Source organism: Phenylobacterium sp. T106 (assembly GCF_057219735.1).
The window spans coordinates 1-220,183 of record NZ_JBXVWA010000003.1 but is presented as its reverse complement, the minus strand read 5'-3'; the positions used below and the strand labels follow the sequence as shown (position 1 = coordinate 220,183).

Sequence of the window (220,183 nt, the reverse complement as noted above, 5' to 3'; positions counted from 1 at the left end):
GATCGTCTCGGCGCTGGTCTTCGTGCTGTCGGGCTACAACTCGGTGAGCGCGGTGGTGAAGGCCGAGCTGTTCCCCGCCAACGTCCGGGCGCTGGGCGTCGCCCTGCCCTACGGCATGGCCGCGGCGATCTTCGGCGGCACGGCCGAGATGCTGGCGCTGGCGTTCAAGAAGGCGGGGCACGAGACGTGGTTCTTCGTCTACGTCTCGGCCGTCCTGGTCATGTCGCTGCTGGTGGTCTTGCGCCTGCGCGAGAGCAAGACGCACAGCCTGATCCTCGAGGACTAGCGGATGGATGGGCTGAACATCGCCGCGCTCGTCCTCTTCGGCCTGGCGTGGCTGTTCTACGAGCCGCTGCTGACCGCGTTCGGCAAGCGCCGCGGCGGCGTGCTGAACACCGATCTCACCGTCATCCGGATCGCCTGGATGCAGAACATGACCAGCCGCGAGGTGCGGCTGATGGACGGCCAGCTGCTGGGCCAGACGCTGAATTCGTGCTCGTTCTTCGCCTCCTCCAACCTGCTGCTGATCGCGGCGGCCTCCGGGGCGCTGTTCGGCGGCCCCGGCACCTTTGCGGCCGTGTCGTCCCTGGAGATCGTGCAGACCTCGTCGCGGGCGCTGTTCGAGATGCAGCTGGCGCTGGTCGTGGCGTGCCTGGCCCGAGGGCTGCTCGACTTCATCTGGGCCATCCGCCAGATCAACTACTGCTTCGCCGCCCTGGGGGCGACGCCCGAGCCCCTGCCCGAGGCCGAGCGGATGGCGTTCGGCGAGGCGCTGGCCCGGGTCATGAACCCGGCGCTCAAGTCGTTCAGCGCCGGCGTCCGCGGCTACTACTTCGCGCTGGCCGCGGGGGCCTGGCTGTTCGGGCCGTGGGCGTTCATGGCCGCGACGCTGGGCGCGGTCGGCCTGCTGCTCTGGCGGCAGCGCTGGTCGAAGGCGGCGCTGGCGATCCAGGCGTTCCGGCGCATGCTGGAGCAGCGCTAGGGCGCGCTCCGATAGGTAGGAACCGGTTCTAGGATCCGAACGCGCTCAAGCTCCGAGGATCAGAGCCCGAATTCGGCGCGGGCCTTCTTCGTCAGCTTGGCGGCCATCAGCGAGTGGGCGGTGGCGAGCCAGCCGGCGCAGTCGTCGGGATCGAGGCGGTCGAGGGCGATGTTCACCCACTGGCCCTTGGCGCAGTAGGGCGCCTGGCGGCCGAGGCCGTCGTGGGTCAGCACCTCGAACCCGATCGGGGTCACCTTGAACGACAGGCCGTCGCCGCAGATGGCGAAGACCTTGCCGCCCACCTTGAAGACGTCGGCGCCGCCCCACTGCACCACCTTGCTGGTGGCCGGCAGCGCCAGGGCCAGGACCTCGACCTCCCCGCGCGTCATCATGCGTCGAGGCCCAGGGCGCGGCGCTGCGCCCGGGTGAGCTTCGCCGCGACCAGGGCGTGGGCCGTGCGCAGCCAGTCGGCCACTTCGGCGGCGTCCTGGGCCGCGAGGTCCTTCAGGGTCACCCACCTGGCCCTCGCCAGGTACTTGGCCGGCTGGGCGCGGCCGGTGGACGTCAGGGCCTCGAACGCGATGTCCGAGGCCTTGAACGACAGGCCGGTGTAGGCGCCGTCGGTGGCGGCGTACATCCGCCCGCCCACGCAGTAGCAGTGGTCGTCGCCCCACTTCACGTCGAGCTCGGTCCCCGGCAGCGCCATGGCCGCCCCGTGCAGCTCGTCCCGCGTCACCGCGCCGCCGTCAGGCCGAGACGCCGACGCCGATCGGGCACGACACGCCCGTGCCGCCGATGCCGCAGTAGCCGTGCGGGTTCTTGGCCAGATACTGCTGGTGGTAGTCCTCGGCGAAGTAGAACGGCCCGGCGGGGGCGATCTCGCTGGTGATGCGGCCGTAGCCCTGCTTCGACAGCTCCGCCTGGTAGGCCTCGCGCGAGGCCTCGGCCTCGGCGGCCTGGGCGTCGCTGGTCACCAGGATCGCCGAGCGGTACTGGGTGCCGATGTCGTTGCCCTGGCGCATGCCCTGGGTGGGGTCGTGGTTCTCCCAGAACACCTTGAGCAGCTGGCCGTAGCTGACGACCCGCGGATCATAGACCACCAGCACCGACTCGGTGTGGCCGGTGCGGCCCGAGCAGACCTCCTCGTAGGTGGCGTTGGGGGTGACGCCCTGCTGGTAGCCCACCGCGGTGACGTGGACGCCCGGAACCTGCCAGAAGATCCGCTCCACCCCCCAGAAGCAGCCCATGGCGAAGTAGGCGGTCTCCAGTCCGTCCGGATAGGGCCCCTTGAGCGGCCGGCCGTTGACGAAGTGGACCTCGGCGGTGGGGATCGCGTGGGCGCGGCCGGGCAGCGCCGTGTCGGCGGTGGGCAGCTCGAGGATTTTCTTTTGGAAGAGCATCAGACGCCTCCGAAGGGGAGCAGGGCCGCGTACATAGGAGGGCGAACACCGTTTTTCATCTTGCCAACGGCAGCCCTTGGTCGACCTGATGGTCTACCATCCGGCCGCGGGAATGAAGGCCCTTCGGCGAAAGAATGCGTCGGGCGCGACGGGCGGGCGGGAAGACGCCGGGCGAGCAGAGACCGGAGACAGGGAGGACCTAGGATGCGGCTCATCAGGACGATGCTTCTGGCCGGCGCTCTGGCGGGCGTGGCCACGGCCGGCGCCATGGCGGCGGGCGGCGGAGGCGGCGGCGGCGGCGGCGGGGCGGCCATGCCCTCGGCCAGCGGCCCGCAGTACGACCCCGCGGAGGAGTTCACCAAGGCCGTCGCGGCCATCCGCGCCCAGGAATACCGCAAGGCCGCCGTCTCGGCCCAGCGCGTCACCGAGGCGGCGCCCAAGAGCGTGGACGGCTGGCGGCTGCTGGGCGTGGCCCAGTCGGGCGCCGGCAACTGGAAGGCCGCGCGCCGGGCCTACGAGCGGGCGGTCAAGCTGTCGCCCGACGACCTCGCCTCCCGCGCCGGCCTCGGCACGGCGCTGGCCAACCTCAAGGACGCCAAGGCGCAGGAGCAGCTCGACTGGCTGAAGGCCAAGGCGGCCGACTGCTCGGGCGCCTGCGACCCGGCCACGCTGCGCGCGCTCACCGCCGAGGTCGAGAAGGCCCTGGCCGCGCCCACGGCGGCGGCCAAGCCGCCCGGGCCCAGCGCGGCGCTGGAAGCCGGCTCGCTGATCTTCGCCGAGGCGGGCGACAGCGCCTATGTCGAGGCCGTGGGCCTGATCAACGAGCGGCGCTACGACGCGGCGCTGGCGTCGCTGGACCGGGCCCGAGCGGCCTTCGGGCCACACCCCGACGTGCTGACCTACCAGGGCTACGCCTGGCGCAAGAAGGGCGAGTTCGCCAAGGCCGAGGCGCACTACCGCCAGGCGCTCGCCGTCGCCCCCGACCACCGCGGCGCCACCGAGTACTACGGCGAGCTGATGGTCGAGCGCGGCGACCGCGAGGGCGCGCGCCGGATGCTGGCCCGGCTCGACCGCATCTGCGCCTACGGCTGCGCCGAGGCCGAGGAGCTGCGCCGTTGGATCGACGCCGGCGGCGAACCCGGGCGCTAGCCTTCGCGCTCGCCCTCGCGGCGGGCGCGGCGCTCGCGGCCGAGGCGGGGCCGCCCCTGCGGGCGATGCGCTGGCTCGCGCCGGAGGCCGACGCCGTGCGCGCGCTCGCCGCCGAGCCCGCCGAGTGCCTGCGCCGGCCGGCCGGCGGCGAGGCCGCGCTGAGCGTGGAGGTGGGACGCGCGGCGTTCCGCACGCCGCTGCTGCTGGGCGGACAGGCCGCGCGGGCGGGGCTCTCCTGCGAGGCCTGCCACCGGGCGGGCCGCGGCAATCCGGACTTCCGCTTCCCCGGCGCCTCGGGCGCGCCCGGCACCGCCGACGTGACGCTCTCGCTGTTCTCCGGCCGCCGGGGCAACGGCGTGCACGACCCCAGGCCCATTCCCGACCTGGCGGGCCCGCGCACGGCGCTGAAGGTGGCGCCCGGCGATCTGGAGGCGTTCGTCCGCGGCCTGGTCGTCGAGGAGTTCGACGGGCCCGAGCCGCCGGCCGCCGTTCTGCGGGGCCTGGCGGACTATGTCCGGTCGCTCGACCCTGCCGCCTGCCCGGGCGGCCGGGCGGACACGGTCCGGATCGACCCGGCCGGGCTGATGGCCGACGCCCGCCGCGCGCTCGCCGCGGCGCGAGCGCTGCACGAGCGGGGCGACCGGGACGCCGCGGCGCTGATGGCCGGCACGGCGCGCGGCCGGCTGTTCCTCATCGACGAGCGCTACGCCGGGCTGCCGGACGAACAGGCCGCGCTCCGCCGCGCCGACGCCGGCCTAGCGGACATCGCGGCGGCCCTGCGTGAAGGCCGCCCCGACGCCCCGGCCCGCCTCGACGCCTGGCTCGCGGCGTCGGCGCCGCTCGAGGCCCGCCTGCGGGCGGCGCAGACGCGCTCGCTCTTCGATCCGCGCCGCCTCGCCCAGGCCGCCAACCGCCGCTTGCCGCCCCGCCCGTCCTGACGGTATATGCCCGCCTTCCGCACCGGGGGGCTCCGCCCCCGCGGCGTGTGGTGAGGTGGCCGAGTGGTTGAAGGCGCACGCCTGGAACGCGTGTATGGGTGAAAGCCCATCGAGGGTTCGAATCCCTCTCTCACCGCCACCTAGTCAGCCGATATCCCTGCTTTTCACTGCGCCCCGCCCCAACCGGCGGACTTCGCGGCGCTATTCCCAGCACAACTCCCGTCAGAGACGCCTCTCCGGGCACCCGATTGGGCCCAGCTGAGCCTATAGATGGGCGGCGTCTCCGCGCGTCTGCGATCTAGTGGAGTTTCCCTGCTAACAGGGAAATTAGCAGGGAATTTCTGCATTCTCTGGCGTCGCGAACCGGATGCCGCGCGGAGATTTCTCCGCAGAGTCTGGCGCCTAGCGTCCGAGACCAGGGAACGAGACCCTCGCGGAGCAGGGAATTTGTAACGCGATGAACAGGGAATTTCCCGCGCAGAGCAGGGAGTTTTTCCAGGAGCAGGGAATTCAGTTCAGAGCCTCGGCCCAGGCCAACTGATCCGGCCAGGACGCTGGCAGGTCCGCCCCGATGATGGCCTGCAGAGTAAGCCCCGGCGGCTGGCGCCCCTCCAGGATCTGGACCTGGAGGTCTGGGGCCAGGAAGGCCAGCTTGATCAGGTTGCGGTCGTAGGCGCTGGCCGGCGACGCGGCGAGGATGGCCTGTTCCGGACGTCCGACCGCTCCGTCGCCGAGCCGGGCCAGCAACTCGTGCGAGGCGCGCAGGGCCTGAGTGAGCACCAGATCGGTCCGCTGATGGGGGTCGGCGCGCCGCCCGTTAACGTCGGTGATCACGATCTTGCCGCCGCGGAGCGCCAGCCGCACGGATTGAATGATCCGCACACGCGCCTGAGTCCCAGCATCGACAAGAACCCTCTGGCCCGCGGCAAGTCGGGCCTGGACCTCGATCGCCGCGTCGGCGGGGTCTACGGGACGGCCCAGCAGCCCCACCGGATCAATCACGACATGCACGCATGTCGGATGGACCTCGACCCGTTCCACCGCGTCTAGAGCGTCTTTAACCGTATCCCGCACCAGACGCTCGATGGCCGCCGCCGGCACACGCCGGATCGCATCGTCCGGCGATGACCGGCACCGTCCCGTCTGCACGCCGGTCGAGACGTAGTAGCGATACACCTGCCCCTTCGCCCCTCGTGTGAACGTCGGGCTCATGGGCTCGCTGTCACCGTCGAAAATCCTGCCGGCCAGCAGCATCGTCGCGCGGCGCAGAGGACGCTCGGCGTGTCGCTGGGTCTGATCCGCCAGCATTCGCTGCACCGCCTCGAATACCTCGCGGTCCACGATGCCTGGATGGGCGCCGGGATAGGAGCGGTCGCGGTGCGGGATCTCGCCGATGTAGGTGCAGTTCTTCAGCAGGTGGAACAACGCGCCGCGGCTGAACGTCCGCGCGCCGCGAGGGACGCCATTGCGCGCAAGGCAGGCCTTCGGCCGCACGCCCTCGGTGTCGAGCCACGCCCGCAGCGCGCTGACGGAACCCAGCTCAAGATACTTCGCAAAGATCAGCCTGACGGTCTCCGCTTCGACGGTGTTGACCACCAGCGCGCGGGTGACGGGGTCCGTGGGCGCGTCGTAGCCTAGCGGCAGCAGGCCACCCATCCACATGCCCTTGGCCTTTGACGCCGCGATCTTGTCCCGGATCCGCTCGCCGGTGACCTCGCGCTCGAACTGCGCAAACGACAGCAGGACGTTGAGGGTCAGACGGCCCATGCTGGTGGTGGTGTTGAAGGCCTGCGTCACCGAGACGAACGACACGCCCTTCGCATCGAACGCCTCGACGATCTTGGCGAAGTCGGCGAGCGATCGCGTCAGGCGATCGACCTTGTAGACGACCACCACATCGATGCGTCCGGCGGCAATGTCGGCCAGCAGCCTCGCCAGCGCCGGACGATCCATGGAGCCCCCCGAGAAGCCGCCGTCGTCGTAGGCCTCGCGCAGCATCGACCAGCCCGCGCCGGCCTGGCTGCGGATGTAGGCCTCGCAGGCCTCCCGCTGGGCATGGAGGCTGTTGAAGGCCTGATCCAGGCCCTCCTCGGTGGACTTGCGGGTGTAGACCGCGCAGCGAAGCCGGGTCGCCATCAGCCCTCCCGCAGTCCGAAGAACTTCGGGCCATTGCGCTTCACGCCGGTGATGGCCTGGGCCACCGCCGACAGGCTCGGGTGGACTTCACCGTTCCAGGCATAGCCGCCTGCGACCCGCTCGACCTCGAAGATCACCCCACGCCACTCGCGCACGATCCGCGCGCCGTCGCCGATGTAGTCGGCGCGCGCGGGCGATCCGGGTCCCTGGCGCAGACGTCGCCGAACGCCCGCATCCAGCCCGCCCAGCGCCTCAGCCTGAATCCGCCACGCCAGCGACAGCCGCAGCAGTTCCGGCGAGCGCACCTTCGGAGGCGGACCATACCGACGCCGCCAGACCTCCCGAAGGCCCTCGAGGTCCAGACGCGCGAGCGCCCGGACCTCTTCGGCGATTCTCGCCCCGCGGCTCATGCCGGGAGGATCCGATAGACGCGCCCGGCCGTCGTCTTCTCGCTGACGACCGCCAGACCTCTCTTCGTCTTCAGGGCGCCGGAGAGAGCACCACGCACCGAATGCGCCTGCCAGCCTGTCGCCTGGCTGAGCGCCTCGATACCGGCGCCCTCGGGGCGGGAAAGCAAGGCGATGACGATATCGATCTTTGGCGTGCGGGCCTGGGCCTGCGGTTCAGGGGTGGTGGTCCTCCGGGCCATGTGCGGCGCTCCGATTGAGGCGGACGCGCCAACCGCGCCCGCTACCGGCGCGAGCCCGGATCGGCGCCGGGCAATCCACACACACGCTCCTTCCTGTGGAGCAGTCCAGCGCCTTCGTCGGATGTTCTGCTTATGTGCTATAATGGCAGCAAGTCATTCAAGGGGAGGGATGATTCGAACGAAGGGGCAGACCAAGATGACAAACGACCAGCAGCTTGAAGTGACCTACCGGCGGCTCGATGAGCTCAAGCCCTTCGCTAACAACCCCCGCCTTCATCCCAAGCGGCAGATCGATCAGTTGGTCGCCAGCATCTCGAACTTCGGCTTCACGAACCCCATCCTCGTCGATCCCGAGCTCAACATCATTGCCGGACATGGTCGCTTGCTTGCAGCTCGGCAGCTTGGTCTCGGCGAGGTCCCGACCATCGTCATCCGGGGGCTGAGCCCCGCGCAGCAGCGGGCGCTGCGGATCGCCGACAACAAGATCATGCTCAACGGCGGCTGGGACACCGACCTGCTGCGCATCGAGCTTCAGGAGATCTCCGCCGAGATCGCGCTTGAGGATCTCGGCTTCTCAGCAGGCGAGCTCAACGTCGTCCTCTCCGAGGGCGTCGACCCCGACGACGAGGTGATCCCGCCAGTCCCGGCTCAGGCCATGACCCAGCCCGGCGACATCTGGATCCTGGGCGATCACCGCATCGGATGTGGTGACGCCCGCGACGTGGCGTTCCTGCGCGAGGTGTTGGGCCCGGGAGAGACCGTGGACGCGGCCTTCCTCGATCCGCCCTACAACGTGCGCATCCAGGGCCACGCCAATGTCGCCTCGAAGCATCGCGAGTTTGCGATGGCTGCGGGCGAGATGAGCGAGGATGAGTTCCGCGCGTTCCTGCGCCAGACCCTGGGCGCCTGCGCTGCGGTTTCTCGCGATGGCGCCGTTCACTTCGTCTGCATGGACTGGCGGCACATGGCCGACGTGCAGGCGGCGGGCGAAGCCGTCTATGGCGACCTCCTCAACCTGTGCGTCTGGAACAAGTCCAACGCGGGCATGGGGTCGCTCTATCGTTCCAAGCACGAGCTGGTCTTCGTCTATCGGGTCGGGCGCGCCCTGCATCTCAACACGGTCGAACTCGGCCGGCACGGGCGCAACAGGACCAACGTCTGGGACTATGCCTCGGTCAACACCTTCAAAGGGCATCGACGCGAGGACCTCGCGCTTCATCCCACGGTGAAGCCGGTGCAGATGGTCGCTGACGCCTTGCAGGACGTGACGCGCCGCGGCGACATCGTTCTCGACGTCTTCCTGGGATCAGGCGCCACCCTGATCGCCGCGCAGCGAACCGGCCGGCGTTTCCGTGGTGTCGAGATCGATCCGCTCTACGTTGATCTCGTGGTCGAGCGCTGGCGCAACCTCACAGGCGGACGCCCCCGGCTGAAGCGTGCGGCGAAGGCGGCCTGAGATGGACGACGATCACGAGGCCGCGCCGGTCGGCTACAAGCGCCCGCCGCGCCACAGCCGCTTCCGCAAGGGGGAGAGTGGAAACCCGCGCGGCCGCCGCAAGGGCTCGGGCATGCGCTCGGCGGCCGAGAAGGTCTTGGACCGCAAGGTCATGGCCACCGTCGATGGGCAACGTCGCAAGGTGCCCATCACCGAGGCGCTGGTTCTGCAGCTGGCGCAGCGGGCGCTCGCCGGGGACCTGCGCGCGACAAGGGATTTCCTGAAGATCGCGGACCAGATGGCGGCGGCCACGCCGGACCCCGGGCGCCGCGGGCCACTCGTGATCACCCGAAAGATCATCGATCCCAAGGACTGCAACCCGGCGCTTGAGGCGCTGGGCGTGATCATCCCCGTTGGCGAGCGCTACAAGATTGCGCCCTGGGTGGTGGACGCCGCGATGGCGCGAAACCCGCCGCTCGGCAAGTCTGACCCCATCCTCATCGCCAACTCGACCCTGAAGCCGGGGGAGAAGCGGCTGGAGCTGACGGTTGACGACCCGCCGAGGGACACCTTGCTGGGTGGGACGCGTACCTGATGAGCCGCGCCAGAGCTTCCGTTTCCACTCAGTCGCCCTGGTCGGAGGTCTCGGCGGTCGTAAGAGATCGCCAGATTTCTGGCTACTGGAGCACGTCTCGCGGGATGGTCTACGTTCGGAGCGGGGCGGGATCAGCGGCCGCGCAACTCGGCGGCATGCCAGCGGCGACGCTGGCCAAGATGCTTCTGCGTGAGATAGCGACCAGGGGCGCAGACAAAGCCTAGGGCAACGTCGCCCTAGCGCCAGGAGCGGACCTTGACTCCGGACCCGAAAGGCGACGTTGAACGCCGGGATTCGACCCGCTGCTAAAACGACTTGCTGGTTCAAGGCGGACCGTTCGTGCAGACCTCGACCGATATGGGTAAATTCCCCGTCGGGAGCTGGGGCCATGAACGAGCCGCCGATAGACGTCTGGGACCTGGCGACTTTCGATGCGGAGCTGGTCGACATCCTCGAGGCCAACGCCGACCTGATACGCGGCTACGTGGACCGCGACATCGAGATTTTCTTGACCTACGAGCGCGCTACCATGCCGGATCGCCCGTTGATGCGGCCGAGCAACGCCTACGCCGCAGGGTTCATGGCCCTGAAGGACGCCCTCGGCGTCGAGATGGAAACGCGCACCATCCGGGCCTGGCACTACACGCGACTGACCGACAGCGAAGCCGAGGCCCTGAAGACCACAGGCGTGGAGATGTCCACGCTCGCTAGCCTGACGGCTCGCCTCGCTGACCGGGTTAGGGCCGGCGATTTCAGCCAGGCCGTCGCGGACGATCTCCTCGCCGCCAGCCCGTTCCACACCGACCAGCTCGGCGGGCGGAAGGACAAGTTCTGGATGACTTCGCATCCAACGGCCATCGACGACAGCGGCGTAGTTCCGCTGATGGCGCGCTGGGGCGGTGAAGTCGCGTCGTTCTGGCAAAAGGACCCGACGCATCTGGCGACGCTGGCGGGCATCGGGCGACGCTCGATCGTCGAGCTGGCGGTGCCACTGGCGCAGACCCGGCACGCCCACTCGGCCGGCGAAGCCGTGCTCGCTACCTTTGCGCGTAGCCGAGGAAGCATCCCCAGCAAGCACGCCTTCGATCTCTACGTGACCTCGCCGCTGCCGGGGTCGGCGATCCTCGCCATCCACACCGAAGTCGACTCTTCGTTCGCTGCCATGGGGGTGTCGTTTCCCGCCGGCTTCGTCGATGTCGATATCGGCCGGTGGAAAGAGCTGACGGGCGAGGACGACTAATGGACCCGGTTGTCTATGTGCGGGCGCTGCATCGGCAGTTCACCTACCTCTGGGCCTTCGTCACCCAGATCAACGAGATAGATACGGCGGCGGCGATCTCGGGCGAGTTCCGAGGGGCACAGGACGCCGGCTGGTCGACCGTGCAGACGGCCCATGAGGTGTTCGAGGAGATGAAGATCCTCTGCACGAAAGGCGAGCCCCTGACCAAGTCGGAGCTGCGGCAAGTCCTCTGTCTCTACGCGCAGCTCGCCGAGGCCGGCGGCGTCTATGAGTGCCTGCTGAACACGATGCAGGTCGCGCAACTGAAGGCCTACAACATGTGGCCTTTCCAGGACCTTGTGCGGGTCCGCCAGCAACCGCGCGCCGTCATCGGTCCGAACGCCAACGCCATGTTCCGGCGGCTCGCGGAGATCGCCGCCGCTATCGGCATGAGCGAGCTGTCCCGCCTGCTAGAAATCACCTTCCGCGACGACATCCGCAACGCGATGGCGCACGCGGACTACATCCTAGGGCCGTTCGGCCTGCGGCTACGTCGCCGCAATGGCGGCGGCCCCGTCGTTGTCGACCACGAGCAGATTCAGGACGCGCTTCAGATCGCGAACTTCTTCTTCGAGCTGCAACAGAGCTTCCGCAATCAGGTCGCCGAAAGCTTCCGACCGGCGCGCACCATCGTCGGGCGCTTCAGCGCCAATCCGCCGATGCCGGTGACCATCGAGTTTGCCGAGGACGGCAGGTTTTCGATTTCAAGCCGCGCCCCAGGGGCGCAGGTGGACGCCGCCTACGAGCGCCAGGAGCGGATTAACAACCGCCTGGGCGGCCGAATGATCGCAGCCTACCTCGCTCCCGGCGCGGACCTTGCGCCCGACCTCGCGACGGCGATCACGGCGGCGGGCTTCGATCCGCTACTGGTCGCCATGGATACTGCCGATGCCTACGACACCCTGACGGCCGAGGTCGAAGCGCACGGACTCTGGGACGCCGCCCCCGACCCGCAGGATGCGGCCGTCCTGATGGCGACCCCATTCGGGTTCCGCTGGATCGCCACGCCTGCCGCCTTCGACGCCTGGCTTCCGTCTGTGGAAGAGATAGAAATCACCTGATCCCATGCTCTCCGTGACCCTCTTTTATTCCTGGCAGATGGACCGGCCGACGAATGTCTGCCGGGACTTCATCCGCAAGGCCTTGGACGAGGCGGCGGCGATCCTCGACGCCAGCGGCGAGATCGCGCTGACCATCGACTCCGATACCCAGGGCGAGCCGGGGACGCCGCCGATCACTGACACGATCCTGAAGAAGATTCGCGGCTGCGACATCTTCTTGGCCGACATGACCTTCGTCGCCCAGGCCGGCGAGAAGCTGATCCCGAACCCGAACGTCATGGGTGAGTACGGCTACGCCCTGCATGCCAAGGGCACGCGACGCATCCTGCTGGTCATGAACGAGGCCTACGGCCCGCCAGGCGAACTGCCGTTCGATCTGCACCACCTTCGCCACCCCGAAGGCTATTCGATTGGCGAGGACGTGACGGATAAGCCGCGCCGCGATGCGCGTACCGCGTTGGGTCGGAAGCTGGCAGACTACATCAAGCTCATCGCAAAGGAGGTGGCCACCGAAACGGCGCAGTTGGAGTCAGATCGCAAGACCGCCCTGACCGACACCTGGTGGAACGCCGTCCAGCAGCGCCCGATCAACAACCGTCCGGCGCTGGTGTCGCCGCCCTCGGCTCTCGTCCACGTCGTCCCGGCTGCAACGCTGGGCGGCACCGATCTCGATCCGCGCGCCGTCAAACCTTTCCGCAGCCTGCTCAAGATCGACGACGATGCGGAGGCGACGACCGGCGCGGACGGCCATCACTGGTGGGCGCACGGCCCGACGCGGACCGTCAGCCGCGGCCCCAATCCAGAGACGTCCTGGTACGGCCGCCTGATCCAGCCCGGCGTCGTCGAGTGGGAGATCAACTTCGGCGAGCGGATCGAGAACGACCCCACCATCGTCGTGAAGGGCAAACGGCTGGAGGCACTGATTGTAAACGCTGTGGACCGCAGCCTTCAACTGGCCGCCGGCCTGGGTATCGCCGGTCCGTCGCTCGTCGGCGCCGTGCTCTACGGTCTGGAAGATGTCGAGCTGTCCGGCCCCTACAAAACTCGCCGCCTCGCCAAGCCAAGCGTCCTCCTTCCGGTGGTGATGGTGCCGGCCGGCGTGATGCAGTGCGGCAACCACCTCCGGCCGACCTTCGATCGCCTTTGGATGTCTGCCGGTTTCGAGGACGGTTCTCCATCTTACGCCGATGGTCATTGGGCGGGGTACGGAGATCGGCAGGCGCGATCTTGATGGCAGCCCCCGACGATCCACCACTGGCGCTCTATCTCAAGTTCCGCGACACGCGGCGCGCACGGTCGCCGGACGGCGAGATGATGCCTTACGACTGGGTTGGCCTGCCTAACCCCATGGGGCCGATGTGGTTGGCCTACGGTCTGATGGTCGAGGAGTTCGCCCGAGAGCTGGCCAACACCGTCAATGAGTTCACCCGCCATATCCGCGACCTCGACGCCTGGGCGGAGGTGGTTACGGGTTTCTCGGACAGCGAGAAACTGGAAGCGGCGATCAGCTTCATCAACCCGGTCGCCACCGTGGCCGTCACCCTGCCAGCGGTGATCAAATCCCGCTTCGCCTTCGCCGCTGCCCACCTTTGTCATCAGGCTAACCAAGCGAAGGACAGCGAGTGGGTCGATGATTTCCCGCTCGACGAGGACATCTGGCCCGGCACGCCGGACACCTACGGCAAGCCTTGGCCGGCCTGGCGCAAACTCAAGCCGCGCCTAGATGCGCTGAACAGCAAGGCCTTCCAACAGGCCACCCGCGACTTTCGCAACACCTATAACCACCGCTTTTCGCCCCGCTTCGTCATAGGTCAAACGCAGATGGTCACGCGGTGCAGGATGCCCTCAGGCCATGTCTGCTACGCCATCGGCGAGCAACCGCCCCTTGATCTGAAACAGATCACCGACCTGCTGGTCGCTGAACGCGACCGCGTCTACGTTGCGTTCAGAGCCTTTCGCGCCCTCGTTATAGAGCAAACCTCCGCGATTGCGGCGAAACCGAGCGTCTAGCCAAAGCTCTAGCGTCGTCGCGTGAGCCGACGCGCTGAGCCCTCATCCGCGCCAGCTCATTGCCAAGGAGCGGAACTTGGGCTCAGGTCGCTAAGCAGACATTGAAGCTGAACTACCACAGCGCCGCGCCTCGCTCTCGTCGTTGGGGTGCACGTTCCGCGCGGCTCCAGATTCCTTCGTCGAGAGCATAGTGGAAGATGTTCCCTATTTGTTCTATTGTTCGTGATGCACGTTCGCCGAGTCGGCGCGGGAGCGACAATCCAAGCTCGCTTGCGCGGGCTGAGCATCCCGGCCTTCGACACTGAATCTTAAGTGTGATTCAATGAACTAGGCTGGGGTAAGAGTGAGTCGGCATGACGGAAAGCTGTATCAAGCGGGACTTCTTGGTCAGTATCCGGCCGACCCACGTCGAGAAGATCGTCGGGGGTCACAAGACCGTCGAACTGCGTCGGCGGTTCTCCGAGGACGTGGCGCCCGGGGCCATCCTCCTAATTTACTCGACCAGCCCGACCCAGGCGATCGTTGGCTCCGCCACCATCAGCGGCGTGGTCCGGCTGCCCTTGGCGGAGCTTTGGGACCACCATGGCGCCGCCGCCTGTATCGACCGCGAAACCTTCGACAGCTACTTCAGTGGGGTGGACGAGGGCTACGCCATCCTGCTCCAGGATGTGAAACCCTTCGCCCGGCAAGTCTCGGCCGCCGCGCTCAAGGCACAGTTCGGTTTCACGCCACCTCAATCCTTCATGTATCTTCGGCAGGAGTACTACCCCCTGCTGAGTGATGAGCGACTTCAAGCTACTCATTGACACCAACGTCTTCATCGGACTGGAGGACCCCAAGCGGGTCGACCCAGCCGCTGCGGAAATCGTGAGGAAGTGCGGCGAGCACGCGGTCGCCATCTTTGTGCACCAGGCGGCACTGCAGGACATCGCGCGCGACAAAGACCAGGTCCGCCGCGAAATCTCCCTCAGTAAGGTCCGCAAGTTCCAGGAGCTGAAAGCGCCTAAGCTGCCCGACAAGGCGACGCTAGAGCAGCAGTTCGGCACCATCCGAAAACCTAACGACGAGGTCGATGTGGCGCTGCTTTATGCGCTGCATCTCAACGTGGTCGACCTCCTGATCACCGAAGACCAGGGCATCCACGACCGGGTCAAGCTGACGCCGCTCGCCAGCCGCGTCCTGACCGTGGTGGATGCGCAAGTCTGGTTGCGCCGGACCTTCGATCCAACGCCGGTCGCCTTCCCTCTGATCGACGACCGCAAGGCCCACGAGATCGATCGCCAGGACGACCTGTTCGACAGCCTTCGGGATGGATATGCGGGTTTCGACGTCTGGTGGGACAAGTGCGTGCAGCAGCACCGGCGTTGCTGGACGGTCACCGTCGACGACCAGCTGGCGGGCCTCATCGTCCGCAAGGACGAGAACCGGGCCGAGGCCACCGTCTCCTTGCCGGGGACGAAGATTCTCAAGATCTGCACTTTCAAGGTTCGGCCGGAATTCCGCGGTGAGAAGCTGGGCGAGCTGCTGTTGAAGCAGGCGCTCTGGTACGCCCAGCGCAATGGCTACGACCTGACCTACCTCACCACCTTCTCAGATCAGGAGACCCTGATCCGGCTCCTGGAATACTATGGCTTCGTCCACACCCTGACACAGCCCGACGGGGAGATGGTGTTCGAGAAGCCTCTGTCGAACGCTCCGCTGACCCCGATTAACGGTGCGGACCTGTTCACCACGGTTCGGACCCACTACCCGCGGTTCGTCACCGGTCCCCCGGCGCAGGTGTTCTGCGTTCCGATCCAGGGCGACTATCACCAGAAGCTGTTCCCCGAGCTGGCCTTCGCTGCGCCGCTGCCCCTGTTTCCCGACGAATCCACTCTGCTGTCGACCGGCGGAGAGCGGACGCCGGGCAATACGATCCGGAAGGTCTACCTCTACCGCGCCAAGTCCAAAGCGATCCGGCCTGGCGACGTGCTGGTCTTCTACCAATCCAAGACCGAGGGCCTCCTCGCTTCCCAGGCCATCACCAGCCTCGGCGTGGTCGAAAGGGTGTCCCAGACGGCGGACCTAGAAGAGCTGATCAGGCTGACCGCCAAGCGTTCGGTTTTCTCTGAGGCGGAGCTGCGCGCAATGATCTCGGTCAAGCCCGCGCCGGTCCGAGTGATCGACTTCCTGCTGGTCGGTCATCTGGAGCCGCCGGTCCCGCTCGCGACCCTGGTGGCGGAGGGAGTCTTCCACGGGGGGCCGCCCCAGTCGATCTGCGCCCTGACGCCAGATCGGTTCGCCCCTATCCGCGCGCGCCTCGACCTCGGCTTCCAGGTATGAGGCTCCCGGTCGTCGTGGCCATGTTCGGCTTATCGGGGGTCGGCAAGGGCTGGATGGCCCGCCAGGTCTGCGCACGTCATCCGGTGGTCTTGCATCTGGAGGCAAGCGCGCTGTTACGTGTAGCCTTGAACCAGACTGGCGAGGCCTTGCGCACCGCGGCGGAGGACGTCATGGCGGACAACCAGCGACGCTTGGCGGCGGCCTTCGCCTCGGCGCGCGCCGCCGAGCCCGATCGGCCGGTCCTGTTCGATGGTCACAGTGTCATCGACAACGGTCGGGGCCTCGTCGATATCCCGGCAGCGGTGATCGCCCCATTGAGGCCGGACCATATCGTCTTCGTCGCCGACACGGGCGCGGAGATCGCCGCCCGCCGCTTGACTGACACACGGCGCCGGCCGTTGCGGACGGCGGACGACCTAGACCAGCATCAGGCACGCGCTCTAGCCATGGCGCAATCCTACGCGGCCGCGCTCAGCGTCCCGTTCGATGAAGTGCAACCCCGCGAGTGGGAGCGGGTCAGCCGCATGTTCGACGGCGACGCCCGAAGCCTCGAGTCGCTGGGCGGAGCTGCGGGTTCTCGAGTTCCTGCAAGGTCTTGGCGGTTGCGGGGAACTCGTTCATCGCGCAGCGCAGGGCGAGACCCCGGGATGGGACATTGACTACCGCGATCCGGGCGGCGCGCTGCATCGCGTCGAGGTGAAGGGCACGGTAGGCGCGGCGTTCACAACGCTCGACCTCACTGCCAACGAACTCCGCGCCGCTCGGGAGCATGCCGACGCTTACTGGATCTTCCTCGTCGCCAACTGCCTGACTGACCGGCCCAGGATCCAGCGGATCTGCAACCCCGCGGCACGCCTCGCGGACGGAGATTGGACGGCGACGCCAGCGCTCTACAGCGTGCGGCTAAGCTGAGCATTTCCGCTCACGCTCGCTAGCAGACCGGCTGCCGGTCACGCCGAGCGGACCCGTCATCCTCGCCTAATGCGCATTCCCCGAAGCCGTACTCACTGTTCAGCTGCGAATTTCCTAACTCGCACCGGGCCTGTTCTCCTGCATCACGGCGCAGGCAGGCGCGGGCTTGCCCATAGGCATCCCGCGCAATCTTCCCGAATCTACGACACGGTGACGCTGTAACCGGCTTGCTCGATGGCCGACGCGATCGCCTCGGTCTGATCGCTGTACTCGACAGTCACGCGCTTCGCGTCGAGGTCCACCGCCACACGAGCGGTCGGCTCCACGCCCTGAACAGCCTTGGTGACGGCCTGCGCGCAGTGTCCACAGGACATTCCTTCAACGTGATAACGAAGCATTCTGGGTCTCCTTCTTTGCCTCGTTCAAGCAGATGGGGCTTCCCCCGATGGGAAGGTCAATGCCTCGAACGAGCAGGCCGCTCGGCCAGCGCACCTGGACATGGATGGCCGGGTAGAGTTCGACGGGCGAGGACGCCGCGTTCCATCAAGGCGAACGCTGGAAGGGCGGCATTGCACGATCAAGCCGGCTGAAAGGGCGAATGCGCGGTGAGCGCGAAGGGGCGCCCGGCGGGGCCAAGACTATCAGAAGTCTGCTCTGGTGAGGTGCGCCAGGCCGTAGGCCGTTTGCTCGCACCTGAAGGCTTTGGGGGCGTCAACGCGAGTCGCCTTACGGCGCTGCCGGTTCTCAGGGGCTTGACCTTCCCATGATGGGAAACTCTATCTGGAGCGGGCATTGAGATTCCGGAGCGACGAAATGCCCGCAACCGCCCTTAAGCCGATCGACATTCCTGTCCTGGGGATGACCTGCGCGAGCTGCGTAGGCCGCGTCGAGAAGGCCATTTCGGCTGTTCCCGGCGTGGCCGCGGCCAACGTCAACTTGGCGACCGAGCGCGCCCGTGTGGAGCTTGCGCCGGGAGGCGACACCGAGGCGGTGCTAACCGCCATCCGCACCGCCGGCTACGAGCCCCTGACGCGGGACGTCGACCTGAAGATCGAGGGTATGACCTGCGCAAGCTGCGTCAGCCGTGTGGAACGCGCGCTAAAGGCTGTTCCGGGCGTCCTGTCCGCGACCGTGAACCTCGCAACCGAGCGAGCCAGAGTTCATACACTCAACGGATCCGGCGAGGATGGCGATCTCACCGCGGCCGTCCAGCGCGCCGGCTACAGCGCAAGCATACCTGGTCAGGAGCGAACCGGCACGGCCGACCGCGAGGCCGCCGCGCGGGAGGCGGAGGTCCGCAGTCTCCGGCAGGCGGTGCAAGCCTCTGCCCTGGCGACGCTTCCACTGTTCGTCGTGGAGATGGCGCGCCATTACATCCCCGGCGCGCACCACTGGATGGCTTCGCTGATCGCCGACCAGACCTGGTACGTGCTGAGCTTCCTCCTGACCGCCTTCGTCCTCTTCGGTCCTGGCCTGCGGTTCTACGAGAAGGGGGTTCCAAACCTGGCGCGGCTGTCGCCCGACATGAACTCCCTGGTCGTCCTCGGGGCCACGGCGGCGTTTGCATATTCCGCTGTGGCGACGTTCGCCCCCGGCGTGCTGCCGGCCGGGACGGCCTATGTCTACTACGAAGCGGCCGCTGTGATCGTGACGCTGATCCTGGTCGGGCGCTGGTTCGAGGCCAAGGCGAAAGGGAGGACGAGCGAGGCCATCAAGCGGCTGATGACCCTGCAGGCCAAGACCGCCCGGGTCGTGCGTGAGGGCCATGAGATCGAGATCCCGGTGGGAGACGTGCTGCCCGGCGATGTCGTGGACGTCCGCCCCGGCGAGCGCCTGCCGGTGGACGGCGAAGTGGTCGAGGGTTCGTCCTTCGTCGACGAGTCGATGATCACCGGCGAGCCGATCCCGGTCCAGAAGGTGCCCGGGGCCTGGGTCGTGGGCGGAACCGTGAACAAGACCGGCGCGCTCCGCTTCCGCGCGACCAAGGTCGGCGCCGAGACCATGCTCGCCCAGATCGTGCGGATGGTGGAGGCCGCGCAGGGCTCGAAGCTGCCGATCCAGGCGTTGGTGGACAAGGTCACCGCCTGGTTCGTCCCCGTGGTGATCGCCATCGCCGTTGCGACCTTCCTCGGCTGGCTGGTCTTCGGACCGCAACCCGCGCTCACCTTCGCGCTGGTCAACGCCGTCGCCGTGCTGATCATAGCCTGTCCCTGCGCCATGGGGCTGGCCACGCCGACGTCCATCATGGTCGGCACCGGCAAGGCCGCCGAGCTAGGCGTCCTGTTCCGCAACGGCGAGGCCCTGCAGACTCTCCGCGACGCACGCGTGGTCGCCCTCGACAAGACAGGCACGCTGACCCTGGGCCGGCCGCGCATGACCGACCTCGAGACCGCTGCGGGCTTCGACGAGAGCGAGGTCCTGGCGCTGGTCGCCGCGGTGGAGCGGCGCTCCGAGCACCCCGTCGCGGAGGCTATCGTGGAGGCGGCGAAGACCCGTGGCCTGGTTGTCGCCCAGGTGGCTGGGTTCGAGGCGATCCCCGGCTTCGGAGCTCAGGCCTTCGTCGGCGAGCGCCTCGTGCAGGTGGGCGCAGACCGCCTGATGAGCCGATTGGGGATCGACGTCTCCGCCTTCGGGCCCACTGGCGAGCGGCTGGCCAGCCAAGCGAAGACCCCGCTCTACGTGGCCATTGACGGACGTCTCGCCGCGATCATCGCGGTCGCCGATCCCATCAAGGAGACGAGCCCTCAAGCGATCGCCGAGCTGCATTCCCTCGGCCTCAAGGTGGTGATGATCACCGGCGACAACCGCCGCACCGGTGAAGCCGTCGCCCGTCAGCTTGGCGTCGACGAAGTGGTCGCCGAGGTCCTGCCGGACGGCAAGGTCGCGGCCGTGGCGGCGCTGAAAGCCCGCTACGGCTCTGTCGCCTTCGTCGGCGACGGGGTCAACGACGCGCCTGCGCTGGCTCACGCCGACGTGGGGATCGCCATCGGCGGCGGCACCGACATAGCCATCGAGAGCGCCGACATTGTGCTGATGCGCGGCGACCTGCGTGGCGTACCGACTGCGATCGGCCTGAGCAATGCAGTGTTGGCCAACATCCGCCAGAACCTCATCTGGGCTTTCGGCTACAATGTGGTGCTGATCCCGGTCGCCGCTGGCGTCCTGTTCCCGGCTTTCGGCCTCTTGCTATCGCCGATGATCGCCGCCGGCGCGATGGCGCTCTCCAGCGTCAGCGTTTTGGCCAACGCCCTGCGGCTGCGGCGCTTCGGCGTGGCAGGCCCGCAGCCGGCGGCGACCATCAGTCTCAATCCCGCTTCCGCCTAGGAGACTCTGCCATGAACATCGGACAAGCCTCACAAGCGTCGGGCGTCTCGACCAAGATGATCCGATACTACGACGAGATCGGGTTGGTGCGCCCGGCGAGCCGGACGGACTCCAACTACCGTGAGTACGATGAGCGTGAGATCAACGAGCTGCGGTTCATCAAGCGGGCCCGGAACCTCGGCTTCTCCATGGAGGAGATCACCACCTTGCTCTCCCTCTGGCGCGACCGCCAACGGCCAAGCCGCGAGGTCAAGGCGATCGCCGACAAGCACCTCACCGACCTGGACGCCAGGATCGCGGAAATGCAGGCGATGGCCGACACCCTGCGCCACCTCTCGCACTGCTGCGCCGGCGACGATCGCCCCGACTGCCCAATCCTGGCGGATCTGACCCAGGGGTCATCCCCTACGGATGGGGCAGCCCACAAGCCTATGCGCCGGGCGCGATCCGCTGCCTGGTAAGCCACACAGTCCAGCCGGAGCTGCAGAACCGTCGGAAGGCGGCTCACAGCCGAAGGCGGATGCGAGTGGCCCCACTCTCAGTTTCGAGACCTGCATACCGGACCAGCTTGACCTTTCCATAATGGGAAGCCCGACGGTTGCCGCAGGAGGCCAAACATGGCGACCGTCCAGCGCGACCCCTCAGCGAAGCCCGCCATGGGCGCCCTCAATTTCGAGGTGGTTGCTCCATGGCTATTCGTCGGCGTCTGGTCGACCGGGTTCATGGTTCCCCGCGCGATCCAAGATCACGCCGATCCAGTGCTCTTTCTCGTGTTGCGGTTCTCTTCGACTGCGGTGCTTTTCGGATTGATTGCCTTTGCCGCCCGTGATCGCTGGCCAGCGGCCCGCGAACTGCCAGTACAACTCGCGGCGGGCGTGTTGCAGGGAATTTATCTGGCGGGGAGCTACTGGGCGATCAGCAAGGGCTTGGGCGCAGGGCTCATGACGCTGATTGGGGGATTTCAACCGCTCGTGACAGGATTGCTCGCCGTTGCCGTGTTGAAGGAGCAGGTCACGTCACGCACTTGGTGGGGGCTGGCTCTCGGCCTCATAGGCATCGGCTTCCTGGTCGGTCCCGCCGAGGGCCAAACCGTCGAGCCCTTCATGGTGCTGGTGGCGTTTGGCGCGGTGCTGGCCTTGACCCTAGCAACGCTCCTGCAGAAGGCCGTCGCGCCGGACAGCCCCCTGCGCCCGCGATTTGCAATTCAGAATCTTGCCGCCACCGTTTTTGTCGTTTCGCTGCTGCCGCTGATTGGAGAGGTGCGGTGGGACGGTGCTTCGGTGCTGTGGCTCGGCCTCGTCTGGTCCGTGGCCGTGATGTCTGGGTGTGGAACTCTCCTGCTCTTCTGGATGGTTCGGCGCGGCGCAGCGACGAAGGCTTCCTCGCTGCTGATCCTTGCGCCCCCCTTGGCCGCCGGGGAGGCCTTCTTGCTGTTCGGCGAAACGCTGAGCCTGATTCAAGTCGCCGGTTTCGCCATCGCGATCAGCGGCGTCCTTCTCGCGCGCCGATAACGCGGTCACCTCGCCCAGGAATTGGGCCGCGCGGCCATTATCGACGATACGAAAAAAATCTCGCAACGACGCTTGACCCTCCCACCATGGGAATCGGCATTGTCAGCGCAAACTCACCGCACGGTAACCGAAGCGGCTGAGACGGCCGTCATGGCCAAGTCCGACAGCCCGTTCCGCTGGTTCGATTCCTCGCCGGAGGTGATCCAGATGGTGGTGATGCTCTACGTGAGGTTCCCGCTGTCGCTGCGCAACGTGGAGGACCTGGCCTTCGAGCGCGGCGTGGACATCTGCCACGAGACGGTCCGCAAGTGGGTGAACCGGTTCGGGCCGATGTTCGCCTCGAAGATCCGTTCGCGCCGGGTCCAGGCTATGCGCCAGCACACCCACTGGCGCTGGCATCTGGACGAAGTCTTCGTCCGCGTGAACGGCGAGCGGCGCTACCTCTGGCGGGCGGTCGATCATGAGGGCGAGGTGCTCGAGTCCTTCGTGACGAGGAAGCGGGACAAAGCCGCGGCGCTGAAATTCCTCAGGAAAGCTCTGAAGCGCCACGGCCCTGCCCAGGTGATCGTGACGGACCGGCTGCGCTCGTATCGCGCCGCGATGAAGCAGCTCGGCAATCAGGACAAGCAAGCGGTCGGACGCTGGCTCAACAATCGCGCCGAGAACAGTCACCTGCCCTTCCGACGACGAGAACGGGCGATGCAGCGGTTTCGACGAATGAAGACGTTGCAGCGGTTCGCCGCCACCCACGCCTCATTCCACAACCACTTCAGCCAGGAGCGTCATCTCGTCAGCCGCCAGGAATATCGAACCCGACGCTCAGCCGCCCTGGCCGAGTGGAAATCCCTCGTGGCCTGAGAGCCCGCGTGGGTAGGGCGGAATGCGCCAAGCTGGAGACAAGTTGAGGTTGGACTGACACCACCCGCTTCTGGATATCGGGCGCGAGCAGCGCCAGTCGGCAGAGCTTCCGCTCGTAGGGATTGGCGGGAGCCACGAATACGCGGCCATCTTCGATGGCGCCGTCGATGCGCCAGCCATGGCGCGCTAACCCGCCGGATCGCCGATGTGCCAGAAGCTGGACCGGCCGACGTCGGAGAGCGCCACGAACTGGTAACGGTGCTGGGGGATGGCGGCGGCGGGCCGGAAGCGGGTGGCCTGCACGCCCTCGAGTTCTGCGATGCCCCGGATCGTGTCCGAGATGTCAGCCATGTCCCGCCCGTAGATGTACGCCACGATATTGAACGCGCCCGTCGTGCGCGCGCAGAGGGCGCAGACGTCCTTGACGGCGATCGCCGAGGTGATCGCCTGCGCGCGGCCGGGGTGAGCCTTGACGTACAGCCATCCGGACACCTGCATCCCGGTCGCCTCGATGTCGACCAGGAGGCCGTAGGTGCAGGCTCCGCTGTCGAGGAGGCGTCGGAGGCGCTTCCGGACCGCGGCTTCGGAGATGCCGAGCATCCTGGAGATGGCGCGGCTGCTCCGGCGCCCCTCCTCCGTCAGCAACCGGATGATCTGGTCGTCCAGGTCGTCGGTGGGCACATGGCTCATAGGACGGCGATGCCCGGCGCCAGGTAGAGCGATCCGAGGCAGAGGGTGATGGTCGCATCTCGCACACCCTCGAGCGCGGCGATGTCATCGTCCACGATCTGCTGGAGGTGGGCCGCGTCGCGCGCGGACAGGAGAACGTGAACCTGCGGCGCGTCGGCGAAGAGCGTGATCGACAGGAGCGTCGGGATCTCCTTGATCCGATCCACCACCGGCCCGACGCGAGACGGCTGGACGTCGATGTCCAGGAGTCCCACCTGGGGAAACTCGGTCGTGTGCAGGTTGCGCTGGATCGAGATGCGCATGACCTTGCGCTGGATGAGGCTTTCGATCCGCGTCGCGATCGTCGGCTCCGAGACCCCGATCAGGCCCGCCAGGCGCTTGTTCGTTATCTGAGGATCGTCATGCAGCGCCTCGAGGATCGCGCGGTCGATCGAATCTATCTTCTTCAAACCTTCCGTCCGCGCTGGGGGAGCAACATGCGCCAAAGAGATGCGCCGCGACGCTTCGTGCGCCGCGGCGCGAGAGGGGAGGTTTGCTAGAAGTTGACGGCGAGCTCAACACCGTAGGTGCGCGGTTCGCCCGGCACGACCGAGTTGTACCCCGGCGACGTGCCCAGCCCGATACCCCCGAGGTAGTAGGTGGTGTCGAAGATGTTCTTCGCGAAGGCCGCGACGGTGACGTTGCTGCCGCCGGCGTTGGCGAGCGCGAGACGGGCGTTCACCAGCTCGTAGCCCTTGATGAGCGTTCCGGGCGCGCTCGTCCGGCCGTAGTTGGAGATGTACATCGACGACTGGGCGTAGACGTCCGCCCGCGCGGTGAGCTGCCCCAAGGCCTCGGGCGTCGGCAGTTCGGCCTCGATGAAGACGCTGCCGGACCGCTTGGGCAGATCCGCGAAGGTGGAGAAGTCGAAGAAGGTGCCGAACAGGGTGTTCGCCGTCGCCCCAGTGTACTTCGCCTTCGTGAAGTTCACGGCCCCGCCGATGCGGACCCCCGGGGCCGGCGAGACCTCGCCGTCGACTTCGACCCCGTGGAAGGTGGCGCCGGGGGCGTTGACCGTGACGGCCGCGGGACCGAAGCCGGGGATGGACACGTAGGCGATCCGCTGGACGTCATCGACCCACTGCTTGTAGGCGGCGATGTTCAGGCGGGCCGGCCGGTCGGCGATGCGCCCCTGGAACTTCGCGCCGAGTTCCACGTCCTCGATGGTCTCGGGCTTGAACCGGTTGCCGCCACCCGATGCGAGCTGGTTGACGGGAGGCGCGTTGTAGTTGAAGCCGCCGCCCCGCCAGCTGCCCCTGTACGTGGCGTAGACGAACCATTCCGGCGTCGCCTGGTACTCCAGGCCCAGGGTCCAGCTCGGCTTCTTGGAGCTGGTGCGTTCCTTCACGTTGCTGGGGAAGACCGGCGCAAACCCGGAGATCTCCGTGAAGCGGATCTTCTCCTGGGTGTAGCGGAGACCGCCCGTCACCTTGAGATTGTCGAGGACGGCGTATGAGACCTGGGCGAAGCCCGCCAGGCTCTCGGTGTGGGCGGCGCCGAACAGCTGGTTCGCCAGCGGAAGCGACGCCGCACCGAAAGCGGGGCCCAGGATCGGGTTCGCCACGGGGCCGAGGTCGAAGTAGCGGAAGTCCTGGCCGTTCAGGCGGTTCTCGAATGAGAAATAGCCGCCGGCGATGTAGCTGAGCTTCCCCTCGAGGGCGGTCCCCGAAACCTGCAGCTCGTCGGACCAGCCGCGCGTGCGGTTGATCGTCGCCACGAACGCGTAGAACGGAAACGGGCTGGAATCCTGGTCGAAGAGCGACAGGTTTCGGTTGAACGAGTAGCCAATGATGTTCTTCAGTTGAGCGTTCCCGCCCAACTCGATGGTGGTGGTGTTCGCGATGTAGTGGGCCCTGGCGTTGAGACCGGTCGGCGCGTCGATGGCCGTCTTGCGGGTTCCGAAGGTGCGCTGTTGCGCGACCGAGCCCAGATAGCCGGTCGCCGGACCGAACGGATAGCGGCTCAGCAAGGCGGCGAACGACCCCTGGCCCGCGATGGTGTCCAGGATCGGGCTGTAGAAGGTGGCGATCGTCGAGACGAGAGGCTGGCCGCGGTTGTCGAGCGACCCGGGCGCATTCGCCGAATAGAGCAACAGCGGATCGCCGTTCCCTTTCGCGCGACTCACCTCAGCCACGAACGTGGTCTGGATTCCCTCCGCCGGCTTCCAGGCGAACGTGCCGCGGGCCGAGGAGCGGTCGATGTCGTTGAGGTCATCGCCGTTGACGATGTTCGTTACGAACCCGTCCCGCTTCTGGATCGACCCCGCCAGGCGCAGCGCCATGGTGTCGTTGAAGGGCAGGTTCACCGCGCCTTCGGCCTGGCGCAGGTCGAGGTTCCCGTAGCGGGCGCGCGCCGAGCCGGACATCGCATCGAAGTCCGGCCGCGCCGTCGTGTAGAGCACCGCGCCACCGGTGGTGTTGCGGCCGAACAGGGTGCCTTGCGGTCCCTTCAGCACCTGCACCGAGGCCAGGTCGTAGAACGAACCCGAGCTGAGGGCCGTGGTCTGGAACTCGTTCACGTAGTTGAGCACGCCCGGCTGCGACGCGCTGAACGCATCGATGGACTGCCCCCGGATCGCGTAGTTGAACTGGCTGCTGCCCTGCGTGGACCTGACCACAAGGCCAGGCACGGCGGTCTGCAGATCGGACTCGGTCGTCAGGCTCCGCTTCGCGATGGCGTCTCCCGAGACGACCGCAACGCTGACGGGCACCCGCGCGAGCGACTCCTCGCGCCGACGGGCCGTCACCACCACCTCGTCCACCTGGGCGACGGCGGCCGCGTCATCCGAAGCCGCCCAGGCGCTTCCTGCGGTCGACAGCGCCGCGATGCTTCCGCCAAGGAGAAGGAAAGCACCCCTTCCGGCCCTGGTCAGCGATCCCTTGGTCACCAGATTGCGCATGGTCTCACCCCCTTCGATTACTTTGTTTGTTTGGTTCTGCTCTCAAGACGATCCGAGGCGCCGGCGCAGGAAGCGGCAGCCCTCGTCGAGGGCCTGGTCGCCCTCGGGGATAAGCGGGTAGAGCCAGGGCCAGACGTGGATCATCTGGCTGCGGATCTGGAGATCCACATTGGCATTCGCGTCACCCAGTGCGGCTGCGAGCTTGATGGAGTCCCCGAGCAAGGCCTCGGCCGTGCCGACCTGGATGAGCACGGGTGTGCGAGCGTTGAAGGCGCCAAAGGCCGGCGACACGAGCGGGTCGCGCCGAGACCCCTCCGGCGCATACCGGTCGGCCATCGCCTGAAGCACGGCGCGGCTCGCGAACGGGTCGATGGGCTCCTTCGCGTCGATCGTGGCGCTTTCGAGCGTCAGGTCCACCCACGGCGACATCAGATAGGCTGCGATGGGCGCCGGAAGCTGGAGCGCAGCCGCCTCGAGCATCAGGGACGCGCAGAGGCCGCCGCCCGCGCTGTCCCCGACGAGCGCGACAGGCTGACCGCCCTCCACCAGTTCGCGGTAGGCCGAGGTGACGTCGTCCAGACCGCCCGGATAGGGCGTCTCCGGCGCAAGCCGGTAATGCAGAAGGACCACGCGGCGCCCTGCGCGAGCGGCAAGGGCGTCTCCCATGTGCTGGTGAGACTGGATCGAGCCGATGGCGAAGCCGCCGCCATGGAGGTACAGGATGACCCCGGGTTCGACCTCGCCTTCAGGTTCGAACCAGCGGCAGGGACGGCCGCCGAGTTCGCCATCGCGGCGCGCGACGCCGGCCAGAGGCGGAAACTGAGCGCCCATCTGGTCATAGGCGTCCCGCATGGCCGCGAGATCGGCGGGTAGGGGTGAGTTCCACAGGGACTCCACGAGCGCCGAGAACTCGGAGCTGACGCGGCCCGACGCCGACTCCGCCATATCGCTTGCGCTTTCCATTTCGGCCGGCCTCAGGAGGCGGTCGCTGGTTGAGTCTGTCCCGCCGGAGCGCCGGCGGCGGAGCGCATCGAGAAGCCGCTGTAGCCCTCGGCGACGACCTTGGCGCAATGCTCCAGCCAAGCCTGCTGGCCGCCCGTGTAGAGCAGCATCTTCCGCCGCCTCGCGGGGTTCTGGTCATCGCTCCTGTGGTTCCACCAGGCGTCGAACTTGCTGACGATCAGCCCTTCGGCGGTCTCGTGGATCCAGTCCGTCCAGGCCGCCTCGGCCGCCGGATCGGCCTCGCACAGGTCGTAGTGGTGCTCGCGCATGTACTTCAGTTGCGCCGTCACGAACTCGACGTTCTGTTCGATGCAGCGCGGCACGTTGCAGAAGGTCGAGCCATTGTGGGGGCCGACCAGCATGAACATGTTCGGGAACCCGTGGACCTGGATGCCCATGTAGGTGAGCGGACCGTCGGCCCATTTGTCCCTCAGGCGCGCTCCACCGACGCCACGGATGTCGATGCGGTCGAACGCGCCGCGGACGGCGTCGAACCCGGTGGCGAACACGATGACGTCGAAGGCCAACTCCTCGCCGCCGACCCGGACCCCGCCCGGCGTGATACGCTCCACCGGGGTCTCGTTGACGTCGATCAGGCGGACCGTCGGCCGGTTGTAGGCCTCGTAGTAGCCGGTTTCCATCGGCACGCGACGCGCGCCGAAGGGGTGATCCTTGGGGATCAACCGCTCCGCCGTCGCCGGGTCCTTGACGCGCTGGCGGATCTTGCGGGCGACGAAGTCGCTGATGATGTTCGCCGCCTCGACGTTGGTCGAGATGTCGTGGAAATTCCCCAGCCACATCGCGAAGCCAGGCTCTTCATAGCGCTGCTCGAAGATCCGCTCCCGCTCTTCCGGCGAGACGTCGAAGATGCTGCGTTCGTCCCAGTCGTGGATGAAGGCCGCAGCCGTGCTTTTGCACTTGGCGAAGATTTTCGGGTACTCGCCTTTCAGCCGGTCCATCTCGCCGGGTTCGAACTTCCGGTTCTTGAGCGGCTTCGCCCAGCTCGCCTCCTTCTGGAAGACCGTGAGCTGGCCCGCGATCTTGGCCACCTCCTGGATCACTTGGACGCCCGTCGCGCCCGTTCCGAACACCGCGACCCGCTTGCCCGTGAGATCAAGTCCGTCCCGGGGCCAGTCGGACGTGTGGAAGCTGCGCCCCTCGAAGGTCTCGCGCCCGGGAATCGGGGGGATGCTCGGGGCGGACAGCACGCCGACGGCGGTGATCAGGAAGCGACACCGCTCGACGGTCCCGTCGGCGCAGGCGACCACCCACGCGTTCGCGTGCGCATCGTAGGTCGCGGCGCTGACCCTGGTGTTGAACCGGATGTCCTTCCGCAGGTCGAGCTTGTCGGCGACGAAGTTGAGATATCGAAGAGTCTCGGTCTGGGGCGAGAACATCTCCGTCCAGTTCCATTCCTGAAGTATCTCTTCAGAAAAGGAGAAGCAGTAAGAGAGGGTTTCGGAATCGAAACGGCAGCCTGGATATCGATTCCAGTACCAAGTTCCACCGACGTCCGAGCCTGCTTCAATAACCAACGTCGACATGCCCAGCTTCCGAAGCATGTGCAGCTGGTACATGCCTGACATGCCCGCGCCGATGATGATCGCATCGTAGGCCAACTCGACCTCCCTCGACTCTTACGAGCGCCGTTAACCGACGCTTCGGGGAATAGCATCGTCGCAAAATGCTCCTCGTCAAGTCTCTCATTTTCGTTTTGCGCACCATTTGCCCGCATAATGTGGAAAATAATTAGGCCGAACAGTGCGATCGCCCCATTCAGGCCCAGCCGCTCCTCTCTCGAGAAAGGCGAGGCAAGCGGGGACGGCGGCGCTTCGGGCCGCGCTAGGGGCGCCGACAGTTGACCCCAGCGGGTCAGAGGAAGGCTTCCCCGTCCTCCTTCAGGCGGCTGCGGAAGTTGGGATCCGACCGGGAAGCGGGGGTTCCCGCCGGCGCCCTCGGCGTCCATGGCGCCCCACTCCGGCAATCGCTTCCCTCCGGCATGAGACCTGTGCCGCCCTCCCGCGCACGCTCGTTGCGGTTGCTGTTCGCTGGCCGCCGTCAACTAGCGAGGCGCACCGCGGCGTTGCTACTTGATGCGACCTCGAGGCCCGACCGGGACAAGTGCTCCGAAGGGCTGGGCCACGTCGGCGGCGAACGCTTCCTTGTTGGCGGCGATCTGAGCCCCGCGTGCCTGCTGACTTGTCGAGACGATCCGCCCGGGCGTCCGGTGTCGCCCCCACCTTGGCCGCGCCGAGATAGCGGATCACAGCTGACCTAGCGGCGCCATGTGCCTTCGCATACGCCGACGCCGTCTCGAACCCGGCTGCAGCCAGTGGCAGGCGGAATCCGCTCGATGCCCTGGCCCGCAAGGAGCTCAGCCAGCGCCCGTTTCGGTGAGGGCCACGGCGCGTCGCATATGAGACAGGCCGATCAGACCGGCAGTCACTCCCACCACGGAGCCGACGCCAATCACCAGGGCGATCGAAAGGCCGAGTTTCGCCTCACTCCCGAAGACATGATCCGTGAGCAGGCCCACCACCCATGGACCGCAACCGTTACCGATGTTCCGGAGCAGCTTTCGAAGAAGCTTCAGCGCGGCGTGCCTTTTCCGCCGCGTCTGCACCAGGACGTCGAGGACCTCGCCTTCGTCATCGACGGCGCGCCACAGCCACATCTTCTGTCCACCGACCTCCCTCCTCTAGGTCCTGTGTAGGCCCACGACTTGAGCGTGGATTCGGTGATGGGCGCACTCTTGACCAGCCGGCGCGATCTTGAGGACGACATGTTTTCTTTTTGTTCTTGACGATCTGCGCCGACGGTCTAGGCTCGCGCACATGAATGCACGCGTCGACATCTCGTCCTTCCCCGTGGGTCAGAATATTGACTACCAGGGCGCGGAGGCCGTGGCGGCGCTCGAGGCTCTGACGACCGAGGCCCGAGCCTTCGTCGACAGCTATCGCTGGGCGCCGCCGGTCGAAGACCTGGTGCTCGCGTTCGGCGTCGGCCCCATCATCGGGCTGTATCTGATGCGGTTCGAGGCGGGCGGAAAGCCGGAAGACCGCGAGCGGTGGGTTGTGGTCGGGGATTTGCCTCGGATGCACTTCGAGACAGACGAGGCCCCCACGCCCGCCCTTGCGCTTACCCGCTACTGCGCGATCGCCGGATACTGGGCTGACAACGTTCTGGCGGGCGCCGATCTTTCGGACAGTTACCCCATCGAGGCTGCGCCGACACCCGAGCATGCCGAGATGTTGAACGGACGGATCGACTTCATCCTCAGGGAACTTGTCCCCTTAGCTGTCTGAGGCGCGCGGCGGAGAATGTTCTTTCGTCCTGCAGAATTGGCGCTCACACAGTATCACCAGCGCCAGTATCACCAGCGGAAGCAGCGGGGCGCTTCCCACGGGTGAGCGACGCCGGCGGTTCACTTTGCTGGCCACGAACCTCGGCTCGATCGCCTCTACCCGCTGCAGTCGAGCAGCGAGCTGCAGTTGTGTCTGTTGCAGGCAAGCCCAGGCTCGACTGTGCACAGCCGTCGAAGCTCTCGGCGCGCGAGACCGTTACGCCGGACCAAGTCGCGCCCACGAATTGCACAGCAGCTGGGAAGATGCCGGCCCGCGCCGATCGTTGTCGGTCCCGGGCGCCTGCAGCCTTCAGCTGCGAGGCAGTCCGAGGGGTCGAGCCAGGAACGGCGCTCGGCCGGCCTCCCGGAATGGGTCGCGCTCCTCAGGCGAGGGCGTCCAGGCTGGGGGAGAATCGTCGGCGGGAGACCGCCTCAACACGGACTGACAGCACCGATGACAGCGCCGATCACGGCGCCCAATGGACCGTTTGGTCACCTGAGGAGCGAACTGTGCTCGCAGCAGGCGAAATGTGACTGAAACGCGTTGACAATCGAAATCGGCCGGTCGGTAACTTTGTTACCAATTTCGGAGTGGGGGTGGGTAAGTGATGCAAAACAGGACTTCTCTGGCAGGTCGCCTGTCATTCGTTTCCGCGATCGCGATCGCTGTCGCATTTGGCCCGGGCGCCGCCGCGGCGCAGACGATCAAGCCGCATTTCGCGACGAAGAAGCCGGGGATGATCACGTTTGGCGGCGACCTCTCCCTGGACACCAACGGCAAGTCTGCGACGGTCTATTCCCAAGGCGCGGTGTCCATCGCCTTCGAGGGCATCAGCCAGTACGACGGCGCCGCTTTTGGCCGCAACTTCATCCCGCCGGACACCATGGGCGCGGTCGGCAAGACCCAGTTCATGGAATTCACCAACGGCGCCGTGGCTGTCTTCGACAAGGCCACCGGCGCGCGGACGTCACTGGTTTCAGATGTCGACTGGTGGGGCGCCGCCGGCCAGGTCGGCTCGAACGGCGATCAGCGCGTACTCTACAACGCGGACGCTGATCGCTGGATCGCGGTGGGCTTCGGCAGCAACGCCAAGGACCTGCAGATCGCGGTGTCAGACACGTCGGACGCGCTGGGCGGATGGAAGTCGACCAAGTTTGAAGGCTACGCCGGCTTCGGGTTCGGCGCCACCGCGGACTACCCGACCCTCGCGATGGACAAGAACGCCGTCTACATCGGCACCAACAACTTCGCGCCGGCCTGTTCGGGCTGCGCCAACAACTTCCGCGGCACGACGTTGGACGTCATCCCGCTCAGCAGCCTGTTCGGCGCAGGTGCGCCGAGCACGATCGGGATGCAGCAGTTCAACACGCCCTTTCCGGGGACGTTCGAGGATCGGGGCTTCGCCATCCAGGGCGTGAACAGCAGCTCGAATTCGACGACGGGGATCGTCGTCGCAGCCTCGCTCTTCAACTACGACAACCTGACCTACAACATCACGAACTCAGGATCGGGATCCGCGTCGTTGACGCCGGTCCAGTACCTTGGCGTCGAAGGGTACACCTCGCCGACACCTGCACATCAACCGTCTGTCGCCATCCCGGGCAACCGGGCCATCATCGACAGCCTGGATGAGCGGATCAGTTCCAGCGCCTGGGAGGTGGATGGGCGAATCTACTTCCTTCACACCGCCAATGAGCTGGGCGGGACCAACAATGTCGTCCGCTACTATGTGATCGACGCGGTCACGAAGGCGATCCTCGACCAGGGCAACATTTCAGAGGCCGGGTACGATTTTTACCAGGGGTCGCTGGCCGTCAACGACTTCGGCCAGGTCGTGATCGCCTACAACCGGTCGGGCCTCAACCCGGCGGACGGCAGCATCAGCTTCAGAGCGCGGACTTACTACACGGATGCGTCCGGCAAGCTGGTCCAGGTCGGCGACGAGCTTGTCCTGAAGAACAGCCTCGTCGACGACTACCACAACGGAAGCCCGTTCGGTGCAGTGGCCGCGGGGCGCCAGCGGTGGGGCGACTACAGCGCCGTGACCGTGGACCCCGAGGATTCCAGCAAGTTCTGGGCGATCGGACAGTTCGCGCGGGAGTACAACCTGGCGCAGTTCGGCCATCCTGGCGGAACCGGCGGCTCGCGCTGGGGCACCTGGATTGCGGCGATCGATTTCGGCCGCTCGATGGGAGCGGTGCCAGAACCTGGAACCTGGGCCATCATGATCCTCGGCCTCGGCCTGGCGGGGACGAGTCTGCGTCGCCGCCGACCGTTCGGCGCCGGCCTATCTGTCGACAGGGTCTAGCTGTAGACTGGGCCTAGCGAACGGGCCGAGACGTCGCAGGACAGGCGGGCATGATGCCCGGCCTGTCCACGCCGTTCCTAAGGAGGTCCACGGTGATGTCGACTAAGCGGTCGGTCGGGATCGCGTTCCTGCACGCGGTCACGGCGGGAATGCTGATCCTGTGCGCACGCGGCGCCGAGGCCGCACCGGGCCCCCTCGCGGGGACCTGGGGCGGGGATCGCGCGGTGCTGACCTTGACCGGTGAGGGCGGACGCCTCGAGTTCGACTGTGGTTACGCCACCGTCGAGGGCCCGGTCACACCCGACCGGAGCGGCCGCTTCCGCGTGAAGGGCCGGTATTTCCCAGCCGAGGCGCGCCTCGTGGATGCGGACGCGCCTCCGGCCGAGACGCCCGTCTGGCTCGAAGGCGCGATCGCGGGGACCAGCTTGGACCTCAGTTTCAAGCCAGCCGCGCCCGCCGCCCACCAGCGGTTCCACATGACCTTGGGACGGTCTCAGAAGCTTGTCCGCTGCCTTTAGGGGAGCGGCAGGTCGGCCCCTTGGCCGCGACCGGCGTGGGCGGAGGTCCGCTTTCCGGATGCGAGCCGAATTCCAGCGATCCGGCGCCGGATAGTGTTGTCGCTCACGTCGATGCCGCGCCAGAGCCTCTCGCCATGCGGCGCAGCGGCTGCTTTGGTGGCGGCATGAGCAGTAGCGCCAGGTCTAGAAGACCGACGGACGATGAGCTTCTGGACGAGTTGCGGCGGTTGCTGGCGGCTCGCGGCAAGCTGAGCTCGAGCCTGATCGAGGCTTCGGAGATCACGCGGGCCCCCAACACCTACATCCGCCGCTTCGGCAGCCTCGTGGAAGCCTATGCCCGCATCGGATACGCCGTGAGCGCGCGGCAGGCCGCGACCTCCGAGAGGTTTCGCCGGAAGCCGGCCTCTGACGGATGACCCGGACGCTCTCAGGCCTCCGGAGCGGCGCGTTCAGCGCCGGCTCTGCGCCCAGGCCACGGCGGCGGCCGCGTGCAGGAGCCTCATCCCGCCTTCGCCCTCGGTGGAGGTCGCCTTCAGACCTTCGATGAGCTGAGGAACCGTGAGCTTCGGGTTCACGGCCAGCATCTGGGCGGCGGCGCGGGACACCAGGGGGGCCGCCATCGAGGTTCCCGACCAGTTGCCTGACATTCCGCCCGGCGTTCTTCCGGCCGCGCCCTCGCCGCGGGCATAGAGGTCCACGCCCCGGCCGAAGGTCGTGAAGCCGGTCGGCTGGCCGTTCTGCCCCGTCGCACCCACGACGATGAGGTTCGGCGCGTCGACCGCCTGGGGGATCGCCGCCAGGGTCTCGTCCGACTGGTTGTTGTTGCCCGCCGCAGCCACGAAGAGAATGTCCGGCGCGGCGGCGATCGCGGCCGTCAAACCCGCCTTCTCCAGGTCGTACATCGCGCGGCCACGCTGCCGGGCCTTCGCCGGATCTGTCTCCAACCCGGTTTCCAGGAGGCGGCGCGCGGCGCCGTCCACCGTCCAGCCCCAGCTCATGTTGACCACGCGGACGTTGCTTGCCCGCATCCGCCTGGCGACGGGCATCATCGCGTCGACGAACCGCTTCGTCTCGGGCTCGGCGGCTTTCACCGGCTTGGGATCGTAGCCCGCTGGAAGAAGGCGCACGTTGTAGATGCGGACATAGGGGGCGCCGTCTGCGATCTGGCTCGCCACGAAGGTGCCGTGACCGCGATGCCCGCTCTCGAAGCTCGCATCGACGTCGTCCCCCTGTTCAACGATCGACGCCTCGCGCGCACGTTGCGCGAACAGGCGCGCCTCGGCCGTGTCGAGCCCGAAGTTCAGGTCGAGCTGGCCCTTGTCCAGCGCCATCGACAAGGCGAGGCGGGGCGCGAGGAAGGCTGACGGCGGCGCGATCGGAAACGGCGTCGGGCGCGCGAAGTAGTCGTAGGTCGGCCCGTGCACGTCATCGACGACGCCGTTGCCGTCGTTGTCGCGGCCATCGACCGGCTCGGACGGATCGACGGCGAGCTGACCGGCGAAGAGGTTGTAGTCGATGCCCGTGTCCCAGACCGCGACCGTCACGGGCCGGGCGCTCGTGAACAGCCGACCTTGAGGCTCTCGCGCCGTCCAGATCTCGCGCGCGGCGTTCGCCTTGTCGTTCGCCCAGGCTCGCCACGCCGCCGACGCTTCGGCGCGGCAGACCGGCAGCTCGGTGGCGCCGACCCGAAACAGAGCCAGCAGCAGTCCGTCCAGCAGATCGACCGACTTCTGCGCCTCAACCGCGGGATCGAACATGCCGACCGCCGTTCCGGCGAAGTAGCCGACGCTCGCGGTTTCCGATTGCGACAGGCGGAGCAGGACCTCGTCGCGCACGACCAGCGGGTCGGTTCCCCGTAGCCGCGTGGCTATCCGGTCCGCGGTCACCTGACAGCGACGATCCGGGCTCGCCTGCAGTCCGGCCGCGATGGCTTCGTTGGCAAGGTGGCCGATCGCCCTGTGCTGCGGCTTGGACATCCGCGCCCGCGCCTCGATCAGCGCCCGCTCGGCCTCCGCAGGGCGCTGCTCCAGGATGGCGATGGCGGCCAGGCCGCTGCGAAGCCGTTGCTCTATGAGCTCGTTCTCGATGCGGCTCTCGGCGAGTATGCGCTCGGTCTCCCGCTTCAACGCAGGCGCCGTCGTCTTCAGGAAGGCCTCGCCGAGAAAGGCCGCGCTCGCGGGCGCTTCCATGGGGAAGCGCGTCGGCGGAAGGTCGCCCTCGTTTCTTATCACCCGCTCTTGCGCGATCGCGGGCGCCGCGATTCCTGCCAGAAGCAAAGAAATCACGAGCCTACGCATAGGGTTACTCCGACTGCCGCGATCACCGCCTGCTGGAGCTTACCCCGTCACCTTCGGACGACAACCAGGCCGGAGCGCGCGGGAGACGCCATGGTCCTGCTCCGCGCCAGGAGCCGGTTCGGGCGCCCCGCCCGGGAGCGGAACCTAGCCTGAGAAGCCCTGCACCCGTCGCAGCCCCTGGTCGCCCGCCGCGATCGTCACCCGGCGGCCCAGCGGGTCCGTCTCGATCATCTCGCGGGCCACGGCGGGATCGTCGGTCATGGCGACGACGCGGGCGCCGGCGGGGCTGCGCGCCACGACCACGCCCCGCGGGGAGGCCTGGGCATAGTCGATCGTGTAGGTTTCCACGGCCGCCTCGCCCTCGAAGCCCTGGTCGAGCGCGGGCGCGGTCCAGGCGTCCACCTCGGCCTGCAGGGGCTTCGAGTCGAACGGCTGGAACGCGCGTTCCGCCGACGAATAGATCCCGACGGAATACTTGGAGAGGAAGCCGCCGTTGGCGCCCACGAACCCGACCGCGCCGGGGCGGGCGCGGAGCCGGCGCACCATCTCGGCGATCGCGTGCATCGAGTAGTTGTTGCCGGCCCCGCCGAAGAACGGCAGGCCGCCGGTCACCGTCAACCCGCGCGGATCGTCGGGCGCCAGGCCCAGGCCGTCGCAGATGTTGAACACGGCGATGGGGAAGCACGAGTAGAGGTCGATGACGCCGATGTCGGACAGGTCCACGCCGGCCGCCTCCAGGGCCCGCTTCGCCGCCGCCACCGACGCCGGCCCGCGCGAAAGGTCCGCCCGCTCCACGGGCGTGCGCTCCTTCACGTCGGCGCCGCCCCAGAGGTAGATCCAGCGGTCCTGCGGCACGCCGAGCGCGCGGGCCTTCCCCACCGAGGTGAGCAGGACCGCGGCGCCCTGGTTGGCCTGGTCGCGGGCCACCATGCGGCGCGGGAAGGGATCGCTGGTCAGCCGGTTGCGCTCGGTCACCGTGGCCAGCGCCTCAGGCGAATAGACCTCGCGGCTCATGGCGTGCGGGTTGCCGGCCGCGACCTGGGTGAAGGGCGCGAAGAGCCGGCCCATCTCCAGGGCGTAGGCGGCGCGGTCCTTGCCCTCGCGCGCCCGCCGGGCGTTCTCGAACATCGCATAGACGCTGATCGGCGTGCGGGCCCCGTGCTGAACGAGCTCGGCCGTCAGCATGCCCTGGGCGTCGAAGCGGCGGTCCTCGACCGCGCCGTCGGCGATCTCGGCCCAGTCGCGCGTTTCGCCCTTCGCCTGCAGATGCCGCACCGTCGAGATCGCCTCGGAGCCCGCGATCAGGGCCATCTCGGCCTCGCCCGCGGCGATGGCGTGCGCCAGCTCGTTGACGAGGTGCTGCGGCCCCTGCCCTCCGACCGCCTCCCAGATCGCCCGCACCGGGTCGGCGCCCACCCGCCGCGCCAGCGAGCGCGGGAAGTTGTTGGACGCCCCGAAGGGCGCCACGACGCGCGGGCCGGAGACCTCGAACTGCGGGATGGCGGCGACCACGTCGATGTGGGCGGCGAGCCCGTCCGCCCCCGCGTCGGCGAGCGCCGCGGCGGCCGCCCGGGCGGCGAGGTCCGCCGGCGACAGCGCGGCATAGTCGGGCGCGTCGATCCGCTCGGACGCCTCGCCCACTCCGATGATCACCGGCGTTCGGTCGCTTACGCTCATGGCTGCCCCTCAAATCCGCAGGACGACGAGTCTATCGTACGTGGCGTTGCGTAAGCCGAGCGGCGACTGGACCTTCCCGCCGTCCACCTCGCGTAAGGGCTCGTCGGAGATTCCCGCTCGCCAGCGGGATATCATGTAGCTATTGTTGCTACATGAACCACGACAGCCGCCTCTCGGGCGTCCTCCACGTCCTCCTGCACATGGCCGAGCACGACGGGCCCGTGACGTCGGAGATGCTGGCGCGCGCCATGAACACCAACGCCGCCGTGGTGCGCCGGACGCTCGCCGGATTGCGCGAACGCGGCTTCGTGCGTTCCGAGAAGGGCCACGGGGGCGGCTGGCGCCTGGGGCGCGACCTCGCCGCCATCACGCTCGCCGACGTCTACGACAGCCTGGGTCGCCCCTCGCTCTTCGCCATCGGGCACCGGGACGCCGACCCGGCCTGCCTGGTCGAACAGGCGGTCAACGTCCACCTCGACGGCGTCCTGCGCGAGGCGGAAGCGCTGCTCCTCGCGCGCCTCCGGGCGGTGACTCTGGCGGACCTCAGCGCCGAGTTTCACGCACGATTTTCGGCGCGCCCCGGCGCGCGATCCCTGGAGTCTTCCCATGGCGGACCAAGCCGACCGTAGCCCGCTGCTGAAGCCTTTCTCCGACCCCGACGCGGTGGCGCGCTACGCCGAGGGCCCGCCACGGTTCGTGCCCGGGTTCGCCGACCTGCATCACATGACGGCGATCCTGCTTGCCGAGCGCGCGCCCGTCGATGCGCGGGTCCTGGTCGTGGGCGCCGGCGGCGGGCTGGAGCTGCGCGCCCTGGCGGCCGCCCAGCCCCGCTGGACCTTCACCGGCGTCGACCCCGCCCCGGAGATGCTGGGCCTTGCGCGCCGGACCCTGGGGCCGCTCGCGGACCGGGCCGAACTGATCGAAGGCTATGTGGACGATGCGCCCGAGGGCCCCTTCGACGCCGCCACCTGCCTGCTGACGCTGCACTTCCTCGACGCCCCGGAACGACGCCGCACCGTCGCCGAGATCCGCCGTCGCCTTCGCCCCGGAGCTCCCTTCGTCGCGGCGCACTCCAGCTTCCCGCAGGACCCTGCGGCCCGGGCGCGGTGGCTGGCGCGCTATGCGGCCTTCGCCGTCGCGCAGGGGGTGGATCGAGAGCAGGCCGAAGTCATCCGCACGACCGTGGACGCGAGCCTCGCCCTGCTGTCGCCCGAGGAGGACGAGGCGGTGCTGCGCGCCGCGGGCTTCCAGGACGTCACGCCGTTCTACGCCGCGTTCACGTGGCGGGGCTGGGTGGCCTACGCCTGACCCGCGCCGACGCCGACGCCGCGCGATCGTCGTCCCCCCTTCAGAAGTCGACGGCGAGCGCCACGCTGGCGACCCGGCCCGCACGCCGTTGCGCAGGGTGAGGAAGCTTGCATCGAAGCCGCGGAGGTAGGCTCCGAAGTTCTGCACGCCTCCGTAGCCGGCCTTCCGCTGGGCGCCCGAGACATTGTCCAGCGCCTCGCCCAGCTGGTTGAGCGACCGGTCCTGGATGAGTTCCTGCGACACCACCGAGATCGAAAGCGGCAGGTCACGCAGTTCGACGTCGGCCTTGAACCCGGTGAGGGTGTCCACCGCCTGGTAGTTCTCGATGTTGCGGCCGGTGACCACGACCGCGTCGAGGGACGCGTCGTCCGCCGCCAGCGCTTCGTTGGCCAGCGACGACAGCAGAAGCACGCCCGCAAAACCCCGTTTCAGAACGCCCATGGAACTCATCCCCCATTCCCATGGGGGCTACTGTTACGTTATATCATTTCATCTGATCAAGCCTGTCGTCCGGGGTCCCGATGAAGTCCTTCGCCGCTGCGCCCGCCGCTCCGCCGGCCCGGATCGCCGCCGGCTGCGGCTTCAGGCTGGATCGCGCCGGACCCGCACGCCTGCGGGCGGCCTCGCGCGCGAGGGTCTGCGGCCAGGTCGCCCGGTTGCGGGACCTCTCAGGGAGCGCCCGCCGGATCCCGTGAGTCGAGCCATGGTCCGGTGGAACAGCGGGTCGGCGGCGACGGTGAGCCCCCTCACCGATCGTCGCCGATTGCTGGTGGGCCTCACAGCGGCCGGGGCCGTCGTCCCGCGCCGCGCGCGCGCCAGCATCGACCCCTTCACCCTCGGCGTCGCCAGCGGCGCGCCCTCGCCGGACGGCTTCGTGCTCTGGACGCGGCTGGCGCCGGACCCGCTCGCGCCCGACGGCCGCGGCGGCCTCTCGGGCCCGGTGCGCACGCGCTTCGAGGTCGCGGCCGACGACGGTTTCAGGCGCATCGTGCGGCAGGGCGAGGTCTGGGCCACGCCTCAGGACGGCCACGCCATCCACCTCGAGGTCGGCGGCCTGCCGCCGGACCGTCCGTACTGGTACCGGTTCGACGCGCTGGGCCACGCAAGCCCGGTCGGACGGGCGCGGACCGCCCCGGATGTGGCGGCCGACAACACGCGCCTTCGCTTCGTCGTGGCCTCGTGCGCCCATTGGGAATCCGGCTGGTTCAGCGCCTACCGCCACATGGCCGCCGAAGCGGCCGACCTGGTGCTGTTCCTCGGCGACTACATATACGAGTACAGCCATCGCCCGGAGCGCCAGGGACTTGTCCGGCGGCACGATCGCCAGGGCGACGCGGTGACGCTGGCGGACTACCGGAACCGCTACGCCCTCTACCGGACGGATCCCGACCTGCAGGCCCTGCATGCCGCGGCGCCATGCCTCGTCACCTGGGACGACCACGAGGTGCAGAACGACTACGCCAACCGCTGGTCGCAGGACGCCTCGACGCCGGCGGCCGAATTCCTGCGCCGGCGCGCGGCCGCCTACCGCGCCTTCTACGAGCACATGCCCCTGCGCCCCTGGGCGCGGCCGCGCGGGCCGGACATGCGGCTCCACGGCCGGACCCGGTTCGGCCGCCTCGCCGAGTTCACCGTGCTCGACGGACGCCAGCACCGCTCGCCCCAGCCGTGCCAGACCGCGGCGTCGCGGCGTGGCCGCGTCACGCTCTGCGACGAGATGGAGGATCCCCGTCGCTCGATGCTGGGCCCGCGGCAGGAGCGCTGGCTCGAGGAGCGGTTCCGGCGCGCCGACGCGCGATGGAACGTGGTCGCCCAGGACCTGGTCGTCGCGCGCCTGGAGCAGACCGCGGCCGACGGCCGCGTCGGCCACTACACCGACGGGTGGGACGGATATCAGGCGAACCGAACCCGGATGCTTGGGGCGCTGGCGGACGCGCGGACGCCCAACCCGGTCTTCCTGGCGGGCGACATCCATTCGTTCTGGGCCAACGACCTGAAATCGGACTTCCGCGACCCCCGCTCGCCCACCGTGGCCGCCGAGTTCGTGACCACCAGCATCACGGCCGACAACCCGGGACGCGGCCTGGCCGACGCCGAGGCCCGGAACCCGCATGTCCGGTTCCTGGACCTGCGGTCGCATGGCTACCTCGTCGGCGACCTCGGACCGCAGCGCCTCGACGTCGCCTACCGGAAGGTGTCGGACCGGCGCGACCCGAACGCCACGGTCTCGACCCTCCGGCGCTTTGCCGTGGAGACCGGGCGGCCCGGCATCATGCCCGCGTGAACCTCGCCCGCCAGCGACACCCTCAGATCCCCGGGCCCGGCGCCCGGAATGACGCCTTCGCGCCGTGTCGCGTCCGCAGCCGCTCCCACGCCAGGGCGCCCACCACGGTCAGGGCCATCGCCACGCCCAGGCCGGTGAACAGACCCTCGGACAGCTCGGCCGAACCCGCGACCAGGCGGCCGGCCAGGGCGTAGGCCGCCATTCCGAACGACAGGGCGACGATCAGCCAGCCGACGCCGCGGCGATAGCGCCGCACCCGCTCGGCGTCGCCGCGATCGCGGAGCAGCCTCGCCACGATGTGGCTGTCGGCGGTGTCGGTGAGGATCATGCCGGCCGCGAAGACGGCGGCCACGGCCACGGCGCCGCCGAGGCCCGCCGTCGAGGCGGCGGCGAGACCCCAGGCCGCGGCCTGGGTGGCGGTGTCGAAGACCAGGCCGAACACGATCCCGACCGTCACCACCGCCAGCGGATGAGAACTGGTCCGTAAGGCGCGCGGGACCAGGCCCTGACGCCACCCGACCGGCGTATAGGCCCCGGCCCGCTGGAGGGCCCGCAGGTTGAGGGCGCCCACCAGGACCAGCAGTCCGATGACCGCCCAGTCGGCGGCGTCTGTCGCCCACGCGGGCCAGACGAACCGGGGCGCGACGATGGCGAAGCCCACGGCCACCACGGCCACGGCCAGGCTATGGCCGACCGCGAACAGCGTCCCGGTCCACGGCGCCCAGCGGGGCCGCTCCTCGGTGGCGCGCAGGGTCAGGTTGTCGATCACCGCGATGTGGTCCGGGTCCAGGCCGTGCCGCAGGCCGAGGAGGAGGATCAGCCCCAGCGCCGGTCCGGTGAGCAGGGCGGGCTCGCTCAACGGACCGCGCAGGCTTCGAAGCCCGCCTTCAACTGCGCCGCGGGCAGATCCCGGCCGATGAACACCGCGCGCGACACGCGCGCCTCGTCGTCCCGCCAAGGGCGTTGCAGGTCCACGTCCAGCAGCATGTGCACCCCCTGGAAGACGAGCCGGCGATCCTGGCCCGCGATGTGGAGGATGCCTTTCCAGCGCAGGATGTCCTGGCCCTGCTCGGCCGCGATCGAGGAGACCCAGGCCCGGGCGCGGTTGGAATCCAGCGGCCGGTCGAGCCTCATGGACACCGACGCCACCGCCGCGTCGTGCTCGTGATCGTCTTCGCCCAGGAAGCCCGGCTCGATCTCCAGGATGCGGTTCAGGTCGAAGGCGCCCTGGTCCAGCACGTCCGCGATGTCGACGGCGCAGTTGGTGGTCGGGACGATCCGCGCCGTCGGGTTGATGCGCCCGATGAGGGCCTGAAGCCGCGCGACCTCCTCGGCGGACACGAGGTCGACCTTGTTCAGCAGGATGACGTCGGCAAAGGCGACCTGCTCGGCGGCCTCGTGACTGTCGCCCAGCCGCGCCTCGAGGTGCTTGGCGTCGACGACGGTGATGATCGCATCGAGGCGGGTGCGTTGGCGGACGTCGTCGTCGACGAAGAACGTCTGCGCCACCGGCGCCGGATCGGCCAGTCCCGTCGTCTCGATCAGGATGCCGTCGAAGCCGCCCTTGCGCTTCATCAGTCCGTTCAGGATGCGGATCAGATCGCCGCGCACCGTGCAGCAGATGCAGCCGTTGTTCATCTCGAACACCTCTTCGTCGGCGCCGACGACGAGGTCGTTGTCGATCCCAAGCTCGCCGAACTCGTTGACGATCACGGCGTAGGTCCTGCCGTGGTCTTCCGAGAGGATGCGGTTCAGGAGGGTGGTCTTCCCGGCGCCGAGGTAGCCGGTCAGCACCGTCACGGGTATCGGCCTGCGCGGCTTCATCTCAGTGGTCTCCCGCGGGGCACAGGCGCCCGCTTTCGCCGACGGCCGGTCCTTCACCGAAGTGAAGGCGCCGGCGCCGCCAGTTCCAGATGTGCGCCGCGGCCAGGCCGAGGCTGCCGGCGACCGTGAGCCCGGTCTCGGTCGCCTCGCCGTCGGCCAGGAAGGCGCCCAGCGCGAGCAGGACGAGGCCGCCGGCCGCCAGGCCGAGCACCGGTGCCCGGCGCACGCCGCTCTTGCGCCCGGTCAGCAGCGCGAGGCCGGACAATGGGGCGGCGATCAGCACGAACAGCGCGTGCACCCATTCGATGTCGGCCCACGCGCCCAGCGCCGGCAAGAGGGCGGCGGCCAGCGGCAGCAGCAGGCAATGGGCGAGGCACAGGCCCGACAGGCCGATGGCCGATCCGTCCAGCAGGTGACCGGCGGGACTCATGAGGAATCCTCCTCGGCCGGATCGCAACGGAAGCGTGGCAAGGGTGCGCCCGGGCCGGGCTCGCAGCAGTCGCAATCGCGGTGCAGGGCGAGCATGATCCGCTGCAGCGACTCCGGGTCGAGGCGATTGAGCAGGCTGTCCGGCGACCGCAACGTTCGCCCCCTCCAAGACTGTTATGTTATAACATTGCATATCTGAGCGCCGGTGCAACGGGAAACCGGCGCGGCCGGACAGGACGCGCCGGACACGGCGTGGCGTCATGTCCGCGACGGCTGCGAGATATGGAGCGGGCGGTCGTCGCCCGCGGCGGGACGTCTGGCGGGACCTACGCCGGGCGAGCGTCCCAGATGCGGTAGAAGATCCCGCCCTCGTCGTGGCCGCCGAGCCTCAGCGTGCCGCTGATCACCTTCACGCGGTAGTCGAAGCCCAGCCCCGCGGGCGACTTCACCTCGATGAACTGCATCGGGTTCGGGTTGAGATGGAAGGGGCAGTCCGGCGGGTAGGCCAGCAGCACGAAGTGCTTCTGCAGCGCCCCGTTCTGCAGCGGCATCATGTAGCCGGCCACCTTCACCACCTTGCCGTCGAGGGCCTTCACCCCGGGCGGGAAGATGGGCTTGGAGCGGATGTAGCCCTTGGCGTCGGTGCGGGTGATCTCCCGGGTCGATTCGAGCAACGACCAGGCGACGCCGCCGGGCGGCGTGTCGGCCGGCTTCCAGACCGCCTCGCTCGGCGCTGCGGGCCGCGGCTGCGGCTGGAGGGCCGCCGCGGCGGGGCTGGCCACGAAGGCGAGGGCAGAGAGGCCAAGAGTTCGGCGGTCGATCACGACGACGGTCCTCAAGCGGCTTGCGACAGGGTTCGGGCGATGTCGACCCGGAACACCCGCAGGGCCGGGATCAGGGCGGCGGCGGCGCCGGCCGTCAGGGCCGCCGCGACGATCAGCGCCTCGGCCGGTTCGAAGCGCCATGCGGTCAGTCCGATCTCGCCCAGGCGCTCGAAGCTCGCGGCGGCCGCAGCCACGACCCCGTGGCCCAGGGCGAGTCCCAGGATCGAGCCCGCAGCGGCGAGCAGCAGGCCCTCGGACAGAACCTGGCCGAAGATGCCGGCGGGCTTGGCGCCCATGACCCGCAGCATCGCCATGTCGGCCTCGCGCTGGCGAAGCGCGGTGTAGAGCGCCACGAAGATCGAAAGCCCTCCCGTCAGGAGCAGGAGGAGCGCGAAGGCGCGGACGGCGTCGAGGCCGACGCCCACGAGCGACAGCAGGCGCGCCGTCTCCACCGCGGGGACGGCCGCCTGCAGGCCAGTCTGACGGTTCACGAAGGCGGGCAGCCGGACGGCGGCCAGCGCCGATCGATAGCGGACCAGGATCGCGGTGACCTCGGGGCGCAGCTCCTGGACCTGCCGGCTCGCGTTCGCCGGCGCATGGTCGTGCGCGTCGTGGTCATGATCGGCGTCCGCATGCGCCCCGTCGCCGCGCCCTTCGTGGCCGTCGTGGTCGATGCCGTGGACGTCCCACACGCTCTCGACCGACGTGAGGATCAGGCGATCCAGGACCGTGCCCGTCGGCCGCAGCACGCCGACGACCCGGAACGGATGGGCGTCGTGCTCGCCGCCGCCGCCGTCGCCGAGGCCGTGGGAGCCCAGGAACTTCTGGCCCAGCGCGGCGCCCGTGCGCCGCGCCACCTCGGCGCCGAGGACGGTCTCGCCTTCGCCCGCCCACAGCCGGCCCTGCGCGAGGCGGCCGCCGTAGTGCTCCACATAGGCCGCCTCGGTCCCGACGATCCGGAAGCCGCGGAAGTTGTCGCCGAGGGCGACCGGGATCGCCTTCGCCACCGTGGGGTCGCTGCGCAGCGCCTCGAGCGTGGAGAGCGGGATGTTCCCGGTCGGGACGTCGGCGTGGTAGACGCTGGAGAGGATCAGCTGCAGCGGCGAGCCCTTGGCTCCGACCACCAGATCCACCCCCCGGGCGTCCCTGTCGAAGCGCTCCCCGAGCTGGGACGAGAACAGCACCAGGATCGTCAGCGTCGCCACCGCCAGGGTCAGGATCAGCACGTTCAGCGCCGTGTTGAGCGCCCGGTCGCGCAAGTAGGCGAGCGTCAGTCCCGAGAGCGTCACGCCGCCAGCGCCACGGGCTCGAGTTCGACGGTCCGGGCAAAGCGTTCCCGGATACGCCGGTCATGGGTCGCGATCAGGAGCGTCGAGCCCCCGGACTCGGCGCTCGCCAGCAGAAGGTCGATCATGGCGCCCGCATTGGCGTCATCGAGCGCCGATGTCGGCTCGTCGGCCACGAGCAGCGCCGGGCGGGCGCACAGGGCGCGCGCGATCGCCGCCCGCTGGCTCTCGCCCTGGCTGAGTTCGCGGGGGCGCGCATGAGCCCGATGGGACAGGCCGACCTGGGCGATGAGGCGGTCGATCTCGGCCTCGTCGCTGCGCCCTCCGGCCAGATGCTGCGCGAGCGACAGGTTCTGCCGGACCGTGAGGGCGGAGACGAGCCGGAGGGTCTGGAACACCAGGCCGATGCACTCGCGCCGCAACGCATCGCGCGCGGCGGGCCTGGCTCCCGTCATGGGGCGGCCATCGATGAACACCTCCCCCGAGGTGGGCGTCACCAGGCCCGTGAGGATGTTGATGAGCGTCGTCTTCCCGCATCCGGACGGACCCAGCAGGACGGTGTGCTCGCCCCGCGGCATCTCGAAACCCGGCAGGTCGAGGATCGTCCGCTCAGCGATCCTGTGCGTCAGCCGGCGCGCTTGGATCAACATTGGAAATCCGCTTCAGCTCAGCCTTGTCGGCGGCGGCCGCCGACAGGGACGAAGGGGCTTCGGCCTCGATGTCGAAACGCGCGAGGAAGCTGCGCCGCGCGGTCTCCATCGCCTGCTCACGCTCGGCCTCGGCGCGCGCGCGCATCGCGAGGATCTCTCCGTAGTCGCCGCCCTCGTAGCCGCTGTATCGGCCGAAGAAGCCGCCCCCGTGCTCGTCGCAGGCGCTGGCCGGCCCCGCGACCAGCAGCGCCGCGCCCAGGATCCCGATCAGCCGCATGCCGCAACTCCTCAAGACGATATGATATAACGTACCATCAAGAGGCTCGGCCGCGCAATGCTCCGCTGGAAGACGGGGTCGCCGGGGCCGCTGCGACCGCCGAGGGCCGCCGATGCCGCCCGATGGCGCGCGCCGCCAACACCGAGGTTGATGCGAACACGGATTCCGATCTACCAATGTGAATCAGAGTTCCGATTTCGGACGCCGCTGCGTCCAACGAGGTGTCGCGATGCTGGTTACCAATGCGGTGCAGCCGGGTGGCGAGCAGGCCAAGGCCTTCTTCAGCGGGCCGGAAGACGGCCGCTTCGTCATGGTCAACCTGCTGAAGTTCAAGCCCTTCGCGGAGTACGCCGACGGGTCGGACGCCCACATCACCGGCGCCGAGGCGTACGCGCGCTACACGGTGGAGGTCCGCAAGCTGCTGGCCTCGTACGGCGGCCGTTCGATCTACTCGGGCGCCGTGACGGGCATTCTGCTGGGCGAGGTGGGCGAGCTCTGGGACATGATCGCGCTGGCGGAATACCCGTCCCTCGCCGCGATGAGCGAGATGATGCGGTGCCCCGGGATGCAGGCCATCTCCCACCATCGGCACGCCGGGCTGGCCGGCCAGCTGAACATCCGCACGCGGCCGCACGTCCGCGACGAGGTCGTCGCCGAAGCCCCCTGAGGCGACGGCGCGGCGCGGGCGCGGGTCCGCAGCGCGCGGCGACGGGAGGCCCGTCCGGCCCACACGGGGAGGCTCGAAGATGATCCAGCGCATCAAGTTCCGTCTTGCGGCCTCGGCTGCGGTCGCCGCCGTCCTGGCGGCCGCCGCAGGCGCGTCGCTCTCCGGAGGCGCCCGGGCGCAGGCGCCCGCCGCGCCCAAGGCCTTCGGACCGGCCGAGGTCGGTCCGCCGATGGAGATCGCCTGGCAGCAGGGTCCGGATCGCCCGCGCGGCGGGCGTCGTCCGCCCAACATCGTGCTGATCGTGGCCGACGACCTCGGCTACAACGACCTGACCGTGAACGGCGGCGGCGTGGCCGGCGGCGCCGTGCCCACGCCCAACATCGATTCCATCGCCCGCGAAGGCGTCAACTTCGCCCAGGGCTACGCCGGCCACGGCACCTGCGCGCCGTCCCGCGCGGCGATCCTCACGGGGCGCTACCCCACCCGCTTCGGCTTCGAGTTCACGCCCGCGCCGCCCGCGCTGGGCCGGAACATGCGGACCTTCAACTACGGCATCCACAACGGCGTCTCCTTCCCCGAGCGGGAGAAGGACATGATCCCGTTCGCCAAGATGGGCCTGCCGCAGACCGAGATCACCCTCGCCGACCTGCTGCAGCGCGCGGGCTACCACACCCTGCACTTCGGCAAGTGGCACCTGGGCGAGGCGCCCGAATTCGGCGCGACCCGGCGCGGCTTCAAGGAGAGCCTGCTGACCAGCGGCTCCATGTACCTGCCGAAGGACGACCCCCGCGTCGTCAACTCCATGCAGGACTTCGACCCCATCGACCGCTTCCTCTGGCAGTCGATGCCGTTCTACGCCCAGAAGGACGGCGGTCCGGGCTTCCGGCCCAAGGCCTACCTGACCGACTACCTCACCGACGAGGCGGTGAAGGCGATCCACGCCAACCGCAACCGGCCGTTCTTCGCCTATCTCGCCTACAACGCCCCGCACACGCCGCTGCAGGCGACCAAGGCCGACTACGCGGCCCTGTCGCACATCAAGGATCACCGGATGCGGGTCTACGCCGCGATGATCCGCGCCCTCGACCGCGGGGTCGGCCGGGTGCTGCAGCAGCTCGAGGAGGATGGCCTGAAGGACAACACGCTCGTGGTGTTCGTCAGCGACAACGGGGGGGCGGGCTACGTCGGGCTGCCCGACATCAACCGGCCCTTCCGGGGCTGGAAGCTGACCTACTTCGAGGGCGGCGTCCGGACGCCCTATCTGATGCGCTGGCCGGCCGCGATCCCCGCCGGGTCCGCCTATCGCGCGCCCGTATCGCACTTCGACATCTTCGCCACGGCCGCCGCGGCGGCCAGGGTCCCGCTGCCCCGGGACCGGGTGATCGACGGCGTGGACCTGGTCCCCTACGTCACCGGCAAGGCCCGGGGCCGGCCCCACGAGAACCTCTTCTGGCGCAGCGGCGACTACCAGGTCGTCCGCGCCGGGGACTGGAAGCTGCAGGTCACCGGCCGGCCGGACAAGGACTGGCTCTTCGACCTCGCCAACGATCCGACCGAGCGCATCAACCTGGCCGCGGCCATGCCGGGCAAGGTGGCCGAACTGAAGCGCCTGCTGGCCCGGCACAACGCCGCCCAGGTCAAGCCGCTCTGGCCGCAGCTGGGTCTCTCCCCCGTCATGCTCGACCACACCCTGGCCGAACCCCAGACCGCCGAGGACGAGTACGTCTACTGGGGCGGCTGACCGCGCCCCGGCCCGGCCGCGCCGCGGCGCACGCTTCGAGCGTTGACGTCTGGCGCTCCCGATGTGGCATGTTAATGCCTGTCGGGCGGGACAATCCGGCCCCCGGACGCGGGCCTCGTCCGCCCATTGGCATGTCAGCGGAAGGGGTTAGAGAATGGCGCGGTTCTCGGGACTTGGGGCGGACATGGGCACGCTGTCGCGGCTGTCCGACGCGCGGACCCGCTCCATCAGCCCCGAGAACTTCACCGGCGAGAAGGGCGCGGGCGGCATGGCCGTGGAGGGGACCGGGGCGGTCCCGGCGCGCGACCTCGGCCAGGGCTGGAAGGTCTCTCCGTCGGTGGAGATCGCGGCCGGCGAGACCTTTCTGCTGGGCGAGATCACGGGCCAGGGCGCGATCCAGCAGATCTGGATGACCCTGGCGCGCGGCAAGCTGCGCCATGCGATCCTGCGGATCTACTGGGACGACCAGCCGCACCCGTCGGTCGAGTGCCCCGTCGGCGACTTCTTCGCGAACGGATGGGAGCGCTGGGCGCAGGTCTCGTCCCTGGCCGTGTGCACGAACCCCGGCCGCGGGTTCAACTGCTATTGGGAGATGCCTTTCCGCCGGCGCGCGCGGCTCACGCTGACGAACCTCAGCGCAGAGGCCATCTTCTGCTACTACCAGATCAACTACGTCCTCACGGACGTCCCGGAGGACTGCGCCTACTTCCACGCGCAGTTCCGGCGCAGCAATCCCCTGCCCTACAAGAGCGTCCACACCATCCTCGACGGGGTCACCGGCGAGGGCCATTTCGTCGGCTGCTACATGGCCTGGGGCGTCAACAGCAACGGCTGGTGGGGAGAAGGCGAGATCAAGTTCTACCTCGACGGCGACGGCGCGTTCCCCACCATCTGCGGCACGGGCACCGAGGACTACTTCTGCGGGGCCTACAATTTCGATCCCAGCATTCCTCTCCGCATCGGCCGCCCGGGCCTGGAAGCCGGGCGGGCGCCGCCCTCGGCGTACGTGGAGTTCAACACGCCCTACGCCGGCCTGCCGCAGGTGATCCGCCCCGACGGCGTCTACGACTCGCAGCAGCGCTTCGGGCTCTATCGCTGGCACATCCCCGACCCGATCCGCTTCGCCAGCGACCTGCGGGTGACCATCCAGGCTCTGGGCTGGCGGTCCGGCCCCGAACGGCGCTACCTGCCGCTGCAGGACGACATCGCCTCGACGGCCTTATGGTACCAGACGCTGCCGACGGCGCCGTTCCCGCCCCTCCCCGACAAGGACATCCTGGAGGTGGTGTGACGGGAGCCCGCGGGACGCCGGGGGACGGTAGGGATCATCTCCGCCGCGGACGTCCGCGGCGCGTCGCGCGTCCGCCGCAAAGGCGCTAAGGGTGTCGGGATGGTGCGGGCGGTCACAGGCGTCGACGGATCCAAGGCCGAGCGGGTGTACCGGGAGCTTCGCCGGCGCATCCGCGAGCTCGCGCTGCCGCCCGGGACGCCCCTGCGGAAGGACGAGCTTGCGCTGGAGATGGGGGTCTCCCGCGCGCCGGTGAGCGAGGCCATCGCGCGGCTGGCCGACGAGGCGCTGGTGGACGTCTTTCCCCAGCACGGCAGCTTCGTGGCCCCGATCAGGCCGGACGACGTTCGCGAGAGCCTGTTCATCCGCACGGCGCTGGAGGTGGAGGCGACCCGGCGGGTGACCCAGCGGGCCGACGCCGCGCTGGTCGCGCAGCTGGAGGAGAACATCGCCCAGCAGGCCGAGGCCCTGGAACGCGGCGACCTGGCCGCCTTCTACGACTTGGACGAGGCGCTGCACTCGACGATCTTCGCGGCGCTGAAGTCGCCGCGCGCGCTGCGCCTGCTGGACGCCGCCCGCGCGCCCCTCGACCGGCCGAGGCGCCTGCGGCTGCCTAAGCCGGGGCGCCCCGAGGCGACGCTGTCCGAGCACCGTCGCCTCGTCGAGGCGATCGCCACGGGCGACCCTGAATACGCCGCCGCCGCGATGCGCGCCCACCTGGCGATGGTCTCGAAGACGGTCGAGATGGAGCTGGCGGAACTGGCGGAGACGGGCTCCGGTCCTCAGGGAGCCTGATAGGCCGTCCGCGTGACGGTGAAGAACTCGCGGGCGGCGCGGCCCTGCTCGCGCGGGCCGTAGCTCGAGGCCTTCATGCCGCCGAACGGCGCGTGGTAGTCGACCCCGGCCGTGGGCAGGTTGATCATCGCCATCCCCACGCGGGCGTGACGCTTGAAGTGCTCGGCGTGCTTCAGCGACCGGGTGAACAGGCCGCCGCACAGGCCGAAGCGGACGCGGTTCAGCGTCTCCAGGGCGGCCTCGTAGCCGTCCACCGCCATGACGCCCGCCACGGGGCCGAAGACCTCCTCCTGGGCCAGCGGGTCGTCCGGCGACATGGAATCGAAGAGGACCGGGTCCACGAAGCACTCGGGCGCGGCGGCGCCGCGACCGGCTTCGACGGGTCGCCGGCCGCGGGCGGCCATGGCCGCGATTCCGTCCTGGACGGCCGACTTCTGGCGCGCCGAGACGAGCGGGCCGACCTGGGTCGCGGGATTGGAGGGGTCGCCGATCCGCAGGGCGCGCATCCGCTCGCCGACGCGGGCGACCAGCGGCGCGAGGACCTGCCGGTCGACGATGATCCTGGAGGTGGCGGTGCACCTCTGGCCCGCGGCGAAGTAGGCGCCGTTCACCACCGCGTCGGCGGCGGCGTCCAGGTCCGCGTCGGCCAGGACGATCAGGCCGTTCACGCCCCCCATCTCGGCCTGGCAGCGCGCGCCCCGCGCCGTCACCGCCTCGCGCACCACGCGGCCGGTCGCCTCCGAGCCGGTGAAGGAGAGCGCCTCGAGCGGCGCCGCGCAGAGGGCCTGCCCGGCGCCGCCCGCGCCCAGGACCATGTTCACCGCGCCCGCCGGCAGGCCGGCGCCGGCGATCACCTCCATCAGCGCTGCGGCGACGGCCGACGCATGCTCGGACGGCTTCCAGACCACCGCGTCGCCGTAGGCCAGCGCGGGCGCGATCTTCCAGGCCGGGATCGCGACCGGGAAGTTCCACGGGGTGATGGCGCCCACCACGCCCACGGGATCGTAGCTCACCTCCACGGTCACGCCGGGCCGCACCGAGGCGTAGCGCTCGCCGACGATCCGCAACGCCTCGCCGCCGAAGAAGCGGAAGAGCCGGGCCGCCCGCATCACCTCGCCCTGCGCATCGACCACGGTCTTGCCCGTCTCGCGGGCGATCAGCAGCCCGAGGTCCGATCGCCGCGCCATCAGCGCCTCGCCGATCGCGTGCAGGGCGTCGGCCCGGGCCTCCACGCCCGACAACCCGGGCAGGGCGGCGTTCGCGGCCGCCACGGCGTCTCCGACGTCATCGGCCGTCGCCTCGGGGATCCGGGCCACCACCTCGTCGAGGCGGGCCGGGTTGCGCTGCTCCAGCACGGGCGACGCCGGGCGTGCATGGCCGCCGATGTGGTGGGCCAGGTCGAGCGTGGACATGATGCCTCCTAGAGCGTTGCGCCGATCTGCCAGGGCACGAACTCAGCCGCGCCATAGCCGAGGCTCTCGCTGGCCGTCGGCTCGCCGGACGCCACGCGCAGCATCAGGTCGAGGATCTCGGCGCCTTTCTCGGCCACGGTAGCCTGCTGGGTGGCGATCGCGCCGCAATCCAGATCGATGTCCTCGCGCATGCGCTCGTAGACGTCGGTGTTGGACGACAGCTTGATCGACGGCGACGGCTTGCAGCCGAACGCGGACCCGCGGCCCGTGGTGAAAGCGATGAGGGTGGCCCCGGAGGCCACCTGCCCCGTGGCCGAGCAGGGATCGAAGCCGGGACTGTCCATGAACACCAGGCCGCGCCCGCTCAGCGGCTGGGCGTACTCGATCACGTCGTTCAGCGGCGCCGTGCCCGACTTGGCCACCGCCCCCAGCGACTTCTCGAGGATGGTCGTCAGCCCGCCGGCCTTGTTGCCGGGCGACGGATTGTTGTCCAGCTCGACGCCGTGTCGCGCCGTGTAGTCCTTCCACCAGGCGATCCGGGCTTTCAGGCGCTCCGCCACTTCGGGGTCCCGCGCCCGCGCGTACAGCAGGTGCTCGGCGCCGTAGACCTCGGGCGTCTCGGACAGGATCGCCGTCCCGCCCAGCGCCACCAGGCGATCCACCGCATTGCCCAGCGCCGGGTTCGACGTGACCCCCGACCAGGCGTCCGAGCCGCCGCACTGCAGCCCCACCACGAGCTCGCCGGCCGGGCATTCCGAACGGGTCGCCGCAGCGGCGAGGGGGATCAGATCCGCCAGGCGCTCCAGCCCCTGCTCCACCGCCCGGCGCGTCCCGCCGGCGTCCTGGATCGTGTAGGACTGGAAGGCCGGGTTCTGCGCCAGGCCGTAGTCGCGGATGAACACGCCGACCTGGAGGACTTCGCAGCCCAGCCCGACCAGCAGGACGGCGCCGAAATTGGGGTTCGCCGCCGCGCCCCACAGCGTGCGCCGCAGGATCTCGAAGCCCTCGCCCGATCCCGCCATGCCGCAGCCGGACGTGTGGGCGATCGGCACGATCCCGTCGATGGTCGGGTGGTCCGCCAGGAGGCCGCTCTGGGTCGCGCGCTCGGCCAGCAGCCGCGACACGGTCGCCGAGCAGTTCACCGACGTCAGGACGCCGATGTAGTTGCGCACGCCGACCTTGCCGTTGGCGCGGCGGAATCCCTGGAAGGTCCGCGCGCCGCCCGGGCCCGACAGCGCCGGCGTGGGCGGGGCGACGCGCCGCAGATCGCTGGCGGCGAGGTTGTGGCTGTGCACGTGGGCGCCCGCGGCGATGTCCGAGACGGCGACCCCGATGACCTGGCCGTACTTCAGAACCGCCTCGCCCTGCCGGATCGGGCGCGCCGCCAGCTTGTGGCCGCCCGGGATCGGTCCGGACGTCGCGACGCCTTCCGACGGGATCGCCACCCCCGACGCGATGCGGCGCGCGGCGATGACGACGTTGTCGCCGGGGTGAAGCCGGACCACCGCCGCATCCGCCGTGTGGTGTCGAGTCTCCAACGCGTCGCCCTCGCCGGTAAAATTTCTATTCCGCGAAATCGCTCCGGAGTTTCGCAGATTGACGGCATGAGCGCCGCCGCTAACATGTCAGCATATGCCGACCTTCGACCCGCCGTCTACGATCCACACGCGAAGCGACGGCGTGGCCACGGCGCAGCCGCGGCGCAGCCTTCCGCTGCGCAGCGGGCGGGTCCTGGACTTCACCGTCCTCGGCTTCGGGGCCGCCCCGATCGGCAACATGCATCGCGTGATGTCCGACTCCGAGGCCGAGGCCACCGTGGAAGCCGCCCTGGACGCGGGCGTCCGCTACGTCGACACGGCGCCGCTGTACGGACGCGGCCTCTCCGAGCGGCGGGTGGGGCGCGTGCTGGCCCGCGGGCCGGACGACATGATCGTGTCGACCAAGGTCGGCCGCCTGCTCGAGCCCTGCGCCGCCGGCGAGGCGACGCGCGACATCTACCTCGCGGACTCGCCCGCGCGCATCCGCTTCTCCTACACCTATGACGGCGTCCTGCGGTCGTTCGAGGAGAGCCTCGCGCGGCTGGGACGCCATCGCGTCGACGTGCTCTACGTCCACGACATCGAGGCGGCCGCCCATGGCTCGGAGGCGCTCGCGGAAATCCGGATGCGCGAGCTGCTTCACGACGGCGGCTGGCGCGCCCTCGACGAGCTGCGGGCCTCCGGCGCGGTGGCGGCGATCGGGGCCGGGGTGAACAGCATCGCCCCCTGCCGACGGCTGCTGGCGGACGCCGATCCCGACCTGTTCCTCCTGGCCGGCCGCTACAGCCTGCTGGACCAGTCGGCGGCCGACGACCTGCTGCCCGACTGCGCCGCCCGCGGCGTCGGCGTGGTTATAGGCGGCGCCTTCAACAGCGGAATCCTCGCGACCGGACCAAGGCCCGGGGCGTACTTCGACTACGCGCCGGCGCCGCCCGGAATCCTGGCCCGGGCCGCCGAGCTGGAGGAGATCTGCCTGCGCCATGGGACCCCGCTCGCCCAGGCGGCGCTGCAGTTTCCGCTGACCCACCCGGCCGTCGTGTGCGTGGTGGCGGGCGCGCGCACGCCCCAGGAGGTCGCGCGCAACGTCCGCGCCGTGACAGCCCCGGTCCCTGCCGCCCTGTGGGCCGAACTGAAGGCCGCCGGGCTCCTGAGCGAGGCCGCGCGGGTCCCTGAGGCGTCCGCATGCTGAAGGGCCTCGACCCCCGGCTCGGCCCCGACCTGCTGGCGGCGCTCCGCAGCATGGGGCACGGCGACGAGATCGCGATCGTCGACGCGAACTTCCCCGCGGCCGCCCTGGCGGCCCGCCTGTGCCGCGCCGACGGCCATCCCGCCACCGACATGGCCGAGGCCATCCTCAGCGTGCTCCCGCTCGACGACTTCCAGCCGTGCGCGGCCTTCACCATGGCGCCCGTGGACCCCTCCGAGCCGGCGCCCGAGGTGGTGCGGCGCTTCGCCGAGATCGTGGCGGAGGCAGGCCAGGCCGGCCCGCCCCAGCCGCTGGACCGGCATGAGTTCTACGCCCGCGCGCGGCGCGCCTTCGCCATCGTCGCCACGGGCGAGTCCCGGCTCTACGGCAACCTCATCCTGGTCAAGGGCGTGATCCGGCCATGATCCGGATCGACGCGCATCAGCACTTCTGGCGCATCTCGCGCGGGGACTACGGATGGCTGACGCCCCGCCTCGAGCCGATCTACCGCGACTACCTGCCGTGCGACCTCGCCCAGCACCTGACGGCGTCCGGCGTGGACCGCACGATCCTGGTGCAGGCGGCGCCGACCGCCGCCGAGACGGACTTCCTGCTCGACCTCGCCGGCCGGACGCCGTTCGTGGCCGGCGTGGTGGGCTGGATCGACCTGGAGGCGCCCGACGCCCCCCGGGCCGTCCGCGCGTTCGCCGCCCGCCCCGGGGCGCTGGGCCTCCGGCCGATGCTGCAGGACCTCCCCGACGACGAATGGCTGCTGCGCCCCGGACTGGCCCCGTCCTTCGCGGCCATGGCCGAGGCGGGGCTCACCTTCGACGCGCTCGTGAAGCCCCGGCACCTGCCTGCGCTGAGACGCTTCCTCGAGCGGAATCCCGACCTGCCGGTCGTGGTCGACCACGGCGCAAAGCCCGACATCGCCGGGTGCGAGCACGCCGCATGGGCCCAGGCGATGCACGCGCTGGCGCGCGAGACGCACGCCGTGTGCAAGCTTTCCGGCCTCGTCACCGAGGCGCGGCCCGACTGGACCGTCGCCGACCTGCGGCCCTACGCCGAGACGCTGCTGGAGGCGTTCGGCCCGTCGCGCCTGATGTGGGGCAGCGACTGGCCGGTGGTGAACCGCGCCGCGGACTACGGCCGCTGGGCCGAGGCCACCGAGATCCTGCTGTCCGACCTCCCCGAGGCCGACCGCGCCGCGATCATGGGCGGGACGGCGCAGGCGTTCTATGGGGTTCAGCCTTGATCCGCGCCGAGGACATCCTCCCTGACGACGGCTGCGCCGGCACGCTGGTCGGCCGCATCTGGATGGACGGCGATGCGCCGGGGCCCCGCCCGGTGGCGGTGCGCGACGACGGGCTCTTCGACCTCTCCGCGCTGGCGCTGACGCTCAGCGATCTGTTCGAGATGCCCGATCCCGCGGCCCAGGTCGCCGCGACCCCGGGGGTGCGGCTGGGCAGCCTCACCGACGCGCTCTCGGCCACGTTCGACGGCCGTCCCGCGCTGCTCGCGCCCTGCGACCTGCAGGCGATCAAGGCGGCCGGCGTGACCTTCGCCCACAGCCTGCTGGAGCGCGTGATCGAGGAGCGGGCCGGCGGCGACGCCCGGGCGGCGGCCGCCCTGCGCGCCGACCTGGCCGAGGCGCTGGGCGACGAGATCGCGAACGTAGCGCCCGGCTCCCCGGCCGCCGCACGGCTCAAGGCCACCCTGATCGCCAATGGCCTGTGGTCGCAGTACCTGGAGGTCGGCATCGGCCCGGACGCCGAGATCTTCACCAAGGCCCAGCCGATGTCGGCCGTCGGCGCGGGCGCCCAGGTCGGCCTGCATCCCACGTCGCAGTGGAACAACCCCGAGCCGGAGGTGGTGCTGGCCTGCTCTTCCGCCGGGGCCGTCGTGGGCGCGGCGTTGGGCAACGACGTCAACCTGCGCGACATCGAAGGGCGCAGCGCGCTCTTGCTGTCGAAGGCCAAGGACAACAACGCGTCCTGCGCCATCGGCCCCTTCGTGCGGCTCTTTGACCGGACATTCTCGCTGGACGACGTGCGGGCCGCAGAGCTTCAGCTGACGGTGACGGGCCAGGACGGCTATGTCCTGCGCGGGTCCAGCTCCATGCGCCGGATCAGCCGCGATCCCCTGGAGCTCGTGCGCCAGACCTGCGGCCCGGAGCACCAGTATCCGGACGGCTTCATGCTGTTCCTGGGCACCCTGTTCGCGCCGACCGAGGACCGCGACACGCCCGGCGGCGGCTTCACGCACAAGGAAGGCGACCGGGTCGTCATCCGCGCCGCGAAGCTGGGCGCGCTGTCCAACGTGGTGACCACCAGCGACCAGGCGCCGCCGTGGCGGTTCGGCGCCCGGGCGCTGATGCGTTCGCTGGCCCGCCGCGGCCTGCTGTGATGGCGCCCGCGGGAGCCGGCCCATGAGCGCGCCCGACCGGCTGAACGACGGCGGGGCCGCCGCGCCCCGGCTCCGCAAGGACATGAACTACGTGACGTTCCTCGAGCTGCCCGCCTGGTCCGTCGGGCCCGGGCCGCAGCCGGACGAGGTGATCGCCGCGCTCAGGGCGGCGAACGTCGAGGGCGTGCAGGCGCGAGATCCGTCGCCCTACCTGGCGGCCGGGTTCCGGGCCACGGGCATGGGCCGCATCCTGTCGCCCGCCGACGCGGAGCCGATCGCGCGCCGGGGCGCCGAGCTGGGCCTGGACGCCACGACCATCCACCTCGGCGACGGCCTGGAGACCGACGCCGACGCCGACCGCCTGCTGGGCGCCATGCTGGAGGCCGCCGCGCGTCACGGGCATCCGATGCACCTCGAAACGCACCGGGCCACGCTGGCGCAGGACATGCGGCGCACGCTGTCGCTCGTCGAGCGGTTCCCGGAGGTGCGCTTCACCGCCGACCTCAGCCACTGGTACACGGGGCTGGAGATGACCTACGGCGACTTCGACGCCAAGCTGGCCCGCCTCGGCCCCGTCTTCGAACGCATCCGGATGATCCACGGCCGGATCGGCGATCCGGGCTGCTTCCAGGTGGGGATGTCCGTCGACCCGCAGCGCGAGGCCATCCGGCACTTCCGGCAGATGTGGCGCCAGTGCTGCCTGGGCTTCCTCCAGGGCGCCGCGCCCGGCGACGTCCTGCCCTTCGCCGCGGAACTCCTGCCCGCCGCCGTCATGTGGCAGGGCCGCCGCGCGCCGCTGTACTACGCCCGCCTGGCGACCGGCCCCGACGGCGAACTGCGCGAGGAGTCCGACCGCTGGTCCGACGCCGAGCGGCTGTGGGAGATCGCGTCGGACGCCTTCGACGGGGCGCTGGCGTCCACTGCAGGCCCCGCGGCCGTCCAGGCGCTTACCTGACATTCCAATTGCGCGCCGGTCTCGGCCGGGCTTCGGCCGAGCCCCGACGAGCGGCGCTGCGCAGCCCTCATCGCAAAAATGTTAGTGGACACTAGATTTTTTCGTCAGACGATTTACCTAGTGGTCTCTAGGGATTTCTGAAAGGCCGCGGAGTCGGCCGGAACGGGTTCGACAGGCGCGCCGCCGATCCGGCCGCGCCTCGCGTGGAACGGGATGTCGGCACGGGGCCGGGAGGGACGAAAGATGAGCAGGAAACTGGCGCTTCTGATCGGGGCGGCGGTCGTCGGCGCGGCGGCATCGCCTGCGGCGGCGCAGGACGCCGCGGCGCGCGGAGCCACGGTGAGCGAGGTGGTGGTCACCGCCCAGCGTCTCGAACAGAATCTTCAGCAGGTGCCCGTGGCGGTGACCGCCGTCGGCGGCGAGGAGCTGCAGAGCCGCAAGCTCAACGACCTCAACCAGATCCAACTGGTGGCGCCCAGCTTCCAGACCACCACCGACAACGCCTTCTCGCTGCGCGGCATCGGCAGCAACATCTTCCTTCCGACGGTCGACTCCAGCGTGGGCGTGATGGTGGACGACGTCTCCCTGGGCGTGCCGCTGTTCCAGAGCAACGGGGTCTTCAACGACATCGCGCGGATCGAGGTCCTGCGCGGGCCCCAGGGCCTGCTGTTCGGCCGCAACGCCTCGGCGGGTCTCCTCAGCGTCGTCACCAACCGGCCCCGCCTGCGCGAGACCAGCGGCGCGCTCGGACTGGAGTACGCCAACCGCGACACGGCCGACGGCGGCGACTTCGGCGCGGTCGTGCGCGGCACGCTCAACCTGCCGGTCGGCGAGAACGCCGCGCTGCGCATCAACGTGCTGGGGTCGCATCAGGACCCGATCGCCAAGGCCATCGTGACGGCGCCGGCGGGTTCGCACATCGACCAGACCCAGAAGCGGGTCGCCGGCCGGGTGAAGTACCTGTGGGAGCCGTCCGACGCCACCAGCCTCTACGCGGTCGCCGACTACAGCCGCGAGCGTGGGGTCGGGGGGATCTGGGACCGCACGCTGCGCACCCTGGGCGCCGGCACGTACGCCGCCGCGCTCAACCGCATCGGCGCGACGCCGGGGCCCGAGAACCTCCGCTACGGGATCGACTCCGCGTCGGGCAACTTCCGCAGCGTCGACACCTACGGCGTCTCGCTCAGCGTGTCGCACGAGCTGTCGCCCGAGCTGACGCTCTCGAGCATCACGGCGTGGCGGCGCTACGACCTGCAGCTCAACCTGGACACCGACTACTCGACCAACAACCTCTTCAACACCAACCGGAACGGCTCGAACAACCGCCAGTTCACCGAGGAGCTCAGGCTCGCGTTCGACTACGATCGCATCGACGGCCAGGTGGGCCTGTACTACTTCGGCTCGGTCAACAACGGCCACACGCAGCTGTTCGCGAACTTCGGCTCGGGCATCCCCAATTTCTTCGGCGGCGACTTCGACTCGCGCAACACGGTCGACAGCGCAGCCGCCTTCGGCCAGGTCAACTTCCACGTCACCGAAGCGCTGACGCTCATCGCCGGCGCCCGCGTGACCCGCGACAAGGTGAAGGTGCGCATCGCGCAGGACTTCGGAACCTACGTGAACGGCCCCGGCCTCTACGGTCCGCGGGGCAACTTCCGCTTCGCCGAGTCCCACACGGACCTCAGCTACAAGGTGGGCGGGCAGTATCAGTTCACCCCGGACGTGATGGGCTACCTGACCTACGCCACCGGCTACAAGGGTCCGGCCTATCCGCAGAACCTGGGCTCCACGGCCTTCAATCCCTACATCGCCCCCGAGACGGTGAAGGCCGTCGAGGGCGGGGTGCGCTCGACCGTGCTCGACGGCCGGCTGCGGTTGAACGTCGCGGGCTTCTACAACAAGTTCAGCGACTTCCAGACCCAGACCTACGATCCGGTCGCGGCGCTCTTCCGCCTGGCCAACGCCGGGGGCGTGCGGTCACAGGGCGTCGAGATCGACGCGGTCGCGCGTCCGACCGAGTTCCTGACGATCAATTTCGGCGCGAGCCTGATCGACACCGAGTTCACGGACTTCGTGACCACCTGCTACCCGGGCCAGACGGCCGCCCAGGGCTGTGTCGCCGGGCAGTTCCAGGCGAAGGGCCTCGCGCCGGCCAATGCGCCCAAGTTCACGACCACCCTGCAGGCGCTCTACGACATCCCGGTGGGCGCCAACACGCTGACGGTCGAGGGCAACTGGTTCCACCGCTCCGGCGTCAACTTCTCCCCCAACGGCGACCCGGGGACGAAGCTCGGCGACGTGGACATCTTCGGGGCCAGCCTCACCTACCGGTTCAACGAGCGCTACCGCGTGTCGGTCTTCTGCAAGAACTGCGCGGACAAGCACGTGCCGAGCTTCCTGTCGCACGTGACCGCCGACGCCCTGGCGATCCTGCAGTCCTGGAACTTCAACTCGGTGCGCACGATCGGCGCCTCGTTGGACGTGGAATTCTAAGCCGCCCGAACCTCCCCTCGGGCGGGCACTCGAGGCGATGGAGCCGTCGCGGCTCCATCGCCTCTCACTCTCGACGCACGTCATGGAAGGCCCTGCGGGCCACGCCGCCGGCTCTTGGCATCCCAGGCGAAGTCAGCGCTAGATTTCGAGATGACCGAGGAATCCCCGGACGCTCCCCCCACCTCAGAAGGCGTCGCCGCGCCCGGGACGCGCCAGCAGCGTGGGCGCAAGCGCCGGGCGGAGATCCTGCAGGGCGCGCGCAAGCTCTTCGCGCAGCGCGGGTTCCGCGGAACGAGCCTCGCCATGCTGGCCGAGGAGATCGGCATCACCGACGCCGGCCTGCTCTACCACTTCCCGACCAAGAACGCGCTCCTGCTCGCCGTGCTGGAGGAGACCGACCAGGAGCAGGAAACCCGCATGGCGGGCGACCTGGACACGGCCGACGCCAGCTACATCGCCTCGTGGGCGGAGTTCGGCCAGGTCCTCGAGGACGACCCGGTGCTCACGGCCCTCGACGTGCTGATGTCGGCCGAGCACCTGGAGACGACGTCGGACTTCAACGAGTACTTCCGGCGGCGCTACGACACGTTCCGCAACCGTCTGGTCCGCTCGTTCGAGGCCGGGCGCGCCGCGGGCGTCTACCGCAACGACTTCGACCCGCACACCGAGGCCGTGCTGATGCTGGCGACCCTCGACGGCCTGCGGCTGCAGTGGTTGCTGAGCGACGGGCGGATCTCGATGGCCGACGCCATGCGCTACTTCATCCGCCACATGGAAGCCCGCATTCGGGCGTGAGCGCTGAGCCGGGGTTCGGACCGGTCTGTGGCATCGCCTACGGCCCCTAGGCGGCCTGCGTCCGCGCCGCCGCCCGCCGGGCCAGGATGAGCGCGCCGTCCTCGGGGGCCGCGGCCGGCGCGGCCAGCGTCGCATCCGGGCGCGCCTCGGCCAGCCGCTCGGCGATGGCGGCGATCAGCGGGGCCCCGCCCTGCGCGATCGTGCCGCCGCCGAAGCAGGCCTGGAACGGCCCGGGCCCCATCCGCGCCGCCATGGCCGCCGTCGCCACGACGTAGTCGTCGACCGCCCGCGCCACGAGCCCGGCCGCCGCCGGGTCGCCGGCCTGCCAGGCCGCAAACACCACCGGGCCCAGCTGCAGGACCCGTTCCTTCGCCCGCGGATCGCGCATCATCCAGCGCGGGAAGTCCTCGCCGCTGACGCCGCAGTGCGCCAGCACCTGGTCCCGGAGCGCCGTGACCGGCAGGCGGCCGTCCAGCATGCGGGCCACCAGCGGCACGGCCTTCAGCCGAACGTCGAAGCAGTCGGCGATGCCCACGCTGTCGAACACCGCCTCGCCGCCCAGCTGCGCGCGCCAGGCCATGGTCACCTCGGTGCCGTGCTGCACCAGCGTGGCCCGCTCCTGCGTCGCAGCGCCGGCCAGCGCGACGACGCTGTCGTTGACCAGCAGCAGCCGTTCGGCCGGCAGGTCGAGCGCGGCGGCGACCCGGCGATGCTGCTCCGGGAACTCGTCGGGAAAGTCGACGCCGCTCAGCCCGATCGCGACGTGCGCGAGGGCCGCCCTGTGGGGCGCGAGCTCGTCCACCACGCGCCGCAGCACGGCGAGCGGCCGCGCCTCGGGCAGGCCCACGACGGCGCTGGGGTCCGTCCGCAGCCGGTTCAGCACCCCGCCGTCCAGCCCGCCCGAGACGGCCGCGGTCTTGGTCGCGCCGGCGTCGATGCCGATCACCAGCGACGGCGTGGTCCTCACGCCGCGAGGCCCGCTTCGGCCGCGTCGAGCTGGGTCCACAGCGGCGCGCAGTCGACGATGCGGTTCTCGGCCAGCGCCCGGTCGATCGCCATCACCGTCAGGCCGGCCACGAGCGAGTCGGTCACCGAGACGGGGAAGGCCCGTTCACCGTCCAGCGCGGCGACGAGGTCGCGCGCCATGGCCTGGTCCGCGCCCCCGTGGGAGTCGCCGACCGGCCCGCGCCAGCGGAAGGTCTCGATGGCGTCGCGCGTCTCCAGCGGCGTGACCACCATCGTGTTCTGGACGAGGTCGATCGTGATCGCCCCGCGGGCGCCGATCAGGTTCCAGCGGCGCTCGGGGGCGGCCGCGCTGGTGTTCGAGTGGAAGGACAGCCGCACGCCGTTGGCGTACTCCACGATCGCGACCTGGTGATCGGTGACGTCCATGTCGGCCCCGCTGATGTCGGGCGCCGCGTTCCAGCCGGAGAGGCGGCGCAGGATCGCCGGACCCTGGTCGCGGGACACGTTCGCGGTGTCGGCGGTGAAGATACGGCGGCCGCCGAAGCTGGCCACCCGGCTCGGCCGCGCGCCGACCATCCTGCCGAGGATGTCAAAGTCGTGGCAGACCTTGTCCAGCATGTACGAGCCGCCCCACTCGACGCGGCGGCGCCAGTTGCGGGCGAGGTAGGCCCCGTGCGCGGGCGGCAGGTGCTCGGTCGCGTCGATGGAGATGATGTCGCCGATCACGCCGTCGTCGAGCCTCTCCAGGGCCGTGCGGACGATCGGCGCCGAGCGCGCGACAAGGCCGACCAGCACCCGCCCGGCGCCGCGCTCGCGCACCAGCCGCGCCGCCTCGAACGACTCCGCCTCGGTGCGCACGATGGGCTTCTCGATGAAGACCATGCCCGGGTGGTCCAGGCTCGCCCTGAGGTGCTCCAGGTGGAGGTGGTTCGGCGAGCCGATCATCACAAGATCGAAGGGACCGTCGGCCAGCAGCGCCGGCACGTCAGGGTAGGCCGCGCCCGCCTCGATGCCCTGTTCCGCCAGCAGCGGCAGGCCGACCGGCGCGGGATCCACGTAGCCCGGGAGGTCGAAGTCCCAGCCCTCGGCGCGCGCGGCGCGCAGCAGCATCCCGAGCCGCATGCCCAGGCCGATGACCGCGATCCGATGTCGTTTGCGTTGCTGCATGGGAACTCCAGAAGCGTCGGGCAGGCCCGGGTCCAACGGACACTTAGTGGTCACTAGGTGTTTTGACAACCGGCTTTGAGCCGGGGGCCGACGCCGCTTCCGCCGCCGCGCCGTCCACCAGGATTCGGGGGTTGCGGCAGGCGTAGACGACGCTCGCGGGCCACGACGGGCTGAACCGGTCCAGGCTGCGCAGGCGCTGCAGCGCCGGCCCCTTGTGCGCGCCGTGCAGCATCATCGCCGCCGCCCGCGAGTGGCGCGCGATGGTGCCCAGACCGATGCTCACGCCGTGGGTCGGGACCTGCTCCAGGGACGTGAAGTCCGGGAAGGTCGCCAGGTTGTCCTGCCGCGTCTCCTCCGCCAGCGCGACGATGCGCGTGGTGCTGTCCAGGGGCGTGCCCGGCGGATTGAACGCCACGTGCCCGTCCGTCGCGCCGGAGGCCAGCAGGAACAGGTCGATCCCGCCCAGGTCCCCGATCAGCGCGTCGTAGGCGGCGGGCGCGTCAGGCTCCGGGACATGGAGGTTCTCCGGCGGCAGTCCCGGCAGCGACGCCACGACGTGGCGCATGGCGAAGCCCGCGCAGCTGTGGTGGGCGGACGTCGGCACGCGCCGCCAGACCTCGCTGTCCCGCACGAGGAACTCGTCCATCAGGATCAGGTGGAGCCGGCCGAGGTCCAGGCCGCGCGCCCCGCGCGCCAGCGCCTCGTACACCGGCAGCGGCGTGCGGCCGGCCGGGCAGCCCAGGACGTAGGTCCGCCCCGCCGCCTCGGCGTCGCGCAGGCCGGCGAGGATCTCGCGCGCCAGGCTCTCGCCCATCGCGTCGGCGGTCGGAAGGATCTCGGTGGCGATCATGACGCGCGGGCGAAGGGCCGGTAGTCGAGGGTGTCGACCTCGATCCGCCCGCTCCGGACCTCGACGAAGGGCTCGCCGTCGCGCACGCCGACCAGCCCGTAGCCGGTCTCGGTGGCGAGCAGGGCCGAGACGTCGCCCGGAACGGCCGGCGCCAGGGTCAGCCGCCGGCGGCGCGCGTCGTAGTCCTGGCCGGTCATCGCCTGCAGCAGCGACCACGAAGACATGGCGCGCCCGTACCAGTGCCCCCACTCGAACTCGCTGAACGGGTTGCGGACCCGGCCGTCGTATCGGGAGCGGGCCGCCCGCACGATCTCGAGCCCCGCATCGACCTCCCCGCACAGGATCAGGTGGGCGGCGACCTGGTACTCGATGCCCGTCCACGCCTCGTCGCTGTAGACGAACGGGAAGTGCGGGGCCGCGCCGTGGGGCCAGCTGCAGAGCAGTAGGGCCGACTCGTCGCCCAGCGCGTAGGCCGGCCGCTGCGGGTTGGCGTGATCGCGGAGCGAAGGCCGGAAGTTGTAGCGGTGCACGGCGCGAAGGTGCGAAGCGACCTTCCCGGCGTCGAGGCCGGTCGCCAGGCCCGACACCCGCGCCATCCACTCGCCCACGACCCCGTCCGAGAGGCAGCCCCCGGCGTACTGGTACTTCGGCCCCTCGCGCTCGATGCTGACGCGGGTCTCGGCCGAGATCCGCCCCTCGAGGGCCCGCTCGTCCCACCGGACCTGCTGGATGAAGTACTCGCCGTTGAAGAGGTCGCCTTCCAGCCGCGCGGTCGCCTTTTCGGAGAGCGCCCGGTAGCGATCCGCCGGCGCGCCCACCGCTTCGGCCATCTCCGCCGCGGCCCGGAGGGCGGCGAGGTAGATGGTCCCGGCCATCCCGTCGGGGCCCCAGAACTCGATGTCGTAGGTGTTGTGGTGCGGCTCGGTGAGCCAGCCGTCCTCACCCGGGTCCCAGGTGCGGATCGCGTAGTCGAGGCTGGCCGCGACGCGCGGCCACAAACGCCTCAGCCACGCGTCGTCGCCGCTGATGCGCCAGTCGCGGTAGGCCTTCACGATCCCGCCCAGCTGCCCGTCGGCCGCCGGACGCGCGCGCCGCGGGTTGGGCCGGATCGGAAGCTGCGCGCGGAAGTTCTGATGGCCCGTCTCGTCCTGGTTCACGAAGAGCTCGGTCTCGCGCAGCGTGCGCTCCAGGGCCGGGAACAGGTGCGCCATCGACTGGGCGTAGTTGAACACGTGGGTGCACGAGCCCTCGAAGCTGCCCTCGTTGTCGGCGCAGCCCTCCCACATGAAGATCCGGCCATCGGCCTGGCGCTCCACGGTGGGCGACTTCAGGATGGTCAGGTTGGCGCTGACGGCCTCGAGCACCTCCGGCGGCAGGACCTGGTCGGCGAGGCACGTCGCGAACGCCTCGGACTCCCGTCGCAGCCGGTCGTAGTTGTCGGCCCAGAACGCGGCCAGCGCCTCGCGGCTCTGGAAGCGGCCGGCGTACCAGGGGACGTGCGTCTCGGTCCCGTCGTGACGGCCTTCCGGGTCGAACGGCCCGCCGCCGCGCCGCAGCGACGTCTTGGGGACGTACCACGAGAGCCGGACGCCGACGCGCCGGCGCTCGCCCGGCGCCAGCACGAACGGGACATAGAGGCTGCCGCCGTCGCTGGACGCGCCCTCCTCGTGCGCCCCCGCGGGCGGAATCCGACCTTCGGCGACGCCGCGCCAGAGGTCGGTCACCGGGTCCCACCAGCCGCCGCGGAACCAGCGCGCGCTGGCCACGGTCTCGGGCGCGTCGCAGGCGATGCTGAAGGCGCCCTCGTCCTCGGGCCGCTCGTCGCCGGCGGACTGCCAGAGCGTGACCTCTTGGCCCGAGGCGGCGACGCCGGCGGGCGCCGTCGCGCCGGCCACGCGCATGAAGTTCCGGGCGTGGAACGAGAGGATGACCTCGGCCGGCTCCGGCGAGCGGTTCTCGATCTCGTACTCCAGCCCGGCCACCGGCAGGCTGGAGGCGTCGGCGTCGCCCGGCACGAACGGGCTCCAGCCGACGACCCGGCAGGCCAGCGGCCCCTCGCCGGGATCCAGGGTCAGCGTGGCGAACGGGAAGCGCGCCTCGAACGCGGCGCCCGGGAAGCGCGGGAGGCCGAACGTCTTGCCCTGCTGGCCCCGTCCGGTGCCCGTCGAGTCGGGCCAGGGGAAGGTGACCTTCCATCCCGGCGTCGGGCCCTCGAGCACGCGCGCGCCCTGCCCCGCGGCCGTCGACCACCGCACCGCCGCGAACACGAAGGGCTCGTTCAAGAGCGCCGGCGCGTTGCGGACGGACACCGCCGTCAGCGCCCCCGCGCCCGACAGGCAGACCATGCCCGCGCCGAGTCCCCCCAGCGGAAAGGCCACCCGCTCGGCCGTCGGTCCGGCGTAGGCCAGCGGGGCGCAGTCCTCACTCACATCCGTGTCCTTGACCAATTACTTAGTGACCACTAACTTTCTGCCAGCCCTTCGGTCAAGCGTCGAGACCACCCCCATGCCGTTCCCCGCCCCGACCCAGAGAGATCTGGATTTCTTCGCCGAGCATGGCTGGCTGGTGGTGGAGGACGCCATCCCGAAGGCCGACCTCGACCTCCTCGAAACCAAGTGCGAGAGCCTGCTGACCGACAAGGAGCGCCTGGCCTTCGACTGGGCCTGGGACGAGAGCGAGGATCGCGAGAACCGCTCGTTCCGTATCGTGCAGTCCTGGCCGTCGCTGGTCTGGAAGGAGATCGCCGACCAGCCCTACCGCAAGTGGCTCGTCGACTTCGGGTCGGCGCTGATGGGGAAGCCCATGGCCTTCTGGTACGACCAGTACCTGGCCAAGCCGGCCGGCAAGAGCGTGCCCACCGAGTGGCACCAGGACGAGGGCTACTGGGGCCGCGCCCTCGAGGACAAGGGGGTCACCTGCTGGATCCCGCTGCAGGACGTCGACGCCACCAACGGCTGCATGCACTTCATCGACCGCGGCCACCGGGACGGCATCCTCGAGCATCGGCGCGTGGAGGGCATGGCCAGCGACCTTCTGATGTGCTCGCCGGACGAAAGCCGCACGGTGGTCTGCCCGATCCGCCGCGGCTCCGTGACCTTCCACCACTCCAAGACACCGCACATGACCACGGCCAACGTCTCGCGCGGCTGGCGCAAGGCGGTCGCCAACCACCTGTCGGCGGTGGGCGTCGAGGGCGAAGGCGATCACTACCCCTGGCGCGTTCACGTCAATCAAGGTCTCGACCTTCCCAAGCGGGACGGGTGACCGGATGGCCCGCATCCTGGCGGTCCACGCCCACCCTGACGACATCGAGATGCTGGCGGCGGGCGCCCTGGCCCTGCTCGCCCGCAGCGGACATCACGTCACCCTCGTGACCGCCACCGCCGGCGACTGCGGGTCCGCCGAGCACGAGCCGCACGAGACGGCCCGCATCCGCATGGCCGAGGCCGCCGAGGCGGCGGCTCTGATCGGCGCGGACTACCGCTGCCTCGGCCTCCCCGACCTGGGCGTCTTCAGCGACGATCCCACCCGGCGGCGCGTGACCGAACTGCTCCGCGAGGTCCGGCCCGACGTCGTGATCGCGTCCTCGCCGGTGGACTACCACCCGGATCACGAGGCCATCGGCCTGCTGGTCCGGGACGCCTGTTTCGCCGCCCCGGTCCCCAACTACCGCACCGGCGACGCCGCGCCGCTCGAGGGCATTCCGCACCTCTACCTCTGCGACCCGATCGGCGGCCACGACCGCACGGGCGGGCGGGTCGATCCCGAGTTCGGGGCCGACGTCGCCGCGGCGTTCGAGGTCAAGCGCGCGATGCTCGCCTGCCACCGCAGCCAGGCGGCCTGGGTCGCCAAGCAGCACGGCATCGACGACCACGGGGCCTCCATGGAGGCCTGGACCCGCCGGCAGGGCCGGCTCTTCGGCGTCGAGCTGGCCGAAGGGTTCCGGCAGTACCGCCACCAGCCCTACCCCACCACGCCGCGCCTGCAGGAGCTGCTCGGCGGCGCTCTCCTCGCGGCCCGGCCCGCGGGCGGCGCCGCGTGACGGCCCAGTCCCACGCCGGGGGCGCGCCGCCGCTCAGCCTCGGCGTGCGGCTCGGGTACGGCTTCGGCTCGCTGGCGTACGGCGTCTCGGCCACGGTGCTGTCGGGCGGGGTGCTGCAGCTCTACTTCAACCAGGTGATCGGGCTCGAGGCGGCGTGGGTCGGCATGGCGCTCGCCCTGACCATCCTCGTCGACAGCGTCATCGACCCGATGATCGGCCGCTTCTCGGACAACCTGCGCACGCCGCTGGGCCGCCGGCACCTGCTCATGTACGCCTCGGCCCTCCCGGCGGCGGTGGGGATCATCGCCATGTGGCACGCGCCCGAGGGCCTGGGGACCGTCGGCCTCCTGGCCTTCATGGTCGGCATGCTGCTGTTCGTGCGGATCGCGGTATCGTTCTACGAGATCCCCTCGCTGGCGCTGGCGCCGGAACTGGCCCCCGCCTACGACGAACGCACCGCCCTGATCGCGTGGCGCTACCTCTTCATCTACGGCGGCGCCGCCGCGATGAGCGCGATCCTCTACCAGGTCTTCCTGCGCGAGGACGCCGCCAATCCCCTGGGCGTGCTGAACCGCGAGCGGTACGCCGAATTCGGGCTCTTCGCGGCGGCCGTGATGTTCTTCGTGATCATCGTCGCCACCCTCAGCACGCACGGCCGCATCCGCCACCTGCACGTGCCCCCGGTGCGCAAGGTCACGATCCGCGAGACCGCCGGCGAGATGCTCTTCATCGTCCGGCAGCGCCCGATGCAGTTCCTGATGGGCACCACGCTGCTCAACGGCTTCGGCGGGGGCGTGCAGTTCGGCCTGCAGGCCTATTTCTCGCTGCACTTCTGGCTGCTGAAGCCGCAGCAGATGGCCTATGTGCTGTTCGTCTCCCCGTTCGCGGCCATCGCCATGCTGTGGGCCGCGCCGCGCATTTCCGCCCGCATCGGCAAGACGCCGTTCCTGATGTGCTGCTACATCGGCTGGGCGGTCAGCTTCAGCCTCCCCTTCGTGGCGCGGAGCCTGGGGATGACGCCGCCCAACGGCTCGACCGCCCTGGTGGTCATGCTGGTGGCCGCCGCCTTCTTCGCGACCGCCTTCTCGATCGGCTTCCTGGTGATGTTCAATTCGCTGCTGGCGGACGCCGCCGACGACGTGGCCGTCAAGTCGGGCCTGCGATCGGAGGGCGTGCTCTACGGCGCGTTCGGCCTGCTCGACAAATGGGGCGCCGCCCTGGGCGCGGTGGTCGCCGGCGCGCTCCTGAGCTGGGTCGCCTTCCCCGCGAAGGCGCTGCCGGGATCGGTCGACATGGGGATCATGAACCAGCTGGTCCTGATCGCCGTGCCGCTGATCGTGGGCGGCAACATCGTGGCGATGTTCATCGTCTCCCGCTTCCCCATCAACCGCGCCGCCCACGAGGCCAATCTCGCGGCCCTGCGCAGCCGCGAGCAGGTCTCCGCGGGCGGGTTGTAGGGGCGGCGGCGCCAGGCTAGGCCGGGGCGCCGCCTTCGTAGAGGGTGACGACGCAGGCGCCGCCCAGGCCCAGGTTGTGCTGCAGCCCGAGCCGCGCGCCCTCCACCTGCCGCGCGCCGGCGCGGCCGCGCAGCTGCTGGACCAGCTCGTAGCACTGCGCCAGGCCCGTCGCGCCGAGCGGGTGCCCCTTGGCGAGGAGCCCGCCCGACGGGTTGACCACGTGGCGACCGCCGTAGGTGTTGCCGCCATCGGCGATCAGGCGCTCGGCGCCGCCGGCGGGCGCCAGCCCAAGCGCCTCGTAGCTGAGCACCTCGTTGACGGTGAAGCAGTCGTGCAGCTCCACGACCGGGATGTCGGCCGGCTCGACCCCCGCCGCGGCGTAGACGGCGTCCGCGGCCCGGCGGGTCAGCCCCATCCCCACCGCCGCCGTCATGTCGCCGGCGAAGCTGTCGGCCCGGTCCGTGGTCATCGCCTGGGCCCGCAGGCGGACGGCGTCGGAAAGAACATGCCGCCGGGCGAAGGCTTCCGACACCACGACGGCCGCCGCCGCCCCGCAGGTGGGCGGGCAGCACTGCAGCCGCGTGAGCACAGGCTCGAACATCATCGGGCTCGCCATCACCGCCTCGACGGTGAGCGGATCGCGGAACACCGCATTGGGGTTGTTCGCGGCGTGGGCGCGCGCCTTGACGGCGACGCGGGCGAAGGTCTCGGGGGCGACGCCGTAGGCTTCGGCGTAGTCCCGCCCGGCGCCGCCAAAGAGCCGCAGCGCGAGCGGCGCGTCGCTCGCCCCGTGACGGCGGTCGGCCACCTCCAGGAACGGTTCGAGCGGGCTCGGGCGATCCTCGAAGGTCTCGGCGATGGCGCCGGCCGGCATCTGCTCGAAGCCGAGCGCCAGGGCGCAGTCGACCTCGCCGCTCTCCACCGCCTGGCGCGCCAGGAACAGCGCCGTCGACCCCGTGGAGCAGTTGTTGTTGACGTTGACCACCGGGACACCCGTGAGGCCGACCTCGTAGGCGGCGCGCTGGCCGCTGGTGGAGTCGCCGTAGACGTAGCCGGCGAACACCTGCTGCACCCGATCGTACGCCAGCCCGCAGTCGGCCAGGGCGCCGCGGGCCGCCTCGGCGGCCAGCTCCGTATAGGGCCGGGCCTGGCGTGGGGTGGCGAAGGGGGTCATGCCCACGCCGGCGATGCGGACGGAGGGACGCGTCATAGGGCGGGAACCTTGTGGAACCAGGGCTGGGCGCGCTCGAGCTGGCCGGCCAGGCGGAACAGCAGCGCCTCGGCGCCGCCGCGCGCCACGAACTGCACGCCGATGGGCAGGCCGTCGTCCGTCCAGGCGAGCGGCACGCTCATCGCCGGCTGGCCGCCGACGTTGAACGGCTGGGTGTTGGGGATGAAGCTGTAGAGCCGCTCGGCGTAGTCGGAGAGATCGGCCGCGTTCATGTCGATGCTGCCCTTCGGCTGCGGCGGCTTGCCGTTGGTGGCCAGGAGCAGGATGTCGTAGCGCTCGAAGAAGGCCGCGAGCCGGCGGCTGAGGGCGTGCAGATGCTGGATGGCCTGGGCCACCTGGACGCCGCTGAAGCCCAGGCCCGTCTGGTAGATCTGCCAGGTCAGGGTCTCGACCTCGTCCTCGCGGATCGGCGCGCCGCGGCGGGCCGCCTCGTTCTCGAGATTGGCCGCGGTGGCCGAGCTGACGGCGGTGTTGGCGTGCAGGGCCATCTGCTGGAAATCGACGTCGGGCCTGGCTTCCTCCACGTGGTGGCCCAGCGCCTCGCAGAGCCGGGCGGCGTCGCGCACGGCCTTCACGTTCTCCGGGAACAGCTCGCCCCAGATCAGGGCGTCGGTGGTGAAGCCGATCCGCAGGCGGCCGGGGTCGCGCCGCACCTCGGACGCGAACGGACGCGCCGGCGGCTCCAGCCAGTAGGGGTCCCCGGGCTGCGGCTGGCAGGCGATGTCCAGCAGGGTCGCGCTGTCGCGCACCGAGCGGGTCAGGGCGTGCTGCACCGAGAGGCCGCCCCACCCCTCGCCCGCCGGCGAGAGCGAGACCCGGCCGCGCGACGGCTTCAGGCCGAACAGGCCGCAGCAGGAGGCGGGCGTGCGGATCGAGCCGCCGCCGTCGCTGCCGTGCGCGGCGGGCACGATGCCGGCGGCCACCGCCGCGGACGCCCCGCCCGAGGAGCCGCCGGGCGTGACGGCCTCGTTCCAGGGGTTCAGCGTGGCGCCGTTCGCCACCGGCTCGGTCACCGTGGCGATCCCGAACTCGGGCGTGTTGGTCTTGCCGAACAGCACCAGGCCGGCCCTGCGGTACGCGGCCACGATCGCGCTGTCGTTCTCGACCACCAGGTCCCTGAAGAGCCGCGATCCGGCGCCCGTGGGCTTGCCGGCCATGTGCACCGAGATGTCCTTGATCGGATAGGGCACGCCCTTCAGCGGACCGTCCGGCAGGCCGGCCTTGATGGCCGCGCGCGCCTCGGCCTCGTAGGTGGCGATCACGGCGTTCAGGCGGCCGTTGACCGCGTCCATGCGCGCGAGGACCGCGTCCAGCAGCTCGTCGGGGCTAACGTCGCGGCGCGCGACCCGCTCGGCGAGCCCCACGGCGTCATGGCCGCGGAAGTCTTCGAAGTTCATGACGCCTCCAAGGGGGGTGCGGAAACGGTTTGCGCCGGCGGGGACGGGCGCGCGGCGCGCCGGTCCAGCCGGCGGCGCACGATGCCGTGACGCCGTGCATCGAGCGGGAAGGTCAGGAACATCCAGGCCCCGAACAGGAAGAACGGGATGGGCGCCAGACAGTAGACGTACCGCAGGGCCTGCAGCGCCTCGGGCGCGTTCGGGCCGCGGGGATGGAAGCCGGCCGCCTCCAGCAGGGGCAGCGTCGCGCCGACCGCGATGGCGGGCGAGATCTGCGAGAAGAACGCCCAGAAGCCGAAGAACAGGCCGCCGCGCGACTCGCCGGTCTTCAGCGTGTCGTAGTCGATGACGTCGCCCATGATGCCCAGCGGCAGGGTGAGGAACGCGGCGCTGGTGATCCCCAGCACGGCCATCAGCGCCACGAACAGCCAGCCGTCGCCGGGCCTGAGCTGGGTGGCGAGCAGGCCGCTGAGCGAGATGGCGACCAGCAGCGACAGGCCCGCGGCGCGGTGCTTGCCGATGCGCCGGCTGACCGCCACCCAGAACGGCACGCCCGCCAGCACCGCGCCGAACGACGCCAGCAGCGTCGGCCCGATCACCTCGGGCTGCTTGAGGTAGTGCGAGATGAAGAAGACCAGGGTGGCGTTGGTGATGCCCGCGCCGATGTTGAGCACCACATAGCCCGCGCACAGCAGGCAGAAGGGCCGGTTCCGCAGCAGGCTCCTCAGCGCCGGAAGCCACGGGGACGGCGTCTCGGGCGGCGCGAGCCGCTCGGGCACGAAGCGCAGGGCGGCCCAGGCGGTCAGGGGGGTCAGGATCACCACCGTCCAGCCCATCACCGCCATGGTGTAGCGGTCGATGCCGTGGCCCTGCAGCGCGGTGACGGCGGGGACGGACGAGGCGACGACGATGCCCAGCACATTGGCGCTCTCGCGGAAGCCGGCGACCTTCGAGCGGCCGTGGTAGCTCTGGACGATCTCGGCGCCCCAGGCAGCGTGGGACAGCCCCAGCATCGAGGCGCCGAAGTAGATCACCGCGGTGGCCATCAGCAGCCACCAGCCGCCGATCTGGGCGGGCGGCATGAACACCAGGACCGCGCCCACCATGCAGATCGGCGCGCCCAGGGCGATCCAGGGCTTGCGGCGGCCGTACTTCGACCGCGTCCCGTCCGAGAGCCGGCCGAGGAACGGGTCCACGACCATGTCGAACAGCCGCGAGACCAGCAGGAACCCGCCGACCACGCTCAGGCTGAGGCCCAGCTCCTGGGCGTAGAACGCCGGCAGCAGGGCGGTCAGCGGCACGAACAGGAACGACATCGGGACCGCCGGGAGGGCGTAGACGGCCAGCCGCCAGAACGGAAGGTCGCGGTCCGCGCCGTCAGCGGCCATGGAACACCGGCGCGCGGCGCTCCTGGAAGGCGCGGACGCCTTCGAGGCCGTCGCGGCTCGAGAAGGCCTCGACGATGCCGACCGCTTCCCGGCGCAGGTGGGCGGCGTACTCCGGCCGGATCGACTCGCGCAGCAGGCGGCGCGCCGCAGCGTAGGCGGCGGTCGGTCCCGCGGCGAGTTCGCGGGCCAGTTCGCCGGCGCGGGCGCCCACGGCGCTGTCGGGGACGACCTCGGTGACCAGTCCCTGGTCCCGCGCCTCCGCCGCGGTCAGCGTCGGGTTCAGGTAGGTCAGCTCCAGCGCCCGCCGCAGGCCCACCAGCCGCGGGAGCGCCCAGCTCGTGCCGCCGTCGGGCGTCAGGCCCGAACGCGTGTAGGCCATCACGAACCGCGCGTTCTCGCCCGCGATGACGAGGTCCGCGGCCATGGCGAGGCCCAGCCCGGCCCCGGCGGCCGCGCCGTGCACCGCGGCCACCACCGGCGCGTGGAAGGCGAAGAGCCGCTCCAGCCCGGCGTGCAGGTCGGCGATCAGGCCTTCCACGTAGCGCGCGGCGCCCAGCCCCTGCTCGGCGAAGCTGGTCAGGTCGCCCCCGGCGCAGAACATCCGGCCTTCGCCCTGCAGCAAGAGGGCGCGCACGCTCTCGTCGCCGTCGAGCGCCTCCAGGGTCTCGCGGAACGCGGCGGCGAGCGGCGCGTCGATGGTGTTGGCGGAGTCCGGCCGGTTGAGCGTGAGGACGGCGACCGCCCCGTCGCGGGTGAGTCGGACGGGCGGCCCGCCCGGATCGGCCTGGGCGTCGAGACTGTGGGTCATAGGGCCCTGCCGATGATGTCCTTCATGATCTCGTTCGCGCCGCCGTAGATCTTGGCGACCCGGCTATCGAGCCACATGCGGGCGATGGGGTACTCGAGCATGTAGCCGTAGCCGCCGTGCAGCTGCACGCAGGCGTCGACGATCCGGTTCTGCTGCTCGGTGGACCACCACTTCAGCATCGCCGCTTCCGAGGCGTCGAGACGGCCGGCCATGAACTTCGTCACGCACCGCTCCAGGAAGGTGCGGCAGACCACCGCCTCGGTGCGGGCCTCGGCCAGTCGGAAGCGGCTGTTCTGGAAGTCGATGATCCGCTGGCCGAACGCCTTGCGCTCGCGGGTGTAGGCGACCGTGTGGTCGATGGCGGTCTCCATGAAGGCCTGCGCGACCACGCCGGTCATCAGCCGCTCCTCGACCAGCCGCTCGCCTAGCTGGGCGAAGCCGCGTCCCTCCTCGCCGCCCAGCAGGGCCGAGGCGGGCAGGCGGACCTCGTCGAAGAAGATCTCGGCCGTGTCGGCGGAGAACTGGCCCATCTTGTCCAGCGGCGCGCCGCGGCTGAAGCCCGCCAGCCCGTCCGTCTCCACGAGGAACAGGCTGATCCCCGCCTCGGCCTGGGCGGCCAGCACGATGAGGTCCGCCGTGGCGCCGTGGCTGATGAAGGTCTTCTGACCCGAGATCACGTAGTCGTCGCCGTCGCGCCGCGCGCGGGTCTTCATGCCGCGCAGGTCGCTGCCGGCGGAGGGCTCGGTCATGGCGATGGCGCCCAGCCACTCGCCGGTGGCCATCCTCGGCAGCGCGCGGGCCTTCTGCGCCTCCGAGCCGTACGCCACCAGGTAGGGCGCCACCACGTCGTTGTGCAGCGAGATCATGGGCGCCACGACGCCCGCCTTCACCTGTTCCTCGGTGAGCACGATGGCGTGCAGCAGGTCGCCGCCGGCGCCGCCGTACGCCGGGTCGATGCGCGGGCAAAGCAGCCCCAGCTCGCCCGCGCGACGCCAGATCGCGCGCGGGACCATGCCGGCCTCGTCCCATGCCTCGCGGTGCGGCGCGCACTCGGTCTCGAAGAAGCGCCGCGCGGTCTGGCGCAGCATCTCGTGGTCGTCCCGGAAGGGCAGCGACGTCGCGGGCGACAGGCCTGGCGCGGAGGGGTGCGTGTTCATAGCGCCCGCCCGATCAGGTCCTTCATGATCTCGTTCGTGCCGCCCGCGATGCGGCCGAGGCGCACGTCGGCCCAGCGGCGCGCGATCGGCGTGTCGCGCATGTAGCCGTAGCCGCCGAACAGCTGCAGGCACTCGTCGATCACCTCGCAGCACCGCTCAGTCGTCCACCACTTGGCCATGGCGCCGGCCTGGGCGTCGAAGCGGTTCTCCACGAAGAGGTCGATGCAGCGCTCGAGGTAGGCGCGCGCCACGGTCGCCACCGTCTTGCACTCGGCCAGCTTGTGACGGACCGCCTGGTGGTCGGCCAGCTTCCGGCCGAACGTCTCGCGGCTGCGGGCGTAGGCGACCGTCTCGTCGACGGCGCATTCCATCTGCACCACCGCCGACATGGCCATGATCAGCCGCTCCTCGGGGAGCCGCTGCATGAGCTGGTAGAAGCCCCGCCCCTCGACGCCGCCCAGCAGGTTCTCGGCCGGCACGCGCACGCCCTCGAAGAAGAGCTCGGAGGTGTCCTGCACCTTGTTGCCCACCTTCTTGAGGTTGCGGCCCAGGGTGAAGCCCTCCGCGCCGGGCGTGTCGAGCAGCAGCAGGCTCACGCCGCGCGCGCCGGCGTCGGGATCGGTCTTGGCGGCGACGACGATCAGCTCGGCGTTCTGGGCGTTGCTGATGAAGGTCTTCTGGCCGTCGAGGACGTAGTGGTCGCCCTCGCGCCGCGCCCGGGTGCGGATCCCCTGCAGGTCCGAGCCGGCCCCGGGCTCGGTCATGGCGATGGCCGAGACGATCTCGCCCGACGCCATCTTCGGCAGGTAGCGCCGCTTCTGGTCCTCGGTGCCGTACAGCTCGAGGTAGGGCGCGATGATGTCGGAGTGCAGGTAGAAGGCCAGCTCGTTGAAGGCGGCCCGCGTCTGCTCCTCCATGATGACGAAGCCGTGCCAGAGGTCGCCGCCGGCGCCGCCGTACTCGGGCGAGACCTTCGGGCACAGGAGCCCGGCCTCGCCGGCCTTGGTCCAGAACTCGCGCGGCGGCTTGCAGGCCTTCTGCCAGGCGACCCGGTTGGGAACGCACTCGCGGTCCAGGAACCGGCGCACGTCGGCGCGGAAGATCTCGTGCTCGGGCGTGTAGTACGGGGACTCGATCATGCGGCCTTGGAACTCTCCGGTCCGGGGCCGCCGCGCTGCGGCCCCGGCGACAGGTTTCGCGCTCAGAACGTCTTGCGCAACTCGACGCCGTAGGTGCGGCCGAAGCCCGGCGCGCGGGTCGTGATCTGCGCCCGCGGGAAGGGGAACAGCGAGCCCGAGCCCAGCACCTTGTCGTTGTTGATGTTCTTGCCCCAGAGGTAGGCGCCCCAGCCGCCGTCCTGCGATTGCACGCCCAGGCGACCGTTGATGGTGGTCAGCGCCTCGATGTTCAGCCGCGTGGTGGCGTTGGGCAGCAGGTAGCTGCTGCTGCGATGGTTCAGGTCGCCGCGCACGTACAGCTCCAGGCCGTCGGCGACCGGGTAGGTGTACTGCGCCCCCAGGCTGCCCGTGTACTTGGGCGTGAGCTGGAAGCGCTCGCCCTCCAGCGCCGGGCTGGTGGGGAAGCTGTCGTACTTGGCCTTCAGGTAGGCCGCGTTGGCGTCCAGCAGCAGGTTGCGCGTGGGGCGCGCGGTCAGCTCGATCTCGAGCCCGCGGCTGGAGGCGGTGGCGGCGTTGCGGATCAGGAACGACAGGCCCGTGAAGATCTGCTCCTGCTTGTCGTTCCACTTCAGGTAGAAGGCGGCCAGGTTCAGGCTCAGGCGGCGGTCGAAGAAGTAGGCCTTGTACCCGGCCTCGTAGTTGTTGACCGTCTCGGGATCGAAGCCCAGCGGGTCGGCCGCGTTGAACGGCGGCGAGATGACGTCGGTCTGGAAGCCGCCCGCCTTGAAGCCGCGGCTGTACTTCAGATAGGCCGTCTGCTCGTCGGTGAAGTCGTACGAGACGCTGACGTCGCCGGTCCAGCGGCTGTCCTTGTAGGTGTCGCGCACGGCCGGGATGCGAACCGCGAAGTTCGAGATCAGCAGGCCGTTGGGAAGGTTGAGGAACGTCTGGGTCGGGACCTGGCTGTAGAAGAAGTCCTTCTTCTCGTGGGTCCAGCGGATGCCGCCGGCCAGGCGCACCTTCGGCGCGATCTGCCACGTGCCCGAGGCGAAGGCCGCGTAGCTCTTGGCGTCGATGGTCGAGAAGGTCTGCGCCCGCTCCCCGCCGAAGCCCGGGATCATGCCGCCGGTCAGCAGCACGGGCATCTGGGCGCCCAGGTGGATTTTGCGGATGTTGGTGGTGTTCTCGTCGTAGTAGTAGGCGCCCAGGATCCACGAGAACGGGCCCTCGCCGGTCGAGGTCAGCCGGAACTCCTGGCTGAAGTTCTCGCCCTTCTCGTCGCGGCCCACGTCGAAGGCGTCCAGGGGCAGGCCGTCGCTGTCGTCGACGAAGGTGGCGATGTAGCTGCGCCAGGCGGTGATCGAGGTGAACTCGGCGCCGCTGAAGCTGTAGTCCAGCCGGCCCATGTAGCCCCAGAGCTCGCGGTGCGCGTCCTCGGGGTTGTTCAGCTGGACGACATTGTCTTCCGCGTCCTGCCGCGGGATCGCCGCCAGGACCGCCGGGGTCGGCGCCGGGAAGTTGGCCGGGCCGGTCTCCAGCGCACTGGTGCCGCTCTCCGTGAAGTAGTCGGCCGAGAACCGCAGGCGCAGCTGCTCGCTGGGCCGCGACGCCAGCACGAGGCGCAAGCCGTCCGAGTTGATGTCGTTCAGCTTCTCGCCCGTGACGGTGTTGCGCATGTAGCCGTCGCGCTGGCGGTGGGTGGCCGACAGGCGGACCATCAGCAGGTCCGGCACGATCGCCCCGGCCACGGTCGCGCGGCCCTGGATGAAGTCGTAGTTGCCGTAGCTGACGTCGCCGAAGGCGGTGAAGGTGTTGGACGGCTCGGCCGTGACGATGTTGATCGCCCCGCCGATGGTGTTCTTTCCGTAGAGCGTCCCCTGCGGCCCGCGCAGCACCTCGACCCGCTGGACGTCGTTGAGGATGGTGTTGAACGTCGGATCGCGGCCCTGATAGACCTCGTCCACGTAGACGCCCACGGCGGGCGGGAAGCCGGCGTTGATGTTGCTCTGCGAGCTCACGCCGCGGATCTGGATCACCGGCGAATTGGTGCCCGGCGTCATGGTGACGTTCGGCGCCTTGATGGCGATGTCCGTCACGAAGCCGGCGGTGATGTTCTGGATCTCGGCCGCGCCGACGGCGGTGACCGCCACCGGGACCTTGATGTTCTCCTCGACCCGCCTCTGGGCGGTCACCACCACGGTCTCGACCGTGGCGGCCTCGGTCTCAGCCGCCGTCTGTGCGAGCGCAGGCCCGCCCATGACGAGCGCCAGCGCCGCGCCCGACAGCAGCGCCCCGCGCTGGGTTCCGCGCGCGAAACTCCCGTTCCGATCCGACATCTCCGTCGCCCCCTCGTTGGGACGGCCTTTGCGGCTCGTCCAACCTCAAGGACACGGCGTTCGGCGGAACCCGCCATTCCGCGTGGAGGGCGCGGTTCAGGCCTTGGCGGGGGTGGGCGCGCGGAAGGGCTCCTCGCCCTCGGCGTAGCTCTTCTTCACGCCCGCGTGGATGCCGCCGGGATAGACGGGCAGCCCGTAGACCTCCATGCAGTGGCTGTGCTGCAGCTGGTGCAGCGCGAAGGCCGTCTGCATCGCGGAGTGCCGGCCCTGGGCGTCCTGGGCCGAGTTCACGGCGAGCTTCGCCATGCGGGTCGCGAAGCTGGGCTGGCGGGCGATCTTGCGGGCGAGCTCCAGCGTCGCCTCGGGCAGCTCCGCGCGCGGCACGACCCGGTTCACCATCCCCAGCTGCCGGGCTTCCTCGGCGCCGATGGGATCGCCGGTGAGCAGCATTTCCTTGGCCTTGCGCGCGTTCATCTCCCACGGGTGGGCGAACCACTCCACGCCGGCGATGCCCATGGCGACGGTCACCTCGATGAACTGGGCGTCGTCGCTGGCCACGATCAGGTCGCAGGGCCAGCACAGCAGGAGGCCGCCCGACACGCACTTGCCCTGGACGGCGGCGATGGTGACCTTCGGGATGTTGCGCCAGCGCTCGGACAGGCCGGTGTACAGCTCCTCCTCACGCGACATGCGGCCCTCGGCGCCGGGGCGGCGGTGCTGCTGGTAAGGCGTGACGGGCGCGTAGCGCTCCTGGTTGTCGTGGTGGTTGGTCTCGCGGATGTCGTGGCCCGACGAGAAGTGCTTGCCGTTGGCGGCCAGGATGATCACCCGCACGTCGTCGTCGCGGGCGGCCTGGTCGAACGCGGCGTTCAGCTCGTAGAGGAACTGGCTGTCCTGGGCGTTGGCGGCCTCGGGCCGGTTCATGACGATGCGCGCGATGCCCGGCTCGGGCGTCTCGTAGATCATGTAGTCCCAGCTCACGGGTTCCTCCTGCCGCCTCACGCGGTCATTTCGGCCAGTTCATTGTGCATGCCGTAGAAGGCCGGGGGAACCTTCGAGCGGTCGCCCTCGTGCTTCACCTTGCCGAGGCGCGCGCCCTCGGCCTGCTGGCGCTGGTACTCGTCGGTCGTGCCCGGCTCGAGCTTCATCCGCGCGAACGGCAGGATGAAGTGGTAGTCGGCCACCGTCTTGATGTCGGCGTCGTCGATCTCGCCGTCCGCGAAGACCGTGACCTTGCCGCCCGCGATCCGGCAGTGCCAGGCGATGCGCCCGTCGCCGCCGGCGTCCAGGTGCGGGGGCACGCCGGTGAACACCTCGCAGATGCTGAGCGTCGTGTCCGGCCCGGCGAGGGCCGTGTAGCGGTCCAGCATCGACCGCAGCGCGGCCAGCCACTCGCGGCTGGCGAATTCGACCTTGCTCATGGCGTCCTCAACCGTACTGGCTCTGATAGGCGGCCCGGACCAGGGCCATGTTCTCGAGCTTGGGGCCCTCGGCGCGGTAGCCCTGCCAGGCGTTGCGGCCGAGCAGGCGCGCGAGCTCGGGACCGTGCGGCGCGATCAGCGCGTCCGGCATGTCGTCGTAGCTCTCGGCCGGGTTCATGTAGTTGCGGCAGAAGGCCGTGGCGATGTGCGCGCGCACCCCGTCGCTCGTCTTGGGGTAGGTGCAGTGCCAGGTGTTGCCGGTGAAGACCGCGAGCGACCCGGGCCTGGCCATGACCGGCGTCACCATGGAGTCGTCCATGCCGCCGCCGATGAACTTCGGCTGCTCGAACTCGGTGGGATGGCGGCAGTTGCGATGGCTGCCCGGGATCATGCCCAGCGTGCCGTTCTCGGGGGTGTAGTCGGTGAGGATCCAGCTCACGTTGCAGACCGCGCCATAGGCCGGCAGCGGGGTCGGCACGCCCACCGAGTCGGTGTGCATGTGGGTCGAGCGCGCGGACCCCTCCTTCACGAACGCCACCATGCTGAACAGCCTGTAGCTCAGGCCCATCATGTAGCTGCCCATGGTGCGCACCGCGGGGTTCATTAGCGCCTCGACGAAGACCGGGTCGCGCTCCAGCAGGTGGAACAGCTGCCGCCCGTAGGCCGGCTTCTCGGCGTCCGAGTGCTTGTTGAGCTCGACCGCGAGGTCGTCCTCCTGCCGGGCGATCTCCATCACCTTGTCGAGCAGGCGCTGGGCGAAGCCGGCCGGGGCGCCCGTCTTCTCGGGCTCGATGACCGTGAAGCCGAAGGTCTCCAGCTCGGCGATGTTGGTCTCCAGCCCCAGCTCGCGGGCCTTGCGGTAGACACCGGCCATGCCGGCCATCGACTTCCAGTCCTGGATTTCCATCGCAGCTCACCTCCCGGAGGCGGGGTGCGCGCCTCCCTCATTGCAAGGACACGCCCGGCGGGCGGACCCGCCAGGCCGGCTCAGCTCGGCGGCGACGGCCGGAACACGCGGGTCAGGACGCGCGACTGGAAGCGCCAGCCCTCGTCCGTCCGCCGGAACACGTCGGCATACTCGCCCACCGTCGCCGGCAGCGCCACGGGACGGATCCCGGCCGCGTCGGGCTCGGCGGCGCTGTTGTAGACGGTGAGGTAGCAGGAGCCGGTGGCGCGGTCGGCGTCGACCACGTGCACCACCGGGTTGGTCATCACGTGGCGCATGGCGATCCCCTGGTCGGCCAGCGCCTGCATCGAGGCCCGGATGGCCGCGTGTCCCACGAAGGCGGGCGCCTCGGGGACCGCCACGGAACCGTCCGCCGCGAAGAGCTGGGTGAAGGCCTCCACCTCCCCGCGGTCGGCGTGGACGCCATAGAGCATCTGCAGCTTCTGGCAGGCGTGCTCGATCAGCATCCGCTCGAGCTCGGTCACCTCAGTTCACCCGCCGTTCGTGGCCGGCCCAGTAGGGCTCGCGCAGGTCGCGCTTCAGCACCTTGCCCGAGGCGTTGCGCGGCAGGGCGTCGACGAAGTCCACCGACTTGGGGACCTTGTAGCCGGCGATCCGCTCGCGGGCCCAACCCACGATGCTGTCGGGATCCGCGGCCTGGCCCGGCTTCAGCGCCACCACCGCCTTCACCGCCTCGCCCCACTTGGCGTCGGGCACGCCGATCACCGCCACCTCGGCCACGGCGGGATGGCCGTAGATCGCGTTCTCCACCTCGGCCGGATAGACGTTCTCCCCGCCGGACACGATCATGTCCTTCACGCGGTCGCGGATGAAGAGATAGCCGTCCTCGTCCAGGTAGCCGGCGTCGCCGCTGCGCACCCAGCCGCCCTCGCGGATCACCCGCGCCGTTTCGTCCGGCTGCTTCCAGTAGCCGCGCATGGTGGTGGGCGCGCGGATGCAGATCTCGCCCACCTCGCCGGTCGGGCGCTCGGCGTCGCTCTCGGGGTCCAGGATGCGGATCTCGGCGCCCGGGATCGGCTTGCCGGCGGACCGCATGCGCGGGTTCCCGGCCACGTGGTCCGCGGCCGGCAGGTAGGTGACCGCGCCGCACGTCTCGGTCATGCCGTAGAGCTGGACGAACCCGCACCCGAAGGCGTCCACCGCCTTCTGAAGGAGGTCCAGCGGGATCGGCGAGGCCCCGTAGAGGAAGTCGGTCATCGAGGCGAAGTCCGCCCGGCTGACGCCCGGATAATCCAGCATCATCTGGATGGTGGTCGGCACCAGCACCGTCTTCGAGACCCGGAAGTTGCGGATCGCCTGGATCACGGCGGCGTTCTCGAACTCGCGCAGCACCACGGTGAAGGCCCCGGCGTAAACGCTCACGACGCCCCAGCCCGTGCCGCTGATGTGGAAGACCGGCATGGCCACCAGGCTCACGTCGTCGGAGTTCCACCTGTTCCACGACATGTCCGGCCCGAAGGCGCCGGGGTTCGCGCCGGCGTAGGCGTTGAACGCGAAGAAGACCCGGTGCGCCAGCTGCACGCCCTTCGGCCGCCCGGTGGTGCCGGAGGTGTAGAGCTGGATCGCCACGTCGTCGGGATCGACCTTCACCGTCTGGTCCCCGGCGCCCTGGTGGTCGCGCCATCCGGCATAGCTCTCGTGGCCCGGCGCCCCGCCGTCCATGGCGATGATCTTGCGGATGCCGGGGACCTCCGCCGCGGCGTGGCGCCCCAGCGCCAGGCAATGGTCGTCCACGAACAGCAGCTCGGCCTCGGCGTCGCGGACGATGTAGACCACCTCGGGCGCCGCGAGCCGCCAGTTCACCGGCGCCAGCACCGCGCCGATGCGGGCGGCGCCGAACAGGAGCTCGAAATAGGCCGCCGAGTTCTTGCCCAGGTAGGCGATGCGCGAGCCGTGCCGGACGCCCTCGGCGAGAAGCCCGTTGGCCACCTGGCTCGTCCGGCGGTCGAACTGGGCGTAGGTGAGGGTCTCCCCCTCGAAGTGGAAGGCCGGCGCGGCGCCGCGCGTGCGGCCGTGGAAGCGCGGCGCGTCCGCAAGCGTGCGGATCTCGGGGAAGTAGGCGATGGGCGGCGCGTCGAGAGCGTCAGACATGGCCATTCCTCCTGTGCGCGTCAGGCCGCGAGCGCCTGGCCGGCGCCCGATGTCCAACCCGCCAACGCCTCGGCGCAGATGCGCTTGCCGCGCACCAGGTGCTTCTCCAGCGTGCTCACCGAGATGCCGAGGCTATCCGACATCTGCTTGTACGACAGCTCCTGCAGCGTCCTCAGCTCGATGACCTCGCGGCAGCGGGGCGGCAGGCTCGCCAGAGCGCTCGCGTAGGCGCGGTCCCGCTCGCGCGAGATCAGGTCCTCCTCCGCCGACGGGGTCGGCGCCGGCGGCAGCGCGGCCTCGCGCGGGATCGGCAGGGCGCGGTCGATCACGCCCGAGCGGCGGCTGCGGACGCGGTTCAGCGCGAGCCGGTAGGCGGTCTTGAACAGCACCGCGCGCGGATGGTCGTAGGCCGAAAGGTCGCCGCACCGATGCAGGCGCAGGAACGCCTCCTGCGCGACGTCCTCGGCGTCCGCCGGCGCCTTGAGCAGGCGCGTGAGGTATCGCCGCAGGCCCTCGGCCTCGCTTCGGTAGAGCTGGCTCAGCAACGCGTCCGGGCTCGCATCTCCGCGCGCTGCCGACGCCACGCCCACGCCCCCCGCCACGCAGCTCGCGACCGTCTCCACGAACGCCCCCCCGCCTCCGGCTGCGGCGTCGTTCGACTCGCGGGTCGAACTGACAACCGATCGGTAGATATGTCATCTCTCTAGTCGAATGACTGTCAATGGGTATTATCGGCTAGAGGGGCGTTCGGGTTTGCGCCGGAATGGGAGTTGGGATGCCGAAGGCGACGCCGAAGCGGCCATGGGGCGAGGCCATCCAGGACCGTGGCGAGCAGTTCGAACTGAAGCGACAGGTGGTGCTGCGCACCGCGGCGCGGATCTATACGCAGCGCGGATTCCACGAGACGACCCTGGCCGACATCGCCGACGAGCTGAACATCTCCAAGCCGACGCTCTACTACTACTTCCGCAGCAAGGACGAGATCCTCTTCGAGTGTCACCGCCTGGGGATCGAGGCGATCACCGACGGCGAGACGCCGATGCCGCCGCCGGGCTCCGGCACGGCCCGCGAGCGGCTGCACGAGTTCCTGCGCCGCTACGTGCGGATGGTCGTGGACGACTTCGGCACCTGCCTGGTGATGACGGGGACGAATGCGCTCGGGCCCGAGAACCGCGCCGAGGTGGTGGGCGGGCGACGCCAGATCGACGGCATGCTGCGCGAGATCCTGGAAGAGGGCGCGCGGGACGGGACGCTCGTCTGCGACGACGTCAAGCTGACCTCGATGTTCGTCTTCGGGGCCATGAACTGGATTCCCCACTGGTACCACCGGGACGGGCCGGTCAGCGTCGAGGCGCTGAGCGAGCGGCTGATCGCGTTCGTCGACCGTGCGGTGCCGCCGGCGCGCCCATGACCGCCAGCGCGCTCGAAAGTCCGCCCGCCAGCCTCTCGACCGCCGCCGCCGAAGCGCTGGCGCTCGACGTCTACGGACTGGCCGGGCAGGCTCGGCCCCTCGTCAGCGAGCGCGACCAGAACTTCCACCTGCGGGCCCGCGACGGCGCCGAGTACGTCCTGAAGATCACCAACGCCGCCGAGGACCCCGCCGTCTCCGAGATGCAGACTCTGGCGCTGCGGCACGTGGCGGCGGCCGACCCCGGCGCCGCCGTCCAGCGGGTGGTCCCGACCGCCTCGGGCGCGCTCAGCGCCGTGCTGCCCGGGCCGGCGGGCGACCAGATCGTCCGGCTGCTGACGTTCCTGCCGGGCGTCATGCTGCACCGCGCGGCGTCGACGCCGGCGCAGCGCCGTTCCCTGGGGGCGGCCCACGCGCGCCTGACGCTGGCCCTCCAGGGCTTCTCCCATCCGGCCCAGGACCACGTGCTCCTGTGGGACCTGAAGCAGGCCCCGTCGCTGCGGCGCCTGCTCCCGTTCGTGGGCGACGCGGGTCGGCGCGCCCTGGCCGAGGCGGCCCTGGATCGCTTCGAGGCTCGCGTCGCGCCCGTCCTTCCCGGCCTGCCGGCGCAGGTCGTCCACAACGACCTGAACCCCCACAATGTCGTGGTCGATCCCGACGACACCGACCGCGTCTGCGGGATCCTCGACTTCGGCGACATGGTCGCCACGCCCCGGGTGTGCGACACGGCGATCGCCGCGAGCTACCAGCTGGCGCACGGCCTCGAGGCGCTGTGCGACTACGTGGCCGCCTACCACGCCGCCCTGCCGCTGGCGCCCGCCGAGCTCGAGACGCTGTACGATCTCGTGGCGATGCGGATGGCCACTTCCGTGCTGATCTCGGAGTGGCGCGCCGGACGCTACCCCGAGAACGCCGAGTACATCCTGCGCAACCATCCGGCCGCCGTGACCGGCCTCGAGCGGCTGGCGCACGCCGGCCGCGCCGCGTTCGACGCGGCGGTCCGCGCGGCCTGCGCAACGGAGCTCCGCCGATGACCATGATCAACGCCTACGCGGGCGCCGCCGAGGGCCTCTCGCCAGAGGCGCAGGCGCTGATCGCCCGGCGCGAACGGGTCCTGGGACCCGCCTACCGCCTGTTCTACGAAGAGCCGCTGCACCTCGTGCGCGGCGAGGGCGTGTGGCTCTACGACGCCGAGGGCGCGGCCTATCTCGACGCCTACAACAACGTCGCCTCGGTGGGGCACTGCCACCTGCGGGTGGTGGACGCGATGGCGCGGCAGGCGGCCGTGCTGAACACCCACACGCGCTACCTGACCGACGGCGTCGTCGCCTATGCCGAACGGCTGGCGGCCCTGTTCCCCGCCCCCCTCAGCCAGGTGATGTTCACCTGCACGGGCAGCGAGGCGAACGACCTGGCGCTGCGCATCGCGCGGGCGCGGACGGGCGGAACCGGCGTGGTGGTGACCGAGCTCGCCTACCACGGCGTCACCCAGGCGGTGGCCGAGCTCTCCCCGTCGCTCGGCGCCTACGTGGCGCTGGGGCCGAACGTGCGCACCGTGCCCGCGCCGCGGGGCGGGGACGCCGGCGTGGCCGAGCGCTTCGCGCGCGACGTGCGCGCCGCCTTCGAGGACCTGCGGGCGGCCGGGCATGCGCCCTCGGCCCTGCTGGTCGACACCATCTTCTCCAGCGACGGCGTCTACGACGGCCCGGCCGGATTCCTGGCCGCGGCGGCGGCCGCCGCGCGCGAGGCCGGGGCGATCTTCATCGCCGACGAGGTGCAGCCCGGCTTCGGGCGCACGGGCGAGGCCTTCTGGGGCTTCCAGCGGCACGGCGTGGTTCCCGACCTGGTGACCATGGGCAAGCCCATGGGCAACGGCCATCCGGTCGCCGGCCTCGTCGCCCGTCCCGAGGTGCTGGCGCCGTTCGGGCAGAGCTGCCGCTACTTCAACACCTTCGGCGGCAACCCGGTCTCCTGCGCGGTGGGCATGGCGGTGCTGGACGTGATCGAGGACGAGGGCCTGATGGCCAATGCGGCCGCGGTGGGCGCCTATCTCAAGGCCGGGCTCGAGACGCTGTCCCGGCGCCGGCCGCTGATCGCCGAGGTCCGCGGCGCCGGCCTCTTCCTCGGCGTGGAGCTTGCGCACGAGGGACGGCCCGCGAGCGCCGCCGCCGCCCAGGTCGTCAACGGCCTGCGCCGCCGCCGGGTGCTGGTGAGCGCCACCGGTCCGCACGCCAACATCCTGAAGGTGCGCCCGCCGCTGGTGTTCACCCGCGAGCACGCCGACCTGCTCCTGGACGCCCTCGACGACGCCCTGGGCGAGGTTGGTTGAACCTTCCGGCCGCGCCGGGAACCACCTGCGCCGTCCGCGCCTTCCTCCCTCCGCACAAGGAAGGAGCAAGCATGACCGCGGACAACACCTACGGCGTCAGCGAGATCGTCGGCTCGTCGGAGACCTCGATCGACGACGCGATCCGGCAGGCGATCACCAAGGCGTCGGAAAACCGGCGGCACATCCGCTGGTTCGAGGTCAAGGAGGTGCGCGGGCATGTCGAGGGCAGCCAGGTCGCGCACTTCCAGGTCACCCTGAAGCTCGGCTACAGCCTCGAGGACTGACGGCGCGCCTCAGGGCCCCGTCAGAACCACCCGCGACACCGCGTCCCGGCGCGCCGCGGCCTCCGTGAACCGCAGGTCGTCCCAGCCCTTCCGCGAATAGAGGCGGGTCTGGTCGGCCGCGTGCGGCGAGTCCGGATTGGTGGACTGGGAATAGCTCAGCACGCCCTGGCTGACGGGGCCCTTGTCGGTGAACTCCACCGTCATGATCCAACTCGAGCCGTGGCGGATCTTGGTCCAGCCGAGGCCGGGCTTCAGGTCGACGGGCGTGATCACGTTGAACACGCCTTCCGGCCCCGGCCCGCCGTGGATCGGGATGCGCTCGCCCCCCGCCCGAGGCTCGGTCTGCACCTGCCGCAGCGGGGCGTCCATGGGAATGCCCAGCGTCCGAAGCTGCTTCACCGCCTCCACCAGGGCGGTCAGCACCTTGGGGTCGTCCACATCCAGGGTGTGCGGCGTGTCGACCGGATCGGCCGGATCGAACGGGACCTTGAAGACGAGGCCGCCCTTGTCGGCGAACAGCCGGAAGACGTGCGCGCCGCGGCTGTCCAGGTCGACCTTCAGGTCCCAGGCCTCGAGGGCTCGGCAGGCGTCGGCGAGGTCCGGGTGCGGCCCGGACGCGGCCTTGCGGCAGAGCCCGACCAGCCGGTCGCGGGTGATCTCGGCGCCCAGGTTCCGGTTGTTGAACAGCACGCCCTGGACGCTGGCCAGGTCGAACTTCGCCGCGCCCAGGCCGTCACGCCCGGCTAGCCGGTCCTCGATCAGCTTCAGGCTCAGCCGCGTGCGCAGGGATCGCGCGGTCGCCTCGTCGCCGAGGATGCGCGGATAGCCGGTCAGCGGCGCCTTGGGGTTGGTGAGCCAGTAGCTGTCGTTGGAGTTGCTCGTGTAGTCCGAGCGGAAGAGCTGCGGCAGGACCTGGGGCGGGAAGATGCCCGGGGCGACCGCGCGCGGGTCGGAGTCCCAGTCGCAGGCGGCGCGCGAGCCGTCGAGGATCGGCAGCCGCTGGGTCCACCACAGCGTCCTGGCCATCTCGGAAACCGTGCAGGCCTCGGCCTTGGCGTCCGTGACATAGGGCAGAGCGCCGACGTCGCCGTAGTAGGCCTCTCCCGAGGCGTCCACGGCGGTCGTGTTGAACCCGGCGGCCTGGAACTTCGCCAGCGTCGCGGCGAGCTGGCGGACGCTGCGGGCCTGGTACATCTCGAGGTACTGGTCGATCCCGCGCAGGTCGGGGCCGGCGTCGCGGACCGCGTAGGCCCGCTGCGCCGTCCAGGGCGTCGCCGGGGGCCCGGCGTTCTCCACCACCTGGCCGAACCGGGTGCCGTAGAAGGTGCGCGTGACCGGCGTCAGGCCGCTGTCGGTCTTCACCTGCACGGTGACCGCCGTGCGCGTCATCGGGACGGACCGGCCCTCGTAGAGGTAGGCGGTGGGGTCCTTCGGATCGAGCGTCAGTTCGAACAGGCCGAAGCGGCGCGCGGTCGAGACGGTGTGCGTCCAGGCGATCCAGCGGTTGTGGCCGATGCCGATCGTCGGACTGTTCTGCAGGCCGGCGCCCACGATGTTGAGCCGGCCCGGGATGATCAGGTGCATCCTGACGAAGCGGTTGATGCCGTCCCACGGATAGTGCGGATTGCCCAGCAGGACGCCCCGGCCGCTCTTCGTCGCCTCGCGCCCGAGCGCATACGCATTGCTGCCCTGGCCCTCCGGAACCGGCGAGCGCTCGGCGGGCGCCTGCAGGCCGGGCAGGTCGGGCGCGCCCGGCGGCGCGGCGGCGACGACGCCGGCCATGAAGGTCGGCTGCTGGGTGGCCACGACGGACCGCCAGTAGTCCATCTCGTCGTACGTACGCACCCAGGCCGCGCCGCGGCAGCGGGCGTCCGGCAGGTTGGCCACGCCCACGTCGCGGACGTAGCGGTTGATCCCGGCGATGAAGCCGCGGGCCAGCGCGCGGGCCTGCGGCGAGGGCTGGCCGCGGCCCGCGAGCAGCGCCTCGAGCCGGCCCGTCTGGATCAGGTGCTGGTGGTAGAGGTCGCTGACGACGTTGGCGTTCTTCTCGCCCGGCCCCAGGTAGCGGGCGCGCTGGGCGTTCACGGTCATCTGCCGCTCGGCGAAGTCGCAGAAGTTGTCCTGCGCCGAGGCGTAGCCGCCGCCGTAGCCCAGGCCGCCGTAGTCGCGGGCGATCACGTGCGGCGCCCCGTAGGCGGTGCGGATCACCTCGGCCCGGTACCTGGTCTCGGCCGCCCCGGCCGGCAGCGCGACCAGCGCCGCCAGCATCCCCGCCACGATCGTCCGGCCCATCACGTTCCCCCGCTGTTTTCGGCAGGGTAGAGCCTCGCCCGCCCGGACGGAACCGTCACCAGAGGTGCGGCAGCTTCGCCGCCAGCCACTTCGCCAGGGCGGCGTTGACCTCGCGCGGCTTCTCCTGGGCCATCCAGTGGCCCGACTCCACCACCGCCTCCGTCAGGTCGGCGCAGTTGGCGCGCATCGGCTCGGGCAGCCGCGAATCCAGCGTCTCGCAGATGTAGTCGTAGGCCGCGTGCAGGAAGAGCGCCGGCATCTCCAGCCGCGGGTTGGCGCGGGCGGCGAAGGCCATGTTGGCCGGGCCGTTCATGTACCAGCTGTCGGGTCCGAAGAAGCCGTTGCGGCCGAGGGACTCGGCGTAGGCGTCCTCGTCGGCCTGGGTCAGCACCGTCTCGTCGCGCGGCACGTCGGGCGGCGCCGCCCCGCCGAACCAGCCGTTGTTGGCGCGGGTGAACGCCGTGCCCGCGGGCTGGCCCTTGCCGGCCGGGCTCCCCGCCCGGAACGCCAGCTTCACGAACGCCCGCGGGTTCGCCTCGAACCCCGCGCAGGCCGCCGCGAAGTTCTCGCGGTAGTAGAGCATGTAGTCCCACTGGCCCGCCGGCAGCTCGGCCTCGGGATAGATGTCGCGGTTCACCAGCGGGATGATCGTCTCGGGCGCGAAGCCGTCGGGCATGTAGGGCACGCAGAGCGTCGCCACGCCGTGGGTCCGCTCGGGGTGATGCTGGGCGAGGCTCCAGGCGACGGGCGCGCCCCAGTCGTGGCCGACCCAGACGGCCTTCTCGGCCCCAAGGTGGTCCAGGAGTTCGATCATGTCGGCGGTGGCGTGCTCGACGGCGTAGTCCTCGTGCCGCGGGTAGACCGAAGAGCGCCCGTAGCCGCGCATGTCGGGCGCCACGGCGTGGAAGCCCAGGCCGCCGAACACCGGCAGCTGATGCCGCCACGAGATCGAGAGCTCGGGCCAGCCGTGGATGAAGACGATCGGCGTCGCCCCCTCCGGGCCGGCGGCCAGGTAGACGCTCTGGTGGCGGGCGCTCTTCGCGACGCCCTCGCGCACGGCGGCGCTCAAAACTCGTCCTCGATCGCCGAGCGGAAGTTCTCGAACACCTCGCGCATCTTCTGGTCGGGCTCCATCTCGGGGTGGGTCTCCTCGGCTTGCGGCGGCGCGCCCGCGGTCAGCCGGCCCACCACGGCGCCGTGCTGCACCAGCACGACCTCCTCGCCCTCCGGCAGGTCGGTGAGCAGCGCCGCGACGCGCGGCGGCAGGTCGTCGAGGTCGAGGCGGGCCATCTCTGCTCCTTGGGCCCCATCCTAGACCCGGTTCGGCCGCGCGGGTAAACGGGCGCGCATGGCCTACCGCTCGCTGCGCGACTTCATCGCCAAACTGGAAGCCGCCGGCGAGCTGGTGCGCGTGACCGAGCCGGTCTCCACCGTCCTGGAGATGACCGAGATCCAGCGCCGCCTGCTGGCCACGGGCGGCCCGGCCGTCCTGTTCGAGAACCCCGTGCGCGCCGACGGCCAGCCGTCGGGCATGCCCTGCCTCGTCAACCTGTTCGGCACGGTCAGGCGCGTGGCCATGGGCGTGACCCTCGAGGGCAAGGAACGGACGACCGCCGGCGAACTGCGCGAGGTGGGCGAACTCCTGGCCTTCCTGCGCCAGCCCGAGCCGCCGCGCGGCCTCAAGGACGCCTGGGACATGCTGCCCCTGGCCCGCACCGTGATGGGCATGCGCCCCAATGTGCGCAAGACCGCGCCGGTGCAGGAGGTGGTCTGGAAGGGCGACCAGATCGACCTGTCGAAGCTGCCGATCCAGACCTGCTGGCCCGGCGAGCCCGCGCCGCTCATCACCTGGCCCTTGGTGGTCACCAAGGGGCCGTCCGACTCCCGGGAGGACGACTACAACCTCGGCATCTACCGCATGCAGGTGATCGGCAAGGACCGCACCATCATGCGCTGGCTGGCCCACCGCGGCGGCGCCCAGCACCACCGCCGCTGGAAGGCGGAAGGACGGCGCGAGCCGCTGCCCGCCTGCGCCGTCATCGGGGCCGACCCGGGCACGATCCTGGCCGCCGTCACGCCGGTGCCCGACACGCTCTCCGAGTACCAGTTCGCCGGCCTGCTCCGCGGGGCCAAGCTCGACCTCGTGCCGGCGAAGACCGTGCCCCTGATGGTTCCCGCCCAGGCCGAGATCGTGCTGGAGGGCCTCGTCCACCTCGACGAGTACGCCGACGAGGGCCCCTACGGCGACCACACCGGCTACTACAACTCGGTGGAGCGCTTCCCGGTGTTCGAGGTGACCTGCGTCACCCTGCGCAGGGACCCCATCTACCTGACCACCTTCACCGGCCGCCCGCCGGACGAGCCTTCGGTCCTGGGCGAGGCGCTGAACGAGGTGTTCATCCCGCTGATCCGCCAGCAGTTTCCCGAGATCGTCGACTTCTGGCTGCCGCCCGAGGGCTGCAGCTACCGCATCGCCGTGGTGTCGATGAAGAAGGGCTACCCGGGCCACGCCAAGCGCGTGATGATGGGCGTCTGGAGCTACCTTCGGCAGTTCATGTACACCAAGTGGGTGATCGTCGTGGACGACGACATCGACGCCCGCGACTGGAAGGACGTGATGTGGGCCATCTCCACCCGGATGGACCCCGCCCGCGACATCACCGTCGTCGAGAACACCCCCATCGACTACCTGGACTTCGCCTCGCCCGAGAGCGGCCTGGGCTCGAAGATCGGGCTCGACGCCACCAACAAATGGCCGCCCGAGACCCACCGCGAGTGGGGCGAGAAGCTGGGCATGGATCCGGACACGATCGCCGCCGTCACGGAAAAGTGGGCGAAGCTTGGCCTGCCCGGCGATGGCGCGCCGGTGGACTGAGGTAAGGTCGCGCATGGACCCTCTGGCCTCCGCCCACGCCGCCGCCCTCTGGGCCGGCCTGAACGTCGTGCTCCTGCTCGTGCTGTCGGTGCTGGTCACCCGCCAGCGGCGCAGGCACCGGGTCGAGATCGGCGACGGCGGGGTGCCCGCCCTGCAGCAGGCCATCCGCGCCTTCGGCAACGCGGCGGAGTACGTGCCCGCGGCGCTGGCCGGCCTTGCGATCCTGGCGCTCGTGGGCGCGCCCAGCCTGCTGATCCACCTGATCGGCCTGGTCTTCTTCGTGGGCCGCGTGGTGCACGCCGTGGGCCTGTCGCGCTCGACGCAGGCCACCTGGCTCCGCGCCGCCGGCGCCCTGGCCACCTGGGTCAGCTACGTCGCCATCGCCGCCGCCCTGCTGTTCTACGCGATCCCCTGAGGCGCCCTGAAAAGCCCTCCTCCTCGATGGAGGAGGGTTGGGTGGTGGTGTGGCCCCACCATTGCCGAGTGTGCGTATGAGGCGGCGTCGCCGCACGCGCACGAACCTCTGACGCTCTGCGCACACCACCATACCCGGCCTTTCCTCCGTCGAGGAGGAAGGGAGGGAAAAGCCCCGGCGCCCGTCGACGCGAACCCCAGCCTTGTTCGTCCGCCCTGCGTCCGCCATATCCCGGCGATGGACGAAAACCTGCTGAACGACGTCGTGGCCGCCGCGCTGAGGGCGGGGGCCGACGCCGCCGAAGCCGTGGGCGCGGAACGCCGCAGCCTGTCGATCACCGTGCGCATGGGCGACCTCGAGGAGGTCGAGCGCAACGAGTCGCGCGACCTCGGCCTGCGCGTCTTCGTCGGCAGGCGGCATGCCACCGTGTCGGGCTCGGACATCTCGGCGGACGCCCGCGGCAAGCTGGTCGAGCGCGCGGTCGCCATGGCCCGCCTCGCGCCCGAGGATCCCTACGCGGGCCTCGCCGACCGCGAGCACCTGGCGCTGGACGGCATGCCGGACCTGGACCTGTTCGACCCGTCCGAGCCGTCGGCCGAGGCGCTGGAGGAGCGCGCCCGCGCCGCGGAGGCCGCCGCGCGGGCCACCCCCAGGGTGATCAACACCGACGGCGCCTCCGGCTCGTGGTCGGCCGCCCGGTGGACCATGGTGACGAGCGGCGGATTCACCGGCGTGCACCGCGCGTCGGGCTTCTCCATCGGCGCCTCGGCCATCGCGGGCGACGAGGCCGGCATGGAGACCGGCTACGACGGCCGCTCGGTCCGCTGGCAGGCCGACCTGCCCGAGCCCGAGAGCCTGGGCGCCGAGGCCGGCCGCCGCGCCGCCGCCCGCCTGGGCGCGCGCAAGATCGCCTCCACCACCGCCCCGGTGATCTTCGAGAACCGCCTCGCCGGATCGCTGATGAGCCCTCTGATCGGCGCGATCTCGGGCCCGGCCATCGCCCGCGGGGCCTCGTTCCTGAAGGACAAGCTGGGCCAGCAGGTCTTCGCCAAGGGGATCGTGATCCGCGACGACCCGCATCGCCTGCGCGGCCTCGGCTCGTCGCCCTTCGACGACGAGGGTGTCCGCAACGGGCCGCGCAACCTGATCGACGACGGCGTGCTGACCACCTGGCTCCTCAACTCGTCGTCGGCCCGCCAGCTCGGTCTGCAGACCACGGGCCACGCCTCCCGCGGCCTGGCCGGCCCCCCCGGCGTCTCGACCTCGAACCTGACCTTCCTGCCCGGCGAGAAGAGCCGCGAGGCGCTGATGAAGGACGCGGGCGCGGGCCTGCTCGTCACGTCGATGTTCGGCCCCTCGCTGAACCCCAACACCGGCGACTGGTCGGTGGGCTGTTCCGGCTTCTGGTTCGAGGACGGCGAGCTCGCCTACCCGGTCACGGAGATCACGGTGGCGGGCAACCTCATCGACATCTTCCGGCGCGTCACGCCCGCCTCGGACCTGGAGATCCGCGGCGCGTCCAACGCCCCCTCGCTCATGGTGGACGCCCTCGCCATCGCGGGTCGATGAGCGACGACCTGCGCCTGATCCTGGACGCGGCCCGCGAGGCCGGCGAGCTGGCCCGCGACATCCGCCGCAAGGGCCTGGAGGTCGAATACAAGGCCGACGACCACAGCCCGGTCACCAATGCGGACCTGGCGGCCGACGACCTGCTGACCCGCCGTCTCCGCGCGGCCCGGCCCGACTACGGCTGGCTCTCGGAGGAGACCGCCGACGATCCGCAGCGGATGGCCCACCGGCGCATCTTCGTCGTCGACCCGATCGACGGCACCCGCGCCTTCCTGAAGGGCCGCCCCTGGTGGTCCGTGGCCATCGCCGTGGTGGACGACGGCGTCCCGACGGCCGCCGCGGTCTACGCGCCCGAGCTGGAGGAGATCTACGCCGCGGCCGCGGGCCAGGGCGCCACCCGAAACGGCGCGCCGATCGCCCCGACCGCGGCCGCGCGGCTCGAGGAGGCCCGGATGGCCGGCGACCCGGTGGTGTTCGCCCACTGGTCGTGGCCGACCCCCTGGCCGGCCACCATGTCCGTCGAGCAGCGCAGCTCCACCGCCTACCGCATGTGCGCGGTGGCCGCCGGCGAGTTCGACGCGGCGGTCGCGCCCGTGCGCAAGTCGGACTGGGACGTGGCGGCCGGCGACCTCATCGCCCGCGAAGCCGGCTGTTTCGTCGGCGACCACACCGGCGAGGGCTTCCGCTTCAACCGGGCGCGGCCGTCACAGGCCAGCCTGATCTGCTCGACTCGGGCGCTCGCCCCATTGATCCTGGAGCGGCTCCAGCATATGGGCCCGCGAAACTGATTTCATCTGAAACGAACCCCCATGCCCCACAGACAGCTCCTCCACCTCGTCATCGGCGGCGAACTCAAGGACCTCGACGGTCCGCCCGAGTTCAAGGACCCCGGCCAGATCGACTTCGTCGGCGGCTTCGCCAGCTACGACGAGGCCGTGAGGGCCTGGCGCGCCAAGGCCCAGCAGACCGTCGACAACGCCCTGATGCGCTACTTCGTGCTGCACGCCCACAAGCTCCTGACCCCGGGCTCGGACGACGACGAGCACTGACGCCTCCTTCCCTTCCCGCATCGCGGGAAGGGGGGACCGCCCGCCGAGCCCGGCGCCGCCGGGCGTAGAGCGGACGGTGGGAAGGGCAAGCGGCCGGCAAGGCCGTCCGACCCCCATCCGTCCTACTCCCGCCGCAGCACGCTTTCGGTCAGCACATTGCCCCACATGTTCGTGCGGAACTCGGCCTTCATGCCGGCCGGGTCGTACATCGGGCTCTGCACCCACTCCAGGAAGCTCATGCCCGCCGGCTCGCCCTCGGTGAGATAGCGGGCGAAGGTGTAGTCCAGCACGCCGGTCTTGCCGTGCCGGATGTGCAGGTAGCGGATGTGCAGCTGGTCCAGCGCCTCCCGGATCGTCCGGCCCTTCCGGAAGTGCATGTACAGCACGCTCATGATCCCGGCCCGGTCCGCGCCCGACTTGCAGTGCATCAGCGCCGGGTACTCCAGCGTCTCGAACAGCCGCTTGGCGCCCAGCACGCGCTCCCGCGAGGGGACTTCCCGCGACGTGATCGTGAAATCGACCAGGTTCAGCCCCAGCCGCGCGCAGGCGTCCTTCTCCAGCGCATGGAAGCTGGCGTCGAACCCGCCGCGCAGGTTCACGATCGTGCGGATGCCGCGGTCCCGCCAGGCGGCGATCTGGTGCGGCCAGGGCTGGTTCGCCCGCACCAGCTCCTCGCTGATCCAATGCGCGTTCGAGAACCCCAGCCGCAGGTAGGCGTGGTCGTTCCAGAGGTAGTCCGCATACGCCTTCGCCCGCCCGAGCGGCGTGGTGAGGTCGAAGCGGGGCTCGGCGGCGCTCATCGCCGCTAGGTAGGCGAGAATCCGGTCCGCAGCCAGCCGCGCCCCCGAGGGGTTGACGGCGCCGCTTCTTATGTTCTACTTTTGTTCCGATGTCGCAGGACGCCGCCCGCACCGATTTTGAGCTCCGCATGGTGGAGGCGATGGTCGACTGCGCCTTCGAGCTGGGGCGGCGGGTCGGCGAGGCGGCGAAGACCGAGGCCAATCGAAGCCGAAGCCTGCCGCTCTACGATGTCTTCCACCGCAGCTTCCAGGCCGTGCGCCTGGGCATCCGCCTGTGCCTGGCCCTGCGCGCCGGCCGCATGGCCCCTCTCCGCCCCGCCCCCGTCCAGGCCTCCGTCCAGGCGATGGACGCCGAGCGCGAGGACGAGATCGAGGTCGAGCGGCTCGAACGCGGCGACCCCGTCGAGCGCGAGCGCGAACGGGACTATGAGGCGGTGAGCCTGCCGAAGTTCATTTCGACGCTCGGCCTGGTGGCCCGCGAGACCGCCCGCGCCGACGGCGTTCCGGCCGATGTCCGCACGCGGAACCTACCGGCCCTCGAAGCCCTCCTCGCGAGGGCCGACGCGGCGCAGCCGCAGCCGGCGGCCGCGGCCGCGACGGTGCTGGACCGCGCCCCGCCCCCGGCGCCGCGGGCGCGATCCGCGCTCCTCGGCTCCACGGCGCCCGGCCTGCGCCTCAAGCCCCCCTGGCCCAGCTGACCCCTTCCCTTCCCGCCCTGCGGGAAGGGGGGACCGCTCGCCGCAGAGCGAGCGGCGGGGCGGGCAAACCGCCCACCGCGACGACGTCGCCGCAGACCGCCTGACCGTGGCCGCCCGCGGGTCGCGGGCGCACGCCCGTGCGTGTGCGCCCGCGTTCGTTCGTGATCGAGACCGATCCCGGCTCACGGGCCGTCGCGCGGCCCGGCTTGACACTGTGGGCGCAACGTCCGACCCCAGGCCCATGAGCGTCCCCGCCCCGCCGGAGCTTGGCGCCCGCGCCCTCGTGGCGCGGGTGGCGCGAAGCTATATGGCGCCGCGCTGGCGCGGCTGGACCGTGGCCATGCTGGCCGCCGTGGTGGTGGCCTACTGCTCGGCCGAGCTGGTGCGGATCATCGAGCCTGCCACCAACGACCTGCTGGTGTTCCACAAGCCGGGGGCGCTGCTCTGGATCCCGCTCACCATCGCCGCCCTCGCCGTCGCCCGGACGGTCGCCCAGATCGTCCAGGCCACCCTGGTGAACCACATCGGCAACGCCGTGGTGGGAGACGTCCAGGTGCAGCTCTTCGGCCGCCTTGTCCGCGCCGACCTCGCCCACCTGCGCAGCCGCCACACCGGCAGCTTCGTCGCCTCGGTGCTCTATGACGCCGGCCTGATCCGCGAGGCCGCCACCGCCGGGGTGGTGAACTACACCCAGAACCTGCTGATCTTCGTGGGCGCCGTGGTGGTGATGGTCGCCAACGACTGGTTCCTGTCGCTGCTCCTGATCGGGGTCGCGCCCCTGGCCGGGGCGATCATGCGGCGGTTCTCCAGGCGCACGACCAAGGCCGCGAAGGGCGCCATGGCCGAGACCTCCAACCTCTCCTCGGCGATCATGGAAAGCCTCGACGGCGTCCGGGTCGTGAAGATCGAGAACCGCGAGGCGCACGAGGAGGCCCGCGTGGCCGAGGTGGTCGCGCGGCGCCAGCGCCACCTCACCAAGGGCGCCAACGCCCGCGCCCGGGCCGCGCCGGCCACCGAGCTCCTGATGACGCTGGTGGTGGCCGCCGTGTTCGCCTACGCCGGCTGGCGCTCCACCGTGGGCGAGATGAACGCCGGCGCCTTCTTCTCGTTCGTGGCCGCCCTCACCATGGCCAGCCAGGCGCTGCGCCAGCTCGCCAACCTGCAGACCGTCTTCGCCGAAGGGATGGCCGCGGCGCGCCGGCTCTTCGCGGCCCTCGACGTGGAGCCCGAGGTGCGCGAGCGGCCGGGCGCCCAGCCGGTCACCCGAGCGGACGGCCATCTGCGCCTCGAGAACGTGGCCTTCTCGTACGGCGGCGACGGCCCGCCGGCGCTGGACGGCGTCGACCTGGAGGCCCGGCGGGGCGAGACGGTGGCGCTGGTGGGTCCCTCGGGCGGCGGCAAGAGCACCATCCTGAACCTGATCCCGCGCTTCTACGACGTGAGCGCGGGGCGCGTGACCCTGGACGGCATCGACGTCCGCGACGTGGCGCTGGCCTCGCTGCGCGACCAGATCGCCCTCGTCACCCAGGAGCCGTTCCTGTTCGACGACACCGTCCGCGCCAACATCGCCTATGCGCGCCCGCAGGCCGCGGCGGCCGAGATCGAGGCGGCGGCGCGGGCCGCGGCGGCGCACGAGTTCATCTGCGACCTGCCGGACGGCTACGACACGCTCGTGGGCGAGGCGGGGGCCCGGCTTTCGGGCGGCCAGCGGCAACGGATCGCCATCGCCCGGGCGTTCCTCAAGGACGCGCCGATCCTGCTGCTCGACGAGGCCACCAGCGCCCTGGACACCGAGAGCGAGGCCCAGGTGCAGGCGGCGCTGAAGCGGCTCATGGCCGGCCGGACCACCATCCTGATCGCCCACCGCCTGTCCACCGTGCGCGGCGCCGACCGCATCTATGTGGTCGATCGTGGCCGCGTGGTCGAAACCGGCGATCACGCGACGCTCGTGAAGAAGCGCGGACTCTACGCCCGGCTCGCCAGAAGCCAGGACCTGGAGGCGGAGCCCGCCGCGTGAAGGCGCTGCTGCGAAACGGTTCGGTCCAGGCCTTCCTGGGCTGGGTGCTGGGCAGCTACCTGCGGCTGGTGCTGCGCACCGTCCGCTGGCGGCACGAGAACCTGGCCTGCGTCGAGCCGGTGCTCGCCGACGACACGCGCGGCGCCATCGCCCTCTTCTGGCACGGCCGCATCCCGCTGTGCCTCGCCACCGCGCCGCAGTGGTGGCGCAAGCGCACCAAGTGCCTGATCTCGCCCAGCGCGGACGGCGAGTTCGTGGCCCGCGCGCTGGACATGTCCGGCTTCCCCGCCATCCGGGTCTCGTCGGCCAAGCCCGGCGACACCGCCAAGATGCGCCAGGCCATCGCCGCCATCCGCGAGGCGACGAACTGGGTGGCGGGCGGGGGCGCGCTGGTCGTCACGCCGGATGGTCCACGCGGGCCGAACGAGGTGATCGCGCCCGGCGCCCTGCAGATCGCCCGGCGGTCCGGGCAGCCGGTGTTCCTGATGGGAATCGCCGCCGCGCCATCGGCCCAGATGCAGGGCACGTGGGACAAGGTGATGTGGGCGGCGCCCTTCGGGCGGGGCGCCGTGGTCTGGGACGGCCCGCTGCACGTACCCGCCGATGCGGACGAGGCCGCCATCGCCGCCCTGATCACGGAATGGTCAGGCCGCCTCTCGGAAGCCACCCGCCGCGCCGAAGCGCTGGTCGGGCGCTGAGCGTTACCTGGTAGCGGATTGATCGCTCCGGCGGGCGGTGAGACATAGGCCCCGATGGCGCACGCCCACCCGCATCCCGCGCGCGACGGCCACGAGCATGGGCATGAGCACGCTCACGACCATGGCCACGCCCACGGTCACACCCACGGCCACGGCGGCGGGCATGGCCACGGCCACCACCACCATCATCACGCCCCGAAGGACATGAGCTGGGCCTTCGGGATCGGCGTCGTGCTCAACACCGCGTTCGTGGCGGTCGAGGCGGGCCTGGGGTTCTGGACGGGCTCCATGTCGCTGCTCGCCGACGCGGGCCACAACCTGTCCGACGTCCTCGCCCTGATCCTGGCCTGGGGCGCCGCCGTCCTGGCCCGGCGGGCGCCCGCCGGACGGCGCACCTATGGCCTGCGCAAGGCCACCATCCTGGCCTCCCTGACCAACGCCGTGCTGCTGCTCGTGGCCGTGGGCGCCATCGCCTCGGAGTCCATCCACCGGCTGCTGCAGCCGGCGCCGGTCGAGACCGGGCTGGTCATGCTGGCCGCGAGCTTCGGGGTCCTGGTCAACGGCGCCACCGCGCTCCTCTTCATGCGCGGCAGTCACAGCGACCTGAACGTCCGCGGCGCCTTCCTGCACATGGCGGCCGACGCGGGCGTCTCGCTGACGGTCGTCGTCGGCGCCTTCGTCATGAGCCGCACGGGGCTGGCGTGGATCGATCCGGCCCTGGGCCTCGTGATCGCCGGCGTCATCATGCTCGGGACCTGGAGCCTGCTCCGCGACTCCGCCGACCTCGCCCTGGACGCTGCGCCGCGCGCGATCGACGTGGACGAGGTGCGCGCCTGGCTCAGCCGCCAGCCGGGCGTCGAGGGGGTCCACGACCTGCACGTCTGGGCGCTCTCCACCACCGAGACGGCGATGACCGCGCATATCCTCCGCCCCTGCAGCGCGGACGACGGCGACAGCTTCCTGCGTTCGACCCGCGAGGGTCTCTCGCACCGCTTCGCGATCGGCCACGTGACCCTGCAGGTGGAGACCGAGGGCGGCTGCGGCCTCGGCTGCGCGAAGGTGGCGTGACCCCGACCCTGCCCCTGGCGCTGTACGGCGCGGCCACCCGCGTGCTGGAGCCCCTGGCGCCCGGGGTCCTGCGCGGTCGCGCCCGCCGCGGCAAGGAGGACGCCGCGCGGCTGGGCGAGCGCCTCGGCCGCCCCACGGTCCCGCGCCCCGACGGTCCCCTCGTCTGGCTGCACGGCGTGAGCGTCGGCGAGACCACGTCGCTGCTGCCCCTGATCGCGGCGCTCCGCGCCCGCCGGCCGGAGCTGGCGCTGCTCGTGACGTCCGGAACCGCGACGGCCGCCGCGCTGCTGGCCCGCCGGCTGCCCGCGGGTGTGATCCATCAGTTCGCGCCGGTGGACGGGCCGGGCGCCGTCCGCCGGTTCCTCGGCCACTGGCGCCCCGACGCCGGGGTCCTGGTCGAGAGCGAGCTCTGGCCCAACCTGATCCTCGGCGCGCGCGCCCGCGGCGTGCGCCTGGCGCTGGTGTCCGCGCGGATGACCGAGGCCAGCGCCCGGCGCTGGGCCCAGTGGCCGGCGTCGGCGCGGACCGTCGTGCGGGCCTTCGACCTCGTGCTGCCGCAGGACGAGGCGACCGGCGCGCGGCTGTCGGCGCTGGGCGCCAGCCCCGGTCCGCGGCTGAACCTGAAGCTGGTCGGCGATCCGCTGCCCGCGGACGCCGCCGAGCTGGAGCGCCTGCGCAAGGCCGTGGGCGGCCATCGCGTGGTCCTCGCCGCCAGCACCCACCCGGGCGAGGAAGACCTCATCGCCCGCGCCTTCCACCAGGCGGCGCCGGATCTCGGCGAGGCGCTCCTGGTCGTGGCCCCCCGGCATCCCGAGCGGGGTCCCGCGCTCGCCGAGCAGCTCGCCGCCACGCGCCGCGGCGCCGGCGAACTGCCGACGGGGGGCGTCCACGTGGCCGACACCCTGGGCGAGCTCGGGCTCTTCTTCCGGCTGGCCGACATCGTGGTGATGGGCGGCGGCTTCGCCCCCGGCGTCGGCGGCCACAACCCCCTGGAGCCCGCCCGCATCGGACGCCCCATCCTGACCGGGCCTCACGTGTTCAACGCGGCCGAGGCCTATGCCGGCCTCTTCGCCGAGGGCGCGGCGATCGCGGCGGCCGACGCCGACGCCCTGGCGCGCCACCTACGCGGCCTGCTGGATCATCCCCGCATCGCGCGGCGGATGGGAGAGGCCGCCTTCGCCTACGCCGACCGCCAGGGCGCGGCCCTGGACGAAGCCTACCGCCTCCTCCAGCCGCTCCTGCCCGCATGAAGCTCACCACGCCCCGCTGGTGGTACGAGCGACGCCCGCGGACGGCGCCGCTGCTGAGAGCGCTGCTCACGCCCGTCTCGTGGATCTGGGCCTGGGCGACGGCGCGGCGCATCGCGCGCGGCCGTCCCGTCGATCCCGGCGTCCCGGTGGTCTGCGTGGGCAACCTCACGGTGGGCGGCGCCGGCAAGACCCCGATCGCGCGCGAGATCGCCCGCCGCCTCGGCGCCGCCGTCCTGACGCGCGGCTACGGCGGATCGCTGGCCGGACCCGTGCGCGTGGACCCGGAACGCCACGGCGCCGCCGAGGTGGGCGACGAGCCGCTGATGCTCGCGAACGACCTCCCGGTCTGGGTCGCCCGCGACCGCGCGGCCGGAGCGGTCGCGGCGGCGCAGGCGGGCGCTGCGGTCCTGGTGATGGACGACGGCCATCAGAACCCCGCGGTCCTGAAGTCACTCAGCCTCGTCGTCGTGGACGGCGAGACGCGCGGCGAGGAGTGGCCCTTCGGCGATGGCCGGGTCTTCCCCGCGGGCCCCATGCGCGAACCGCTCGCCGCCGGGCTCGCCCGCGCCGACGCCGTCGTCGTCCTGCTGCCGGTCGGCCTGGATGCGCCCGATCCCGCGCTGCTGGCCCAGCTCGGCGACCGGACCGTCCTGACGGCGCGGCTGGCGCCGGCCGCGCCGCCGCCCCCGGGCCCGCAACTGGGCTTCGCCGGCGTGGCCAAGCCCTGGAAGGTCGAGCGCGCCCTGGCCGACGCGGGCTGCCGCCTGGCCGACTTCGCGCCGTTCCCCGACCACCACGTCTTCCGCGAGTCCGAGCTGGCCTGGCTGGCCCGCCGGGCCGAGCGGCTGGGCGCGGGGCTCGTCACCACCGAGAAGGACTGGGCGCGCCTGCCGCCCGCCTGGCGGACGCGCGTCGCCGCCTGGCCCGTCAAGGCGGTGTTCGACGACGAGGCGGCGCTGGCCGCCCTGCTGGACCGCGTACGCGCCCGCTAGCGCAGCACCCGTTCGGCCGGAACCGTCTCGCTCAGCGCGCGCCGGCGAGTTCGGCGAACTTCCAGCTCGTCTCGGCGAGGCCCAGCACCCGGTCGGCCTGCTGCGCGGCGTGCGGGCTGTTGGCCGTGCCGTCGCGCACCCGGCCCACGATCCCCTGCAGGATGCCGGCGAGGCGGAAGGCGTTGTAGCTGAAGTACCAGTTGAGGTCCGGCAGGCCGCTGCGACCGGTGAGGCCGCAGTAGTACTCCACGGCCTCCTCGCGCGTCGGGATCCCGTGCGCCTTCAGGTCCGGGATCTGCGAGATCCCGCCGTTGACCCAGTTCATCAGCAGGTAAGTGAAGTCCGCGAGCGGCTCGCCGAGGGTCCCCAGCTCCCAATCGAGCACCGCAGCCACGCGGTTCTCGGTCGGGTGGAAGATCATGTTGTCGAGGCGGTAGTCGCCATGGACGATGGACGTGCGCTCCTGCTCGGGCGCCGTCTTCGGCAGCCATTCGATCAGGCGCTCCATCGCCGGGATGTGGACCGTCTCGGACGCCTTGTACTGCTTGGTCCAGCGGTCGACCTGGCGGGCCATGTAGTTGCCGGGACGGCCGTAGTCCTCCAGGCCCACCTTCACGTAGTCGGTGTTGTGCAGGTCGGCGAGGGTCTTGATCTTGGCCAGCACGATCTCGCGGCGCTCGGCCGGCGAGTAGGCGGGCAGCGACTGGTCCCAGAGGATCCGACCCTCCACCATGTCCATCACGTAGAACATGGTCCCGACGACGCTCTCGTCGGTGCAGAGGCCGAACGGGCGTGCGACCGGGAAGCCGGTGGGATAGAGCGCCGAGATCACCTTGAACTCGCGGTCCACCGCGTGCGCCGACGGCAGCAGCTTGCCCGGCGGCTTGCGCCGCATGACGTACTTCCGGTTCGGCGTGACCAGCTGGTAGGTCGGGTTCGACTGGCCGCCCTTGAACTGGCGCACCTCCAGCGGGCCCTGGTAGCCCTCGACGTTGGCTTCCATCCAGCGCGCCAGCGAGGCTTCGTCGAACCGGTGGGTCTCGGCGACCTCTTTCGTGCCGGTGTTGAGCTGCTCGCGCTCCTGCTCGGCGGTCAGGGCTTCGGCCATGGTCTCTCCCCAGCTCGTACGCTTGTTTGGACGTCTTTTAGCCGGGTGCGCCGAGGGGGCAAGGCTTGACGCCCCGGCACGACGGCCGCACGTGCCCGGCATGGTCGAGGACGTCACGTCGATGATCGAGGTCGCCGCCCCGCGGGAACGCGTGTGGCAGGCCCTGAGCGACCCTGCCCAGGTGAGCCGCTGGATGGGCTGCCTCGGATTTCGCGGCGAGGCCGGGCACGTGTTCTACCTGCAGCCCGACCGCGCGCGGCGCGCGGCCGGCGACGTCGCGGGCGCGATCGCCTGCCGCATCGAGGTGCTGGACCGCCCCCGTCGGCTTTCGTTCAGCTGGGGATTCCCCGACGTGCCGGACACCTTCGTCGACATCCGCCTGCGAGAGATACCGGGAGGCACGCACGTGCGCCTGGTCCATTCCGGCTGGGACCAGTTCGATGACCGCGAGACCGAAGACGTGCGCGGCGGGCTGGGTCACGCCTGGCACGCCGTGGCGCTGCCGGCGCTGAAGGCGGTGGCGGAGGGGGGCTGAGGCCCCGCCCCCAGGATCACCCCGTAGTCAGCGGAGGGCGCGCCAGCCGATGTCGCGGCGGCAGAAGCCGTCGGGGAAGTCGATGGCGTCCACTGCCGCATAGGCCTTGTCGCGGGCTTCGCGAAGCGTGGGGCCGACGGCGCAGACGTTCAGGACGCGGCCGCCCGCCGCGCGCATGACGCCCCCGGCGTCGCGCTTCGTGCCGGCATGCAGCACCACCACGTCGGGCCCGAAGTCGGCGTCCGCGCCGCGGATCTCGCCGCCGGCCGTGGGCTTGTCGGGATAGCCCTTGGCCGCCACGACGACGCAGACGGCGCTCTCGTCCCGCCACTTCGGCGGCGGCATCTCGGCCAGCCGCCCCTGCGCGCAGGCGACGAGGTACGGCACGAGGTCGCTCTCAAGCCGCAGCATGAGCACCTGGCACTCCGGATCCCCGAAGCGGACGTTGAACTCCACCAGCTTCGGCCCCGCGGCCGTCGCCATCAGCTCCACGAAGAGCGCGCCCCGGTACGGCGCTCCGTCCGCCGCGATGCCCGCGAAGGCCGGCTCCACGAGCCGCGTGCGCACCTGCTCGACCAGCTCGGGCGTGAAGACCGGCGCGGGCGAATAGGTCCCCATGCCGCCTGTGTTCGGGCCCTGCTCGCCGTCGTAGGCGCGCTTGTGGTCCTGGGCCCAGCCGAAGACCATGGAGTCCTTGCCGTCGCACAGGGCGAAGAGGGAGCCGATCTCGCCCTCCAGGAACTCCTCCAGCACCACGCGGGCCCCGGCCGCGCCGAAGCGGCCGCCGAACGCGTCGTCGATGGCGGCCTCCGCCTCCGCCCGGGTGGGCGCGATGACCACGCCCTTGCCGGCGGCCAGGCCGTCGGCCTTCACCACATAGGGCGGCTCGAACCGATCGAGGGCGCGCCGCGCGGCCTCCGCGCTCTCGCACACGGCATAGGCCGAGGTGGGCAGGCCGTAGCGGTCGCAGAAGGCCTTGGTGAAGGCCTTGGAGCTCTCCAGCTGGCCCGCCTGCGCCGTCGGGCCGAAGCAGGGGAATCCCGCTGCGGTCACCGCGTCGGCAAGCCCCGCGGCGACCGCCGACTCCGGCCCGATCACCACGAGATCGGCGGCGATCTCGCGGGCGAGCTCCACGAGCGCGGGGACGTCGGTGGCGGGCACGTCCCGCAACTCCGCCTGGGCGGCCATGCCGGGGTTCCCGGGCGCCGCCACCAGGCGTGTCACCAGGGGAGAGGCGGCGATCTTCCAGGCCAGCGCATGCTCGCGCCCGCCCGAGCCCACGAGGAGGATGTTCATGGCAGGCGGCTTTGGCGTGGGAGGACCGGGCGGTCAAGGCGTCTGCGGCGCGCGCCGGGACGCGGAACCAAACGCCAAGCTGCGCCGTTACGGCGCTTGGGGGGGAGTGCTGGTCGGCGATCGACGGGCCCATCCTCCTCAGACGGGCTGCTGCGGACCGAACCCGCCGCCGGCAGTCCGGGCCCGAACTCCGTACCTGCGGCCGCTGACCGCCAGCGGTCGCGCGCCGCCGTTCCAGGATGTCCATGTCCGCTTCCCGCGTCCGCATCGTTTCGCCGTTCGAATCACGGGTGGACGTCTGGACGACCCTTGGCCTCGTCGCCGTGCTGCTGTTCTTCCTGATCAGCGGCTCGGTCTCGTACCTGAACGTCGCGGAACTCCAGGCGAACAATGCGCGCATCCGGCAGTCGCATCGCGTCATCGTGGCGGTGGACAACCTTCGGTCCCTGATCCAGGACGCCGAGACCGGTCAGCGCGGGTATCTGCTGACCGGCGATCCCCGGTACCTCGAACCCTACCGGCTCGCCGTCACGAACGCGGCGGCCGCGCAGGATGAAGTGGCGGCGCTGACCCGCATCAGCCCGGTGCAGCAGCTCAACGCGATCCAGTTGCGGCGAAGCATCGACGCCAAGCTCGCGGAGCTGAAGTCGACCATCCTGCTCCGGGAGACGGAAGGTCCCGACGCCGCCCTGGCTGTCGTGCGCGGAGACCAGGGTCGCGCGGAGATGGAGGCCATCCGCACCCGCCTCGCCGCCATGCGGCAGGAGGAGCAGCGGGTCCGCGAACTGCTCATCGCGGAGATGCACCAGGCGCAGCAGGCGGCCGTCCTCAGCATCGCGCTCTCCGGGCTTCTGGGCGCGGCGCTGACCGTCCTGGTGTTCACCCTCATCCGCCGCGACGCCCGCGCCCGCGCCCGCCAGGCCTGGCTGCAGTCGGGTCAGGTCGAGCTCGCGGACGCGATGATGGGCGACAAATCGATCGAGCAGCTCTCCGACGCCGTGCTGGCCTTCCTTGCCCGCTACGCCGGCTGCCAGGCGGGCGCCCTGTTCAAGGGGCATGGCGGGGACTTCCGGCTCGTAGCGACGTTCGGCGTGCCCGACGGCGCGGCCATTCCCGAGCGTTTCGCGTCCGGCGAGGGCCTGCTCGGCCAGGTGGTCGTCGAGCGCCGGCCGATCGTCGTCCGCGACGTGCCGGACGGCTATCTCACGATCGGTTCGGCGTTCGGCCGCGGCGCCCCGCGCCATCTCCTGATCGCGCCCGCCATGGCCGACGGGGTGGTCAACGCCGTGGTCGAGCTCGGCTTCCTCGAGCCGATCGAGGACCGCGTGCTGGACCTCCTGGCGCAGAGCGCCGCCGCCCTCGGCGTGGCCCTGCGCTCCGCCCGCTACCGGACACAGCTGCAGGAGGCGCTGGAGGAGACGCAGCGGCAGTCCGAGGAGCTGCAGGTTCAGAGCGAGGAGCTCCGCGTCTCCAACGAGGAGCTGGAGGAACAGGGCCGCGCGCTCAAGGAATCGCAGGTGCGGCTCGAACAGCAGCAGGTGGAGCTGGAGCAGACCAACAGCCAGCTCGAGGAACAGGCCCAGACGCTCGCCGGCCAGCGCGACGAGCTGGAGCGGACGGCCGCGGCGGTCGAGCAGAAGGCGCGCGAGCTCGAGCAGGCGAGCCAGTACAAGTCGGACTTCCTCGCCAACATGTCGCACGAGCTGCGGACGCCGCTGAACTCGCTGCTCATCCTCTCCAAGCTGCTGGGCGACAATCCGGATGGGAACCTGTCGGAGGACCAGGTCCGCTACGCGCGGACGATCCAGTCTTCCGGCAACGACCTGCTGACCCTCATCAACGACATCCTGGACCTGTCGAAGATCGAAGCGGGACAGCTCCAGATCCAGGCCGAGGATGTTCCGCTGCGGCGGCTGGTGAACGACCTGCGCGGGCTCTTCCAGCCGGTGGCGGACCAACGCGGCCTGACGTTCGAGATCGATCTCGCGGACGACCTTCCCGAGACCGTCGAGACCGATCGCCAGCGCCTGGAGCAGGTCCTGAAGAACCTCCTGTCGAACGCCTTCAAGTTCACCGAGAAGGGCGGCGTGCGGCTCGCCTTCGCGCGCGCCGGCGCGGACCGCCTCGCCGTGGCCGTCAAGGACACCGGCATCGGGATCTCGGCGGAACAGCAGCAGGCGATCTTCGACGCCTTCCGGCAGGCCGACGGGACGATCAGCCGGAAGTACGGCGGCACGGGCCTGGGGCTGTCCATCTCGCGCGAGCTGGCGCGGTTGCTCGGCGGCGCCATCGACTTGAAGAGCGCCCCGGGCAAGGGCAGTACGTTCACGCTGTCGATCCCGTTGGCGTTCGATCCTGCGCGGGTGGCCGCCTGGGAGCCCCCGACGAGCGCGCCGGCGGCGCAGACGCCCCCCGCCACCGAGCCGCTGCCGCAGCGCAGACGCCCGGCGCCGGCCCGACGGGTGAGCGACGATCGCGAGGCCCCGATGGACGGCCGCAGGGTGCTGCTGGTCATCGAGGACGATCCGAGCTTCGCCGACATCGTCTGCGGCCTCTCCCGCGAACTCGGATTCCGCTGCCTCGTGGCCGGCACCGCCGAGGAAGCCCTGGAGCTCGCCGCGGAGTTCAAGCCGCACGCCATCGTCCTGGACGTGGGCCTTCCCGACCAGTCCGGCCTCACGGTGCTGGACCAGCTCAAGCGTGACGACGCGACCCGCCACATCCCGATCCACGTCGTCTCGGGCGCCGACCACAGCCAGACCGCGCTGTCCCTGGGCGCCGTGGGCTACCTGATCAAGCCGGTGCAGCGGGAGCAGCTGGCCGAGGTGCTCCAGAACCTCCAGTCGAAGCTGACGCGCACGATGCGGCGGGTCCTCATCGTGGAGGACGACGACGTGCAGCGCGACGCCGTCAGCCGCCTGCTGGCGTCGGGAGACGTGGAGACGGTGGGGGTCGGCACGGCGGCCGAGTGCCTGGAGATGCTCAGGTCCCAGACGTTCGACTGCATGGTGCTCGACCTGTCGCTCCCGGACGCATCGGGCTTCTCCCTGCTCGAGACGCTCAGCCAGGGCGACCACGCCTTCCCGCCCGTGATCGTCTACACGGGCCACGAGCTTTCCGCCGACGACGAGCAGCGGCTGCGGCGCTACTCGAACTCGATCATCATCAAGGGCGCGAAGTCGCCCGAGCGGCTGCTCGACGAGGTCTCCCTGTTCCTGCACCAGGTGGTGGCCGAACTGCCGCCCGAGCAGCAGCGGATGATCCGGAAGGCGCGGAACCGGGACGCCGTGCTCGAGGGCCGGCGCATCCTCATCGTCGAGGACGATGTCCGGAACGTGTACTCGCTCACCAGCGTTCTGGAACCTCGCGGCGCCTCGGTGCAGATCGCCCGCAACGGGCAGGAAGCCATCGATGCGCTCGCGCAGTCCGCCGGGGGCTCCGCGCCGGCGATCGATCTCGTGCTCATGGACGTCATGATGCCGGTGGTGGACGGGCTGGAGGCGACCCGCCGGATCCGCAGCGATCCGAAGTGGGCCGACCTGCCGATCCTCATGCTGACCGCCAAGGCGATGCCGGACGACCAGGAGCGCTGCCTCCAGGCCGGCGCGAACGACTACATGGCCAAGCCGATCGACGTGGACAAGCTGCTGTCGCTCGTGCGCGTCTGGATGCCCCGATGAGCGCGGCGCTGCGGGAGCCGGGCGTCGAGGACCTGGAAATCGACCTGCTTCTGGAGGCCCTCTTCCAGCGCTACCACTATGATTTCCGCAGCTACGCCCGCGCCTCGATCAAGCGCCGCCTGGTCCAGGCCCGCGACCAGCTGGGCTTCACCAGCATCTCGGCGATGCAGGCGGGCCTCCTGCACGACCCCGCCACCCTGGGACGGCTCCTGGGCTACCTTACCGTCCAGGTGAGCGAGATGTTCCGCGACCCGAGCTACTTCCGGGCGCTCCGCGAGAAGGTCCTGCCGCACCTCAGGACCTATCCCTCGCTCAAGGTCTGGGTCGCCGGCTGCAGCCATGGCGAGGAGGTCTACTCGCTGGCCATCCTGTTCCGCGAGGAGGGGCTGGAGGACCGGACGATCTTCTACGCCACCGACATCAATCCCGCCGCGCTGCGCGCCGCCGAGGCCGGCGTCTACCCGCTCGAGCTGGTGAAGAAATTCACCGCCAATCACCAGAAGTCCGGCGGGCGGTCCTCGCTCTCGGACTACTACACCGCCGACTACGGCCGCGCGATCCTCGACAAGTCGCTCCGCAGCCGGATCGTCTTCTCGGACCACAGCCTGGTGACCGACGCGGTCTTCGGCGAGATGCACCTCATCTCCTGCCGCAACGTGCTGATCTACTTCGACCGGGCCCTGCAGGACCGGGCCATCGGGCTCTTCCACGGCTCGCTCGCGCGCAAGGGCTTCCTGGGGCTGGGACTGAAGGAGAGCCTGCGGTTCTCGAGTCACGCAGGCGCCTTCGCCGAGTTCGTGCGCGAGGAGAAGATCTACCAGAGGCGCGACCCATGACGCGCCCCACCCCCGGAGTGGTCGCCATCGGCGGATCGGCCGGCGCCGTCCAGGCGCTTCTGCGCATCCTGCCGACCCTGCCGGCCGACTTCCCGGCGCCGATCCTGATCGTGGTGCATGTGCCGCCGGACCGGGAGAACGCCCTCGTCCCGCTGTTCCAGAACAAGTGCAGGGTGGGCGTGAAGGAAGCCGAGGACAAGGAGGTCGCCCAGCCGGGCGTCGCCTACTTCGCGCCCTCCGACTACCATCTCCTCGTCGAGGCCGACGGCAGCCTGTCGCTGTCGTCGGACGAGCTCGTGAACCTGTCGCGCCCTGCGATCGACGTCCTCTTCGACAGCGTGGCCGACGCCTTCGGGTCCGCGGCCTCGGCGATCGTGCTCACGGGCGCGAACCACGACGGCGCGGCCGGGCTGAGCGCCGTCGTCGCCGCCGGCGGACACGCCGTCGTGGAGGATCCGGCGGAGGCCTATGTGGCCGCCATGCCCGAGGCCGCGCTCCGGGCCTGCCCCGGCGCCACGGTGCTGCGGCTGGACGCCATCGCATCGCATCTGTCCAACCTGAGGGCGCCATGACCACCGCGAGCGCGCCCATCCACTTCCTGCTGGTCGACGACCTCCAGGAGAACCTCCTAGCCCTGGAGGGGCTGCTGCAGCGCGACGGCCTGGTCTGCCTGAAGGCGCGCTCGGGCGACGAGGCGCTGGAACTGCTACTGAGGCACGACGTGGCGCTGGCGCTTCTCGACGTCCAGATGCCGGGCATGGACGGCTTCCAGCTGGCCGAGTTCATGCGCGGCGCCGAGGTCTCGCGTCACGTCCCCATCATCTTCCTGACGGCCGGCACGGCGGATCGTCAGCGCCGGTTCCGCGGCTACGAGGCCGGGGCGGTCGACTTCCTGCAGAAGCCCATCGAGGCGGACGTGCTGCGCAGCAAGGCCAACGTCTTCTTCGACCTGCACCAGCAGCGCCGGCAGATCATCGCGCAGCGCGATGAGCTCGAAGCCCTCGCCGCGGCGCTCCAGACCGCCGACCGGCACAAGAACGAGTTCCTGGCGGTCCTCGGTCACGAGATACGCAATCCCGTGATGGCGCTCAGCGCCGGGCTCCACTTCCTCCGGCGTCGGAAGGACCCTCAGAAGACGGACGAGATCCATGCCCAGATGGAGCGGCAGGTCGCGCACCTGACGCGCCTCGTGGACGACATGCTGGACATCTCGCGGATCGACCAGGGCAAGATCGCGCTGTGCAAGGACACCGTGGCGCTTCAGACGGTCCTGGAGTTCGCGGTCGAGGCCAGCCGGCCGCAGATCGACGCGGCGGGCCACACCTTCACCACGCACATGCCCGCGGCTCCTGTGAACCTGCACGCCGATCCCACGCGGCTTGCCCAGGTGGTCAGCAACCTCCTCAACAACGCGGCGAGATACACCCCGGCCGGTGGGCGGATCGCCCTGAGCGCGCGGGTGGTGGAAGGCTTCGCGGAGATCGACGTCTCGGACACCGGCATCGGCATCCCGCCCGAGATGCAGTCGAAGATCTTCGAGCTCTTCGCGCAGGTGAAGAGCCCGACGGAACGGGCCCAGGAGGGGCTCGGCATCGGGCTCGCGCTCGGCAAGCAGCTCATGGAGCTGCACGACGGAACCATCTCGCTCACGTCCAGCACGCCGGGGGCGGGCAGCACCTTCCGGATCCGTCTGCCGGTGCTCGAAACCTGATCGGAACGACCCACAGGGAAGCGCGTTCAGGTGGGGCGAGTGAGCTCCCCCCGCTACCCGCGATCGCCGCATCCCCGCCGACCTGGCGTGGGACGCGCGCAGAGAGGCCTTCGGCGGCGACGCCGGAGGCCTTTTTCGCATCCCCGCGGGCCTCTCCAAGGCGATATCGGGTTCGGCGACCGGCGGCCTTGAGTCGCAACCCCACGGCGCCGAGGTTGCGATAGTCTGGCGACCACAGCGGCCGAACGACGGGAGACGGGATGGCCAGTCCGAAGATCGACGGGCCCGAGGCCGCGCTCGAGCGACAGGTCGAACGCGCGCGCGAGATCGAGCACCGGGTCAAGAACACGCTGCAGCTCATCTCCTCCATCGTGCTGCTGCAGGGCCGCCGATCGGCCGACGAAGGCGCGAAGGCGGCGCTTCGGGCCGTCCAGCAGCGGGTCGCCGCCGTCAGCGTCGCGCACCGTCATGTGGCCTGGGCCGACGAGCGCGAGGAGGTGGAGCTGGCCGCCCTGGTGCGCGAGATCGTCAGCGACCTGGCGGGCTCGGCCGGCCGCGAAGGCGTGGACATCGATCTCGACCTCGACGCCGTGACCATTCCGGGCCCCCAGGGCGCGTCCGTCGCCCTGCTTGTCAGCGAGACGGTGGGCAACGCCCTGCGCCACGCCTATCCCGACGGCCGCACCGGCCGCGTGCGGGTAGCCCTGCGGCGCACGGCGACCGGGTTCGAGCTATCCGTGGCCGACGATGGCGTCGGCGTCCCGCCGGGCGCGCCGCCGACCGGCTTCGGCCTGACCGTCGCCCAGCTGATGGCGCAGCAGCTCCGCGGACGACTGGTGACCGACGTGGCGCAACCCGGCGTCCGGATTTCCGTTAGCGTTCCCATGGACAGCGACGCCGCACGGGGCTGACGCCGTGATTTCGATCGCCGACGTCGTGGGCACAGGCGCCGCCTTGTGCTCGATGACCAGCTTCGTGCCGCAGATCCTGAAGATCTGGCGCGAGCGCGACGCGACCTCGGTCTCGCTGCGCATGTACGCCGTGACCGTCACGGGATTCTCGCTGTGGATCGCGTATGGCGTCATGACGAACGCCTGGCCGGTCGTGGGGGCGAACACCGTCTGCCTCGGCCTCTCAGCGACGATCCTGGTGCTGAAGTGGCGCTTCTCCCAGCGGGCCGCGCCGGCAGCGTGATCGCCGAGAGCCGGCCAGCGGCCACGGCGCGCTAGCCATGGGCGGCGGGTGGCCTTAAGCAGCCGTTTCCTGCGGTTGAAGGGCTCGGGATGACTGATCGGTTGCAAGCGGCGCAGGCGGCCCTCAACGCGGGGCGCCGGGATGAGGCGATCGAGCAGCTGATCGCAGCCGTGACCGAGGACCCGGCCCGCACGGTTCAGGTCTACCGCGTCCTGGCGGTCCAGCTGTACAACGCCAACCGGTTCGAGGAGGGGGTGCAGTTCGCCGGCCAGGGCGCGCAGCGCCACCCCAAGGACTACGACCTCCTCAACACCTACGGCGTCCTCCTGCGCAAGGCGCGGCGGCAGGCCGAAGCCGTGCCGGTGCTGGACGCCGCGATCCGTCTGCGGCCCAAGGACCCGGCGGCTCAGCAGAACCTCGGCAACGTGCTGCTGGATCTCAAGGAGGGCGCGAGGGCCGAGGCGCTCTTCACGAAGATGGTGCGCGCCGATCCGCGCAATGCCGAGTACCATCGCCAGCTGGGCCGCGCGCTGCTGCAGCAGGGCAAGATCGATCCCGCCGCGACCCGCTTCCGGACCGCGATCAGCCTGAAGAAGGACCTGATCGACGCCTGGCTCGACCTGGTCGGCACCCTGAACGAGGAGTTCCGAACGGCGGAAGCCGAGGAGGTCCTCGACCGCGCGATCGCCGCCAACCCCGGCAACCAGCGGCTCCTGGAAGGCAAGGCCATGGTCCTGCGCCGGTCGGGCCAGATGCGCCGCGCCGAGCAGTTCCTCACCGACCTCCTGCCGGCGAACCCCGACGCAGCGTGGCTGCATTTCCAGATCGGCTCCCTCGTCGCCGACATCGACCGAGCGCGCGCGACCGCGGCGCTGCGGCGCGCCGTCGAACTCGACCCCGACCGGCTCGACTACTCCACGTCGCTCGTCGAGAGCCTCGAACGGACGCGTCACGGGGACGAGGGCGGACACATCGAGGAGGCCTACCAGCTCGCCCTGAAGCTCCTGCCTCGCAGGGCCGAGTTCGGAGACGCGGCCAAGAAGATCATGACCGAGGTCTTCGTGCGGGTCGCCGACTTCGACTCCCAGGACCAGGTGGGCGACTTCAAGTCCCTGGGCCGCGGCTGGGCCTCCAGCGGACGCCATACGGCGCTTCTGAAGCAGCTGTCCCGCACCCACACGCACGAGGACCGGCTGGAGCTCGTCGAGCAGCACCGGATCTGGGGCCGCGATGTGGAGAAGGCGGCCGCGCGCCGGCCGATCAAGCGTCCGCCGCCGAGGCCGAAGGGCGGCAAGATCCGCCTTGGCTTCATGTCGTCAGACCTGCGGCAGCACCCGGTCGGATACTTCGCGATGCCGCTGTTCGACCACGTCGACAACGAGCGCTTCGAGGTGTTCGTCTACTCCTACTACCTGGGCCAGGAGGACGCGGCGCAGCGGCATATCGCCGAGCGAATCTCCGCCTATCGCTGGTGGCCCGACATCGGGATCGGGCAGGCGGCCGAGAAGATCGCCGAGGACCAGCTGGACATCCTGATCGAGCTGGGCGGCTCGACGCACATGAACAAGCTGGAGGTCATGGCCTACCGGCCGGCGCCCATCCAGGCGTCCTGGCTGGGCTATCCGCATTCGGCGGGGCTGGAGAGCATCGACTACTTCATCTGCGACCCGTTCAGCCTTCCCACGGACCCCGCCTACCTCATCGAGAAGCCGCTGGTGATGCCGAAGACATGGCTCGCCCTGGGCGACGCCTTCTTCTCGGACCGCAACGAGATCACCCCCGGCCTGCCCTGCGAGCGGAACGGCTTCGTCACCTTCGGCACCGCCAACAATCCGCACAAGTACAGCCGAGAGGTCGTCCAGGCCTGGGCCCGAGTGGTCGCCGCCGTGCCCGGCTCCAGGTTCGCCTTCGTGAGGCCTGAGGGATCGGGCGCCAGCTTCCGCCGCAACCTGGCCGCCCTGTTCGCGCGGGAGGGGGTCAGCGAGGATCGCCTGGTGTTCCACGCGGTCCGCGGGCGGCACATGCCCTACTACAACGAGATCGACATCACGCTGGACCCCTTCCCGCTGACCGGCGGCACCACCACGACCGAGAGCCTGTGGATGGGCGTGCCGCTGGTGAGCCGCGTGGGCGAGGCCTTCCACGAGCGCCTGAGCTATTCGATCCTGTCCAATGCGGGGCTCGGGGACCTCTGCGTGAAGACGCCCGAGGAATACCAGACGCAGGCGGTGGCGCTGGCGGCGGACCTCGACCGTCGTCGCGAGATCCGGGCCAACATGCGCGAGGCGTTGCGCAGGAGCCCGCTCGGCCAGACCCAGCAGTTCGCCCGCGACTTCTACGACCTGATCCATCGCGCCGTGAGCGAGCACCGGTAGGGGCATGACTGACCGTCTGTCGGCGGCGAGAGCCCTGCTCGCGGCGGGCCGGCGCGACGCGGCGATCGCCGAGCTGGAAGCCGCCGTCGCCGAAGGGCCGCAGGGCATTGCGGTCTGGCGGATGCTGACGGTCCAGCTCTACAACGCCGGCCGCTTCGAAGCGGTCGAACAGCGCGCGGCCGAGGGGCTCGCCCAGCATCCCGGCGACTACGAGATCAGCAACACGCGCGGCGTCGCGCTGCGGCGGCTGAAGCGCCTGCCCGAGGCCGCCGCCGTGCTCGAAGCCGCCACGGCCATCCAGCCCCGGACCACGGCCGCCTGGCTCAACCTGGGCAACGTGCTGATGGACATGGGCGAGGCCCGGCGCGCCGAGGCGGTCTACGCCGAGCTTGCGCGCCTCGAACCTCAAGCGCCCGCTCACCCCTGGCGCCGCGGGCGGACCCTGTGGCGGCAGCAGCGGTTCGCCGCGGCCGCGGACGCCCTGCGCGAGGCGCTGGCGCTCGACGCGGACCACGTGGACGCCTGGTCGGACCTCGCCGCGGTGCTGCTTGCGGACCAGAAGCCCGCCGAGGCGCTGGCGGCGCTCGAGGACGCCATCCGCCGGCGACCCGCCGAGCGCCGGCTGCTGGAAGAGAAGGCGGTGCTCCTGCGGCGGACCGGCCGGGCCGTCCAGGCGGCGGGCTTCCTCGAGGCGGTCGAGACGATCGACCCCAATGCGGCGTGGATCCGCTACCAGAGGGGCCTGCTGTACGGCGATCGGAACCGCGCGGCCGCCAATGCCGAGCTGGAGGCGGCCCACGCGGGGGCCCCCGGCAACGTCGACTACGCCATGGCGCTGTGCGAGGGGCTGGCGCGCGACCGCTCCGAGACCGAGGGCCAGAGCCTGGACCGCGCCTACCGCCTGGCGCTGGACCTCGCCGCAAAGAAGCCCGAGCCGGGCAACAAGATCCTGAGCGAGGTGCTGGGCCGCGCCTGCGACTTCGAAGCGGTGGAACGCCTGGGCAGTTTCGCCGAGATGGGGCGCAGCTTCGCCGGTAGCGGACGGCACGCGGGCCTCCTGGATCAGCTTCCCCGGGTGGTGGACGATGCCGACCGCCTGGAACTGCTGGCGCAGCACCGGCTCTGGGGCCGGAACACCGAGGCCTGGGCCGCGCGCGCGCCGATCTCGCGGCGGGGACCGCGCCCATCCGACGGCCGGCTGCGCCTGGGCTTCCTTTCGTCGGACCTCCGGCGGCATGCCGTCGGCTACTTCGCCCTCCCGCTGTTCGAGCATCGGGATCCGCGCTTCGACCTGCATGTCTACTCGTTCTACCCGGGCGGGCAGGACGACGTTCAGGCGCGCGTCCGGGCGGGCGCGGCGGCCTTCCGCAGCCTGCCTCACCTGTCGGCCCGGGACGCCGCCCAGGTGATCGCGGACGACCAGCTGGACCTCCTCATCGAACTGGGCGGCTCGACGCAGCACAACCGGATCGAGGTCATGGCCTTCCAGCCCGCGCCCCGGCTGGCGAGCTGGCTGGGCTATCCGCACTCGGTCGGGCTCTCCAACATCGACTGGATGATCTGCGACCCGCTGAACGCGCCGCAGCGCCCCGAGCTGATGATCGAGCGGCCGCTGCCCCTGCCCACGTCGTGGATCACGCTGGGCGAGCACGCCTTCACCGACGAGACGCCCGTGACCGAGGCGCCGCCGTCCGCCCGAAAGGACTTCGTCACCTTCGGCACGGCCAACAACCCCTACAAGTACAATCGTCGGACGCTGCAGGCCTGGGCGCGCGTGGTGGCGGCCGTGCCGGGGAGCCGGTTCATGGTGGTGCGCCCCGAGGCCGCCTCGGCCGCCTTCCGCGCCAATATCGAGCGGGCCTTCGCGGCCGAGGGCGTGGAGGCGGGCCGGCTCCTCTGGCGCGCTGTCCGCGGCCAGCATCTCGCCCATCTGAACGACGTCGACGTCTGCCTCGACACCTTCCCGCTGACCGGCGGCACGACGACGACCGAGAGCCTCTGGATGGGCGTGCCGGTCGTGAGCCTTGCGGGGCCCGCCTTCTACGAGCGCCTCTCCCGATCCATCCTGACGAACGCCGGGCTCGGCGACCTCTGCGCCGACGATATCGAAGGCTACCACGCCACCGCGATGGCGATCGCGGCCGACGAACCGCGGCGGCGCGAGCTGCGCCGGACCCTGCGGGCCAGTCTGCGGAACGGCCCCCTGGGCCGCACGGCGGAATGGGCGCGCGACTTCTACGAGACCGTTTGGACGGCCGTGCGGGGACAGCCGGAAAGCCGGGGCTGAGGCGCGCTACGAGGAACCGGTCGGGCTTGAGCGTGTTGGCTGCGGTCGAGCCGGGAGTCGCGCGCCTGGACCTCGCCGCGGCCGGCCCGCCGCAGACGGCCGACCGGAGCCCGGATGTTCGAGTTCTCCAGCTACCACTTCCTCCTGGCGGCCGTCGGACTGGCGATCATCCTCGCCTACTGGCTGCCGCGCTTCGTGTCCGGCCGCGAGCCTGCGGCGTCGGCGTTGCTGATCGGACTTGGCTGGCTGCTGTTCGGCTGGATCGAAGGGGGCCCCGAGGCGATCAGCCCGATCGCCGCGCCCAAGCCCTGGGAGGTGGTCAGCGAGCTCTGCGTCATCGTGGGCCTGTTCGGGGTGGGCCTGCGCATCGACCGCGTCTTCGACCTGCCGCGATGGGGACCGACCATCCGACTGCTGGCCATCGCCATGCCGCTGACCATCCTGGGCGTCGCCACGCTGGGGTGGCAGGCGGCCGGCATGACCCTGGCGGGCGCGCTGCTGCTCGGCTCGGTCCTCGCGCCGACCGATCCCGTCCTGGCCGGCGACGTCCAGGTGGGGCGGCCCACCGAGGGGGGCGAGCACCCCGTCCGCTTCACGCTCACCACCGAGGCCGGGCTGAACGACGGGCTCGCGTTTCCCTTCGTCCACCTGAGCCTCGCCCTGGGCGCAGCCGCCCTGACACCGCAGCTGCTCGGCGACTGGGCGGCGCTGGACGTGGCCTACCGCATCGTCGTGGGCGTGGTCTGCGGCGTCGGGGTCGGCTGGCTGCTGGGCAAGGTGCTGTTCGAATTCCCGCGCGAGAACGCCCTCGCCGAGACCGAGGCCGGCGTGTTCGCGCTGGCCGGGGTCTTCGTCGCCTACGGCGTGACCGAGCTGGCCGAGGGCTATGGCTTCATCGCCGCCTTCGTGGCCGGCGTCAGCCTGCGGCGCGTGGAGTCGGAGCACGCCTTCCACGTCCGGCTGCACGACTTCTCCGAGACGATCGAGCACGCGCTGACGGCGATGCTCCTGATCGGCCTGGGGGCGGCGATGCCGGCGCTTCTGAGCGCGCTCGACGCGACGGGGGTCCTGATCGCCCTGGCGCTGGTCCTGGTGATCCGGCCGGTCGCCGGACTGGCTTCGCTGGCCGGATCGCGGCTGCGCGGGCGCGAGCGGCTGGTGGTCGCCTTCTACGGGGTGCGCGGGGTGGGTTCGATCTACTACCTGAGCTACGCGGGCAGCCACATGGAGCTCAAGAACGAGGCCGAGCTCTGGGCGATCACGGCCCTCACGGTCCTCGTCTCGACAGTCCTGCACGGCTTCTCCGCCGCCTTCGCGGTCGAGCGCGCCACGGGCGAGAAGCAGACCGACTGAGGCCCTACAGCCGGAAATACTCCTTCAGCAGGTCGTCCGGCCGGGGCTGGAAGGCCAGGTCCGTCCCGCTCGAGCGGAACGCGATCACGCCCGCCGGCACGGTCTTGTTCACCGCGCTCGTCCCTTGGCTCAGCACGGCGTCGTCGCCGATCACCGAGCGGCCGATCACGGCGCAGTTGGGGTAGATCACCACCCGCTCGCCGATCACCGGGATCTGGTCCTTGTGCCGGCCCACGGTCGAGTTCTGGTAGAGCACCAGGTAGTTCCCGTAGGTGGCCTTGGCGAGCACGATGCCCACCGAGTGGCCGATGTAGAACACGGGCGGCATCTGGATCTCGTAGAACAGGTCGATGCCGTTCAGCGCCTTGTTCATCAGGAACAGGCGCGTCGCCGCCGCCGTCTCGCCCGAGCGCCGGTACATGGTGTTCGAGAGGTAGTAGAGGAAGATGCAGTGCTGCGAGCTCTGCAGCACGTTGAACTGGTCGGGCCGCCAGGGGGCGCAGGCGTTGATGCACACGTGCATCCGCTCGAGCGCCTCGTCGATGTGGGCGTCCACCGCCTTGCGGAACTCGCCCTCGCGGCCGTCGGGCACGATAGCGGCGCACTGGGCGGTCAAGTAGCCGATCAGGCTTTCGCGAGTGTGGTCCAGCAGCTTCACGCGGACAGCCCCTCCAGGTAGGCGGCGATCACATCCTCCACCGGCCGCGCCTCAACGCCAAGGCCGGCGAGACGCTCCACCGAGGCGTTGGGCGGCGGCGGCGGGCTGGCGTCGCGCGCGAACTTCACCCAGAAGCCGCGGGCCTCGAAGCAGCGGGCGATCTCGGCGTTGGTGGTGAGCCGGCCGGCGGCGACGTTGTAGACGCCCTCCCCACGCTCGGCGATGGCGATCAGGGCCGCGACCGTGTCGTCGAGGTGGATGTAGTCGCGGGCGATGTTGGGGCTCGAGTCGAGCGCGAGGTCGCGGGTCGACCGCGCCTGGATCAGCCACTCGGAGAGGAAGCCCGGGGCGCCGTCGGCCCAGTCGTAGACGTTCGACAGCCGCGCCACGGCGCCGCGGCCGCCCGAACGCGCCAGGGTCAGGTTCTCGCCCAGCGCCTTGGAGAGGTCGTAGACGCGGCGGGGATCGGCCGGGTCGAAGACGAGAGGCTCGGCCTCGTGGACCAGCGCCTTGCGCTGGCCATCGTAGAGCCGCGTCGAGGAGCAGTAGACCAGCCGTTCGAAGCGCCCGGCCTCGATGATGCGGCTCACCAGGGTGGCGTGCGCCTCGACGGTGTCGAACGGGCGGCGGTCGTAGTCGGCGGTGAGGCCGGCGCAGTAGAAGACCGTTCCGAGTTCGCGGGTCAGGACATCGGGATCGCCCTTCGAGGGCGCCCAGACGGCCCAGCCGTCGGCCCGCAGCCGCGTGACGAGCCGGGCTCCGACGAACCCGGCCGCGCCGACGACGGTGGCGGTTCTGGAGGTCATGAGCCCGCCCTGCCGATCGCGCCGAACCCGCGACCGATGCTCCCCCTCAGGGGGAGGTGGCTCCGAAGGGGTCGGAGGGGGGCGGCCCGCGGCGCCAGCGGCCCCTCCACCGGGCTTCGCCCGGTTCCCCTCCCCTTGCAGGGGAGGACGGAGACGGTCTCAAGGCTGGTCCTCCCCCGCAGGGGGAGGTGGCCCCGAAGGGGCCGGAGGGGGGCGGCCCGCGGCGCCAGCGACCCCTCCACCGGGCTTTGCCCGGTCCCCCTCCCCTTACAGGGGAGGACCGGGGCGGCGGCGGCCATTAGAGCCCGCCCAGGGGGTGGTGGAGCTTGGGATCCTTGTGGCGCAGGTACTTGGGGCTGACGCCCTTGACGATCGAATAGCCGGGCGCGTCGAACACCTTCGGGTCCTTCACCGCCACCATGTTGAAGCCGTGCGGCGGCCCTTCCAGGTAGATGTCGTCCATGGGGATCAGCTCGATCGGCTTGCCCGCCAGGTCGTAGTTCGAGTTGAAGTCGCGCAGGCCGTAAAGCGTGTAGCCGTGGCCGGTGAGCAGCTTCGCGATCTCGGTGTTCGCCAGCCCGTTCGACCAGTCGACGTAGTGGCGGTGGACCTCGAACAGGATGGCCGGCGCCTGCCCGGCCGGCTGGGCCAGGAACGACGCCGCGCCCTTGAGCGCGCCCAGCTCGGCGCCCTCGATGTCGAGGACGATCAGGTCGAGGCGGTCGACCCCGGCGGCCGTCAGGTAGTCGGCGATGGTCACCGTCCGGAACGTGTCGTCGCCGGCTTCCGCCACCTCGGCGTTGGCGAAGCTGTCGTAGCCGACCAGCTTCAGGTTGGTGGTGGAGTCGTGCCAGAGCCCCTCGGGCCGCGGCCGGATGTTGGAGAGCCCGTTCAATTCGGCGTTCTTCATCAGCATGCCGCGCTGCTGGGTGTTGGGCTCGAAGGCGTGGACGACGCCGCCGTTCCCGGCGATCTCGCGGGCGATCAGCACGGCGTGGTCGCCGAAGTAGGCGCCGCCGATGACCACGTTCTTCGCCCCCTTGGCGAGGTTGACCAGGATGCGGCTGGTCATCGGCTCCCACGCGTGGTCGGGCGCCTCGGGCTCGGACATCACGAAGTCGCGGGCGATCTTCGAGCGGTAGAGGAACTCGAACGTGACCCCGCTGGACAGCGTCTTCCGCACGACCTGGTCGTCGTCGTAGAGCGCATCCACCAGGGGGCCGGTGAGCGTCTCGCGCACATCGACGCCGGGCGCTTCGATCCCGTGCTCGAAGGCGATGAGCTGGCGGATGAAGGCGGCGCGCCAGTCGTCCACTTCGCCGATGCGGGCGAGGGCTTCGAGCGCCTTGGGGTCGGGCATGAAATCCAGTCCGTGTGTTGCGGGGCCTCTCTAGCGCGGATTCTCCGCGAGGTGGAGGCTGGGCGGGCCACGACCCGGGTGAGGCGAACCACACGAACCACCCGAACGCGCCGCCCTTCGCGATCTCTCGAGGGCTGTCATCCCGGTTTCCGCGCAGCGGAAGACCGGGATCCATAGACTCGGTGGGTCCGGGCGAGACGCGGCGGCGCCGCCCGCGGGCCGCCACGACCATCGAGCGCGTATGGGTCCCGGTGGTCGCCGGAGGCGAAACCGGCACGACAATGAGTTGGGGGTGGGGAGGCGTTGTCACCGACCACGCGGCGGCCCGGCTCGGGGCATGATCCCGCCGTTCGTGTGATCCATGTGGTCCGTGGCTGGCTTTATCGCGCTTCGCGCGGGACGCGGGGTGTCAGCTGGATCGGCCCGATGGATCGATGGCGCGCGCCGCATCCGGCGAGCCTCACCCGACGCGTTTGCGACCTGGATTCGAGCGCTGAAGGGAAACCGCCGACAACATGCGCCTCCGTCGAAAGACCGACAGACCGGCGCGGCGCAGCACTCTAGGCCGGAAAGAGACGACGACGAGCCTGGGAGCTGCATGGTGGACAGCAAAGGCAGGATCGACCGGGCCCTGTTCCACGCGCGGGTCGAGGCGATCAAGGTCGATCCGGGCTTCGCGGCGGCCAAGACGAAGTTCTGCCGCGACGTCCCCGCGAGCCGGCTGCACGGCTGGTTCCGGCACACCCTGTCCGCGGATACCGGCGCCTTCGCGCTGGGGATCGCCATCATCGGGCTGAACCGGCTGGACCCCGAGGGCGGAGCCCCGGTGAAGCTGGTGACGGGACCGCTGGCGTCGGCCGGGTTCGCCAGCCCCAACCGCGTCAAGGCGCTGATCGACCAGATGCTGCACGCTGGGCTCCTGGAGGTGTCGCACAACCCCAGGGACCGGCGGCGGCGCAAGCTGGCGCCTACCGAGCGCTACATGAGCGCGCACCGGGAATGGTTCGAAGCCGTGCTGGCGGCGGTGGGAGAGGTGTTCGAGCTGCCGGCCGCGCCCGACGTTCTGGCGAACCGGCCGGGGCTGGTGGAGAGCTATCTGACCGGCGTGATGCTGCGGCACCTGACCGACGGGTTCACCCTGATGGAAGGCATGCCGGAGGTGGACGCCTTCATGCAGCGCCGGCACGGTTACCTGCTGCTGCTGGAACTGGCCGGGCAGCAGGCGGGACAGGTGGAGATCGCCCGGGGACGGCTGGCCGAGCGCTACAAGGTCTCCCCCGCCCACGTCGCCGGGATGCTGGCGTCGGCCGAGCAGAACGGGTGGCTGGCCCGCAAGCCCCTGTCGAGCGAGGTGGAGCTGAGCGATGCGTTCGCCGAGGCGCTCGATACGTGGATCGCGCGCGAGCTGGCCATCGTCGGCATGTGGATTGAGGCCAAGTACGGGGCGCGCGAGGCCGCGAAGAATTGACGCCCTTTTTTGAGGTTGAGACGGAGGGCCTGCGGCGAAACCCTGAGCGTCGATCGGAGACGCCCGCCATGACCCAACATTCTGATGATATTCGGCAATCGGCCAGTGCTCGCAGGCTCGCCGCGGCGGGCTGGGTGGCGGTGGGCGCCATGGCGGCGGCAGCGTTGATGGCCGCGCCCGCGCAGGCGGCCGTCACGTTCCGGACGGTGGAGCGTACGTTCTCGCTCTCCGACCAGACCCTCATCAACCAGCAGACGATCTTCGCGGCCGAGAACGTGAGCGACCGGGGGGACGGGTGGTTCCGCGTCTCCGGCGCGGTCACGGCGACCGGCAGCCAGGTCTTCAGCCTGCCGGGGGCCGACCCGTCTCTGGGCATGCTGGAGAGCGTGACAGTCGAGATCGCGTCCGAGAGCGTCTGGCGGGCGGGGGTCACGGGGGCCTCCCTGCCCAGCAAGCCCAGCACCCTGCTGCTCTTCGGCATCGCCAACATGGTGCTCGAACTGGACGGCGCGGACCTCTACAGCTCGCCGCGCGGCGGCAGCCTCAACTGCATCATGTCCGGGCTCGGCACGTGCATGATGAACGTCAACGAACCGCACACGGCGACCTTCACGCGCGCGCTGGATCCGGCGGACTTCACGGACGGGACCGGGGGCCTGTCGCTGGGCTACCGGCTGCGCACGGCATGGGGCGGCGATTTCGCCGGCGCGCCGCTGGCGAGCATGCTGAACAAGCTGGACTGGAGCGGCACGTTCCGGGTCACCTACGGCTATGCTGCCATTCCCGAACCGTCGACCTGGGCCTTGATGATCCTGGGCTTCGGTGCGGCCGGCGCCATGCTGCGTGCAAGGTCCCGCAACCCAGCGGCGACGCGGTAAAGGCGTCGCATCACCGGCGGGCCCCTCCCCCGCCTCACGAGGCGCGCCGGCGGCGGGTTTCGCTGGACTGACCTAGGGGTGGCGCCCCTCTCTGCGGGCGGCGCAGGCGCGTGGAGGTTGGCGTGAGGCTGGAAGCGAGCGAAGCGGACGAGGCGTTCCGGGCGGTGGTGCGGGCGTACTTCGCCACGGAGTACCCGCAGGAGATCCTGGCGAAGCTGGCCAATGGGCAGGTGCTGGAGAAGGCGGACCTGGTCGCCTCGGAGCGGGCCATGAGCGCCAAGGGGTGGCTGGCGCCGGGGTGGCCCGAAGCCTACGGCGGGACCGGCTGGACCGTCTCGCAGCGGTTCATCTTCGACGAGGAGCTGGAGCGCGCCGGGGCCCCCAACGTCTCGCCCATGGGCCTGCTTTACGTGGCGCCGGTGATCTACACCTTCGGGACGCAGGCGCAGAAGGACCGCTGGCTGGGCGACATTCTGGCGTCGCGCACCTTCTGGGCGCAGGGCTATTCCGAGCCGGACTCGGGCTCGGACCTCGCCTCGCTGCGCACCCGGGCCGTCCGGGAGGGCGATCACTATGTGGTCGACGGCGTGAAGACCTGGACCAGCAACGGCCACTACGCCGACTGGATCTTCTGCCTCGTCCGCACGTCCGACGAGGGGAAGAAGCAGGCGGGCATCACCTTCCTCTGCATCGACATGGCGACGCCGGGGATCGAGGTGAGGCCGATCATCACGATCGACGGCGGCCACCACCTCAACACCGTGACCTTCACCGGCGTGCGCGTGCCGGTGGAGAACCGGATCGGCGACGAGGGCCTGGGCTGGACCTATGCGCGCCACCTCCTGAACCACGAGCGGACGTCGTACGCCCACGTGGCCGGGAAGCGGCGGCAGCTGCAGGCCCTGCGCCAGGCCGCGGCCGACGCGCCCTGGGGCGACGAACTGGCGGCGGCCTCGGCGCTGCGCCGCCGCACGGCCGAGACCGAGATCCAGCTGCTGGCCCTGGAGATGACGACGCTGCGGGCGCTCGCGCCGCTGACCAATGGCGAGGCGCCCGGGGACGAGGCCTCGATCATCAAGATCGCCGCCACCGAGACCGCCCAGGCGGTGACCGAGCGGGGGCTGGAGCTGGCCGGGCCGTACGCCCAGCCGTTCTTCGCCGACCGCAGCGGGGCCGGCTGGCGCGACGGGCTGGAGGACATCCCGGCCTTCGCCGCCCCGACCACCGCGAGCTACTTCTTCACCCGGGCCCAGACCATCTACGGCGGCACGACCGAGATCCAGAAGAACATCATCGCGCGCCAGCTCGGGCTGTGAGGGAGGCGCCGGTCGTCGGCAAGGGCGCCCTACCCGCCGGTCACCCAGTCGCGGAGCGCTGACGCAAGAGCGTCCGGGGCGTCGAGGGCCAGGGCGTGGCCGCAGTTGGGGAAGCTGAGGCGGCGCACCGGGGCGTTCACGAGGGCGGCCTCCAGCGCGTCCTGGTAGACGGGCGGCATCACGGGATCCTCGTCGCCCCCCAGGATCAGCACCGGCGTCGTGACGCGGCCCAGCCCCTGGGTGAAGTCGAGGGCGCGGGTCTCGCGGCCGAAGAAGTCGAACAGCAGCGGGACGTTGGTGACGGTGCGCGCCTCGACGTCGGCGTCCATCTTGCGTGAGGTCGTGTAGAGCCGGCGGCAGTGGGCGACGAAGGCTGCGGTGGTGTCGGGGCCGGGGTTGGCCGCGAAGGCCGCGAACGCCTCGGCGGCCGCGTCCCCGCCCTGGCGGCGGAACCCCTCGGCGGAGAGGGCCGCGTCGAACCGGGGACCGGTGCCGGCCATCACCAGGCGCGCGGCGTGGCCGGGATGGCGGATCGCGTAGGCCTGGGCGACGTAGCCGCCGAAAGAGTGGCCGAAGACGATGGGCTTCTCGATGCCGAGCGCCTCGCACAGGCCGCGCACGTCGTCGGCCCACTGGTCCATCGTCCAGCGGGCGGGGTCGCCCGGTTCGCTGCGGCCGCAGCCCCGGTGGTCGTACACCACGACTTGGGCCACGTCGGCGAGCGCGGCCACCATGGGCAGCATGTGGGCGTGGTCCGTGGGCCCGCCGTGCAGGGCCACCACGGTGGGCCGCTCGACCGTGCGCGGCCCGTCCGGCGCCAGCTTCGGACCGAGCACTTCGACGAACAGGCGCACGCCATTGACGGACACGAACATCGGCTTCTCCCCCGGTCGCGGCGGCCCTGGATGCGCCGCTCGCCTTTCGTCGCCCGTGAGGTAACCGATCTGGGCGGGGCGGGGCCAGGGTCCGGACTCCGCGGGCCGCCCCGTCGGCCCCCTTCGGGGCCTCTGGGCAAGGGCGCGAAAGCGCTCGTCCTCCCCTGCAGGGGGAGGGGGACCCTGCGCAGCAGGGTGGAGGGGTCTTGAACGCCCCGGGGTCGGCCCCCTCCACCGCCTACGGCGTCCCCCTCCCCCTGCGGGGGAGGACCGAGGCCGCGAGCGGGCGGCGGCGCAGCCGAGGGCTTGCGGGATGGGCGCATTCCTGCTGAGCAGGCGGCGTCCGGGGTGGCCGGACCGCTTGTCTCGGAGACGACCCATGCCCGGCCTTCGCCCCGACATCGATCCCGAGGGGCTGCTGGAATTCTCGGTGGTGTTCACCGACCGGTCGCTGAACCACATGAGCGCGGCGTTCCAGGACGTGATGCGCGACATCACCGGCACGCTGTGCGAGGTGCACCGGGCCGACCGCGCGGTGATCGTCCCGGGCGGCGGCACCTACGCCATGGAGGCCGTGGCGCGGCAGTTCGCGACCGGCCGCAAGGTGCTGGTGGTCCGCAACGGCTTCTTCTCGTACCGCTGGAGCCAGATCTTCGAGGCGGGCGCGATCCCGGCCGAAGAGATCGTGCTGAAGGCGCGCCGCCAGGGCGAGGGGCCCACCGCGCCGTTCGCGCCGCCGCCGATCGAGGAGGTGACGGCGGCGATCCGGCGGGAGCGGCCGCAGGTGGTGTTCGCGCCGCACGTGGAGACCGCGTCCGGGATCATCCTGCCGGACGCCTATGTGGCGGCCGTGGCCGAGGCCACGCACGCGGCGGGCGGGCTGTTCGTGCTGGACGGCGTGGCCTCGGGCTGCGTCTGGGTGGACATGGCGGCGCTGGGCGTCGACGTGCTGGTGGGCGCGCCGCAGAAGGGCTGGTCGGCGCCGCCCTCGGCGGGCCTGGTGATGATGCGCGAGGCGGCGCTGGAGGCCTGCCGGGCGGCCAGGTCCACCAGCTTCGCCATCGACCTGGGCAAGTGGCTGACCATCACCGAGGCGTACCTGAACGGCGGCCATGCCTATCACGCCACCATGCCCACGGACGCGCTGCGCACGCTGCGCAACGCGATGGCCGAGGCGCGGGCGATCGGCTTCGAGGCGCTGTGCGCGGCGCAGTGGGACCTGGGCCGGCAGGTGCGGGCGCTGCTGGCGGAACGGCAGATCGCCTCGGTGGCGGCCGAGGGGTTCGGCGCGCCGGGCGTGGTGGTGGCCTACACCGACGACCCCGAGATCCAGACCGGCCGCCGCTTCGCCGCCCAGGGCCTGCAGATCGCCGCCGGCGTGCCGCTGATGGTGGACGAGGGGCCCGACTACCGCAGCTTCCGCCTGGGCCTGTTCGGCCTGGACAAGCTCAAGGACGTTCCGGCCAGCGTGGCCCGCCTGCGGGCGGCGCTGGACGGGGTGGCGGCGGGCGCGCGCTGAGGTCCGGCCCGCGTTCGAGATCAGCGGACGGAGTGCGGGCCCTACCGGTAGTCGGGGTAGCCTGCGTCGCGGTCGGAGATGAGCTGCGGCGGCGCCGGCCAGGCGATGCCGAAGGCGGGGTCGTCCCAGCGGACCCCGGCGTCGTGGCCCGGGGCGAACTTCGGGGCGATCTGGTAGAGGACGTCGGTGTTCGCCTCGAGCGTCAGGAAGCCGTGGGCCACGCCCGCCGGGATGTAGAGCGCCATCAGGTTGTCGGCCGAGAGCTCCTCGGCGATCCATTGGCGGTGGGTGGGACTGCCCGGCCGGAGATCGAGCGCCACGTCGAAGATGCGCCCGCGGGTGACCCGCACCAGCTTGGTCTCGGCGTGGGGGGCGGGCTGGTAGTGCATGCCGCGCAGCGTCCCCGCGTGCGGATTGCACGAGAGGCTGGTCTGCGCGGGCGAGAACGGAATGCCGGCGGCGGCGAACTCGTCAGGACAGTGCAGGCGGGCGAAGGCGCCGCGCTCGTCACGGTGCGGCTCGGCCGCGACGCGGAAGACGCCGGCCAGCTTGGTGCGCGAAAACTTCAATCTTGAAGCACCTGGGTTTCGGGCGACGCCACGACGAAGCGACCGCCCCAGTCGGCGATGAAGGCGAGCTGCCGCGTGATCTCGTCCTTGAGGTTCCAGGGCAGGATCAGGACATAGTCGGGGCGCGTGCGGCGCACCGCCTCCGGGCTGCGGATCGGCACGTGGCTGCCGGGCAGGTAGCGTTCCTGCTTGGCGGGATTGGCGTCGTAGACCTCGACGATGTCGTCGCGGGTGACGCCACAGTAGTTGAGGAAGGTGTTGCCCTTGGCCGCCGCGCCATAGGCGGCGATCGCCTTGCCGTCGTCGCGAGCCTCGGCGAGGAAGGCCAGGAAGCTGTCGCGCACCGCCTCCACCCGGGCGGCGAAGCCGTCGTAGGTCTCGATACGGCCGAGGCCCGCCGCCGCCTCGGTGGCGCGCAGGCTCCGAAGGGCGTCGGTCTCCTCGTGCCCTGAGGCCTGGTGGCAGACGAAGAGCCGCAGCGAACCGCCATGGGTGGGCAACAGTTCGACATCGAAGGGCCGCAGGCCGTGGGCGTTCAGGACCTGCTCCACGGCGACCAGCGACAGGTACGAGTAGTGCTCGTGGTAGATGGTGTCGAACTGCACCTTCTCGATGAGGTTCAGGAGGTGCGGGAATTCGAAGGTGAGCACCCCCTCGGGCTTCAGGACATGCCGGAAGCCGCTCACGAAGGCGTTCAGGTCGGGGACGTGGGCCAGCACGTTGTTGGCGGCCATGAGGTCGGCGCGGTCCCCGCGCGCGGCGAGGGCGGCGCCGGTCTCGGCATTGAAGAACACCACATCGGTGCGCACGCCGATGGCGCGGGCGGCCTCGGCGGTGTTGGCGGTGGGCTCGACGCCCAGGACGGGGATGTCCTTGGCCAGGAAATGCTTCAGCAGGTAGCCGTCGTTGCTCGCCACCTCGACCACCAGCGACTCCGGGCCCAGGCCGAACCGCTCGATCATGGCGTCGGCGTAGCGCCGGGCGTGCTCGACCCAGCCGGGCGAGAACGAGGAGAAGTAGGCGTAGCCGGCGTCGAAGATCGCCTCGGCCGGCACGTCGTGGTCGGCCTGCACCAGGAAGCAGCGGTCGCAGACGCGGGTGTGCAGCGGGAAGACCGGCTCGTTCCCGGCCGCCAGCTGTTCGGGCGTGAGGTAGCTGTTGGCCAGCGGCTGCAGGCCGAGGTCGAGGAAGGTGCGCGTCAGCGGCGCGCGGCAGAAGCGGCAGGCGGGCGTGGTCATCGGCGCGCTTCGTACCCTTCGATCTGCTCGACGCATAGCCCGAGGGGGCTCTCGCCGGCGGCCTCGCGGGCGTACCAGTCCATGGTGAGCGCCACCGCCTCGGGCGCGTCCAGGCGGCTCTCGAAGCCCAATGCGCTCCGGGCCAGCCCGGCGTCGATGGCCAGCGCCCTGGCTTCCAGCGAGTTCGGGTCGGGCTCGTGGATCCACGGCTTGCCGCCCAGCGCCTGGACGCCCAGGGTCGCGAGCTCGCCCACCGTGACCTCGGGCCCGCCCGGCCGCGGGCCGAAGTTGACGGCGCGCGGGGCGTCGGGCCGCGTGGCCAGGGCCTCGATCAGCGTGAAGTAGCCCGCCAGGCAGTCCAGGACGTGCTGCCACGGCCGCGTCGCTTCCGGATGGCGCAGGACGACGGCCTCGCCCGCGCGGGCGGCGCGGACGATGTCGGCCACGAGGCGATCGCGCGAGAAGTCGCCGCCGCCGATGACGTTGCCGCCGCGCGCCGAGCCCACCGCCACGCCGGGGAAGTAGCTGCGCGCGAAGCTCTGCACCACGATCTCGGCGGCGGCCTTGGAGGCCGAGTACGGATCCTTGCCGCCGAGCGGATCGCCTTCCACGAACGCCCGGCCGGAATCGTTGTTGGCGTAGACCTTGTCGGACGTGATGACGAGCGCGGCCTGAAGCGCCGGCTGGGCGCGCAGGGCCTGCAGCAGGTGCGCCGTGCCCATGACGTTGGTGTCGAAGGTCCCGACCGGGTCCTCGACCGAGGTCCGCACGATCGCCTGGGCGGCCATGTGGAGCACCAGGTCGAAGCTGCGCCCGCCGACGACCGACTCGAGCGCGGCGGGATCGCGGATGTCGAGGAGGTGCGACTGCACCAGGCTGTCGACGCCGGCCAGGGTGAAGAGGTTGGGCTGCTGGTCGGGCGGCAGGGCGACGCCGGTGACCTCCGCCCCCAGCCGCGAGAGCCAGATCGCGGCCCAGGCGCCCTTGAAGCCGGTGTGTCCGGTGAGCAGGACGCGCTTGCCGCGCCAGAAGCCGGCGTCCGGTGCCGCCGCGCTCATCGGCGCCATGGCGCCTCGCCCGAGGCCCAGAGCGCCTCGAGGATGTTCTTGTCGCGCAGGGTGTCCATGGCGGCCCAGAAGCCGTCGTGGCGCCAGGCCATGAGCTCGCCGTCCGCGGCGAGGCCCTCCAGCGGCTCGCGCTCCCAGATGGTGGGGTCGCCGTCGATCCGGTGGAGCACCGAGGGGTCCAGGACGAAGAAGCCGCCGTTGATCAGGCCCTGGTCGCCCGGGGGCTTCTCCACGAAGCGGTCCACGCGGCCGTCGTTGATCTCCAGCGCCCCGAAGCGGCCGGGCGGCGCCACCGCGGTGATGGTGGCGGCCTTGCCGTGGGCCTTGTGGAAGGCGGCCAGCGCCCCGAGGTCCACGTCGGAGACGCCGTCGCCGTAGGTCATGAAGAACGGCTCGCCGGGGTCGAGGTAGCCCGCCACGCGCTTCAGACGCCCGCCGGTCATGGTGTCGGCGCCGGTCTCCACCAGGGTCACGCGCCACGGCTCGTGGTTCGTGGCGTGGTACTCGATGGACCCCTTCGCCAGGTCGACCGTGAGGTCGGCATTGTGCAGCACGTAGTTGGCGAAATACTCCTTCACCACGTAGCCGCGGTAGCCCAGGCAGACGACGAAGTCGTTGAAGCCGTACGACGAGTACAGCTTCATGATGTGCCAGAGGATCGGCCGGCCGCCGATCTCGATCATCGGCTTGGGCTTGAACTGGCTTTCCTCGGAGATTCGCGTGCCGAGGCCGCCGGCCAGGATCACTGTCTTCATGCGTTCGGCCTTCGCCCCGTTCGTGACGCCCTCATAACGGACGCCGCCCGCCGCCGCCAGAAGCGCCCCGAAATCCGGCTTGCCCGAAGGGTCGGAGCGCGGGATGGGAGGTCATGGCCGCGCCGCGTCCCGCCCCGCTCGTGAACTTCCTGGTCGCCGGCGTGCAGAAGGGCGGCACCACGGCCCTGTTCGACTACCTCTCGGACTACGGGGACATCGCCCTGCCTTCCGAGAAGGAGCTGCACTTCTTCGACGACGAGAGCCAGGACTGGAGCCATCCCGACTATGACGGCTACCACGCCCGGTTCCCCCAGGTCGGCGGACGGCCCGCGGGCGAGGCGACGCCGATCTACGCGTACTGGCCGCGCAGCCTCGAACGGATCTGCGCCTACAACCCGGCCATGAAGCTGATCCTGGTGCTGCGCGACCCGGTGGAGCGGGCGTGGTCGCACTGGCGGATGGAGACCGCGCGCGGGGCCGAGACGCGGCCGTTCGGCTGGTGCGTGCGCGAAGGCCGGCAGCGCTGCTTCGACGGCGAGCCGTGGGGCCATCACCGCGAGTTCAGCTATGTGGAGCGCGGCTTCTACGGCGAGCAGCTGGAGCGGATCTTCGAGACCTTCCCGCGCCGCCAGGTGCTGCTGCTGACATCCGACGGCCTGCGCGCGGACCCGGGCGCCGCCCTGGGGCAGGTGCGGACCTTCCTCGACCTCCCGCCGGCCCCGCCGCCGCCGCCCCGCCGCAGCCACGTGGGTCCGGACGCGGGCGTCCCGGACCCCGCCGACGTCGCCTTCCTGCGCCACATCTACGCCGCCGACGCCGAGCGGCTGGCGGCGCTCACGGGGATCAGGTTCGGCTGAGCGCCGGACATACTCTGGCCTCCGCGCCGTAACAGGGTCTGCCGATGACGCGCCTCGCCCTTCCCGTCCTGGCTCCCATGGCCCTGCTGCTCGCGAGCGCGGCGCCCGCCGGTCCGCCGCGGTTCGGCCTGCCGGTCGCCTGCGAGCCGGGCCGGACCTGCGAGATCCAGCACTATGTGGACCGCGACCCGGGACCCGGCGCGAAGGACTATCGCTGCGGGCTCCAGAGCTACCAGGCGCACACCGGGGTCGACTTCCGGCTGCCGGACATGGCGGCGATGCGCCGGGGCGTGGCGGTGGTCGCCGCGGCGCCCGGGACCGTGCGCTACATCCGCGACGGCGTTCCGGACCAGCCGCCCGGGCGCGCGACGGGACCGCAGAACGGCTGCGGCAACGGCGTGTCCATCGACCACGGCGGCGGCTGGCTGACCGTCTACTGCCACATGGCGAATGGCAGCATCGCGGTGGCGCCGGGACAGGCGGTGGCCGCAGGCCAGCGGCTGGGCCGCATCGGGATCACGGGAAACAGCGACTTCCCGCACCTCCACTTCGACGTCCGCCAGGGCGACAAGGTGATCGACCCCTTCGCGCCGGACATGGCGGCCGCCTGTCCGGCCGGTCGCTCCGGGCCGATGTGGACCGCCGCCGCCGCGGCGAAGCTCGCCTACCGGCAGGGGGTCGTCCTGAACGCGGGCTTCACCGACGCCCAGCCGAGCGCCGAGGATGTGGAGGCCGCGACCGTCAGGCCGTTCGCCGGCGCCGCCTCGCCCTGGATGATCTTCTACGTGCGCGCCATCGGGCTGCTCCCTGGCGATGAGGCCGAACTGGAGCTGAAGGCGCCCGACGGCGCCGTGCTGGCCACCGTCCGCCGCCCGCCGCTCGCCCGCTGGCGGGCGCAGGACTTCAACCTGATCGGCAAGCGCCGCCCCGCGGCAGGGTGGCCCAAGGGGGTGTATGTGGCCGACTACCGCGTCTGGCGGTCCGGCAAGGTCGCCGTGAGCCGCCGCCTGCAGGTGCGGCTGTAGGCAAGCGGCGCTGCGCCCTCACCCCTTCAGCCGATGAACCTGTCCTCCCCTTGCAGGACAGGGCTATCGCAGGGGCGGTGGAGCCGCCCGATGCAACCGCAGAGATCGCGGAGGCGGCGCGGAGGGCGCGGAGGTCTCCGCGCTTTCTGCGTTCTTCTCTGCGTCCTCCGCGGTTCAATCGAGCGCCTGCGGCGCCTGCAAAGAAGGCCATCGGCCATATGCGATATCCCTGCCGTGCGGGGAGGGCCGGCGAGGCTGCCGCTTCCGTCGAACCCTGTTGAACGACTCGTGATCTGCGGGCGGCTAGGCCTCGGTGGAGCTTTCGGCTAGCTTCCGCCCGTCAGCCTAGCTCTCCAGGGCTGTGTCGCTTTGGCCGGACGATGGACCGACGGGTCTGCGTCCGGCCTATTGCTTTTGGGCCTTCGGCGATCGCCTGGGCCTACAGCGTCAGCCGCCGAGGTCGATGCGCACGATGTCGTGGCGCGCCAGCCAGAGCAGGCTGCGCTCCAGGAAGTTGCTGCGGCCCGGAGGGACGAGGTCGCGCAGGCGGGCCACCGGCGTGGGACCATGCTGCACGAGATGGGCGAAGACCAGCTCCAGCTCGCTGGCGCTCGCGCGGTTGAAGCGGCTGTAGACCGCGAGGGGCGCGTCCAGCCGCGCCAGCGCCGTGGTCCAGTCCCAGCCCGCCACCAGCGAGACGACATCGGCGCGTCCGATGTGCCGGGTGGGATAGCCCGCGAAGAGCGTGAAGGGGTCCGGGCGATAGGGGTCGGACATGGGCGCCGGGTCAGGCGGGGCGGCGCGGCGACGGGCGTCCTGGTCGGCCCACAGGGCCTGGTACTGCGGGATGATGGCGGACCAGTCGAAGACGGCGCGGGCCTGGCGGCGCGCCTGCTCGCCCAGCGTGCGGCGGAGGTCGGCGTCCTCCACCAGACGCGCGATGGCGGCCTCGGCGGCGTCCAGGTCCACGGCCACGTACTGCGCGGCGGCGCCCACATAGTTGTCGTAGGCCAGCCATCCGTTGGCGAAATAGTCGGCGAGGTCGCCGCCGAAGTGGGGGCGCGGCGCGATGGTGGGGACCCGGAAACCGTCCAGGCCGTCGCGGACGGTGTCCTTGTAGCCGTCCCAGTCGGTGACGACGCAGGGCAGGCCCGCCGCCATCGCCTCGATGGGCGTGAGACCGAAGGTCTCCTGGATGTTGTCGGAGAAGCTGATGAAGAAGTCGGCGACCGACCAGATGGAGAAGCGCACGTCGGGCGGGCGGCCGTCGATCTGGCGGTAGTGGACGGACGGACAGAGCTTGCGGGTCTCGCCGTGGAAGACGTCCTCGGTGCCGGCCGGCTCGATCCAGCCCGAGTTGACCCAGTAGATCGGCTTGCCCGTGCGCCGCGCCGCGCGCTCGAGGGCCATGGCCATCAGCGCCGGGTTCATCTTGGCCTTCACCTGGAAGCGCCCGACGTAGAGCGCGACGACCGCGTCCTCCGGGATGTCCAGCTGCTCGCGCCAGCGCTTGCGGTGCTCGGGCGAGGTCTGGAAGTCGTCGGCGTTGACCCCGAGCGGGATAGTGACGCGCTGTGGCTCGGGCCGCCGCCGGGGGCCGTGCAGGTCGGCCAGGTAGTCGCGCATCATCGAGAGCTGGGTCTCGACGGCGTTGCGCACGGCGCTCGAGGTGCAGATCAGGGCGTCGTAGTCGTGCAGCGGGGCGATCAGCAGGTCGCCGATCATGCGCATGACGCGCCCCGTGGCGGTGGTGTGGGTGACGCCGGTCAGCGCGTAGAGGCGCGAGCCGTAGCGGCGGCGCTTCCAGGCCTCGGCGTCGATCTCGGGCGACGGCACGTTCAGCACGCCAGCCTCGCTCAGGCGCGCGCGCGCGGTCTGGGGAATCCACGTGATCGGCCGCGTCGGCGCCTCGATCCGCGTCACCAGCGCATCGAGCTCCTCCTGTGGACGTCCCGCGACATTCCAGAAGTAGAACCGGTCGACGTCGGCGTGGCGGACAAAGCCGCGCAGGAAGCTCTCCCCGGCCGAGTGCCGCCCGAGCAACGTCTGGCCCGTGGTGTCGAAGCCGTTGGGGTGAAGGAAGATCGCCGCGTTGGACATGCGTGGCAGCGCTCATACCCGCACTCGCGGGGCGGAACCACGGAAAAGGCGACGGACGGGGGCGGCAGCGGCTGCGACCGAGGAACCGGTCCTTCCCCCGCGGGGGGAGGGGGACCGCCGGAGGCGGTGGAGGGGGGGCTGCCTGCGGAGCCAGAGACCCCTCCACCATGCTGCGCATGGTTCCCCTCCCTTTGCAGGGGAGGACCGAAGCGCACCCAGCCGTCCAGAATCGCAGAGCGGCAAGGGGCCGGATGACCCGGCCCTGCGACCGAGGAACCGGTCCTCCCCCGCAGGGGGGGACCGAGGCGGGGCCACCCGTCGGGCCCGGCGCGTCAGGTTGGCGCGGGGGCCACTGCGAAGACGCGGTCGCTGTAGCGGGCCAGTTGCTCGGCGGCGGCCGGGCCGGCGGCGGCGACCTTGGGGCGGTAGGTGTCGATCACCTCGTCCAGGGCCTCGACCACCTCGGCGCGCGTGGCCGGGCGGCCTTCGCGGAACCAGGCGACGCGCGTGGGGTCGCCGATCTCGTACAGGCGGGTCTTGCCGTCACGATGGAGGGTGGGGCGGAAAGCGGGGGTCGCCCAGACCACGCAGACCCCGGGGTTGTGCTCGGCCATGCCGCCGGGGGGCGTCACCTCGGCGGCTTCGAGGCCCTTGTGGCTGCGCCGCATCCGCGGCCGGGTGAGGAAGGGGCAGGCCGAGGCGGCGAAGCAGCCGCAGTCCCAGTGAGACGCGGGCTCGGTGGTCACGCGGTTGAAGGCCGAGGTGGGGCCCATGACATAGGCGCGGTCGCCGGCGAGGGGCTCGCCGCAGATCCAGCACAGATCCTTGAGGACCGCAGGCCCCAGGCGCGCGCGGTCGACCACGCGATGGTCGGGTTTGCCGTCGATCCAGGCCGCGAAGAACGGGACGGGAAAGCCGCGATGGTCCACCGGCAGGCCGCGGATCCGTTCCGGGGCGTCGGTGTAGCGCGGCGCCCGCAGCGCCTCGCCCTGGGCGTCGTCCTGAGGATGGGAGCCTGTCTTGTCCACCGTTCCACCCGGCCTGTGCATGTCGCCCGACCATACGGCGCGCCAGCCCTCAGCGGGAGGGGGCTCTGCGCTCGAAGGGCAGGCTCTGGGGCCTCCGCGGTTCGATAGAGCGCGGGGGCATTTGCAAGGTCCTCCCCTGCAAGGGGAGAGCCTGCCCCGGACTTGATCCGGGGGGGACCCTGCGTCAGCAGGGTGGAGGGGTCGGTGGCGCTGTGGATCGCCCCCCTCCACCGCCTGCGGCGGTCCCCCTCCCCCTGCGGGGGAGGATCGGACCACGGGCTTAGCTCCCTCCTGGAGCAAGGTCTGCAAGGGGAGGAGGGCCTAAAGTCCACGCGATCACCCTGCCTTGGAGGGGAGGACCGTGCCGCCCGGCGGGCGGGGCGCCTTGTTCGAGGCTGGGGCGCCCAGAATCCCAAAAGAAAAGGGCCGCCCCGAGGGGCGGCCCGATCCTTTGAGCTTGGCTCGGTCCCGGCTTAGAGCGGGATGTTCGCCGCGCTGATGTCGGCGAGCGTACGGCCCACCAGCACCACCGCGTCTTCGGCCGTGCCGTTGTCACCAGCCGTGTCGACGAACACAACCGTGTCGGACCCGACCTGGATCACGACGTAGTTGTTGCCGCCCGCGATCTGGGTGTTCGCCAGAGTGAGGGCCGCGTCGTAGGTCGAGGCGGTGAGTTCGATGTAGTTCACGCCGTCGGTAGCCGTGCCCTGACCGAAGTGCAGAGCGTCGGTCGACTGCCAGTCGAGGATCTGGTCCAGCGAACCGGCGGTCGTGCCCGACGAGCCGTTGGTGAAGTCGAACAGGTCGTTGCCGTTGCCGCCACGGAGGAAGTCCGTGTTGGCGCCGCCGACGATCGTGTCGTTGCCGTCGCCGCCGTTGAGCGTGTCGCCTTCCGAACCACCGTCGAGGCTGTCGTCACCGCCGCCCGCGTCGATGTTGTCGGAGTTCGCGCCGCCCTGGAGGACGTCGTTGCCTTCGCCACCCGTGACCACGTCGTTGTCGGCGCCCGCGTCGATCGAGTCGGCGCCGTTGCCGCCCGAGATGACGTCGTTGCCGGCCGCGCCCGTGGCCGAGTCGTCGCCATCGCCCAGCGTGATGCTGTCGACGTTGGCGCCGCCGGTGACCTGGTCGTTGCCCGCACCCGCGTCGATGGCGTCGTTGTTACCGCCAGCGTTGCTGATGGTGTCGTTGCCGTCGTCGCCGGTCACGATGTCGGTGCCGGCGCCGGACACGATCGAGTCGTTGCCCGTGCCGCCGGAGACGGTGTCGTTGCCAGCGCCGGCGTCGAGGGTGTCCGTACCGTCTTCACCCAGCACGAAGTCGTTCCCGGTCCCGGACACGATCGAGTCGTTGCCGATGTTGCCGTTGAAGACGTCCGTACCCGCGGCAGCCGCGGTGTTGGTGATGGTGTCGTTGCCCTGGCCGCCGAGGATGGTGTTCGTCCCGGCGTTGTTGGTGGTGATGCTGTCGTTGCCGCCGTTGCCCTGGATGTTGCTGGCCGTCGACCCGGTGTTGCCGCCGGTGACCGCCTGAGCGATCGTGTCGTTGCCCGCGCCGCCGTCGGCGTCGAGGTTGGCGTCCGTCACGTTGATCGTGTCGTCGCCGTCGCCGCCGTCAGCGATCACCGCCGAGCCTTCCGCCGAAGCGTTGACCAGCGAGTCGTTGCCGGCTTCACCGAACAGCTGGTCGGAGCCAGCGCCGGACGACAGGGTGTCGTTGCCCAGGTTGCCGTTCAGGAAGTCGTTGCCCGCGCCGCCGATCAGCGAGTCGGTGCCCTGACCGCCGAGCAGCGTGCCCGTCGAGCTGGCCGCGGAACCGTCGATCGAGTCGTTGCCCAGGTTGCCCTGGCCGAAGTTCGAGCCCGCGCCGAGGGTGATCGTATCGTCGTCGCGGCCGCCGTAGACGGTGTCGTTGCCCGCGCCGCCCTGCAGCGAGTCGGTGCCGGCGTTGCCCTGGATGAGGTCGTTGCCCGAATTGCCGTCGAGGCTGTCGTTGCCCTCGCCGCCGTAGAGGCCGTCGCCCGTCACGGCCTGGCCGGCGCTGGTGTTGTTGCCGGTGTCGCCAACCTGCAGCACCGAGCTGTCGGGGAAGATCGGGAATTCGCCGGCGAAGGTGCCGGGGAACGTCACGGTCTTGCCGGTCAGGCCCGAGATGAGGGTGATCGTCGCGGCCGACGTGGCGGTCGCGGGGTTGAAGCGGACGGTCGTGATGTTCGCGCGCTCGCCGGTCTGGCCGAAGACCAGGTTGTCGGTGGCCGCGTTATAGGACGCGGCCTGCGCGTCCGTGATCGTCTCGAAGAAATAAGTCGCCATTAGTCTCTCCAGTCTGTGTCACACGGACCCCTGGCACGCTTGACCCCCATCCCCGATGGAGCAGTCCCAGCGGTCCATTACCCCAAGCGCCATAGCACGGCCACGGCGTCAGGTTAGACGAGCCCGAGGGGAGACGTATCGGAACACCGCCAAATACGCAACCTGAAAAAGCCCCCGGAATCCCGACGCCTGCGGGTGTGGCGCCGACGCCTCTACTCCTCGCGGAAGGCGTCTTCCAAAGTGTCCGTAATTGGCGAAATGATGAAGCCCATAACGGATCGTTTACCGGTCACGATGAGCGCCGTGGCGGGCATGCCGGGCGTGAGCTGCACGCCCTTCTTGAGCTTGCCCAGTTCGGTCGGCGGGATGCGGAGATCGACCCGGTAGAACGCGGCGCCGTTCTTCTCGTTGGTGATGCGGTCGGCCGAGACCACCGTCACGCGGGCGTCGAGCGAGTCGTTGAACCGCTGGTTCAGCCCGGTCAGCTTGACCTTCGCCGGCATGCCGACACGGACCTCGTCCACCTCTTCCGGCTTGATCATGGCGGTGACGGTGAGCGGGACGCTGGAAGGCACCACGTCCATCAGCACCTCGCCCCCGCCGACGACGCCGCCGACCGTGAACTGGGTGTTGTTGAACACGTAGCCGTCGACGGGCGCGCGGACGACGGTGTTGGCCAGGGTCTGGCGCGCCGTGGTCAGGCGGGGGACGACGTCGGCGAGGCGCATCTGGCTGTCGCGCAGGCCCTCGGCGGCCTGGCTCTGACGCTCGTCGCGCAGGGTGGCGAGCTGCAGCCGCGTCTCGCCCATCTGCTGGCGGATGCGCGCGATCTCGGCCAGAAGCTGCCCCTTGCGGCCGCCCAGTTCGGCCAGGCTGCGCTCGTAGCGCAGGATCAGCGTCTTGGGGGCGAAGCCCTGCTCGTTCAGCTTGCGGTAGCCGGCGAGCTCCTCCTCGGTGAGCCGCTGCTGCTCGTTGATCGAATCGACCTGGGCCTGCGCGCCCTGGACCTGGCTCTGCTGCTGCTCGACGCGCTGGCCGAGCATCGCGGACTGGCCCTGGAAGAACTGCAGCCGGCTGGTGAACAGGAACTCCTGGTCGCGGATGAGCTGGGCCACGCGCGGGTCCGCCATGCGCGCGGTCAGCTCGGCCGGGAATTGCAGCTGGCTGCGGCCGAGGGCCTCGGCCGAGAAGCGGGCGTTCTGGGCGATCAGCGTGTCGTACTGGTTCTGCAGCACGTCGACGGCGGCGCGCGCCTCGACGTCGTTGAACAGGAGCAGGGGCTGGCCGGCGCGGACCTGCTGCCCCTCGCGCACCAGGATCTGCTTCACGTAGCCGGCCTCGCGCGAGCGCAGGGTCTTGCGCATGGCGTCGGCGCGCACCTCGGCAATGGCCGTGATGCCGGTGGACAGCTCGGCGACCGACGCCCAGAGCCCGAGACCCACGACGAAGGCGCCGATGACGCCGGCGCCCACGAGCATCGGACGCTTGAGGCGCCGCTCGAGTTCGGGCGGAGTCTCGGGATCCTCGCCGCCCCCGAAGGTGGGGATGACGTAGTTGGTGCGTCGGGTCGTGAGGTCGAGCTTCACCGGCCGCCCTCCACCGCGCGCACTTCGGCGGACGCCGGCGCCGACGGCTGCTGGGCCGGCTGCGGTTGCGCGGGCTGAACCTGGGGCTGGGCGGGCTTCACGAGGCGCGCCATCACCTGGTCGCGCGGCCCGAACAGCTCGACCCGGCCGTCACGGAGCACCAGCATCTTGTCAGCGGCCCGGAAGACGCCCGGCTTGTGGCTGATGATCACCACGGTCGCCCCGTTGGCCTTCATGGCGTCGATGGCCCGCATCAGGGCGTCCTCGCCCTCGGCGTCGAGGTTGGCGTTGGGCTCGTCCAGCACGACGAAGGCCGGATTGCCGAGCAGCGTCCGCGCGAGGCCCACCCGCTGGCGCTGGCCGGCGGACAGCACCACGCCGCCCTCGCCCACGTCGGTGTCGTAGCCCTTGGGCATGCGCAGGATCAGCTCATGCACGCCGGCGAGCTGGGCCGCAGCCACGACCTCCTCGTCGGTCACGCCGTCGCGGAAGCGGGCGATGTTGTTGCGCACCGTCCCGGCGAAGAGCTCGGTGTCCTGCGGCAGGTAGCCCACGTGCCGGCCGAAGTCGGCGCGGTCCCAGGCGAAGACGTCGGCGCCGTCGAGGCGCACCACCCCGTTCAGCGGCCGCCAGATGCCGACCAGCAGCCGGGCCAGGGTCGACTTGCCGGCGCCCGAGGGGCCGATCACGCCCAGCACCTCGTTCGGCTCGACGGCGAAGTTGACGTTGGCCAGCACGAGCCGCTGGACGCCGGGTGGGGCGAAGTTCACCCCCTCGACCGACAGCTTGCCCTGCGGCCGCGGCAGCGACGTGGCCGCGGCGGTGGGCTCAGCGTTGGCGAGCAGCTTGTTCAGGCGATCGTACGCCCGGACCATGTTGTTGAGCGGGTCCCACGAGCCCACGATCTTCTCGATCGGCTGCAGGGCCCGGCTGGCCAGGATCATGTTGGCGAAGAGCATCCCCATATGGATGTCGCCCTTCAGGATCAGGTGCGCGCCGACCGCGATGATCAGCACCTGGATCCCCATGCGCACCGCCTTGATGATGTCGGTGTACATGTTGGACGCCTCGGCCGCGGCCGCGCCGCGCTCGATGGTCACCGCCCGGTGGCGCGCCCAGGCCTGGCCGAGCGTGGGCAGCATGCCCATGGCGCGCACCACCTCGCCGTTGCGGAGCGCCGCATCGGTGAAGCCGTAGCTCTTCAGCGCCGCCTCGTTGGCGTCCTTCAGGGCGGCGCCCGTGGCGCGGGCCTGCATGATCGCGAGGATCACCAGCACCACGCCGCCGGCGAAGGTGACGATGCCCACCACGGGGTCGATGATCGCGAGCACGATCATGAACACCGGGATCCAGGGCACGTCGAAGAACGCGGCCGCGGCGATGCCGGTGAGCGACTGGCGGAACTGGTCGAGGTCGCGCAGGGCCTGGGCGCGGGCGCCCGGATCGCCGCGGACGGCGGCGTCGAATAGGCTGGTGAAGACGCGGCCCGAGACCCGCTGGTCCAGCATCACGCCGTAGTTGATCAGGATGCGCGCGCGGAAGTCGTCGATGACGCTGGAGATGGCGAACACGAACAGCGTCACCAGGGTCAGCATCCAGAGCGTGGCGAGGCTCTGGCTCACCATGACCCGGCCGTAGACCTGGTAGGTGTACAGCGGCAGCGCCAGGTAGAGCAGGTTCGAGACGAGGCTGAACCCGAACGCGACGGCCGCGGGCTTGTAGCCTTCGCGCAGCGCGCGGCCCAGCACGTTGTCGGGCAAATCCGAGAGGAACGTCAGGAATTTCATCGCGCCTTAGCCGTCCCTGCAGACCCGAAGGCCTGATACACCATTCCGCGTAAGAAGGCGTGAACGCAGACCCGATCCGGTCGTACAGACAGCCCTGCGCCGAGAGCGCGCGTAGATGCGTTTGCGGTCAATCTGAGTCAATGCCGTGATTCGTCCGCGGCTGCGGCGTATTGGGACAAGAGACGGCGCGGAACCCGGATACCCCTATGTCGCGAATCGCCATCGTCGGCAGCTGCATAACCCGCGATCTGTGGCCGATCCGTGGCGACGGCGCGGAGCGGCTGCTCTATGTGTCGCGCACGAGCTTCCCCAGCCTCCTGTCGCCGCCGGTGAGCGGGTTTTCCCCTGCGAAGAGCCCGCCGGCCGACCTGCGCAAGCACGAGCATGGCGCCCTCGTCGCCGACATCACCAAGACGGCGCTGGCCCGCCTGCTGGCGTTCCGTCCCACGGACATCATCTTCGACTTCATCGACGACCGGTTCGACCTGCTTTCGGTCGGCGACGCGCTGGTGGTGCAGAGCGGCGAGATGGTGCGCAGCGGCTATCTGACGCGCCCGGCGCTGAAGCGGCGCCGCACGATCCCGCGGCTGTCGGCCGCAGGCGAACGGCTCTGGCGCGAGGGCGCCGCCGAGTTCGCGGCGCTGCTGGGCGCGACGCCGCTGCGCGAGGCCCGGCTCATCCTGCATTCCGCCCGCTGGGCGACGGCCTGGCGCGATGGGGACCGCGGCGTGCGGCCGATGACCCAGGCGGAGATCCTGGGCGGCGACCCGGTGGAGATCGCCGACTACAACGCCCTGCTCGAGCGCCAGGAGACGCACTTCGAGGCGGTGATGCCGCCGATGACGCGGATCGAGGCCGAGGCCGAACGGCTGGCGGACGCGGGCCATCGCTGGGGCCTCTCGCCGTTCCACTACGTGCCGGAATACTACGAGGAGATCCGCCGCCAGCTGCGGGCGCTGGGCCTGGACGACGCGTTCAGCGACCGGCCCGCCGCGCCCAGTGTTCCAGCGGCGTGACGCCGGCGCGGGCGAGCTCCGGGCGGGATGCGAGGTAGGCGGCCGTCGGCAGGCCGGGACGCGCCTCGCCCACGGCCCACGCGCCGCCCTGCAGGTAGTCGGTCAGCGGGTTCACGCCCGGCGGCAGGGCCTCCCCGCGCGCGGCCACGTAGTGGGCGGTATCGAACCAGGGGCTGGGACTGGCGCCCTCGAAGCCGCCGAACGCCATGAAGTGGCTGAACGGCTCGATCCCGGCGGCCGCCACCTCCGGGTTCTGCTCCAGATACCAGGCCGGATCGAACAGCGGGTGCGGCGACAGCCCCTCGCGCCAGCCCCCGCCCAGGTAGTGCAGCAGGGCGGGCCGGCCGGCCATGGCGGCGCCGGCCTGGCGCTGGTACCACGCCGGATCGAAGGCCGGGTGCGGCGAGAGGCCGACGTAGCCGCCCTCGCGCATGTAGTGCGACAGCGGGTCGTCGCCGGGCTCCAGCACCGGCGCCTGGGCCAGGTAGTGCCCCACGTCGAACAGGGGATGCGGCGAGAGTCCCCGGACCGCGCCTGAGCGCAGGTAGTGCTCCAGCGGGGAGAGCCCGGTCGCCGCCAGGTCCTGGCCCGCCTGGCGCGCGTACCAGGCGCCGTCGAAGAGCGGGCTGGGCGCCCGGCCCTCGCGGTCGCCCGAGACCAGGTAGTGGACCAGCGGGGCCATCCGGCGCGCGGCCACGTCGGGGTAGGTTTCCAGGTACCAGGCCTGATCGACCGGCGCGAGCGGGGCGACGTCGGGCCGGGCCCGGCGGCGGGCATAGGCGGCCATGTGGCGAAGATCGTGCAGCGGCCGTCCCGTTCCCCGCCAGACGCCGCTGCGGGCGATCACCAGCGCCTGCCCGCCCGATCCGAACCGGGCGAGCAGCCGGTCGACCGCGCGCGAGATGCGGTTGCGCCGCCGACGGCTCTGCGGGCGCCGGGCGCGGAAGGCGGCGAGCGCCTGCGCGCGGACGCGGGCCTCCAGCTCGGCGCGGGCCGCCAGCGATTCGTGGAGCGCGAGCGAGAGCTCGGTGCGCGTCAGCGCCTCACGCACCTGGGCGTCGTGGGCCAGCCGGTGCGCGCCCTCGAAGTCGCGCTTCAGGCGCGCGACCTTCTCACCGACCGCGCGGGCCTTCTCGAGCAGCGCGCCGTTCGGGTCGGAATCTTGCGCCGGGGGCGCGTCCGGCGTCACGCGCCTTCGTGTTCGAGCCATTCTTGGAAACTGCCGCGGCCGGAGGCGAAGGGGTTCTTGAAGGCGTCCTGGAGGTCCTGGCGCTGGCGATAGAGCACGCGCTCCGATTTGGCGATGGGCTTGCCGTCCTCGTAGGTCCCGTAGGCCCACCAGCGCTCGGGGATCGCCGCGTCGGTGGCGGCGGCGGCCTCGCGCTTGTACCAGGCCCAGATCTCGTAGACTTGGAAGTTCCGGCCCGCATAGCGCTTGGTCATGGTGTCGCCGATGGGTCCCAGCTTGGTGAAGTGCCAGAATCGCAGGGGGTGTCCGTTGACCGTGATGCGGCCGTCCTTCTCCACCGAGACCTTCCGGGTCGAGAGGTTCCAGCTGGCGACGTTGTAGCCCGGGTCGCGGATGATCTTCAGGCGGTCGAAGAGCGCCGGGACGTGGTCGCACCACCGCTGGTCCACGAAGAGGCCGTTGGGGATGTCGTCGTAGCAGTACTTGAGCAGGCGGTCGTTCCACCACTTCGCGAAGCGGGCCCCCTCCCCCTTCGTCCGGATGGCGACGAAGCCCAGGTTGAAGATGCCGGTCTTCAGGGTGGAGATGTCGTTGTCGAGGATCGCCATCTCGTCGTCGTTGGGCTCGGTGAGATGGGGCGTGAGCAGGATGTCGTGGTCCTGGAGCCAGTCCACGAGCGGGTCCAGGCTGCCCAGGAGCGCCGTGTCAGGGTCGAGGTAGATCACCGCATCGAAGCCCCAGCCGCACGCCTGGTGCAGGAACGGACCCTTCACCGCCGTGCACACCTCGACGACGTCGTGCTTGAAGAGCCAGCCCTGGAAATCGGGGATGCCGAGGTCGCTGGCCCACACCAGCCGGTCGAAGGGCTCGTCCGCCGGGTCGAAGTCGAAGCCGGGCGGCGGCCTGTCGGTGATCAGGGCCGCCAGCTCCCAGTCGGGATGGAAGCGGCGCAGCGTCTGGAAGAGCACTCGCGCGCGGTTCAGGTACGAGAACGTGAAGCTGGTGTAGACGAGGACTTTCATCAGGGAACCAGATCGAGCGTCATGCCGCTCAGCTTGAGATCGTAGAGCATCGGACGGCGGCGGGCGCGGGAAAGCTCGGTCACGCGGCCGTCGGCGAAGGCCTGCATGACCTCCGCCTCCGGCAGGATCCAGCCGTGGTCCGCCCCGACCACCGCCGCGACGTTGCCGCTGTCGGGACCGGTGACGACGGCGCATCCCGCGGCCACCGCCTCGTAGACGGTGAACGAGAAGGTCTCGCGCCAGAGCGGCCAGTGCAGCAGGACGTCGACCTCCAGCCGCTCCAGCGCCTCTCGCATCGCCTGCGGATTGTCGGGCCCCACGCGGACCTCGTGGAACGCGAGAGGCAGCCCCTTCTCGGGCTGCGCGCCCAGGTGCAGGAACGCGTAGCGGGCGTCCTTCTCGTGCTGCAGGACGAGGTCGCGGAACAGCGGCCAGCCCTTGTGAGCCGCCGTGTGGCCGGCGAAGGCGACGCGCAGCGGGCCGGCCTTCGCAACCGCCGCCAGACCGCGGGGCGCGAGCGTCGCGTGCGGATGGACGACATGGCCGGCGGCCGGAAAGTCCCAGGCGGCGCGCCAGAAATCGAGCGTGCCCTGCGCGGGGCTCACCACCGTCAGGTCGAGGCGGCGGAACAGCTCCTCGTGAGCCTCGAGGTGGCGCGTCCGGGCCGGGCCGTAGACGCAGATGCCGCAGGCCGCGCTGTCGGGCGGCGGCGCGGCGCAGTCCTCGACGCCGTCGCGCAGCAGGTGGAAGCCGGCGCAGAGGCTCGCGTAGTCGTGCAGCCAGAGGAAACCGGCCCGAAGTCCCGCCGCCTCGGCGATGGCCGCCGTCTCCGCCGCGTCGTGGCCCAGCAGGCTGTGGATGGCGAAAGAGCCGCCCTTCGCGCCGCAGCGCGCCAGCGCCTGGGCGATCGCCGCCGGCCCGTGGACGCCCAGCGTCTGGCCGTTGAGCACGACCTCGAGCCGCCCCTCCTCGCCCGGCGCGCGCACGACCGGCCAGAGCGCGGCGGGTCGCAGGTGCAGGTGGTCGCGCCCGCGGGCTGCGGCCTCGCGCGCCTCGACGTGGATGCAGAGCTGGATGCCGCCGACGCGCGTGCGGTAGTCGTCGTGGCTGAAGGTGAGGTGCAGGCCGGCCAGCCCGTGGCGCGCCTTGCCCAGTGCGGCGGAGAGGGCGTCGGCCGAGGCCAGGGCCATGGTCCGCTGCGCCTGCAGCACGGCCTCGACCTGCTCGTCCACCGGCTTCAGCCGCCGGATCACCTGCTGCCGGAAGCCGAGGGCGTTGGGCGTGGGCCGGCCCTCGGCATGGCCATGCTGCAGCCAGTGGACGAAGGGGTTGATCCCGGCGGCCGCGATGTCGGGGTTGTTCTCGAGGTACTCGTCGATGGAGAACCGGGGCGACGGGTCCCGCCCCTCGCGCCAGCCATGATCCAGGAAGTGGGCCAGGGGATCGGCCCCGCTGGCGGCCACGTCGGGGTTGGTGGTCAGGTACCAGTCACGGTCGAACGCGGCGGCCACGGCGCGGCGTTCCCCGCCGTCGCGGCGCAGCGCCCGCGCGGCGATGCGGCGCACGAGCCCGATCACGGCGCCTCCGCGACGAGGTCGCCGGTCATGCCGCTGTAGGCGATGTCGAACACCTCGGCCTGCCGCGCCCCGCGGGAGAGCGCCAGGATCTCGCCGGTGGCGAAGGCGTCGAACAGCGCCGCCTCGTCGGCCAGGACGCGGCCGCGCCGCGGATCCGCGGCGAAGGCGGCGACGTTGCCGCTGTCGGGGCCCGTGACCACCGCGGCGCCGGCCGCGGCCGCCTCGTAGGCGGTGAACGAGAAGGTCTCGCGGCAGAGCGGCCAGATGAGTGCGGCGTCGGGTTCCAGCTCGGTGAGGGTGTCCTGCATCGCCGTCGGCCATTCGGGCGTGACGATGACTCGATGGAACTGGGCGTAGGCGCCGGGGTCGGGCCGCCCGCCGAGGTGCAGGAACTCATAGCGGGGATCGCCCGCGAAGGCCTGGGTGAGTTCGCGGAAGATGGGCCAGCCCTTCAGCGGCTGGGGCATCCCCAGGTAGGCGAGGCGGAAGGGGCGGCCGGCGGCCGGCTCCGCGGCGGGTCGGGGCGCGACCAGGCGGGCGTGCGGCAGCACCACCGCCGCCTCGGCCTTCAGGAGCCCGCGGTCGGACCAGAAGTCGAGCGTGGTCTGCGACGGCGCGACGACGGTCAGCCGCAGACGCTCGAAGAGGCGCGCGTGGGCGGCCAGGTGGCGCGCCCGCGTGGGGCCGTAGGCGCAGACCGTGCAGGCGGCGCTGCCGGGCGCCGGCGCGCCGCAGTCCTCGACGTCGTTGCGCTGCAGGTGGAAGCCCGAGCAGATGCTCGCGAAGTCGTGCAGCCAGAAGAAGCCCTCGCGCAGGCCCAGCGCCTCGACGATGTCGGCGGTGGCGTCCGGTTCGTGGCCGAGGAGGCTGTGGACGGCGAAGCTGCGGCGGCCGGCGGGCGCGGCGCGGGACAGGACCTCGCGCACCGTCTCGGGCGCGAACACGCCCAGGCGACGGCCGTTGAGCAGGGCGCCCAGCGGTCCGGGCTCGCCCGCCGCGCGCACCGACGGCCAGGCGGCGGCGGGGAAGAGGTGCAGGTGGTCGCGGCCGAGCTGGGCGACACGCGCCGACTCGCGGCGCAGGCACGACTGCAGGCCGCCGGAATGCTCGATGTAGTCGTCGTGGCTGAAGGTCAGGTGCAGGTCGCGCACCGCCGCCAGCGGCGCGGCGAGGCGCTCCGGCGGATCGGCCCGCTGGGCGGCCGACGCCCCGACGGACTCGGCGATCCTGTCCTCGGGCGACTTCAGCCGCGACAGGACGTCGTAGCGGAACCCGAGATCGTGCCGCGCCGCCCGCCCCTCGGCCCGCCCGGCCAGCAGGAAGTGGGCGAACGGGTTCACGCCCGCCGCAGCGATGTCCGGGTGCAGTTCGAGATAGTCGCGCACCGAGAATCGCGGGTTGGGATCGCGACCCTCGAGCCACCCGGTGCGCAGGAAGTGCCGCAGCGGGTCCATGCCGGCCGCGGCGATGTCGGGGTTGGCGGCGAGATAGAAGGCGGCGTCGAACTCGGCGGCGATCGCGGTCTCCTGCTCGTTGAGCGGGATCGCGGGCCGAGCCGCCGCGGGCGCCGGGGTCGCGCCGAAGCTCTTGAAGCTCCAGGCGGGGGGCGACCAGCCGGTCTCGCCGAAGTACCGGGCCGCCCATCGCGACGGCCGGACCTCGCGGCCTTCGCGCCGGCCACGCGACAGGTAGTGGTGTAGGGGCTCCCACCCGGCGCGCTGCACTTCCGGATTGTCGGCCAGGTAGTCGGGCGCCGAGAACCACGGCGCAGGATCGCGGCCCTCGCGCCAGCCCGCCATGCGGTAGTGCCAGAGCGGCGGCATGTCGGCCGGGAGGTCGGTGTAGATCGCGCGGTAGAAGTCGGGATCGAACGCGGGCGAGATCACCCTCAGGACGTCTTCCGGCTCCGGCCGTCTGCGGGCGGTGGCCCTGGTGGGCATCGGGTCTTCGGGATCCTTGCGGCGGCGGGCGCGGGTGGTGTGCAACAGTTGCCAGTGGGGATCAACCGCTTGCCGCGGGCCGTCCGCGCCCCTACCACGCGCAGGCGATGAGCGAGACCACTGCGACGCGCACGGCCTACCTCGTGCTGGGGATGCACCGTTCGGGAACCTCCGCGGTGACCCAGCTGCTGGCCCTGGCCGGCTGCGACCTGCCCGCGAACGTGATGCCGGGCGACGAGCACAACGCCAAGGGCTACTTCGAGCCCTGGAAGATCGCGCTCTTCAACGACGAGCGCCTGCGGGCCGCCGGCTCGGCCTGGGACGACCCGTTCGCCTACCCGTTCCGGCCGCTGCCGCCGGACGAGGAGAAGGGCTGGCTGGCGCGCGGCGCCGACCTGTTCGACGAGGAGTTCGCGGACGCGCCGCACCCGCTCATGAAGGACCCCCGCGCCACGGTGCTGCTGCCGTTCTGGCGCGCGCTGATGGGGCAGAAGGGCGTTTCGGCGCGGTGCGTGATTCCCGTGCGCCACCCGCTGGCCGTGGCGGGATCCCTGCGGCGGCGGGACGGGTTCACCGACGAGAAGTCCGTGCTGGTCTGGACGGCCTACATGCTGGCGGCGGAGGCCTACACCCGCGACCTGCCCCGGGCGTTCGTGGCCTATGACGCCCTGCTGGCCGACTGGCGCGCGGAGGTGAAGCGCATCGAGGCGGCGCACGGGGCGAAGCTGCCGAAGCTGACCGCGGCCGCGGGGCAGGAGATCGACCGGTTCCTGACCCCGGACCTGCGCCACAACGCCGGCGAGGCGCGGCTGGCGGAGCTGGGCTGGGCGGGCGCGATCGCCCAGGACGCCTACGACTGGTTCGCCGCGAAGGCTGCAGGCGGCGAGCCGGACGACGGCCTGCTGGAGGGCGCCGCGCAGCGCCTGGCCGCGCACGCGGCGGACGTCGGCGCGCTGGTCACCCCGCAGGCGCGGGACCTGTCCGCCGCCCGCGCGGAGCTCCGCGACACCCGCGACCGGCTGGCCGCGGCGGAATCGTTTCAGGCGGAGCTTCGCGCCGAGATGGAGAAGCAGCGCCGGGTGCTGGAGGAAGGCTGGCGGGCCGACCTGCGGCGGCTCGAGGCCGCGCACACCCTCCTCACCCAGATCGACGCCGAGCTGAACGCGGCCCTCGAGACCTGAGCCGCGGGTCCAGGGCCAGGTAGACGACGCCCGTGATCGCCGCGAGGTCGAGCACGTAGAGGTAGCGGTAGTCGCAGGCGATCGAGATCGCGAGGAAGCTGGCCGCGAACCCCAGCGCGCCGGCCATGAAGGCGGCGATGGCGAGGTCGGCGGGATCGCGCCGGATCAGCAGCAGGATCATCACCGCGGCCGCCGCCGCGCCATACGCCAGGTGCGACATGGCCGGCGTGTCCAGGAACCAGGTCAGGTAGTTGTAGAGCCGCACGTCGCGGGCGTCGCGGCGGGCCGGCATGTCGAGGGCCGCCAGGGTGGCGGGCGGGCCCTCGATCCCCACGGTGGCGGGCAGGCAGCGGTCGATGACGGGCGTCGCGGCGACCTGGCGGAACGCGAGCAGGCGGGCCTGCAGCCACAGCCCGGGCTGGCCGGTGACGAGGTCGAGCCATTCGGCGCGGATGACGTCGCGCGGCACCCGCTTGAGCCCGGCCGCGAGCGTCGCGTCCGCCGTGAGCACGTCCACCCGCTCGGGCGCATAGAGCCGGTCGGCGTTGGCGCGCAGGTAGGCGCCGACGTCGGGCGCCACCGCGTCGATGCGCGGCGTGGGCCGGCCGGCCTGAAGGTGCGCCGCGGCGGCGAGGTCGTAGGTGGCGAGCAGGCGGAGGCCCTTCTCGCCCGCGTTGTCCGGGGCGCCGGCGCCCTGAGGCCGCGCGACGGCGCTGAGCGCGAGCGTCAGCGCGGCGACCGCCACGAGCCAGCCGCCGGCGAGGCCGAGGCTCCTGCGCCAGCCGCGGCCGGCGAGTCCCCAGGCGACGGCGAGCGCGGCCGGCAGGGCCAGGATCAGCCCGTTCTGGCGGAGCAGGCCCGCGGCGGCGAACAGCAGCGCGGCCAGGGCCAAGCTGACCCAGGACGCCCGGCCGGCGCGCAGGCCGAACGCCAGGACGGCGAACCCCGCGAGGGCGCAGTTGGCGAACCAGACGTCCTTCCAGACGATGGCCGGGTAGAGCATCACCTGCGGCAGGGCGAGCGCCGCCAGCGCGACCGCCGGGGCGGCCCAGCTCGTCCGCGGCCGCGCGAGGGCCAGGAGGGCCCAGCCGCCGAACACCAGGAGCGCGCTCAGCGCCACCGCCAGCGCCGTGCCGCGATGGAGGCCGTCGAGCGCGCCGAGCAGCCAGCCGAACAGCGCCGGGTTCCAGGTCGTGCGGACCCCGAACCGGCCCTCGTGCAGCGCGAGCACCGAATCGACCGTGAGATGGCCCGGCAGGTTCAGCCACAGGACCAGCGCCCAGCCGCCGGCCAGGACGGCCCAGTAGCTCCAGCGCGCTGCGCCGGTCACGCCGGCCGCACCACGAGGAAGAGCCCCGCCAGCATCAGCGCGTAGCCCGCGACCATGGTCCAGGACGCCTGTTCCTTGAACACCAGCCAGCCGGCCAGGGGGACGAGGCAGGACCCGACCAGCGAGAAGGCGTAGGCCAGCGACAGCGGCACGCGGGTGAGCACGTAGAACCACAGCAGCGCGGTGAGCGCGTACCAGGCGAAGGCGCCGATCAGCGGCCCGTTCACCAGCACCCGCGCGAGGAAGGGCCCTGACAGCCGCTCGTTGTAGACCGCGCCCCACTTGAAGAGCATCTGGCCGATCGGCAGCGCCACGGCGAAGACGCTGCACAGCGCCATGTCGCGGGGGGTCACGGCGGGGGCTCCGCGGCGTCGGGGTCGTCGGTCTCGAGCTCCCGCAGGACGGCGAGGTAGGGATGGATCGGCCGCTGCGGCACGTTCAGCACGTCGAAGTTCATCGCCTGCAGCAGGAACTGCGCGCCCAGGATGACCGGCAGGGCGGCCAGCATGACCACGCCGGCCGAGGCCGCCTGGCCGGGGATGCGGTTGGCGAAGTAGCTGAGCGCATAGGCCACGCCGAAGAACGAGAAGAGCATCCCGAACACCAGTTCGACCGAGGCGGCGTTGAAGTCGCGGACGAAGTACTGGCCGATCACCCGCTGGGCGAAGTTGCGCAGGTGCTTGAACGCGAACGGCCCGAGGATGGCGCCGATGCGGATGTTCGACACCTCGTCGGCGTAGCGGGCCGGCATCGGCACGTCGCGGACGACCGCGCGCAGGGTGCCCAGGTGGTAGAGCAGGTCGGTCTCGAAGAAGAACCGCCGGCTGACGCGCTTCTCCATGACCAGGCGAGCGACGTTGGCCTCGATCGCGGTGTAGCCGTTGGTGGGGTCGAACAGGTTCCAGTAGCCGGTCGACAGCTTGGCCGCGAAGCTGAGCATCGCGTTTCCCAGCACCCGCACGGTCGGCATGGTGGTGAGGTGGCTGATCGAGGTGAAGCGGTTGCCTTTGGCGTAGTCGGCCTCGCCCAGGAGGATGGGCGCGACCAGCTGGGCGGCGTAGCCGAGGTCCATCTGGTCGTCGCCGTCCACCTTGACCATCACCCGCGCCCCGCGCCGGGCGGCTTCGGCGTAGCCGGCCAGCGTGGCCCCGCCCACGCCCTGGTTCTTGTAGAGCCGCACGACGTGCACCCGAGGATCGGTGTTGTTCGCCTCGATGAAGTCGCCGGAGTTCTCGGGGCAGGCGTCGTCGACGCAGACGATCCCCTCGAACCACGCCGGGGTCTTGCGGATGACGCGCAGGATATGGCTCTTCACGCGGTAGCAGGGCACGACCAGCCAGACGCCGGCCTCCTCCAGCGACAGCGCGGGCAGGCCGGCCGCCATGCGGGCGGGAATCTCGGGCGGACGTGCGGTCGCGCTTCGGGGCACGACGCCGGGCTAACATGGAAGTCCGCCGGCTTGAAGGCGCGGTGATCCGCCGCCCCCGCCCCCACGCCGGCCGGGCGGCGTCCTTGCGCCGCGATAGGCCGGCTGATACCTCGCGCGGCTGTTGTCGGAGAGGTCATGGAAACCGCCACCCACATGCTGCGGACCGGACGGCGCGGCGCGCTGTTCCAGCTGCAGATGGCGTTCAGGGACCTCCGGAACTCGTTCGCGCGCCTCGGGCTCGCCTGGTCGCTGGCGACCCACGACGTGGCCTCGCGCTACCGCGGTTCGGTCCTGGGCCCGTTCTGGATCACGCTCTCGATGGGCCTGATGGTCCTCGGGATCGGCTTCCTCTACGCCAGCCTCTTCAACCTGCCGCTGGAACAGTTCCTGCCCTACGTGGCCCTGGGCATCGTCTTCTTCGGCGTCATGACCGGGACGATCAACGAGGGCTGCGACACCTTCGTCCAGGCCTCGGGGATGCTCTCCCAGACCTCGCTGCCGATGCTCACCTTCGTGTGGCGCACGGTGTTCCGGAACCTCATCAACCTCGGCCATCACCTGGTGATCGTGGTCGCCGTGCTGATCTTCGGCGGCTACTGGAAGGTCGCCGACCCGGCGCTGGCGCTGGCCGGCATCCTGCTGATGCTGCTGAACGCGAGCTGGGTGTCGCTGCTGGCGGGCATCGCCTCGGCCCGTTACCGCGACATCCCGCAGATCGTGGGGTCGGTGATGCAGTTCGCGATCTTCATGACGCCGGTGTTCTGGCTGCCGGACCGCTTCGGCAAGCATCAGGTCTACCTGGACCTGAACCCCTTCTACCACCTGCTGCAGGCGGTGCGCGGCCCGCTCATGGGCCAGCCGGTGCTGGCCCACACCTGGGTGGTCCTGGTGAGCATGGCCGTGCTGGGCTGGGGCGCGACCTTCCTGATCTTCGCCCGCACCCGTCGCCGCATCGTCCACTACCTATGACCGCCGCCCCATGACCACGGCCTCCATCCGCTGCACCGACCTGACGATCCGCTTCCCGGTCTACGGGGCCGACGCCAAGTCGCTGAAGAAGGCGCTGGCGCGGGCCGTCAGCGTGGGCGGCGCCCTGGGGCGCCACGCCGGCGTGACGGACGTCACTGCGCTGGACGGCGTGAACCTGGAGCTGAAGGCCGGCGACCGGCTGGGGCTGATCGGCCACAACGGCTCGGGCAAGACCACCCTGCTGCGGGCGCTGTCGGGGGCCTACGAGCCCGACGAGGGCACGATCGACGTGCACGGCCGCATCGCCGCCCTGCTCGACCTCTCGCTCGGCATCGATCCCACGGCCACCGGCTACGACAACATCCGCCTGCGCGGCCGCATCGCCGGGCTGTCCTCGCGCGAGATCGAGGCGCGCATGGACGAGATCGCCGAGTTCACCGGCCTGGGGCCGTTCCTGGCCATGCCCGTGAAGACCTACTCGGCGGGCATGCAGGGCCGCCTGGCCTTCGCCGCGGCGACGGCGGTCGAGGCCGACGTGCTGCTCATGGACGAGTGGATCGCCGTGGGCGACGCCGACTTCCAGAAGATGGCCCACAAGCGCCTGCTGAACCTGGTCGAGCGCGCCGGCATCCTCGTGCTGGCGACGCACGAGCTGCCGCTGCTGAAGCTCTACTGCAACAAGGTGATGCGGATGGAAGGCGGCGTCGCCTCCGAGGTGGTGGACATCCGCAAGGTGGACCAGCTCCTCAAGGCCTGACCCGCCGCCGCCCCGGCGCATCCAACGCCCCGCCGCGGCGTTGAGGCTGCTCCAGTCAGGAGTAAGCCCAGATGAGCGTGTTCGGGACCATCATGTCGAAGATCTTCCGCCACCCGAAGGCGCAGGCCGCGCCCCCGGCGGCCCCCGCGGCTCAGTCGCGTCCGGCGGCCGTCCCGGCGAGCCCCACGGCCCAGACGGCGCCCGCCGCCCAGGCCGCCGCCCCCGCCCCGGCGGTGGATGTGGAGGCGGTGCTGGGCGTCATGGCGCAGGACGCGGGCCAGTCGCTCGACTGGCGCCATTCGATCGTCGACCTCCTGAAGCTGCTGTCGATCGACTCCAGCCTGGCCAACCGCAAGGAACTCGCCAGCGAGCTCGGCTACACGGGCGATACCGGCGACAGCGCCTCGATGAACATCTGGCTGCACAAGGCGGTGATGCGGAAGCTGGCCGAGAACGGCGGCCTCGTGCCGGACTCGCTGCGCTAGGTCTCTAGAGCCAGTCGACGAAGCCCAGCTTGGCGAGCCAGGCGAGACCCAGCTCCACCGCGCGGCGCTCGGGCGTCGGGAACTCCGTCAGCACCTCGCGCACGGTGGCGCCCGACCGCTCGGCGATGATCCCGAAGGCGCGCGCGCAAAGCTCGGGCGGCGCGCGGAAGTTCGGGAATGCGACGTCGAGGGCGACCGCGGCGGCCCCCAGGATGCCTGCGGCGTCGGCGCCGGGCGCGGCCGCCAGGCGCGTGTCCAGCGTCAGGCGGTGGGACGGGAAACCGGCAAAGCCCGCAAAGGGGTCGCCCTTGACCGGGTCGGCCGGCGGGCGCGCCCCAGGCTCCGCCGCCTCGGCCCGGACCACGGCCAGCGCGTCGGTCAGGTCGTGGTACTGCCGCGCCACCACCGGCCAGTCGAAGGCCTCGCGGACGCGCGCGCGGCCGGACGCGCCCATGCGGCGCCTCAGGTCCGGGCTGCGGACCAGGGCAGTCAGGGCCTCGGCCGCGCGGCCGACGTGGACCGCCGTGTGCTGGGCCACCGATCCGACGTAGGCCTGGTACGACGCCCCCTCGAGGGTGTGGCGCTCGACGAGCGCGGCGCCCAGGCCGCCGCCGGCCGGCCCCCCGAGCGTCGGGATCAGGAACCCCTCGACGCCGTCCCGGACGGTCGAGCGGTAGCCGTCCCAGTCGCTGGCCACCACCGGCAGCCCCGCGGCCATGGCCTCCAGCGGCGTGATGCCGAAGGTCTCCTGGATGTTGTCGACCAGCGAGAGAAAGACGTCTGCGCTGGCCCACAGGTCGCCCAGCAGGACGGCGTCGTTGCCGTCGAGATAGCGGACGTCGAGGCCCGGCGCGTGGGCGCGGGCGGCGGCCTCGTAGTAGCCGCGGTCGTCGGGACCCGGGAACCAGCCCGCCAGGGCGAAGACGACACGGCCGCGGGCGGCCTGGGCGGCCCGTTGCACCGCCGTGAACATGGCCTGGGGAAACGCCTTCTCGTAGTACGAGAGCCGCCCCACCCAGAGCACCAGGACGTCGTCGTCGGCCAGGCCCAGCTCGGCCCGGCGGCGGGCCCGGGCCTCGGGCCGGTCGGCCAGGGCGGCGAAACGCTCGGCCTCCACACCCAGCGGGATCACGGGCAGCGCGGGCCGCGGCGGCGCCTGGCCGCCGGTCCGCTGCGCCAGGTGTTCGCCCCAGCCCTCGAACATCGCCTCGAGGTTCTCGCGCACGCTGGGCGAGGTGCAGATGAGCGCGTCCCAGGGATGCATGGGCGCGACCTGGGTGTTGGCGATGATCTGGCGCATGGCCGGCGGCGCGAGCGTGTGGATCAGGCCGACGAGGCTGTAGGCGCGGTCGCTCCCGTGGCGCCGGCGGCGATGCCAGGCCAGGTCGTACAGGTCGGGCTGCCCGCGCAGCAGCGTCCCGGCCTCGGCCGGCGCCCGCGAATGCGCGACGAGGCCGCCGGCGATCAGCGTGCGGCGCGGGTGCGCCCCGAACAGCTCGTCCCCCAGCGGCGCCGGATCGAACGGCGCGAGCCCCAGCATGTCGATCCGCGTATAGCCCCCGTGCCGCGCCAGCGCCTGCCAGAGCTGGGCGTTCGCCACGTCCTTGCCGAACGGATTGGGCCCCAGCGCCAGCCGCCCCGGCGGGTGCAGAATCGCCAGGCGGCCGCGCAGGTCTGAGGGCTGGGAACTCATCGCCGCCTTTCTAGGCGAGCCGCGCGGACTGGGGAAACGGGCGGTTGCCAGATGGGAACAAAAAGAGTACGAGCACCGAGGTGCCCGAGGCTCCTCCGAACGCCGCGCTCGATCCCGATTTTTTCGACGGGCGGATCCTGCTCTACATCCTGACTTGGAATTGGAACCTGCGCGTCGCCGTCGATCCGAAGGCGACGCGACCCAAGGCGCCCTTCCCGGGACTGGACTACGGCCGCGACTTCACGATCCGCGCCCGCGTCCGCGCGCCGAAGGCGCTGCGCGGCAAGTCGATGACCGTCACCCTCTCGCCGTTCGGCCCCCGGGTCCGCTTCGGCCGCGGAGGACTGCAGCAGGTGGGCCGCCTGAACGTGCTCGCACCTGGCGGCGAGATCGACTTCGAGGCGACCCTGATGCTGCCCGAGGAGGCTGTTGCCGCGACCGCGACCTCCCTGGCCTCCGCCTGGAGACACCTGGACATCGGGACGTTCGACGAGGGTCCCCGGAGCGCCAAGGTCGAGAGCTACAGCTTCGCGGCCGATATCCACCCGAACCTGCGATCCTGGGCCGATGCCGAGTGAAGCCGACAAGGCCCTGCCGGACGCTGGACGCCTCGTGATCGAGATCGAAGCCTGGGAGCGGTGGCAGCACCTGGGGCCCTGGCCGAGCCGCTCCCCCCGGAAGTACAGTTTTCAAGGGGGCCTCAGCTATTCGCCGAGCTTCGACATCCGGGGCCGGGCGCTGGATCACAGCCGAGGGGAACGCGCCCGGATCTGGATCTCACCTACCCCGAACCTGAAGATCGGCCCTGGCGCGCTCCTGGGTGTGGGCCAACTCCACTATGAGCCGGCGTCGCGGGATTGGGACATCAGTCTCAGCCTGCTGTTGCCGCCGTCCGCGACCGACGCCGCCGCCGTGTGCCTGGCGTCCGTCTGGAAGTACATCGAACTGACGGCCGTCCAAGAGGACACGGAGGGCGCGCGGATTGCGGCGTTCAGCTTTGCCGCGGCGCCGCCCTTGCAGCCAAGTCGCGGCGACCTGGGCCATGGACGGTTGCGGGATGCGAACCTGCAGCGCCCGCATCCGCGCTAAGCGGGTCCCGACCCCGCCACGTGGATCACGTCGCCGGGTCGACTTTCGGCCAGCGGACGTAGCCGAACGCCCAGATTGCGAACCAGCTGACCACGGGGATCAGGGTGAGTATGGCCCACCAGGGACTCAGCCCCGCCCGCCGCAACGCCCGCGCAGTAGGTATGACCACGCTGAAGGCGAGCAGGACCGTTAGCACATGCCAGATTGAGAACGAATGCACCGGGCGCCTCCACCTTAAGGGGTCAAAGCCGAGCTGATGGGAGGCAGAAGAATGGTCGAACATCAGCCAACAGCAAGCGCTTTTTGTTCTTTTTTTGTTCTTTCCATCTTGACCGCTGGGGCTAAGCTTGGGCTGGTGCGGCGGCCGACCGTCGCGCCCCAGGTCACCGCGAGGAGGGTTCTGCATGGCTCAGAGGTCATATCGTGGCGTGCGCGCGCCAAAGTCGTCGGCGACACCCGCCTTTCGGATGGCGCCTGTAACTGGCGCTTTGCATGAAGCCGCATCGCAGGTGGAGACTGCGTTCCGCGCTGCGGCGAACACCATGACATTCGGGGGAATTGATCACTTTGCCGCCGGCATGGACGCGCTTGTCGCGCCCGGAGGCATCGGTGGCTGGGAGAAGCGTTACAGATCCAACTACGCTCGAGAGCAGGCACGAAACAGATACGACGCCGAAAATCGGCGGACCGCGCAGGCAGTCGGGCAAGCGGCGGCCGTCGTGCTTGCGCTGATGCGGGGGCGGGCTCCCTCGGTCCGGTTGCCGGGCGCAGCGCGCCTATCGCGCCATGAGATGCTTGCCCTGCTAGGCGCCGGCGCCGGGACGGGGGCCGGAGTGCAGGTCTTGTCCGATTCAGCCGCAAACCGCCGATCGTCGCCCGGAGACCTCGGAGGTGCGGCGTTGGGAGGCGTCGCAGGCGTTGTCGCCCTTCCGCTTGGAGCGCAACGGGCGGGGACCCTGGATGGCTGGGTGACATCCGCGAGTCAGGACGTCTTGAACGGACGCCCCCTCGCGTTCGACCAGGCCGGACAGAGTGCTGTGGCCGGCGGTGTCGTGGGAGGAGCAGCGGACAGCTTGGGTCGTCTCTGGTCGATAGCCTTGCGTTCAAGGCGAAGGGGCGCCTGGGCGAGGCGCTGGGCAACCTCAGGAGCACCATCAATGGCCAGCGCCGCGAGTTCGGCCCCCGGGCGCGAGACGCCCTTCCAGGGGACAGCTACTGGTACCCGGACGGCCGCAGTGGCGACCTCAGGTTCGAGGACAAGTTCGGCTACGCGCCCGAACTCAGCCAGAATCAGCTGCTTGCCCAGGAGGTGCTGGGCCGCAATTTCGCTTTGTATCACTTCACGCCGGATGACATCGGCGCGATCGCGAGCACCCCGGCCTCCGCGCTTTCGGTGCACGGCGTCGGCGCGGCCCACGAGCGCCGCGACGGTCGGTGACGATGGGAAGAAATGGCGCGCCCGGAACGATTCGAACGTCCGACCCTCAGATTCGTAGTCTGATGCTCTATCCAGCTGAGCTACGGGCGCGTCTGGCCTTTCGGCGAGGGCGCGGAACCTAGTGGGAGGGCGGAGGGAGCGCAAGCCCCCTCCGCGCGGTTTTTCGGCGCCCTCAAGGCCGCGGGATCGGCAGGCCGCCCAGGATGCCCTTGCGAAGGATGTCGCCGGCGGACGGCGGCTTGGGCGGCTGGGCCGGGGGCTGCTGGCCGGACGGCGCGCCGGGGTAGTTCGCCGCGCGGCCGCCGGGCATCTGCGGCATGGCCATGCCCAGCATGCCGCCGGTGGCCGAGCGGTAGCGCACCTTCACGGCCCACTGCTGGTTCCACGTCACCTTGGGGTCCGCCGGCCGGGGCGGGTGGACGAAGTTCGCCTCGCCGCCGTAGGCCACGAGCTGCACGAGGCCCGCGCCCTCGGGCATGGCGTCGAGCACCTCCTTGGGCACCTTGCAGGCGCGGGTGGCGGGCCCCATCAGGGTCTTGTTGGCCACCAGGCGGGTGATCTCGCCGCCCGAGAGGTAGTCCGGCATCTGGAAGCCCGCGGCCTGGGTCTCGGACGAGGTCCACATCACGACGGTGTCGCGTCCGCCGCCCACCGCGGTGGCGAGATAGGCCTGGGCGTTGCCGACCAGGTTCCAGCCCAGGTCGACGCCGCCCGCGGCGTTGCGGGCGTTGGTGTTGAGGTTGAGCGGGCCCAGGAAGTCCTGCTCGGCGTTCAGCATGAAGCTGATCTCGGGGCTGTAGTTGCCCTGGATGGTGTGCGGCCCCACGAGCGAGCCGTTGGACGGCACGGCGGTGCGCGTGCGCTCGTTGGGCCACTCGCCGTAGGTGCGGTTGCGGCCGGGCGCCGGCGGCTGCATGGGGCGGAAGTCGATGCCGCGGAACGCATTGGCGGCGGCCGCGGGGTTGGAGGCGAGCTGGGCGAAGTCGATCACCACCGGCTGGCCGGGCCTGGCGCGCTCGCCGCAGCCCCAGAAGATCAGCATCTTGCCGCGCGGCTTCTGGTACTCGCGCGGGATCTGGCCCGGCTCGCCCACCGGCGTCGGCGCGGTCTTCGGCGTGAGCAGCGGCAGGCTGGCCCCGGCCTGCAGCGCGCTGGGCGGCAGGTGCTCGGCCTGCGGCGCGGCGGCGGTCTGGCTGGAGCCGAGCTGAAGGGTGAGCGACTTGTTGGCGCCGCCGCCCCCGCCCATCATCATCCGCATCATGGCGCCCGCGTCGGGCTGGCCGCCGCCGCCCATGGCCGGCATCCCGAACCCGGTCTGGGTCTGGGCGCTCATCCAGTAGACGGCCACGGGGCCGGTCACCTTCTGCTGGGCCGTGGCGGTGGACGCGAAAGCGGCGACGCCGGCGACGAGGGCGAGCTTGAGACCCGGACGCATGGGGGAACTCTCCTGAAACAACCCGTTACGCGAAACTAGCAGGGGGCCACCTAGGCCGGAAGGTCCCGCCAGCAGGACACGTACGCATCCGGCCACGGCGTGGCTTCAAACACCCCCCGCGCGACGGCCCGCGCGAGCACGTCGGCGGCCAGCGCGCCCAGGCGGGCGAGCGTGTAGGGCGCGGGCTCCGCCAGCGGCCGCGCGGCGGTGGAGAGCGCGAAGACCACGTCGCCGTCGAACGGCGCATGGACGGGCCGGATGGCGCGCGCCAGGCCGTCCTGCGCCATCACCGCGAGCCGCTTCGCCTGGGCGGGCGTCAGCGCCGCGTCGACCGCCACGCAGGCGATGGTGGTGTTGCGCTGTTCGGAGGGCCGCTTGGCCGGGCCCCAGGCGTCGGGGGGCCCGGCGAGCCCGCCCGGGCCGAGGCCGCCGAACTCCGTCCCCACCTCGAACGGCGCGGCCCAGAAGGTCCGGCCGCCCGGCGCGACCACCGAGCCCCAGCTGTTGACCGCCACGATGGCGCCCACGGTGTAGCCGTCCGCGGTGACCGCCGAGGCCGACCCGATCCCGCCCTTCAGCGTCCCGGCCATGGCCCCGGCCCCCGCGCCCGCCGTACCGAGGGCGAACGCCGGGCCGGCCGACTCGACCGCGCGGCGGCCAAGGTCGCGGTAGGGCGGCGCCTCGCCCCAGCCCTTGTCGCCGCCGTTGGCCACGTCGAACAGGATCGCGGCCGGAACCACGGGCGACTTCGGGATGCCCTCCACCAGGCCGAAGCCGCGGCCGCGCGCGCCCAGCCAGGCCGTCACGCCGTCGGCCGCCGCGAGGCCGTAGACCGAGCCGCCGGAGAGGACGACCGCGTCCACGGCGTCGACCAGGTTCTCGGGCTGGAGCGCGTCGGTCTCGCGCGTCCCGGGCGCCCCGCCGCGGACGTCGGCGGCGCAGACCGCGCGCGTGTCCGGCAGGATGACCGTGACGCCGGTGCGCACGGCGAGATCCTCGGCCTGCCCCACCCGCAGGCCCGCCACATCCGTGATGAGGTTGCGCGGGCCCGCCCCCGCCCCTGTTCCGACCATGCGCCGACGTCGCACGAGGCGCGGCGCCTTGTCCACGCGGGAACGGCCGCCGGGATGGACGCCGGCCTGGGCTCGTGATTTGTGGCGTCTCCCGCCGACCACGCGCGCGAAGCGCCCGAGGAGCCTGCCCGTCCCGTGAAGCCGTCGTTCCTGCCGCTCGCGCTCGCCGCGCTCCTGTCCGCCTGCGCCCTGCCGCACGCCTCCACCGCCCAGCCGCCGAAGCCGGCCGCGGCGCCCGCCGGCGCGAAGGCCATGGTCGCCGCCGCCAATCCGATGGCGGTCGAGGCGGGGCTGAAGGTGCTGCGGGCCGGCGGCACGGCGGCCGACGCCGCGGTGGCCGTGCAGGCCGTCCTGGGCCTCGTGGAGCCGCAGAGCTCGGGCCTGGGGGGCGGCGCCTTCCTCGTCTACTACGACGCCCGCACGAAGGCGGTCACCGCCTACAACGGCCGCGAGACGGCGCCCGCCGCGGCGACGCCCACCCTGTTCTACGGCGAGAACGGCCAGCCCCTGAACAAGGGCGCCGCGATCGTCTCGGGCCGGTCGACGGGCGCCCCCGGGGCGGTCGCCATGCTGGAGATGGCGCAGAAGGCGCACGGCAAGCTGGCCTGGAAGGATCTGTTCGGCGAGGCTGAGCGCCTGGCCGACCAGGGCTTCCCCGTGCCGAACCGGATGGCCGCCGCCGCCTCGAGCCGCGCGCCGCAGGCCGCCCAGCCCGATGCGCTGAAGTACTTCACCAAGGCCGACGGGACGAAGATCCAGGCCGGCGACATCCTGCGGAACCCGGCCTACGCCGCCACCGTGCGCAAGATCGCTAAGGAAGGCTCGAAGGCCCTGCTGGAGGGCGAGATCGCCGAGGCCATCGTGGCCAAGGTCCGCGAGGGCGCCATGCCCGGCGCGCTGAGCCTGGCGGACCTGAAGGCCTACAGGCCCAAGGCTTCCCCCGCGTTGTGCCGTCCGTACCGCGTCTACGTCGTCTGCCTGCCGCCGGCCCCGGCGGGCGGGCCGGGGGTCCTGGAGGCGCTGGGCATCCTCGAGAACACCGACATCGCCCGCCACCCGAACACGGTGGAGGGCTGGTACCTGTTCAGCCAGGCGAGCCGGCTGATGTACGCCGACCGCGACCGCTACGTCGGCGATCCCGACTTCGTGGAGGTGCCCACCGAAGGCCTGCTGGACCGCGCCTACGTGGCCGAGCGGGCGAAGCTGATCGGGCCGGTGGCGGCGGCGACCGTCGCGCCCGGCAAACCCCGCGGCGCGGGCCCGCGCGCCCCGGACGCCACCCGGGAGGTCTCGGGGACGAGCCACTTCGTCGTGGTCGACCGGTGGGGCAACGTGGCCTCGATCACGACGACCGTGGAGAGCGTCTTCGGATCGGGCCGGATGGTGGGCGGCTTCTTCCTCAACAACCAGCTCACCGACTTCTCGTTCACGCCGACCGACCGCGACGGCGCCCCGGCGGCGAACGCGGTGGCGCCCGGCAAGCGGCCGCGCTCGTCGATGTCGCCGGCCATCGTGCTGGACCGCGAGGGCCGCTTCGTCGCCGCCGTGGGCTCGCCGGGCGGCCCCTCGATCCTGGCCTACACCCTGAAAGCGCTGGTGGGCGTGCTGGACTGGAAGATGCCGATGGCCGACGCGATCGCGCTTCCGAACCTCATCGCGGGCGGCAGCTTCTACGCCGCCGAGGTCGAGAAGTTCTCGCCCGAGCTGCGCGCGGGGCTCGAGGCCAAGGGCGTCAAGCTGACCTCGGGCTTCGGCGCCGAGGGGTCGGGCCTGCACGGCGTCGAGGTGACCCCGCAGGGCCTGCGCGGCGGCGCCGACCCCCGACGCGAAGGCGTGGCGCGCGCGCCGTAGTCGACGGCTGGATGCTGAGGCGAGGCGGCTAGAGCGCGTTCCGAAAAGTGGGGACCGGTTTTCGGAACGCGCTCAAACTATTGATCTAGAGCCTCATTTTCCCGTTCAGACGGTTCCGTCTGAACGGGTGAGGCTCTAGGCTGCGGCCTTCGTCCGGCGCGGGCGGGGCCGCGGGCGCGGCGCGTCGGGAAGCCGCAGTTCGAACACCGTGCCCTCGGGTCCCGTCACCGACAGCGTCAGGTCCCCGCCGTGCCCCTGTGCGAGCTCGCGCGCGATCGCCAGCCCGAGGCCGGTGGAATCGGGGCGGCCCGAGCCGGCGAAGGGCTGGAACAGACGCTCGCGGATGCGCTCGGGGACGCCGGGACCGTTGTCGGACACCCGGATGAGGCTGGATCCCCCCGCGGTCTCCAGCGACACCTCGATGCGCCCCGGGGACTCCCGGCCGTCCTGGTGCTCGATCGCCTGCCGGGCGTTGCGCAGCAGGTTCACCAGGATGCGGTGCAGCTGGTCCGGGTCGGCCGTGACCTGGTCGGCCGCCGCGACCTTCGAGACGAGGCGCACGCCGGAGTCGGGCAGGCGCGCCTCGGCCGCGGCCTCCTTCAGGGCGGGGGCCAGGCGCACGACCAGGGGCTCGGGCGCAGCCTCCTCGGTCTTGCCGTAGACCAGGACGTCGGCGGCGAGCTTGACCGCGCGGTCCAGCGCGCGCTCCAGGCGCGGCAGGGCCTGGCTGACGGTCGGATCCTTCGACGCGGCCAGCCGCTCCGAGGCGAGCTGGGCCGAGGTCAGCATGTTCTTCAGGTCGTGGTTGATCTTGGCCACCGCCTCGCCCAGGGCCGCCAGGCGCGCCCGGGACTGCAGGGCCGCGCGCAGGTCCGCCTGCATCCGGTCCAGCTCGGCTTCCGCGCGGCCGATCTCGTCGCGACGGCCCGAAAGCTGGATGTGGGCGGCCGGATCCTCGGGATCGGCGCGGAAGCGCTCCATCGCGAAGGTGATCCGTTGCATGGGCCGGACCAGGAAGAGGTTCAGCGCGAGATAGACCACGAACCCGGCCAGCGCCGACACGCCCGCCACGATCGCCACCAGCCGCCAGAGGTAGCTGGCCAGCGCCCGCTTCAGCTCGGTGTCGCTGGCCACGAACTCGATGAAGTCGGCCTCCTTGCGGAAGCGGGGCTCGGCGACGACGCGCACGCGGCCGCCCTCGCCCAGCAGCGTCTGGAACGGCGCGAACAGGGCCAGCCCGGCCGCGCGGGGGCGCAGGTCCACCACATAGGGCGCGCGCGCGGGGCGGTTGGCGGCGAAAACGAGGCTGCGGGCCCCGTCGATGGAGACGGCCACGATCTCGACCCCCGCGCCCTCCAGCAGCTGGGTCTTCAGCTGTTCCGACACGACGCGGTCCGGAGCGACCTCGGGCGCGAGGGACGCCAGCTCGGCGGCCCGCACCCGGTCGAGCAGCCACTGCTGTTCGTAGGCGGCCATGGCGGGCGGGATCGCCATGGCCCCGCCCAGCGCAGCGAACACGACGGTGAGGACCAGCAGGCGAGCGGAAAGGCCGCCGGGCCAGATGAGGCGGCGCCTGATCCGCTCGAAAGCCTCGCTCGGTCGCTCCGCCATTGTCCTTTCGACTTAATGCGCCACGCGGCCGGCGGCTAGACTGCGCGGTCGAACTAGCGGGCGCCCACCGCTTCGGCCACGGACAGGAAGCCGTCGGCCTGCAGGAGGGCGGCCAGGTCGCGCTTGATGTGGCGGACGAGTCCGGGACCCTCGTAGGCCAGGGCCGAATAGAGCTGCACGGCGGCCGCGCCCGCGCGGATCTTGGCGTAGGCGTCGGCGCCCGAGCCGATTCCCCCGGCGCCGATCAGGAGGAAGCGGCCGTCCGCGGCGGCGTGGAACCGCGCCAGCACGGCGGTCGACAGCGCCATGAGCGGCGCGCCGGACAGGCCGCCGGTCTCGTCCCTGTGCCGGGACATCAGGGGCGGCCGGCTGACGGTGGTGTTGGAGACGATGACGCCGGCGAGGCCGTGCGCGGCCACGGTGTCGGCGATGGCGCCGATCTCCTCGTCCTCGAGGTCGGGCGCGACCTTCAGGAACATGGGGACCGCCACGCCCTGCGGGAGGCTGTCGGCGGTGGCGATCAGGCGGCCCAGCAGTTCGTCGAGCGCGGCCCGGGTCTGCAGCGCGCGCAGGCCCGGCGTGTTGGGCGACGAGATGTTGATCGTGAAGTACGAGGCCATGCCCCAGAGCCGGCGCAGGCCTGCGGTGTAGTCGCCCAGGCGGTCCTCGGAGTCCTTGTTCGCCCCCAGGTTCGCGCCGACCACGCCCGCGCCCCGCCGCGCGAGGCGGGCGGCGAAGGCCTCGAGCCCCTCGTTGTTGAACCCCATGCGGTTGATGACCGCCCGGTCCTGCCAGAGCCGGAACAGCCGGGGACGCGGATTGCCGACCTGGGGCCGCGGCGTGACGGTCCCGCACTCGACGAAGCCGAACCCTGCGGCGAGCATCGGGCCGAAGACCTCGGCGTTCTTGTCGAAGCCGGGCGCAAGCCCGATCGGGTTGGGCAGCCGCAGCCCGGCGAGCTGCGTCGCCAGGATCGGCGGGTCGGCCGGCGCGCGCGGGCCGAGCCCCGCCTTCAGCCCTCGGATCGCCAGGCCGTGCGCGTCCTCGGGGTCGAGGCTGCGCATGAGGCGGGTGGCGAAGCCGTGCAGGTCGGCGGTCATGCGAGCGACGGGAGTTGCGGCGCGCCGTCGGCGCCCAGCGGCGCCTCGTGGACGCCGCGCACGAGGCTCGCAGGCAACGCCCCGTAGAGGTGCGGAAAGAGGTCGCCGCCGCGGGACGGCTCCCAGCGCAGCGCGTCGCCCAGATCCTCGCCCTCGACCTCGAGCACGACCAGGTCGGCGATCCCGGCGAAGTAGCGGCGGGCGGTCTCGCCCGCCTGCCGCGCCGTGGAGAAGTGGATGTAGCCGTCCGCGTGGTCCACCGCAGAACCCTCGAACCGTCCCGCCGCCTCAGCCTGCGCCCACTCGGCGCGGGGCAGGATCTTGTAGATCCTCAATGATGCCGCCCGGGGAAGAACAGCCCGTCGTAGTGCGGGCGGCCGTTGTCGTCGAACAGGAACACCGCCGCCGCGGCCGGCGGGAAGTTGCGCTGGGCGCGGCCGATCAGGGTCTGCGGCGCGCCGCCCTCCTGCAGCAGCTGGATGGTGAGTTCCTGCAGGCCCGGATTGTGGCCGACCACCATCACGATGCCGCGGCCCTCGCGCGCGGCCTGGGCCGACCGGCGGATGGTCACCGAGTCGGCGTGGTAGAGATGCTCCTCGACGCGCGACTGCGCCGAGGGGAACGCCCCCTGCATCGAGGCCCAGGTCTCCCGCGTCCGCGCGGCGGGGGACACCAGCACCACATCGGGCGAGAAGCCGAGCGACGCCAGATGGGCGCCCATCTCGGCCGACTCCTCCACGCCCCGGGGCGCGAGCCGCCGGTCGAAGTCGTCGCCGCTGTCGGAATCCGGTTCGGCCTTGCCGTGCCGGAAGAGGATCAGCCGATCCATGGACGCTCCCTACCCCGGAGGTTCATAGCCTAGGCGCGGGCCTTCGCAAGCCATTGACACCCCCATTGACACCGTGGGGGGCGCGCGGTCCAAGGCGAGCCATGACGGCGCAGGGCCCGATCCAGGCGGACATCGAGGTGGGCGGCGGGACCTGGCGGTTCCCCGCGAGCCGTCCGCTGCGCCTCGATTCGGGCGCCCAGCTCGCGCCGCTGGAGATCGGCTACAAGACCTACGGCGCCCTGAACGCCGACAGGACCAACGCCGTCCTGGTGTGCCATGCGCTCTCGGGAGACCAGCACCTCGCCTCGACCCATCCGATCACCGGCAAGCCCGGGTGGTGGGATCGGTTCGTCGGACCCGGCAAGCCGCTGGACCCCGAGCGCCACTTCATCGTCTGCACGAACGTGGTCGGCGGCTGCATGGGGACCACCGGCCCCGCGTCCATCGACGCCCGGACCGGCCAGCCCTACGGCCTCAGCTTCCCGGTGATCACCATCGCCGACATGGTGCGGGCCCAGGCCATGCTGATCGAGGCGATGGGCATCGAGACCCTGTTCGCGGTGATCGGCGGGTCCATGGGCGGCATGCAGGCGCTACAGTGGGCCGCGGACTACCCCGAGAAGATCTTCAGCGTGGTCTGCATCGCGGCCGCCGCCCGCCACTCGGCGCAGAACATCGCGTTCCACGAGGTGGGCCGCCAGGCGATCATGGCCGACCCCAACTGGTGCGGCGGGGCCTACCTGGCGGCGGGCGTGCGGCCCGAGAAGGGTCTCGCGGTCGCGCGCATGGCCGCGCACATCACCTACCTCTCGGAGGCGGCGCTGCAGCGGAAGTTCGGCCGCGAGCTGCAGCGCGACGGCCTGTCGTGGGGCTTCGACGCCGACTTCCAGGTGGAAAGCTACCTGCGCCACCAGGGAACCAGTTTCGTCGACCGTTTCGACGCCAACAGCTACCTCTACATCACGCGCGCGCTGGACTACTTCGACCTGGCGGCGGGCTACGGCGGCGTGCTGGCCCAGGCCTTCGTGCGCGCCCGCGACGTGAAGTTCTGCGTGCTCAGCTTCTCGTCCGACTGGCTCTATCCGACGTCGGAGAGCCGCGACATCGTCCGCGCCCTCAACGGCGCCGGTTGCCGCACCAGCTTCGCCGAAATCGAGACCGACAAGGGCCACGACGCCTTCTTCCTGGATGAGCCCCTGCTGGACGCGACCCTGAAGGGCTTCCTCGGCGCCCAGGCGCAGGCGCGGGGCCTTTCCTAGCGTGCGCGAGGATTTCGCCGAGATCCTGAAGCTGGTGCGCCCGGGCGCCCGCGTGCTCGACATCGGCTGCGAGGACGGCGAGCTGCTGGAGCTGCTCACCCGCGAAAAGCAGGTGGACGGGCAGGGCCTGGAGATCAGCCCCGAGGGGGTCGCCCACTGCGTAGCCCGCGGCCTGTCGGTCGTGCAGGGCGACGGCGACCGCGACCTGGACCACTTCCCCAGCCGCGGATTCGACTACGCGATCCTGTCGAAGACGCTGCAGCAGATGCGCGACCCCAAGCACGTGCTGTCGGAACTGCTGCGCATCGCCGAGCAGGCGGTCGTCTCGGTGCCGAACTTCGGGCACTGGAAGGTCCGCTGGGCTCTGCTCTCCCGCGGCCGGATGCCCGAGACGGGCGTGCTGCCCGAGCCGTGGTACTCCACGCCGAACATCCACCTGTGCACGCTGCGCGACTTCGTCGGCCTGTGCGACACCCTGGGCCTGCGCATCGACGCCTGCGCCTCGCTGAGCGGCGGCAAGCCGGCCCGGCCGATCGACCCCCGCGCGCCGATCGAGAACTGGCGCGCCGAAACCGCCCTCTTCCTGCTGAGCCGACGGGCCGAACCGTCGACGGGCGCCGCGCCTCCGCAGAACCTCTTCGGCGAGGTGGAGCTGCCCAGGCCCGAAGCGCCGCCCGCGAAGAAGCCCCGCCGGCGCTAGGCGGGGCGGCGGGGAGCCGGGCCTGACGCGTGCGGTTCCGAGTGAGGCGCTCTCCTTGCGGCTGTCATCCCGGTTTCCGTGCAGCGGAACACCGGGACCCATAGACTCCGTGGGTCCGGAAAGAGCTCGGCGGCGACGCTCGCGGGCGCCGCCCCCGCCATCGAGAGGGTGGGTCGGTTCGAGGGTGAGGCCGAGCCTCCCGCCGCCCCTCACCGGACGCGGATCGTCTGCGTGCGGCCGTGCTTGAGGATCAGGCGGCGGAGCTGGATGGCGACCGGGCCGCGTGGGGCGGGCGTGACGAGGTACTGGCGGCCGGTTCCGCCGAGGTAGCTGAAGGGGTCGTTCGAGATCAGCGTGAGGCGCAGCACCTCGCCCGTGTCCTGGCGCAGGGCGAAGGCCTCGGGATAGTCCACGTTGAAGTCGGCGACGGTGACGCGCACCTGGCCGCCGGCCGGGCGCCGGCCCCAGGTCTTCACGGCGTTGGTCAGGCTGGCGACGATCATCGCCCGCATCTCGGCCTTCAGCGGCGTCTCCGGGTCGAACCTCGGCCCGCACGCCGCCGGCAGTTCGAGCCGCAGGCGCTCGGTGCGGCCGCCATAGACGCGCCGGCGGTCACGCTCGTAGGCGGGCTCGCCGCGCAGGAGATCGATGTTGTAGCCCGAGCGCTGGGTCACCACCGGGCCCGCCGAGCGGCCGACGAGGACGTAGCTGTCGGCCCATTTGGGCGTGCGCGGCACGGCGCGCATGTCCTCGCTCCAGGCGTAGGCCGTCGGGCCGGCGAGGCGGACGTCGACGGTCACGGTCTGGCCCAGCCGGGCGTAGGGATCGCCCCACCAGACGCGGCTGAAGCAGACGTGCCGCCTCAGCGCCTCGGCGACCTGGCCGGTCGTGAGGTCGGCCGCCGCGGCCGGCGCGCCGCCCACGACCCCCAGCAGCAGGACGGCCGCAGCCCAGGCCCGCAAGATGGCTCGGAGCGTCGTCAGCCCGCGATCGCCGCGGCGTCCTGCTCGCCCGTGCGGATGCGCAGCGCCCGCTCGAGGTCCAGGACGAAAATCTTGCCGTCGCCGATCTTGTTGGTGTTCGCGGTGGACTGGATGGCCTCCACCACCGCATCGGCGATGTCGCTCGGCACGGCGATCTCCAGCTTCACCTTGGGCAGCAGCTTCACCTCGTATTCGGCGCCCCGGTACACCTCGGTCTTCCCGCGCTGGCGGCCGTAGCCCCGCACCTCGGTCACGGTGAGGCCCGAGGCGCCGGCCTCGGTCACCGCGTCGAGCACGGCGTCGAGCCGGCTGGGCTTGATGACCGCGATGATCAGCTTCATGCGACCTGGCCTCCGAACCAAGAGCGGGTTTGTCGGACCCTAACGCTAAGGCCTTCGTCGCCGACGCGCCAGCGGTCCTCGCGAGGCGGCGGTCACGCCGGGCGCGGGCAGCAGCACCGGGCGCGGCGCCCGGACGCGGTGACCCTGCGGCTTGACCGCGAACGTCTGCTTGACCGCCTCCATCAGCAGCAGGCCCGCGAAGCCCGGCCAGAGCCGCGATCCCGCCTGCTCGAACCCCTCGGCCCAGCCGGCCATCCAGCCCACGGGCGGCACGTACAGCGCGCGGGTCCAGCCCGAGGGCTCCAGGTCGGCGTCGCGGAGCAGTTCGGCGAGCTGGCTTCGGGTGTAGGGGCGGCCATGGCCGAAGGGCGTCTTCTCGGTGTTGGCCCACAGGCCGTTGCGCGAGGCCACCGTGATGATCGCCCGGCCGGACGGTGCGAGCACGCGCCAGACCTCGCGCAGGTAGCCGACCGGGTCGGGACTCTCCTCCAGCCCGTGGACCACCAGCACGCGGTCGAACAGCGCGTTCTGGAACGGCAGCGCGTCCTCGGGCGTGAGCGTGGCGAGGTTCGGCGCTTCGGCGGGCCACACCTCCACGCCCTGCTGCGCCGGCATTCCGGCCACCACGCGCCGGGCGGTCGCGCTGAGCGGGCCCACGAACGGCGTCGCATAGCCCAGGGCCAGCAGGTCGAGGCCGTGGGCGTCGCCCCAGGCTTCCAGCAGCTTGCGCTCGACCATGGCGCGCGCGGCCCGGCCGAGATCGGAGGCGTAGAACTGGCGAAGCTCGAGCACGTCGCGACGCATGCGCCCTGGCTAGGCTCGACGGGCGCGCTCGACCAGCCTAAATCGTGTGCCGCCCCCGGAGCTTCCCATGCCGCTGACCGTCCACCAGTTCCCCTGCCTCTCCGACAACTACGGCTTCCTCGTGCGCGACGAAGCCACCGGCAAGACGGCCTGCATCGACACGCCCGAGACCGCGGCGATCCTGCGCGAGCTGGAGACGCTGGGCTGGGAGCTGGACATGATCCTCAACACCCACTGGCACCCGGACCACGCCGGCGGCAACGCCGACATCAAGGCGGTCACGGGCTGCACCATCGTCGGGCCGCAGGAGGTCACCCGCATCGCCCCCCTGGATCGCGAGGTCGGCCAGGGCGACGTGGTCGAGCTGGGCGAGACCCGATTCCGGGTGCTGGACACCGGCGGGCACACCCTGGGTCACGTGAGCTTCGTGGACGACGCCGACCGCATCGCCTTCGTGGGCGACACCCTGTTCGCCCTGGGGTGCGGGCGCCTGTTCGAGGGGACCGCCGAGCAGATGTGGGAGAGCCTGCAGCAGCTGGCCGCCCTGCCCGACGACACTACCGTCTACTGCGCCCACGAGTATACCGCCTCCAACGCCCGCTTCGCGCTCTCGGTGGACGAGTCCCAGGCCCTGAAGGACCGCGCCGCCCAGATCTTCGCGGCCCGCGAGAAGGGCGAGTGGACGGTGCCCACCACCATCGGCCTGGAGAAGGCCACCAACCCGTTCCTGCGCGCGCCGGCCCTGGCGGCCAAGGTGGGCGCGGCGGGCGCCCCCGACCACCAGGCCTTCGCCGCCGTCCGCGAGGCCAAGGACAACTTCAAGGGCTGACGCATCAGGGGCGCAGACCTCGGGGCCGATGGGCGCTCGCGACGGCCAGAGGGGATGTCGCAAACGTGGCCGTCGTCGCGAGCGCCCTAGAACTGCTCGCGCTTCGCCATTGGCGAACGCCCAGCCCTCCCGAAGCTGCCCATCCTCCAACTCGCCTGGACGGTGAACGGCGGGTCCAGACTGGAGACAAAGAAGGGCGGGTCCCAGGGCACGAGGTCGGGGAAGGACTCAGGCCTTAGCGTGCCTGTCGCCAAGCCGCTGAGAAAGTCAGTAAGGTCGCAAGCGATCAACTCGATGCCGGCGTTGTCGTGATCATGGATCGCGATCGTCCAATCCCGCGGCTCGCCACGCATCAGCCAGCAGAGTTCATCGCCGTTATCGGTGCCCCCGAACGGAAGAAGGCCGCCCTTCTCCGGCCACAGGGGATAGGGGACCTCGCCGACTTCGCGCATGACTTTGCAGACCCGGGACGCCTGATGCTCCAGTCGGACGTTTGGATTCCTCGATCGCGGAAGGTTTACGCTCAGGAACTGCATGAAATAGCAGTGCCCGTAGAGCCGAACGAAGTCCTTGTAGTCCGGTGGAAGGGCCGTCTGAAGTTCGCGCTCGAGGGGCTCCCAGGGACCCAGGAACGGCTCGCCGGGCCGCTCGGGCGGCGGCGCGGCGGCGATGAGGCGCGCGATACTCACCGGCGCAGGCCAGAGGGGTTTGCGATGACCTTCGCCGTGGAGCGCCGAGAGCCGCGGGCTGTCATGAGAATCATGCCAGGCGGCTTTGCGCCGCCACGACCGTCGTAGATCGGTGTCACTGAGTACTCGACCACTTCCCCGGACCTGGCCCTGCGAGCCACATCGTTCTCGAAGACCTTCATGTGGCTGTTGTTTGTGGGATCCTGACGCAGGGTCACGAAGTTTCGACGGTCGTTGTATGACCCGTCCAGCTGAGCGGCGTGCAGGTGACCGCGCGCCTCACGGTACCTCCGGCCATCGCCCTGCCAACCGGGTGGCTGAATTCGGCGGTCGGCCCTTCGCCCCGGCCCCACCATGTCACGCGTGACGAATGCACTCGTGCCCTGTGGATTCCCAAACGCGTCAAGCTCACGATACATTATCGGCTCTCGCGGCAGATGAGGCGGCTCCGGTGCAGAGCGCCTCGGGGGAGGCCCACTACGCGGGAAGCCGCCTCGGGGCGCACGTCCGGTCATCGCCGTATCGGCGAGACCTACGCCGACGAGGGCCGCGTCCCTGGTGCTTTGCTGAGCCCCCAATGCCGTTGCCGCTAGGTACCCGAGACTTCCACTGACCACCTCGCGAAACGGTCATCCTCAGGCTCGGCGAAGCCTGGCGAAGGGCGCTCAGCAGCAGGGACGATGATGTGGGGAAGCTGGAGAACGGGTGAGGGAAAACGCCACCAACGCCGGGAGGCGGCATACGAGGATCTGAAGACGATCGCGCGGGTGCGCGCGGCGACGGCTTGACCATGGATTTCCTCGACGTGTGGCCTCATGCTGAGAAGCCCAAGAGAAAAGGGTCTCAGAAAAAGGCCGTTTTGTCAAGAACAGAGACGGAACATTGTCCCCCTACCGCCCCGCCGCGACCTGCATGATGCGCTTCGACGACGGGCGGCCCGCGAGGCCCTGGGACGGGGCGACGACGATGCGGAGCACGCCGTCCTTGAGGGTCACGGTGGGCTTCTTGCCCTCTTCGAACCGCACGATGTTGAACTGGCCGAAGACGCTGCGGCCGCCGCGGCGTTCGGCCGCCATGCGGATGAAGGCGAGGCTGGTGACGAGGGCGGCGTCGCCCACCAGGGCCGAACCCGCGGGCGTCACGCGGCGGGCCTCGAAGACGATCGTGCGCCGCGCCACCCGGCCCGAGCGGTAGCTGGCCTGCAGGAGCCGCTCGCCGAGGGCGCCGGGGCTCAGCGGCGCGAGCCGCAGCGGGAAGCCGCCCCCCGCCAGCGAGACGGCCTCGCCGTTGGGTCGTTCGTCCGAGAAGAGCGTGAGCCCGCCCAGGCGTGTGGCGCGCAGGACGGGCTCGCCCAGTTCGTCCTTGTAGATCACGTCGCCCCGGGGCGCGGGGCTCGGGGCCAGCACCCACACCTCGGGGCTGTCCTCGAACTTGAGCATGGGGGTGGGCTGGGTGCGGTCCAGGACGAAGACCCGGCCTTCCTCGGACACGAAGCGGGCGACGGGCGGGCCGGCCACCTGGCCGCCGGACCGCCTGGCCAGGCTGTCCCGCAGGCGATCGACCGGGCCGGCGTCGGCCGCCGCGGGCGCGCCAAGCGCCACGGCGCCCAGCAGCGCCGCCACCATGGCCCTCCTCGACGCCGTCCGCTCACCTTTCATGACAGGTCAGCAGATGCCCGTGGATCGGGGCGTTTTTTCGACGCGGCGAGGGCTTTCACCCGACCATGTACTGTCCGCCGTTGAGGGATAGCGTCGCCCCCGTCACATAGCCTGCCCGTTCGCCGGCCAGGAACGCGACCATGTCGGCGATCTCGTCGCCGGTCCCGAGTCGGCCCACAGGAATCTGCGCGACGATCCCTTCCAGAACCTTTTCGGGGACCGCCTGCACCATCTCGGTGTCGATGTAGCCGGGGGCGATGCAGTTCACGGTGACGCCCTTGCGGGCGTTCTCGAGCGCCAGCGCCTTGGTGAAGCCGATCATCCCGGCCTTGGCGGCCGAATAGTTGGTCTGCCCCATCTGGCCCTTCTGGCCGTTGATCGACGAGATGTTGACGATCCGGCCCCAGCCGCGGTCGCGCATGCCCTCGATGACCTGCCGGGTCATGTTGAAGAGGGAGTCCATGTTGACGCGGATGACCTCGCTCCACTGCTCCGAGGTCATCTTGTGGAACACGCCGTCGCGGGTGATGCCGGCGTTGTTCACCAGCACGTCGATGGGCCCGAGCTCCCGCTCGACGGCCTCGGCGGCGTGCTTGCAGTCCATGAAGTTGCCGACGTTGCCCTTGATGACCATGGCGCCGGTCTCGCGCTTGAGCGCCTCGGCCGCGGCGTCGTTGCCGGAATAGCCGGCCGCCACCTTCATCCCGTCGGCGCACAGCCGCTCGACGATCGCCCGACCGATGCCACGGGTTCCGCCCGTGACCAGCGCTACCCTGGCCATGCCGTCCTTACCTCCCTGCGCAACTCATCCCCGGGGGCGGTTGGTCCGCCGCTCGGACAATCAGACTTTCTCGACGCACATGGCGACGCCCATGCCGCCGCCGACGCAAAGCGTCGCTAGACCCTTCTTTGCGTCGCCGCGGTTCATCTCGTGCAGCAGCGTGGTCAGGATCCGGGCGCCCGAGGCGCCGATGGGGTGGCCGATGGCGATCGCGCCGCCGTTCACGTTCACCTTCGCCGGATCCAGCCCCAGCTCGCGCACGACGCACAGGGCCTGGGCCGCGAACGCCTCGTTCGATTCGACGAGGTCGAGGTCGCTGACCTTCCAGCCGGCCTTCTCCAGCGCCTTGCGGCTGGCGGGAATGGGACCCGTGCCCATGATCTCGGGCTCGACGCCCGCGTGGGCCCACGAGGCGATCCGGGCCAGCGGCTTCAGCCCGCGCTTCTTGGCTTCCTCGGCGCTCATCAGCACCAGGGCGGCCGCGCCGTCGTTCAGGCCCGACGCGTTGGCCGCGGTGACCGAGCCTTCCTTGTTGAACGCCGGCCGCAGGCCCGCCATCGCCTCGATCGTCGCGCCGTGACGGATATACTCGTCGTCGGCGACCACCGTGTCGCCCTTGCGGCCCTTGATCGTCACCGGGACGATCTCGTCCTTGAACTTGCCCGCCTTCTGCGCCGCCTCGGCCCGGTTCTGGGAGGTGACGGCGAACTTGTCCTGGTCCTCGCGGGTGATCTGCCAGCGGGCGGCGATGTTCTCGGCGGTCTGGCCCATGTGGTAGCCGTGGAAGGCGTCCCACAGGCCGTCCTTGATCATGGTGTCGACGAGGGCCAGGTCGCCCATCTTCTGCCCGCCGCGCAGCTGCTGGGCGTGGGGCGACTGGCTCATGCTCTCCTGGCCGCCGGCGATGACGATGTCGGCCGAGCCGTCGAGGATCTGCTGGGCCGCCAGCGCCACCGCGCGCAGGCCCGAGCCGCAGAGCTGGTTCAGGCTCCACGCCGGAGCCTCCACCGGGATGCCGGCGTTCACCGCCGCCTGGCGCGCCGGACCCTGACCGGCGCCGGCCTGCAGCACCTGGCCCATGATGACTTCCTGGACGTCGCTGGCCTGGATGCCGGCCCGCTCCACCGCGGCCTGGATGGCCGCTTTGCCCAGGTCATGGGCCGGCAGGCCGGACAGCGCGCCGTTGAACGAGCCCACCGGCGTGCGGGCGGCGGAGACGATGACGATGTCGGTCATGGTTGATCCCGAAGCTTTTTTCAGACGGCCCTGCCTTCATCTATCGGCTCGCCGCCGACGGACGGCAAGGCGCTTTCGCGCTTTTGGCGATGCCATTTGCTTATGCGCTCGCATGCGCGATAGTGCGCTGCGAAAGAGGGCCTCCAGCTTCAGGGGCCACGACAAGGATCAGGGATGGCTGACACCCAGGGCACGGGCTCGGACGCGGCGTCCGGCGAGCGCGTCGTCATCAAGAAGTACGCCAACCGGCGGCTCTACAACACCGCGTCGTCCAGCTACGTGACGCTCGAGCATCTCTCGGAAATGGTGAAGCAGGGCGTGGACTTCGTGGTCTACGACGCGAAGACCAACGAGGACATCACGCGCACGGTCCTCACCCAGATCATCTTCGAGGAGGAGGAGAAGAGCCAGGGCCAGAACCTGCTTCCGATCCAGTTCCTCCGGCAGCTGATCAGCTTCTACGGCAACTCGATGCAGGCGTTCCTGCCCAGCTACCTGGAGCTCTCGATGCAGAGTTTCACCCAGCAGCAGGAGCGGCTCCGTCAGCAGCTCTCGACCTTCGGCCAGGCCGGCGGCATGGCGGCCTACGAGGAGCAGATCCGCCAGAACCTGCAGCTCTTCGACCGGGCGATGAAGATGTTCTCGCCCTTCGCGTTCGCCCCGCCGACCCCGACCCAGCAGCGCCCCGACGAGGCGCCCGCGACTCAACCGAAAAGCGAATCCGCTAGCGAGGAAGCGTTAACACTCTTGCGCAAGCAGATGTCGGAGATGCAGGCTCAGCTCGACAAGCTCGCCAAGGGCTGAGTCGACAAGGGCCGGTTGTGGCCCACGCATTGCAGGTTGTGCGGCAAGATGTCTCGCATTGACCGCGTCCGACGTGCGGTCCAGGCGCATTCGGCGTCGAGGACCTCTCCGGGCCGAGCGCAAACGCCCGGCGGACCGGCCACGACGGGCCTGCCGGTCCCGGTCGCGCCGATCGCGGCCCACCGGACCTTCCGCGAAGAGACCCGCCCCGGCCACAGCGAGCTCGCCGCACACCTGATGGGCCAGGACGGCCAGCGCCGCGGCCTGCGCGCCGGGCCCGCGCTGGTTAACGTCGCCCAGGCCGCCTACAACCGTGTGGAGTGGTCCGGCAGCTTCGACCGGCGCGCCCGCAAGGGGACTTTGGGCCGCACCGAGGTCTGAAGCCCGCATCTCCGCCTCGCCCCCCGGACGCGCCGGGGACGACGACGCCTTCACCCCCGCAGGCGCTTCAGCTCCGCCTCCAGGACCGCCACGCGGCGCTCCAGCTCGGCGATCCGCGCATCCGGCGAGGGCGCGGGGACGGGTGTCGAGACCCCGGCGCGGTGGGCGACTTCGGCGGGCGTGACGCCCAGCAGCTCGGCAAAGGCCGCCACCTGCCCGGCGGAAAGTTCCCTCTGGTCCTTGAAGACCTCGGCGAGCTCGGCCTCGCCCAGGCCGCCGACCGCCGCCATGACGGCGCGCGAGAGGCCGCGCTCCGAGAGCTTTTCGTCGAACCATGGGGCGTCGAAGAAGAGGGCCATGGGCTCCGGCTCGGCTGGCGCCGGACTTGCTTAACCAAGTTCGACCCTGCCCGCCACGGAGCCGCACATGCTCGTCTTCCTCTCGCGCTTCGTCGACATCGCCGTGGTCACGCTGATCCTCAGCGCCTTCACCTGAGTCGGGCGGAGAGCCGCTCAGGCTTCGTCGACGCCGCCCGGATCGCGCGCCCGGGACTGCAGCCACATCACGCCCAGGAGGTCGCTGAGCGAGGCCGCGAGCCGGCCGAGGTTGGTGTACTTCGAGCGGCCGCTCTGGCGGTGGCGATGGCCCACCGGCCGGAACGCCACCTGGTAGCCTTCGCGAAGCATCAGCGCCGGCAGGTAGCGGTGGATGTGGTCGAAGTAGGGGAGCCGAAGGAAGGCCTCCCGGCGGAAGGCCTTCAGCCCGCACCCGGTATCGTTGGCGGTGTCGCCCAGGAGCCGCTTCCGCACGCCGTTGCCGATTCGCGAGGCGACCTTCTTGGCCCGGCTGTCCTGCCGCCTCACGCGCTCGCCGCCGACGAGCGCCAGCCCGGGCGGGCCGGCGGCCAGCGCCTCCGCCAGCGCGGGGCCATCGGCCGGATCGTTCTGTCCGTCCCCGTCCAGCGTGACCACGATCGGGGCCCGGGCCGCGAGGATCCCCGTCCGCAGCGCGCGGCTCTGGCCGGCGTTGCTGCGGTGCGCGAGCACGCGCAGTTGCGGGATCTCGGCCCGCAGGGCCGTCAGCGCCGCCCTCGTGCCGTCTCGGCTGGCGTCGTCGACGAACAGGATCTCGAACGCCCGGCCGGCGAAGGCGGCGGCGATCTCGCGCGCCAGGGCCGGCGCGGCGCCCTCCTCGTCGTAGACGGGAACCACCACGGAGATGTCCGGCGCGAAAGCCATGCGCGACCTCCATAGCGGAAAAGGCGCGGCGGGAAAGGATCGTGCTATCTGGGCGGGATGACGCTGGGCGAGAGGCTGGATCGGTGGAGCGGGGGCTGGCGCGGCCCGGCGCTGGCGGCGTTCATCGCCTTCCTCGCCGGCCTGCCAGGCCTGGTCGCCGTGCCGCCGCTGGATCGCGACGAGAGCCGCTTCGCCCAGGCCACGGCCCAGATGATCGAGAGCGGCGACTATGTGGTCATCCGCTTTCAGGACGCGCCCCGGTTCAAGAAGCCGGTGGGCATCCACTGGCTTCAGGCGGTCAGCGTGCGCGCCGTCTCCGCGCCGGAAGCGCGGCAGATCTGGGCCTACCGGCTCCCGTCGCTGCTGGGGGCCATGCTGGCGGCCGCGGCCTGCGCCTGGGGGGCGTCCGCGTTCTTCGGGGCCCGCGCGGGGCTGGTGGCGGGCGCGCTGCTGGGCGCCAGCTTCCTGCTGTCCACCGAAGCCTTCATCGCCAAGACCGACGCGGCGCTCGCGGGCGCGACGACGCTGGCGCTCGCGGCCCTGGGACGCATCTACGCCGCGCACCGGGGCGGACCGGCCTCGTCCCGCGGCGCGGTCTGGATCTTCTGGGGCGCCCTGGCGGCCGCCATCCTCATCAAGGGACCGGTAGGCCTGCTGGTCGCGACCCTGACCATCCTCACCCTCGCCCTATGGGACCGCCGCGCGGGCTGGCTCGCCGACCTGAGATGGTGGTGGGGACTGGTCATCATCCTCGCCGTGGCCGGCCCCTGGGCCGGGGCCGTCACGGTGGCGACCGACGGCGGGTTCTGGACCGAGGCGGTGGGCTCGGACCTCGCGCCGAAGCTCGCCGGGGGGCAGGAAACCCACGGCGCGCCGCCCGGCTACCACGCGCTCCTGACCCCCATCCTGGCCTTCCCCCTGACCGTACTGCTGCCCGCGGCTGCGATGGTGGCGTGGCGGCGCCGGGACGAGCCGGGGGTCCGCTTCGCCGTCGCCTGGCTCGTGCCGACGTGGATCGCCTTCGAGCTGTTGCCCACCAAGCTGCCGCACTACCTGATGCCGGCCTATGCGCCCCTGGCCTGGCTGGCGGCGCGGGCGCTCGCCGAGCCGCTCGCCGGCCCCGTCCGGTGGCTGGGGGCCGCCCTGTCCGGCGCGGTCGGCCTGGGCCTTGCGGCGGGCATCTTCTACCTGCTGTCCCAGTATGGGGACACGGCCGACGCCTGGCCGGCGACGGTGGCCGCCGCGCTGCTGGCCGCCGCGGGGCTCGCCAGCGCCTACCTGATGCTGCGCCGGGCGCCCGAACCGGCCGCCGCGGCGGCGCTGGTCCTGGGCCTGATCGGACACGGGGTGCTGGCGGCCGGCGTGGCCCCGCGGCTCGAGCCGCTGTGGCTCTCGCCGCGGCTGGAGCGGGCGCTCGACGAGGCCCGGCTGCTTCCCAGGCAGGGACTGGCCGAAGCGCCGGTGGCCGTCGCCGGCTTCGCCGAGCCGAGCCTGGTGTTCGCGCTGGGCACGGCAACCGAGCTCGACGGCCCTGCCGAGGCGGCCCAGGCCGTTCTGGAGAGGCGGCCGGCGATCGTCGAGGCGCGCGAGGAGGCCGAGTTCCGCCGGCAGCTCGCCGCCCGCGGCGTCCAGGCCAGGCAGGTGGCCGAGGTGACCGGGGTCAACTACTCCAAGGGTGATCCGATGGCGCTTAGGGTCTATGTGGCGCCCGAAGTGGCGGCGAAGATGGCGGACGAGGCAGGACGATGACGCGGCGGATCGAGATCGTCGAGGTGGGGCCCCGCGACGGCCTGCAGAACGAGAAGACGCTGTTCGACGTCGGCGAGAAGCTGGAGATGATCCAGCGGCTCGAGGCCGCCGGCGCGCGGCGCATGGAGGTGGTCTCGTTCGTCAATCCCAAGCGCGTGCCGCAGATGGCCGGCGCCGAGGAGATCATGGCCGCCCTGCCCCACAAGGACGGGCGCTCGCGCATCGGCCTGGTGCTCAACATGCGCGGCTGGGAGCGCTGCCTCGACGCCGGCTGCGACGAGGCCAATGTGGTGGTCTGCGCCACCGACGGGTTCGGCATCCGCAACCAGGGCGCCTCGGTCGACGAGCAGGTCACGGCCCTGGCCAACATCATGGGCGTCCGCCGCAAGGAGGACCCGCCGGTCACCATGACGGTCTCGGTGGCCTTCGGCTGTCCGTTCGAGGGCGAGGTGCCGGAAGAGCGCGTCGTCGAGATCGTCAGGGCGGCGGCCGACATGCGCGTGGCCGAGATCGCGCTGGCCGACACGATCGGGGTCGCCGACCCGTGGACGGTGCGTCGCCGCGTCGAGGCGGCCCGGAAGGCCGCGGGCCACATCCCGCTGCGCCTGCACTTCCACGACACCCGGAACACGGGGCTGGCCAACGCCTTCGCCGGCGTGGAGGCGGGCGTCGATATCCTGGACGCCAGCGTCGGCGGCCTGGGCGGCTGCCCGTTCGCCCCCAACGCCACGGGCAACATCGGCACCGAGGATCTCGTCTACATGCTGGAGCGCGCGGGCTTCGAGACGGGCTACGACCTGGGCCAGCTCATCGAGATCGGCAACTGGGCCTCGGAGAAGCTGAACAAGCGCGTGGCCTCCTCGGTGGCGCGCGCCGGCGCGTTTCCCCAGGCGCGGGCCGAGGCGGCCAGCTGACAGGGCCCGGGCGGGCCGGCCGCGGCCGCTAACGGCCGACGCGAAGCCGCCGCACGAGGGGGCGGGCCACGGCGGCTGCGACGACCAGCGGCGCCAGCAGCCAGGCGCCCAGCTTCTGTCCGCCGGTCTCGGCGCGCTTGCGGAAGTAGCGGGCCAGGCCCACGCCCTTGTGGAACTCGACCTTCAGCGGACTGGTCTGGCTGGTGCCGCCGATGTGGATCACCTCGGCCTGAGGGTGGAACAGGACTTCGCCGCCCATCTGCCGGACGCGCCAGCAGAGGTCGACGTCCTCCACGTGCAGGAAGTAGCCCTCGTCGAAGCCGCCGACGTAGTCGAAGTCCTCGCGCCGCATGCAGAAGCACGCGCCCGAGATGGTCGGCGCAGGCGCCGCGCGCTCGGGCAGGCGCTCGCCCTCCCAGTGCACCTCGTAGCGGGCAAGCGCCGACACGCCCTTCGCCAGGCCGCTCATGCTCATGAGCGCAGACAGCGGCGTGATCTCGCCGCGCCGCGCGCCGCGCTGCTCGGTGCGGTCCGGATTCAGCACCCGGCCGCCCACGATGCAGGGGATCGGCCGGCCCTCGATCTCGCGCGCGAGGGCCGCGATACAGCCCGGCTGCAGGAAGGCGTCGGGGTTGAGGAAGATGATCAGCTCGCCCCGGGCGGTCCGTGCGCCCAGGTTGGCCGCCCGGGCGAAACCGACGTTGCCGTGGCCGCTCACGACGGTCACCCGCGCGTCCCGCTCGGCCAGATCCCGCAGGTGCGCGGCCTCGGCCGGGGCCGAGCCGTTGTCCACGATGACGAACTCGTCCACGAGCGGGTCGCTCAGGACGCAGGCGAGACTCTCGGTGAGCGCCTCGCCCGTGAAGTAGGTCACCATCACCACCGACACGCTGCGGCGCGACCGCAGGATCTCTCCCGCCGGCGCAGCTTCCGCAGCGATCACCGGGGCGACGACGCCGTTCATCCAACCTCCCCGCCGGCGGCCGTCCCCACGGCCGCTGCGTCATGCCCCCGTCCCCGGGCAATGTCCGGCGGAAGAGCCTCCAAGGCAAGGACGTTGCAGGCCTCGTCCAGCCCCAGGATCTGCTGGCCGTCGGAACCGAGGCGCCGCAGGGCCACCTTGCCTTCTTCCGCCTCACGACGGCCGACGACGGCGATGACCGGCGTCTTCGCCAGGCTGTGCTCGCGGATCTTGTAGTTGATCTTCTCGTTGCGCAGGTCCGTCTCGACCCGCAGGCCGGCCGCGCGCAGCCGGGCGGCCGCCTTCAGGGCGAAGTCGTCGGCGTCGGACGTGATCGTGGCCACCACCACCTGCACCGGCGAGAGCCACAGCGGGAAGGCGCCGGCGTAGTTCTCGATCAGCACGCCGAGGAAGCGCTCGAACGACCCGAGGATCGCCCGGTGGAGCATCACCGGCTTGTGCTTCTGGCCGTCCTCGCCGACGAACTCGGCGCCCAGCCGGTCCGGCAGCACGTAGTCGTTCTGGATCGTCCCGCACGTCCACGACCGGCCTATGGCGTCCTTGAGCTGGAAGTCGAGCTTCGGCGCGTAGAAGGCCCCGTCGCCCTCGGCCACCACCGGCTCGACGCCCGCCTTGCGGGCGGCGTCCAGGAGCTGCGCCTCGGCCATGTCCCAGAACGCGTCCGTGCCGGCGCGCGGGTTGGGCCGCGTGCCCAGCGTGATGTGGTCGCGCACCAGGCCGAAGTCCTCGTGGATCGACGTGGCCAGCTCGATGAACGAAGCCACCTCGTCGACGATCTGGTCCTCACGGCAGAAGATGTGGGCGTCGTCCTGCGTGAACGCCCTCACCCGCATCAGCCCGTGGAGGGCGCCGGACGGTTCGTACCGGTGGCAGGCGCCGAACTCGGCCATCCGCAGCGGCAGGTCGCGGTAGCTCTTCTGGCCGAAGCTGAAGATCTGGATGTGGCCCGGGCAGTTCATCGGCTTGAGGGCCAGCTCCTCGCCCTCGACCGTCTCGCAGACGAACATGTTGGGCCGGTAGTTCTCCCAGTGGCCCGACTTCTCCCAGAAGACGCGGTCCAGCACCTGCGGCGTGCGGACCTCCACGTAGCCGGCGTCGGCCAGGCGGCGGCGCATGTAGGCCTCCACCGTGCGCCACAGGGTCAGGCCCTTCTCGTGCCAGAAGACCATGCCCCGGCCCTCTTCCTGCATGTGGAAGAGGTCCATCTGCCGGCCGATCTTGCGGTGGTCGCGCTTCTCGGCCTCCTCGACCCGCTTCAGGTAGGCCTCGAGGTCGGCCTCGCTCGCCCAGGCGGTGCCGTAGATGCGCTGGAGCATCGGGTTGTTGCTGTCGCCGCGCCAGTAGGCGCCCGCCAGCTTCGTGAGCTTGAACGCCTTGCCGGCCGCCTTCGTCGACGGCAGGTGCGGCCCGCGGCACAGGTCCTTCCACTGGCCCTGGCGGTACACCGTGATCGGCTCCTCGCCGGGAATGCCCTCGATGATCTGCGCCTTGTACTCCTCTCCGATCGACCGGAAGTGGGCGATCGCCTCCTGGCGGTCCCAGACCTCGCGCCGGATCGGCTCGTCGCGGTCGACGATCTCCTTCATGCGCTGCTCGATCCTGGCCAGGTCATCCAGGCTGAACGGCTCGTCGCGGGCGAAGTCGTAGTAGAAACCGTCCTCGATCGCCGGGCCGATGGTCACCTGCGTGCCCGGGAACAGCTCCTGCACCGCCTCGGCCAGGATGTGGCTGACGTCGTGGCGGATCGTCTCCAGCGCCTCGGGGGCGTTGCGGTCGAGGATCTCGAACCGGCCGCCGCGCTCCAGCGGCCGCTCCACGTCGAGGAGTTCGCCGTCCAGCTTCACCAGGATGGCGCGCTTGGCCAGCGATGGGGCGATCGAGGCCGCCACGTCGCGGCCCGTCACGCCGGGCTCGAACTCGCGTTTCGAACCGTCGGGGAAAATCAGGTCGATCATGTCTCTTCACACTTCCAGTCGCGCGCCCGGCGCTCGGCCTTTGGGCGCGGAGGCGGCGGCGGGTCCCAGCCCGATCCGCCCCAGGGATGGCAACGACACAGCCGCCGGACGGTGAGCACGCTCCCCCGCCAGGGGCCGTGGCCGATCAGGGCCTGCGCGGCGTACTCCGAGCACGTCGGGAAGTACCGGCAGTGCCGCCCGATCAGCGGCGACAGCGTCAGCTTGTAGGCGCGTAGAAGGCCTCTGACGCATCTCTCGTAGAAGCTCATGCCGGCTGCGGACTTGCGATTGCAGGCCCGGGCTTACGCCCAAGACCCCGAGAGGTTCAAGCCGCGCCGGCGGTCATAGTTCGCGCAGTCGCCGTCGCCGGCGTCCGCGGCCGGTCGAGGCGGGCAACGATGTCCGACGCACGAAGCATGGCGGAATCCAAGGCGAACTCGAAGGCGGGCCTTTACCACAGGCCATACGGCAACGGAACCTCGGCGCTCCCCCGCGAGTCGCGGCAACTGCGCGTTGGTGGACACGGCGGCCAAGCTTGGCCCTAATGCGAACCAAGATTCTCAAAACGCGGGCGACACGGGCCACGCGGGGGGGAAGCGTGATAGAGACCAGGACGCGCGCCGCGTTCGAACGGATGGTGACGTCCGGCGCGGGGGACGCTGGCGCGCTCGCCTCCGGTCTCCGGCGCGAGGTGACAGGCGTGGGTCTGCGCGCGCTGGCCGCCAAGCTCCTGCACGTGGCCATCTGCGACCCTGCCCGCATGGCCGACGTCTATGACAATGCGGCGAACGGCTGGCTGAACGGTCCGGTGTTCGCCCCCAACTTCCGCGGCGCGACCGCGCTTCCGCCCAGCGGCGAATTCTGGCGGGCCCTTTGGGATGTGATGGACGTCCCGGCGGCCTCGCGCCAGCGGGTCGCCTTCGCCGAGGAGATCATGCGGCTCGCAGGGCTGCTGAGCCCTGAGCTCGACGTCCGGGCCGCCGCGGCGGCGCGCGACGTGCGCGGCGTCACGTCCGCCGCCTCGAGGGGCCTGCCGACACGGCCCTTCGATCCGGAGCGTCTGGCGGCATATCCTGCCAGCACTCTGGGCGGGATGCTGCGGCTGGAGATGGCTGCGAGAGGGCGAACGGGGGAGATCGCCGGCGCCGACGAGCTCGGTCTCGCCGACCTGCCCGCCCCGCTGGACTACGCCAACGCGCGTGCGCTGCAGTGCCACCTCATCTGGGCGTTGGTGGGGGGCTACTCGGCCGGTCAGCTCGACGACATCGCGCTCGCCGCGTTCCAGATGGGGCAGTTCCGGCACCCCTTCTCGGCGCTGGTGGTGGGTCTCACGGTGATGACGATCGCGATCGACCGGCCGCAGGGGCTGGAGCTGGTCTTGGACTCGATCTTCAAGGGCTGGTTGCACGGGCGCGAGACACCGCTTCTCCTCGGCGTCGACTGGGAGGCGCTGATGGGCCTGCAGCTCGAGGCGGTCCGGGACCATCTTCATGTGCGGCCCTTCGAGTCCCCCATGGCCGCGGCGCTCCGCAAATGGAGCGAGGGCCGTGGGCCCGCCAACTAGCCGGCGGCGAGGCCCCTCAGGAAGGTCTCCGCCACAGCGCGCCCATAGGCGTCGGTGGTCTGCGGGGATCCTGCGTCGGGCAGGACGCTGGTGACGCTGAGCTTGCTGGAAAAGGCGTACTGGCAGGCGCCGACGATCATCAGATAGGCCATCCTCGGATCGACGGGCCGGAAGAGGCCCGCGCGGATGCCATCCTCGAGGATCGTGCGGAGCGCGCCCGTGAGGGGCTCGACCATGTCGCGCGCGATGGTCCGCGAGGTGTCGGACGACTCGTCGTGCAGGAGGAGATTCAGGAGCCCGTTGAGGTAGGGCTTGCGGGCGTAGTTGCGGACGATGCCCAGGATGTGCAGCCGCAGCTTCTCCTTCGGATCGGCGTCCGACGCGGCCAGGCGCTCGAGCTGGCGGATCGCCGGCTCCATGTCGCGGCGCGCAAGTTCCAGGAAGAGGGCTTCCTTCGTCCCGAAGTGATAGGTCACCAGCGGCGCGGTCACGCCGGCGCGGCGCGCGATCGCCTGGAGCGACACGTTCGGAGAGCCCGCCTCGGTCATCTCGGCGCGGGCGGCCGCGACCAGCTGGTCGCGAGCGTCATGGTCGGCTTGGCGGCGACGGACTGCGGCTCCTGGCCCCATGCAACCCCCTGGACGTTTCGTTGGCCCGCTTGCCAGCCTCCACGACCACGGCTACTTTATGTGCATAAAGGAAAGCGCGTCCAGCGCTGCGAGGAGGGGATAGATGCTTCGTTCCATGCTTCTTGGGTCCGTGTCGCTGGCGCTGCTGGCGCCCGCCGCCGCCCATGCCCAGGCCGCCGACACCGGCGTGGGCGTCGAGGAGGTCGTCGTCACCGCCCAGAAGCGGGCCGAGAACGTGCAGGACGTCCCGATCTCGGTCACCGCGTTCAGCGGCAAGGCCCTCGAGGCGGCCGGCGTGCAGGATGTGCGCGACCTGCGGCGCATCACCCCCAACCTGAGCCTGTCCACCTCGGGCCAGGTGACCAACACGCGGGTCCAGATCCGCGGGATCGGCACCGCCGGCAACACGGCCATCGAGCCCAGCGTCGGCTTCTTCCTGGACGGCATCTACGTCCCGCGCATCGGCGCCCTGCTCTCGGGCCTGAACGACATCAGCTCGGTGGAAGTCCTCCGTGGACCGCAGGGCACGCTCTTCGGGCGCAACGCCTCGGTGGGCGCGCTGCTCCTGCGCACGACCGATCCCGGCCCGGACTTCACGGCCGAGGTCTTCGGCTCGATCGGCAACTACGGCCGCAACCGGGCCTCGGCGATCGTGAACATGCCGATCAACGAGACGCTGTCGACGCGGGTCTCGCTCCTGGCTTTCGAGGGCGACGGCTTCACCCGCAACGACCTGACCGGCAAGCGGGTCGGCCGCAACAAGGGCTTCTCCTCGCGCGTGAGCGTGAAGTGGGAGATCGTCCCGCAGCTGACCTGGACCCTGAAGGGCGACTACCAGCACCTGACCGGCGACGGCCAGATCGCGCCCACCGTCATCGAGAAGACCGTCACGCCGACGGCGGCGGCCAACTTCCGCACGCGCCTGGACCCGGATCAGGCCGGACCGCTGACGGGCCAGACCCCCTACCTCACGGGCACCTACCGCCGGCGCGTCTTCCAGAACGAGGAGGGCGACCTGCAGGACTACCAGACCGGCGTCTCCAGCGACCTGACCTGGGACCTGCCGTCCGGCTTCACCGTCAAGCTGCTGAGCGGCTACCGCGACTGGCACGACCGCCAGTACCAGGACTCGGGCATCTATGTGCCGCAGCCGTTCCAGACCCGGCAGTCGACCTTCGACAGCCAGAGCCACTCGCAGGAGCTTCAGCTGCTCTCGCCGAAGGACCTGCTGGCCGGGAAAGCGAACTTCGTGGCGGGCCTCTACTACTACGAAGAGGACTACGACATTAACCAGGCGGGCGATCTGTTCCCCGCCTTCTGCTCGGTGTTCCTGCGCAACACCAGCACCGCCGCCCGCGTGGCGCTGTGCCAGGCGAACCCGCTGAAGGACGCCTCGAAGTCGTTCTTCAGCCAGACCACCAAGTCCTACGCGGCCTACGCCCAGGGCACGTACAACATCACCGACCAGCTGTCGGTGACCGCCGGCCTCCGGTACTCCAAGGACGACAAGGACGGCATCTTCCGCGCCGTGACCCTGAACCCGGCGGCGGCCCAGGCCCCCGAGGTGACTCCGCTCACCCACAACAAGGACAAGATCACCTACCGGTTCAACGTCAGCTACCGGCCGAACGACGACGTCATGCTGTTCGCCAGCTACGCCACGGGCTTCAAGTCGGGCGGCTTCGACGCCAGCCCCGGCACGACGGGCCCCGTCGGGGCGGTCAACCGCACGTTCAACCCCGAGACCACCAAGAACTACGAGGTGGGGATCAAGTCCGAGTTCTTCGACCGCCGGCTGCAGGCCAACGCCACGGTCTACCGGACGGACATCGCGGAGTTCCAGTTCCGCAGCTACGACGGCCTGCAGTTCCGGGTCCGCAACAACGGCGAAGTGCGCCAGCAGGGCGTCGAGTTCGACCTCGTCGGCCGGCCCCTTCCGCCCCTGACCCTGACGTTCTCCGCCGCCTACCTGGACTCCAAGTACACGGACTTCCGCGGCGCGCCGCCGCTTCCGGCCTTGACGGCCATCCAGGACCTGACCGGCGAGCGGCTGCCCTTCTCGCCGAAGTGGCAGGGCGCGGCCTCGGCGCAGTACGTGGGCGACCTGCCGAACGGCATGACCTGGCTGGCCCGGGGCGACATGGCCTTCACGAGCAGCCAGAACCTGAGCGCGTCCGGCGACAACAACCCGGACGCCGTGCAGGGCGGCTACGCCCAGTTCGGCGCACGGCTGGCGATCCGCGGCCCCGAGCAGCGTTGGGAACTGGCGCTGACCGGCCAGAACCTGACCAAGGAAGACTACTGCGTGGTGATCTTCAATCAGCCGAACAACGCAGCCTTCGGACTCAACAACCCCGCCACGGGGGGTACGGTGCTGCGGTGCGCCCTCAACGAGCCGCGGACGATCGCCGTGGAGGCGCGGGCGCGGTTCTGACCTGACGGAGACGGAAGCATGATGTCACGGCGAGGGGCGCTGGCGGGATTCGGCCTCGCGATGGGCGTATCGCCCGCCCTCGCCGCCGGCGCGCGCTACACGGTCCGCCGGCTGGTGGACCGTCCGATCATCACGCCCGGCATGGACGCCCGCATGGGCGCCAACATCGAGGGCCCGTCGCTGATCCGCACCCCGGACTGGCTGCCCGGCCGGATGGGGCGCTACTACCTCTATTTCGCCGACCACAAGGGCGACTACATCCGGCTCGCCTACGCCGACCGGCTCGAAGGCCCCTGGAAGATCCACGCGCCGGGTTCGCTGCAACTGGCCCAGTCGGGCCTGCCCACGACGCCGCCTCAGGCGACGCCGGAGCAGCTGGCCAGACTGCAGGCCGCCGGCGGCGGGGCCGACCGGGCGCCGCCCGGAACGCCGGGCATCCCCGCCCCGATCGACGACGCGACCCTGCCGCATCTCGCCTCGCCCGACGTGCACGTGGACGAGGCCGGACGCCGGATCGTCATGTACTTCCACGGCCTGGGCGGCTTCAACGAGCAGTACAGCAAGGCCGCCGCCTCGCCCGACGGCGTGAACTTCAAGCCCATCACGGACCGGATCGGCCCGTCCTACATGCGCGTCTTCCGCCACCAGGGCTGGGTCTACGCCCAGGCCATGCCGGGGCTGTTCCTTCGCTCGAAGGACGGGTACACCGACTGGGAGACGGGTCCGCGGCTGTTCCCGACGAACCAGCGCCACAGCGCGCTCCTGCTGCGCGGCGACACCCTTCACGTCTTCTGGACGCGGGTGGGCGACGCGCCCGAGAGCATCCTGGCCTCGACCATCGACATCTCGGGCGACTGGATGGGCTGGAAGGCCAGCGAGCCGGTCGTGGTGATGCGGCCGGAACGGCCGTGGGAGGGCGCGGACCTTCCCGTCGAGCGCTCGTACCGCAGCGCCGTCTTCCACCCGGTGAACCAGCTGCGCGACCCATGCATCTACGAGGAGGACGGGCGCGTGTACCTGCTCTACGCCCTGAAGGGCGAGGGCGGGATCGGCATCGCCGAGCTCACCGTCCGGGCCTAGAGCCGGACTCAATTCGATATCAGGGATTCAAAGGCTCCCGACCGTACCGGCGCATGCCGGGACCCGGATCCACGGGCGAGATCGTGCTTGGAGGAGCTCCGCTGCGTCAGCCCCGGGGAAGCTCGCGGATCTCCACCGTTCCCCCGGCCTCGAACACTGGGTTGCCGGACAGCAGGCTCCGCGCGGCGGCGAAGTCCTTGGCCGTGACGCGGATGAAGCCGGAGATGTGGGCCGTGGGCTCGGGCGCGGCGCCCGACTTCTTCACGCACTCGCCGTCGCCGATCTCGCTGCCGCCCTGGAACACGCCCGCCTCGCGAAGGCGCGTGAGGTAGGGGTCCCAGTCGAGGCCGCCGTCCCCGGACGCGTCGTCATGGTGCAGGAAGATGAAGTCCGGCATCAGGCTCTGCGCTCCCCATTCCGCGCGACCGCTTCGCGCACCGCCTCGGCCGCCGCCTCGAAGGCGAGCAGCGTCGAGGTGTGACGGGCGGGATAATCCTTCACCGCGGCTAGCAGCGCCAGATCGGCGAACCGGCCCTCGGGCGCGGGCCCGCCCGCCTTCAGCATCGCGCGAAAGGCGTCCCGGGTTCCCTCCAGCTCTGAAAGACTGGCGCCGATCACGTTCGCGCCCAGCACCGAGGCCGCCGCCTGGCCCAGGGCGCAGGCCTTCACGTCCTGGGCGAAGTCGCTGACCTGGTCGCCCTCGACCTTGACGTCCACCACCACCCGGCTGCCGCAGAGCTTCGAGACCTTCTCGGACGAGGCGTGCGCGTCGGGCAGCCGTCCCAGCCGCGGCGTCTCGGCGGCGAGCCGCAGGACCTTGCCCGAGTAAAGGTCGTCGATCATGGCGCTTAGGTCGGGGTTCGCGGCCGCGGAGTCAAACGCCTCAGGCCGGCGGGGGCAGCTGGAAGAAGGGAGCGGGCGTGAGGATCTGGTTCTCCTGCGCCGTCACCAGCCCTGCGATCTCCTTGACGTAAGCCAGCCAGTCCGGGTCGCTCCAGAGCTCCGCCCGGCGGCGGGCCCGATCCTCCATGTCGGCGTAGGCCCACAGGTGGATGACCTTGTTGAGCTCGCCCACCTCGACGGAATAGTAGCCCACCATGTGCCCCAGGATGCGCTTCTGCACCGGAGCGCCCTTCTCGCCGTAGGTCTTGAAGTAGCGGGCGGTCGCGCCCACGGCGAGCGTGTAGGTCCTCATCTCGACGATCATGCGGCCTCCCTGGCGGCCTACTGCCGCGCCATCTCCACCTGCCCGACCGCCTCGCCGTCGAGCGCCTGGTCGGGATCCATGGCGACGGTCACCTTCGAGAGCTGCCCCGTGAAGGCGAACGGCGCCGGATAGTCGGCGACCGGGCTGCCGCGGTCCAGGCCGATGTCGAGCCCGGACCAGGAAATGAAGGTCGCGAACCCGGTCGTGGCGACGGTCTCGCCCGCCGGCTCGCCGTCCACGGTCAGGGTGAAGGTGCGCGGCCCCGCCTCGCTGCGCACGGACGAGACGCCCAGCCGGGCGGCGGTCGGCGGCAGCGGTCCGGAGCTGACGGTGGTCTTCTGGCCGCCGATGTTCAGCGTGTGGTGCAGCCGGCCGTCCTTGACGTAGAGGCTGTAGCCGCTGGTGGCGTCGCCGTGCGCGATCAGCACGCCTTCGCAGCCGGGCGTGAGACCCACGTGGGCCTCGATGCGGTAGCTGCGGGCGCGGACGTCCGGGGCCACGTCGGTGGGGAGGTGGCCCATGCCGTTGTGCAGGACGAACCGGCGCCGGTTCGCCTGGAAGCGGGCGGCGTACTCGATGATGCGCGGCCCGAAACGGTCGTCGAGGGGCAGCACCTGGTGCGCCTCGGCCTGCCGCCACCACTCGTCGATCATCGCAGACAGGCGCGCGGGCTCGGCGGCCGCCAGGTCGTCGCTCTCCGAGAAGTCGGCGTCGAGGTGGAACAGCTCCCACACGTCGTCGTCGAAGGACGATCCCGGCGGGTGGAACGCGACGGCCTTCCAGCCGTCCCGCCAGAGGCCCCGGTGACCGAACATCTCGAAGTACTGCGGGCTCTTCCGCGGCGGAGCGGCCGCGTCGTGCAGGCTGGCGGCGAAGCTCTCGCCCTCCAGGGGCATCTGCTTCACCCCCTGCACCTCGTCGGGCGGGCCGATGCCGATGACCTCGAGCAGCGTCGGGACCAGGTCGCAGGCCGCGGCGAAGTGGGGACGGATCTCGCCGCGCGCCGCGATCCCCTTCGGCCACGAGATCACCAGCGGATCGCGGATGCCGCCGCCATGGGTGTTCTGCTTGTAGCGGCGCAGCGGCGTGTTCGAAGCCATCGCCCAGCCGTGCGGGAAGTTGGAGTGGGTGTCGGGCCCGCCGATGTCGTCGATCCGCGCGATCTTCTCGGCCATCGGCTCGCCGCGGAAGTTGAAGGGGCCCATGGCGTTGACGAACCCCTGCGGCCCGCCCTCCTGGCTGGCGCCGTTGTCGGACATCACCAGGATGAGCGTGTCGTCGCGCAGGCCGGCGTCCTCCAGGAAGGCGACCAGGCGGCCGATGTGCTGGTCCGTGTGCTCCAGCATCGCGGCGAAGGCCGACTGCAGGCGCGTCATCAGCCGCCGCTCGTCCTCGGGGTAGCTGTCCCAGGGGCGGACGCCGTCGTTGCGCGGCGGCAGCCTGGTGTCCGGCGGCACGAGGCCCATGGCCTTCTGCCGGGCCAGGCGCTCCTCTCGCTCCACGTCCCAGCCGCGCTCGAAGACGGCGTCGTAGCTCCGGATCAGGTCGGCAGGCGCCTGATGCGGCGCGTGGCAGGCGCCGGGCGCGAACCAGCAGAGCCATGGGACGTCCGACGCGTCGGCGACATGGTCCGCGATGTAGCGGATCGCCTCGTCGGTCAGGTCCGCGGTCAGGTGATAGCCGGTCTCGTAGGTCCCCGGCGGCGTGATCGGCGTGTTGTCGCGCACCAGCTCGGGCGCATACTGGTCCGTCTCGGCGTCCATGAAGCCGTAGAAGCGATCGAAGCCGCGGCCCAGCGGCCAGCCGTCGAAGGGGCCCGTCGGTCCGGTTTCCGTCAGCCGGGTCACGTGCCACTTGCCCAGCATGTAGTTGCGGTAGCCGTGGGGGCGCAGCATCTCGGGCAGCGTGGCCGCCTCGCGCGCGAGCTTCCCCCGGTAGCCGGGAAAGCCGCAGTCGAAGTTGGCCAGGCACCCCATGCCCACCGAGTGATGGTTGCGGCCCGTGAGCAGCGCGGCGCGCGTGGTCGAGCACATGGCCGTGGTGTGGAACCCGGCGTAGCGCAGGCCCTCGGCCGCCAGCCTGTCGATGTTGGGCGTGCGGATGGGCGAGCCGTAGCAGCCGAAGTCCGAGAACCCCACGTCGTCGAACAGGATGACCAGGATGTTCGGCGCGCCCTTCGGCGGCCTGGGCGCCCGCGGCCAATGGGGCGTCGACTCCGCCACCGTCCGCCCGATCTTCGGCTCGCCCATTCGCGCCTCCCCCGTTTGGGCCGAACATGCCGGACCGCACGCTTTGGGCCAAGTCATGGCATGGGGCGTGTCAATAGCCTGGCGCTCAGGTCACGAACGCTGCCCGAGCCACGCCTGCTCGGCGCGCGCCTTCAGCGCCTGGTTCATGGCCTGGAAGCCCTGGCGAACCGAACGGCCGACGCGCTTGCCCAGCGAAGGCCCCATCAGGCCCCCGAAGATCTCGCCGTTGTCGACGATGCAGCCCGTCTCGTGGAGCGGCGATATCTCGAGGTAGCGCAGCGTGCGGATCATCCCGCCCATCATCGACAGCTGCCAGTGGAGCTGTTCGCCGGGCACCCATTCGAGGACTTTCGGACGGATCTCCTGCGCGGCCTGTCCCGGCAATTCCAGCGTCAAGGTCAGGATCTCGCCGATCCGCACGGCGCCGGCCGCGCGGGTGTAGGTCGGGTTCCACTCATGCCAGCGGTCGATGTCGTAGACGATGTCCCAGATCACCTCCGCCGGCGCCTGGATGCCGATCCGATCCTCGATCCGGAGTCCGGACGGACCCTTGGGCGGCGGGGGCTTGCCCTCGGTCTTGAGCGACATCGTCTTCGGCCCAAGGGCGCCGCCGCGGCGTCCGAAGGGGCCCGCCATCAGATCGTTGCCGGGCTTGAAGGGCATCAGGCCTGCTCCTTGATCCGCCAGGTCGCCCCGCTGGGGCCGTCCATGACCTCCACATTCAAAGCGGCGAGTTCGGCGCGGATGCGGTCGGCTTCGGGCCAGTTCTTGGCGGCGCGCGCCTCGGCCCGGGCGGCGATCAGGGACTCGACCTGGGTCTTCAGATCGTCGTCGGCGCCCGACTGGAACCACGCCTGCGGGTCGGCGCCCAGGAAGCCCATGAGCCGGGCGGCGTCCAGAAGGAGGCCCCGGCTGCTGGCGGCCGCGAGCGGGTCCCTGGCCATGATCGCGGCGCGCACCCTGTCCGAGAGCTGGAACAGGGCCGCGAAGGCCGCCGGCGTGTTGAGGTCGTCGTCGAGGGCGCGCAGCACGTCGGCGTGCTCCGCGGCGCCGGCGGTGTTCTGCGCGCCGTCAGGCGCGGGCTGGCCGGCCAGGAAGCGCGCGCAATCGTCCAGCACCCGATAGAGCCGGTCGAGCGCGCTCTTGGCCTGCTCGATGAGGGCGTCCGTCCACTCCAGCTGCTGGCGGTAGTGGCCCGTCAGAAGGGCCCAGCGGATCGCCTCGCCCGGGTAGAGCTTGAGCAGGTCGTGGGCCAGGGCGACGTTGCCCAGGCTCTTGCTCATCTTCTCGTCGCCCATGTTGAGGAAGCCGTTGTGCATCCAGACGCCGGCGTACTCGCGCCCGCCGTGGCCCGAGCAGACCCCCTGGGCCAACTCGTTCTCATGGTGCGGGAAGACCAGGTCCACGCCGCCGCCGTGGATGTCGATCGGCAGGCCCAGGGCCTCGTGGATCATCGCCGTGCACTCGATGTGCCAGCCGGGCCGCCCAGGGCCCCACGGACTGGGCCACTCCGGCTCCCCGGCCTTCGACGGCTTCCACAGCACGAAGTCTGCGGGATGGCGCTTGTAGGGCGCCACATCCACCCGGGCGCCGGCGATCATCTCGTCCATCGGATGGCCCGAGAGCTTGCCGTAGTCGCTGAACGCCTGGGTGTCGAAGAGCACGTGGCCTTCCGCGGCGTAGGCGCCGTTGTTGCGGACCAGGTCCCCGATCATCCCGACGATGGCGTCCATCGTCTGGGTCACGCGCGGCTGGAAGGTCGGCGGCAAGGCGCCCAGCGCGGCGGCGTCGGCGTTGTAGGCGTCCAGGTACCGGTCGGTGATGACCTGGATCGGCACGCCCTCCTCGGCGGCCTTGCGGTTGATCTTGTCGTCCACGTCCGTGACGTTCGCCGCATAGAGGACGTGGTCCTCGCCGTAGTGGCGGCGCAGCAACCGGAACAGCAGGTCGAAGACCACGACCGGCCGGAAGTTGCCGATATGGGCGTAATTGTAGACCGTCGGACCGCACACATAGAGCGTCACCCGCGCGGGATCCTTCGGGGCGAACGGCGCCTTCTGGCGGCTCATGGTGTCGTAGAGGCTGAGGGTCATGCTGAAGCTAACGCTGCGGAACGGTTGCCCGGAGGGGCTCTGGACCCATATAGAGAACGTCCGGACGGGAGGCCACGGGCCGCGCGTTCGTACGTGATTGGGTGGCACGCGTCATTTCCGGGACCGTCGTCCCGGCGCAACTCAGCCCTGGGAAGACACCTCCGAGACATGGACGCCCCTGCACGCGACCGAACCCTCATTGGGTCCGACGACGGAACCCTTGAACCGTTCAAGCGCCCGAGCCGCGAAGAGGCCATGGAGGCCGTCCGCACGCTGATCGCGTGGGCGGGCGACGATCCGCGGCGGGAGGGCGTGATCGACACGCCCAAGCGCGTGGTGGACGCCTACGCCGAGTGGTTCGAGGGCTACAAGCTCGACCCGGCCAAGGAACTGTCGCGCACCTTCGAGGACGTCCAGGGCTACGACGACATCGTCATGCTCCGCGACATCGAGGTGGAGAGCCACTGCGAGCACCACATGGCGCCGTTCCTGGGCAAGGCCTACGTGGCCTACATGCCGACGAACCGGGTCGTGGGCATCTCCAAGCTGGCCAAGGTGGTCGAGATCTTCGCGCGCCGTCTCCAGACCCAGGAGACCATGACCCAGCAGATCGCCGACGCCATCACCGACAGCCTGCGCCCGGCCGGCGTGGCCGTGCTGATCGACGCGGCGCACCAGTGCATGACCACGCGCGGCGTGCACCACCGGCACGTGTCGACGATCACGACCCAGTTCACGGGCGTCTTCAAGACCGATCCCACGCTGCGCCAGCGGTTCCTGGACTTCGTCAACCGGCGCTAGCGCGACAAGCGTCCCGCCCACAGGTCGTAACGCCTCGGCTCCGTCGCGACGCGGCGGGGAGGCAGAACCTGTCGCCCATGCACCAGGCTCACCAGCACGAAGCTGAGCAGCATCAGCAGATACCAGGACCCCAGCTTGCCCGCCGAAACCGGACGCCAGCCGTCCCGCTGTTCGGGGTAGGTCCAGGCGGCGGCGAAGGTGCCGACGTTCTCTGCGATCCAGATGAACAGGGCGACCAGCGCAAAGCCGAGCAGCAGCGGCATGCGGCGCGGCGCATGATCCGGCGTGAAGACCACCTGGGTCGGCGCGAAGGTCAGGATAGACAGAGCGAACAGCGCAAGCCTCACGTCCGGCAGGTGGTGGTGCGTGAAGAAGTTGACGTACGCCGCCAGCGCCAGCAGCCACGGCGCCCAGCGCGGTGGATAGCGCTCGAACCGCAGGTCCATCAGCCTCCAGATGCGGGCGATGTACGATCCTACGGCCGCGTACATGAACCCTGAGAAGAGCGGCACGCCCCCGATCCGCAGCACGCTCGCCTCGGGATAGATCCAGGAGCCCTGCGCGGTCTTGAAGATCTCCATCGCCGTACCGACGGCGTGGAAGACCAGTATCACCCACGCCTCGTCCGGACGCTCCAGCCGCGACGCCAGGAGAAGAACCTGCAGGCCGACCGCGCAGAGCACGAGCAGGTCATAGCGGGCGAGCGGCGCGTCCGCCGGCCACCACAGCCGCGTGGCCACAAGAAGCACGAGCAGCAGTCCTCCGAACAGGCATGCCCATGCCTGCTTCAGTCCGAACAGCAGGAACTCGTACGCAAAGCCCCGCAGCCGCCCGCGCCGCGCCCAGGGACGGGCGACGGCGTCGAGCGCGAGCACGCGGTCCTTGGCCCAGGCGTTCAAATTCATCCGGCCAGCTTCGCGGCGGCGCGTGCAGGCGCCATGGAGGACCTGTCCGCTCGGTGCGCGAAAGTCGGATGCGCCGAGCGCGAGCCTGCGCCATATGGAGGGCATGGCCAGCTTCCCCACCGCACCTTCGAAAGACGCCCTCGAGCAGGGCGAGGTCCTGAGTCCGCGATTTGACGCCGCGGGCCTCATCGCGGCCGTGACGACCCACGCCGAGACGGGCGAGGTGCTCATGCTGGCCTGGATGAACGACGAGGCCCTCCAGAAGACCATCGCCACCGGCGAGGCCCACTACTGGAGCCGATCCCGCGGCGAGCTCTGGCACAAGGGGGCGACGTCCGGTCAGGTGCAGCTCGTCGACGAGCTGCGCATCGATTGCGATCAGGACGCGGTCTGGCTGAAGGTGCGGCCGCAGGGCGACGGCGGCGCCTGCCACACCGGCGCGCGTTCATGTTTCTACCGCGTCGTCGAGGACGGCCGGCTCGTCCGGCGGTGAGCGGCTTCTCCGCGCTGACCGCCGCGACCCGACGGATCAGCGCTAGGCTTCGCTGAGCTTCGAGACGCCGGCGCCCTGCGGCGTCACGCGGAAGCGCTTCACCACCCGGCTCTGGAACGGCTTCGCCGTGATCGTCGAGACGGCGATCATGTCGGCGCGCGCCTCCCGCCGGGTCAGCGTCAGCAGGATGAACCCGCGATCGGACTGGTTGTTGTAGCGGACCTCGGGGCTGGCGCGGGCGATCAGTTCGCCCCAGTCGAGCCCTTCGGCCACCTCGCCGGCGCCTGGGCTGGTCACCGCGCTCGTCCCGAACTCGCAGGCCACGAGGCGCCCGGCGTCGTCGCTGAGTTCGTTCGCCCAGAAGGAGTGGCTGTCGCCCGCCAGCACGATGGGCCGGGCACCGGCTTCGCGCAGGAGGCCGTAGAAGCGCTCACGCGCGACGGGATACCCGTCCCACATGTCGAGCGCCACCGGCAGGCCCAACGCGGCGGCTTTCTCGCGCTGCTCGAGGCGGCGCAAGGCTTCGGGGCGCAGCCGCGCCGCTTCCTCCGGCTTCAGCGCTTCGCGCGTCGGCGCCACCACCCGGCCCATGACGACCTCGTTGCCCAGCACCTGCCAGGCGTGACCGGCGCGGACCGAGGCCTGCAGCTCGCTGCGGATCCAGGCCTCCTGGGCGTCATCCATCATGCGCCGCGACGGGTCGTTCAGCTTCGCCCGGAAGGCCGCGACGTCCGGCTTGCCGTCGACCATTGGCAGATCACGTTCGAGTTCGAGCTGCTCGTCGCGGGCGGTCAGCCGGGTCTCGATCATCACCAGGGCGGCGAGGTCCCCGAACCGGAAGCTCCGCATCGACGCCGCGGCGAGGCCCTGCCCCGGCTTCGGATCGCGGATCGGCATCCACTCGTAGTACGCGCGCAGGGCGACGGCCTTGCGGGCGGTCCAGTCGCCTTCCTTGGCCGGATCATGGTTCTCGGCGCCGTTGAGGAAGCTGTTGTTCGCCGTCTCGTGATCGTCCCAGGCGACGATCCAGGGCGCGCGCGCATGGGCGGCCTGCGCGTCGGGATCGCTCTTGTACTGCGCATGTCGGCGCCGGTAGTCGTCCAGGGTGACGATCTCGCGCGGAGGATCGTGCGGCCGCTCGCCGGCCACCGGCGAGTCCATGCCGTAGCTGCCCGGGCCGCCGTACTCGTAGATGTAGTCGCCCAGGTGCAGCACCGCGTCGACGCGCGGCAGATCCGCGATGGCCCGGTACACGTTGAAATAGCCGTTCGGGTAGAGGCTGCAGGAGGCGACCGCCAGCACGACGTCTTCGGTCGCGCCGGCCGGCAGCGTGCGGGTGCGGCCCATGGGCGAGGTGACGCCCGCCGCCTCGAACCCGAAGGTGTAGGCGCGGCCGGGCTCCAGACCGGTCACGTCGACCTTGGCGGTGTAGTCGCGCTCCGGGCCCGTGACGCCGGACCCGCTTCGGGCTCCGCCTGCACGGCGGTCCACCGGGTCGATCCGCCATGTGTAGGCCACCTGGCCGCCCGGCGCGGACGGCGTGATGCGGGTCCAGATCACCACCCGATCCTGCGCCGGGTCGCCCGATGCGACGCCGTGCAGGAAACTCACTGTGGAGCTTTGCGCCGCCGCCGGCGTTGCTGCACCGAGGCCCAGCAGGGCCAGCGCGCGTCTCCGATCCACCTTCATGACGTGTCCCCCTGCCGAGCGCCCTCTGTTAGACCTCACCGTAGCACAGGAGCATGACGGTTCATGGCCAGCGAAGCGCTTCACGTCGCCCGCGAGAAACTCTCCCGCAGGACGCTCGAGATGCACTACGCCATCACGTCGCTGATGGAAGAGTTCGAGGCGGTCGACTGGTACCGCCAGCGCGCCGACGACACGGAGGACCCGGAACTGAAGGCCATCCTCCTGCACAACGCCCGCGAAGAGCTGGAGCACGCCGCGATGGTGCTGGAGTGGATCCGCCGCAACGATACTGAGACCGACGAGCAGCTGCGCGAGTATCTGTTCAAGGACGGCTCCATCACCGGCCACGAAGAGGGCGCCAGCGAGAAGCATGGCCTCTGAGGCGGACGACGAGGCGGGCGCGGACGCGCGCGAGGTCTACGGCCTGAGGGTCGTCGAGGTGACCCCGGACCTCGCGGGCGGTCGGCTGGACAAGACCCTGGCGGCGCTGCTGCCGGAGTTCTCGCGCGCCCGGCTGCAGGCGCTGATCGGCGAGGGCCGCCTGAGCCGCCAGGGCGCGCCGGCCTCGGACGCCTCGGCCAAGGCGTTGGTCGGCGAGTACCGGCTGGAGATTCCGCCGCCCGAGCCCGCCGAGCCGCAGCCCGAGGCGATCCCGCTACGGGTGCTGTACGAGGACGAGCACCTGATCGTGCTGGACAAGCCGCCCGGCATGGCCATGCATCCCGCCCCCGGCAGCGAGAGCGGAACGCTGGTCAACGCGCTGCTCCATCACTGCGGCGCCGGCCTTTCCGGCATCGGCGGCGTGGCGCGCCCGGGCATCGTGCACCGCATCGACAAGGACACCTCGGGCGTTGTGGTGGCGGCGAAGACCGACGCCGCGCACCAGGGGCTCTCGGCGCTTTTCGCCGCGCATGACATCGAGCGGGTCTACGTCGCCTTCACCCGCGGGGCGCTCACGCCGCCCAAGGGAACCATCGAAGGTGCGATCGCGCGCTCGCCCCACGACCGCAAGAAGATGGCGATCGTGAAGTCCGGCGGCCGCCACGCGGTCACGCACTATCGCGTCGAGCGCGTGTTCGGTCCCGTGGAGAAGCCGCTCGCCGCCCGGGTCGCATGCCGGCTGGAAACCGGTCGGACGCACCAGATCCGCGTGCATCTGGCGAGCCGGGGGACGCCCTGCCTGGGCGATCCGGTCTACGGCTCGGGCAGCGCGCCGTCGACGGTCAGATCGGCCATGGAAGCTGCACGGCTAGCGCGGCAGGCCCTGCACGCCGCCGTGCTCGGCTTCCGTCACCCGATCACCGGAGCGGCGGTCCGATGCGAGAGCCCCCTCCCGTCCGACATGGCCGCCCTGGAGGCCGAGCTCTCGCGGCTCTGACCGCAGCCGCCTCGGTGCTTGGGCCCTTGGGCGCGCGAGCGGACGCCGAGGCGGCGCGGAACGGCCTTGTCCCCTTGCCCTGCGCAGAGGCCGGCCCTCTGCGACCGGTGAGTCGCGGCTACTGCTCGGCCCGACGCCACTACGTTATGCGCTCCGCCCACGCCGCGCTGACCGAGGTTGCAGGCGCGACCATCTGAATGCGGACTTCCGCTAGCGCCGGTTCGCCAGCGTCAAGGCGATAGCCGCCGGGATCATGGTCAGCGCGCCGAGGCGGGCGTCGTATTGGGCCCCGACGAAGGGAAGCCAGAACGCGGCGACGTTGCTGAGCGCGTGAAAGAGCGCCACGGCGAAGACGCTGCGGCCCGCGCCGAAGTAGAGCCGCACCATGACGATGCGCACGGCCACGGTCTTGGCGCACTGCCACGCGATCCACTCCGGAGCGCGGTCGGCCTGCAGGAATGGCAGGATGTGCCAGGCGGCCCAGAAGACGCCGATTACCAGCGCCGCGGCCGTCTCGCCCCAGCGCTCGCGCATCGGCTCCAGCGCGTAGCCCGACCAGCCCAGTTCCTCCCCCAGCGCCGCCACGAAGAAGACCACCAGCATCATCAGCGGCGCGATCATGGCGCCCGGCTGCGGCTCGCCGAGCAGCCCGGCCTGCCGCTGCAGCAGCCACGCCGCCCCCGCCAGCGCAGGCATCAGGAGGGTGACCGCGAGCCACGGCCATCGTCCGCGCAGGCGCGCGACATCGACGGACCGCGCCGCCAGCGTCCGCGCCGCGCGGCCTCCGCCCGCTCGCGCCGCGAGGAGCAGCGCCGCGGCGGCCGGACAGAAGGCCATCAGGGAACTCGCCGGCAGGCCCGGCAGCGGCTCGAACTGCACCCACGCGCCAAGCGCCCAGAACGGCAGCGTCAGCCCCGTCGTGAGCAGGAAAAACGGGACGATCCGGGCCTGGGGCCCCTGGTCGGCGGCGGTCACGAACCCCATGTTCCGGGGGCTGGTCGGCGCGCGCCTTGCGATGGCGCAAACCCTCCCCGGCATGATTTCCCCGGCGCCACACGCCGCAGCCCGCATCCGTGCCATAGTCGCGGGCAAGGCCGGGGGAATCGGCCGTTGGGAGACAGACGCCGATGACCGCCGCGGCCCCGCACGTGGGCAAAGACAAGCTCGCCAGGATCGTGGCCACGTCCGTGGCCGCATCTTCCATCGAGTGGTACGATTTTTTCATCTACGGCACGGCGGCGGCGCTGGTGTTTCCGCGGCTGTTCTTTCCGGCGGACATGCCGCCGGCGGTGGCGCAGATCGCGGCGTTTTCCACGTTCGCGGTCGGGTTCATCGCGCGGCCGATCGGGGGGATGGTCTTCGGGCACTTCGGGGACCGGGTCGGGCGCAAGAAGGCGCTGGTGGCCGCGCTGATGCTGATGGGCGGGGCGACGACGCTGATCGGCTGCCTGCCGTCCTACCAGCTGATCGGCGTCGGCGCGCCGCTGCTCCTGATCCTGCTCCGGTTCGCGCAGGGCCTGGCCGTCGGCGGGCAGTGGGGCGGCGCGGCCCTCCTGGCCACCGAGAGCGCCCCGCCCGGGCAGAAGGGCTTCTACGGCAGCTTCCCGCAGCTGGGGGTCCCGGCCGGCGTCGTCCTGGCCAACCTCGTCTTCCTGCTGATGACCGCCAACCTCGCCCCCGAGGCCTTCGAGGCCTGGGGCTGGCGCGTGCCCTTCATCCTCAGCGTGGTCCTGGTCGGCCTGGGCCTCTACGTCCAGATCAAGCTGGAGGACTCGCCCGAGTTCCAGGCGCTGGAGGAGGCCAAGGAAATCCAGGCCGAGGGCGCCCGCCGCAGCCCCATCCTCGAGGCCATCATCAAGCACCCCAAGGAGATCCTGCTGGCCGGCGGCTCGTTCGTCGCCTCCAACGGCTGCTTCTACCTGGTGATCACCTTCCTGGTCAGCTACTGCACCACCACGCTGGGCATGGACCGGCCGAAGGTGCTGTGGGCGCTGCTCCTGGGCTCGCTCCTGGCCGCGCCCAGCCTGCCGATCTCGGGCGCGCTCTCGGACCGCATCGGCCGCCGCGCGGTCTACATGATCGGCGCCGTCCTGGGCGGCGTCTGGGCCTTCGCCTTCTGGCGGCTGGTGGACACCCAGGACTTCTGGGCCATGGTCGCGGCGATCACCCTGGCCTCGGTGTGGCTGAACTTCATGTACGGCCCCCAGTCGGCCCTGTTCGCCGAACTGTTCTCGGTGGAGGTCCGCTACTCGGGCGCCTCCCTCGGCTACCAGCTGGGCGCCATCCTGGGCGGCGGCTTCGCGCCGATCATCGCCACCGCGCTCCTGGCCTCGAACGGCGGCGACTCCAGCATCATCGCCGTCTACATGGCCGCCATGTGCGCCGTCTCGTTCGTCTCGATCCTGCTCCTGGCCGAGACGAACAAGCGCGAGCACCGGACCGGGTAGGGTCCGCACACGGCCCCGCCCATCCCGGCGAATGCCGGGACCCAGATGGCGTGGCTCAGAGAGGGCCTCCAGAGGCGCGGAGCCCTTCCCGTCACGATCCCGCACGTGGATCTGGGTCCCGGCATTCGCCGGGACGATCGGAGGATTTAAGTCAGCCCGCCGCCCCGGCGGCGGCGGCCTCCAGCGCGGCGATGTCCATCCGGGTCATGCCCATGAAGGCCTCGGTGACCGCCCGGGCCTGGGCCGGGCCGCCGTCCGACAGGAGCCGGGGCAGGATGGCCGGGGTGATCTGCCACGACAGCCCCCAGCGGTCCTTGCACCAGCCGCACGGCTGCTCCGAGCCGCCGTTGGCGGTGAGCGCGTCCCAGTAGCGGTCGATCTCGGCCTGGTCCTCGCACGGGACCTGGATGGAGATCGCCTCGTTGAAGGTGAACACCGGCCCCCCGTCGAGGGCCACGAAGGCCTGGCCGTTCAGCTCGAACTCCACGGTCAGGGTGTCGCCGGCCTTCTTGCCCCCCGGCGCGTCGGCCGCGTAGCGCGTGATCGTCCCGAGGCGCGAGTTGGGGAACAGCGAGACGTAGAACCGCGCGGCCTCCTCGGCGGCGCTGTCGAACCAGAGGCAGGTGATGAAGGGCTTCATGGGGGGCTCCTGTGTCTAGGGTCTGCGGCGTCGTGAGAGGGCGTCGGCGCCTCGCGCGCCATGGGCTTCGCCGTCCTGCGCACACCACCATCCCCGGCCCTTCCTCCATCGAGGAGGAAGGGAGGGTGATGCTTCAAGGACGTGGGAAGTTGGGGCGTTCCGACAGCCCGGCCCGCGCCTCCTTCCTCTCCCGCTCGCGGGAGAGGGGGACCGCCCGCCGAAGAGCGGGGGGTGGAGAGGGCAAGCGGCGGCCTCGGCGTACGGGACGGCCGTGTTCCGACAGGGCCGGCGCGCAGGCGTCGGCGCCTCGCGCGCCATGGGCTTCGCCGTCCTGCGCGCACCTCCATCCCCGGCCCTTCCTCAGCCTGCCCTCGGGCGGGCCGCGCAGCGGCGCGTCCCGGGGGAGGAGGAAGGGAGACGGCGCCTGAAGGGCCCCACGCCGCCCCTTCCTCTCCCGCTCGCGGGAGAGGGGGACCGCCCGCCGGAGAGCGGGGGGTGGAGAGGGCGAGCGGCCGCCTGGGCGCAAGGGACGGCCGTGTTTTGGCAGGCCGGGCGCGCAGGCGTCGGCGCCTCGCGCGCCATGGGCTTCGCGGTCCTGCGCGCACCACCATCCCCGGCCCTTCCTCCATCGAGGAGGAAGGGAGTCTTGAGTTGGAGCGTTCCGCGCCGCAGGCGTTCGGATTGAACCGCGGAGGACGCGGAGAAGAACGCAGAGGCCTCCGCGCTCTCCGCGCCGCCTCTCCGACCTCTGCGGCCCGCAGTTTCGCTATCGAACCGATGAGAAACGGCGCCTTGTTCCTGCCATCTGAGCAGCGTAAAAATCCCGACTACCGAAGTGGGACATTCGGGGCGTTCCTCCCAGCGACCCCTACCGCTCCCGGAACCCGGCGCCTATCTGACGGGTAGAGGGGGGCGAGGTTCGAAGCGTGCCGCCACGCGTGCGACCCGGACGTCTCGTCAGTGAGCTGTCAGAAAAGCTCGTGAGTTGAGGGGATTGAGCATGGCTGCGAACGCGCTTGCCGTGATGTCGCCGGAAGGCGGCCTCAGCCGGTACCTGTCGGAAATCCGCAAGTTCCCGATGCTGGCCAAGGACCAGGAATTCATGCTGGCCAAGCGCTGGCAGGAGCACCAGGACCCCGAGGCCGCCCACCAGCTGGTCACCAGCCACCTGCGCCTGGTGGCCAAGATCGCCATGGGCTACCGCGGCTACGGCCTGCCGATCGGCGAGGTGATCTCCGAGGGCAACGTCGGCCTGATGCAGGCGGTGAAGAAGTTCGACCCGGACAAGGGCTTCCGCCTGGCCACCTACGCCATGTGGTGGATCCGCGCCTCGATCCAGGAATACATCCTGCGCTCGTGGAGCCTGGTGAAGATGGGCACCACGGCGGCGCAGAAGAAGCTGTTCTTCAACCTGCGCAAGGCCAAGTCCGAGATCGCCGCCCTGCAGGAGGGCGACCTGCGCCCCGACCAGGTGAGCCAGATCGCCACCAAGCTGGGCGTGCTGGACGAGGAGGTGGTGTCGATGAACCGCCGCCTCTCGGGCGGCGACGCCAGCCTGAACTCGCCCCTGCGCTCCGACTCCGAGAGCGAGTGGCAGGACTGGCTGGTCGACAACGACACGCCCAGCCAGGAGACCGTGGTGGCCGACACGCAGGAGATGAACCTGCGCATGAGCCTGCTCGAGGCGGCGATGACCGAGCTCACCGACCGCGAGCGCCACATCCTGACCGAGCGCCGCCTGAAGGACGAGCCCACCACCCTGGAAGACCTGGCCACGGAATACGGCGTCAGCCGCGAACGCGTGCGCCAGATCGAAGTCCGCGCCTTCGAGAAGCTGCAGAAGTCCATGCGCGCCGCCGCCGCGGAGCGGAACCTGGTGGAGGCGTAAGCGCCGGGCGGCGGTTGGCCACCGGACGGCGAGACGACGAGAAGGCGGCCGCGCCCGGAAGGGCTCGGCTGCTTTCTTTTGCGTTGGGAGGATGAGCCTTGATCCAACCCGGCTCAACACCAGCAGATGCGCCCACGCACGAGGAAGAAGTGGCTCCCGCACCCAGTCTGCCGCCAAATGGAGGGGCGGACGGTCGCACGCCTGGCCTCGTCCTGACAGACGCTCCAGAGCGGCCGACGCTGGCCGAAGAAGCGAAGATGGAGGGTTTCGCCACAACCGCAGGGGCAAGAGAGATAGCCGAAAGCCGGGCCCTCGGCCTGACGCGTGACATAAAGTCGGTGACGACGCACGACCCGCGGCCGCTCCTCCACCACTTCGACCAGGACGTCGGGCCGCAGCGCCTCGCGGAAGCTGCGGGCCGCGGCCCGAAGGGCCTTGAAGAGGCGACTCACGCCGCGTGCTCGATGCGACCCGCGCCGAGAAGCGGCGTGCAGTCCCCGCGCCCGACCTGGCCGGCCAGTTCCGCGTCGGGGTCGCCGTCCGGCTTGGTGGCGATGCGGCCGTGGGTCACCAGCAGCTTCTGGATGGCAAACTCGCCGTTCGGCGAGGTGCGGAAAGGGTGCAGCCGCGCGAGCAACTCGTTAACCGCGGTCGCTGACGCCAAGGTGTTCACGCTGATGACGGCCGGACTATCGACCCGCACGCCCCGTACGTAGCCGCGGCGCAGCTGATCGGCGTAGAAGGCCGGGTCCGTGCGCTTGAGATACTCCGCGTGGAGGTCGGCATCGGTGTAGACCCCGCGGCTCTTCAGGCTTGAGCCGCCGGGCTTGAGGTAGTGGACGCCGGCCGAGACGCTGCGCACACCACCATCGCCGTCTGCATCCAGGCGCACGCCGATGTCGATGTAAGGCAGGGTGTAGTAGGCCGCGACCCGGTTCAGAGTATCACGACCTTCCAGGCTGTCGACGCAGCCGATGAGCACATCGGCCGTGCTGATGAGGTGGATCGCCGCCGCCGTATCCACGCGCTCCTGGAAAGTGATCACCTCCGTGCCAAGACCGATGCGCTCGATGTGGGCGCGCATCATCAGGGCCTTGTTTACCGCCTCGGCCGCGTCGCGAGCCGTGGAGCCGTAGACGCGGCTCAAGTTGCGGCGTTCCACGACGTCGGGCTCGATCAGGATGATCCGCCCGACGCCCAGACGCACCAGCATCTCCACCGTCGGGCTGCCGGTGCCCGACACACCCACCACCACCACCGTGAGGGACTTCAGAAGGTTGGTGGTTCGCTCACCGAATAGCTGCCGGTGCCGCTCGTCTACGTCGTCGGCGGCGCGGACGGGATCCGGCCAGAAGGTGAGATCGTCGCCCACGACCGCGATGCGATCCATCGGGAGGAAATGGCCGTCCTCGGTCACCAAGCGCGCCAGGATTTCCCCGTCCGGCATCATGATGGCGCTGACGTGCGGCCCCTTGGCTTTCATGCTCACGGCCATGAAGAGCTCCCGATCGGAGGCGTCGTCGAGGGTCGAGAAGCCACGGTAGCCGTTGGGGTGGGAGTGGATCTTCAGGAGCGTCATGCCCTTCGCGCGAGCGTCCGGCAGCAGGGCCTTGAGCCGCTCGGTGCGCCAGTTGACGGTCGCTTCCGAGCGGATGCACTCGCCATACGGGATCTCGACGATGCTGTGCAGCAGGTGAGCGCGGCGCTCGCTCGGCGCGGTCTGGCCGAGCAGGCCGACGGCAACCGCTTCCAGCCCGCTCCCGTCGAAGAGGTGGATCTTGAGCTGGGCCTGTTGGCCCGTGGTGAGACGGAAGATATTCATCGCCAGGGCTCCTTCAGCGCTTGCGGAGTTCGTGGTTGAGCCAGCCGCGCACCCGACGCAGGTGGGTGGCGAGGGTGTGGACGCCCGGTTGCCAGCCATAGTGGCGGCTCCATTGCTGGAACGGCTTGTTGTCGATGCTGAGCGGGCTGAGGTTGTTGATCGTTTGGCCGTCGGCGCGGGCCAGCGGCGGGTGGAAGTAGGCCATGTCGATGATACCCGGCGGATAGGTGTCGATGCGGATCGCCACCATCGCCGTCTGGCAGTTGTAACCGGCGGGGATCGGATGATCGTGGATCAGGATCCACCGCACCCCGCCGCACCGGATCGTCTCCCAGGGCAGTCCGAGCGCTTCCAGCGCCCGGACGTCCTCGGAGGCGAGTTCGAACTCTCGCCGCATTGAATCAGCCCTCCGTCTCGTCGAGGGGGAAGGTCTCAAAGACCTCGATGCCGGGCTCACCCAGGTCGACCTGCTCGTCGAGGCCGACGGGCACGTAGCGGTTGCCGCGCACGCGCTTCTCGATCTCGTACTTGTTGGGCGGGGTCTTCCCGGCCTTGGTCAGCAGTTCGGCGCCGGTCACGTAGCGCGTGGTGAACAGGTACTGGTGGTGGTCGATGCGGACCCGATAGCGGCGGGCGGGCGGCGGCTTGCGGCCTTCGCGGCCAAAGACTTCGATCTCGACCTCGTCGACCAGCTCGGCCTCGGGCGCGGGAGCGCCGGCGTCGTGGTCGATGGGCGCGGCGGGGGAGGAACGCGTGTCCATCTTAAATCCTCGTGGGGTTGAACGTCGGCGGCACCACTACGGCGCCGCCTGTCGCTAAACATGTGAAGCATTGCTAAGTGTGTCAAGCGACCACTTAGCATCTGCTTGACGAATTTAGCAGCCGCCTTACGCTGCAGCGCACCCGAAGCAGCGCAAAGAACATTCCATGAGCCCCGCAAGGACCCGCGATGAGACGACGCCAGAGCTTGGCAAGTACCTGAAAGACATCCGAAATTCTCGGAATCTGTCGCTCCGTGAGGTGGAGCGGAAGACGGGCGGAAAGATTTCCAACGCGTACCTTAGCCAGTTGGAGAATGGGGATATCGCCCGGCCGTCGGCGGTGATGCTGCACCGCCTCGCCAACGTCTATGGCATCGATTACGCTGTGTTGATGGAGCGCGCCGGCTTCGTGTCCGACTCGCCGGCCCCCGCCAATCGCGTCGCCACGTCGGTGCTTGGCGAACTCACGCCGGACGAGGAGGAGCAGTTGCTGAACTTCCTTGGCTACCTGCGGAGTCACAAGAGTCGGAAGTGATGCTTGCCGACGACTGCACCATCGACGCGGACCAAGCCCAGGAGATCCGCAGCGAGGCGCGCCGCCTGATGCAGCGCGCCGAAGCGTTCGGCGTCTTCCCTACTCCGGTCGACGACATCCTGGCCGCCGCCAAGGTGGAGGTGGTGCCGATCGCCCTTGACGAGGGCTACCTCGGCCGTCTGCGCCGGGGCGCCGAAAAGGCGGGGCGCGCGTTACTCAGCGCGCTGAGCAAGGTCTGGGGGGTCTTCGACCCGAGGGCCCGCATCGCCTTCATCGATCCTGAGACGCCGAAGGAGAAAGTGCCGTTCCTGAAGCTGCACGAAGGCGGCCACGCCGTCCTGCCCTGGCAGTCGATCTTCGGCATCTTCGAGGACTGCCGGAAAACCCTCGACCCAGAGGTCAAGCAGCAGTTCGAGCGGGAAGCCAATGCCTTCGCGTCGGAGGTTCTGTTCCAGCTGGATGGGTTCACCAGAGAGGCCGGCGATCACGATTTCAGCCTCAAAGTCCCGATGCGGCTTTCCAAGCGCTACGGGGCATCGGTCTACGCCACGGTGCGGCGCTATGTCTCCCTGAACGACCGGTGCTGCGCGGTGCTCGTGCTCAATCCACCGGCACCCGTCGAGGGGGAGGGCTTCATGTGCACGGTGCGCCGAGTGATCGCTTCGGCCTCGTTCGAGCGGCGCTTCGCCGGCTACCGGTGGCCCGTGGCGGTGACGCCCGATCAGTCCTTTGGGCACTTGGTGCCAACCGGCCGCATGGTGGGCCCACGGACCATACGGCTCGTGGACGCGAACGGCGATCGTCAGGAGGTGGTCGCTGAGGCCTTCAAGACCCCGCACCAGGTGTTTATCCTGTTCTGCACCACCGACCGGCCGACGCGGCGGTTGATCATGCCCGCCGGCGTCGCCGCTGGCCGCTGAGAACCATGCCTCAGATCCTCGGCTATGTGACGGTGGAGGAGCGCGACGCCTTCCGTGCATACGCCCAGAGCCTGGGACTCCACGCCACGGCGCTCGCCAACCTCCTGATCGCCCGCGAGCTGCGCGCGCCCAAGCTCGCCATCCTGGCGACACCACCCGAGCCCGCGCCGCCAGGCAAGAAGGCCAAGGTCGTGGCCCATGTTCCGTCCGAGACGTTCAAGTCGGCGTTCGTCTCAAGGGCGGCGAGCGCTGGCCTGAAACCGACGCCCGCCGCAGCCATTCTCTTCCGCAGGGAGCTGGAGGAGCGGTGGCTTGAGCGGCACGTTCTTGTTAACCAAATTGACTCAGCTTGAGTCTCACCCTAGCCTCGGCGCAGATTCCCTATTGCTGTGCTTGACCATCCGCTTAGGGTCGCGCCCGGGGACAACCCAGGCAGCGAGGGGGAGACGCCGCCTATGACCGCACCAGGCCGCACAATATCGAAGTTCACGCTGAGCGGACTTGCGCTCCGGGCGGCGGTCGAACTCGAACGCCTGCGCGGCGGCGGGGCGCCTCGGGCAGGGCCGCTGCTGTCGCTCTCTGAAGCGCTCCTACAGACCTCCGATCCGGACGACGACGCCACGCCTTTCCGCTTCGTCGAACCGGGTTTTTACCAGCCGCTTCAGAGGCTGTATCATGTTCAAGAATCAGTCCGCGCATCCGACGTCGAGCACATTAAGGCGCTTGTGCGGCGGATGAGCCAGGGGCTGGCCGCCGCTGCGGAGGGTCGGACGGCGGAACTGGAGGCGTTGATCCGCTTCTGCGTGGCTCTCCACCAGGAACTGATCGAGGAACTGACAGCGGAGGACGCGCTTGTCGTCCATGAAGCACGCACCTACGGCCATGGAGCTGCGACTGGCCTCAGCGCGGCGTAGGGTTCGCGCGTTCGTAGATCAGATCGCGGAACTTGAAGGATCCGACTTCCCGCACCGGGACGGACTTGAGGCCCTGGCCTTCATCCGCGGCGAGCTGGAGTACCAGCTGAACGACTTCCTGGGCGACCTGCCGCCTAACCTCAGCGACGTCATCGTCGATGAGATCTGCGCCCAGATCAGCTTCGAGGTGGCGCGCTACACCGAGGTGCTCGGCTTCATCCTGCGCTCGACCAATGTGCGCAACGCCTTCGAGGTGCAGTTCCCATTAAAGCGCCTTGTCGAGCAGGTGATCGCGCCGAACGCGAAGCTGATCATGTCCTCCGAGTGGAACTTCGTCCCGTTCACCTACCCGATGACCCTCGACCTGCTGCCTGACTTCGTGCTGGTCGGGGCGCCGGCACCGGAATCCGGCAATGTCCTGCTCTTCCCGTTGGCGGGCCACGAGATCGGCCACTCCGCCTGGCGCAAGCACGCGCTCAAGCCGAAGCTGCAGGCGCAGGTCTCGCGCGCCGTCGACCGGGCCATCTTAGCCGATCCAGAGGCGCGTGATCGGGTCCTTGCCCACATTGCCCGTTCCGGCGAGGGGCTGCCGACGCTGCAGAACACCGCGCTCCTTATGGCGCTGAAGCAGCTGGAGGAAATCTTCTGCGACGTTTTCGGCCTCTATGTATTCGGGGCCTCTTATGCCTACGCCTACGAGTACTTCCTGGCGCCCGGCGGCGGCTCGCGCAGCCCCTTCTACCCGTCCAGCACCGAACGGGTGATCTACCTCCAAGAGGCCGCCAAAGCGCTTGGCGTCGATATCGACGCGGCGCTGTTCGGGCGCTGGGGCCAGTCGACCCCAAGGACAGGCGTCGATGTCGACATGCTGGCCTTCTCCGACGCCGCCGTCGCCGAGGTCTTCCCGCATATGATGCGTGAGGCCCGCGAGCTGCTCGAGGAGCGGGGGGTGCCGATGAACCGCGCCGATGTGGTCGATCGCATCGTCGGGGCCTTCAAGCGCCGCGTACCCGACGAGGGCGGCGCTACCTTCCCTGAGATCGTCACCGCGGGTTGGCTCTACCTGCGCGAACGCGGCGGCCTCTCCGCAGATGCGGATCGCCGCGAGTACGAGATGCTCAGCGAGCTGATGCTGAAGTCCATCGAGGTCGCGGAATTCCGTCTGAGGGTGCATGGCGATGCTTAGCGCCGATCAGATCGCCGACGCGCTCAGCCTCGATGCCGACCACAAGGAGCGGCTCACGGTCGTCCCCCAGCCGGACCTCGTCGCGCTGCGCAGCCGGGCGGCCACGTCGATCGACCTTCGGCTGGGCCGTTGGTTTCGGTCCTTCAAGCAGACACGGTCTCCAGCCTATGCTCTGGCCGCTGGTAGCGCCGAGGAGGTGGAGGCGCTCGCCGGCGCCGGGCGCACCAAGCAGCACTTCGTGCCCTTCGGGAAGGAATTCGTGCTGCACCCGGGGCGCTTCGTCCTCGGCGTGACCCTGGAATGGCTGCAGCTGCCCGCGAACCTCTCCGGATACGTAACCGGCAAGTCCACGCTTGGCCGGCACGGACTGGTGATCGAGACGGCGGCCGGGATCCATCCGCATTTCTCGGGCTGCCTGACCCTGGAGCTCGCCAACATGGGTGAAGTGCCGCTCACCATCTACCCGGGAATGACAGTGTGTCAGGTGTTCCTGCATAGGACGACGCCCGGCGATAGCGTCGATCTCGGACGCTTCTCTGGCAGCCGCAAGCCGCTGGTGTCGCCGCCGAAGGTGGACGATGTGTTCCTCAGACTGCGGGAGACCTGATCTGGCGAGCTAGACTACTTGCGCATCAGCAAGGGTGACGAAGCAGAACCTCCGAGCTTCCGCAATGAGCCACCCTCCAACCTCCGCCCGTAACCACCTCCCCTCCCCCACACGTCCGCTTCTGGCGCAGGTGGGCGGCACGCTGGCGCGCATGAGGCGGAACCACAGCTACAGTTTCCGGGCGCGGCGGCCCGCGGTGCAGGCGGAGATCGTGCGGCGGGTGGCGGCGGGGGAGACGCTGGCGGTGGTGTGCGCGGAGGCGGACATGCCGTCGCTGCGGGCGGTGCAATTCTGGCGGCGGGCCTGCGAGGGGTTCGACGCGGAGATGCGTGCGGCGCTGGCGCGGGGGCGGTCGCTGCGGCGCTATGGCTGGGACGAGGCGCGGGCCGAGGCGGTGCTGGCGCGGGTGCGGGCCGGGGCGTCGCTGGCGGCGGCGCTGCGGGCGCCGGGGGCGCCGTCGCTCTCGACGGTGCGCTACTGGCGGGCGACCCAGCCGGACTTCCAGTACGAGCTGTGGCGGCTGGCGCGCGAGCGGCGGCGCGAGCGGGCGTGGGCCAATGGGAAGGCGGCGCACCGGCCGTTCGACCGGTTCTTCGCCGACCGGATCATCGTGGCCGTGGGGCGCGGGGCGACGCTGGCGCAGGCGCTGGCCAAGGTGCCCGGCGCGCCGGAGAAGACGGTGGTGGCGCGGTGGCGGCGCGAGGACGAGGACTTCCGGATGGGGCTGGCCTTCGCCATGAAGGTGGGGGCGCGGGCGCGGACCCAGGCGCGCGCCCTGTCGTGGGCCGACTGGCTGGTGGCGAAGATCGAGGACGGCGCGTCGCTGCACGCGCTGGCGGCGTCGGGCAAGGTGCCGTCGCGGATGACCCTGTGGCGCTGGATGCGCGACTGCGAGGCGTTCCGCACGCGCATCCTGGCGGCGTGCGACGAGCGGGCGATGCGCCTGATGGACAAGATCCTGACCATCGAGGAGGACGTGCTGGACGAGGGCCACGGGCTGGCCGAGATGCGGCGGCGGCGCAAGCCGTGGACCACCAAGTGGGCGCGGCTGGAGCACCGGCCCGGCTATCGCCAGGCGCGGACGTGGTCGCGGCGCAAGAAGGGCGGCCGGGCGGAGTGAGCGCGGCTCATCCGGGGCTCGGGAGCGGGTTCCGTGGGGCCCGGCGCCCTGAGGGGCGGTGGAGCCGCCCGGTCTAACCGCAGAGATCGCGGAGGCGGCGCGGAGGACGCGAGCCGCTGGCAGGCGCGACCGTTCAGGCTGTATCTCGCTTTGTGGGCGCCGCTCGCCCCCTCCACCCCCCGCTCTCCAGCCGGCTCGCGCCGGCTTCGGCGGGCGGTCCCCCTCCCGCCGCTTCGCGGGGGAGGTAAGGGCAAGTTCCCGGCATCGCGTTGAAGGTCAGCTTTGCGCGCCGGTGTCGTCGGCCGCTTTCGACCCGTAAGGGACCTTGCCTCCCCCGTCGCGGCAGCGACGGCGGGAGGGGGACCGCTCGCCGAGGCGCAGCCGAAGAGCGAGGGGTGGAGGGGGCGAGCCGCTGGCAGGGGCGACCGTTCAGGCTGTATCTCGCTCAGCGGGCGCCGCTCGCCCCCCTCCCGCCGCTTCGCGGGGGAGGTAAGGCGCCGCAACGGGAGTCCGCCTCAGGGCGCCGCGGAGAGGTGGGCGGCGAGGGCCTCGTAGGCGGGCAGGGAGACGCGATCCAGCGGGCCGTTGCCGTTGGCGGCCGTGGGGTGCGAGGCGAAGCGGGCGACGACCATCTCGGCGCCCGGGGCGACGTAGCAGACCTGGCCGTGGATGCCGCGGGCGGTGTAGGCGCCGAAGCGGTTGTGGCTGACCCACCACTGGTTCCGGTAGCTCCAGCCCGGCAGGGTGACGTAGCCGGCCTTGGCGAAGTCCTCCGTCCGCGCGCCGGCGGCGATGTCGTCGACCACCGCCTGGGGCACGATCCGCTGGCCGTTGAAGGCGCCGCCGCAGCGCATCATCTCGCCGAAGCGGGCGAGGTCGCGGGTGGTGACGTTGAGGCCGGCGCCGCAGAGGGCGAAGCCCGTGCCGTCGACCATGACGTAGCCGTCCTCCTCGGCGCCCAGCCGCCGCCAGATGCGCTCGGACAGGAGGTCGGCGAAGGCCTGGCCGGCCACGCGCTGGACGATCCAGCCCAGCACCTCGGTGTTGCAGGTCTTGTAGGCGAAGGCCTGGCCGTGCTCGCCCTCCTTCTTCAGCGTCCGCAGGAAGTCGAAGATGGTGGCGGGGCCGGCGTAGCCGGGGGGCGGCCGGGACCAGCCGGCCGCGACGCCGTAGAAGCGCACCTCGGCGTCGGGGTCGACGTAATCCTCGCGGTAGCGGACGCCGGTGGTCATATCCATCACGTGGCGCACGGTGGCGTCGCCGAAGGCCGTGCCGGCGAGCTCGGGGACGTAGTCGGTGACGGGCGCGGCCGGGTCCAGCGCGCCCTCGTGCGCCAGCATGGCGGCCAGGAGCCCGCAGAACGACTTGGTCACCGACATGGCCAGGTGCGGCCGCTCGGGGCTGAGCGCGCCGCGGTAGGTCTCGTAGACCACGACGCCGCGGTGGAGCACGACGAGGCCGTCGGCGAAGGTCTCGTCGACGCTCTCGCCCCAGGTCATGGGCCGGCCGTCCTGGGTGACGAAGGGCACGGCGTCGAGGTCGTCGCGCAGGGCGCAGGGCAGCGCGGCGGCGGCTCCCGGGCCGCGGCGGACGGCGGCCGAGGGGCCCAGCTCGCGCTGGTGGCTGAAGCTCCAGCGGGTGTTGGGGAAGCGCCAGCTGGTGGCGTCGGACGCGCGCACGGTCCGCTCGGGCGGCGGCGGGACGCCCTGCATCACCCCCAGCGCGGCGGGGTCGGTGGAGGCGGCGGTGGGGGCGGCCGAGGGGGTGACTTGGGCGGAATCGGGCATGGCGGCGTCCTCGCGGGCTCGTCCGCCATCCCAGCCCCATCGCCCCGCGCGCGCAAGCCGCTGCGTCGAAGATCGCGCGCGCGGCGGCGGCTCAGGCCGTGGCCGCCTGCGGCGGCCGGGCGGCGGCGATGAGGACGCCCGCGCCGACGAGAGCCGAGAGCAGCGAGCCTGCGAGGACGCCCAGCTTCACCTCGTCCTGCAGCAGCGGCGAGCCGGGGAAGGCCAGGTGGCCGATGAAGAGGCTCATGGTGAAGCCGATGCCGCACAGGATGCTGGCGCCGTAGACCTGGGTCCAGGAGGCGTGGTCGGGCAGGTCGGCGAGGCGCAGGCGCACGGCCGCGGCGGTGGCGGCGAAGACGCCGACCTGCTTGCCCAGGAAGAGGCCCAGCGCCACGCCCAGCGTCACCGGCGCGAGCATGGCCTCGAGGCCCAGCGCGGTCAGCGAGACGCCGGCGTTGGCGAAGCCGAAGATGGGCACCACGCCGAAGGCCACCCAGCGCTGCAGCCCGTGCTCCAGGATGTGCAGCGGCGAGGTCTCCACGTCGGGGCGGGCGGGCGACGGCTTCAGGGGGATGGTGAAGGCGAGTGCCACGCCGGCCAGGGTGGCGTGGACGCCGGACTGCAGCACGCAGACCCACAGGGCCACGCCCGCGAGCAGGTAGGGCCAGAGCCGCATCACGCCCAGCCGGTTGAGGATCGCCAGCAGCGCGAGGATCGCCCCGGCCGCGCCCAGCCACGGAAGGTGCAGCTCGGCGGTGTAGAAGGCCGCGATGATCACCACCGCGCCCAGGTCGTCGACGATGGCGAGCGCGGTGACGAAGATCTTCAGCGAGACCGGCACGCGGCGGCCGAGGAGGGCCAGGACGCCCAGGGTGAAGGCGATGTCGGTGGCCGCCGGCGTCGCCCAGCCGGGGGCCGCCCCGGGCGTGTCGCGCACGATGACCAGATAGACCAGCGCCGGTATGGCCATCCCGCCCACGGCGGCGAAGCCCGGCAGCGCCCGGCGGCTCCAGGTGGACAGCTGGCCGTCGATCAGCTCGCGCTTCACCTCCAGGCCCACGAGCAGGAAGAAGACCGCCATCAGGCCGTCGTTGATCCAGTGCAGGACGCTCAGGGGGCCGAGGTAGGCGGCGAGCGCGCCGAAGTAGGACGGGGCGAGCGGCGAGTTGGCGAAGATGAGCCCGGCCGCCGCGGCCGCCATGAGCACGATCCCGCCGAGGGCCTCGTTCTCGATGAAGGCGCGCATGGCCGAGCGCACGCGCCGGCGGCGCGAAGGGGTGTGGCGCAGGGGTTCGGGGGTGTCGTTCATCGGGATCTCAGGTCGGCCAGACGATGGCGGCCATCACGAGCACGAGGCCGAGCGTCGCGAGGTTCCAGCTGAAGGTGCGCAGCCAGGGCGTCCCGGCGGCGTAGAGCGGCAGGAAGAGGATCCGCCCGCCGAGGTAGAGGCCGGCGCCCGCCTGGCTGAGCCGGCCGCCGTCGCGGTCCAGGGCGACCAGGAGCAGGACGGCCGCGGCGAAGATCGCAAAGGTCTCCAGGAAGTTCCGCTGCGCGCGGTCGAACCGTGCGGCCAGGCCCCGGGGACGCAGGTCCTCGTCCCGCGGGCCGACGGTGTAGGCATTGCCCACCTGCGCCTTGAACGCGAACGACGCGCAGGTCAGGTGGACCAGCCCCAGCGCCATCGCGCCGAACAGCGCCCAGGTCTCCAGCGACATCAGAGGCCGCCCTCGGGCCCGGCGACAGGGCGGGCGCCCATCAGACGGACCTCGCCGCCGGGGCCCGCGCACGCCCAGCCGGCGGCCTGGGCCGTCGTCCATGCGAAGCCCTCGCGCGCGCGCCAGCATTCGTCGCCGCGGATCGGCTCCACGCGGACCGGACCGGGCTGGCCGCTGGCCTCGACGGCGGCGGCCACGGCGTCCATCCGCTGGCGTTCGACCCAGCCATGGCCGAGGAAGCCGACGCCGGCGAAGAGCGCGAGCGCGCCCAGCGGCACGAGGGCCAGGACGCCCATGCTGGGCTCCGGGACCCGGCCCAGGGGGTTGCTGCGCAGCGCGGCGCCCAGCCGCGTCTTGCCGATGAGATCGTGTTCAGGTCTTCGCGCCACGGCGGCCTCCCGGGAAGGGTTAGCGTTCGTGGCGTCAGGTTATCGACGGACGCCTGACTGGGTTCGTCCGCGGCGATGGTCCGCCGCGGCGCCAGCCCGGTCGCAGTGCGACCCGATATCTGGGCGCGAAGATACCGGCGGCCGGCGCCCAGGCCAAGCAAAACCGGGCCGCCGCACGCCCGCCGGCGGATCAGCCGAGCATCGGCGCCATGCCCGGCTCGGCCTTCTCCATGGCGCGGCGGTAGGCCGGACGCTCGCCGATGCGGCCGAGGTAGGCCTTGATGTTGGGGAAGGCGTCGATGGACAAGCCGCGGAAGGCGCGGCTGGTGGTGAGGCAGTAGACCATCATGATGTCCGCCGTGGTCAGGTTGCGGCCGCCGAAGAAGGGCGCCTCGCCCAGCCGCTGCTCGACCATCTCCCAGCCCCGGCGGCTGCGGTCGTTGACGAAGACGGACGCGGGGTTGGCGTCGCCGCCGCCGCCCGCCAGCACCAGCTGCATCATGAGCGTGGCCATGAAGGTGCCGTTCGACCAGTGGAACCAGAAGAGGTGGTCGGCGAAGTCCGGGTCGTCGGGGCCGGGCGACAGCCGGCCGTCGCCGTACTTTCCGCAGATGTAGTCGCAGATGGCGCCGCTCTCGCCCAGCACCAGGTCGCCGTCGGTGATGACGGGGGCGATGCCCATGGGATGCAGCGCCTTGTAGTCGTCGGGCGCGAGGCGGTTGTCCGCCCGGCGGTCGTAGCGCTTCAGCGCGTAGGGGATCCCGAGCTCCTCGCAGAGCCACACGATCCGCTCGGACTGTGAAATCCCCAGGTGATGCACCGTCAGCATCGCGCGCTCCTCGTTTCGCTCAGGAGGGCAAGCTAGGGGAACGGCGCGCCCTTCGATAGCCTGACGCCAGGGACGGCGCGGACGGGCCGCTCAGCGCATCCCGCCGACGAGACGCCCGCATCGGGCGCGACCCGTTGCGGACGTTTACCTTCCCCGAGAAGCGGCGGGAGGGGGACCGGTCGCCGACCCCGGCGAAGGCCGGGGGAAGAGCGACGGGTGGAGGGGGCGAGCGGCCGGCATGGCGGAACGATTGGCCGTGGTTGACTCAGCGGTTGAGGCTCGCCCCCTCCACCCCCCGCTCTACGGCCGGCTCGCGCCGGCCTCGGCGGGCGGTCCCCCTTGTTTGACGGAAGAGGTCTACTGTGGGGTGTCTTCCGGGACGCCCGCCTGATGTTCGCAGCACCAGGCGGGCTGTCGGTGGAGGGGCCGCGTCCCCCTGAGCTTTGTGGGCTGCAGGGGAGCTGGGCCGCCGCCGACATTCCATGACCCGGATGGTTGCAGGGACTTTGAGGTCCGGAGCCACAAGGAGGGGTCGAGTGGAACAGCGTCAGTCTAGCACGAAGGTGGCAGGG

208 protein-coding genes, 2 tRNA genes and 2 pseudogenes (1 of these 212 cut by a window edge) are annotated in these 220,183 nt (G+C 70.8%); 102 read left to right on the top strand and 110 right to left on the bottom strand.

Features of this window, described 5'->3' with window-relative positions; genetic code table 11:
• Positions 1-286, top strand: the end of a protein-coding gene (locus tag AC2D8W_RS08725) for an MFS transporter (RefSeq protein WP_293481570.1). 1,049 nt of this gene lie to the left of the window's left edge; only the last 286 of its 1,335 coding nucleotides appear in the window; its start codon lies beyond the left edge, outside the window; the stop codon is at positions 284-286.
• Positions 287-289: 3 nt separating this feature from the next.
• Positions 290-982 carry a DUF599 domain-containing protein gene (locus AC2D8W_RS08720; protein WP_484671218.1) on the top strand — a complete coding sequence of 231 codons (693 nt, stop codon included), beginning with the start codon at positions 290-292 and terminating at the stop codon, positions 980-982.
• A gap of 59 nt (positions 983-1,041) precedes the next feature.
• On the opposite strand, the gene AC2D8W_RS08715 is transcribed toward AC2D8W_RS08720, so the two are convergent.
• Genes AC2D8W_RS08715 through msrA form a run of 3 tightly spaced genes read right to left on the bottom strand, consistent with a single transcriptional unit; the run spans position 1,042 to position 2,382 of the window.
• Positions 1,042-1,374 (bottom strand): MmcQ/YjbR family DNA-binding protein, encoded by a 333-nt coding sequence (locus AC2D8W_RS08715; RefSeq protein ID WP_367118738.1) that lies wholly within the window; start codon positions 1,372-1,374, stop codon positions 1,042-1,044.
• On the bottom strand, positions 1,371-1,718 hold the full coding sequence (locus AC2D8W_RS08710; protein WP_293481569.1) for an MmcQ/YjbR family DNA-binding protein: 348 nt from the start codon (positions 1,716-1,718) through the stop codon (positions 1,371-1,373). Before AC2D8W_RS08710 ends, AC2D8W_RS08715 begins: the two co-directional genes overlap by 4 nt.
• A 10-nt stretch (positions 1,719-1,728) precedes the next feature.
• Positions 1,729-2,382, bottom strand: a complete 654-nt coding sequence (gene msrA, locus AC2D8W_RS08705) for a peptide-methionine (S)-S-oxide reductase MsrA (protein WP_484671217.1) — start codon at positions 2,380-2,382, stop codon at positions 1,729-1,731.
• A 204-nt stretch (positions 2,383-2,586) separates the two neighbouring features.
• Here msrA and AC2D8W_RS08700 point away from each other — a divergent pair, with 204 nt between their 5' ends.
• From AC2D8W_RS08700 to AC2D8W_RS08690, 3 genes are all read left to right on the top strand, one after another.
• Positions 2,587-3,531 (top strand): tetratricopeptide repeat protein, encoded by a 945-nt coding sequence (locus AC2D8W_RS08700; protein ID WP_484671216.1) that lies wholly within the window; start codon positions 2,587-2,589, stop codon positions 3,529-3,531.
• On the top strand, positions 3,498-4,469 hold the full coding sequence (locus AC2D8W_RS08695; RefSeq protein ID WP_484671215.1) for a hypothetical protein: 972 nt from the start codon (positions 3,498-3,500) through the stop codon (positions 4,467-4,469). The genes AC2D8W_RS08700 and AC2D8W_RS08695 overlap by 34 nt, the downstream gene beginning before the upstream one ends.
• Before the next feature lie 49 nt (positions 4,470-4,518).
• A tRNA-Ser gene (locus tag AC2D8W_RS08690) sits at positions 4,519-4,608 on the top strand.
• A 371-nt stretch (positions 4,609-4,979) separates the two neighbouring features.
• Here AC2D8W_RS08690 and AC2D8W_RS08685 read toward each other — a convergent pair.
• Genes AC2D8W_RS08685 through AC2D8W_RS08675 form a run of 3 tightly spaced genes read right to left on the bottom strand, consistent with a single transcriptional unit; the run spans position 4,980 to position 7,254 of the window.
• Positions 4,980-6,605, bottom strand: a complete 1,626-nt coding sequence (locus AC2D8W_RS08685) for a recombinase family protein (RefSeq protein WP_484671214.1) — start codon at positions 6,603-6,605, stop codon at positions 4,980-4,982.
• Positions 6,605-7,015, bottom strand: a complete 411-nt coding sequence (locus tag AC2D8W_RS08680) for a DUF2924 domain-containing protein (RefSeq protein WP_484671213.1) — start codon at positions 7,013-7,015, stop codon at positions 6,605-6,607. The genes AC2D8W_RS08685 and AC2D8W_RS08680 overlap by 1 nt, the downstream gene beginning before the upstream one ends.
• Positions 7,012-7,254 (bottom strand): DUF3489 domain-containing protein, encoded by a 243-nt coding sequence (locus tag AC2D8W_RS08675; RefSeq protein WP_484671212.1) that lies wholly within the window; start codon positions 7,252-7,254, stop codon positions 7,012-7,014. The genes AC2D8W_RS08680 and AC2D8W_RS08675 overlap by 4 nt, the downstream gene beginning before the upstream one ends.
• Positions 7,255-7,423: 169 nt before the next feature.
• Here AC2D8W_RS08675 and AC2D8W_RS08670 point away from each other — a divergent pair, with 169 nt between their 5' ends.
• The 10 genes from AC2D8W_RS08670 to AC2D8W_RS08625 all read left to right on the top strand — a co-directional run bounded on the left by AC2D8W_RS08670 (position 7,424) and on the right by AC2D8W_RS08625 (position 16,868).
• Positions 7,424-8,710, top strand: coding sequence for a site-specific DNA-methyltransferase (locus AC2D8W_RS08670; protein WP_484671211.1), 1,287 nt, complete (start codon positions 7,424-7,426; stop codon positions 8,708-8,710).
• A gap of 1 nt (position 8,711) precedes the next feature.
• Positions 8,712-9,284: a DUF5681 domain-containing protein gene (locus tag AC2D8W_RS08665; protein WP_484671210.1), complete on the top strand. Its 573-nt coding sequence runs from the start codon at positions 8,712-8,714 to the stop codon at positions 9,282-9,284.
• A 388-nt stretch (positions 9,285-9,672) separates the two neighbouring features.
• Positions 9,673-10,524, top strand: coding sequence for a hypothetical protein (locus tag AC2D8W_RS08660; RefSeq protein ID WP_484671209.1), 852 nt, complete (start codon positions 9,673-9,675; stop codon positions 10,522-10,524).
• Positions 10,524-11,624, top strand: coding sequence for a hypothetical protein (locus tag AC2D8W_RS08655; RefSeq protein WP_484671208.1), 1,101 nt, complete (start codon positions 10,524-10,526; stop codon positions 11,622-11,624). The genes AC2D8W_RS08660 and AC2D8W_RS08655 overlap by 1 nt, the downstream gene beginning before the upstream one ends.
• A 4-nt stretch (positions 11,625-11,628) precedes the next feature.
• Positions 11,629-12,855: a hypothetical protein gene (locus tag AC2D8W_RS08650; protein ID WP_484671207.1), complete on the top strand. Its 1,227-nt coding sequence runs from the start codon at positions 11,629-11,631 to the stop codon at positions 12,853-12,855.
• Complete coding sequence (locus AC2D8W_RS08645) at positions 12,855-13,634, top strand: hypothetical protein (RefSeq protein ID WP_484671206.1); 780 nt, start codon at positions 12,855-12,857, stop codon at positions 13,632-13,634. Before AC2D8W_RS08650 ends, AC2D8W_RS08645 begins: the two co-directional genes overlap by 1 nt.
• 353 nt (positions 13,635-13,987) lie before the next feature.
• Positions 13,988-14,440 (top strand): ASCH domain-containing protein, encoded by a 453-nt coding sequence (locus tag AC2D8W_RS08640; RefSeq protein ID WP_484671205.1) that lies wholly within the window; start codon positions 13,988-13,990, stop codon positions 14,438-14,440.
• Complete coding sequence (locus tag AC2D8W_RS08635) at positions 14,415-15,956, top strand: GNAT family N-acetyltransferase (RefSeq protein WP_484671204.1); 1,542 nt, start codon at positions 14,415-14,417, stop codon at positions 15,954-15,956. Before AC2D8W_RS08640 ends, AC2D8W_RS08635 begins: the two co-directional genes overlap by 26 nt.
• A gap of 20 nt (positions 15,957-15,976) precedes the next feature.
• On the top strand, positions 15,977-16,615 hold the full coding sequence (locus AC2D8W_RS08630; protein ID WP_484671451.1) for an AAA family ATPase: 639 nt from the start codon (positions 15,977-15,979) through the stop codon (positions 16,613-16,615).
• Positions 16,524-16,868, top strand: coding sequence for a protein NO VEIN domain-containing protein (locus tag AC2D8W_RS08625; RefSeq protein ID WP_484671450.1), 345 nt, complete (start codon positions 16,524-16,526; stop codon positions 16,866-16,868). Before AC2D8W_RS08630 ends, AC2D8W_RS08625 begins: the two co-directional genes overlap by 92 nt.
• A gap of 200 nt (positions 16,869-17,068) precedes the next feature.
• Here AC2D8W_RS08625 and AC2D8W_RS08620 read toward each other — a convergent pair whose 3' ends face one another.
• The gene (locus AC2D8W_RS08620) at positions 17,069-17,266 is read right to left on the bottom strand and encodes a heavy-metal-associated domain-containing protein (RefSeq protein WP_484671203.1); all 198 of its coding nucleotides are present in this window, start codon (positions 17,264-17,266) and stop codon (positions 17,069-17,071) included.
• Between the two features lie 415 nt (positions 17,267-17,681).
• On the opposite strand from AC2D8W_RS08620, the gene AC2D8W_RS08615 reads away from it, so the two are divergent.
• From AC2D8W_RS08615 to AC2D8W_RS08600, 4 genes are all read left to right on the top strand, one after another.
• Positions 17,682-20,192, top strand: coding sequence for a heavy metal translocating P-type ATPase (locus AC2D8W_RS08615; protein WP_484671202.1), 2,511 nt, complete (start codon positions 17,682-17,684; stop codon positions 20,190-20,192).
• 11 nt (positions 20,193-20,203) lie between these two features.
• Positions 20,204-20,653: a Cu(I)-responsive transcriptional regulator gene (gene cueR / locus AC2D8W_RS08610; protein WP_484671201.1), complete on the top strand. Its 450-nt coding sequence runs from the start codon at positions 20,204-20,206 to the stop codon at positions 20,651-20,653.
• Positions 20,654-20,809: 156 nt separating this feature from the next.
• Positions 20,810-21,703 (top strand): DMT family transporter, encoded by an 894-nt coding sequence (locus AC2D8W_RS08605; protein WP_484671200.1) that lies wholly within the window; start codon positions 20,810-20,812, stop codon positions 21,701-21,703.
• Between the two features lie 150 nt (positions 21,704-21,853).
• A complete protein-coding gene (locus tag AC2D8W_RS08600) occupies positions 21,854-22,561 on the top strand; it encodes an IS6 family transposase (RefSeq protein ID WP_484671449.1) in 708 nt (235 codons plus the stop codon).
• Between the two features lie 186 nt (positions 22,562-22,747).
• On the opposite strand, the gene AC2D8W_RS08595 is transcribed toward AC2D8W_RS08600, so the two are convergent.
• The 6 genes and pseudogenes from AC2D8W_RS08595 to AC2D8W_RS08570 all read right to left on the bottom strand — a co-directional run.
• Positions 22,748-23,251 carry an Lrp/AsnC family transcriptional regulator gene (locus AC2D8W_RS08595; protein ID WP_484671199.1) on the bottom strand — a complete coding sequence of 168 codons (504 nt, stop codon included), beginning with the start codon at positions 23,249-23,251 and terminating at the stop codon, positions 22,748-22,750.
• A complete protein-coding gene (locus AC2D8W_RS08590; RefSeq protein ID WP_484671198.1) occupies positions 23,248-23,700 on the bottom strand; it encodes an Lrp/AsnC family transcriptional regulator in 453 nt (150 codons plus the stop codon). The genes AC2D8W_RS08595 and AC2D8W_RS08590 overlap by 4 nt, the downstream gene beginning before the upstream one ends.
• An 86-nt stretch (positions 23,701-23,786) precedes the next feature.
• Positions 23,787-26,189 carry a TonB-dependent receptor gene (locus tag AC2D8W_RS08585; RefSeq protein ID WP_484671197.1) on the bottom strand — a complete coding sequence of 801 codons (2,403 nt, stop codon included), beginning with the start codon at positions 26,187-26,189 and terminating at the stop codon, positions 23,787-23,789.
• A 42-nt stretch (positions 26,190-26,231) separates the two neighbouring features.
• The gene (locus AC2D8W_RS08580) at positions 26,232-27,152 is read right to left on the bottom strand and encodes an alpha/beta hydrolase (protein WP_484671196.1); all 921 of its coding nucleotides are present in this window, start codon (positions 27,150-27,152) and stop codon (positions 26,232-26,234) included.
• Between the two features lie 11 nt (positions 27,153-27,163).
• A complete protein-coding gene (locus AC2D8W_RS08575) occupies positions 27,164-28,810 on the bottom strand; it encodes a flavin-containing monooxygenase (protein ID WP_484671195.1) in 1,647 nt (548 codons plus the stop codon).
• 938 nt (positions 28,811-29,748) lie between these two features.
• Positions 29,749-29,880 (bottom strand): annotated as a pseudogene (locus AC2D8W_RS08570) (DDE-type integrase/transposase/recombinase); the annotation flags it as partial.
• A 145-nt stretch (positions 29,881-30,025) separates the two neighbouring features.
• On the opposite strand from AC2D8W_RS08570, the gene AC2D8W_RS08565 reads away from it, so the two are divergent.
• From AC2D8W_RS08565 to AC2D8W_RS08550, 4 genes are all read left to right on the top strand, one after another.
• Positions 30,026-30,496, top strand: coding sequence for a hypothetical protein (locus AC2D8W_RS08565; protein ID WP_484671194.1), 471 nt, complete (start codon positions 30,026-30,028; stop codon positions 30,494-30,496).
• A gap of 646 nt (positions 30,497-31,142) precedes the next feature.
• Complete coding sequence (locus AC2D8W_RS08560; RefSeq protein ID WP_484671193.1) at positions 31,143-32,843, top strand: PEPxxWA-CTERM sorting domain-containing protein; 1,701 nt, start codon at positions 31,143-31,145, stop codon at positions 32,841-32,843.
• Positions 32,844-32,938: 95 nt separating this feature from the next.
• Positions 32,939-33,361, top strand: a complete 423-nt coding sequence (locus AC2D8W_RS08555) for a hypothetical protein (protein ID WP_484671192.1) — start codon at positions 32,939-32,941, stop codon at positions 33,359-33,361.
• A 164-nt stretch (positions 33,362-33,525) separates the two neighbouring features.
• The gene (locus AC2D8W_RS08550) at positions 33,526-33,777 is read left to right on the top strand and encodes a hypothetical protein (RefSeq protein WP_484671191.1); all 252 of its coding nucleotides are present in this window, start codon (positions 33,526-33,528) and stop codon (positions 33,775-33,777) included.
• A gap of 33 nt (positions 33,778-33,810) precedes the next feature.
• Here the strand turns inward: AC2D8W_RS08550 and AC2D8W_RS08545 are convergent, their stop codons facing one another.
• Both AC2D8W_RS08545 and AC2D8W_RS08540 read right to left on the bottom strand, forming a co-directional pair.
• Positions 33,811-35,550, bottom strand: coding sequence for a S8 family serine peptidase (locus AC2D8W_RS08545; RefSeq protein WP_484671190.1), 1,740 nt, complete (start codon positions 35,548-35,550; stop codon positions 33,811-33,813).
• Between the two features lie 252 nt (positions 35,551-35,802).
• Positions 35,803-37,335, bottom strand: coding sequence for an acetyl-CoA acetyltransferase (locus AC2D8W_RS08540; protein ID WP_484671189.1), 1,533 nt, complete (start codon positions 37,333-37,335; stop codon positions 35,803-35,805).
• Between the two features lie 152 nt (positions 37,336-37,487).
• On the opposite strand from AC2D8W_RS08540, the gene AC2D8W_RS08535 reads away from it, so the two are divergent.
• On the top strand, positions 37,488-37,964 hold the full coding sequence (locus AC2D8W_RS08535; protein ID WP_293484393.1) for an RrF2 family transcriptional regulator: 477 nt from the start codon (positions 37,488-37,490) through the stop codon (positions 37,962-37,964).
• Positions 37,942-38,643: a class I SAM-dependent methyltransferase gene (locus AC2D8W_RS08530; RefSeq protein WP_484671188.1), complete on the top strand. Its 702-nt coding sequence runs from the start codon at positions 37,942-37,944 to the stop codon at positions 38,641-38,643. The genes AC2D8W_RS08535 and AC2D8W_RS08530 overlap by 23 nt, the downstream gene beginning before the upstream one ends.
• A gap of 66 nt (positions 38,644-38,709) precedes the next feature.
• Here the strand turns inward: AC2D8W_RS08530 and AC2D8W_RS08525 are convergent.
• Positions 38,710-39,084, bottom strand: a pseudogene (locus AC2D8W_RS08525) (TonB-dependent receptor plug domain-containing protein); the annotation flags it as partial.
• A gap of 262 nt (positions 39,085-39,346) precedes the next feature.
• On the opposite strand from AC2D8W_RS08525, the gene AC2D8W_RS08520 reads away from it, so the two are divergent.
• The gene (locus AC2D8W_RS08520) at positions 39,347-40,927 is read left to right on the top strand and encodes an alkaline phosphatase D family protein (RefSeq protein WP_484671187.1); all 1,581 of its coding nucleotides are present in this window, start codon (positions 39,347-39,349) and stop codon (positions 40,925-40,927) included.
• Positions 40,928-40,949: 22 nt separating this feature from the next.
• Here the strand turns inward: AC2D8W_RS08520 and AC2D8W_RS08515 are convergent, their stop codons facing one another.
• The 7 genes from AC2D8W_RS08515 to AC2D8W_RS08485 form a co-directional block, all read right to left on the bottom strand.
• Positions 40,950-41,786, bottom strand: a complete 837-nt coding sequence (locus AC2D8W_RS08515) for a HoxN/HupN/NixA family nickel/cobalt transporter (protein ID WP_484671186.1) — start codon at positions 41,784-41,786, stop codon at positions 40,950-40,952.
• Complete coding sequence (locus tag AC2D8W_RS08510) at positions 41,783-42,751, bottom strand: CobW family GTP-binding protein (RefSeq protein ID WP_484671185.1); 969 nt, start codon at positions 42,749-42,751, stop codon at positions 41,783-41,785. Before AC2D8W_RS08510 ends, AC2D8W_RS08515 begins: the two co-directional genes overlap by 4 nt.
• A gap of 1 nt (position 42,752) precedes the next feature.
• Positions 42,753-43,181: a MerC domain-containing protein gene (locus AC2D8W_RS08505; RefSeq protein ID WP_484671184.1), complete on the bottom strand. Its 429-nt coding sequence runs from the start codon at positions 43,179-43,181 to the stop codon at positions 42,753-42,755.
• A gap of 325 nt (positions 43,182-43,506) precedes the next feature.
• Entirely contained in the window at positions 43,507-44,004 is a 498-nt protein-coding gene (locus tag AC2D8W_RS08500) for a DUF3299 domain-containing protein (RefSeq protein WP_293484371.1), read from the bottom strand.
• Positions 44,005-44,015: 11 nt separating this feature from the next.
• Positions 44,016-45,293 carry an ABC transporter permease gene (locus AC2D8W_RS08495; RefSeq protein ID WP_484671183.1) on the bottom strand — a complete coding sequence of 426 codons (1,278 nt, stop codon included), beginning with the start codon at positions 45,291-45,293 and terminating at the stop codon, positions 44,016-44,018.
• Positions 45,290-45,940, bottom strand: a complete 651-nt coding sequence (locus AC2D8W_RS08490) for an ABC transporter ATP-binding protein (RefSeq protein ID WP_293484367.1) — start codon at positions 45,938-45,940, stop codon at positions 45,290-45,292. The genes AC2D8W_RS08495 and AC2D8W_RS08490 overlap by 4 nt, the downstream gene beginning before the upstream one ends.
• Entirely contained in the window at positions 45,900-46,217 is a 318-nt protein-coding gene (locus tag AC2D8W_RS08485; protein ID WP_484671182.1) for a hypothetical protein, read from the bottom strand. Before AC2D8W_RS08485 ends, AC2D8W_RS08490 begins: the two co-directional genes overlap by 41 nt.
• A gap of 229 nt (positions 46,218-46,446) precedes the next feature.
• Here AC2D8W_RS08485 and AC2D8W_RS08480 point away from each other — a divergent pair, with 229 nt between their 5' ends.
• From AC2D8W_RS08480 to AC2D8W_RS08465, 4 genes are all read left to right on the top strand, one after another.
• A complete protein-coding gene (locus tag AC2D8W_RS08480; RefSeq protein ID WP_293484363.1) occupies positions 46,447-46,884 on the top strand; it encodes a DUF1330 domain-containing protein in 438 nt (145 codons plus the stop codon).
• Positions 46,885-46,963: 79 nt separating this feature from the next.
• Positions 46,964-48,625: a sulfatase-like hydrolase/transferase gene (locus tag AC2D8W_RS08475; protein WP_484671181.1), complete on the top strand. Its 1,662-nt coding sequence runs from the start codon at positions 46,964-46,966 to the stop codon at positions 48,623-48,625.
• A gap of 154 nt (positions 48,626-48,779) precedes the next feature.
• Positions 48,780-49,916, top strand: a complete 1,137-nt coding sequence (locus tag AC2D8W_RS08470) for a glycoside hydrolase family 172 protein (protein ID WP_484671180.1) — start codon at positions 48,780-48,782, stop codon at positions 49,914-49,916.
• A gap of 99 nt (positions 49,917-50,015) precedes the next feature.
• A complete protein-coding gene (locus AC2D8W_RS08465) occupies positions 50,016-50,708 on the top strand; it encodes a GntR family transcriptional regulator (RefSeq protein WP_293484359.1) in 693 nt (230 codons plus the stop codon).
• Here AC2D8W_RS08465 and AC2D8W_RS08460 read toward each other — a convergent pair.
• Together AC2D8W_RS08460 and AC2D8W_RS08455 are read right to left on the bottom strand one after the other, a co-directional pair.
• Positions 50,696-52,120, bottom strand: a complete 1,425-nt coding sequence (locus AC2D8W_RS08460; RefSeq protein ID WP_484671179.1) for an aldehyde dehydrogenase family protein — start codon at positions 52,118-52,120, stop codon at positions 50,696-50,698. The genes AC2D8W_RS08465 and AC2D8W_RS08460 overlap by 13 nt on opposite strands.
• A gap of 8 nt (positions 52,121-52,128) precedes the next feature.
• Positions 52,129-53,658: a UxaA family hydrolase gene (locus AC2D8W_RS08455; RefSeq protein ID WP_484671178.1), complete on the bottom strand. Its 1,530-nt coding sequence runs from the start codon at positions 53,656-53,658 to the stop codon at positions 52,129-52,131.
• Between the two features lie 94 nt (positions 53,659-53,752).
• Here AC2D8W_RS08455 and AC2D8W_RS08450 point away from each other — a divergent pair, with 94 nt between their 5' ends.
• The 7 genes from AC2D8W_RS08450 (at position 53,753) to AC2D8W_RS08420 (ending at position 61,493) form a co-directional block, all read left to right on the top strand.
• Complete coding sequence (locus tag AC2D8W_RS08450) at positions 53,753-54,847, top strand: aldo/keto reductase (RefSeq protein ID WP_484671177.1); 1,095 nt, start codon at positions 53,753-53,755, stop codon at positions 54,845-54,847.
• Positions 54,841-55,269 (top strand): RbsD/FucU family protein, encoded by a 429-nt coding sequence (locus AC2D8W_RS08445; RefSeq protein ID WP_484671176.1) that lies wholly within the window; start codon positions 54,841-54,843, stop codon positions 55,267-55,269. The genes AC2D8W_RS08450 and AC2D8W_RS08445 overlap by 7 nt, the downstream gene beginning before the upstream one ends.
• Entirely contained in the window at positions 55,266-56,099 is an 834-nt protein-coding gene (locus AC2D8W_RS08440) for an amidohydrolase family protein (RefSeq protein ID WP_484671175.1), read from the top strand. Before AC2D8W_RS08445 ends, AC2D8W_RS08440 begins: the two co-directional genes overlap by 4 nt.
• Positions 56,099-57,250 carry a fumarylacetoacetate hydrolase family protein gene (locus tag AC2D8W_RS08435; RefSeq protein WP_484671448.1) on the top strand — a complete coding sequence of 384 codons (1,152 nt, stop codon included), beginning with the start codon at positions 56,099-56,101 and terminating at the stop codon, positions 57,248-57,250. The genes AC2D8W_RS08440 and AC2D8W_RS08435 overlap by 1 nt, the downstream gene beginning before the upstream one ends.
• Before the next feature lie 22 nt (positions 57,251-57,272).
• A complete protein-coding gene (locus AC2D8W_RS08430) occupies positions 57,273-58,205 on the top strand; it encodes a sugar phosphate isomerase/epimerase family protein (RefSeq protein WP_484671174.1) in 933 nt (310 codons plus the stop codon).
• Between the two features lie 243 nt (positions 58,206-58,448).
• A complete protein-coding gene (locus AC2D8W_RS08425; protein WP_484671173.1) occupies positions 58,449-60,698 on the top strand; it encodes a TonB-dependent receptor in 2,250 nt (749 codons plus the stop codon).
• A 150-nt stretch (positions 60,699-60,848) separates the two neighbouring features.
• Complete coding sequence (locus AC2D8W_RS08420) at positions 60,849-61,493, top strand: TetR/AcrR family transcriptional regulator (RefSeq protein ID WP_484671172.1); 645 nt, start codon at positions 60,849-60,851, stop codon at positions 61,491-61,493.
• Positions 61,494-61,539: 46 nt separating this feature from the next.
• Here the strand turns inward: AC2D8W_RS08420 and AC2D8W_RS08415 are convergent, their stop codons facing one another.
• Genes AC2D8W_RS08415 through AC2D8W_RS08400 form a run of 4 tightly spaced genes read right to left on the bottom strand, consistent with a single transcriptional unit; the run spans position 61,540 to position 66,905 of the window.
• Positions 61,540-62,460 carry a hypothetical protein gene (locus tag AC2D8W_RS08415; RefSeq protein WP_484671171.1) on the bottom strand — a complete coding sequence of 307 codons (921 nt, stop codon included), beginning with the start codon at positions 62,458-62,460 and terminating at the stop codon, positions 61,540-61,542.
• Complete coding sequence (locus AC2D8W_RS08410; protein WP_484671170.1) at positions 62,457-63,626, bottom strand: Gfo/Idh/MocA family protein; 1,170 nt, start codon at positions 63,624-63,626, stop codon at positions 62,457-62,459. The genes AC2D8W_RS08415 and AC2D8W_RS08410 overlap by 4 nt, the downstream gene beginning before the upstream one ends.
• Positions 63,627-63,669: 43 nt before the next feature.
• Entirely contained in the window at positions 63,670-64,476 is an 807-nt protein-coding gene (locus AC2D8W_RS08405) for a 6-phosphogluconolactonase (RefSeq protein ID WP_484671169.1), read from the bottom strand.
• Complete coding sequence (locus AC2D8W_RS08400) at positions 64,473-66,905, bottom strand: GH116 family glycosyl hydrolase (RefSeq protein WP_484671168.1); 2,433 nt, start codon at positions 66,903-66,905, stop codon at positions 64,473-64,475. The genes AC2D8W_RS08405 and AC2D8W_RS08400 overlap by 4 nt, the downstream gene beginning before the upstream one ends.
• Positions 66,906-66,981: 76 nt before the next feature.
• On the opposite strand from AC2D8W_RS08400, the gene AC2D8W_RS08395 reads away from it, so the two are divergent.
• The 3 genes from AC2D8W_RS08395 to AC2D8W_RS08385 are packed head-to-tail and all read left to right on the top strand — an operon-like array spanning position 66,982 to position 69,975.
• Positions 66,982-67,740 carry a phytanoyl-CoA dioxygenase family protein gene (locus AC2D8W_RS08395; protein WP_484671167.1) on the top strand — a complete coding sequence of 253 codons (759 nt, stop codon included), beginning with the start codon at positions 66,982-66,984 and terminating at the stop codon, positions 67,738-67,740.
• Positions 67,741-67,744: 4 nt separating this feature from the next.
• Positions 67,745-68,518 carry a PIG-L deacetylase family protein gene (locus AC2D8W_RS08390; protein ID WP_484671166.1) on the top strand — a complete coding sequence of 258 codons (774 nt, stop codon included), beginning with the start codon at positions 67,745-67,747 and terminating at the stop codon, positions 68,516-68,518.
• Positions 68,515-69,975 (top strand): MFS transporter, encoded by a 1,461-nt coding sequence (locus AC2D8W_RS08385; protein ID WP_484671165.1) that lies wholly within the window; start codon positions 68,515-68,517, stop codon positions 69,973-69,975. Before AC2D8W_RS08390 ends, AC2D8W_RS08385 begins: the two co-directional genes overlap by 4 nt.
• A 16-nt stretch (positions 69,976-69,991) precedes the next feature.
• Here AC2D8W_RS08385 and AC2D8W_RS08380 read toward each other — a convergent pair whose 3' ends face one another.
• From AC2D8W_RS08380 to AC2D8W_RS08320, 13 genes are all read right to left on the bottom strand, one after another.
• Entirely contained in the window at positions 69,992-71,185 is a 1,194-nt protein-coding gene (locus tag AC2D8W_RS08380; protein ID WP_484671164.1) for a thiolase C-terminal domain-containing protein, read from the bottom strand.
• Positions 71,182-72,603, bottom strand: coding sequence for an amidase (locus AC2D8W_RS08375; RefSeq protein WP_484671163.1), 1,422 nt, complete (start codon positions 72,601-72,603; stop codon positions 71,182-71,184). The genes AC2D8W_RS08380 and AC2D8W_RS08375 overlap by 4 nt, the downstream gene beginning before the upstream one ends.
• On the bottom strand, positions 72,600-73,991 hold the full coding sequence (locus tag AC2D8W_RS08370; RefSeq protein ID WP_484671162.1) for an MFS transporter: 1,392 nt from the start codon (positions 73,989-73,991) through the stop codon (positions 72,600-72,602). The genes AC2D8W_RS08375 and AC2D8W_RS08370 overlap by 4 nt, the downstream gene beginning before the upstream one ends.
• Positions 73,981-74,799: an enoyl-CoA hydratase/isomerase family protein gene (locus tag AC2D8W_RS08365; protein ID WP_484671161.1), complete on the bottom strand. Its 819-nt coding sequence runs from the start codon at positions 74,797-74,799 to the stop codon at positions 73,981-73,983. Before AC2D8W_RS08365 ends, AC2D8W_RS08370 begins: the two co-directional genes overlap by 11 nt.
• Positions 74,796-75,956, bottom strand: coding sequence for an acyl-CoA dehydrogenase family protein (locus AC2D8W_RS08360; protein WP_293482476.1), 1,161 nt, complete (start codon positions 75,954-75,956; stop codon positions 74,796-74,798). Before AC2D8W_RS08360 ends, AC2D8W_RS08365 begins: the two co-directional genes overlap by 4 nt.
• The gene (locus AC2D8W_RS08355) at positions 75,953-77,095 is read right to left on the bottom strand and encodes an acyl-CoA dehydrogenase family protein (protein WP_484671160.1); all 1,143 of its coding nucleotides are present in this window, start codon (positions 77,093-77,095) and stop codon (positions 75,953-75,955) included. Before AC2D8W_RS08355 ends, AC2D8W_RS08360 begins: the two co-directional genes overlap by 4 nt.
• Before the next feature lie 62 nt (positions 77,096-77,157).
• Positions 77,158-79,410: a TonB-dependent receptor gene (locus tag AC2D8W_RS08350; RefSeq protein WP_484671159.1), complete on the bottom strand. Its 2,253-nt coding sequence runs from the start codon at positions 79,408-79,410 to the stop codon at positions 77,158-77,160.
• A 96-nt stretch (positions 79,411-79,506) separates the two neighbouring features.
• Positions 79,507-80,391: an enoyl-CoA hydratase gene (locus AC2D8W_RS08345; RefSeq protein ID WP_484671158.1), complete on the bottom strand. Its 885-nt coding sequence runs from the start codon at positions 80,389-80,391 to the stop codon at positions 79,507-79,509.
• Positions 80,392-80,408: 17 nt separating this feature from the next.
• Entirely contained in the window at positions 80,409-80,831 is a 423-nt protein-coding gene (locus tag AC2D8W_RS08340) for a hypothetical protein (RefSeq protein ID WP_484671157.1), read from the bottom strand.
• Between the two features lie 7 nt (positions 80,832-80,838).
• Positions 80,839-81,738 carry a phytanoyl-CoA dioxygenase family protein gene (locus AC2D8W_RS08335; protein ID WP_484671156.1) on the bottom strand — a complete coding sequence of 300 codons (900 nt, stop codon included), beginning with the start codon at positions 81,736-81,738 and terminating at the stop codon, positions 80,839-80,841.
• Positions 81,739-81,818: 80 nt separating this feature from the next.
• Positions 81,819-82,262, bottom strand: a complete 444-nt coding sequence (locus AC2D8W_RS08330) for a nuclear transport factor 2 family protein (protein WP_293482482.1) — start codon at positions 82,260-82,262, stop codon at positions 81,819-81,821.
• A 1-nt stretch (position 82,263) separates the two neighbouring features.
• Complete coding sequence (locus AC2D8W_RS08325; RefSeq protein WP_484671155.1) at positions 82,264-83,889, bottom strand: fatty acid--CoA ligase; 1,626 nt, start codon at positions 83,887-83,889, stop codon at positions 82,264-82,266.
• Positions 83,890-83,909: 20 nt separating this feature from the next.
• Positions 83,910-84,512, bottom strand: a complete 603-nt coding sequence (locus tag AC2D8W_RS08320; RefSeq protein WP_293482484.1) for an RNA polymerase sigma factor — start codon at positions 84,510-84,512, stop codon at positions 83,910-83,912.
• Between the two features lie 152 nt (positions 84,513-84,664).
• Here AC2D8W_RS08320 and AC2D8W_RS08315 point away from each other — a divergent pair, with 152 nt between their 5' ends.
• From AC2D8W_RS08315 to AC2D8W_RS08300, 4 genes are all read left to right on the top strand, one after another.
• Positions 84,665-85,300, top strand: a complete 636-nt coding sequence (locus AC2D8W_RS08315) for a TetR/AcrR family transcriptional regulator (RefSeq protein WP_484671154.1) — start codon at positions 84,665-84,667, stop codon at positions 85,298-85,300.
• Complete coding sequence (locus tag AC2D8W_RS08310) at positions 85,297-86,331, top strand: phosphotransferase (protein ID WP_484671153.1); 1,035 nt, start codon at positions 85,297-85,299, stop codon at positions 86,329-86,331. Before AC2D8W_RS08315 ends, AC2D8W_RS08310 begins: the two co-directional genes overlap by 4 nt.
• Positions 86,328-87,626 carry an aspartate aminotransferase family protein gene (locus tag AC2D8W_RS08305; RefSeq protein WP_484671152.1) on the top strand — a complete coding sequence of 433 codons (1,299 nt, stop codon included), beginning with the start codon at positions 86,328-86,330 and terminating at the stop codon, positions 87,624-87,626. Before AC2D8W_RS08310 ends, AC2D8W_RS08305 begins: the two co-directional genes overlap by 4 nt.
• Positions 87,627-87,697: 71 nt before the next feature.
• On the top strand, positions 87,698-87,910 hold the full coding sequence (locus tag AC2D8W_RS08300; RefSeq protein ID WP_293482488.1) for a dodecin: 213 nt from the start codon (positions 87,698-87,700) through the stop codon (positions 87,908-87,910).
• 9 nt (positions 87,911-87,919) lie between these two features.
• On the opposite strand, the gene AC2D8W_RS08295 is transcribed toward AC2D8W_RS08300, so the two are convergent.
• The 3 genes from AC2D8W_RS08295 to AC2D8W_RS08285 are packed head-to-tail and all read right to left on the bottom strand — an operon-like array spanning position 87,920 to position 91,492.
• Entirely contained in the window at positions 87,920-90,202 is a 2,283-nt protein-coding gene (locus tag AC2D8W_RS08295; protein ID WP_484671151.1) for a penicillin acylase family protein, read from the bottom strand.
• 55 nt (positions 90,203-90,257) lie between these two features.
• The gene (locus AC2D8W_RS08290) at positions 90,258-91,271 is read right to left on the bottom strand and encodes an alpha/beta hydrolase (RefSeq protein WP_484671150.1); all 1,014 of its coding nucleotides are present in this window, start codon (positions 91,269-91,271) and stop codon (positions 90,258-90,260) included.
• Positions 91,268-91,492 (bottom strand): hypothetical protein, encoded by a 225-nt coding sequence (locus AC2D8W_RS08285; protein WP_484671149.1) that lies wholly within the window; start codon positions 91,490-91,492, stop codon positions 91,268-91,270. Before AC2D8W_RS08285 ends, AC2D8W_RS08290 begins: the two co-directional genes overlap by 4 nt.
• A 58-nt stretch (positions 91,493-91,550) precedes the next feature.
• On the opposite strand from AC2D8W_RS08285, the gene AC2D8W_RS08280 reads away from it, so the two are divergent.
• From AC2D8W_RS08280 to AC2D8W_RS08260, 5 genes are all read left to right on the top strand, one after another.
• Positions 91,551-93,077, top strand: coding sequence for a UbiD family decarboxylase (locus AC2D8W_RS08280; protein WP_484671148.1), 1,527 nt, complete (start codon positions 91,551-91,553; stop codon positions 93,075-93,077).
• Between the two features lie 13 nt (positions 93,078-93,090).
• Complete coding sequence (locus AC2D8W_RS08275; RefSeq protein ID WP_293482493.1) at positions 93,091-93,492, top strand: MAPEG family protein; 402 nt, start codon at positions 93,091-93,093, stop codon at positions 93,490-93,492.
• A 237-nt stretch (positions 93,493-93,729) separates the two neighbouring features.
• Positions 93,730-95,061 (top strand): TldD/PmbA family protein, encoded by a 1,332-nt coding sequence (locus AC2D8W_RS08270; protein ID WP_484671147.1) that lies wholly within the window; start codon positions 93,730-93,732, stop codon positions 95,059-95,061.
• Positions 95,058-95,849, top strand: coding sequence for a 3'(2'),5'-bisphosphate nucleotidase CysQ (locus AC2D8W_RS08265; protein WP_484671146.1), 792 nt, complete (start codon positions 95,058-95,060; stop codon positions 95,847-95,849). The genes AC2D8W_RS08270 and AC2D8W_RS08265 overlap by 4 nt, the downstream gene beginning before the upstream one ends.
• Before the next feature lie 21 nt (positions 95,850-95,870).
• Entirely contained in the window at positions 95,871-96,110 is a 240-nt protein-coding gene (locus AC2D8W_RS08260) for a DUF4170 domain-containing protein (protein WP_293482496.1), read from the top strand.
• Positions 96,111-96,232: 122 nt separating this feature from the next.
• On the opposite strand, the gene AC2D8W_RS08255 is transcribed toward AC2D8W_RS08260, so the two are convergent.
• A complete protein-coding gene (locus AC2D8W_RS08255) occupies positions 96,233-96,910 on the bottom strand; it encodes a fused DSP-PTPase phosphatase/NAD kinase-like protein (protein WP_293482497.1) in 678 nt (225 codons plus the stop codon).
• 89 nt (positions 96,911-96,999) lie between these two features.
• Here AC2D8W_RS08255 and AC2D8W_RS08250 point away from each other — a divergent pair, with 89 nt between their 5' ends.
• The 6 genes from AC2D8W_RS08250 (at position 97,000) to lpxK (ending at position 103,633) form a co-directional block, all read left to right on the top strand.
• Complete coding sequence (locus tag AC2D8W_RS08250; RefSeq protein WP_484671145.1) at positions 97,000-97,608, top strand: hypothetical protein; 609 nt, start codon at positions 97,000-97,002, stop codon at positions 97,606-97,608.
• A gap of 241 nt (positions 97,609-97,849) precedes the next feature.
• Positions 97,850-99,625 carry an ABC transporter ATP-binding protein gene (locus tag AC2D8W_RS08245; RefSeq protein ID WP_484671144.1) on the top strand — a complete coding sequence of 592 codons (1,776 nt, stop codon included), beginning with the start codon at positions 97,850-97,852 and terminating at the stop codon, positions 99,623-99,625.
• Positions 99,622-100,323 carry a lysophospholipid acyltransferase family protein gene (locus AC2D8W_RS08240; RefSeq protein ID WP_484671143.1) on the top strand — a complete coding sequence of 234 codons (702 nt, stop codon included), beginning with the start codon at positions 99,622-99,624 and terminating at the stop codon, positions 100,321-100,323. Before AC2D8W_RS08245 ends, AC2D8W_RS08240 begins: the two co-directional genes overlap by 4 nt.
• A 204-nt stretch (positions 100,324-100,527) precedes the next feature.
• Positions 100,528-101,391, top strand: coding sequence for a cation diffusion facilitator family transporter (locus AC2D8W_RS08235; RefSeq protein WP_484671142.1), 864 nt, complete (start codon positions 100,528-100,530; stop codon positions 101,389-101,391).
• On the top strand, positions 101,388-102,641 hold the full coding sequence (locus AC2D8W_RS08230; RefSeq protein ID WP_484671141.1) for a 3-deoxy-D-manno-octulosonic acid transferase: 1,254 nt from the start codon (positions 101,388-101,390) through the stop codon (positions 102,639-102,641). The genes AC2D8W_RS08235 and AC2D8W_RS08230 overlap by 4 nt, the downstream gene beginning before the upstream one ends.
• A complete protein-coding gene (lpxK, locus tag AC2D8W_RS08225) occupies positions 102,638-103,633 on the top strand; it encodes a tetraacyldisaccharide 4'-kinase (protein ID WP_484671140.1) in 996 nt (331 codons plus the stop codon). Before AC2D8W_RS08230 ends, lpxK begins: the two co-directional genes overlap by 4 nt.
• 31 nt (positions 103,634-103,664) lie before the next feature.
• On the opposite strand, the gene AC2D8W_RS08220 is transcribed toward lpxK, so the two are convergent.
• Positions 103,665-104,741, bottom strand: a complete 1,077-nt coding sequence (locus AC2D8W_RS08220) for a phosphotransferase family protein (protein WP_293482504.1) — start codon at positions 104,739-104,741, stop codon at positions 103,665-103,667.
• 100 nt (positions 104,742-104,841) lie between these two features.
• On the opposite strand from AC2D8W_RS08220, the gene AC2D8W_RS08215 reads away from it, so the two are divergent.
• Positions 104,842-105,276, top strand: coding sequence for an SRPBCC family protein (locus AC2D8W_RS08215; RefSeq protein WP_484671139.1), 435 nt, complete (start codon positions 104,842-104,844; stop codon positions 105,274-105,276).
• Between the two features lie 27 nt (positions 105,277-105,303).
• Here AC2D8W_RS08215 and purD read toward each other — a convergent pair whose 3' ends face one another.
• A complete protein-coding gene (gene purD / locus AC2D8W_RS08210; RefSeq protein WP_484671138.1) occupies positions 105,304-106,572 on the bottom strand; it encodes a phosphoribosylamine--glycine ligase in 1,269 nt (422 codons plus the stop codon).
• Positions 106,573-106,817: 245 nt separating this feature from the next.
• Here purD and AC2D8W_RS08205 point away from each other — a divergent pair, with 245 nt between their 5' ends.
• The 9 genes from AC2D8W_RS08205 (at position 106,818) to AC2D8W_RS08165 (ending at position 120,008) form a co-directional block, all read left to right on the top strand.
• The gene (locus tag AC2D8W_RS08205; protein ID WP_484671137.1) at positions 106,818-110,252 is read left to right on the top strand and encodes a response regulator; all 3,435 of its coding nucleotides are present in this window, start codon (positions 106,818-106,820) and stop codon (positions 110,250-110,252) included.
• Positions 110,249-111,088 carry a CheR family methyltransferase gene (locus AC2D8W_RS08200; RefSeq protein WP_484671136.1) on the top strand — a complete coding sequence of 280 codons (840 nt, stop codon included), beginning with the start codon at positions 110,249-110,251 and terminating at the stop codon, positions 111,086-111,088. The genes AC2D8W_RS08205 and AC2D8W_RS08200 overlap by 4 nt, the downstream gene beginning before the upstream one ends.
• Positions 111,085-111,660 carry a chemotaxis protein CheB gene (locus AC2D8W_RS08195; RefSeq protein ID WP_484671135.1) on the top strand — a complete coding sequence of 192 codons (576 nt, stop codon included), beginning with the start codon at positions 111,085-111,087 and terminating at the stop codon, positions 111,658-111,660. Before AC2D8W_RS08200 ends, AC2D8W_RS08195 begins: the two co-directional genes overlap by 4 nt.
• Positions 111,657-112,799, top strand: a complete 1,143-nt coding sequence (locus AC2D8W_RS08190) for a hybrid sensor histidine kinase/response regulator (protein WP_484671134.1) — start codon at positions 111,657-111,659, stop codon at positions 112,797-112,799. The genes AC2D8W_RS08195 and AC2D8W_RS08190 overlap by 4 nt, the downstream gene beginning before the upstream one ends.
• A gap of 260 nt (positions 112,800-113,059) precedes the next feature.
• Entirely contained in the window at positions 113,060-113,710 is a 651-nt protein-coding gene (locus AC2D8W_RS08185; protein ID WP_293482510.1) for a sensor histidine kinase, read from the top strand.
• Positions 113,711-113,723: 13 nt separating this feature from the next.
• Entirely contained in the window at positions 113,724-113,993 is a 270-nt protein-coding gene (locus tag AC2D8W_RS08180; protein ID WP_484671447.1) for a SemiSWEET family sugar transporter, read from the top strand.
• 89 nt (positions 113,994-114,082) lie between these two features.
• Entirely contained in the window at positions 114,083-116,368 is a 2,286-nt protein-coding gene (locus AC2D8W_RS08175; protein ID WP_484671133.1) for an O-linked N-acetylglucosamine transferase, SPINDLY family protein, read from the top strand.
• Between the two features lie 4 nt (positions 116,369-116,372).
• Positions 116,373-118,655 carry an O-linked N-acetylglucosamine transferase, SPINDLY family protein gene (locus tag AC2D8W_RS08170; protein WP_484671132.1) on the top strand — a complete coding sequence of 761 codons (2,283 nt, stop codon included), beginning with the start codon at positions 116,373-116,375 and terminating at the stop codon, positions 118,653-118,655.
• Between the two features lie 114 nt (positions 118,656-118,769).
• The gene (locus AC2D8W_RS08165) at positions 118,770-120,008 is read left to right on the top strand and encodes a cation:proton antiporter (RefSeq protein WP_484671131.1); all 1,239 of its coding nucleotides are present in this window, start codon (positions 118,770-118,772) and stop codon (positions 120,006-120,008) included.
• 4 nt (positions 120,009-120,012) lie between these two features.
• Here AC2D8W_RS08165 and AC2D8W_RS08160 read toward each other — a convergent pair whose 3' ends face one another.
• From AC2D8W_RS08160 to AC2D8W_RS08150, 3 genes are all read right to left on the bottom strand, one after another.
• On the bottom strand, positions 120,013-120,666 hold the full coding sequence (locus AC2D8W_RS08160) for an LbetaH domain-containing protein (protein WP_293481243.1): 654 nt from the start codon (positions 120,664-120,666) through the stop codon (positions 120,013-120,015).
• Entirely contained in the window at positions 120,663-121,472 is an 810-nt protein-coding gene (locus AC2D8W_RS08155) for an NAD-dependent epimerase/dehydratase family protein (protein WP_484671130.1), read from the bottom strand. Before AC2D8W_RS08155 ends, AC2D8W_RS08160 begins: the two co-directional genes overlap by 4 nt.
• Before the next feature lie 298 nt (positions 121,473-121,770).
• Positions 121,771-122,832 carry an FkbM family methyltransferase gene (locus tag AC2D8W_RS08150; RefSeq protein WP_484671129.1) on the bottom strand — a complete coding sequence of 354 codons (1,062 nt, stop codon included), beginning with the start codon at positions 122,830-122,832 and terminating at the stop codon, positions 121,771-121,773.
• Positions 122,833-123,430: 598 nt separating this feature from the next.
• Between AC2D8W_RS08150 and AC2D8W_RS08145 the strand changes: the two genes are divergently transcribed.
• The 3 genes from AC2D8W_RS08145 (at position 123,431) to AC2D8W_RS08135 (ending at position 126,494) form a co-directional block, all read left to right on the top strand.
• Positions 123,431-124,300: a hypothetical protein gene (locus tag AC2D8W_RS08145; protein WP_484671128.1), complete on the top strand. Its 870-nt coding sequence runs from the start codon at positions 123,431-123,433 to the stop codon at positions 124,298-124,300.
• Between the two features lie 149 nt (positions 124,301-124,449).
• Positions 124,450-125,178, top strand: a complete 729-nt coding sequence (locus AC2D8W_RS08140) for a PEPxxWA-CTERM sorting domain-containing protein (RefSeq protein WP_484671127.1) — start codon at positions 124,450-124,452, stop codon at positions 125,176-125,178.
• Positions 125,179-125,300: 122 nt separating this feature from the next.
• On the top strand, positions 125,301-126,494 hold the full coding sequence (locus tag AC2D8W_RS08135; RefSeq protein ID WP_484671126.1) for an acyl-CoA dehydrogenase family protein: 1,194 nt from the start codon (positions 125,301-125,303) through the stop codon (positions 126,492-126,494).
• A gap of 29 nt (positions 126,495-126,523) precedes the next feature.
• On the opposite strand, the gene AC2D8W_RS08130 is transcribed toward AC2D8W_RS08135, so the two are convergent.
• The gene (locus tag AC2D8W_RS08130; protein ID WP_484671125.1) at positions 126,524-127,369 is read right to left on the bottom strand and encodes an alpha/beta fold hydrolase; all 846 of its coding nucleotides are present in this window, start codon (positions 127,367-127,369) and stop codon (positions 126,524-126,526) included.
• 379 nt (positions 127,370-127,748) lie between these two features.
• On the opposite strand from AC2D8W_RS08130, the gene AC2D8W_RS08125 reads away from it, so the two are divergent.
• Positions 127,749-128,888, top strand: coding sequence for an aminotransferase class V-fold PLP-dependent enzyme (locus AC2D8W_RS08125; protein WP_484671124.1), 1,140 nt, complete (start codon positions 127,749-127,751; stop codon positions 128,886-128,888).
• Positions 128,889-128,929: 41 nt separating this feature from the next.
• Here the strand turns inward: AC2D8W_RS08125 and AC2D8W_RS08120 are convergent, their stop codons facing one another.
• From AC2D8W_RS08120 to rfbF, 4 genes are read right to left on the bottom strand one after another with little or no spacing between them, the layout of a single operon-like run.
• Positions 128,930-129,457, bottom strand: a complete 528-nt coding sequence (locus tag AC2D8W_RS08120) for a dTDP-4-dehydrorhamnose 3,5-epimerase family protein (protein ID WP_484671123.1) — start codon at positions 129,455-129,457, stop codon at positions 128,930-128,932.
• A complete protein-coding gene (locus AC2D8W_RS08115) occupies positions 129,454-130,695 on the bottom strand; it encodes a methyltransferase domain-containing protein (protein WP_484671122.1) in 1,242 nt (413 codons plus the stop codon). The genes AC2D8W_RS08120 and AC2D8W_RS08115 overlap by 4 nt, the downstream gene beginning before the upstream one ends.
• Complete coding sequence (gene rfbG / locus AC2D8W_RS08110; protein ID WP_484671121.1) at positions 130,692-131,753, bottom strand: CDP-glucose 4,6-dehydratase; 1,062 nt, start codon at positions 131,751-131,753, stop codon at positions 130,692-130,694. Before rfbG ends, AC2D8W_RS08115 begins: the two co-directional genes overlap by 4 nt.
• Positions 131,750-132,517: a glucose-1-phosphate cytidylyltransferase gene (gene rfbF, locus AC2D8W_RS08105; RefSeq protein WP_484671120.1), complete on the bottom strand. Its 768-nt coding sequence runs from the start codon at positions 132,515-132,517 to the stop codon at positions 131,750-131,752. Before rfbF ends, rfbG begins: the two co-directional genes overlap by 4 nt.
• Positions 132,518-132,630: 113 nt before the next feature.
• Between rfbF and AC2D8W_RS08100 the strand changes: the two genes are divergently transcribed.
• Together AC2D8W_RS08100 and AC2D8W_RS08095 are read left to right on the top strand one after the other, a co-directional pair.
• The gene (locus AC2D8W_RS08100; RefSeq protein WP_484671119.1) at positions 132,631-133,374 is read left to right on the top strand and encodes a sulfotransferase domain-containing protein; all 744 of its coding nucleotides are present in this window, start codon (positions 132,631-132,633) and stop codon (positions 133,372-133,374) included.
• Positions 133,375-133,418: 44 nt separating this feature from the next.
• Positions 133,419-134,399, top strand: a complete 981-nt coding sequence (locus AC2D8W_RS08095) for a M23 family metallopeptidase (protein WP_484671118.1) — start codon at positions 133,419-133,421, stop codon at positions 134,397-134,399.
• A 447-nt stretch (positions 134,400-134,846) separates the two neighbouring features.
• Here the strand turns inward: AC2D8W_RS08095 and AC2D8W_RS08090 are convergent, their stop codons facing one another.
• From AC2D8W_RS08090 to AC2D8W_RS08070, 5 genes are all read right to left on the bottom strand, one after another.
• Positions 134,847-136,499 (bottom strand): glycosyltransferase family 4 protein, encoded by a 1,653-nt coding sequence (locus AC2D8W_RS08090; protein WP_484671117.1) that lies wholly within the window; start codon positions 136,497-136,499, stop codon positions 134,847-134,849.
• A gap of 332 nt (positions 136,500-136,831) precedes the next feature.
• Complete coding sequence (locus AC2D8W_RS08085; RefSeq protein WP_484671116.1) at positions 136,832-137,548, bottom strand: hypothetical protein; 717 nt, start codon at positions 137,546-137,548, stop codon at positions 136,832-136,834.
• 452 nt (positions 137,549-138,000) lie between these two features.
• Positions 138,001-139,839: a hypothetical protein gene (locus AC2D8W_RS08080; protein ID WP_484671115.1), complete on the bottom strand. Its 1,839-nt coding sequence runs from the start codon at positions 139,837-139,839 to the stop codon at positions 138,001-138,003.
• Between the two features lie 212 nt (positions 139,840-140,051).
• Positions 140,052-141,425, bottom strand: coding sequence for an HlyD family type I secretion periplasmic adaptor subunit (locus AC2D8W_RS08075; RefSeq protein WP_484671114.1), 1,374 nt, complete (start codon positions 141,423-141,425; stop codon positions 140,052-140,054).
• Positions 141,422-143,212: a type I secretion system permease/ATPase gene (locus AC2D8W_RS08070; RefSeq protein ID WP_484671113.1), complete on the bottom strand. Its 1,791-nt coding sequence runs from the start codon at positions 143,210-143,212 to the stop codon at positions 141,422-141,424. Before AC2D8W_RS08070 ends, AC2D8W_RS08075 begins: the two co-directional genes overlap by 4 nt.
• A 206-nt stretch (positions 143,213-143,418) precedes the next feature.
• On the opposite strand from AC2D8W_RS08070, the gene AC2D8W_RS08065 reads away from it, so the two are divergent.
• On the top strand, positions 143,419-144,228 hold the full coding sequence (locus tag AC2D8W_RS08065) for a DUF6270 domain-containing protein (protein WP_484671112.1): 810 nt from the start codon (positions 143,419-143,421) through the stop codon (positions 144,226-144,228).
• On the opposite strand, the gene AC2D8W_RS08060 is transcribed toward AC2D8W_RS08065, so the two are convergent.
• The 4 genes from AC2D8W_RS08060 to AC2D8W_RS08045 are packed head-to-tail and all read right to left on the bottom strand — an operon-like array spanning position 144,188 to position 149,956.
• Complete coding sequence (locus AC2D8W_RS08060) at positions 144,188-145,438, bottom strand: hypothetical protein (RefSeq protein WP_484671111.1); 1,251 nt, start codon at positions 145,436-145,438, stop codon at positions 144,188-144,190. The two genes, AC2D8W_RS08065 and AC2D8W_RS08060, sit on opposite strands and share 41 nt — an antisense overlap.
• A complete protein-coding gene (locus AC2D8W_RS08055) occupies positions 145,414-146,439 on the bottom strand; it encodes a hypothetical protein (RefSeq protein ID WP_484671110.1) in 1,026 nt (341 codons plus the stop codon). Before AC2D8W_RS08055 ends, AC2D8W_RS08060 begins: the two co-directional genes overlap by 25 nt.
• Positions 146,439-148,016, bottom strand: a complete 1,578-nt coding sequence (locus AC2D8W_RS08050; protein ID WP_484671109.1) for a glycosyltransferase family protein — start codon at positions 148,014-148,016, stop codon at positions 146,439-146,441. The genes AC2D8W_RS08055 and AC2D8W_RS08050 overlap by 1 nt, the downstream gene beginning before the upstream one ends.
• A complete protein-coding gene (locus AC2D8W_RS08045) occupies positions 148,013-149,956 on the bottom strand; it encodes a hypothetical protein (protein ID WP_484671108.1) in 1,944 nt (647 codons plus the stop codon). The genes AC2D8W_RS08050 and AC2D8W_RS08045 overlap by 4 nt, the downstream gene beginning before the upstream one ends.
• 107 nt (positions 149,957-150,063) lie before the next feature.
• Here AC2D8W_RS08045 and AC2D8W_RS08040 point away from each other — a divergent pair, with 107 nt between their 5' ends.
• Positions 150,064-151,137 carry a sulfotransferase family protein gene (locus AC2D8W_RS08040; RefSeq protein ID WP_293482417.1) on the top strand — a complete coding sequence of 358 codons (1,074 nt, stop codon included), beginning with the start codon at positions 150,064-150,066 and terminating at the stop codon, positions 151,135-151,137.
• On the opposite strand, the gene AC2D8W_RS08035 is transcribed toward AC2D8W_RS08040, so the two are convergent.
• From AC2D8W_RS08035 to AC2D8W_RS08025, 3 genes are read right to left on the bottom strand one after another with little or no spacing between them, the layout of a single operon-like run.
• The gene (locus tag AC2D8W_RS08035) at positions 151,094-152,467 is read right to left on the bottom strand and encodes a hypothetical protein (protein WP_484671107.1); all 1,374 of its coding nucleotides are present in this window, start codon (positions 152,465-152,467) and stop codon (positions 151,094-151,096) included. The genes AC2D8W_RS08040 and AC2D8W_RS08035 overlap by 44 nt on opposite strands.
• Complete coding sequence (locus AC2D8W_RS08030; protein WP_484671106.1) at positions 152,464-152,820, bottom strand: DMT family transporter; 357 nt, start codon at positions 152,818-152,820, stop codon at positions 152,464-152,466. Before AC2D8W_RS08030 ends, AC2D8W_RS08035 begins: the two co-directional genes overlap by 4 nt.
• On the bottom strand, positions 152,817-153,896 hold the full coding sequence (locus AC2D8W_RS08025; RefSeq protein WP_484671105.1) for a glycosyltransferase family 2 protein: 1,080 nt from the start codon (positions 153,894-153,896) through the stop codon (positions 152,817-152,819). The genes AC2D8W_RS08030 and AC2D8W_RS08025 overlap by 4 nt, the downstream gene beginning before the upstream one ends.
• Positions 153,897-154,031: 135 nt before the next feature.
• Here AC2D8W_RS08025 and AC2D8W_RS08020 point away from each other — a divergent pair, with 135 nt between their 5' ends.
• The 3 genes from AC2D8W_RS08020 (at position 154,032) to AC2D8W_RS08010 (ending at position 156,107) form a co-directional block, all read left to right on the top strand.
• A complete protein-coding gene (locus tag AC2D8W_RS08020; RefSeq protein WP_293482421.1) occupies positions 154,032-154,865 on the top strand; it encodes an ABC transporter permease in 834 nt (277 codons plus the stop codon).
• Positions 154,866-154,875: 10 nt separating this feature from the next.
• Positions 154,876-155,622 (top strand): ABC transporter ATP-binding protein, encoded by a 747-nt coding sequence (locus AC2D8W_RS08015; RefSeq protein ID WP_484671104.1) that lies wholly within the window; start codon positions 154,876-154,878, stop codon positions 155,620-155,622.
• A gap of 71 nt (positions 155,623-155,693) precedes the next feature.
• Complete coding sequence (locus tag AC2D8W_RS08010) at positions 155,694-156,107, top strand: DUF3597 domain-containing protein (protein ID WP_484671103.1); 414 nt, start codon at positions 155,694-155,696, stop codon at positions 156,105-156,107.
• Positions 156,108-156,111: 4 nt separating this feature from the next.
• Here the strand turns inward: AC2D8W_RS08010 and AC2D8W_RS08005 are convergent, their stop codons facing one another.
• The gene (locus tag AC2D8W_RS08005) at positions 156,112-157,800 is read right to left on the bottom strand and encodes a glycosyltransferase family 4 protein (protein ID WP_484671102.1); all 1,689 of its coding nucleotides are present in this window, start codon (positions 157,798-157,800) and stop codon (positions 156,112-156,114) included.
• 80 nt (positions 157,801-157,880) lie between these two features.
• On the opposite strand from AC2D8W_RS08005, the gene AC2D8W_RS08000 reads away from it, so the two are divergent.
• Together AC2D8W_RS08000 and AC2D8W_RS07995 are read left to right on the top strand one after the other, a co-directional pair.
• Complete coding sequence (locus tag AC2D8W_RS08000; protein ID WP_484671101.1) at positions 157,881-158,378, top strand: hypothetical protein; 498 nt, start codon at positions 157,881-157,883, stop codon at positions 158,376-158,378.
• On the top strand, positions 158,368-158,889 hold the full coding sequence (locus tag AC2D8W_RS07995) for a hypothetical protein (RefSeq protein ID WP_484671100.1): 522 nt from the start codon (positions 158,368-158,370) through the stop codon (positions 158,887-158,889). Before AC2D8W_RS08000 ends, AC2D8W_RS07995 begins: the two co-directional genes overlap by 11 nt.
• A 25-nt stretch (positions 158,890-158,914) precedes the next feature.
• On the opposite strand, the gene AC2D8W_RS07990 is transcribed toward AC2D8W_RS07995, so the two are convergent.
• The 4 genes from AC2D8W_RS07990 to AC2D8W_RS07975 all read right to left on the bottom strand — a co-directional run bounded on the left by AC2D8W_RS07990 (position 158,915) and on the right by AC2D8W_RS07975 (position 162,835).
• Positions 158,915-159,109 carry a Sec-independent protein translocase family protein gene (locus AC2D8W_RS07990; protein ID WP_484671099.1) on the bottom strand — a complete coding sequence of 65 codons (195 nt, stop codon included), beginning with the start codon at positions 159,107-159,109 and terminating at the stop codon, positions 158,915-158,917.
• A gap of 1,231 nt (positions 159,110-160,340) precedes the next feature.
• A tRNA-Arg gene (locus tag AC2D8W_RS07985) sits at positions 160,341-160,417 on the bottom strand.
• Between the two features lie 82 nt (positions 160,418-160,499).
• Positions 160,500-161,762 (bottom strand): hypothetical protein, encoded by a 1,263-nt coding sequence (locus AC2D8W_RS07980; protein WP_484671098.1) that lies wholly within the window; start codon positions 161,760-161,762, stop codon positions 160,500-160,502.
• A gap of 50 nt (positions 161,763-161,812) precedes the next feature.
• Entirely contained in the window at positions 161,813-162,835 is a 1,023-nt protein-coding gene (locus AC2D8W_RS07975; RefSeq protein ID WP_484671097.1) for a P1 family peptidase, read from the bottom strand.
• A gap of 135 nt (positions 162,836-162,970) precedes the next feature.
• On the opposite strand from AC2D8W_RS07975, the gene ggt reads away from it, so the two are divergent.
• A complete protein-coding gene (gene ggt, locus AC2D8W_RS07970) occupies positions 162,971-164,686 on the top strand; it encodes a gamma-glutamyltransferase (RefSeq protein ID WP_484671096.1) in 1,716 nt (571 codons plus the stop codon).
• Positions 164,687-164,821: 135 nt separating this feature from the next.
• Here the strand turns inward: ggt and AC2D8W_RS07965 are convergent, their stop codons facing one another.
• The 4 genes from AC2D8W_RS07965 to AC2D8W_RS07950 are packed head-to-tail and all read right to left on the bottom strand — an operon-like array spanning position 164,822 to position 168,226.
• The gene (locus AC2D8W_RS07965) at positions 164,822-166,297 is read right to left on the bottom strand and encodes a sensor histidine kinase (RefSeq protein ID WP_293479211.1); all 1,476 of its coding nucleotides are present in this window, start codon (positions 166,295-166,297) and stop codon (positions 164,822-164,824) included.
• 53 nt (positions 166,298-166,350) lie between these two features.
• On the bottom strand, positions 166,351-167,397 hold the full coding sequence (locus AC2D8W_RS07960) for a quinone-dependent dihydroorotate dehydrogenase (RefSeq protein WP_484671095.1): 1,047 nt from the start codon (positions 167,395-167,397) through the stop codon (positions 166,351-166,353).
• Positions 167,394-167,732, bottom strand: coding sequence for a DUF952 domain-containing protein (locus AC2D8W_RS07955; RefSeq protein ID WP_484671094.1), 339 nt, complete (start codon positions 167,730-167,732; stop codon positions 167,394-167,396). The genes AC2D8W_RS07960 and AC2D8W_RS07955 overlap by 4 nt, the downstream gene beginning before the upstream one ends.
• Positions 167,729-168,226, bottom strand: coding sequence for a SixA phosphatase family protein (locus AC2D8W_RS07950; protein ID WP_484671093.1), 498 nt, complete (start codon positions 168,224-168,226; stop codon positions 167,729-167,731). The genes AC2D8W_RS07955 and AC2D8W_RS07950 overlap by 4 nt, the downstream gene beginning before the upstream one ends.
• Before the next feature lie 101 nt (positions 168,227-168,327).
• Here AC2D8W_RS07950 and metX point away from each other — a divergent pair, with 101 nt between their 5' ends.
• Positions 168,328-169,485, top strand: a complete 1,158-nt coding sequence (metX, locus tag AC2D8W_RS07945) for a homoserine O-acetyltransferase MetX (RefSeq protein ID WP_484671092.1) — start codon at positions 168,328-168,330, stop codon at positions 169,483-169,485.
• A gap of 1 nt (position 169,486) precedes the next feature.
• Positions 169,487-170,185, top strand: a complete 699-nt coding sequence (gene metW / locus AC2D8W_RS07940) for a methionine biosynthesis protein MetW (RefSeq protein ID WP_484671091.1) — start codon at positions 169,487-169,489, stop codon at positions 170,183-170,185.
• A 209-nt stretch (positions 170,186-170,394) separates the two neighbouring features.
• Here the strand turns inward: metW and AC2D8W_RS07935 are convergent, their stop codons facing one another.
• From AC2D8W_RS07935 to AC2D8W_RS07925, 3 genes are read right to left on the bottom strand one after another with little or no spacing between them, the layout of a single operon-like run.
• The gene (locus AC2D8W_RS07935; protein WP_484671090.1) at positions 170,395-171,147 is read right to left on the bottom strand and encodes a hypothetical protein; all 753 of its coding nucleotides are present in this window, start codon (positions 171,145-171,147) and stop codon (positions 170,395-170,397) included.
• A 17-nt stretch (positions 171,148-171,164) separates the two neighbouring features.
• Positions 171,165-171,509 carry a P-II family nitrogen regulator gene (locus AC2D8W_RS07930; RefSeq protein WP_293483947.1) on the bottom strand — a complete coding sequence of 115 codons (345 nt, stop codon included), beginning with the start codon at positions 171,507-171,509 and terminating at the stop codon, positions 171,165-171,167.
• Between the two features lie 45 nt (positions 171,510-171,554).
• Positions 171,555-172,313, bottom strand: a complete 759-nt coding sequence (locus AC2D8W_RS07925; protein WP_293483949.1) for a class I SAM-dependent methyltransferase — start codon at positions 172,311-172,313, stop codon at positions 171,555-171,557.
• Between the two features lie 67 nt (positions 172,314-172,380).
• Between AC2D8W_RS07925 and gloB the strand changes: the two genes are divergently transcribed.
• Positions 172,381-173,142, top strand: a complete 762-nt coding sequence (gene gloB, locus AC2D8W_RS07920; RefSeq protein WP_293483951.1) for a hydroxyacylglutathione hydrolase — start codon at positions 172,381-172,383, stop codon at positions 173,140-173,142.
• 86 nt (positions 173,143-173,228) lie between these two features.
• On the opposite strand, the gene AC2D8W_RS07915 is transcribed toward gloB, so the two are convergent.
• The 5 genes from AC2D8W_RS07915 to AC2D8W_RS07895 all read right to left on the bottom strand — a co-directional run bounded on the left by AC2D8W_RS07915 (position 173,229) and on the right by AC2D8W_RS07895 (position 177,506).
• Positions 173,229-173,831 carry an SMI1/KNR4 family protein gene (locus AC2D8W_RS07915; RefSeq protein ID WP_484671089.1) on the bottom strand — a complete coding sequence of 201 codons (603 nt, stop codon included), beginning with the start codon at positions 173,829-173,831 and terminating at the stop codon, positions 173,229-173,231.
• Positions 173,828-174,250: a DNA/RNA non-specific endonuclease gene (locus tag AC2D8W_RS07910; protein ID WP_484671088.1), complete on the bottom strand. Its 423-nt coding sequence runs from the start codon at positions 174,248-174,250 to the stop codon at positions 173,828-173,830. The genes AC2D8W_RS07915 and AC2D8W_RS07910 overlap by 4 nt, the downstream gene beginning before the upstream one ends.
• 471 nt (positions 174,251-174,721) lie before the next feature.
• Positions 174,722-175,456 carry a DUF4908 domain-containing protein gene (locus tag AC2D8W_RS07905; RefSeq protein WP_293483955.1) on the bottom strand — a complete coding sequence of 245 codons (735 nt, stop codon included), beginning with the start codon at positions 175,454-175,456 and terminating at the stop codon, positions 174,722-174,724.
• An 88-nt stretch (positions 175,457-175,544) separates the two neighbouring features.
• A complete protein-coding gene (gene phbB / locus AC2D8W_RS07900) occupies positions 175,545-176,270 on the bottom strand; it encodes an acetoacetyl-CoA reductase (protein WP_293483957.1) in 726 nt (241 codons plus the stop codon).
• Positions 176,271-176,330: 60 nt separating this feature from the next.
• A complete protein-coding gene (locus AC2D8W_RS07895; protein ID WP_484671087.1) occupies positions 176,331-177,506 on the bottom strand; it encodes an acetyl-CoA C-acetyltransferase in 1,176 nt (391 codons plus the stop codon).
• Positions 177,507-177,680: 174 nt separating this feature from the next.
• On the opposite strand from AC2D8W_RS07895, the gene phaR reads away from it, so the two are divergent.
• Together phaR and AC2D8W_RS07885 are read left to right on the top strand one after the other, a co-directional pair.
• Positions 177,681-178,310: a polyhydroxyalkanoate synthesis repressor PhaR gene (phaR, locus tag AC2D8W_RS07890; RefSeq protein ID WP_484671086.1), complete on the top strand. Its 630-nt coding sequence runs from the start codon at positions 177,681-177,683 to the stop codon at positions 178,308-178,310.
• Positions 178,311-178,358: 48 nt separating this feature from the next.
• Positions 178,359-178,691, top strand: a complete 333-nt coding sequence (locus AC2D8W_RS07885) for a hypothetical protein (protein WP_293483962.1) — start codon at positions 178,359-178,361, stop codon at positions 178,689-178,691.
• Between the two features lie 50 nt (positions 178,692-178,741).
• Here the strand turns inward: AC2D8W_RS07885 and AC2D8W_RS07880 are convergent, their stop codons facing one another.
• Both AC2D8W_RS07880 and AC2D8W_RS07875 read right to left on the bottom strand, forming a co-directional pair.
• Positions 178,742-179,050, bottom strand: a complete 309-nt coding sequence (locus AC2D8W_RS07880) for a helix-turn-helix domain-containing protein (RefSeq protein WP_484671085.1) — start codon at positions 179,048-179,050, stop codon at positions 178,742-178,744.
• Positions 179,051-179,203: 153 nt separating this feature from the next.
• The gene (locus AC2D8W_RS07875; protein WP_484671084.1) at positions 179,204-179,929 is read right to left on the bottom strand and encodes a glycosyltransferase family 2 protein; all 726 of its coding nucleotides are present in this window, start codon (positions 179,927-179,929) and stop codon (positions 179,204-179,206) included.
• Positions 179,930-179,986: 57 nt separating this feature from the next.
• On the opposite strand from AC2D8W_RS07875, the gene AC2D8W_RS07870 reads away from it, so the two are divergent.
• Together AC2D8W_RS07870 and AC2D8W_RS07865 are read left to right on the top strand one after the other, a co-directional pair.
• A complete protein-coding gene (locus tag AC2D8W_RS07870; RefSeq protein WP_484671083.1) occupies positions 179,987-181,678 on the top strand; it encodes an ArnT family glycosyltransferase in 1,692 nt (563 codons plus the stop codon).
• On the top strand, positions 181,675-182,592 hold the full coding sequence (locus AC2D8W_RS07865) for a hydroxymethylglutaryl-CoA lyase (RefSeq protein WP_484671082.1): 918 nt from the start codon (positions 181,675-181,677) through the stop codon (positions 182,590-182,592). Before AC2D8W_RS07870 ends, AC2D8W_RS07865 begins: the two co-directional genes overlap by 4 nt.
• Before the next feature lie 28 nt (positions 182,593-182,620).
• On the opposite strand, the gene AC2D8W_RS07860 is transcribed toward AC2D8W_RS07865, so the two are convergent.
• Genes AC2D8W_RS07860 through yidD form a run of 3 tightly spaced genes read right to left on the bottom strand, consistent with a single transcriptional unit; the run spans position 182,621 to position 185,798 of the window.
• Positions 182,621-183,556, bottom strand: a complete 936-nt coding sequence (locus AC2D8W_RS07860) for a glycosyltransferase family 2 protein (RefSeq protein ID WP_484671081.1) — start codon at positions 183,554-183,556, stop codon at positions 182,621-182,623.
• The gene (gene thrS, locus AC2D8W_RS07855) at positions 183,553-185,529 is read right to left on the bottom strand and encodes a threonine--tRNA ligase (RefSeq protein WP_484671080.1); all 1,977 of its coding nucleotides are present in this window, start codon (positions 185,527-185,529) and stop codon (positions 183,553-183,555) included. The genes AC2D8W_RS07860 and thrS overlap by 4 nt, the downstream gene beginning before the upstream one ends.
• Positions 185,526-185,798 carry a membrane protein insertion efficiency factor YidD gene (yidD, locus tag AC2D8W_RS07850; RefSeq protein WP_293483978.1) on the bottom strand — a complete coding sequence of 91 codons (273 nt, stop codon included), beginning with the start codon at positions 185,796-185,798 and terminating at the stop codon, positions 185,526-185,528. Before yidD ends, thrS begins: the two co-directional genes overlap by 4 nt.
• Before the next feature lie 431 nt (positions 185,799-186,229).
• Here yidD and AC2D8W_RS07845 point away from each other — a divergent pair, with 431 nt between their 5' ends.
• Positions 186,230-187,093 carry a hypothetical protein gene (locus AC2D8W_RS07845; protein WP_484671079.1) on the top strand — a complete coding sequence of 288 codons (864 nt, stop codon included), beginning with the start codon at positions 186,230-186,232 and terminating at the stop codon, positions 187,091-187,093.
• Here AC2D8W_RS07845 and AC2D8W_RS07840 read toward each other — a convergent pair.
• A complete protein-coding gene (locus AC2D8W_RS07840; protein WP_484671078.1) occupies positions 187,090-187,722 on the bottom strand; it encodes a TetR family transcriptional regulator in 633 nt (210 codons plus the stop codon). The genes AC2D8W_RS07845 and AC2D8W_RS07840 overlap by 4 nt on opposite strands.
• A gap of 103 nt (positions 187,723-187,825) precedes the next feature.
• On the opposite strand from AC2D8W_RS07840, the gene AC2D8W_RS07835 reads away from it, so the two are divergent.
• Positions 187,826-190,156: a TonB-dependent receptor gene (locus AC2D8W_RS07835; RefSeq protein WP_484671077.1), complete on the top strand. Its 2,331-nt coding sequence runs from the start codon at positions 187,826-187,828 to the stop codon at positions 190,154-190,156.
• An 18-nt stretch (positions 190,157-190,174) separates the two neighbouring features.
• Positions 190,175-191,236: a hypothetical protein gene (locus tag AC2D8W_RS07830; RefSeq protein WP_484671076.1), complete on the top strand. Its 1,062-nt coding sequence runs from the start codon at positions 190,175-190,177 to the stop codon at positions 191,234-191,236.
• Positions 191,237-191,342: 106 nt separating this feature from the next.
• Here AC2D8W_RS07830 and AC2D8W_RS07825 read toward each other — a convergent pair whose 3' ends face one another.
• The 6 genes from AC2D8W_RS07825 to cysS all read right to left on the bottom strand — a co-directional run bounded on the left by AC2D8W_RS07825 (position 191,343) and on the right by cysS (position 196,785).
• Positions 191,343-191,633, bottom strand: a complete 291-nt coding sequence (locus AC2D8W_RS07825) for a YciI family protein (RefSeq protein WP_293483987.1) — start codon at positions 191,631-191,633, stop codon at positions 191,343-191,345.
• A complete protein-coding gene (locus tag AC2D8W_RS07820) occupies positions 191,633-192,079 on the bottom strand; it encodes an iron-sulfur cluster assembly scaffold protein (RefSeq protein ID WP_293483989.1) in 447 nt (148 codons plus the stop codon). The genes AC2D8W_RS07825 and AC2D8W_RS07820 overlap by 1 nt, the downstream gene beginning before the upstream one ends.
• Positions 192,080-192,119: 40 nt before the next feature.
• Positions 192,120-192,443: an NIPSNAP family protein gene (locus tag AC2D8W_RS07815; RefSeq protein WP_484671075.1), complete on the bottom strand. Its 324-nt coding sequence runs from the start codon at positions 192,441-192,443 to the stop codon at positions 192,120-192,122.
• A gap of 17 nt (positions 192,444-192,460) precedes the next feature.
• Positions 192,461-194,692 carry a sulfatase-like hydrolase/transferase gene (locus AC2D8W_RS07810; RefSeq protein ID WP_484671074.1) on the bottom strand — a complete coding sequence of 744 codons (2,232 nt, stop codon included), beginning with the start codon at positions 194,690-194,692 and terminating at the stop codon, positions 192,461-192,463.
• Positions 194,693-194,782: 90 nt separating this feature from the next.
• Positions 194,783-195,355 (bottom strand): SRPBCC domain-containing protein, encoded by a 573-nt coding sequence (locus AC2D8W_RS07805; protein WP_293479493.1) that lies wholly within the window; start codon positions 195,353-195,355, stop codon positions 194,783-194,785.
• Positions 195,355-196,785, bottom strand: coding sequence for a cysteine--tRNA ligase (cysS, locus tag AC2D8W_RS07800; RefSeq protein ID WP_484671073.1), 1,431 nt, complete (start codon positions 196,783-196,785; stop codon positions 195,355-195,357). Before cysS ends, AC2D8W_RS07805 begins: the two co-directional genes overlap by 1 nt.
• A gap of 168 nt (positions 196,786-196,953) precedes the next feature.
• Between cysS and folE the strand changes: the two genes are divergently transcribed.
• Positions 196,954-197,586 carry a GTP cyclohydrolase I FolE gene (gene folE, locus AC2D8W_RS07795; RefSeq protein ID WP_293479496.1) on the top strand — a complete coding sequence of 211 codons (633 nt, stop codon included), beginning with the start codon at positions 196,954-196,956 and terminating at the stop codon, positions 197,584-197,586.
• Here folE and AC2D8W_RS07790 read toward each other — a convergent pair.
• Positions 197,583-198,491, bottom strand: coding sequence for a DUF817 domain-containing protein (locus AC2D8W_RS07790; protein WP_484671072.1), 909 nt, complete (start codon positions 198,489-198,491; stop codon positions 197,583-197,585). The two genes, folE and AC2D8W_RS07790, sit on opposite strands and share 4 nt — an antisense overlap.
• 103 nt (positions 198,492-198,594) lie before the next feature.
• Between AC2D8W_RS07790 and hisI the strand changes: the two genes are divergently transcribed.
• A complete protein-coding gene (hisI, locus tag AC2D8W_RS07785) occupies positions 198,595-198,984 on the top strand; it encodes a phosphoribosyl-AMP cyclohydrolase (RefSeq protein ID WP_293479497.1) in 390 nt (129 codons plus the stop codon).
• A gap of 42 nt (positions 198,985-199,026) precedes the next feature.
• Here the strand turns inward: hisI and AC2D8W_RS07780 are convergent, their stop codons facing one another.
• Positions 199,027-200,673, bottom strand: coding sequence for an alkaline phosphatase D family protein (locus AC2D8W_RS07780; RefSeq protein ID WP_484671071.1), 1,647 nt, complete (start codon positions 200,671-200,673; stop codon positions 199,027-199,029).
• 63 nt (positions 200,674-200,736) lie between these two features.
• Here AC2D8W_RS07780 and AC2D8W_RS07775 point away from each other — a divergent pair, with 63 nt between their 5' ends.
• Both AC2D8W_RS07775 and AC2D8W_RS07770 read left to right on the top strand, forming a co-directional pair.
• Complete coding sequence (locus tag AC2D8W_RS07775) at positions 200,737-201,054, top strand: ferritin family protein (RefSeq protein ID WP_484671070.1); 318 nt, start codon at positions 200,737-200,739, stop codon at positions 201,052-201,054.
• Positions 201,044-202,051 carry an RluA family pseudouridine synthase gene (locus tag AC2D8W_RS07770; protein ID WP_484671069.1) on the top strand — a complete coding sequence of 336 codons (1,008 nt, stop codon included), beginning with the start codon at positions 201,044-201,046 and terminating at the stop codon, positions 202,049-202,051. Before AC2D8W_RS07775 ends, AC2D8W_RS07770 begins: the two co-directional genes overlap by 11 nt.
• A 210-nt stretch (positions 202,052-202,261) precedes the next feature.
• Here the strand turns inward: AC2D8W_RS07770 and AC2D8W_RS07765 are convergent, their stop codons facing one another.
• Positions 202,262-203,035: a CPBP family intramembrane glutamic endopeptidase gene (locus tag AC2D8W_RS07765; RefSeq protein WP_484671068.1), complete on the bottom strand. Its 774-nt coding sequence runs from the start codon at positions 203,033-203,035 to the stop codon at positions 202,262-202,264.
• A 143-nt stretch (positions 203,036-203,178) separates the two neighbouring features.
• Between AC2D8W_RS07765 and AC2D8W_RS07760 the strand changes: the two genes are divergently transcribed.
• Entirely contained in the window at positions 203,179-204,498 is a 1,320-nt protein-coding gene (locus tag AC2D8W_RS07760; RefSeq protein ID WP_484671067.1) for an MFS transporter, read from the top strand.
• Between the two features lie 151 nt (positions 204,499-204,649).
• On the opposite strand, the gene AC2D8W_RS07755 is transcribed toward AC2D8W_RS07760, so the two are convergent.
• Positions 204,650-205,138: a VOC family protein gene (locus AC2D8W_RS07755; RefSeq protein ID WP_484671066.1), complete on the bottom strand. Its 489-nt coding sequence runs from the start codon at positions 205,136-205,138 to the stop codon at positions 204,650-204,652.
• A 1,000-nt stretch (positions 205,139-206,138) separates the two neighbouring features.
• On the opposite strand from AC2D8W_RS07755, the gene rpoH reads away from it, so the two are divergent.
• Entirely contained in the window at positions 206,139-207,026 is an 888-nt protein-coding gene (gene rpoH / locus AC2D8W_RS07750) for an RNA polymerase sigma factor RpoH (RefSeq protein ID WP_484671065.1), read from the top strand.
• Between the two features lie 113 nt (positions 207,027-207,139).
• Here the strand turns inward: rpoH and AC2D8W_RS07745 are convergent, their stop codons facing one another.
• From AC2D8W_RS07745 to AC2D8W_RS07730, 4 genes are all read right to left on the bottom strand, one after another.
• The gene (locus AC2D8W_RS07745; RefSeq protein ID WP_484671446.1) at positions 207,140-207,397 is read right to left on the bottom strand and encodes a ubiquitination-like system serine protease family protein; all 258 of its coding nucleotides are present in this window, start codon (positions 207,395-207,397) and stop codon (positions 207,140-207,142) included.
• A 77-nt stretch (positions 207,398-207,474) separates the two neighbouring features.
• Complete coding sequence (locus tag AC2D8W_RS07740) at positions 207,475-208,848, bottom strand: HesA/MoeB/ThiF family protein (RefSeq protein WP_484671064.1); 1,374 nt, start codon at positions 208,846-208,848, stop codon at positions 207,475-207,477.
• 13 nt (positions 208,849-208,861) lie between these two features.
• Entirely contained in the window at positions 208,862-209,245 is a 384-nt protein-coding gene (locus AC2D8W_RS07735; RefSeq protein ID WP_484671063.1) for an E2/UBC family protein, read from the bottom strand.
• 4 nt (positions 209,246-209,249) lie between these two features.
• Positions 209,250-209,609, bottom strand: a complete 360-nt coding sequence (locus AC2D8W_RS07730; RefSeq protein WP_484671062.1) for a multiubiquitin domain-containing protein — start codon at positions 209,607-209,609, stop codon at positions 209,250-209,252.
• A 166-nt stretch (positions 209,610-209,775) separates the two neighbouring features.
• Here AC2D8W_RS07730 and AC2D8W_RS07725 point away from each other — a divergent pair, with 166 nt between their 5' ends.
• The 7 genes from AC2D8W_RS07725 to AC2D8W_RS07695 all read left to right on the top strand — a co-directional run bounded on the left by AC2D8W_RS07725 (position 209,776) and on the right by AC2D8W_RS07695 (position 214,891).
• Positions 209,776-210,144: a helix-turn-helix domain-containing protein gene (locus tag AC2D8W_RS07725; protein WP_484671061.1), complete on the top strand. Its 369-nt coding sequence runs from the start codon at positions 209,776-209,778 to the stop codon at positions 210,142-210,144.
• Positions 210,144-211,064, top strand: a complete 921-nt coding sequence (locus AC2D8W_RS07720) for an ImmA/IrrE family metallo-endopeptidase (RefSeq protein ID WP_484671060.1) — start codon at positions 210,144-210,146, stop codon at positions 211,062-211,064. Before AC2D8W_RS07725 ends, AC2D8W_RS07720 begins: the two co-directional genes overlap by 1 nt.
• A 5-nt stretch (positions 211,065-211,069) precedes the next feature.
• On the top strand, positions 211,070-211,417 hold the full coding sequence (locus tag AC2D8W_RS07715) for a hypothetical protein (protein ID WP_484671059.1): 348 nt from the start codon (positions 211,070-211,072) through the stop codon (positions 211,415-211,417).
• 102 nt (positions 211,418-211,519) lie between these two features.
• Positions 211,520-211,978, top strand: coding sequence for a hypothetical protein (locus tag AC2D8W_RS07710; RefSeq protein ID WP_484671058.1), 459 nt, complete (start codon positions 211,520-211,522; stop codon positions 211,976-211,978).
• Positions 211,947-213,164: a hypothetical protein gene (locus tag AC2D8W_RS07705; RefSeq protein ID WP_484671057.1), complete on the top strand. Its 1,218-nt coding sequence runs from the start codon at positions 211,947-211,949 to the stop codon at positions 213,162-213,164. The genes AC2D8W_RS07710 and AC2D8W_RS07705 overlap by 32 nt, the downstream gene beginning before the upstream one ends.
• Positions 213,151-213,771, top strand: coding sequence for a dCTP deaminase (gene dcd, locus AC2D8W_RS07700; protein WP_484671056.1), 621 nt, complete (start codon positions 213,151-213,153; stop codon positions 213,769-213,771). Before AC2D8W_RS07705 ends, dcd begins: the two co-directional genes overlap by 14 nt.
• A gap of 151 nt (positions 213,772-213,922) precedes the next feature.
• Positions 213,923-214,891, top strand: a complete 969-nt coding sequence (locus tag AC2D8W_RS07695; RefSeq protein WP_484671055.1) for a terminase small subunit-like protein — start codon at positions 213,923-213,925, stop codon at positions 214,889-214,891.
• A gap of 515 nt (positions 214,892-215,406) precedes the next feature.
• Here the strand turns inward: AC2D8W_RS07695 and AC2D8W_RS07690 are convergent.
• From AC2D8W_RS07690 to AC2D8W_RS07670, 5 genes are all read right to left on the bottom strand, one after another.
• Positions 215,407-216,678 carry a serine hydrolase domain-containing protein gene (locus AC2D8W_RS07690; RefSeq protein ID WP_484671054.1) on the bottom strand — a complete coding sequence of 424 codons (1,272 nt, stop codon included), beginning with the start codon at positions 216,676-216,678 and terminating at the stop codon, positions 215,407-215,409.
• Positions 216,679-216,769: 91 nt separating this feature from the next.
• Positions 216,770-217,987, bottom strand: coding sequence for a Na+/H+ antiporter NhaA (nhaA, locus tag AC2D8W_RS07685; protein WP_484671053.1), 1,218 nt, complete (start codon positions 217,985-217,987; stop codon positions 216,770-216,772).
• A gap of 7 nt (positions 217,988-217,994) precedes the next feature.
• Entirely contained in the window at positions 217,995-218,393 is a 399-nt protein-coding gene (locus AC2D8W_RS07680) for an MAPEG family protein (RefSeq protein WP_484671052.1), read from the bottom strand.
• Complete coding sequence (locus AC2D8W_RS07675; RefSeq protein WP_484671051.1) at positions 218,393-218,782, bottom strand: hypothetical protein; 390 nt, start codon at positions 218,780-218,782, stop codon at positions 218,393-218,395. Before AC2D8W_RS07675 ends, AC2D8W_RS07680 begins: the two co-directional genes overlap by 1 nt.
• Positions 218,783-218,972: 190 nt before the next feature.
• Positions 218,973-219,611 carry a glutathione S-transferase family protein gene (locus AC2D8W_RS07670; RefSeq protein ID WP_484671050.1) on the bottom strand — a complete coding sequence of 213 codons (639 nt, stop codon included), beginning with the start codon at positions 219,609-219,611 and terminating at the stop codon, positions 218,973-218,975.
• Positions 219,612-220,183: the final 572 nt, after the last annotated feature.

Excerpts from the sequence above, each read along its gene's own strand:
- AC2D8W_RS08720 (WP_484671218.1), top strand. The coding sequence starts at position 290 with ATGGATGGGCTGAACATCGCCGCGCTCGTCCTCTTCGGCCTGGCGTGG.
- AC2D8W_RS08715 (WP_367118738.1), bottom strand. The coding sequence starts at position 1,374 with ATGATGACGCGCGGGGAGGTCGAGGTCCTGGCCCTGGCGCTGCCGGCC.
- msrA (WP_484671217.1), bottom strand. The coding sequence starts at position 2,382 with ATGCTCTTCCAAAAGAAAATCCTCGAGCTGCCCACCGCCGACACGGCG.
- AC2D8W_RS08700 (WP_484671216.1), top strand. The coding sequence starts at position 2,587 with ATGCGGCTCATCAGGACGATGCTTCTGGCCGGCGCTCTGGCGGGCGTG.
- AC2D8W_RS08685 (WP_484671214.1), bottom strand. The coding sequence starts at position 6,605 with ATGGCGACCCGGCTTCGCTGCGCGGTCTACACCCGCAAGTCCACCGAG.
- AC2D8W_RS08680 (WP_484671213.1), bottom strand. The coding sequence starts at position 7,015 with ATGAGCCGCGGGGCGAGAATCGCCGAAGAGGTCCGGGCGCTCGCGCGT.
- AC2D8W_RS08675 (WP_484671212.1), bottom strand. The coding sequence starts at position 7,254 with ATGGCCCGGAGGACCACCACCCCTGAACCGCAGGCCCAGGCCCGCACG.
- AC2D8W_RS08670 (WP_484671211.1), top strand. The coding sequence starts at position 7,424 with ATGATTCGAACGAAGGGGCAGACCAAGATGACAAACGACCAGCAGCTT.
- AC2D8W_RS08665 (WP_484671210.1), top strand. The coding sequence starts at position 8,712 with ATGGACGACGATCACGAGGCCGCGCCGGTCGGCTACAAGCGCCCGCCG.
- AC2D8W_RS08660 (WP_484671209.1), top strand. The coding sequence starts at position 9,673 with ATGAACGAGCCGCCGATAGACGTCTGGGACCTGGCGACTTTCGATGCG.
- AC2D8W_RS08655 (WP_484671208.1), top strand. The coding sequence starts at position 10,524 with ATGGACCCGGTTGTCTATGTGCGGGCGCTGCATCGGCAGTTCACCTAC.
- AC2D8W_RS08650 (WP_484671207.1), top strand. The coding sequence starts at position 11,629 with ATGCTCTCCGTGACCCTCTTTTATTCCTGGCAGATGGACCGGCCGACG.
- AC2D8W_RS08645 (WP_484671206.1), top strand. The coding sequence starts at position 12,855 with ATGGCAGCCCCCGACGATCCACCACTGGCGCTCTATCTCAAGTTCCGC.
- AC2D8W_RS08640 (WP_484671205.1), top strand. The coding sequence starts at position 13,988 with ATGACGGAAAGCTGTATCAAGCGGGACTTCTTGGTCAGTATCCGGCCG.
- AC2D8W_RS08635 (WP_484671204.1), top strand. The coding sequence starts at position 14,415 with ATGAGCGACTTCAAGCTACTCATTGACACCAACGTCTTCATCGGACTG.
- AC2D8W_RS08630 (WP_484671451.1), top strand. The coding sequence starts at position 15,977 with ATGTTCGGCTTATCGGGGGTCGGCAAGGGCTGGATGGCCCGCCAGGTC.
- AC2D8W_RS08620 (WP_484671203.1), bottom strand. The coding sequence starts at position 17,266 with ATGCTTCGTTATCACGTTGAAGGAATGTCCTGTGGACACTGCGCGCAG.
- AC2D8W_RS08615 (WP_484671202.1), top strand. The coding sequence starts at position 17,682 with ATGCCCGCAACCGCCCTTAAGCCGATCGACATTCCTGTCCTGGGGATG.
- cueR (WP_484671201.1), top strand. The coding sequence starts at position 20,204 with ATGAACATCGGACAAGCCTCACAAGCGTCGGGCGTCTCGACCAAGATG.
- AC2D8W_RS08605 (WP_484671200.1), top strand. The coding sequence starts at position 20,810 with ATGGCGACCGTCCAGCGCGACCCCTCAGCGAAGCCCGCCATGGGCGCC.
- AC2D8W_RS08600 (WP_484671449.1), top strand. The coding sequence starts at position 21,854 with ATGGCCAAGTCCGACAGCCCGTTCCGCTGGTTCGATTCCTCGCCGGAG.
- AC2D8W_RS08595 (WP_484671199.1), bottom strand. The coding sequence starts at position 23,251 with ATGAGCCATGTGCCCACCGACGACCTGGACGACCAGATCATCCGGTTG.
- AC2D8W_RS08585 (WP_484671197.1), bottom strand. The coding sequence starts at position 26,189 with ATGCGCAATCTGGTGACCAAGGGATCGCTGACCAGGGCCGGAAGGGGT.
- AC2D8W_RS08580 (WP_484671196.1), bottom strand. The coding sequence starts at position 27,152 with ATGGAAAGCGCAAGCGATATGGCGGAGTCGGCGTCGGGCCGCGTCAGC.
- AC2D8W_RS08565 (WP_484671194.1), top strand. The coding sequence starts at position 30,026 with ATGAATGCACGCGTCGACATCTCGTCCTTCCCCGTGGGTCAGAATATT.
- AC2D8W_RS08560 (WP_484671193.1), top strand. The coding sequence starts at position 31,143 with ATGCAAAACAGGACTTCTCTGGCAGGTCGCCTGTCATTCGTTTCCGCG.
- AC2D8W_RS08555 (WP_484671192.1), top strand. The coding sequence starts at position 32,939 with ATGTCGACTAAGCGGTCGGTCGGGATCGCGTTCCTGCACGCGGTCACG.
- AC2D8W_RS08550 (WP_484671191.1), top strand. The coding sequence starts at position 33,526 with ATGAGCAGTAGCGCCAGGTCTAGAAGACCGACGGACGATGAGCTTCTG.
- AC2D8W_RS08545 (WP_484671190.1), bottom strand. The coding sequence starts at position 35,550 with ATGGAAGCGCCCGCGAGCGCGGCCTTTCTCGGCGAGGCCTTCCTGAAG.
- AC2D8W_RS08540 (WP_484671189.1), bottom strand. The coding sequence starts at position 37,335 with ATGAGCGTAAGCGACCGAACGCCGGTGATCATCGGAGTGGGCGAGGCG.
- AC2D8W_RS08535 (WP_293484393.1), top strand. The coding sequence starts at position 37,488 with ATGAACCACGACAGCCGCCTCTCGGGCGTCCTCCACGTCCTCCTGCAC.
- AC2D8W_RS08530 (WP_484671188.1), top strand. The coding sequence starts at position 37,942 with ATGGCGGACCAAGCCGACCGTAGCCCGCTGCTGAAGCCTTTCTCCGAC.
- AC2D8W_RS08520 (WP_484671187.1), top strand. The coding sequence starts at position 39,347 with ATGGTCCGGTGGAACAGCGGGTCGGCGGCGACGGTGAGCCCCCTCACC.
- AC2D8W_RS08510 (WP_484671185.1), bottom strand. The coding sequence starts at position 42,751 with ATGAAGCCGCGCAGGCCGATACCCGTGACGGTGCTGACCGGCTACCTC.
- AC2D8W_RS08505 (WP_484671184.1), bottom strand. The coding sequence starts at position 43,181 with ATGAGTCCCGCCGGTCACCTGCTGGACGGATCGGCCATCGGCCTGTCG.
- AC2D8W_RS08490 (WP_293484367.1), bottom strand. The coding sequence starts at position 45,940 with ATGTTGATCCAAGCGCGCCGGCTGACGCACAGGATCGCTGAGCGGACG.
- AC2D8W_RS08485 (WP_484671182.1), bottom strand. The coding sequence starts at position 46,217 with ATGCGGCTGATCGGGATCCTGGGCGCGGCGCTGCTGGTCGCGGGGCCG.
- AC2D8W_RS08480 (WP_293484363.1), top strand. The coding sequence starts at position 46,447 with ATGCTGGTTACCAATGCGGTGCAGCCGGGTGGCGAGCAGGCCAAGGCC.
- AC2D8W_RS08475 (WP_484671181.1), top strand. The coding sequence starts at position 46,964 with ATGATCCAGCGCATCAAGTTCCGTCTTGCGGCCTCGGCTGCGGTCGCC.
- AC2D8W_RS08470 (WP_484671180.1), top strand. The coding sequence starts at position 48,780 with ATGGCGCGGTTCTCGGGACTTGGGGCGGACATGGGCACGCTGTCGCGG.
- AC2D8W_RS08465 (WP_293484359.1), top strand. The coding sequence starts at position 50,016 with ATGGTGCGGGCGGTCACAGGCGTCGACGGATCCAAGGCCGAGCGGGTG.
- AC2D8W_RS08460 (WP_484671179.1), bottom strand. The coding sequence starts at position 52,120 with ATGTCCACGCTCGACCTGGCCCACCACATCGGCGGCCATGCACGCCCG.
- AC2D8W_RS08450 (WP_484671177.1), top strand. The coding sequence starts at position 53,753 with ATGCCGACCTTCGACCCGCCGTCTACGATCCACACGCGAAGCGACGGC.
- AC2D8W_RS08445 (WP_484671176.1), top strand. The coding sequence starts at position 54,841 with ATGCTGAAGGGCCTCGACCCCCGGCTCGGCCCCGACCTGCTGGCGGCG.
- AC2D8W_RS08440 (WP_484671175.1), top strand. The coding sequence starts at position 55,266 with ATGATCCGGATCGACGCGCATCAGCACTTCTGGCGCATCTCGCGCGGG.
- AC2D8W_RS08430 (WP_484671174.1), top strand. The coding sequence starts at position 57,273 with ATGAGCGCGCCCGACCGGCTGAACGACGGCGGGGCCGCCGCGCCCCGG.
- AC2D8W_RS08425 (WP_484671173.1), top strand. The coding sequence starts at position 58,449 with ATGAGCAGGAAACTGGCGCTTCTGATCGGGGCGGCGGTCGTCGGCGCG.
- AC2D8W_RS08420 (WP_484671172.1), top strand. The coding sequence starts at position 60,849 with ATGACCGAGGAATCCCCGGACGCTCCCCCCACCTCAGAAGGCGTCGCC.
- AC2D8W_RS08410 (WP_484671170.1), bottom strand. The coding sequence starts at position 63,626 with ATGCAGCAACGCAAACGACATCGGATCGCGGTCATCGGCCTGGGCATG.
- AC2D8W_RS08405 (WP_484671169.1), bottom strand. The coding sequence starts at position 64,476 with ATGATCGCCACCGAGATCCTTCCGACCGCCGACGCGATGGGCGAGAGC.
- AC2D8W_RS08395 (WP_484671167.1), top strand. The coding sequence starts at position 66,982 with ATGCCGTTCCCCGCCCCGACCCAGAGAGATCTGGATTTCTTCGCCGAG.
- AC2D8W_RS08390 (WP_484671166.1), top strand. The coding sequence starts at position 67,745 with ATGGCCCGCATCCTGGCGGTCCACGCCCACCCTGACGACATCGAGATG.
- AC2D8W_RS08380 (WP_484671164.1), bottom strand. The coding sequence starts at position 71,185 with ATGACGCGTCCCTCCGTCCGCATCGCCGGCGTGGGCATGACCCCCTTC.
- AC2D8W_RS08375 (WP_484671163.1), bottom strand. The coding sequence starts at position 72,603 with ATGAACTTCGAAGACTTCCGCGGCCATGACGCCGTGGGGCTCGCCGAG.
- AC2D8W_RS08370 (WP_484671162.1), bottom strand. The coding sequence starts at position 73,991 with ATGGCCGCTGACGGCGCGGACCGCGACCTTCCGTTCTGGCGGCTGGCC.
- AC2D8W_RS08365 (WP_484671161.1), bottom strand. The coding sequence starts at position 74,799 with ATGACCCACAGTCTCGACGCCCAGGCCGATCCGGGCGGGCCGCCCGTC.
- AC2D8W_RS08360 (WP_293482476.1), bottom strand. The coding sequence starts at position 75,956 with ATGAACACGCACCCCTCCGCGCCAGGCCTGTCGCCCGCGACGTCGCTG.
- AC2D8W_RS08355 (WP_484671160.1), bottom strand. The coding sequence starts at position 77,095 with ATGATCGAGTCCCCGTACTACACGCCCGAGCACGAGATCTTCCGCGCC.
- AC2D8W_RS08350 (WP_484671159.1), bottom strand. The coding sequence starts at position 79,410 with ATGTCGGATCGGAACGGGAGTTTCGCGCGCGGAACCCAGCGCGGGGCG.
- AC2D8W_RS08340 (WP_484671157.1), bottom strand. The coding sequence starts at position 80,831 with ATGAGCAAGGTCGAATTCGCCAGCCGCGAGTGGCTGGCCGCGCTGCGG.
- AC2D8W_RS08335 (WP_484671156.1), bottom strand. The coding sequence starts at position 81,738 with ATGGAAATCCAGGACTGGAAGTCGATGGCCGGCATGGCCGGTGTCTAC.
- AC2D8W_RS08325 (WP_484671155.1), bottom strand. The coding sequence starts at position 83,889 with ATGTCTGACGCTCTCGACGCGCCGCCCATCGCCTACTTCCCCGAGATC.
- AC2D8W_RS08315 (WP_484671154.1), top strand. The coding sequence starts at position 84,665 with ATGCCGAAGGCGACGCCGAAGCGGCCATGGGGCGAGGCCATCCAGGAC.
- AC2D8W_RS08310 (WP_484671153.1), top strand. The coding sequence starts at position 85,297 with ATGACCGCCAGCGCGCTCGAAAGTCCGCCCGCCAGCCTCTCGACCGCC.
- AC2D8W_RS08305 (WP_484671152.1), top strand. The coding sequence starts at position 86,328 with ATGACCATGATCAACGCCTACGCGGGCGCCGCCGAGGGCCTCTCGCCA.
- AC2D8W_RS08300 (WP_293482488.1), top strand. The coding sequence starts at position 87,698 with ATGACCGCGGACAACACCTACGGCGTCAGCGAGATCGTCGGCTCGTCG.
- AC2D8W_RS08295 (WP_484671151.1), bottom strand. The coding sequence starts at position 90,202 with ATGGGCCGGACGATCGTGGCGGGGATGCTGGCGGCGCTGGTCGCGCTG.
- AC2D8W_RS08285 (WP_484671149.1), bottom strand. The coding sequence starts at position 91,492 with ATGGCCCGCCTCGACCTCGACGACCTGCCGCCGCGCGTCGCGGCGCTG.
- AC2D8W_RS08280 (WP_484671148.1), top strand. The coding sequence starts at position 91,551 with ATGGCCTACCGCTCGCTGCGCGACTTCATCGCCAAACTGGAAGCCGCC.
- AC2D8W_RS08275 (WP_293482493.1), top strand. The coding sequence starts at position 93,091 with ATGGACCCTCTGGCCTCCGCCCACGCCGCCGCCCTCTGGGCCGGCCTG.
- AC2D8W_RS08270 (WP_484671147.1), top strand. The coding sequence starts at position 93,730 with ATGGACGAAAACCTGCTGAACGACGTCGTGGCCGCCGCGCTGAGGGCG.
- AC2D8W_RS08265 (WP_484671146.1), top strand. The coding sequence starts at position 95,058 with ATGAGCGACGACCTGCGCCTGATCCTGGACGCGGCCCGCGAGGCCGGC.
- AC2D8W_RS08260 (WP_293482496.1), top strand. The coding sequence starts at position 95,871 with ATGCCCCACAGACAGCTCCTCCACCTCGTCATCGGCGGCGAACTCAAG.
- AC2D8W_RS08255 (WP_293482497.1), bottom strand. The coding sequence starts at position 96,910 with ATGAGCGCCGCCGAGCCCCGCTTCGACCTCACCACGCCGCTCGGGCGG.
- AC2D8W_RS08250 (WP_484671145.1), top strand. The coding sequence starts at position 97,000 with ATGTCGCAGGACGCCGCCCGCACCGATTTTGAGCTCCGCATGGTGGAG.
- AC2D8W_RS08245 (WP_484671144.1), top strand. The coding sequence starts at position 97,850 with ATGAGCGTCCCCGCCCCGCCGGAGCTTGGCGCCCGCGCCCTCGTGGCG.
- AC2D8W_RS08235 (WP_484671142.1), top strand. The coding sequence starts at position 100,528 with ATGAGCTGGGCCTTCGGGATCGGCGTCGTGCTCAACACCGCGTTCGTG.
- lpxK (WP_484671140.1), top strand. The coding sequence starts at position 102,638 with ATGAAGCTCACCACGCCCCGCTGGTGGTACGAGCGACGCCCGCGGACG.
- AC2D8W_RS08220 (WP_293482504.1), bottom strand. The coding sequence starts at position 104,741 with ATGGCCGAAGCCCTGACCGCCGAGCAGGAGCGCGAGCAGCTCAACACC.
- AC2D8W_RS08215 (WP_484671139.1), top strand. The coding sequence starts at position 104,842 with ATGGTCGAGGACGTCACGTCGATGATCGAGGTCGCCGCCCCGCGGGAA.
- purD (WP_484671138.1), bottom strand. The coding sequence starts at position 106,572 with ATGAACATCCTCCTCGTGGGCTCGGGCGGGCGCGAGCATGCGCTGGCC.
- AC2D8W_RS08205 (WP_484671137.1), top strand. The coding sequence starts at position 106,818 with ATGTCCGCTTCCCGCGTCCGCATCGTTTCGCCGTTCGAATCACGGGTG.
- AC2D8W_RS08200 (WP_484671136.1), top strand. The coding sequence starts at position 110,249 with ATGAGCGCGGCGCTGCGGGAGCCGGGCGTCGAGGACCTGGAAATCGAC.
- AC2D8W_RS08195 (WP_484671135.1), top strand. The coding sequence starts at position 111,085 with ATGACGCGCCCCACCCCCGGAGTGGTCGCCATCGGCGGATCGGCCGGC.
- AC2D8W_RS08190 (WP_484671134.1), top strand. The coding sequence starts at position 111,657 with ATGACCACCGCGAGCGCGCCCATCCACTTCCTGCTGGTCGACGACCTC.
- AC2D8W_RS08185 (WP_293482510.1), top strand. The coding sequence starts at position 113,060 with ATGGCCAGTCCGAAGATCGACGGGCCCGAGGCCGCGCTCGAGCGACAG.
- AC2D8W_RS08175 (WP_484671133.1), top strand. The coding sequence starts at position 114,083 with ATGACTGATCGGTTGCAAGCGGCGCAGGCGGCCCTCAACGCGGGGCGC.
- AC2D8W_RS08170 (WP_484671132.1), top strand. The coding sequence starts at position 116,373 with ATGACTGACCGTCTGTCGGCGGCGAGAGCCCTGCTCGCGGCGGGCCGG.
- AC2D8W_RS08165 (WP_484671131.1), top strand. The coding sequence starts at position 118,770 with ATGTTCGAGTTCTCCAGCTACCACTTCCTCCTGGCGGCCGTCGGACTG.
- AC2D8W_RS08155 (WP_484671130.1), bottom strand. The coding sequence starts at position 121,472 with ATGACCTCCAGAACCGCCACCGTCGTCGGCGCGGCCGGGTTCGTCGGA.
- AC2D8W_RS08150 (WP_484671129.1), bottom strand. The coding sequence starts at position 122,832 with ATGCCCGACCCCAAGGCGCTCGAAGCCCTCGCCCGCATCGGCGAAGTG.
- AC2D8W_RS08145 (WP_484671128.1), top strand. The coding sequence starts at position 123,431 with ATGGTGGACAGCAAAGGCAGGATCGACCGGGCCCTGTTCCACGCGCGG.
- AC2D8W_RS08140 (WP_484671127.1), top strand. The coding sequence starts at position 124,450 with ATGGCGGCGGCAGCGTTGATGGCCGCGCCCGCGCAGGCGGCCGTCACG.
- AC2D8W_RS08130 (WP_484671125.1), bottom strand. The coding sequence starts at position 127,369 with ATGTTCGTGTCCGTCAATGGCGTGCGCCTGTTCGTCGAAGTGCTCGGT.
- AC2D8W_RS08125 (WP_484671124.1), top strand. The coding sequence starts at position 127,749 with ATGCCCGGCCTTCGCCCCGACATCGATCCCGAGGGGCTGCTGGAATTC.
- AC2D8W_RS08115 (WP_484671122.1), bottom strand. The coding sequence starts at position 130,695 with ATGACCACGCCCGCCTGCCGCTTCTGCCGCGCGCCGCTGACGCGCACC.
- rfbG (WP_484671121.1), bottom strand. The coding sequence starts at position 131,753 with ATGAGCGCGGCGGCACCGGACGCCGGCTTCTGGCGCGGCAAGCGCGTC.
- rfbF (WP_484671120.1), bottom strand. The coding sequence starts at position 132,517 with ATGAAGACAGTGATCCTGGCCGGCGGCCTCGGCACGCGAATCTCCGAG.
- AC2D8W_RS08100 (WP_484671119.1), top strand. The coding sequence starts at position 132,631 with ATGGCCGCGCCGCGTCCCGCCCCGCTCGTGAACTTCCTGGTCGCCGGC.
- AC2D8W_RS08095 (WP_484671118.1), top strand. The coding sequence starts at position 133,419 with ATGACGCGCCTCGCCCTTCCCGTCCTGGCTCCCATGGCCCTGCTGCTC.
- AC2D8W_RS08090 (WP_484671117.1), bottom strand. The coding sequence starts at position 136,499 with ATGTCCAACGCGGCGATCTTCCTTCACCCCAACGGCTTCGACACCACG.
- AC2D8W_RS08085 (WP_484671116.1), bottom strand. The coding sequence starts at position 137,548 with ATGCACAGGCCGGGTGGAACGGTGGACAAGACAGGCTCCCATCCTCAG.
- AC2D8W_RS08080 (WP_484671115.1), bottom strand. The coding sequence starts at position 139,839 with ATGGCGACTTATTTCTTCGAGACGATCACGGACGCGCAGGCCGCGTCC.
- AC2D8W_RS08070 (WP_484671113.1), bottom strand. The coding sequence starts at position 143,212 with ATGAAATTCCTGACGTTCCTCTCGGATTTGCCCGACAACGTGCTGGGC.
- AC2D8W_RS08065 (WP_484671112.1), top strand. The coding sequence starts at position 143,419 with ATGTCGCGAATCGCCATCGTCGGCAGCTGCATAACCCGCGATCTGTGG.
- AC2D8W_RS08060 (WP_484671111.1), bottom strand. The coding sequence starts at position 145,438 with ATGGCTCGAACACGAAGGCGCGTGACGCCGGACGCGCCCCCGGCGCAA.
- AC2D8W_RS08055 (WP_484671110.1), bottom strand. The coding sequence starts at position 146,439 with ATGAAAGTCCTCGTCTACACCAGCTTCACGTTCTCGTACCTGAACCGC.
- AC2D8W_RS08045 (WP_484671108.1), bottom strand. The coding sequence starts at position 149,956 with ATGCCCACCAGGGCCACCGCCCGCAGACGGCCGGAGCCGGAAGACGTC.
- AC2D8W_RS08040 (WP_293482417.1), top strand. The coding sequence starts at position 150,064 with ATGAGCGAGACCACTGCGACGCGCACGGCCTACCTCGTGCTGGGGATG.
- AC2D8W_RS08020 (WP_293482421.1), top strand. The coding sequence starts at position 154,032 with ATGGAAACCGCCACCCACATGCTGCGGACCGGACGGCGCGGCGCGCTG.
- AC2D8W_RS08015 (WP_484671104.1), top strand. The coding sequence starts at position 154,876 with ATGACCACGGCCTCCATCCGCTGCACCGACCTGACGATCCGCTTCCCG.
- AC2D8W_RS08010 (WP_484671103.1), top strand. The coding sequence starts at position 155,694 with ATGAGCGTGTTCGGGACCATCATGTCGAAGATCTTCCGCCACCCGAAG.
- AC2D8W_RS08005 (WP_484671102.1), bottom strand. The coding sequence starts at position 157,800 with ATGAGTTCCCAGCCCTCAGACCTGCGCGGCCGCCTGGCGATTCTGCAC.
- AC2D8W_RS07995 (WP_484671100.1), top strand. The coding sequence starts at position 158,368 with ATGCCGAGTGAAGCCGACAAGGCCCTGCCGGACGCTGGACGCCTCGTG.
- AC2D8W_RS07980 (WP_484671098.1), bottom strand. The coding sequence starts at position 161,762 with ATGCGTCCGGGTCTCAAGCTCGCCCTCGTCGCCGGCGTCGCCGCTTTC.
- AC2D8W_RS07975 (WP_484671097.1), bottom strand. The coding sequence starts at position 162,835 with ATGGTCGGAACAGGGGCGGGGGCGGGCCCGCGCAACCTCATCACGGAT.
- AC2D8W_RS07965 (WP_293479211.1), bottom strand. The coding sequence starts at position 166,297 with ATGGCGGAGCGACCGAGCGAGGCTTTCGAGCGGATCAGGCGCCGCCTC.
- AC2D8W_RS07960 (WP_484671095.1), bottom strand. The coding sequence starts at position 167,397 with ATGACCGCCGACCTGCACGGCTTCGCCACCCGCCTCATGCGCAGCCTC.
- AC2D8W_RS07950 (WP_484671093.1), bottom strand. The coding sequence starts at position 168,226 with ATGGATCGGCTGATCCTCTTCCGGCACGGCAAGGCCGAACCGGATTCC.
- metX (WP_484671092.1), top strand. The coding sequence starts at position 168,328 with ATGACGGCGCAGGGCCCGATCCAGGCGGACATCGAGGTGGGCGGCGGG.
- AC2D8W_RS07930 (WP_293483947.1), bottom strand. The coding sequence starts at position 171,509 with ATGAAGCTGATCATCGCGGTCATCAAGCCCAGCCGGCTCGACGCCGTG.
- AC2D8W_RS07925 (WP_293483949.1), bottom strand. The coding sequence starts at position 172,313 with ATGCGTCGCGACGTGCTCGAGCTTCGCCAGTTCTACGCCTCCGATCTC.
- gloB (WP_293483951.1), top strand. The coding sequence starts at position 172,381 with ATGCCGCTGACCGTCCACCAGTTCCCCTGCCTCTCCGACAACTACGGC.
- AC2D8W_RS07910 (WP_484671088.1), bottom strand. The coding sequence starts at position 174,250 with ATGTATCGTGAGCTTGACGCGTTTGGGAATCCACAGGGCACGAGTGCA.
- AC2D8W_RS07905 (WP_293483955.1), bottom strand. The coding sequence starts at position 175,456 with ATGGTGGCGGCGCTGCTGGGCGCCGTGGCGCTTGGCGCGCCCGCGGCG.
- phbB (WP_293483957.1), bottom strand. The coding sequence starts at position 176,270 with ATGGCCAGGGTAGCGCTGGTCACGGGCGGAACCCGTGGCATCGGTCGG.
- AC2D8W_RS07895 (WP_484671087.1), bottom strand. The coding sequence starts at position 177,506 with ATGACCGACATCGTCATCGTCTCCGCCGCCCGCACGCCGGTGGGCTCG.
- phaR (WP_484671086.1), top strand. The coding sequence starts at position 177,681 with ATGGCTGACACCCAGGGCACGGGCTCGGACGCGGCGTCCGGCGAGCGC.
- AC2D8W_RS07885 (WP_293483962.1), top strand. The coding sequence starts at position 178,359 with ATGTCTCGCATTGACCGCGTCCGACGTGCGGTCCAGGCGCATTCGGCG.
- AC2D8W_RS07880 (WP_484671085.1), bottom strand. The coding sequence starts at position 179,050 with ATGGCCCTCTTCTTCGACGCCCCATGGTTCGACGAAAAGCTCTCGGAG.
- AC2D8W_RS07875 (WP_484671084.1), bottom strand. The coding sequence starts at position 179,929 with ATGGCTTTCGCGCCGGACATCTCCGTGGTGGTTCCCGTCTACGACGAG.
- AC2D8W_RS07870 (WP_484671083.1), top strand. The coding sequence starts at position 179,987 with ATGACGCTGGGCGAGAGGCTGGATCGGTGGAGCGGGGGCTGGCGCGGC.
- AC2D8W_RS07865 (WP_484671082.1), top strand. The coding sequence starts at position 181,675 with ATGACGCGGCGGATCGAGATCGTCGAGGTGGGGCCCCGCGACGGCCTG.
- AC2D8W_RS07860 (WP_484671081.1), bottom strand. The coding sequence starts at position 183,556 with ATGAACGGCGTCGTCGCCCCGGTGATCGCTGCGGAAGCTGCGCCGGCG.
- thrS (WP_484671080.1), bottom strand. The coding sequence starts at position 185,529 with ATGATCGACCTGATTTTCCCCGACGGTTCGAAACGCGAGTTCGAGCCC.
- yidD (WP_293483978.1), bottom strand. The coding sequence starts at position 185,798 with ATGAGCTTCTACGAGAGATGCGTCAGAGGCCTTCTACGCGCCTACAAG.
- AC2D8W_RS07840 (WP_484671078.1), bottom strand. The coding sequence starts at position 187,722 with ATGGGGCCAGGAGCCGCAGTCCGTCGCCGCCAAGCCGACCATGACGCT.
- AC2D8W_RS07835 (WP_484671077.1), top strand. The coding sequence starts at position 187,826 with ATGCTTCGTTCCATGCTTCTTGGGTCCGTGTCGCTGGCGCTGCTGGCG.
- AC2D8W_RS07830 (WP_484671076.1), top strand. The coding sequence starts at position 190,175 with ATGATGTCACGGCGAGGGGCGCTGGCGGGATTCGGCCTCGCGATGGGC.
- AC2D8W_RS07825 (WP_293483987.1), bottom strand. The coding sequence starts at position 191,633 with ATGCCGGACTTCATCTTCCTGCACCATGACGACGCGTCCGGGGACGGC.
- AC2D8W_RS07820 (WP_293483989.1), bottom strand. The coding sequence starts at position 192,079 with ATGATCGACGACCTTTACTCGGGCAAGGTCCTGCGGCTCGCCGCCGAG.
- AC2D8W_RS07815 (WP_484671075.1), bottom strand. The coding sequence starts at position 192,443 with ATGATCGTCGAGATGAGGACCTACACGCTCGCCGTGGGCGCGACCGCC.
- AC2D8W_RS07810 (WP_484671074.1), bottom strand. The coding sequence starts at position 194,692 with ATGGGCGAGCCGAAGATCGGGCGGACGGTGGCGGAGTCGACGCCCCAT.
- AC2D8W_RS07805 (WP_293479493.1), bottom strand. The coding sequence starts at position 195,355 with ATGCCCTTCAAGCCCGGCAACGATCTGATGGCGGGCCCCTTCGGACGC.
- cysS (WP_484671073.1), bottom strand. The coding sequence starts at position 196,785 with ATGACCCTCAGCCTCTACGACACCATGAGCCGCCAGAAGGCGCCGTTC.
- folE (WP_293479496.1), top strand. The coding sequence starts at position 196,954 with ATGGACGCCCCTGCACGCGACCGAACCCTCATTGGGTCCGACGACGGA.
- AC2D8W_RS07790 (WP_484671072.1), bottom strand. The coding sequence starts at position 198,491 with ATGAATTTGAACGCCTGGGCCAAGGACCGCGTGCTCGCGCTCGACGCC.
- hisI (WP_293479497.1), top strand. The coding sequence starts at position 198,595 with ATGGCCAGCTTCCCCACCGCACCTTCGAAAGACGCCCTCGAGCAGGGC.
- AC2D8W_RS07780 (WP_484671071.1), bottom strand. The coding sequence starts at position 200,673 with ATGAAGGTGGATCGGAGACGCGCGCTGGCCCTGCTGGGCCTCGGTGCA.
- AC2D8W_RS07775 (WP_484671070.1), top strand. The coding sequence starts at position 200,737 with ATGGCCAGCGAAGCGCTTCACGTCGCCCGCGAGAAACTCTCCCGCAGG.
- AC2D8W_RS07770 (WP_484671069.1), top strand. The coding sequence starts at position 201,044 with ATGGCCTCTGAGGCGGACGACGAGGCGGGCGCGGACGCGCGCGAGGTC.
- AC2D8W_RS07765 (WP_484671068.1), bottom strand. The coding sequence starts at position 203,035 with ATGGGGTTCGTGACCGCCGCCGACCAGGGGCCCCAGGCCCGGATCGTC.
- AC2D8W_RS07760 (WP_484671067.1), top strand. The coding sequence starts at position 203,179 with ATGACCGCCGCGGCCCCGCACGTGGGCAAAGACAAGCTCGCCAGGATC.
- AC2D8W_RS07755 (WP_484671066.1), bottom strand. The coding sequence starts at position 205,138 with ATGAAGCCCTTCATCACCTGCCTCTGGTTCGACAGCGCCGCCGAGGAG.
- rpoH (WP_484671065.1), top strand. The coding sequence starts at position 206,139 with ATGGCTGCGAACGCGCTTGCCGTGATGTCGCCGGAAGGCGGCCTCAGC.
- AC2D8W_RS07740 (WP_484671064.1), bottom strand. The coding sequence starts at position 208,848 with ATGAATATCTTCCGTCTCACCACGGGCCAACAGGCCCAGCTCAAGATC.
- AC2D8W_RS07735 (WP_484671063.1), bottom strand. The coding sequence starts at position 209,245 with ATGCGGCGAGAGTTCGAACTCGCCTCCGAGGACGTCCGGGCGCTGGAA.
- AC2D8W_RS07730 (WP_484671062.1), bottom strand. The coding sequence starts at position 209,609 with ATGGACACGCGTTCCTCCCCCGCCGCGCCCATCGACCACGACGCCGGC.
- AC2D8W_RS07725 (WP_484671061.1), top strand. The coding sequence starts at position 209,776 with ATGAGCCCCGCAAGGACCCGCGATGAGACGACGCCAGAGCTTGGCAAG.
- AC2D8W_RS07720 (WP_484671060.1), top strand. The coding sequence starts at position 210,144 with ATGCTTGCCGACGACTGCACCATCGACGCGGACCAAGCCCAGGAGATC.
- AC2D8W_RS07715 (WP_484671059.1), top strand. The coding sequence starts at position 211,070 with ATGCCTCAGATCCTCGGCTATGTGACGGTGGAGGAGCGCGACGCCTTC.
- AC2D8W_RS07710 (WP_484671058.1), top strand. The coding sequence starts at position 211,520 with ATGACCGCACCAGGCCGCACAATATCGAAGTTCACGCTGAGCGGACTT.
- AC2D8W_RS07705 (WP_484671057.1), top strand. The coding sequence starts at position 211,947 with ATGGAGCTGCGACTGGCCTCAGCGCGGCGTAGGGTTCGCGCGTTCGTA.
- dcd (WP_484671056.1), top strand. The coding sequence starts at position 213,151 with ATGGCGATGCTTAGCGCCGATCAGATCGCCGACGCGCTCAGCCTCGAT.
- AC2D8W_RS07695 (WP_484671055.1), top strand. The coding sequence starts at position 213,923 with ATGAGGCGGAACCACAGCTACAGTTTCCGGGCGCGGCGGCCCGCGGTG.
- AC2D8W_RS07690 (WP_484671054.1), bottom strand. The coding sequence starts at position 216,678 with ATGCCCGATTCCGCCCAAGTCACCCCCTCGGCCGCCCCCACCGCCGCC.
- nhaA (WP_484671053.1), bottom strand. The coding sequence starts at position 217,987 with ATGAACGACACCCCCGAACCCCTGCGCCACACCCCTTCGCGCCGCCGG.
- AC2D8W_RS07680 (WP_484671052.1), bottom strand. The coding sequence starts at position 218,393 with ATGTCGCTGGAGACCTGGGCGCTGTTCGGCGCGATGGCGCTGGGGCTG.
- AC2D8W_RS07670 (WP_484671050.1), bottom strand. The coding sequence starts at position 219,611 with ATGCTGACGGTGCATCACCTGGGGATTTCACAGTCCGAGCGGATCGTG.